The sequence below is a fragment of the Streptococcus sp. S5 genome (genome assembly GCF_034134805.1).
In the GTDB taxonomy this organism is placed as follows: domain Bacteria; phylum Bacillota; class Bacilli; order Lactobacillales; family Streptococcaceae; genus Streptococcus; species Streptococcus lingualis.
The window spans coordinates 804,942-1,035,627 of record NZ_CP139419.1 but is presented as its reverse complement, the minus strand read 5'-3'; the positions used below and the strand labels follow the sequence as shown (position 1 = coordinate 1,035,627).

General features: G+C 42.6%; 214 protein-coding genes and 2 other annotated features (1 of these 216 running past the window's edge). Of the genes, 39 read left to right on the top strand and 175 right to left on the bottom strand.

Features of this window, described 5'->3' with window-relative positions:
* Positions 1–117: 117 nt before the first annotated feature.
* The 10 genes from SM123_RS04845 to SM123_RS04800 form a co-directional block, all read right to left on the bottom strand.
* Entirely contained in the window at positions 118–1,593 is a 1,476-nt protein-coding gene (locus SM123_RS04845; RefSeq protein WP_003007726.1) for a PTS transporter subunit IIC, read from the bottom strand.
* Between the two features lie 99 nt (positions 1,594–1,692).
* Entirely contained in the window at positions 1,693–1,998 is a 306-nt protein-coding gene (locus SM123_RS04840; protein ID WP_003002828.1) for a PTS sugar transporter subunit IIB, read from the bottom strand.
* A 35-nt stretch (positions 1,999–2,033) separates the two neighbouring features.
* A complete protein-coding gene (locus tag SM123_RS04835) occupies positions 2,034–2,510 on the bottom strand; it encodes a PTS sugar transporter subunit IIA (protein WP_023918370.1) in 477 nt (158 codons plus the stop codon).
* 189 nt (positions 2,511–2,699) lie between these two features.
* Positions 2,700–3,446: a DeoR/GlpR family DNA-binding transcription regulator gene (locus tag SM123_RS04830; protein WP_049498244.1), complete on the bottom strand. Its 747-nt coding sequence runs from the start codon at positions 3,444–3,446 to the stop codon at positions 2,700–2,702.
* A 216-nt stretch (positions 3,447–3,662) separates the two neighbouring features.
* Positions 3,663–3,956 (bottom strand): 50S ribosomal protein L27, encoded by a 294-nt coding sequence (rpmA, locus tag SM123_RS04825; protein ID WP_003002805.1) that lies wholly within the window; start codon positions 3,954–3,956, stop codon positions 3,663–3,665.
* A 17-nt stretch (positions 3,957–3,973) separates the two neighbouring features.
* Positions 3,974–4,318, bottom strand: coding sequence for a ribosomal-processing cysteine protease Prp (locus tag SM123_RS04820; protein WP_049498243.1), 345 nt, complete (start codon positions 4,316–4,318; stop codon positions 3,974–3,976).
* A 15-nt stretch (positions 4,319–4,333) separates the two neighbouring features.
* Positions 4,334–4,648 (bottom strand): 50S ribosomal protein L21, encoded by a 315-nt coding sequence (rplU, locus tag SM123_RS04815; protein WP_003002830.1) that lies wholly within the window; start codon positions 4,646–4,648, stop codon positions 4,334–4,336.
* Positions 4,649–4,682: 34 nt separating this feature from the next.
* Positions 4,683–4,770, bottom strand: a sequence feature (ribosomal protein L21 leader region).
* Positions 4,771–4,907: 137 nt separating this feature from the next.
* A complete protein-coding gene (locus SM123_RS04810; RefSeq protein WP_049498242.1) occupies positions 4,908–5,450 on the bottom strand; it encodes a membrane lipoprotein lipid attachment site-containing protein in 543 nt (180 codons plus the stop codon).
* A 52-nt stretch (positions 5,451–5,502) separates the two neighbouring features.
* Positions 5,503–6,723: a tRNA uracil 4-sulfurtransferase ThiI gene (gene thiI / locus SM123_RS04805; RefSeq protein ID WP_049498241.1), complete on the bottom strand. Its 1,221-nt coding sequence runs from the start codon at positions 6,721–6,723 to the stop codon at positions 5,503–5,505.
* A gap of 18 nt (positions 6,724–6,741) precedes the next feature.
* Positions 6,742–7,884 (bottom strand): cysteine desulfurase family protein, encoded by a 1,143-nt coding sequence (locus SM123_RS04800; RefSeq protein ID WP_201087738.1) that lies wholly within the window; start codon positions 7,882–7,884, stop codon positions 6,742–6,744.
* A 192-nt stretch (positions 7,885–8,076) separates the two neighbouring features.
* Here SM123_RS04800 and SM123_RS04795 point away from each other — a divergent pair, with 192 nt between their 5' ends.
* Positions 8,077–8,511, top strand: a complete 435-nt coding sequence (locus SM123_RS04795) for a DUF6556 family protein (RefSeq protein ID WP_049498239.1) — start codon at positions 8,077–8,079, stop codon at positions 8,509–8,511.
* 221 nt (positions 8,512–8,732) lie between these two features.
* On the opposite strand, the gene SM123_RS04790 is transcribed toward SM123_RS04795, so the two are convergent.
* The 12 genes from SM123_RS04790 to SM123_RS04735 form a co-directional block, all read right to left on the bottom strand.
* Entirely contained in the window at positions 8,733–9,176 is a 444-nt protein-coding gene (locus SM123_RS04790) for a hypothetical protein (protein WP_049498238.1), read from the bottom strand.
* Between the two features lie 34 nt (positions 9,177–9,210).
* A complete protein-coding gene (locus SM123_RS04785; protein ID WP_049498237.1) occupies positions 9,211–9,648 on the bottom strand; it encodes a hypothetical protein in 438 nt (145 codons plus the stop codon).
* Between the two features lie 30 nt (positions 9,649–9,678).
* Entirely contained in the window at positions 9,679–10,140 is a 462-nt protein-coding gene (locus SM123_RS04780; protein ID WP_049498236.1) for a hypothetical protein, read from the bottom strand.
* Between the two features lie 38 nt (positions 10,141–10,178).
* On the bottom strand, positions 10,179–10,649 hold the full coding sequence (locus tag SM123_RS04775; protein ID WP_049498235.1) for a hypothetical protein: 471 nt from the start codon (positions 10,647–10,649) through the stop codon (positions 10,179–10,181).
* 120 nt (positions 10,650–10,769) lie between these two features.
* Entirely contained in the window at positions 10,770–11,840 is a 1,071-nt protein-coding gene (locus SM123_RS04770; RefSeq protein WP_003016505.1) for an ABC transporter substrate-binding protein, read from the bottom strand.
* Positions 11,837–12,610 (bottom strand): ABC transporter permease, encoded by a 774-nt coding sequence (locus SM123_RS04765; RefSeq protein WP_003002847.1) that lies wholly within the window; start codon positions 12,608–12,610, stop codon positions 11,837–11,839. Before SM123_RS04765 ends, SM123_RS04770 begins: the two co-directional genes overlap by 4 nt.
* Positions 12,607–13,413 carry an ABC transporter permease gene (locus tag SM123_RS04760; RefSeq protein WP_003011144.1) on the bottom strand — a complete coding sequence of 269 codons (807 nt, stop codon included), beginning with the start codon at positions 13,411–13,413 and terminating at the stop codon, positions 12,607–12,609. Before SM123_RS04760 ends, SM123_RS04765 begins: the two co-directional genes overlap by 4 nt.
* Positions 13,394–14,551 carry an ABC transporter ATP-binding protein gene (locus SM123_RS04755; protein ID WP_320909974.1) on the bottom strand — a complete coding sequence of 386 codons (1,158 nt, stop codon included), beginning with the start codon at positions 14,549–14,551 and terminating at the stop codon, positions 13,394–13,396. Before SM123_RS04755 ends, SM123_RS04760 begins: the two co-directional genes overlap by 20 nt.
* 207 nt (positions 14,552–14,758) lie before the next feature.
* Positions 14,759–15,655: a UDP-N-acetylmuramate dehydrogenase gene (gene murB, locus SM123_RS04750; protein ID WP_320909973.1), complete on the bottom strand. Its 897-nt coding sequence runs from the start codon at positions 15,653–15,655 to the stop codon at positions 14,759–14,761.
* Between the two features lie 118 nt (positions 15,656–15,773).
* Positions 15,774–16,712 (bottom strand): hypothetical protein, encoded by a 939-nt coding sequence (locus SM123_RS04745; protein ID WP_195326799.1) that lies wholly within the window; start codon positions 16,710–16,712, stop codon positions 15,774–15,776.
* A 125-nt stretch (positions 16,713–16,837) separates the two neighbouring features.
* Positions 16,838–17,704, bottom strand: coding sequence for a homoserine kinase (thrB, locus tag SM123_RS04740; RefSeq protein ID WP_320909972.1), 867 nt, complete (start codon positions 17,702–17,704; stop codon positions 16,838–16,840).
* A 2-nt stretch (positions 17,705–17,706) separates the two neighbouring features.
* Positions 17,707–18,993: a homoserine dehydrogenase gene (locus SM123_RS04735; protein WP_320909971.1), complete on the bottom strand. Its 1,287-nt coding sequence runs from the start codon at positions 18,991–18,993 to the stop codon at positions 17,707–17,709.
* Positions 18,994–19,168: 175 nt separating this feature from the next.
* Here SM123_RS04735 and SM123_RS04730 point away from each other — a divergent pair, with 175 nt between their 5' ends.
* A complete protein-coding gene (locus SM123_RS04730) occupies positions 19,169–20,047 on the top strand; it encodes a polysaccharide deacetylase family protein (protein ID WP_320909970.1) in 879 nt (292 codons plus the stop codon).
* 185 nt (positions 20,048–20,232) lie between these two features.
* On the opposite strand, the gene SM123_RS04725 is transcribed toward SM123_RS04730, so the two are convergent.
* Both SM123_RS04725 and SM123_RS04720 read right to left on the bottom strand, forming a co-directional pair.
* The gene (locus tag SM123_RS04725; RefSeq protein ID WP_320909969.1) at positions 20,233–20,802 is read right to left on the bottom strand and encodes an HD domain-containing protein; all 570 of its coding nucleotides are present in this window, start codon (positions 20,800–20,802) and stop codon (positions 20,233–20,235) included.
* 99 nt (positions 20,803–20,901) lie between these two features.
* On the bottom strand, positions 20,902–21,471 hold the full coding sequence (locus SM123_RS04720; RefSeq protein WP_003010925.1) for a TetR/AcrR family transcriptional regulator: 570 nt from the start codon (positions 21,469–21,471) through the stop codon (positions 20,902–20,904).
* Positions 21,472–21,600: 129 nt separating this feature from the next.
* Between SM123_RS04720 and SM123_RS04715 the strand changes: the two genes are divergently transcribed.
* Positions 21,601–22,443: a DegV family protein gene (locus tag SM123_RS04715; protein WP_320909968.1), complete on the top strand. Its 843-nt coding sequence runs from the start codon at positions 21,601–21,603 to the stop codon at positions 22,441–22,443.
* Between the two features lie 193 nt (positions 22,444–22,636).
* On the opposite strand, the gene SM123_RS04710 is transcribed toward SM123_RS04715, so the two are convergent.
* From SM123_RS04710 to SM123_RS04695, 4 genes are read right to left on the bottom strand one after another with little or no spacing between them, the layout of a single operon-like run.
* Complete coding sequence (locus tag SM123_RS04710; protein WP_320909967.1) at positions 22,637–24,283, bottom strand: hypothetical protein; 1,647 nt, start codon at positions 24,281–24,283, stop codon at positions 22,637–22,639.
* Positions 24,273–25,016 (bottom strand): ABC transporter ATP-binding protein, encoded by a 744-nt coding sequence (locus tag SM123_RS04705; protein WP_003010968.1) that lies wholly within the window; start codon positions 25,014–25,016, stop codon positions 24,273–24,275. The genes SM123_RS04710 and SM123_RS04705 overlap by 11 nt, the downstream gene beginning before the upstream one ends.
* A gap of 39 nt (positions 25,017–25,055) precedes the next feature.
* Entirely contained in the window at positions 25,056–26,687 is a 1,632-nt protein-coding gene (locus SM123_RS04700) for a M20/M25/M40 family metallo-hydrolase (protein WP_151191274.1), read from the bottom strand.
* Between the two features lie 23 nt (positions 26,688–26,710).
* The gene (locus SM123_RS04695) at positions 26,711–29,797 is read right to left on the bottom strand and encodes a CocE/NonD family hydrolase (RefSeq protein WP_320909966.1); all 3,087 of its coding nucleotides are present in this window, start codon (positions 29,795–29,797) and stop codon (positions 26,711–26,713) included.
* A 172-nt stretch (positions 29,798–29,969) separates the two neighbouring features.
* Here SM123_RS04695 and SM123_RS04690 point away from each other — a divergent pair, with 172 nt between their 5' ends.
* Positions 29,970–31,451, top strand: coding sequence for an alpha-amylase (locus SM123_RS04690; protein WP_320909965.1), 1,482 nt, complete (start codon positions 29,970–29,972; stop codon positions 31,449–31,451).
* 328 nt (positions 31,452–31,779) lie between these two features.
* Here the strand turns inward: SM123_RS04690 and trxA are convergent, their stop codons facing one another.
* The 21 genes from trxA to SM123_RS04585 form a co-directional block, all read right to left on the bottom strand.
* Positions 31,780–32,094 carry a thioredoxin gene (gene trxA, locus SM123_RS04685; protein ID WP_003002728.1) on the bottom strand — a complete coding sequence of 105 codons (315 nt, stop codon included), beginning with the start codon at positions 32,092–32,094 and terminating at the stop codon, positions 31,780–31,782.
* 97 nt (positions 32,095–32,191) lie between these two features.
* A complete protein-coding gene (locus SM123_RS04680; RefSeq protein ID WP_320909964.1) occupies positions 32,192–35,221 on the bottom strand; it encodes a CocE/NonD family hydrolase in 3,030 nt (1,009 codons plus the stop codon).
* A 119-nt stretch (positions 35,222–35,340) separates the two neighbouring features.
* The gene (locus tag SM123_RS04675; RefSeq protein ID WP_320909963.1) at positions 35,341–37,326 is read right to left on the bottom strand and encodes a peptide ABC transporter substrate-binding protein; all 1,986 of its coding nucleotides are present in this window, start codon (positions 37,324–37,326) and stop codon (positions 35,341–35,343) included.
* A 378-nt stretch (positions 37,327–37,704) separates the two neighbouring features.
* Positions 37,705–38,742, bottom strand: coding sequence for a M42 family metallopeptidase (locus tag SM123_RS04670; protein ID WP_070506252.1), 1,038 nt, complete (start codon positions 38,740–38,742; stop codon positions 37,705–37,707).
* A gap of 86 nt (positions 38,743–38,828) precedes the next feature.
* Positions 38,829–39,206 (bottom strand): hypothetical protein, encoded by a 378-nt coding sequence (locus SM123_RS04665; protein WP_287312416.1) that lies wholly within the window; start codon positions 39,204–39,206, stop codon positions 38,829–38,831.
* Positions 39,207–39,222: 16 nt separating this feature from the next.
* Positions 39,223–39,693, bottom strand: coding sequence for a hypothetical protein (locus SM123_RS04660; protein WP_320909962.1), 471 nt, complete (start codon positions 39,691–39,693; stop codon positions 39,223–39,225).
* A 416-nt stretch (positions 39,694–40,109) separates the two neighbouring features.
* Positions 40,110–40,493: a hypothetical protein gene (locus SM123_RS04655; protein WP_320909961.1), complete on the bottom strand. Its 384-nt coding sequence runs from the start codon at positions 40,491–40,493 to the stop codon at positions 40,110–40,112.
* 12 nt (positions 40,494–40,505) lie between these two features.
* Positions 40,506–40,928: a hypothetical protein gene (locus SM123_RS04650; protein ID WP_320909960.1), complete on the bottom strand. Its 423-nt coding sequence runs from the start codon at positions 40,926–40,928 to the stop codon at positions 40,506–40,508.
* Between the two features lie 129 nt (positions 40,929–41,057).
* Positions 41,058–41,312 (bottom strand): hypothetical protein, encoded by a 255-nt coding sequence (locus SM123_RS04645; protein WP_320909959.1) that lies wholly within the window; start codon positions 41,310–41,312, stop codon positions 41,058–41,060.
* A gap of 270 nt (positions 41,313–41,582) precedes the next feature.
* The gene (locus tag SM123_RS04640; RefSeq protein ID WP_320909958.1) at positions 41,583–41,966 is read right to left on the bottom strand and encodes a barstar family protein; all 384 of its coding nucleotides are present in this window, start codon (positions 41,964–41,966) and stop codon (positions 41,583–41,585) included.
* Positions 41,967–42,167: 201 nt separating this feature from the next.
* Positions 42,168–42,668, bottom strand: coding sequence for a DUF3592 domain-containing protein (locus SM123_RS04635; RefSeq protein ID WP_320909957.1), 501 nt, complete (start codon positions 42,666–42,668; stop codon positions 42,168–42,170).
* Positions 42,669–42,846: 178 nt separating this feature from the next.
* On the bottom strand, positions 42,847–43,431 hold the full coding sequence (locus tag SM123_RS04630) for a DUF1307 domain-containing protein (protein ID WP_320909956.1): 585 nt from the start codon (positions 43,429–43,431) through the stop codon (positions 42,847–42,849).
* A 127-nt stretch (positions 43,432–43,558) separates the two neighbouring features.
* The gene (gene galE, locus SM123_RS04625) at positions 43,559–44,557 is read right to left on the bottom strand and encodes a UDP-glucose 4-epimerase GalE (protein ID WP_320909955.1); all 999 of its coding nucleotides are present in this window, start codon (positions 44,555–44,557) and stop codon (positions 43,559–43,561) included.
* A gap of 63 nt (positions 44,558–44,620) precedes the next feature.
* Positions 44,621–46,093 (bottom strand): UDP-glucose--hexose-1-phosphate uridylyltransferase, encoded by a 1,473-nt coding sequence (gene galT / locus SM123_RS04620; protein ID WP_320909954.1) that lies wholly within the window; start codon positions 46,091–46,093, stop codon positions 44,621–44,623.
* A gap of 12 nt (positions 46,094–46,105) precedes the next feature.
* Positions 46,106–47,284 carry a galactokinase gene (locus tag SM123_RS04615; RefSeq protein WP_407073126.1) on the bottom strand — a complete coding sequence of 393 codons (1,179 nt, stop codon included), beginning with the start codon at positions 47,282–47,284 and terminating at the stop codon, positions 46,106–46,108.
* A gap of 239 nt (positions 47,285–47,523) precedes the next feature.
* Positions 47,524–49,935 (bottom strand): glycoside hydrolase family 3 N-terminal domain-containing protein, encoded by a 2,412-nt coding sequence (locus SM123_RS04610; RefSeq protein WP_320909953.1) that lies wholly within the window; start codon positions 49,933–49,935, stop codon positions 47,524–47,526.
* A 125-nt stretch (positions 49,936–50,060) separates the two neighbouring features.
* Positions 50,061–51,503 (bottom strand): sucrose phosphorylase, encoded by a 1,443-nt coding sequence (gene gtfA / locus SM123_RS04605; protein ID WP_320909952.1) that lies wholly within the window; start codon positions 51,501–51,503, stop codon positions 50,061–50,063.
* Between the two features lie 243 nt (positions 51,504–51,746).
* Positions 51,747–52,580 (bottom strand): carbohydrate ABC transporter permease, encoded by an 834-nt coding sequence (locus tag SM123_RS04600; RefSeq protein ID WP_021153463.1) that lies wholly within the window; start codon positions 52,578–52,580, stop codon positions 51,747–51,749.
* A 13-nt stretch (positions 52,581–52,593) separates the two neighbouring features.
* Complete coding sequence (locus SM123_RS04595) at positions 52,594–53,460, bottom strand: carbohydrate ABC transporter permease (RefSeq protein ID WP_021153464.1); 867 nt, start codon at positions 53,458–53,460, stop codon at positions 52,594–52,596.
* A gap of 13 nt (positions 53,461–53,473) precedes the next feature.
* The gene (locus tag SM123_RS04590; protein ID WP_049473981.1) at positions 53,474–54,733 is read right to left on the bottom strand and encodes an extracellular solute-binding protein; all 1,260 of its coding nucleotides are present in this window, start codon (positions 54,731–54,733) and stop codon (positions 53,474–53,476) included.
* A gap of 14 nt (positions 54,734–54,747) precedes the next feature.
* Positions 54,748–56,910, bottom strand: a complete 2,163-nt coding sequence (locus SM123_RS04585; protein WP_320909951.1) for an alpha-galactosidase — start codon at positions 56,908–56,910, stop codon at positions 54,748–54,750.
* Between the two features lie 160 nt (positions 56,911–57,070).
* Here SM123_RS04585 and SM123_RS04580 point away from each other — a divergent pair, with 160 nt between their 5' ends.
* From SM123_RS04580 to birA, 3 genes are all read left to right on the top strand, one after another.
* On the top strand, positions 57,071–57,904 hold the full coding sequence (locus SM123_RS04580) for an AraC family transcriptional regulator (RefSeq protein WP_320909950.1): 834 nt from the start codon (positions 57,071–57,073) through the stop codon (positions 57,902–57,904).
* A 67-nt stretch (positions 57,905–57,971) separates the two neighbouring features.
* On the top strand, positions 57,972–58,979 hold the full coding sequence (locus SM123_RS04575) for a LacI family DNA-binding transcriptional regulator (RefSeq protein WP_320909949.1): 1,008 nt from the start codon (positions 57,972–57,974) through the stop codon (positions 58,977–58,979).
* A gap of 8 nt (positions 58,980–58,987) precedes the next feature.
* Positions 58,988–59,923: a bifunctional biotin--[acetyl-CoA-carboxylase] ligase/biotin operon repressor BirA gene (gene birA, locus SM123_RS04570; protein ID WP_320909948.1), complete on the top strand. Its 936-nt coding sequence runs from the start codon at positions 58,988–58,990 to the stop codon at positions 59,921–59,923.
* A 117-nt stretch (positions 59,924–60,040) separates the two neighbouring features.
* Here birA and SM123_RS04565 read toward each other — a convergent pair whose 3' ends face one another.
* The 4 genes from SM123_RS04565 to SM123_RS04550 all read right to left on the bottom strand — a co-directional run bounded on the left by SM123_RS04565 (position 60,041) and on the right by SM123_RS04550 (position 62,925).
* Positions 60,041–60,289, bottom strand: coding sequence for a hypothetical protein (locus SM123_RS04565; protein WP_229099237.1), 249 nt, complete (start codon positions 60,287–60,289; stop codon positions 60,041–60,043).
* Positions 60,273–60,479 (bottom strand): hypothetical protein, encoded by a 207-nt coding sequence (locus tag SM123_RS04560; protein WP_320909947.1) that lies wholly within the window; start codon positions 60,477–60,479, stop codon positions 60,273–60,275. Before SM123_RS04560 ends, SM123_RS04565 begins: the two co-directional genes overlap by 17 nt.
* A 188-nt stretch (positions 60,480–60,667) precedes the next feature.
* Entirely contained in the window at positions 60,668–61,612 is a 945-nt protein-coding gene (locus SM123_RS04555; RefSeq protein ID WP_320909946.1) for a PspC-like choline-binding domain-containing protein, read from the bottom strand.
* Between the two features lie 371 nt (positions 61,613–61,983).
* Positions 61,984–62,925 carry an N-acetylmuramoyl-L-alanine amidase family protein gene (locus tag SM123_RS04550; RefSeq protein WP_045759605.1) on the bottom strand — a complete coding sequence of 314 codons (942 nt, stop codon included), beginning with the start codon at positions 62,923–62,925 and terminating at the stop codon, positions 61,984–61,986.
* A 514-nt stretch (positions 62,926–63,439) separates the two neighbouring features.
* Between SM123_RS04550 and SM123_RS04545 the strand changes: the two genes are divergently transcribed.
* The 3 genes from SM123_RS04545 (at position 63,440) to SM123_RS04535 (ending at position 65,714) form a co-directional block, all read left to right on the top strand.
* Positions 63,440–64,543 (top strand): ABC transporter permease, encoded by a 1,104-nt coding sequence (locus SM123_RS04545; protein WP_320909945.1) that lies wholly within the window; start codon positions 63,440–63,442, stop codon positions 64,541–64,543.
* Between the two features lies 1 nt (position 64,544).
* Positions 64,545–65,234 carry an ABC transporter ATP-binding protein gene (locus SM123_RS04540; protein WP_320909944.1) on the top strand — a complete coding sequence of 230 codons (690 nt, stop codon included), beginning with the start codon at positions 64,545–64,547 and terminating at the stop codon, positions 65,232–65,234.
* 240 nt (positions 65,235–65,474) lie between these two features.
* Positions 65,475–65,714, top strand: coding sequence for a protein rep (locus tag SM123_RS04535; RefSeq protein WP_002885362.1), 240 nt, complete (start codon positions 65,475–65,477; stop codon positions 65,712–65,714).
* A gap of 12 nt (positions 65,715–65,726) precedes the next feature.
* Here the strand turns inward: SM123_RS04535 and SM123_RS04530 are convergent, their stop codons facing one another.
* The 11 genes from SM123_RS04530 to SM123_RS04480 form a co-directional block, all read right to left on the bottom strand.
* Positions 65,727–66,083, bottom strand: a complete 357-nt coding sequence (locus SM123_RS04530) for a potassium channel family protein (protein ID WP_261787309.1) — start codon at positions 66,081–66,083, stop codon at positions 65,727–65,729.
* A 213-nt stretch (positions 66,084–66,296) separates the two neighbouring features.
* Positions 66,297–67,847, bottom strand: a complete 1,551-nt coding sequence (locus SM123_RS04525) for a BCCT family transporter (RefSeq protein WP_002885312.1) — start codon at positions 67,845–67,847, stop codon at positions 66,297–66,299.
* A 394-nt stretch (positions 67,848–68,241) separates the two neighbouring features.
* Positions 68,242–69,567, bottom strand: a complete 1,326-nt coding sequence (locus SM123_RS04520; protein ID WP_320909943.1) for a sensor histidine kinase — start codon at positions 69,565–69,567, stop codon at positions 68,242–68,244.
* Entirely contained in the window at positions 69,564–70,217 is a 654-nt protein-coding gene (locus SM123_RS04515; RefSeq protein WP_254726879.1) for a response regulator transcription factor, read from the bottom strand. Before SM123_RS04515 ends, SM123_RS04520 begins: the two co-directional genes overlap by 4 nt.
* Before the next feature lie 72 nt (positions 70,218–70,289).
* A complete protein-coding gene (locus tag SM123_RS04510) occupies positions 70,290–71,666 on the bottom strand; it encodes an ABC transporter permease (RefSeq protein WP_320909942.1) in 1,377 nt (458 codons plus the stop codon).
* 12 nt (positions 71,667–71,678) lie between these two features.
* Positions 71,679–72,320 carry an ABC transporter ATP-binding protein gene (locus tag SM123_RS04505; protein ID WP_070662061.1) on the bottom strand — a complete coding sequence of 214 codons (642 nt, stop codon included), beginning with the start codon at positions 72,318–72,320 and terminating at the stop codon, positions 71,679–71,681.
* A 6-nt stretch (positions 72,321–72,326) separates the two neighbouring features.
* Positions 72,327–73,589, bottom strand: a complete 1,263-nt coding sequence (locus tag SM123_RS04500) for an ABC transporter permease (protein ID WP_320909941.1) — start codon at positions 73,587–73,589, stop codon at positions 72,327–72,329.
* Positions 73,590–73,771: 182 nt separating this feature from the next.
* On the bottom strand, positions 73,772–74,410 hold the full coding sequence (locus tag SM123_RS04495) for a YesL family protein (protein WP_320909940.1): 639 nt from the start codon (positions 74,408–74,410) through the stop codon (positions 73,772–73,774).
* A 104-nt stretch (positions 74,411–74,514) separates the two neighbouring features.
* Positions 74,515–76,077: a type 2 periplasmic-binding domain-containing protein gene (locus tag SM123_RS04490; RefSeq protein WP_320909939.1), complete on the bottom strand. Its 1,563-nt coding sequence runs from the start codon at positions 76,075–76,077 to the stop codon at positions 74,515–74,517.
* 9 nt (positions 76,078–76,086) lie between these two features.
* A complete protein-coding gene (locus SM123_RS04485) occupies positions 76,087–76,983 on the bottom strand; it encodes a carbohydrate ABC transporter permease (protein WP_070595004.1) in 897 nt (298 codons plus the stop codon).
* Between the two features lie 15 nt (positions 76,984–76,998).
* Positions 76,999–77,916, bottom strand: coding sequence for an ABC transporter permease (locus SM123_RS04480; RefSeq protein ID WP_024055802.1), 918 nt, complete (start codon positions 77,914–77,916; stop codon positions 76,999–77,001).
* Between the two features lie 195 nt (positions 77,917–78,111).
* Here SM123_RS04480 and SM123_RS04475 point away from each other — a divergent pair, with 195 nt between their 5' ends.
* Together SM123_RS04475 and SM123_RS04470 are read left to right on the top strand one after the other, a co-directional pair.
* Entirely contained in the window at positions 78,112–79,779 is a 1,668-nt protein-coding gene (locus SM123_RS04475) for a sensor histidine kinase (RefSeq protein ID WP_320909938.1), read from the top strand.
* Complete coding sequence (locus SM123_RS04470; RefSeq protein ID WP_320909937.1) at positions 79,760–81,304, top strand: helix-turn-helix domain-containing protein; 1,545 nt, start codon at positions 79,760–79,762, stop codon at positions 81,302–81,304. Before SM123_RS04475 ends, SM123_RS04470 begins: the two co-directional genes overlap by 20 nt.
* 42 nt (positions 81,305–81,346) lie before the next feature.
* On the opposite strand, the gene SM123_RS04465 is transcribed toward SM123_RS04470, so the two are convergent.
* From SM123_RS04465 to yghU, 14 genes are all read right to left on the bottom strand, one after another.
* Entirely contained in the window at positions 81,347–81,544 is a 198-nt protein-coding gene (locus SM123_RS04465) for a DUF3272 family protein (RefSeq protein ID WP_320909936.1), read from the bottom strand.
* Positions 81,545–81,582: 38 nt separating this feature from the next.
* Complete coding sequence (gene dnaX, locus SM123_RS04460; RefSeq protein WP_320909935.1) at positions 81,583–83,259, bottom strand: DNA polymerase III subunit gamma/tau; 1,677 nt, start codon at positions 83,257–83,259, stop codon at positions 81,583–81,585.
* Positions 83,259–83,756 (bottom strand): GAF domain-containing protein, encoded by a 498-nt coding sequence (locus tag SM123_RS04455; RefSeq protein ID WP_320909934.1) that lies wholly within the window; start codon positions 83,754–83,756, stop codon positions 83,259–83,261. Before SM123_RS04455 ends, dnaX begins: the two co-directional genes overlap by 1 nt.
* A 650-nt stretch (positions 83,757–84,406) precedes the next feature.
* Entirely contained in the window at positions 84,407–85,087 is a 681-nt protein-coding gene (locus SM123_RS04450) for a YoaK family protein (RefSeq protein ID WP_320909933.1), read from the bottom strand.
* 191 nt (positions 85,088–85,278) lie between these two features.
* Positions 85,279–85,917, bottom strand: a complete 639-nt coding sequence (udk, locus tag SM123_RS04445) for a uridine kinase (protein WP_320909932.1) — start codon at positions 85,915–85,917, stop codon at positions 85,279–85,281.
* A gap of 141 nt (positions 85,918–86,058) precedes the next feature.
* On the bottom strand, positions 86,059–87,171 hold the full coding sequence (locus tag SM123_RS04440; RefSeq protein WP_320909931.1) for a hypothetical protein: 1,113 nt from the start codon (positions 87,169–87,171) through the stop codon (positions 86,059–86,061).
* 112 nt (positions 87,172–87,283) lie between these two features.
* Positions 87,284–88,363: a hypothetical protein gene (locus SM123_RS04435; protein ID WP_320909930.1), complete on the bottom strand. Its 1,080-nt coding sequence runs from the start codon at positions 88,361–88,363 to the stop codon at positions 87,284–87,286.
* 127 nt (positions 88,364–88,490) lie between these two features.
* A complete protein-coding gene (rfbB, locus tag SM123_RS04430; protein WP_118228024.1) occupies positions 88,491–89,537 on the bottom strand; it encodes a dTDP-glucose 4,6-dehydratase in 1,047 nt (348 codons plus the stop codon).
* Between the two features lie 202 nt (positions 89,538–89,739).
* Positions 89,740–90,333 (bottom strand): dTDP-4-dehydrorhamnose 3,5-epimerase family protein, encoded by a 594-nt coding sequence (locus SM123_RS04425; RefSeq protein WP_118228023.1) that lies wholly within the window; start codon positions 90,331–90,333, stop codon positions 89,740–89,742.
* Positions 90,333–91,202: a glucose-1-phosphate thymidylyltransferase RfbA gene (gene rfbA / locus SM123_RS04420; RefSeq protein ID WP_003002772.1), complete on the bottom strand. Its 870-nt coding sequence runs from the start codon at positions 91,200–91,202 to the stop codon at positions 90,333–90,335. Before rfbA ends, SM123_RS04425 begins: the two co-directional genes overlap by 1 nt.
* Positions 91,203–91,462: 260 nt before the next feature.
* Positions 91,463–92,554, bottom strand: a complete 1,092-nt coding sequence (locus SM123_RS04415; RefSeq protein ID WP_182280161.1) for an NAD(P)/FAD-dependent oxidoreductase — start codon at positions 92,552–92,554, stop codon at positions 91,463–91,465.
* Between the two features lie 6 nt (positions 92,555–92,560).
* Positions 92,561–93,358, bottom strand: coding sequence for a Nif3-like dinuclear metal center hexameric protein (locus SM123_RS04410; protein ID WP_320909929.1), 798 nt, complete (start codon positions 93,356–93,358; stop codon positions 92,561–92,563).
* Complete coding sequence (locus tag SM123_RS04405; protein ID WP_320909928.1) at positions 93,345–94,034, bottom strand: tRNA (adenine(22)-N(1))-methyltransferase; 690 nt, start codon at positions 94,032–94,034, stop codon at positions 93,345–93,347. The genes SM123_RS04410 and SM123_RS04405 overlap by 14 nt, the downstream gene beginning before the upstream one ends.
* A gap of 270 nt (positions 94,035–94,304) precedes the next feature.
* Positions 94,305–95,093: a glutathione-dependent disulfide-bond oxidoreductase gene (yghU, locus tag SM123_RS04400; RefSeq protein WP_320909927.1), complete on the bottom strand. Its 789-nt coding sequence runs from the start codon at positions 95,091–95,093 to the stop codon at positions 94,305–94,307.
* A gap of 138 nt (positions 95,094–95,231) precedes the next feature.
* Between yghU and add the strand changes: the two genes are divergently transcribed.
* The gene (add, locus tag SM123_RS04395) at positions 95,232–96,251 is read left to right on the top strand and encodes an adenosine deaminase (RefSeq protein WP_320909926.1); all 1,020 of its coding nucleotides are present in this window, start codon (positions 95,232–95,234) and stop codon (positions 96,249–96,251) included.
* Between the two features lie 39 nt (positions 96,252–96,290).
* Here add and SM123_RS04390 read toward each other — a convergent pair whose 3' ends face one another.
* From SM123_RS04390 to recJ, 10 genes are all read right to left on the bottom strand, one after another.
* Positions 96,291–97,478 carry a glycerophosphodiester phosphodiesterase family protein gene (locus tag SM123_RS04390; RefSeq protein WP_320909925.1) on the bottom strand — a complete coding sequence of 396 codons (1,188 nt, stop codon included), beginning with the start codon at positions 97,476–97,478 and terminating at the stop codon, positions 96,291–96,293.
* A gap of 18 nt (positions 97,479–97,496) precedes the next feature.
* Positions 97,497–98,180: a DnaD domain-containing protein gene (locus tag SM123_RS04385; RefSeq protein ID WP_003007874.1), complete on the bottom strand. Its 684-nt coding sequence runs from the start codon at positions 98,178–98,180 to the stop codon at positions 97,497–97,499.
* 9 nt (positions 98,181–98,189) lie between these two features.
* The gene (gene metA / locus SM123_RS04380; protein ID WP_021153511.1) at positions 98,190–99,134 is read right to left on the bottom strand and encodes a homoserine O-acetyltransferase MetA; all 945 of its coding nucleotides are present in this window, start codon (positions 99,132–99,134) and stop codon (positions 98,190–98,192) included.
* A gap of 101 nt (positions 99,135–99,235) precedes the next feature.
* Entirely contained in the window at positions 99,236–99,748 is a 513-nt protein-coding gene (locus tag SM123_RS04375; RefSeq protein ID WP_021153512.1) for an adenine phosphoribosyltransferase, read from the bottom strand.
* A 159-nt stretch (positions 99,749–99,907) separates the two neighbouring features.
* The gene (locus SM123_RS04370) at positions 99,908–100,501 is read right to left on the bottom strand and encodes a TipC family immunity protein (RefSeq protein WP_320909924.1); all 594 of its coding nucleotides are present in this window, start codon (positions 100,499–100,501) and stop codon (positions 99,908–99,910) included.
* On the bottom strand, positions 100,501–102,210 hold the full coding sequence (locus SM123_RS04365; protein WP_320909997.1) for a hypothetical protein: 1,710 nt from the start codon (positions 102,208–102,210) through the stop codon (positions 100,501–100,503). The genes SM123_RS04370 and SM123_RS04365 overlap by 1 nt, the downstream gene beginning before the upstream one ends.
* Positions 102,207–102,581 carry a cingulin gene (locus SM123_RS04360; RefSeq protein ID WP_320909923.1) on the bottom strand — a complete coding sequence of 125 codons (375 nt, stop codon included), beginning with the start codon at positions 102,579–102,581 and terminating at the stop codon, positions 102,207–102,209. The genes SM123_RS04365 and SM123_RS04360 overlap by 4 nt, the downstream gene beginning before the upstream one ends.
* The gene (locus SM123_RS04355) at positions 102,569–102,841 is read right to left on the bottom strand and encodes a TIGR04197 family type VII secretion effector (protein ID WP_302992564.1); all 273 of its coding nucleotides are present in this window, start codon (positions 102,839–102,841) and stop codon (positions 102,569–102,571) included. The genes SM123_RS04360 and SM123_RS04355 overlap by 13 nt, the downstream gene beginning before the upstream one ends.
* Before the next feature lie 204 nt (positions 102,842–103,045).
* A complete protein-coding gene (locus tag SM123_RS04350) occupies positions 103,046–103,642 on the bottom strand; it encodes a TipC family immunity protein (RefSeq protein WP_320909922.1) in 597 nt (198 codons plus the stop codon).
* Complete coding sequence (recJ, locus tag SM123_RS04345) at positions 103,639–105,864, bottom strand: single-stranded-DNA-specific exonuclease RecJ (protein ID WP_320909921.1); 2,226 nt, start codon at positions 105,862–105,864, stop codon at positions 103,639–103,641. Before recJ ends, SM123_RS04350 begins: the two co-directional genes overlap by 4 nt.
* A 513-nt stretch (positions 105,865–106,377) precedes the next feature.
* On the opposite strand from recJ, the gene SM123_RS04340 reads away from it, so the two are divergent.
* Positions 106,378–110,178, top strand: a complete 3,801-nt coding sequence (locus tag SM123_RS04340) for a Spy0128 family protein (RefSeq protein ID WP_320909920.1) — start codon at positions 106,378–106,380, stop codon at positions 110,176–110,178.
* Positions 110,179–110,255: 77 nt separating this feature from the next.
* Here the strand turns inward: SM123_RS04340 and SM123_RS04335 are convergent, their stop codons facing one another.
* The 9 genes from SM123_RS04335 to miaA form a co-directional block, all read right to left on the bottom strand.
* Entirely contained in the window at positions 110,256–110,999 is a 744-nt protein-coding gene (locus tag SM123_RS04335; RefSeq protein ID WP_241672454.1) for a hypothetical protein, read from the bottom strand.
* Between the two features lie 123 nt (positions 111,000–111,122).
* Entirely contained in the window at positions 111,123–112,601 is a 1,479-nt protein-coding gene (locus SM123_RS04330) for a hypothetical protein (RefSeq protein ID WP_241672453.1), read from the bottom strand.
* Between the two features lie 242 nt (positions 112,602–112,843).
* Positions 112,844–113,248 (bottom strand): GNAT family N-acetyltransferase, encoded by a 405-nt coding sequence (locus tag SM123_RS04325; protein WP_155167573.1) that lies wholly within the window; start codon positions 113,246–113,248, stop codon positions 112,844–112,846.
* Between the two features lies 1 nt (position 113,249).
* Complete coding sequence (locus SM123_RS04320) at positions 113,250–113,960, bottom strand: class I SAM-dependent methyltransferase (protein ID WP_070595022.1); 711 nt, start codon at positions 113,958–113,960, stop codon at positions 113,250–113,252.
* A 10-nt stretch (positions 113,961–113,970) separates the two neighbouring features.
* The gene (locus tag SM123_RS04315) at positions 113,971–114,726 is read right to left on the bottom strand and encodes an SDR family NAD(P)-dependent oxidoreductase (protein ID WP_070595023.1); all 756 of its coding nucleotides are present in this window, start codon (positions 114,724–114,726) and stop codon (positions 113,971–113,973) included.
* A gap of 1 nt (position 114,727) precedes the next feature.
* Positions 114,728–115,657, bottom strand: coding sequence for a ribonuclease Z (gene rnz, locus SM123_RS04310; RefSeq protein ID WP_049483030.1), 930 nt, complete (start codon positions 115,655–115,657; stop codon positions 114,728–114,730).
* 3 nt (positions 115,658–115,660) lie between these two features.
* The gene (locus SM123_RS04305; protein ID WP_070595024.1) at positions 115,661–116,290 is read right to left on the bottom strand and encodes a cystathionine beta-lyase; all 630 of its coding nucleotides are present in this window, start codon (positions 116,288–116,290) and stop codon (positions 115,661–115,663) included.
* Positions 116,274–117,521, bottom strand: coding sequence for a GTPase HflX (gene hflX, locus SM123_RS04300; RefSeq protein WP_155167571.1), 1,248 nt, complete (start codon positions 117,519–117,521; stop codon positions 116,274–116,276). The genes SM123_RS04305 and hflX overlap by 17 nt, the downstream gene beginning before the upstream one ends.
* Positions 117,514–118,401: a tRNA (adenosine(37)-N6)-dimethylallyltransferase MiaA gene (miaA, locus tag SM123_RS04295; RefSeq protein WP_070588853.1), complete on the bottom strand. Its 888-nt coding sequence runs from the start codon at positions 118,399–118,401 to the stop codon at positions 117,514–117,516. The genes hflX and miaA overlap by 8 nt, the downstream gene beginning before the upstream one ends.
* An 83-nt stretch (positions 118,402–118,484) precedes the next feature.
* Between miaA and SM123_RS04290 the strand changes: the two genes are divergently transcribed.
* Positions 118,485–118,655 carry a DUF3042 family protein gene (locus SM123_RS04290; RefSeq protein ID WP_003002781.1) on the top strand — a complete coding sequence of 57 codons (171 nt, stop codon included), beginning with the start codon at positions 118,485–118,487 and terminating at the stop codon, positions 118,653–118,655.
* 379 nt (positions 118,656–119,034) lie between these two features.
* On the opposite strand, the gene SM123_RS04285 is transcribed toward SM123_RS04290, so the two are convergent.
* The 3 genes from SM123_RS04285 to rexB are packed head-to-tail and all read right to left on the bottom strand — an operon-like array spanning position 119,035 to position 126,284.
* Positions 119,035–119,352 carry a DUF4298 domain-containing protein gene (locus SM123_RS04285; protein WP_070595026.1) on the bottom strand — a complete coding sequence of 106 codons (318 nt, stop codon included), beginning with the start codon at positions 119,350–119,352 and terminating at the stop codon, positions 119,035–119,037.
* A gap of 3 nt (positions 119,353–119,355) precedes the next feature.
* On the bottom strand, positions 119,356–123,021 hold the full coding sequence (gene addA, locus SM123_RS04280) for a helicase-exonuclease AddAB subunit AddA (RefSeq protein ID WP_320909919.1): 3,666 nt from the start codon (positions 123,019–123,021) through the stop codon (positions 119,356–119,358).
* Positions 123,018–126,284 (bottom strand): ATP-dependent nuclease subunit B, encoded by a 3,267-nt coding sequence (gene rexB, locus SM123_RS04275; protein WP_320909918.1) that lies wholly within the window; start codon positions 126,282–126,284, stop codon positions 123,018–123,020. Before rexB ends, addA begins: the two co-directional genes overlap by 4 nt.
* A 159-nt stretch (positions 126,285–126,443) precedes the next feature.
* Here rexB and SM123_RS04270 point away from each other — a divergent pair, with 159 nt between their 5' ends.
* Positions 126,444–126,926 (top strand): glutathione peroxidase, encoded by a 483-nt coding sequence (locus tag SM123_RS04270; protein ID WP_070595029.1) that lies wholly within the window; start codon positions 126,444–126,446, stop codon positions 126,924–126,926.
* Between the two features lie 38 nt (positions 126,927–126,964).
* On the opposite strand, the gene SM123_RS04265 is transcribed toward SM123_RS04270, so the two are convergent.
* The 17 genes from SM123_RS04265 to SM123_RS04185 form a co-directional block, all read right to left on the bottom strand.
* Positions 126,965–128,833, bottom strand: a complete 1,869-nt coding sequence (locus SM123_RS04265) for an ABC transporter ATP-binding protein (RefSeq protein ID WP_320909917.1) — start codon at positions 128,831–128,833, stop codon at positions 126,965–126,967.
* Positions 128,823–130,568, bottom strand: coding sequence for an ABC transporter ATP-binding protein (locus tag SM123_RS04260; RefSeq protein WP_320909916.1), 1,746 nt, complete (start codon positions 130,566–130,568; stop codon positions 128,823–128,825). Before SM123_RS04260 ends, SM123_RS04265 begins: the two co-directional genes overlap by 11 nt.
* A 385-nt stretch (positions 130,569–130,953) precedes the next feature.
* Complete coding sequence (locus tag SM123_RS04255; protein ID WP_223345953.1) at positions 130,954–132,099, bottom strand: FtsX-like permease family protein; 1,146 nt, start codon at positions 132,097–132,099, stop codon at positions 130,954–130,956.
* A 3-nt stretch (positions 132,100–132,102) separates the two neighbouring features.
* Positions 132,103–132,783: an ABC transporter ATP-binding protein gene (locus tag SM123_RS04250; protein WP_155124756.1), complete on the bottom strand. Its 681-nt coding sequence runs from the start codon at positions 132,781–132,783 to the stop codon at positions 132,103–132,105.
* A complete protein-coding gene (locus SM123_RS04245; RefSeq protein WP_320909915.1) occupies positions 132,780–133,355 on the bottom strand; it encodes a TetR/AcrR family transcriptional regulator in 576 nt (191 codons plus the stop codon). Before SM123_RS04245 ends, SM123_RS04250 begins: the two co-directional genes overlap by 4 nt.
* A gap of 148 nt (positions 133,356–133,503) precedes the next feature.
* On the bottom strand, positions 133,504–134,427 hold the full coding sequence (locus tag SM123_RS04240; protein ID WP_320909914.1) for an aldo/keto reductase: 924 nt from the start codon (positions 134,425–134,427) through the stop codon (positions 133,504–133,506).
* Positions 134,428–134,538: 111 nt separating this feature from the next.
* The gene (locus tag SM123_RS04235) at positions 134,539–135,150 is read right to left on the bottom strand and encodes a hypothetical protein (protein WP_195529131.1); all 612 of its coding nucleotides are present in this window, start codon (positions 135,148–135,150) and stop codon (positions 134,539–134,541) included.
* Positions 135,147–135,776, bottom strand: a complete 630-nt coding sequence (locus tag SM123_RS04230; RefSeq protein WP_195529130.1) for a hypothetical protein — start codon at positions 135,774–135,776, stop codon at positions 135,147–135,149. The genes SM123_RS04235 and SM123_RS04230 overlap by 4 nt, the downstream gene beginning before the upstream one ends.
* Entirely contained in the window at positions 135,773–136,399 is a 627-nt protein-coding gene (locus tag SM123_RS04225) for a hypothetical protein (protein ID WP_195529129.1), read from the bottom strand. Before SM123_RS04225 ends, SM123_RS04230 begins: the two co-directional genes overlap by 4 nt.
* Positions 136,396–137,025, bottom strand: coding sequence for a hypothetical protein (locus tag SM123_RS04220; protein WP_195529128.1), 630 nt, complete (start codon positions 137,023–137,025; stop codon positions 136,396–136,398). The genes SM123_RS04225 and SM123_RS04220 overlap by 4 nt, the downstream gene beginning before the upstream one ends.
* The gene (locus tag SM123_RS04215) at positions 137,022–137,651 is read right to left on the bottom strand and encodes a hypothetical protein (RefSeq protein WP_070588841.1); all 630 of its coding nucleotides are present in this window, start codon (positions 137,649–137,651) and stop codon (positions 137,022–137,024) included. Before SM123_RS04215 ends, SM123_RS04220 begins: the two co-directional genes overlap by 4 nt.
* Complete coding sequence (locus SM123_RS04210) at positions 137,648–138,256, bottom strand: hypothetical protein (protein WP_195529127.1); 609 nt, start codon at positions 138,254–138,256, stop codon at positions 137,648–137,650. The genes SM123_RS04215 and SM123_RS04210 overlap by 4 nt, the downstream gene beginning before the upstream one ends.
* A gap of 152 nt (positions 138,257–138,408) precedes the next feature.
* Positions 138,409–139,623, bottom strand: a complete 1,215-nt coding sequence (locus SM123_RS04205) for an ABC transporter permease (RefSeq protein WP_201088050.1) — start codon at positions 139,621–139,623, stop codon at positions 138,409–138,411.
* Positions 139,620–140,513 carry an ABC transporter ATP-binding protein gene (locus SM123_RS04200; RefSeq protein ID WP_003007952.1) on the bottom strand — a complete coding sequence of 298 codons (894 nt, stop codon included), beginning with the start codon at positions 140,511–140,513 and terminating at the stop codon, positions 139,620–139,622. Before SM123_RS04200 ends, SM123_RS04205 begins: the two co-directional genes overlap by 4 nt.
* 11 nt (positions 140,514–140,524) lie before the next feature.
* Positions 140,525–141,322 (bottom strand): DUF3169 family protein, encoded by a 798-nt coding sequence (locus tag SM123_RS04195; RefSeq protein ID WP_049491060.1) that lies wholly within the window; start codon positions 141,320–141,322, stop codon positions 140,525–140,527.
* A 2-nt stretch (positions 141,323–141,324) separates the two neighbouring features.
* On the bottom strand, positions 141,325–141,534 hold the full coding sequence (locus SM123_RS04190; protein ID WP_023918610.1) for a helix-turn-helix transcriptional regulator: 210 nt from the start codon (positions 141,532–141,534) through the stop codon (positions 141,325–141,327).
* 12 nt (positions 141,535–141,546) lie between these two features.
* A complete protein-coding gene (locus SM123_RS04185) occupies positions 141,547–141,855 on the bottom strand; it encodes a hypothetical protein (protein ID WP_049491061.1) in 309 nt (102 codons plus the stop codon).
* Between the two features lie 403 nt (positions 141,856–142,258).
* Here SM123_RS04185 and SM123_RS04180 point away from each other — a divergent pair, with 403 nt between their 5' ends.
* Positions 142,259–142,402 carry a FeoB-associated Cys-rich membrane protein gene (locus tag SM123_RS04180; protein ID WP_320909913.1) on the top strand — a complete coding sequence of 48 codons (144 nt, stop codon included), beginning with the start codon at positions 142,259–142,261 and terminating at the stop codon, positions 142,400–142,402.
* 77 nt (positions 142,403–142,479) lie between these two features.
* Here SM123_RS04180 and SM123_RS04175 read toward each other — a convergent pair whose 3' ends face one another.
* The 7 genes from SM123_RS04175 to trpX all read right to left on the bottom strand — a co-directional run bounded on the left by SM123_RS04175 (position 142,480) and on the right by trpX (position 150,306).
* Positions 142,480–143,454, bottom strand: a complete 975-nt coding sequence (locus SM123_RS04175) for a hypothetical protein (protein WP_201088051.1) — start codon at positions 143,452–143,454, stop codon at positions 142,480–142,482.
* 2 nt (positions 143,455–143,456) lie between these two features.
* A complete protein-coding gene (locus tag SM123_RS04170; RefSeq protein ID WP_201088052.1) occupies positions 143,457–144,269 on the bottom strand; it encodes a hypothetical protein in 813 nt (270 codons plus the stop codon).
* 168 nt (positions 144,270–144,437) lie between these two features.
* Complete coding sequence (gene pheT, locus SM123_RS04165; RefSeq protein WP_320909912.1) at positions 144,438–146,843, bottom strand: phenylalanine--tRNA ligase subunit beta; 2,406 nt, start codon at positions 146,841–146,843, stop codon at positions 144,438–144,440.
* Between the two features lie 67 nt (positions 146,844–146,910).
* A complete protein-coding gene (locus SM123_RS04160) occupies positions 146,911–147,441 on the bottom strand; it encodes a GNAT family N-acetyltransferase (protein ID WP_320909911.1) in 531 nt (176 codons plus the stop codon).
* Positions 147,442–147,443: 2 nt separating this feature from the next.
* Positions 147,444–148,490: a phenylalanine--tRNA ligase subunit alpha gene (gene pheS, locus SM123_RS04155; RefSeq protein ID WP_320909910.1), complete on the bottom strand. Its 1,047-nt coding sequence runs from the start codon at positions 148,488–148,490 to the stop codon at positions 147,444–147,446.
* Between the two features lie 313 nt (positions 148,491–148,803).
* Entirely contained in the window at positions 148,804–149,226 is a 423-nt protein-coding gene (locus tag SM123_RS04150; protein WP_031574524.1) for a ParB N-terminal domain-containing protein, read from the bottom strand.
* 78 nt (positions 149,227–149,304) lie between these two features.
* Positions 149,305–150,306: a tryptophan ABC transporter substrate-binding protein gene (trpX, locus tag SM123_RS04145; RefSeq protein ID WP_031574527.1), complete on the bottom strand. Its 1,002-nt coding sequence runs from the start codon at positions 150,304–150,306 to the stop codon at positions 149,305–149,307.
* Positions 150,307–150,437: 131 nt separating this feature from the next.
* Positions 150,438–150,670, bottom strand: a binding site (T-box leader).
* Positions 150,671–150,820: 150 nt separating this feature from the next.
* On the opposite strand from trpX, the gene SM123_RS04140 reads away from it, so the two are divergent.
* Positions 150,821–152,482 carry an Rqc2 family fibronectin-binding protein gene (locus SM123_RS04140; RefSeq protein ID WP_155169477.1) on the top strand — a complete coding sequence of 554 codons (1,662 nt, stop codon included), beginning with the start codon at positions 150,821–150,823 and terminating at the stop codon, positions 152,480–152,482.
* Between the two features lie 192 nt (positions 152,483–152,674).
* On the opposite strand, the gene budA is transcribed toward SM123_RS04140, so the two are convergent.
* From budA to SM123_RS04125, 3 genes are all read right to left on the bottom strand, one after another.
* The gene (gene budA, locus SM123_RS04135) at positions 152,675–153,391 is read right to left on the bottom strand and encodes an acetolactate decarboxylase (RefSeq protein WP_003007973.1); all 717 of its coding nucleotides are present in this window, start codon (positions 153,389–153,391) and stop codon (positions 152,675–152,677) included.
* 72 nt (positions 153,392–153,463) lie between these two features.
* Positions 153,464–154,693, bottom strand: coding sequence for a tetratricopeptide repeat protein (locus SM123_RS04130; protein ID WP_049475339.1), 1,230 nt, complete (start codon positions 154,691–154,693; stop codon positions 153,464–153,466).
* Positions 154,683–155,858 (bottom strand): AI-2E family transporter, encoded by a 1,176-nt coding sequence (locus SM123_RS04125; RefSeq protein ID WP_320909909.1) that lies wholly within the window; start codon positions 155,856–155,858, stop codon positions 154,683–154,685. The genes SM123_RS04130 and SM123_RS04125 overlap by 11 nt, the downstream gene beginning before the upstream one ends.
* Positions 155,859–156,026: 168 nt before the next feature.
* On the opposite strand from SM123_RS04125, the gene SM123_RS04120 reads away from it, so the two are divergent.
* The gene (locus SM123_RS04120) at positions 156,027–157,037 is read left to right on the top strand and encodes a lactonase family protein (RefSeq protein WP_320909908.1); all 1,011 of its coding nucleotides are present in this window, start codon (positions 156,027–156,029) and stop codon (positions 157,035–157,037) included.
* A gap of 95 nt (positions 157,038–157,132) precedes the next feature.
* Positions 157,133–157,318, top strand: a complete 186-nt coding sequence (locus tag SM123_RS04115; protein ID WP_003002861.1) for a hypothetical protein — start codon at positions 157,133–157,135, stop codon at positions 157,316–157,318.
* A gap of 103 nt (positions 157,319–157,421) precedes the next feature.
* On the opposite strand, the gene eno is transcribed toward SM123_RS04115, so the two are convergent.
* Positions 157,422–158,726, bottom strand: a complete 1,305-nt coding sequence (gene eno / locus SM123_RS04110; protein ID WP_021153554.1) for a surface-displayed alpha-enolase — start codon at positions 158,724–158,726, stop codon at positions 157,422–157,424.
* A gap of 211 nt (positions 158,727–158,937) precedes the next feature.
* On the opposite strand from eno, the gene SM123_RS04105 reads away from it, so the two are divergent.
* Positions 158,938–159,390, top strand: a complete 453-nt coding sequence (locus SM123_RS04105; protein WP_155167542.1) for a DUF1694 domain-containing protein — start codon at positions 158,938–158,940, stop codon at positions 159,388–159,390.
* A gap of 42 nt (positions 159,391–159,432) precedes the next feature.
* Here SM123_RS04105 and SM123_RS04100 read toward each other — a convergent pair whose 3' ends face one another.
* The 9 genes from SM123_RS04100 to SM123_RS04060 form a co-directional block, all read right to left on the bottom strand.
* On the bottom strand, positions 159,433–160,548 hold the full coding sequence (locus SM123_RS04100; RefSeq protein ID WP_155167540.1) for a glycerate kinase: 1,116 nt from the start codon (positions 160,546–160,548) through the stop codon (positions 159,433–159,435).
* On the bottom strand, positions 160,533–161,201 hold the full coding sequence (serB, locus tag SM123_RS04095) for a phosphoserine phosphatase SerB (RefSeq protein ID WP_155167538.1): 669 nt from the start codon (positions 161,199–161,201) through the stop codon (positions 160,533–160,535). The genes SM123_RS04100 and serB overlap by 16 nt, the downstream gene beginning before the upstream one ends.
* Before the next feature lie 112 nt (positions 161,202–161,313).
* A complete protein-coding gene (ezrA, locus tag SM123_RS04090) occupies positions 161,314–163,038 on the bottom strand; it encodes a septation ring formation regulator EzrA (protein ID WP_320909907.1) in 1,725 nt (574 codons plus the stop codon).
* Between the two features lie 86 nt (positions 163,039–163,124).
* Positions 163,125–165,074, bottom strand: coding sequence for a DNA topoisomerase (ATP-hydrolyzing) subunit B (gene gyrB, locus SM123_RS04085; protein ID WP_320909906.1), 1,950 nt, complete (start codon positions 165,072–165,074; stop codon positions 163,125–163,127).
* A 12-nt stretch (positions 165,075–165,086) separates the two neighbouring features.
* Positions 165,087–165,650 carry an HAD-IA family hydrolase gene (locus SM123_RS04080; RefSeq protein ID WP_320909905.1) on the bottom strand — a complete coding sequence of 188 codons (564 nt, stop codon included), beginning with the start codon at positions 165,648–165,650 and terminating at the stop codon, positions 165,087–165,089.
* A gap of 165 nt (positions 165,651–165,815) precedes the next feature.
* Positions 165,816–166,367, bottom strand: a complete 552-nt coding sequence (locus tag SM123_RS04075) for a DJ-1 family glyoxalase III (protein WP_320909904.1) — start codon at positions 166,365–166,367, stop codon at positions 165,816–165,818.
* Between the two features lie 19 nt (positions 166,368–166,386).
* On the bottom strand, positions 166,387–167,616 hold the full coding sequence (locus SM123_RS04070) for an FtsW/RodA/SpoVE family cell cycle protein (protein WP_049523486.1): 1,230 nt from the start codon (positions 167,614–167,616) through the stop codon (positions 166,387–166,389).
* Between the two features lie 33 nt (positions 167,617–167,649).
* Positions 167,650–168,630, bottom strand: coding sequence for a YeiH family protein (locus SM123_RS04065; RefSeq protein ID WP_049472428.1), 981 nt, complete (start codon positions 168,628–168,630; stop codon positions 167,650–167,652).
* A gap of 4 nt (positions 168,631–168,634) precedes the next feature.
* Entirely contained in the window at positions 168,635–171,088 is a 2,454-nt protein-coding gene (locus tag SM123_RS04060) for a bifunctional DnaQ family exonuclease/ATP-dependent helicase (RefSeq protein ID WP_320909903.1), read from the bottom strand.
* 118 nt (positions 171,089–171,206) lie between these two features.
* Between SM123_RS04060 and SM123_RS04055 the strand changes: the two genes are divergently transcribed.
* A complete protein-coding gene (locus tag SM123_RS04055) occupies positions 171,207–171,848 on the top strand; it encodes an MBL fold metallo-hydrolase (protein WP_320909902.1) in 642 nt (213 codons plus the stop codon).
* Positions 171,849–171,918: 70 nt separating this feature from the next.
* Here SM123_RS04055 and ftsX read toward each other — a convergent pair whose 3' ends face one another.
* The 3 genes from ftsX to prfB all read right to left on the bottom strand — a co-directional run bounded on the left by ftsX (position 171,919) and on the right by prfB (position 174,670).
* On the bottom strand, positions 171,919–172,845 hold the full coding sequence (gene ftsX / locus SM123_RS04050; RefSeq protein ID WP_042759907.1) for a permease-like cell division protein FtsX: 927 nt from the start codon (positions 172,843–172,845) through the stop codon (positions 171,919–171,921).
* The gene (gene ftsE, locus SM123_RS04045; protein ID WP_003008021.1) at positions 172,838–173,530 is read right to left on the bottom strand and encodes a cell division ATP-binding protein FtsE; all 693 of its coding nucleotides are present in this window, start codon (positions 173,528–173,530) and stop codon (positions 172,838–172,840) included. Before ftsE ends, ftsX begins: the two co-directional genes overlap by 8 nt.
* Positions 173,531–173,574: 44 nt before the next feature.
* A protein-coding gene (prfB, locus tag SM123_RS04040) for a peptide chain release factor 2 (RefSeq protein ID WP_100209015.1) occupies positions 173,575–174,670 on the bottom strand; the annotation gives its coding sequence in 2 pieces (ribosomal slippage) (positions 173,575–174,597 and positions 174,599–174,670; 1,095 coding nt in all).
* Between the two features lie 175 nt (positions 174,671–174,845).
* Here prfB and SM123_RS04035 point away from each other — a divergent pair.
* A complete protein-coding gene (locus tag SM123_RS04035) occupies positions 174,846–175,703 on the top strand; it encodes a metallophosphoesterase (RefSeq protein ID WP_201089235.1) in 858 nt (285 codons plus the stop codon).
* 30 nt (positions 175,704–175,733) lie between these two features.
* Here the strand turns inward: SM123_RS04035 and SM123_RS04030 are convergent, their stop codons facing one another.
* The 3 genes from SM123_RS04030 to SM123_RS04020 all read right to left on the bottom strand — a co-directional run bounded on the left by SM123_RS04030 (position 175,734) and on the right by SM123_RS04020 (position 179,795).
* Positions 175,734–176,402 carry an MIP/aquaporin family protein gene (locus SM123_RS04030; protein WP_045759670.1) on the bottom strand — a complete coding sequence of 223 codons (669 nt, stop codon included), beginning with the start codon at positions 176,400–176,402 and terminating at the stop codon, positions 175,734–175,736.
* Positions 176,403–176,523: 121 nt separating this feature from the next.
* Entirely contained in the window at positions 176,524–179,208 is a 2,685-nt protein-coding gene (locus SM123_RS04025) for a cation-translocating P-type ATPase (protein WP_320909901.1), read from the bottom strand.
* Positions 179,209–179,411: 203 nt separating this feature from the next.
* On the bottom strand, positions 179,412–179,795 hold the full coding sequence (locus SM123_RS04020; protein ID WP_049475354.1) for a YwiB family protein: 384 nt from the start codon (positions 179,793–179,795) through the stop codon (positions 179,412–179,414).
* A gap of 115 nt (positions 179,796–179,910) precedes the next feature.
* Here SM123_RS04020 and SM123_RS04015 point away from each other — a divergent pair, with 115 nt between their 5' ends.
* Genes SM123_RS04015 through SM123_RS04000 form a run of 4 tightly spaced genes read left to right on the top strand, consistent with a single transcriptional unit; the run spans position 179,911 to position 184,473 of the window.
* The gene (locus SM123_RS04015) at positions 179,911–181,221 is read left to right on the top strand and encodes an HD domain-containing protein (protein ID WP_013903868.1); all 1,311 of its coding nucleotides are present in this window, start codon (positions 179,911–179,913) and stop codon (positions 181,219–181,221) included.
* Entirely contained in the window at positions 181,211–182,017 is an 807-nt protein-coding gene (gene yidA / locus SM123_RS04010) for a sugar-phosphatase (protein WP_320909900.1), read from the top strand. The genes SM123_RS04015 and yidA overlap by 11 nt, the downstream gene beginning before the upstream one ends.
* 3 nt (positions 182,018–182,020) lie before the next feature.
* On the top strand, positions 182,021–183,232 hold the full coding sequence (locus tag SM123_RS04005; RefSeq protein WP_320909899.1) for an aminoacyltransferase: 1,212 nt from the start codon (positions 182,021–182,023) through the stop codon (positions 183,230–183,232).
* 5 nt (positions 183,233–183,237) lie between these two features.
* Positions 183,238–184,473 carry an aminoacyltransferase gene (locus tag SM123_RS04000; RefSeq protein ID WP_320909898.1) on the top strand — a complete coding sequence of 412 codons (1,236 nt, stop codon included), beginning with the start codon at positions 183,238–183,240 and terminating at the stop codon, positions 184,471–184,473.
* A 75-nt stretch (positions 184,474–184,548) separates the two neighbouring features.
* On the opposite strand, the gene tpiA is transcribed toward SM123_RS04000, so the two are convergent.
* From tpiA to ftsW, 4 genes are all read right to left on the bottom strand, one after another.
* The gene (gene tpiA, locus SM123_RS03995; protein ID WP_070661871.1) at positions 184,549–185,307 is read right to left on the bottom strand and encodes a triose-phosphate isomerase; all 759 of its coding nucleotides are present in this window, start codon (positions 185,305–185,307) and stop codon (positions 184,549–184,551) included.
* A gap of 164 nt (positions 185,308–185,471) precedes the next feature.
* Positions 185,472–186,668: an elongation factor Tu gene (gene tuf, locus SM123_RS03990; protein WP_003008055.1), complete on the bottom strand. Its 1,197-nt coding sequence runs from the start codon at positions 186,666–186,668 to the stop codon at positions 185,472–185,474.
* Between the two features lie 279 nt (positions 186,669–186,947).
* The gene (gene ppc / locus SM123_RS03985) at positions 186,948–189,773 is read right to left on the bottom strand and encodes a phosphoenolpyruvate carboxylase (RefSeq protein ID WP_320909897.1); all 2,826 of its coding nucleotides are present in this window, start codon (positions 189,771–189,773) and stop codon (positions 186,948–186,950) included.
* A 38-nt stretch (positions 189,774–189,811) separates the two neighbouring features.
* Positions 189,812–191,053, bottom strand: a complete 1,242-nt coding sequence (gene ftsW, locus SM123_RS03980; RefSeq protein WP_045759674.1) for a cell division peptidoglycan polymerase FtsW — start codon at positions 191,051–191,053, stop codon at positions 189,812–189,814.
* Between the two features lie 248 nt (positions 191,054–191,301).
* Here ftsW and SM123_RS03975 point away from each other — a divergent pair, with 248 nt between their 5' ends.
* From SM123_RS03975 to SM123_RS03965, 3 genes are all read left to right on the top strand, one after another.
* A complete protein-coding gene (locus SM123_RS03975; protein WP_049497418.1) occupies positions 191,302–192,177 on the top strand; it encodes a GH25 family lysozyme in 876 nt (291 codons plus the stop codon).
* Between the two features lie 140 nt (positions 192,178–192,317).
* Positions 192,318–192,791 (top strand): aminoacyl-tRNA deacylase, encoded by a 474-nt coding sequence (locus SM123_RS03970; RefSeq protein ID WP_070506616.1) that lies wholly within the window; start codon positions 192,318–192,320, stop codon positions 192,789–192,791.
* 22 nt (positions 192,792–192,813) lie between these two features.
* Positions 192,814–193,437, top strand: coding sequence for a histidine phosphatase family protein (locus SM123_RS03965; RefSeq protein ID WP_320909896.1), 624 nt, complete (start codon positions 192,814–192,816; stop codon positions 193,435–193,437).
* A 36-nt stretch (positions 193,438–193,473) separates the two neighbouring features.
* On the opposite strand, the gene lysS is transcribed toward SM123_RS03965, so the two are convergent.
* The 4 genes from lysS to SM123_RS03945 all read right to left on the bottom strand — a co-directional run bounded on the left by lysS (position 193,474) and on the right by SM123_RS03945 (position 198,397).
* A complete protein-coding gene (gene lysS / locus SM123_RS03960; RefSeq protein ID WP_320909895.1) occupies positions 193,474–194,964 on the bottom strand; it encodes a lysine--tRNA ligase in 1,491 nt (496 codons plus the stop codon).
* Between the two features lie 259 nt (positions 194,965–195,223).
* Positions 195,224–196,561 (bottom strand): ABC transporter permease, encoded by a 1,338-nt coding sequence (locus tag SM123_RS03955; protein WP_320909894.1) that lies wholly within the window; start codon positions 196,559–196,561, stop codon positions 195,224–195,226.
* A complete protein-coding gene (locus SM123_RS03950; protein ID WP_320909893.1) occupies positions 196,561–197,256 on the bottom strand; it encodes an ABC transporter ATP-binding protein in 696 nt (231 codons plus the stop codon). Before SM123_RS03950 ends, SM123_RS03955 begins: the two co-directional genes overlap by 1 nt.
* Positions 197,240–198,397: an efflux RND transporter periplasmic adaptor subunit gene (locus SM123_RS03945; protein WP_049491125.1), complete on the bottom strand. Its 1,158-nt coding sequence runs from the start codon at positions 198,395–198,397 to the stop codon at positions 197,240–197,242. Before SM123_RS03945 ends, SM123_RS03950 begins: the two co-directional genes overlap by 17 nt.
* Before the next feature lie 179 nt (positions 198,398–198,576).
* On the opposite strand from SM123_RS03945, the gene gorA reads away from it, so the two are divergent.
* Positions 198,577–199,926 (top strand): glutathione-disulfide reductase, encoded by a 1,350-nt coding sequence (gorA, locus tag SM123_RS03940; RefSeq protein ID WP_320909892.1) that lies wholly within the window; start codon positions 198,577–198,579, stop codon positions 199,924–199,926.
* A 306-nt stretch (positions 199,927–200,232) separates the two neighbouring features.
* Positions 200,233–201,858: a Gamma-glutamyltranspeptidase gene (locus SM123_RS03935; protein WP_320909891.1), complete on the top strand. Its 1,626-nt coding sequence runs from the start codon at positions 200,233–200,235 to the stop codon at positions 201,856–201,858.
* Positions 201,859–202,204: 346 nt separating this feature from the next.
* Here SM123_RS03935 and SM123_RS03930 read toward each other — a convergent pair whose 3' ends face one another.
* From SM123_RS03930 to SM123_RS03920, 3 genes are all read right to left on the bottom strand, one after another.
* The gene (locus tag SM123_RS03930; RefSeq protein WP_003015569.1) at positions 202,205–202,936 is read right to left on the bottom strand and encodes a cyclase family protein; all 732 of its coding nucleotides are present in this window, start codon (positions 202,934–202,936) and stop codon (positions 202,205–202,207) included.
* Between the two features lie 12 nt (positions 202,937–202,948).
* Entirely contained in the window at positions 202,949–204,091 is a 1,143-nt protein-coding gene (locus SM123_RS03925) for a 5-methyltetrahydropteroyltriglutamate--homocysteine S-methyltransferase (RefSeq protein WP_320909890.1), read from the bottom strand.
* A 165-nt stretch (positions 204,092–204,256) separates the two neighbouring features.
* Positions 204,257–204,469 carry a YdbC family protein gene (locus tag SM123_RS03920; RefSeq protein WP_003002541.1) on the bottom strand — a complete coding sequence of 71 codons (213 nt, stop codon included), beginning with the start codon at positions 204,467–204,469 and terminating at the stop codon, positions 204,257–204,259.
* A gap of 90 nt (positions 204,470–204,559) precedes the next feature.
* On the opposite strand from SM123_RS03920, the gene SM123_RS03915 reads away from it, so the two are divergent.
* Positions 204,560–204,892, top strand: coding sequence for a hypothetical protein (locus SM123_RS03915; RefSeq protein ID WP_320909889.1), 333 nt, complete (start codon positions 204,560–204,562; stop codon positions 204,890–204,892).
* A 215-nt stretch (positions 204,893–205,107) separates the two neighbouring features.
* On the opposite strand, the gene SM123_RS03910 is transcribed toward SM123_RS03915, so the two are convergent.
* Positions 205,108–205,437 (bottom strand): winged helix-turn-helix transcriptional regulator, encoded by a 330-nt coding sequence (locus SM123_RS03910; protein ID WP_037607991.1) that lies wholly within the window; start codon positions 205,435–205,437, stop codon positions 205,108–205,110.
* 268 nt (positions 205,438–205,705) lie between these two features.
* Between SM123_RS03910 and SM123_RS03905 the strand changes: the two genes are divergently transcribed.
* Positions 205,706–207,076, top strand: coding sequence for an MFS transporter (locus SM123_RS03905; RefSeq protein ID WP_320909888.1), 1,371 nt, complete (start codon positions 205,706–205,708; stop codon positions 207,074–207,076).
* Positions 207,077–207,258: 182 nt separating this feature from the next.
* Here the strand turns inward: SM123_RS03905 and SM123_RS03900 are convergent, their stop codons facing one another.
* Complete coding sequence (locus SM123_RS03900; RefSeq protein WP_003002878.1) at positions 207,259–208,545, bottom strand: peptidase U32 family protein; 1,287 nt, start codon at positions 208,543–208,545, stop codon at positions 207,259–207,261.
* Positions 208,546–208,639: 94 nt separating this feature from the next.
* The gene (locus SM123_RS03895; protein ID WP_320909887.1) at positions 208,640–209,569 is read right to left on the bottom strand and encodes a peptidase U32 family protein; all 930 of its coding nucleotides are present in this window, start codon (positions 209,567–209,569) and stop codon (positions 208,640–208,642) included.
* Between the two features lie 129 nt (positions 209,570–209,698).
* On the opposite strand from SM123_RS03895, the gene SM123_RS03890 reads away from it, so the two are divergent.
* Positions 209,699–209,992, top strand: coding sequence for a DUF3270 family protein (locus tag SM123_RS03890; RefSeq protein ID WP_070587118.1), 294 nt, complete (start codon positions 209,699–209,701; stop codon positions 209,990–209,992).
* 130 nt (positions 209,993–210,122) lie between these two features.
* Here the strand turns inward: SM123_RS03890 and SM123_RS03885 are convergent, their stop codons facing one another.
* The 8 genes from SM123_RS03885 to SM123_RS03850 form a co-directional block, all read right to left on the bottom strand.
* The gene (locus SM123_RS03885; protein ID WP_155199971.1) at positions 210,123–210,581 is read right to left on the bottom strand and encodes a YtxH domain-containing protein; all 459 of its coding nucleotides are present in this window, start codon (positions 210,579–210,581) and stop codon (positions 210,123–210,125) included.
* A gap of 14 nt (positions 210,582–210,595) precedes the next feature.
* Positions 210,596–210,979: a DUF948 domain-containing protein gene (locus SM123_RS03880; protein ID WP_070587115.1), complete on the bottom strand. Its 384-nt coding sequence runs from the start codon at positions 210,977–210,979 to the stop codon at positions 210,596–210,598.
* 3 nt (positions 210,980–210,982) lie between these two features.
* Complete coding sequence (gene lgt, locus SM123_RS03875) at positions 210,983–211,765, bottom strand: prolipoprotein diacylglyceryl transferase (RefSeq protein ID WP_320909886.1); 783 nt, start codon at positions 211,763–211,765, stop codon at positions 210,983–210,985.
* Positions 211,765–212,694, bottom strand: coding sequence for an HPr(Ser) kinase/phosphatase (hprK, locus tag SM123_RS03870; protein WP_320909885.1), 930 nt, complete (start codon positions 212,692–212,694; stop codon positions 211,765–211,767). The genes lgt and hprK overlap by 1 nt, the downstream gene beginning before the upstream one ends.
* Before the next feature lie 179 nt (positions 212,695–212,873).
* Positions 212,874–213,242: a hypothetical protein gene (locus SM123_RS03865; RefSeq protein ID WP_320909884.1), complete on the bottom strand. Its 369-nt coding sequence runs from the start codon at positions 213,240–213,242 to the stop codon at positions 212,874–212,876.
* Between the two features lie 12 nt (positions 213,243–213,254).
* Positions 213,255–213,536 (bottom strand): PspC domain-containing protein, encoded by a 282-nt coding sequence (locus SM123_RS03860; protein WP_320909883.1) that lies wholly within the window; start codon positions 213,534–213,536, stop codon positions 213,255–213,257.
* Between the two features lie 74 nt (positions 213,537–213,610).
* Positions 213,611–214,066, bottom strand: a complete 456-nt coding sequence (locus SM123_RS03855) for a SprT family protein (RefSeq protein WP_049507445.1) — start codon at positions 214,064–214,066, stop codon at positions 213,611–213,613.
* A complete protein-coding gene (locus SM123_RS03850; RefSeq protein WP_407073125.1) occupies positions 214,053–216,209 on the bottom strand; it encodes a Tex family protein in 2,157 nt (718 codons plus the stop codon). The genes SM123_RS03855 and SM123_RS03850 overlap by 14 nt, the downstream gene beginning before the upstream one ends.
* A gap of 148 nt (positions 216,210–216,357) precedes the next feature.
* On the opposite strand from SM123_RS03850, the gene SM123_RS03845 reads away from it, so the two are divergent.
* From SM123_RS03845 to zwf, 4 genes are all read left to right on the top strand, one after another.
* The gene (locus SM123_RS03845) at positions 216,358–216,507 is read left to right on the top strand and encodes an SPJ_0845 family protein (RefSeq protein WP_023918704.1); all 150 of its coding nucleotides are present in this window, start codon (positions 216,358–216,360) and stop codon (positions 216,505–216,507) included.
* Positions 216,507–217,412: a permease gene (locus SM123_RS03840; RefSeq protein ID WP_070587107.1), complete on the top strand. Its 906-nt coding sequence runs from the start codon at positions 216,507–216,509 to the stop codon at positions 217,410–217,412. The genes SM123_RS03845 and SM123_RS03840 overlap by 1 nt, the downstream gene beginning before the upstream one ends.
* The gene (locus tag SM123_RS03835) at positions 217,409–218,224 is read left to right on the top strand and encodes a TIGR03943 family putative permease subunit (protein ID WP_195487683.1); all 816 of its coding nucleotides are present in this window, start codon (positions 217,409–217,411) and stop codon (positions 218,222–218,224) included. The genes SM123_RS03840 and SM123_RS03835 overlap by 4 nt, the downstream gene beginning before the upstream one ends.
* Before the next feature lie 193 nt (positions 218,225–218,417).
* Positions 218,418–219,884, top strand: coding sequence for a glucose-6-phosphate dehydrogenase (gene zwf, locus SM123_RS03830; protein ID WP_320909881.1), 1,467 nt, complete (start codon positions 218,418–218,420; stop codon positions 219,882–219,884).
* A gap of 91 nt (positions 219,885–219,975) precedes the next feature.
* Here the strand turns inward: zwf and ftsY are convergent, their stop codons facing one another.
* From ftsY to SM123_RS03780, 10 genes are all read right to left on the bottom strand, one after another.
* The gene (gene ftsY / locus SM123_RS03825) at positions 219,976–221,637 is read right to left on the bottom strand and encodes a signal recognition particle-docking protein FtsY (RefSeq protein WP_320909880.1); all 1,662 of its coding nucleotides are present in this window, start codon (positions 221,635–221,637) and stop codon (positions 219,976–219,978) included.
* The gene (locus tag SM123_RS03820; protein WP_320909879.1) at positions 221,638–222,459 is read right to left on the bottom strand and encodes a Cof-type HAD-IIB family hydrolase; all 822 of its coding nucleotides are present in this window, start codon (positions 222,457–222,459) and stop codon (positions 221,638–221,640) included. It abuts the gene before it with no gap.
* Positions 222,456–223,262, bottom strand: a complete 807-nt coding sequence (locus SM123_RS03815; protein ID WP_320909878.1) for a Cof-type HAD-IIB family hydrolase — start codon at positions 223,260–223,262, stop codon at positions 222,456–222,458. Before SM123_RS03815 ends, SM123_RS03820 begins: the two co-directional genes overlap by 4 nt.
* On the bottom strand, positions 223,252–226,788 hold the full coding sequence (gene smc / locus SM123_RS03810; protein ID WP_320909877.1) for a chromosome segregation protein SMC: 3,537 nt from the start codon (positions 226,786–226,788) through the stop codon (positions 223,252–223,254). Before smc ends, SM123_RS03815 begins: the two co-directional genes overlap by 11 nt.
* Positions 226,779–227,480: a ribonuclease III gene (gene rnc / locus SM123_RS03805; protein WP_070506695.1), complete on the bottom strand. Its 702-nt coding sequence runs from the start codon at positions 227,478–227,480 to the stop codon at positions 226,779–226,781. The genes smc and rnc overlap by 10 nt, the downstream gene beginning before the upstream one ends.
* A 413-nt stretch (positions 227,481–227,893) precedes the next feature.
* Positions 227,894–228,778, bottom strand: coding sequence for a hypothetical protein (locus tag SM123_RS03800; RefSeq protein WP_320909876.1), 885 nt, complete (start codon positions 228,776–228,778; stop codon positions 227,894–227,896).
* 11 nt (positions 228,779–228,789) lie between these two features.
* Positions 228,790–229,140: a hypothetical protein gene (locus SM123_RS03795; RefSeq protein WP_320909875.1), complete on the bottom strand. Its 351-nt coding sequence runs from the start codon at positions 229,138–229,140 to the stop codon at positions 228,790–228,792.
* An 11-nt stretch (positions 229,141–229,151) separates the two neighbouring features.
* Positions 229,152–229,571: a hypothetical protein gene (locus SM123_RS03790; protein WP_320909874.1), complete on the bottom strand. Its 420-nt coding sequence runs from the start codon at positions 229,569–229,571 to the stop codon at positions 229,152–229,154.
* A gap of 11 nt (positions 229,572–229,582) precedes the next feature.
* Positions 229,583–230,428, bottom strand: a complete 846-nt coding sequence (locus tag SM123_RS03785) for a lytic exoenzyme target recognition domain-containing protein (RefSeq protein ID WP_320909873.1) — start codon at positions 230,426–230,428, stop codon at positions 229,583–229,585.
* A gap of 10 nt (positions 230,429–230,438) precedes the next feature.
* On the bottom strand, positions 230,439–230,686 hold the 3' portion of the coding sequence (locus SM123_RS03780; protein WP_150905639.1) for a phage holin. It continues 82 nt past the right edge of the window; the window shows 248 of its 330 coding nt (coding positions 83–330); its start codon lies off the right edge, out of view; the stop codon is at positions 230,439–230,441.

The window sequence follows — 230,686 nt, the reverse complement described above, 5'->3', positions numbered from 1 at the left end:
ATTACACCTATTTTGAACGAAAGTCAACATTAAATTGTTTATTTTCGAACATTTTTTAAAATAAAAACACCATATCCACAACAGATATGGTGTCAGTTTTCAAACTACAATTGACGATTATTTTGCATTTGCAGCATATTCTTCGTTACGTTTGATCATTTGTTTTCTGTACCAAGCGAAGATTCCGATATAGAATGCCAAGAAGACAACTACACCAAGGATAGCTTTGATATCACCAGTTGTAGCGTTACCGATTGTCCAACCGAGCAATTTTTCAACTGGTCCTTCAAGAGTTGAGTGAGTGATCAATTGAGTAGAAGCTACCCCTTTAGGGAAGGCATCAACACTCTTAGCCAATTGAGTTGCAAATGGTGCAATCAATGTTCCTGAAAGAAGGAAGAGTGGCAAGAGAAGGCTTCCGAAGATGATCATACGGATTAATTTACCGCGTGTTACAACCAACAAGGCTGGAGTCACACCCATAGCGATGATACCTGCAAGTGGCAAGATACCATTTCCGACTTTAGAAAGAAGCACTGCTTCGATCAACATGATTGGTGCAAGTACGTTCGCACAAGCCCAGATTTCAGCACGACCAGCGATAAATGGCCAGTCCAAACCGATGTTGAATTTACGTCCTTGAAGACGTTTAGTAGCAACGTTTGTAATACCTTGTGACAATGGTTCTACCGCTGCGATGAACCAAGAACCGATCAATGAGAACAATTCCAAGCAGACACCGGCAGTCAAACCAAGGCTCAACCAACCTTTAATAACCAATTCCCATTTGTCAGCATCTGCGACACCAGCAACTGGATGTGGAGTACCCATGATACCGATGACGATACCAAGAAGGAAACCGATAAAGAATTTAGATCCCCAGAAACCGATCTTCTTGTTCAATTTAGCAGCGTCGAAGTCGTATTTATCAAGACCTGGGAAGAATTTGTCAAAAATTTTATCCAAGACCATGATGATTGGGTTCATCATGTAGTTCATGTGAGTTGAAGTCATAGGTGATGAACTTGGTGCATTCAAAAGATCATCAAATGTTGGTTTCATCAAGTCTGAGTTGATGATTTTCATAATCCCTACAAGGACAACTGCAAGAGTTGCCAAGAAGAGTGATAAACCTTGGCTGACACCGTTGTTGTCTGCATACCATTTGATCAAAAGACCAGTGATAGACAAGTGCCAGATATCGAAGATATCGACGTCAAGTGTATCCGTTTTCTTGATCGCAAGCATGATAACGTTGACGATCAACATAATCAACAAGAAGTAAAGTGTCCAGGCAGATCCCCAAGTGATGGTCGCAAGAGGTGCCCAACCAACGTCAGTGATATTCAATTGAATACCAGTGTTCTCAACGAATTTTGCAAGAGATGCTGAGAAAGCTCCATTCAACATACCGATGATAGCACCGATACCAGTAAGGGCGATGGCAAGTTTAATACCACCTTCAAGCGCTTTGGAGAATTTCACTCCAAACAAAAGTGCCAATAGAGTTAGGACGATCAACATGATGATCGGAGCACCCATGTCTAGGATGGGTTTGAAAAATTTATTGGCAAAATCAATAATGCCATTCATAATAAATCCTCCCGATTTATGAATTTTTTTGTAATTTACAGCATAAAGTGTTCCCAATTTTATAATTGGATAACGCTTACAATCATGTTTAAAAAAATATTAACTTAATCCATGTTCTTTAATGGCAGCTTCGATGTTATCAAAGACTGGCGCACTCATCGCTGGAATACGGAACAAGATTGGTCCTGCTTCTACCACTGGAATACCAGGATCGAATCCCAAATCAGTAGCAGCAATTGGAGTAAAGATGTCATAACCAGAAATCAAATCTTCATTGACGTCTTTGACCATGACAGCGTCACAACGCACATCATAACCACGGTTTGACAACTCTTCTTCCAAAGCATTCTTAATTTGGTGGCTAGAGTTAACACCTGCACCACAGGCAGCTAAAATTTTAATCATTTGGATGTCCTCCATTATAAATATTTACGAATGTTTTAGGAAATAGTTTCCGTAATGTATTGATAAAGCTTATCTTCACTATCTAATTTTGATAGAGCTTCGAGATTTCCATTGGATGTAAAGAAATCCATCAGTTGGGCCAAAATATTGGTTTGGCTTGAGCTCGTATTATTGATAATGAAGAATAAAAGTGAAACTTGAACTTCCTTATCTGGAGCAATCATATTATGGAAAGTTACGGGTTGATCCAAACGAACCACAACCACATTCTCAGTGAGATTATGGACAATGTCTGTGTGCGGGATCGCCACATTTGGTAAGTCCTTACCAAGAAATTCCATGTCTAATCCAGTCGGGAAAGACTTTTCACGCTCAATCAAAGCGGAACGATAGGTTGGTGTCACAATCTGTCGCTCTTCCAATAAGCTTGCTACCTGCTCAAAGAGATCTGTTTGATCCTTGGCATGTAGGCAAAATACAAGATCTTTGTTAAAGAGTTGATTTAATCCCATTGTTGCCACCTCCTTATCTAACTATTTATTTATAGCTTCAGTATATCACTATATTGATTGATTGTCAATCATTTTTTGTCTAAATTTGTTTAATTTTGTTTGTATATCTCTCTAAAGCGCTTTCTATCCGTCATTTTCCAACATCCTTAAATCAGTAAAAAGTGGTCTCTTTTTTGAGACCACTTTGTTTTATATGATTTTCGTATACAAGCCGTATTTGTCTTTGATCTTCTTTGGAATACTATCATCGGTAATAATGGCATTTAGATCTTCCACACGATAGAAACTGTAGAAGGAATAACTATCAAACTTGCTGTTATCAGCTACCACATATTTCTCTATCGCATTGTTCAGAATAATGGCATTGCCATTTCCTTCTTCTTCATTAGCTGTGGAGACACTATGGCCATCGATTCCATTCACCCCGATAAAGGCTTTAGAAACCTTGATTTCTTTCAAGAGTTTATTGGCAAATTGACCGACAAAGGTTTGTGTCTTTACCCGGTAGCGACCACCAACTAATATCAAGTCATAATTCGGGAAATCCTTGAGCTTCTCAAAAATAGGCAGGGAGTTGGTGACGATGCTAATTTCTTTCCCTTCCAAATAATCTCCGATAAAGTCTGTTGTTGTACCAGAGCCAATAAAGACGGTATCCCCATTTTCGATCAAGTCTGCACATTTTTTGGCAATGCTTCGTTTCTCATCAATATTGATCAGATTTTTTTCACTGTGAGAAGCTTCTAATAAGCTATCTTTGACTTTTTTGTGGGCCCCACCATGTACACGAACTAAAAGACCTTGTTTTTCAAGATCAATCAGATCGCGACGAATGGTCATATCTGTCACCCCAAAAAGTTCCTTGAGCTCTTTGACCGATACCACACTTTTTCGATCCAGTTCCTGAAGAATTTCAACATGTCTGCTATCTTTCATGGTACTACTTCCATTCCTACTATATTTGTCTCTATTATACTACATTTTTCAAAAAACACAAATTCAAACATTATATTAACAAGAGTAAACACGATATTTTTAAATAAATAAAAGAAAAAAGCCTTCCGTCAATCCGGAAAGCTTTGATTTATGCTATTTCTAGCTTCCTCACCTTAATATTTCAAGGCTCGGGATAAAAAGGTTCACTGAACCTTTTTATTTTGCGATTGGGTAAACAGAAACTTGTTTTTTATCGCGACCTTTACGTTCGAAGCGTACTACGCCTTCAACTTTTGCGAACAAAGTATCGTCTCCACCACGTCCAACGTTCACACCTGGGTAGATGTGAGTACCGCGTTGACGGTAAAGGATAGATCCACCTGTTACAGTTTGTCCATCAGCTGCTTTAGCTCCAAGACGTTTTGCTTGTGAATCACGTCCGTTTGATGTAGAACCTCCACCTTTTTTGTGGGCGAAAAGTTGCAAGTTAGCAAGATTCAATTTCAACATAATTGTTTTCCTCCATGTTAGTTTTCTGTGATAACTCTTGTTTGGACGAACTCCGATGAGTTCTTCGATAAGTTTGCCATCCCTAAGAAAAATGATTCAAAGAATAGTTGGGTCATTTCTCTTTGATGTGGTGGAATATCCGTCGGGATCGTCACCCGCAGGAAGCCACCTTCTTCTTCGTTTAATTCTAGATCCGGTTCGTAGCCTGCAAATTTCTCAACAGAGTTGACAAAGTTAATGGCTAGAGTCGAAACCGATGCACACACGACATCAAAGCCGTATTCACCGCTTCCAGCGTGCCCAGTGATTTCTGCACTCCTCAGCTCGCCATCTTCGGCTCGTTCAAAGACTGCTTGTATCATGTGTTCTCCTAAAAATTAAGCGTTGATAGCGTTGATGACAACTTTAGTGTAAGGTTGACGGTGACCTTGTTTACGGTGGCTACCTTTTTTAGGTTTGTACTTGTAAGTAACAACTTTCTTTTGTTTTCCTTGTTTTTCAACAGTTCCAACAACAGTAGCTCCTGAAACAAGTGGAGTTCCGACAACAGTGTTTTCACCACCAACAAGAACAACTTCGTTAAATGTAACTTCTTGACCAGCTTCAACGTTCAATTTTTCAACGTAGATAGCTTGACCAACTTCAACTTTAACTTGTTTTCCGCCAGTTTTAATGATTGCGTATGTGCTCATTATGCACCTCCTATGTATTTTTGGGTTTCCCCGTATTTTTGTGAAGACTCGCCTAGCATCGTGGGACGAACCACTTACTCTCATGGAAATGAGCGACGATGTTCGAGCGGTTGCACAGGCATGTGCATAGTCAACTCTCTTAGTATATCACTTCTATCAGACAAAGACAAGTATTTTTTCGCTTTGAAAACGAATTTCTTTTATAAAATGGATGATTTTGTATCTTTTATTTTAAGATCGCTTGTCGGTCCGACTTCTTCTACTTATCTTTAAATTTAAAGTCATTAAAACTCATTTTTGCTTTTGAAGAATCGTTCATGCTCTTCATTTTTTCTTCTTGTTCCTTGGTGATTTTGATAGGAATAGCTGCAGCCGTATTCGGTTTCAATACACCTGATTCATTGATTTCATAGTCAACTGTGACATCTTTGAAAAGTGGCTCCCTATCATATTCCAAATTCAGGACAAAGGATCCATCACGATCGATGGTTGTGGTGGTACGATTCACAATAAAGAACAAGGCGAAGCGGCTTTCCTCATTTCCAAAGGTATAGCCTGGGAAAAAGACAAATAATTTTCCAGGTTCTCCAAGCGTTGGATGTTCCTTGATAAATTTCTCAGACGCTTCCAGGACTTCGTTGTCCTGGTCTTTATACTGGTCGGCTCTGACAAATGTGAGCGGTTCTTTTTTACTGCTGGTTGACTGGCTGGTCTTTTCTTCTTTTTTCGGACCAGTAAATGATACTTTGACGCAGCCTGTCAACAGAAGCAAACTTGTCATTAAAACGATAATTTTTTTCATCTTGTCTCCTTTAAGTTGGTTAGAAAAAGAGGCTGGATACTCCCAGTCTCTCCTATAGCAAATCCTCGATCAGGTCATCGACCTCATCTTTTTCTGCTTTTGGTGTGATCTCTGTTACGATGATGCCTGCTACCGCACGCTCCACCAAAGCTTCCACATCCATGCGTTGCTCATATTGCTCCGCATTTTTGAGTTTCGGATTCGTCTTTGGACGATCCGGTGCAAAGATGGTACAACAATCTTCGAATGGCTGGATAGAGATTTCAAAGGTATCAATCTCTTGGGCAATATCGATGATTTCCAACTTGTCCATGGTCACCACCGGACGGATAACCGGCGTATTGGTCACGGCATTGATGGCCTGCATACTCTCTAAGGTTTGGCTAGCCACTTGTCCCAAGCTTTCACCATTAATAATGACCAAACCACCGCGAACCTCGCGAATACGGTCTGTAATACGCATCATAAAGCGACGGGTCAAAGTCATGAGGTAAGCTTCTGGCGCTTTTGCCTTGATTTCCTCTTGGATCTCTGTGAATGGCACCTCGATAAATTGGATATTGCCCCCAAACTTGGTCAACTTCCGTGTTAAATCATGGGCTTTTTTAAGAGCTCCTGGGCTGGTATAAGGTGGGCTAGCAAAATGGACGGCCTCGATATCTACTCCACGCTTCAAGGCTAGGTAACCAGCTACTGGAGAGTCGATCCCACCAGAAAGCATGAGCATGCCCTTGCCAGACGTACCAACAGGAAGGCCTCCTGCTCCTTTAATGGTTTCATAAGAGATATAGGCTGCTTCTTCTCGAATTTCAACTTGCAAGTTGATATCTGGTTTTTTCATCTGAGCTTGAATCGTTGGGATCGCTTCAAAGACCGCACCTCCCAAGGTTTGATTAAGCTCGCGACTATCGAGTTCAAAGGTATGGTCACTGCGTTTACTTGAGATTTTAAAGGTCAAGCCTTCCTTGTAAATCTCCTTCATGATCTCTTGCACTGCCGCTTTTAAGGCCGGAACAGATTTTTCAATCTTGTAAACGGGTGAAAAATTTTGGATTCCAAAAACCTGTTTGAGGGATTCTGCTACTGGTTCATAATCCGTCCCATGTAGATAAGCATGCGCTCGATCACGGTCTGCTGTCACTTTGACAGCTGGATAGATAGATAAAACATCTTGGATATTATTGCGAAGTTTATTGATGAAACGCATGCGGTTCTTTCCTTTAGTAGAAAGCTCTCCATAGCGAATCATAATTTCTGAATAGGTTAAGGTCATGTTGATTTCCTTCTAAAATTAACGTACTTTTCGTGTTTGCTCGTAAATCAGTTTGAACTTGGTCAAGAATTGCTCGACTTGGCTCATGTCATTCTCAAGGTCAAGACTCAAGCGAACAGCAGTCTGTGCGATACTCTTGTCCACTCCCATGGCAATCAAGGTTCCAGCTGGCTTACCTGCTTTGGACGAACAGGCACTAGTGGTCGAGATGTAAATATCAAACTCTTCAAAGGCATGGACCACTACTTCTCCACGAACTCCCTTGATCCCGAAAGTCAAGATGTGAGGCGCAAAGTGATCCTCACCAGAAAAGATAGTGACATCTGGATAGTTGGCCAATTCTTTGCGGATGACTTCTTTCATCTGCTGGGTTTTGCTGGCAAAAGCTTCTTGGTTTTCCATGGCTAAGCGTAGGGCTTTTGCTGTTGCTGCGATTCCTGCCACGTTCTCAGTTGTCGAGCGCATTTCTTTTTCTTGACCACCTCCGGTTAAGAGAGGGGTGATCTTTTTGCCTTCTTTAATGTAGACAAATCCGACTCCGCGAAGTCCATGGAATTTGTGACTAGAGAAGGTCGCAAAGTCCACGCGCTCTGGTAGATAAACTTCTGTTGCTACCTTTGCCAAGGATTGCACAGCATCGACATGGAAACTAATCGTTGGACGATCTTCCAGGAGAGCTGCGATTTCATGGATGGGCTGGATGGAACCAATCTCATTGTTGACGGCCATGACAGAGACCAAGGTCGTATCCGGACGGAGAAGACTAGCCAAGGCATCCACCTTGACAAAGCCACGCGCATCCACTGGAGCGTAATCCACTTCGAATCCCTGCGTCTTTAGCCAAGCAGCTGACTCCTTGATAGCGGGATGCTCGATGTCAGAGACAATGATATGCTTGCCATAAGGAGCTTTCTCAAAGGCGACACCCTTTAGGATCCAGTTGTCCCCTTCTGTCCCACCAGACGTGAAGTAAATTTCCTCAGCTTTCTTGCCAATTAGCTCCGCAATTTGTTTCCGAGAAGCTTCCAAAATACGAGTAGCTTGACTACCTAGATTGTGCAAACTAGAAGGGTTGCCCCAGATCCGAGTCGCTACTTCTGTATAAGTCGCAAGGGCTTCTGGATAGGGTTTAGTCGTTGCTGAATTGTCAAAATAGATCATGTCCTACGCATCCATCACTTTCTTTTTACGTAACTTCTATTTTATCATTTCTAACCGCTTGGGACAAGGATTTGATAAAGAGAGATGCGGCAAAATCACTCTATAAAATTCAGTTCTTTTTAGACATTTTTCAGAAAATGACTTATAATAGGAAAGTGTTAAAAAACAATTTTTGATAGAAAGAGAATGAACATGTCACAATATTCAAGAAGTAACAAAAACCAAAAACCTGAGGAAAAAGTTGATACAAGACCATCTCGCGGTGAGAAAGTCAAACAAGGTTTGTCCGTATTTCAAACGGTTGTAGCTACGATTGCCAGTCTCCTAGGGATTATCGTCACTTCCTTTACCATCATGAGTCTGCTCAATAAAGACAATCAAAAAACAGAAGACAAACCATCTAGTAGCACCAGCGTCGTCGTGGTCCACGATAAGGGATCTGACTCAAGCGCTACTAATACAGATGCTAACACCAATACACAAACCAATTCAAGCAATACAGAAACAAGTTCACAAAAAGAAACCGATAGCTCATCTGCTACTGAATCTAGCTCGTCTGCCGCACAAGACCAAGGCTCCACAGCAACAGACAGTGGCGCAGATACAGCATCATCTGGAACCAACTAAAAAATCAGTAAGGACAACCTTACTGATTTTTTTTATCTTTCGATTCCAGCTTTTTCTGATTTTTATAGAAAGCATCTATCTCGTTGTCATACTCCCATTTGAGCTTTGAACGCTCTTCCTGGAATTGATCCAATCATTCATATGGAAACTTTTTGGGTCTATATCTGTAAGCTGATTCTGCTAATGAAGCATATAGATTATCAAAACTTTTTAAATTCCAATTAGTCAAATAATCTCCCCCCAATTCTAATGTCGGATCCTATATACATCTCATCTAAATTTAATGTATTGTCCTCATTAATTGGGATATCTACTCCCCAACTCGATTCTTCAATATGATTTATACCTCCATAAACACTCATGTAATATTCAGGAGTTGTCAGTCCACCATCACCCCACTGCGTCTGATCCCAATCAATCTGAACGGATTCAACTTTTGAATTTTGTGCTTTGACTAAATCAATAACCTTCTGTTCGTGTTCTTTTAGATAGTCCAGTTGTTCTTTTTTTATGTCTTCATCTGGTTTTTGTACGACTTTCTTTGAAGATGAGGTCGTTATCTTCTGTTCGGGGCTTTTGGTCAGGGTCATGATTTTTCCTCCAAGAAAAACCAGTCCTAGGATCGGTAACAAAATGATCAAAAGTAGTTCCATTTGTCTCTTCATAAATCCTCCTTACAGGCTTTGAATCTTCCAGTTCTTACTCAATATAATCACCCTTAATACTAATATTATAGCCCATACTGAAAGTCATCTTTTGATCAGAATCAAATACAACATCCACCCTCCATCCTGAATCTTCTAGCTGATTGACTGTACCAAAAATTTCTATGACCTCATCTCCACCTTGTGGTGTCCCATTTCCACCCTCAATCCATTGCGTTTCGTCCCAATAAATTTGAACAGATTCAATCTTTGAACTCTTCGATTTCACAAAATTGACTATTTCTTGCTCGTGCTCTTTGAGATAAGCGAGCCGTTTTTGTTTGATCACTTCTATATCTTCTTTGGAGGAGGAAGTGGTGACAGTTTGTGCTTGTTTCTTATGCGCTTTTTGCTTTACAGTACAACCTCCAATACTTGTGAAAATAAGCATTAAAGCTAATAACTTAAGTGTACATTTCATTTTATTTTTCATTTTCCTCCTAACACTAATACTTCTATTTACTTAGGAAAAAATTTTCCAGCCACCATTTTCCTCGATATAGATATCATTAAGCATGCCCATTTTTTTGATAGTTGGTATGCTATTTTGATCTTCTAAGTAAAAATCAACGGAGAATTTTGTGTTTTTTAATTGATTAATTTTACCAGAAATAGATAAATTGTATCCACCACCCTGAGGCGTTCCATTCCCAGACTCTTCAATTACCATACTATTCCAATCAATCTGGACGGATTCGATTTTCGGACTTTGAGCTTTCACAAAATCAACAATTTCTTTTTCATGTTCTTTCAAATAGGCTAGCTGTTTTTGTTTAATGGTTTCTTTGTCCTCTTTTGTAGTTGAAGAGGTGACAGTTTGCGCTTGTTTCGTTTGCTCTTTTGATTTTATAGTGCATCCTTCGATACTAAATAAAGCAATTATCGATGTTACTGTTAGCAAAATAATTTTAGTATGTTTCTTCATAATTTATCCTTAAATTTCAACATAGATCAAAAGAACTACTACTCCAATATTTCTTCACCGATGGTTATATGGTTAAATATGGAAATTTTTTTCAAATCGATTGAATCATCATCATTAATCGGCATAGAGGCACTCCATCCTGAATCTTCAATATGATTCACTGTTCCATAAACTTCAATAGAATAATCAGGAAACAAGAAACCTCCATCACTCCATCTCACATCAGTCCAATCAATCTGAACTGACTCAATTTTTGAATTTTGAGCCCTCACATAATCAACGATTTCTTGCTCGTGTTCCTTGAGAAATGCGATTTGCTCTTTTTTTATTTCTTCTTCTGATTTTTGTACGACTTTCTTTGAGGATGAAGCCGTTACCTTCTGTTCGGGTCTTTTGGTCAGATTCATGATTTTTCCTCCTAGAAAAACCAGTCCTAGGATCGGTAACAGAATAATCAAAAAAAGTTCCAGTCGTCTTTTCATTTTTTCTTCTCCAATCCTTCCTTTCATGACTGAATGGGCCAGTCACTTTCCTTACTATTATAGCATCTTTCATTTGAATCTCAATCTAACTCACTAGTTAGAGACTATATGCAGCAATCAAAAAGGAACCCTGAGGTTCCTTTTGTGTTATTTTCGATACATCTTGACCTGAAGGTAAAGATCGTTATAGACTCCAAGCAATTTCTTGCCTAATTGTTGATAGACTTCCAAATGGTCCAGCGTTTCATCGCTTGGATAGAAGGATTGGTCATCTTGGATTTCTTTTGGCAACATGGCTTTGGCTTTTTTATTTGGCGTTGAGTAGCCGACATAAAGAGCATTTTTCAAAGCATTTTTAGGACGAAGCATGAAGTTAATAAAGGCATATGCTGCTTCTTTATTTTTCACGGTTTTTGGAATGACAATGTTATCAAACCAAAGGTTGCTGGCTTCAGTTGGGACGACATAGCGAAGATCCTTATTGGCTTCGAGCATTTGGCTGGCTTCTCCTGAGAAGGTAACCCCAATAGCCGCATTGTTTTGGATCATATAGCCTTTCATCTCATCAGCAACCAAAGCTTTGATGTTTGGCGTCAAGGTGTAGAGTTTATCTACTGCCTCTTGCAATTTCTTTGGATCCTTTTCATTGAGGCTATAGCCCAAGGTATTGAGACCAATTCCCATGACCTCACGCGCACCATCGTACATCATGATGTCATTTCTGTACTCTTCACGCCAGAGATCTGACCAATGTTCAGGAGCATTTTTGACCATCTTGGTATTGTAGATAATCCCCAAGGTACCCCAGAAGTAAGGGACTGAATATTGGTTGCCCGGATCAAACGATTGGTTCAAGAGTTTTGGATCGATATTTTCCATCCCTTTGATCTTGGATTGGTCCAACTTTTCAACCAGATGCTCATCCATCATCTTAGCAATCATGTATTCACTAGGAATCGCAATATCGTAAGTGGTTCCACCTTGCTTGATCTTGGTGTACATGGCTTCGTTGGAATCAAAGGTATCATATTGCACCTGAATCCCTGTCTCTTTTGTAAATTCCTTGAGCAATTCCGGATCGATATAATCTCCCCAGTTGTAGATGACCAGCTTGTCACTATTCTTGGTATTCATGCTCGCTTCGATCTGGTGGCTAATTCCCCAGAGGACCAGAATGACAAGGACAATCCCAGTTAGGAATGAATAAAGTTTTTTCATGCTGCTTCCTCCTTTTCACGGGTGATAAAGTAATAACCGATGACCAAGAGCACACTAAAGAGAAAGACAAGGGCGGACAAGGCATTGATACTGAGGGAAATCCCTTGACGCGCACGTGAGTAGATCTCTACAGACAAGGTTGTAAAGCCATTTCCGGTTACAAAGAAGGTCACGGCAAAGTCATCAAGCGAATAGGTAAAGGCCATAAAGTAGCCCGCAATAATGGCTGGTGTCAGATACGGCAACATGATCTCTTTGAGCATTTGCACTTGGGTAGCTCCTAAGTCATAGGCCGCATTGACCATATCCCGGTTCATTTCCTTGAGTCGTGGCAAGACCATCAAGACCACAATAGGAATCGAGAAGGCCACGTGGCTAGCCAGAACAGATAGGAAACCTAGCTGGTACTTCACCGTCGTAAAGAGAATCAAGAAGCTGGCCCCGATCATAACGTCTGGCGCTACCATGAGAATGTTGTTGATGGAGAGCAAAGGACCTTCTAACTTCTTCTTCGATTGGTAAATATAAATGGCTCCAAAGGTTCCAATCACTGTCGCAATCAAGGCTGACAAAAAGGCCAAGAGGAAGGTCTCTGATAAGATCAGCATCAGGCGACTATCTGCGAACAATTCATTGAAATGCTCAAGCGTGAAGCCTGTGAAGGCATTCATATCTCCCCCTTTATTGAAGGCATAAAAGATCAAATAAAAGATAGGAAGATAGAGGATCAGAAAGACGAAACCTAGATAGAAATGAGATACTTTTTTCATCGTTCTCTCCTTTCTCTAGTTGCCCACATGGTAAAGAGCATAGCAAGGATCAGAACAACTCCGATGGTAGAACCCATTCCCCAGTTTTGTGTTGTCAGGAAGTGCTGTTCAATCGCAGTCCCTAAGGTAATGACGCGATTTCCACCGATCATCCGTGTCAACATGAAGAGACTCAGACTAGGAATAAAGACAGACTGCACACCTGAGCGGACTCCATTCATGGACAAGGGGAAGACCACATGACGGAAGGTATCCCAACGATTGGCTCCCAAATCATAGCTGGCATTAATCAAGTTTGGATCTAAGTCATCTAAGACATTAAAGATCGGCAAAATCATGAAAGGCAACTCGATGTAGCTGGCTACAAAGATAAAGGAGAAATCGGTAAAGAGGATCTGCTGGGGAGCGACTCCGAGAAAGCTTAAAAAGCTATTGATGGAGCCGTTTTGACCAAAGATTCCGATAAAGGCATAGGCCTTGAGCAAGAGATTGACCCAGGTTGGCAAGACGATCAACATCAACCACAACTGCCGGTGTTTGAGCAGCGTCAAAAAGTAAGCAGTCGGGTAGGAGATCAAGAGCGTCACCAGGGTGACGATTCCGGCATAAAGGACCGAATTAAAGCTCATCTTTAAATAGGTCAAATTTTGCGAAGTAAAGAACTCTTTGTAGTTTTCAAGTGAAAACTGCCCTTCAACGTTAAAAAACGATTGAAAGATGATCATGACTACAGGAGCCAAGACAAAGAGAAAAATCCACAAGAAATAGGGGAGGATAAATAGATTAGAGGTTGTTTTCTTCATCTCTTTCCTCCTCAATGGCATTAATCAAACCAGCTTCTTGCTCTTCCACTTCAACGTACTCTTCGATCCGCGCATCGAATTCTTCTTCGGTTTCGTTGAGACGCATAACGTGGATATCTTCTGGTTCAAAGTCTAGCCCGATGACTTCTCCCACGATGGCTTTCCGAGTGGAGTGGATCATCCACTCATTTCCCAAATCATCATAAGCGATGATCTCATAATGCACACCACGGAAGAGCTGGGTGTCCACCTTCACTTGGAGCTTGCCTTCTTCAGGAAGAGTGATTTGCAAGTCTTCAGGACGAATGACGACTTCAACTGGTTCGTTTGGACGCATTCCCCCATCGACGGCTTCAAAGCGTTTGCCATTGAACTCAACCAAGTAGTCCTCGATCATACGCCCATCTAGAATGTTGGACTCCCCGATAAAGGTGGCTACAAAGTGGTTGATCGGTTCATCATAGATATCTACTGGTGTACCAGATTGGACGATCTCTCCTTCATTCATGACAAAGATCCAGTCACTCATGGCGAGGGCTTCTTCTTGGTCATGGGTAACAAAGACAAAGGTAATCCCCAAGCGTTGTTGCAATTCTCGCAACTCATACTGCATGTCTGTCCGAAGTTTCAAGTCAAGTGCAGACAAGGGCTCATCTAAAAGAACCACTCGTGGTTCATTGATAATAGCCCGTGCAATAGCTACCCGCTGGCGTTGACCACCCGATAATTTTTGGATCGAGCGTTTTTCAAATCCTGCTAACTGGACCATTTTCAATACTTCTGAAACCCGACGTTCGATCTCAGCCTGGTCCAGCTTTTTCAAACGAAGGGGGAAAGCCACATTTTCAAAGACCGTCATATGCGGAAACAGGGCATAGGACTGAAAGACGGTGTGGACATCCCGCTTGTTGGTAGGGACATCATTGATCCGTTCCCCATCAAGGTAGACATCTCCAGAGCTAGCATCTAAAAGACCGGCAATAATATTAAGGATAGTTGATTTTCCTGATCCAGATGCACCGAGCAGGGTATAGAACTTCCCTTCTTCCAATTCAAAATTGATATCCTTTAGGACAACGGTTCCGCTATCTTCAAAGACCTTTGTAACATTTTTAAACTCAATAATTGGTTTTTTCAATTCACATAAATTCCTTCTTTACTACGATTACCAAACTGCTTTTCAAACGAAAATGCAGCGGCTGACAGGAAAAACTGTCAAGCCACCAATACCTCTCGGGGACTTACTAGACTGCCCCACCTATTTACGGTATCGATAGGCACTCACCCCCTCTCCGACTGATGCTATCGATTATTCACAATCAATTGTTCTTCAATACTTAAGCTTTTAGGCTTGGCCGATTATGCGAACTTCTGGTTCTAAACGGACGCCTGAGTGAGCTTCTACTGCCTCAATGACATGGGCGATCAAATCTTCATAGTCCTTAGCCGTTCCATTATCGACATTGACCATAAAGCCGGCATGTTTTTCAGAAACTTCCACACCACCGATTCGATAGCCCTTTAGACCTGCTTCACTGATTAATTGACCTGCAAAATGGCCAACAGGACGCTTAAAGACAGATCCACAAGAAGGGTATTCAAGGGGTTGTTTCAACTGACGAAGATGGGTCAACCGATCCATCTCCTGCTTGATCACCTCGTGATTGCCTGGTGACAAAGCAAATTTGGCAGAGATGACGACAGCACCTGTCTCTTGAATCTTAGAATGACGGTAGCCAAAAGCTAGTTCACTCGCTGACAGAGTTTCGATCTCTCCGTCTTTGGTCAAGACCTTACAGGATACTAGGACATGAGCGATTTCTCCCCCATAGGCTCCCGCATTCATAAAGACAGCACCACCGACACTGCCTGGAATGCCATTAGCAAACTCGAAGCCTTTCAAACTATGGTGCAATGCCACATGAGTGGTGTCGATGAGTTTAGCTCCTGCCTCTGCTTCGATCACATAGCCGTCCACACTGATGTCACGCAAGCGATCAAACATAATGACAAATCCCGGAATGCCCCCATCACGGACAATGATATTGGACGCATTGCCCAGGACCATCCATGGAATTTGCTCTTGGTTGGCAAATTGGACGATGCGTTTTAATTCGTATTGGTTGCGAGGGAAGGCTAAAAATTCAGCATTCCCACCGACCTTTGTAAAGGTATAATGTTTTAAAGGTTCTTGAAAACGGATATCAATCCCTTCAAGAATTTGATTCATTTTTTCATTCATCTTTCTGTCTGTTCTCTCTCTATAAAAATACAAACTATTATACCAAATTTTTGACTATTTTTCGACCCTAAAAAACAAAAGAAGACCTATAATATTCAGGCCTTCCTTTTACCATTTATTATGCAATTTTACGTGCGATGGTACGATTCTTTTGTCCATCCAGAGCTGATTTGACCGAAATCCAAGCACCACCAAGAGTAAAGACAGCTAGCAAGCCTAGATTCAAGTAAAATTTATCTGGGACGTCCCCTGAAAATGTCGCTTCATTGAGAAGCGTCCAGGACATATCAAATGGCAAATCCAGTTCACTCATAAGCGCCAAAGTATAATCTAATTGGTTGACCAAAAAGACGGTCAAGACCATCAAAATAGCTGAAACTACCACACCTTTTTTAGTCAATTTCTTACCAAGAATCTCATAACCTTTGATAGTACAATAACCGAGGGCAGCCCCTGCTAAAACAGATACATAGCCAAGACGCGCTACCAAGAGGGCAACTGCTCCACCGATGATTACACCGATCACAGCCCCTACAATCCCTAAAAGGAAGTTTTCTTCCCGCGCTTCATAAGCCTCAACTGTATCTTGCACTTCGGCTTGGTAGGCTCTAAAGGTTTCATCGTCGATTAAAAAGATCGCATCTCCAATTTGATACAGACCGATTGGCCCTTCCTCACCCGTTTGCGCATTCACTTGCACAAATTGGTGGTTGAGCAAGAAATCAACAATATCTTGGATAGCTGTCCATAAGGTTTCGACAGCCTTCCCTTTGGTCATTCCACCTTTGACTACGATCGAGGTCAAGTAACCATCAGAAGAGATGGCATTAATGGCTTTTGATTGTTCTTTTAATTCATTCCAAAGAATTTCACTATCTTCGATCAAGTCTCCTTCGGAACCTTGTTTCACACTGAGTGAAATGGTAAATACATTCTTGGTTTGAGCGCCTTCAATGACTAACAAGAAGCCTTCACGCTCTCCATACATCACACGGGCTTCGCCATCAAATTGCAGCCCAAGATCGGTAGCAATACTATATAAATATTCTGGTTTCATGTTTCCCCCTAAACTTTCGGGAAAGCTTGAGCTTTTCCCCGTACAGTTCCCATTCTACCATAGGAGAAGCAAAAAGGACATATACATTCGTATACATCCTTCTTTCATTTGTGTTACATTGAGGTTTATTTCTCAACACGAACGCCAAAAGTGTCGATTTTAAGTTGGAAAATCTGACCTTCTAGCCCGAGTTTTTCAAGAGCTGCGACAAAGGCTGCTGTATGCTCTGGCGCTAAGAGGTTCATGATCGTTGGGCCTGCTCCCGACAGATAGGTGGCATAAGCATCGTGTTGATGCGCAACTTCTTTTACCTGAGGGAATTCTTTGACCAAGGATTGACGGTAGCGCTCGTGGAAATGATCTAACTCAATGGAGCGACCAGCCGTCACCAAATCTCCCTTGAGGAGAGCTGCGATGGCCACATTGGCTACACTACTAGCTGCAACAGCTTCCTTATAAGACCATTCTTTCGGTAGGACATTGCGGCTATCACTGGTCTTCAATTGGTAGCTGGGAACAAAGGCTACCAGATCACAAGTTGGGAAGTCAGCTGTCACATATTGGACATCTTCACCGATGTAACTGGCAACGACCAAGTTCCCAAAAATAGCTGGGGCTACGTTATCAGGATGCCCTTCGATCTCGGTCGCGATGCGTAATTTCTCAGCATCTGATAGCTGGAGATTGGCTAATTGATTGGCCAATTCAATCCCTGCTACAATGACAGAACTAGAAGAACCAAGACCACGCGCCAAAGGCACTTCACTGGTCATCTTGATATGATGTGGTTGAATAGCTGGGGCAATCGACAGGGCTGTTGAGAGCAAGAGGTTTTTCTCGTCTGTCGGAATCCCTGCTCCTAGATCATGCTCAATCAACCAAGCATCTGATGGTTCAAGCACTTCAATGGTCAAATAACGAGTAACGGCAATCCCAACAGAATCAAATCCGGGCCCTACATTGGCACTGGTTGCTGGAACAATAATCTTCATGCTTATTCTCCCAAGACCTTAAAGGTATTCAAGAGTTCGAAATTCGGCTCTGAATCCAGTTTTTCAACCAAGTTCTTGAATTGGGTTTGATTGACTTGGTGGGTGATGATGACCACACTTGCATAGTGACCATCAGAGTCTTCTTGAAGGATTTGTTTGAAGGAAGCTCCTTCTGCATTAAAGATCTCCGCGAGACGCAAGATTTGACCAGTCGCATCTGGTGCCTTAATTGAGAAGTAATAATTGTTCTTCACATCTTCAGGCTTAGCCAATTGAAGAGGACGACTGTATTCATTGAAGGCTTTACCAATCGTTCCTTCTTTTAGACGACGGACAATACGAACTATGTCGGCAACGACACTAGTCGCAGTTGGTTTTTGACCAGCACCTGGTCCATAGTACATAGACTCACCAATCCCGATGGATTCCACATAGACCGCATTCATGACATCGTTCACACCAGCGAGTGGGTGTTGTTTTGGAAGGAAGGTTGGTGTCACCTCTGCTGCAATCCCTGATTGCGTTTCAACGATCGAGCCGACCAGTTTGATCACATAACCAAGGCTTTGAGCGACAGAGACATCTTGTGGAGTGATCTGGCTGATCCCTTTGTGACCTACTTGGTCAAATTGGATGTTCATCCCAAAGGCAAATTGACTCAAAATCACCATCTTGTAGGCGGCATCGATCCCTTCGACGTCATTGGTTGGGTCACTTTCAGCGTAACCCAGGCGTTGCGCTTCTGCTAAAGCATCTTCATAAGTCCAGCCTTCTTCCACCATTTTAGTCATCATGAAGTTGGAGGTTCCATTGACCACACCGAGTACTTTGGTCACCTTGTCAGAAGCCAAGGAATTCACCAAGGTGCGAAGGATTGGAATCCCACCTGCTACGGCAGCTTCATAATAAAGAGCTACTTGGTGTTTTTGAGCAACCTCTAACAATTCACTTCCATGAACAGCTAGAAGGTCTTTGTTAGCAGAGACCACATGCTTACCTGCTTCCAGCGCACGGGTGATAAAGGTTTTCGCTGGCTCGATACGACCCATCAATTCGACCACGATGGCAATGTCCTTGTCTTCAATGATCTCATCAACATTGGTCACAAAGTTGTAGTCATGACCAGCAGCTTGCAATTTTTCCTTTTCCGCATCATCTCGAACCAAGACCTTAGCGATCTCGATTTCATCTTGAGCTGCCTGGGTGATTTTTTCACGGTTTTCTTTTAATAAAAATGGTACGCCACTTGCAACAGTACCAAATCCTAGTAAGGCAATCTTAACAGACATCCTATTGACTCCTTGAATTTTCTATAGTAGCTCCATTATAACAAAAACTTGAGCGTTTGACAGCCAATTGCCTTAAAAATTCTGAATTTTCATGACAGGATCTGCCTGTAGCAAGTTCTGGAAAAGAACATAGAATTTGTGGTACAATAAAGAAAATAATGAAAACGGTGACACTATGAGTAAACGAAGAGTACCTAAAAAAATCAAAACCCTACTTGGAATCAATGCCTTCCTACTGGTCTGTATCTTTATTTGTAGCTTTCTTCTGATCAAGCGCATCACTCAACCCAGTGACGGAAATGCAAGTGGCACTGCTGTGACACGTTCTCTCGAGGAGGATAGCTCCTCTATCGAGTGGACCCGAGTGAAAAAGCCGGTCAAACTGCCCATCCTCATGTACCACTCCGTGCACAATATGGCTGAGTCCGAAGCTGCCAATGCCAATCTGATTGTCGATCCAGAAACCTTTGAGAGCCAACTAAAGGCCCTGAAAAAAGCGGGTTACTACACATTGACACCTGAGGAGGCTTATCGCATCCTCGCAAAGAACGAAGTGCCCAAAGGAAAGAAATATGTCTGGCTGACCTTTGATGATGGCGTTGAGGATTTCTATACCATCGTCTATCCGCTTCTTAAGAAATACAAGATGACGGCCACCAACAATATCATCACAGACTTTACCCAAAAGGAAAAAGAAAATGTCCTGACCTTTGACCAAATCAAAGAGATGAAACATGCTGGCTTAACCTTTGAAAGCCATACGGTCAATCATCCAGACCTAGCCAATTCCAGCCTTGAGACTCAAAAGAATGAGCTCGTCGCTTCTAAACGCCTGCTAGATAAGGTGCTGGATCAAAATACCAGCGTTATCGTCTACCCATCTGGTAGCTACAGCCAGGTCACGATCGACCAAGCCAAGAAAGCTGACTACAAACTAGGCCTCACCACTAAAAATGGACTCGCCAGCTCCGCTGATGGCCTCTATTCCCTCAAACGAGTTCGGATCCTTCCAACCACTACAGGAGAGGATCTCCTAGCCATGATCCAAGAATAAAGAAAGAGAGTGGGACAGAAATCGGTAATTCGTTAGAATTCGATTTCGTCGTCCCACCTCCGCACAGTTGAGTAGGGCTGTAAAAGCTGATGAAATCAGCGTAGTAGAGCCCACTCAACCACTGCGTCTTGCTCGACAATCCAAAAATAATTGAGAGGCTAGGACTTTTGTCCCAGCCTCTTTTGTTAGAGTTCCTTTTCTAGTTCATTTAGAAAGGTGATTAAAAATTGATGGCGACTTTCTGCCATTTGTTTAGCAGTCTCCGTGTTCATTTCATCTTTTAAGAGGAGCAACTTGTCGTGGAAATGTTGGACGGTATCAGTAAGGGGTCTCTCTTTGTGGCCACCATAGGAAAAAGTTCGCGCAATTCCTACAGCTCCTATCGCATCCAGGCGGTCTGCATCCTGGACAATCTTCCCTTCTAAGGTTTCTGGATGTTTACCGCGATTTTTGCTGAAAGAAACAGCATTGATAACCCGACAAATCTGGTCGATTTGGTCTTGAGGAATACCGATCTCTTCCAGAAACATGCGAGCATTCGCATTATTCTCTGTCTGAAACAATTTATCATCATCAGCATCGTGAAGAAGAGCTGACAAGCCCACTATCTCCAGATCACATGGACCTTCTGCTTGTGCGATTCTCATAGCATTGGTATAGACGCGGAGGGTATGCTCTACATCATGGCCATCCGCTCGATCAGCAAATAAGGTTTTCACATACTGCTTAGCAGCTTGGATTCGTTCTTCGATCATCTTTCTTGTCCTTTGTACAATCTGTGCTCAGTTTTATCTATTCATATGAGCTAGTTATGGAGAGGGGCAGTTTACTTTAAAACCACCTCTCGGTGGTGTTTACTTCTTCTTTTGTGGAAAGAGGGGCAGACCAAGTGTCGCGATCTTCTCAGCGGGGATCTTCATGCCATCCTTGATCCATTTGGAGATGACAGAGACGATGGCTGAGCTCCAGAAGGAATTGAGGTAGCTGCCAGCGCCATTCGAGGAGCTGCCATTTCGTTTTTCTAAAAAATCATAGACTGCCTTGGTCAAGAGCCGCTCGAAATTATAATCAATGGCTAGACTGATGATCTTGGCTTCTTTCTTGACTTCCTTAAAGAGGTAGACCCAAACTTGGTAGAGGTCTGTCTTGAGGTTATAGCCATCTAAAGACTTGGTAATCTTTGCGATACTAGATTGAAAGATGGACTCTAGAATCTCTTCTTTGGAGTCATAATTACGGTAAAAGGCTGCGCGAGAGACACCCGCACGCTGAACCAGCTCAGAGATGGTGATCTTTTTCAGATCTTTTTTCTCCAACAATTGCAGGAGAGAGATTTCGATGGATTCTCGTGTAATCGCATTGTTTTCTCGGTTAAATCGTTTGAGATTTTCCAAGGATTTCTCGGATATTTTTCTTTCTGCCATAACATTTACTTTCTATCTGTCTCACCTGATGATATCTGCTTGGATAGCATTGTACTTCATGATATAATTGTAAAAGAAGACATACTACTTGTCAATGTACATTTTTATACAATTATGAGGTATGAACTGATGAAATGGAAAATTATTGCGGATTCAGGCTGTGACTACCGCTCTTTGGACAATCTGGCACCGGATACGGAGTTTGTCAGTGTCCCATTGACCATCCAAGTGGGAGAAACTATCTACACAGATGATGTCCAACTCAATATCGATCAGATGATGGAAGAGATGTATGCGACTACGACTGCTTCTAAGTCTGCCTGTCCGAGTCCCGATGATTATATGAAGTCCTTTGAAGGAGCTGAAAATATCGTCGTTGTGACCATCACTGGAACCCTTTCAGGTAGCTACAATAGTGCTGAGGTGGCCAAGAAGATTTATCTAGAAGAGCATCCGAATACCAATATCCACGTCATTAATAGCTTGTCAGCTGGGGGTGAGGTGGACCTGATCGTTCGCAAGCTCAATCAGTTGGTCGCTGAAGGCCTTGATTTTGATCAAGTGGTCGATGTGATCACCACCTATCAGTCTAAGACGAAGTTGCTCTTTGTTTTGGCCAAGGTCGATAATCTGGTCAAAAATGGACGTCTCAGCAAATTGATCGGGACTGTTGTCGGGCTCCTCAATATCCGTATGGTCGGGGAAGCTAGTAAGACGGGTACCCTTGAGTTGCTTCAAAAAGCACGGGGCCAAAAGAAAGCGATCAAGGCTGCTTTTGATGAATTGATCAAGGCGGGTTATGCTGGCGGCCACATCACCATCGCCCACCGCAACAATGAAAAATTTATCGAGCAGTTCTCTGAATTGGTCCGTGAAAAATTTACCCGTGCAAACATCGAAGTCCTCCCTACTTCCGGACTATGTAGTTTCTATGCCGAAGAAGGCGGGCTCCTCATGGGCTATGAAATTTAAGTTTCCACTAAAAAAGAGGCTAGGACAAAAGTCCTAGCCTCTTCTTGTTTTTGGATTGTCGAGCAAGACGCAGTGGTTGAGTGGGCTTTACTACGCTGATTTCATCAGCTTTACAGCCCTACTCAACTGTTCGGAGGTGGGACGACGAAATCGAATTCTAAGGAATTACCGATTTCTGTCCCACTCTCTCTTTTTATTCTCCGATCTCTTGGTAGAGAGTGCGGATTTTTTTGCGGTAGATGGTGTAGCTGATTGCTGCTCCGATTAACAGGATGATACTATAAAGGATCACAGCAAGTAGGGTGCTGACGGAATGATAGGTCCAAATAAAGCTGACAATAATCAAAAGAAACATCACAAAGAGAAAGACAATCAAGAGAATAGACTGAAGGACTGCATTCCCACGATGACGGGTCATTAACTCCGTGATATTGGTCCAATTGGTGCTAAAGTTCTGAAAATCTTTGACATAGTCTCGAATGCAGATCGGAATGGTTGTTACAACCCAGATCAATAACATAGCTAGGATAGCCAAGGGATGGACGCCAAAATAGAGACAAACGCCAACTAGAAGTATGACAGGAAGGATGGATTGCACCAGATAGAGCAACCAAAACTTCATGAAGAGATAGCGTTTAAAATCAATAGGGAGCGATCTCAAGTATTCAAAGTTTTCGCGCTCTAGCGAAATACCGATACTGGTCAAGCCTCCAAAACTATTGAAAACACCGATCAAGATGGCAACAAGGGTCAGTGGCACCAGATACTGGGGCGTCAGGTAAGGACTGAGGCCTCCTATATTTTTCGATGCTCCTGCTGCTCCACTGAGGAGGAAAATATATGGCAGAATACTCATCATCAAGAGGACTTGCACCATAAGTGTTCCATCGCTCAAGAGTCTACGATGATACTGAATGACAAACTGTCTAAAGGAGTCTTTCTGGCCCACATGGATGGCTTTCACGCGCTCTTTAACGGTTTGGTTGGTCGCAACTGCAAGGGCCGCATCATAGAACTGCGGTATCACGATTTTGCGAACCAGGCCGATCAAGACCAAAAGGACCAGGATCCAGCCCATGAGACCAAGGATCGCTTCTCCATCAAAAGGATGGAGGATGAACTGATGAAAGGCCGTAAAAGGTGGAAATAGAATGGGAATATCTGCGCCCCCTGTCACTTCTACCCGATGGGTCTGGACTAGATTCAGATAGAGATAAGCTCCTAGACTCAGAAGAGAACCAATTCCGACCATGATGTTGGAGACCAGGGTCGTGTGTTTTTTGAAAAATAGGGTCTTAGTGATCAGATGGGATAGGATGATCGTCGCTAAAAAGAGAACGCCTAAGAGAATTAAGGCACAAAAGAGGCCAAGCAGGATCCCTAACGGATTGAAGCCGCCTGCTTGGACAGGCAGGATCAAAAAATAGCTGACCAAGGGAAGGATAGCCATGAGAAGGGTCAGGATGACCGAGATACTCTTTCCAGCAATGACTTCCGCATCTGAGAAGGCATAGGGCCGGTAAAACTGGAGGTCCTTGCTTTCATAAAAGACATTGTAAAAGCTCATAAATCCTTGGGAAATGGTCATCAAGGAAAAGAGGGCCACCATATTGACAAAGAAGGCTGGTTGATGGACAAAATCATAGATGCTAAAAAGCAAGCCAAATATGACGAAATAGACCAATCCTAATAAGAGGTAGTTGAGCACTGATTTACGGGCGACATCGAGTTTGACGTCCGGTTTTTTGGCCTGTTTGGTACGTAATTTTGCGATCTGGGCCGGCTGACTAGCATAGATCATATTAACATTGACCAGTTGCTGGATAATCTTAAGACGCATGATCGCCACCTTCTTCCTTCCGACCCGCTAGGCTGAGATAGATACTTTCCAGACTTTGTTCGGGGTGCTGTCCCTTCAATTCCTCGATCGTCCCATAGAAAATGAGATTTCCTTTTTTGAGAATAGCGATTTTATCACAGAGTTGTTCGGCCACTTCTAAGACGTGGGTAGAGAAAATAACCGTCTTGCCCCGATCCGCATGCTGGCGCATCATTTGTTTTAAATCGTAAGAAGCCTGTGGATCCAAACCGGTCATCGGTTCGTCCAAAACCCAGATATCTGGATCTGACAAGAGGGCTGCAATGACGAAGACCTTCTGACGCATCCCATGTGAAAAGGATTCAATCACTTCATAGCGGTGGCTCTGAAAATCAAAGATCCTAAGAAGCTCCTCTAAACGTTGGTCACAGTCTTTCTGACTCATATCATAAGAGGTCGCAACCAACTCCCAGAATTCATTGGCTGTGAGACGCAAGAAAAGATCTGGCGAATCTGCCACATAACCGATCTTCTTTTTGATCGCCAACCGATGGCTATAGAGGTCCTGACCATCCACTTCAATGGATCCAGTGGTTGGGGTGATGACACTGACCAGGCTCTTAATCGTCGTTGACTTTCCAGCTCCGTTGTGGCCAATCAGGCCGACAATTTGCCCATCCTCGATTGTCAGATCCAAGTGGTTGAGGGCAATGTGCCCATCGTAATCTTTGGTAACTCCGTGAAATGTAATCATGCTAACTCCCTTTTTGATCCTCACAGGGACCGTTTTTACTTATTCTGTTGATAAGCGATCATCGAAATGGTAGAGCAATTCTAGTAGATAGTTTGGAATGGTTTCCAAGAAGTCTTCTTTGTAGACCCGCTCTCCTCGCTTGTGCAATTCTTTGCCCCAAGGGCCTAGATTGACCGCTTGAACCTGAATTTGGGCAATTTTTTCCAGATCCAGATCATAGACCTGAGCTGGTGTGGCTAGGCTATCTAGGACGACTTGATAAGAAGCCACATCCTTTTCCAAGGCACAATAACTGGTGTCGTTAATCCCCATAAAGTATTCTTCGACTTTTAAGAGGTAACCTCTTGTGTCCAGATACTCGCGGTAATCAGTGATGAGGGACACGATATTGAAATCGGTATTGTCTAAAAAGCGGCAATTCATAGAAGGATAATATGGGGGCGCAAAACCGATGACCACCATAGGATCCTTATCTCCGAGAAACTCAAGGAGTCGCTGGATTTGCTGAATCGCAAGGCTCTGGTAGCTGGTCCCATTACGAAAATCTTGCTCCGCTTTTTTATTAGAAGCTTCTCTAAAGGCTTCATAACCCTCTAAGGCTTGGCAACGTTCCTCTAGTTCTTGATAGGTGATGACTCTTGGCTTTGCAATAACATGTTCTTGGCCAGCCTGATCCTGCAAGTGCTCATACTTCTTGTAAAAGGTGTCCAAGGCCTCCTGACTAAGCTCATAGATACGTTGCAAGAGCTCTTGCGGTGTTTTCTTCAAATGCAATACACTGAAATAACCAGCCGCATAGAGCACGGTCGATACATCGTACTGCTCCTTCAAATCTCTGAGATAGGACCAAGAAGGAAGGGGAGACGTTTCTCCCAAGGCTTGATCTGCCAGATCGGGATGAAGATCTAGCTGGCTTGCGATGGCTACTAAGAGGGACAAGGCATTGATCCCTTTAAGGGGCTCCTTCATATGGGACAAGACGCCTTGCGCCACAACGACTGGCATGAGTTTGCCGACTGTGCCAATGTGAAGGACCTTTTCTTTTCCTACTTCCGATTCAAAGGGTTCTGAATCCACTGCTAATACATAATTCAGATCAAACTTTTCCTGCAAATCTGTGAGGAGGCCCAAGGCTCCACGCATCCCACGTGAATAAGATTCCTCGTCTCCAACAGAGAGATAGAGCAGATTGACCTGGCCTCCTGAGGGATCTGCCGCATAGGCTTCCAGAACCCCCAATTGAAGGGCTAGGGCTGCTTTCATATCGCAAGACCCTCTGCCAAATTTCCAATCCCCAGAAGCTAAATCTTCCTGCATATCTTGCCGCCTATCCAGTGTTTTCAAGGCTTCTGCTACTTGATCAGAATCGAGCGCGATTTCTGCCAAATTTCCATAGTCTTCTAGATCGACTGTATCATGGTGATGGAAAAGGATTACTGTTTTTTTCTTGCCCTTATCAACCAAGGCCCAATTGACCGATCGATGCAAGTGATCCTGTGGCACCTGATAGCGTCCAAAATAGTCCGGATGTTCCTTGAAATAGGGGATCTGTCCAATCCGTTGATCCAGGTAGGCTTCGATTCCTTGTTCGGTCTCAGTATTGGTGAAGCTTGGAATCGCCAAGGCTTCGGTAAAAATCGTTTCGATGCTCTCTCTATTGGTGGTTTTCACTTTCTCTCCATCCTTCTTTTCTATTATTCATCTTTGTGAGCTTTGCCAAGTGACAAGAGGCTGGTGAGCATGAGTCCTAGGAAGCCAAAGAGGGTCCAAGGGCTTGTTGCTTGACCTGTTTTTGGAAGGCTTGGTTGGCTTGTCACTTCTATCTTATCTTTATCAGCTCTTTGAGCCAATTCTTGTGCAGTTTCTTCTTTTTGTTCCTTACGGAAGTCCATCAGATCCCGACCGTGGCTTGGTTTTTGAGGAATTTCAGAAATAGCTGGATTGGTTGGAGTCATTAGATTACTTGGAACAATTGGTTTTTCTGCTTGATCTACTGGACTTGGGTCTTGTTCAGGATCTACTTTTGGTTGAATGGTTGCAATTGGCAAGATCCGATCTGCCAATGACGCATACTCTGTATCTTTTTCACTTGGTTGATAACGGAACAAGAGAGACCGACTGTCTTCAACGATTGGAATCGTTGCAGAAATAGAATCTGTCTTGAAGGTCACTTCATAAGGATCTGCAAAATAAATATAATCCGGATCATAGGTGTGCAAACTCAAAACCAGTCGATGGCCTTTTTTCACTGTATAGAGATTTGGTTGCAGATACATGGTGTAATCATGATATTCATTTTCTTTCAGATCAATAGAATGACTAGAACTTGCTGAGTCATAGCGAGATGCTGGATTGGCCAGATTCATCCAACCACGCGCAATCACCACACTCTTAACCTTGTGGGTCTTGTAACGTTTGAGAGGTAAGGTTTCAAGGTTGCTACCATTCCAGTAGCCTGTCTCGTCGATCGTTTCCTTGTCCAATGTGCGTGTGCTGTAACCGTCTTTGTCATAGGTGATTTCTTCTTTGACCACATCAAAGTCTTCGTCTGAGACATCCATCAAGGTCGCACTGACATGGGCATGGTTTTTGTCTCCCTTGACAAAAGCAGCGCTAAAATGCACAGGAATATGCCCTTTGATGGTGACATCTTGGTCGACAGGTGCTGCATAGGAAGCCGCTACTTCTGAGGAATGGAAGGCCGCATCTTGGTTACGTGTAGTCCAGTTATTTCCCGTACCATAGTAATCACCGGTTACTGTCACATCCTCCCGTTTTGAGTAGATTCGAGCAGAGATGGCATTATTGGTATCCCATTTATCAAAACGACGCCATTTACTTGGATCTAGATTGTCCTGAGCTGTTACTTGTGGAAGGTTTTCAATCCCATTTTCAATACCGTAGAGGTAATGGCTATACCAGAGATTCATCAGGTCATTAAAGGCTTGGCCTGCGACTTCTGTCCCTGACCAACGAGTAGATGGATAGATGTGATTGCCCTGGTGGAGCAAGACCTTGGGATCAATCCCCGCCTTTTTATAGGCTTCTAACATGAGTTCAAAATGTTTGGGTTTGACATTGTCATCATTGAGCCCTTGGATAATGAGAGGGGCCGCTTTCAGATTGGCTGCATTGAGCGTGTAGTCGCGTTTAGCATATTCTTCGTTGTAATTATGACCATCCTTGTGTTGGAGCTCATTGAGCTTGGTGATATAGGCTGCATAATAATCCTTGATCTTGTCCCAATCTTCCTTATCAAGGATTCGGCCTGAGGTATAGACAGATAGCCAAGATAGGTCATTGGAAGCTCCGGTATCAAGAGGAGATCCTTGGCTGTTGAAATGGTCATACCAACTAGCAATCCCTGCAGCTGGCACAATGGTCTTGAGGCCTTCTACCCCAGTAGAAGCTACACCAAATGTTGTCGTACCTGCCCAAGACAAACCAGTCATGGCGACGTTTCCGTTGGACCAGTCCGCCTTGACTTCCTGGTTGCTAGTCTTATCTGAGTAAGCTTTGCGTTTGCCATTGAGCCACTCAACAATATTTTTATAAGCTGCGACTTCAAGGTCAGAGCCGGTCGTATTGATCCCGTCTGATCCTTTTGAGCCCAAACCACTGCTGGTCACCACTGCATAACCACGAACTAAGAAATAATTGTACCAGTTGAGATTTTCGTAATCATAATGCGTATAATCTTCAGAGCTTTCACGCGGATTGACGTAGTACCAATCTTTTGGATCAGTCGCTTTGGCTACTTCTTCTGTCGTAACAGTCTTGGTTGCTTGGCGTTTGGCAGGTTTTTCATAGAGCTTGGCCATATCGAAGTTTCCACCTTCTTTGAGACCAATTCCCTCTAAGGTACGCTCTTCTGTCGTTCCTGTTACATAAGGGCTGGCTTCAAAGATGGTCGCAGCTTTATAGTCCCCATTGACAGCAGCTTTTGGCACCTGCACAAAGGTCTTGACCAAGTCAGGCTTGCCGTCTCCATCCGTATCATAATCGGTTTCCACATAGACAATATAGCGGACGATGTCACTCTTGTCATAGGAGTAATGCTCCGGATCGTCTCCTGGCGTAAATGGGAAAATAGGTTGTGCTTTGCCATTCAAAAAGAGAGGTGACTTCTTGTCTGCGCGGTAAGCGGCACGAAGCTGTTTGGCTACATCAACCATTGAAGTGAGATTAGTAACTGGAGCAGATCCCTCCACTCCTTCCTTGACCATCCCTAGGCTCTTGGCAAAAGCTAATCGGTCTTTATCAGTAGATCCGACTTGATTTTCCTTGGTTGAAGCCCAGTTCAATAGTTGATTGACTGCTTCCGTCACTGTGACTTCTTTTTCACGATCCTGGTCGGTTACAGTTGCACCAGTAATTTCAGCCAAGTCTCCTTGGGTTACTTTTGGAGTTTCGCTCACCTCTTGACTACGAACAGAAGGCGTCGCAGGCACAGGGCTTGGCTGATTGGCTAGAGTGGGCTCAACAGTTGGGGCGCTCACTACCGCTGGACTTGACGCAGGTTCTTCATGTAGCTCAGTCGTCTGAGTGGTTGGTCGGTTAGATTCTGAAACCTCTTCCACTTTTGCAGGCTGTACGGTTTCTTTGTTGTCTCCTTGTGTTGAGGTCACTGTTTCAGTAACTTCAGGACTTGCCGTAGAAGGAGTCACCGTCTCCTCAGTAGTTGTGCTACTTACTTGGTCTGCTTGCACATGCTGGGCGAGTACAGCAGGACTAATCAGTAAACCTGCAACGAGTAGAGAAACAAGAGTTGTTTTTTTCATAAAATGGTCTCCTTTCACCATTTTCAAAGTCAGTCCTAGCGGAACCCGACTCTATTATGTTATATTCTCACTTCATTTCTTTCATGTATGCGATTTCTTTTCTAGAAATGGCTTGCTTCCAGCGCAAAAGTTTGTCGCATCCAACTATTTTTGGTAAAATAGGGACATTCACATGAAAGAAGAAATAAAAATGGAAAATCAAACCTTAATGCAATATTTTGAGTGGTATTTGCCCGCTGATGGGAACCACTGGACGCGTCTTGCTGAAGATGCGCAACACTTAGCAGACTTGGGTATTCGTAAAGTCTGGATGCCGCCTGCTTTTAAAGCTACTTCTAACAATGACGTTGGGTACGGAGTCTATGACCTCTTTGATTTGGGCGAGTTCGATCAAAAAGGAACGGTTCGCACCAAATATGGTTTCAAAGACGATTATCTTCAAGCCATTCAAGCCCTCAAAGATGCTGGGATTCAACCAATGGCCGATGTCGTTCTCAACCATAAGGCTGCTGCCGATGGCTTAGAGGAATTTGAGGTCGTCGAGGTCGATCCCATGGATCGAAACAAGGTTCTCACTGAGCCCTTCACCATTCAAGGATGGACTAAATTCACCTTTGATGGCCGAAATGGCACCTATAATGACTTCCACTGGCATTGGTACCATTTCACCGGTACGGACTACGATGCTTCACGTAATAAAAGTGGGATCTACCAAATCCAAGGGGACAACAAAGGTTGGGCCCATGGAGATCTGGTTGACAAGGAAAACGGAAACTACGATTACCTCATGTACGCCGATATCGATTTCAAACATCCCGAAGTTGTAGAAAATCTCGACCAATGGGCTGAATGGTTTATCGAAACGACAGGGGTTGAGGGCTTCCGTCTGGATGCCGTCAAGCACATCGACTCCTTCTTTATGAAGAATTTCATCCACAATATCACTAAAAAATATGGAGAAGATTTCTACGTCTTTGGTGAATTTTGGAATGGCGACACAGAAACCAACGATGAGTACTTGGAAAGCATTGACTACTTGTATGACTTGATCGATGTGGCCCTCCACCAAAATCTCTTCAGAGCTAGTCAAGAGGGTGAAAATTTCGACCTTCGAACTATTTTCGATGGAACACTAGCGCTGAATCATCCTGAAGAGGCCGTGACCTTTGTGGACAACCATGATACCCAACGAGGGCAAGCCTTGGAATCTACCATTGAAGAATGGTTCAAGCCTGCAGCCTATGCCTTGATCTTACTTCGTGAAGCTGGTTTGCCTTGTGTCTTCTATGGAGACTACTACGGTATCGAGGGCAAGTTTGCGCAAGAAAGTTTCCAAGAGGTCCTCGATCGTCTCTTATGGGTTCGTAAAGATCTGGCCTATGGGGAACAGACGGACTACTTCGATGATCCTAATTGCATCGGTTGGACACGTTCAGGTACAGAAGAATCAGCACCAATCGCCTGCTTGGTTTCGAATAACCAAGCTACTACAAAAGTCATGGAGATCGGCTCATCCTACGCAGGCCTCACCTACTATGATGTCCTTGAAAATTGTAGCGAAACTGTCCAAGTCCAAGAAGACGGTACTGCTGAATTCCCAGTGGCAGAACGCTCCGTCAGTGTCTGGGTAGCCCAAGATACAGAGGGCCAATAACCAATAAATGTAATTTTCTCCTAGGATCTACATCTTCCTAGGAGAATTTTTTCCTGTAAAAATTTTATAGGAAATACAGCTTCATTTTAGCACTATAAGAAAGCGCTGTCAATGGGTATCGCGTCTATTTGAAAGAAATAAAGAGCATCAAAAAAAGCTGGAAAAAATTATCCAGCCTTCGATGTTTGATAGAAATAACTGTATGACGCAGTGGTTGATTGGTATCTTCGTTCGCTTATTAAGCTCCGAAGATAACCTAATCAACTTTGCGGGGGTGGGAAAACGAACTCTTTTTAACTAGTCGGAGTTCTTTCCCACTCCCTTCTTTTTAGCTCAATTCTGCAATGATTTCTTTCAATTGGGCTTTCGTATGAACTCCAGCCACTTGTTTGACAACTTGCCCATCTTTTTTAAAGAGAAGAGTTGGAATCGACATGATACCGAATTGACGCGCTGTATTTGGATTTTCATCGACATCCATCTTACAGATTTTCAAATCATCTTCATGTACTTCTTCTGCCAACTGATCCAAGATTGGAGCTTGCATGCGGCATGGACCACACCAAGTTGCCCAAAAGTCAATCAAGACAAGGCCTTGGCTGGTTTCTTGTTCAAAAGTTGCATCTGTGATTACGTGTGCCATATTTCCTCCTTTTTCAGTAGTGACTACTGATTCTGCATTTCTACTTTTATTTTACACTAAATGATGCCATTTTAGAAATATTTGCTACGGGGACCCCTTAGGCATCTTCTTTCTTCTTGCGCCAAAAGATGAGGCTAGAAGCTGTCAGGGTAAACAGACCTAAGAGACCCAGAGCATGTTCTTTGCTACCTGTTTGTGGAAGCGTATGGTCCTCATGCCCTCCTTCTACTGCAGGAGTTGGAGCTTGAGGATCTTCTGCCAATCCTGATGAAACAAATTGAGGGCCATAGGATACAGCTAGAGCAAGGTGAGGGTGCTCTTGGGCAGCTGATGCGGTCTTCATCTCAACGACCTTCTCAGGAAAATCTTGGCTTGGTTGGACAAGATGTTCTGGGGTTGGAAGCGTATATTCTTCCTTGTAGTGCACTTCTGGTGCTACTAGAGCAGCTCCTCCAACTTCTGGCAGGTTTGCATAGTCTGTATCGCTTGCACTTGGTAGATAGCTTGCCTTTTGGGCGCGGGTCTTTTCGACAATTGGAATCGCAGCCTGGATAGAATCTGTCTTGAAGGTCACTTCATAAGGGTGCTCCACCGTTAGGTCAGACGGGTCATAGGTGTTAAAGACTAGAGCTAACTTGTGACCTTTCTTAACTGTATAGAGATTTGGTTGGAGATAGACCGTATAATCATGGTATTCCCCAACTTTTGGCTCGATGCTTGCGCGAGAGCTTGCTGAATCGTAGCCAGACTCAGGATTGGCAAGGTTGATCCAGCCTTTTGCGATCACCTTGTACTTGGTCTTGATGGTTTCGTATTCGGCTACAGATAGATTGCTTAAATTGCTTCCCATCCAGAAAGCGTCTGCTGTTTTATCTTGCTTGACGCTGCCATTTCCTACGACATCAAAGTCCTCATCTGCTACGTCTACCAAGAGGGCATTGAGTTGGAAATTCTTTCCTTGACCTTTGGTAAGAGCTGCTTTGAAATGAACGGGAATGTGTCCCTTGATCGTAGTGTCCTCAGTGACATCAGAAACAAAGGTCAGATTGGCCTTAGAAGAGGCTTTGCTGACTGTTTCATTACGGTTAGCGATCTCAACACCCGCAGCCGCATAGTCACTTGAAATGGTTTCTTCCAAGCGTTTCGACTGAGCATTCAAGAAGAGACGTGGACTGCTCTTCCAGTTATCATAGCTGGTCCACTTACTTGGATCATAGTTGTTTTGAGCTAGAACCGCTGGCAAGCTTTCGACGTGATTGTCCACGCCATATAGGTAGTGGGTCAACCAGGTATTGAGCAAATCATAAAAATCTTGACCATTGGCAGTGATGCCGTACCCACGGGACATAGCAGCTGGATAGACGTGGTCTCCTTGGTGGAGATAGAGCTTGACATCTTGGCCCGCTTTCTTGAGGGCATCGTACATAAGTTCAAAATGCTTGGTCTTGACATTGTCATCATTCAAGCCATGGACGATCAGGGCGCTAGTCTTGAGTTTTTCAGGATGCAGGGTATAATCCCGCTCCTTCCAGACATCGCTGTAATTGCGTTCATGCGCATTTTGATCCTTGTTGAGCTGGTTGATATAGTTGGCATAATTTTGCCAAATACCAGCCCAGTCTTTTTCATCTAGAATCCGAGTACCGACATAGAGGGACAACCAAGATAAATCACTATATGGTGGGTTCCCATAAGCTGTTCCTTGACTGTTGAAATAATCATACCAAGAAGCGATCCCAGCAGCTGGAACGATGGTCTTTAGGCCTTCTATGCCTGTCGCTGCCACACCAAAGGTTGTGGTGCCAGCCCAGGATAGACCGGTCATTGCGACATTGCCACTTGCCCAGTCTGCCTTGATTTCGATATTGCTGGTCTTATCGGTGTAGGCTTTGCGTTTACCATTGACCCATTCGATGATATTCTTGAAGGCATTGATTTCGAGGTCAGACCCTGTCGTGTTAAATCCTTCGGATCCCTTGGTCCCAAGTCCAGCGCTTGAGATAAAGGCATAGCCTCTGACCAAGAAATAGTCGTACCAGTTGAGATCTTCGTAGTCATAGATATACTCGTAGGGACTGTAGTAGTACCAATCCGATGCCTTTGCTTTTTTGGCTGCTTCTACTGTTGTCTCACTGCTTACTGGCTGTCTCTTTGCAGGTTGGCTGTGCAGTTTCTTCATGTCGTAGCTACCGTCTGTCGGAAGCCCCAGACTTTCAAGGGTCACGTAGTTTTCGTCTAGTGTTCCTGCTACGTAAGGACGCGCTTCCAGAATGGTCGCCGCCTTAAAGTCACCTTGCGCGACTGCTTTTGGTAATTGAACAATGGCTTTGACCAAGTCTGGCTTGCCATCTGCATCGGTGTCGTAGTCCGTTTCGACATAGACTGGGAAGCGCACAATTTGGCTGTCCTCATATTTGTAGTCTTCGTCTGTTTTTTCTCCCGTCGTATAAGAGAAAATCGGCTGGGCACGACCATTTAAAAAGAGAGGGCTTTTCTTTTCAGCCCGGTAGGCATCATAGAGTTTCTTAGCTGTTTCGTACATCTTGGCCAATTCTGGCTGACTGACCTTACGAGTCAGATCTTCTGATGTTTCAATCAAACCTAAACTCTTGGCAAAGCGTTCCCGATCTGCTTGGCTTTGGCCTAATTGGCTTGGATCCGTTGCTGCCCATTGAAGCAAGCCATTAACAGCATCTTGCACTGTCAACTCTTTAGTAGCCTGATCACTTGCAAGTGTCGAACCTGTGACTTTTGCCAAATCCTGACTTGTTGCCGGTGCTTCTGAAGGAGGAGCAGATTGAGGCCCAGCTTCCCTGTTTGTTGCTGCTGGAGTTGCTACTGGGACCGTAGGCTCACTTTGTCTTGTGTGTTCTTCTGTAGCAGGGGCTACTTGATTTGCAACTGCCGTCCGATCCAGCGATGCCTCATTCGAGCTTGCAGCTTCTTCACTAGTGGCAGTACTTGTGTCACTTGTTGTCGGTCTTGCTTCGGAAGCTGGAGCATGGACCACTTCTGTCGATGGGGCTAGCTCTTCTGTCTGCTCATCTGCTGCTGCTACTTGATGCAAGACCATCGGTGCGATCAATAAACTTGATGCGACAATGGAAACCATTGTTTTCTTTTTCATGTCAGTCTCCTTACTTTTTTGTAATCAACACTCCTATTATACTATGTAAGCGTTTTTAGATCAAATAGATATTCAAATGATCCAAAAAAAACCGAGGCATCAGCCTCGGTTATCGATTCTTATTTGACGTGTTTCTTAAGATCTTCTTGTGCTTTTTTGTTTGACTCTGCTTGTTCTTTTTGCCATTTTTCAAGGGCTTTGTTGTAGTCAGCAGTTGTCACAGCTTTATCTTGGAGTTTCATTCCTTTGTAGATCACGTGGTCTTTTCCTTTACCACCAGTCCATGCAAATGGAGCTGAGAATGGTTCGATACGTGTCAAGAATGGACGTCCAGTTGATGAAGAAGTTGGCATAACAAGGGCGCTATCTGTCAACCAAGCTTGTGCTGCCGCATATTTTTCATAGCGTTTGTTGACGTCTTGTGTTTCTGCACCAGCATCTTTGATCATCTTTTCAAAGTCGTACAGACCAACTTTTTTAGCTGCTTCATTGTTTTCACTTGGGTCAAATCCAAGGAAAGTCTTAGTATTTTCACCAGATGAAGCTTTCAAGATATCCATGTAAGTTGATGGGTCTTGGTAGTCAGGGCTCCATCCAACATTATCAGAGAGATCCCAGTCTTCGCCGGCCGCATTTGGCGCAAAGAGGGTCACATTTTGAAGGTCTTCTTTCGAAAGCATTTGGATATCGATGACGATATTTTCTTTACCAAGTGCTTCTTCAACAGATTGTTTGAAGGATTGTACCCGTTGAACTCTTGATGGTGTGGTTTGGTCTACAGGCATATCGATGTGAATTGGGAATTTCACACCTTCTGCTTCCAAGGCAGTCTTCGCTTTTGCAAACTCTTCCTTCGCTTTCTTCGCATCGAAGAGACCGTTTTGACCATCGTCTAGTTTAGTAGATTTCCACTCATCTCCGTAGGTATCCAATTGAGTTTTCACCATTTCACCAAAGGTCTTGCCATTAGCTTGGACAAATGTTGGTGGAATGTAGAGGTTACGGATGATCTTACTTGCTCCGTCTTTTCCGTTCAATTGAGCAGCATACGCTTCACGGTTGAAGGCAAAGCTGATCGCTTGACGGAAGTCCTTGTTCAAGAGAGCTTTCTTAGTAGATTGTTTTTCTTCATCGGTCTTCTTAGCAGTGTGTTTGTAAGATTGACGGTCGATGTTGGTACCAATGACATAAGAAGCAGCGTCTTGAGGAGTGTAGGTGATTTCGTCTTTAAATTCTTTGGCTTGCTCTGAGTAACCAGATCCAGTTGGGAAGAGTTTGGCCAAGCTAAGAGCATTTTCACCGAATGATTTAGCCAATTTACTTTGGTCTTGTCCATCGTAGAATTCCAATTTCACATCTGAGATGTAGACCTTGTCTTTATCCCAGTAGTTTTCATTCTTGGTCATTTCGATAGAAGATTTTGAAGTAAAGCTCTTCAAGATGTAAGGACCATTGTAAAGAAGGGAGCTGGTGTCACTTGCTTGAGCGAATTTATCCCCTTTTGATTTCACGAATTTTTCGTTGACTGGGAAAGTAATCCCAAGAGTCAATTTAGAGTTCCAGTAAGATTCTGGTTGGTTCAAAGTGATTTGAAGGGTATGATCATCAACTGCTTTTACTCCTACAGCTGAGAAATCTTTATTTTTACCGCTGACGTAGTCATTCAAGCCTTTGATAGAATCTTGGATGATGTAGAGCATTTCTGATTTGTTATCAGCCGCATATTTGATCCCTGTGACGAAATCTTTAGCAGTGACATCCGCATACTCTTCGCCTTCTGAATCATACCATTTAGCATCATCACGAAGTTTATAAGTATAAGTCAAGCCATCTTGCGAAACTGTCCAATCTTTTGCAAGAGATGGAATCAAGTTACCGTATTTGTCATTTTCAAACAAGCCATCAATCAAGTTTCCTGTGATATCGTGGGTTGCTGCTTTACCAGATGTGATATAGTTTAGGTTTTCTGGCTCAGTCTCATAGACATATGAGAATTTTTGACCGTTGCTTGAGCTAGATGATTTAGAACCACCCGAACAAGCTACTAGGATACCTGCTGAAAGGAGGGCAACTCCCGCAAGTGCAATGACATTTCTTTTTTTCATGTAAAACTCCTTAAGAAATTTTAAGTTTATTTTAAGATTATACCACAAAGATTTTCAGAAGAAAAGGAATTTTCAGAAAATTTTAGTTTATGAAAAAACTACTCCGGAGAGTAGTTATTAATTTAAGTTTAAAACTTATTTGAGACTTTCCTTAGGTGAGTACGGACGTCAGCGAACTTCTACGAAGTTCCATGACTTAGTTTTGAACCTAAAGTTTCAAAACTCCCGAGTGCTTGAAATGATTCTATTTCAAGCACTTTTCTCACGGCGGAAAGTCTCAGTTTTGATTCGAAAAACTATAAGGACTGGATATTTTATAAAAAGACTTCTTATGTTATTTTCTAAGAAAAAACTAGTTCACAAAAGTAGTTCCATTTTTTACTCTACTAAGTCGCTCTTGAGGTAGGCATCGACCATGCGCTCTGTTGCGACTACAGAATCCAAGTGAGTCCGCTCATATGAGTGGCTAGATTCGATCCCTGCCCCGAGAAGAGCGTGTTTCACTTCTGCTCCTGCGCTCATGGCTGCAGAGGCATCTGATCCGTAGAAAGGATAGATATCCAACTTATAAGGGATTTCTTGGGCTTTTGCCAAGGCTACCAAATGCTGACGGAATTCGTAGTGATACGGTCCTGAAGCATCTTTGACACAGATGGATACCGTGTATTCATCCGTCGCTTGGTCATCTCCCATAGCCCCCATATCCACTGCCAAGTACTCTACCACTTCAGACGGGATACTAGAATTAGCTCCATGCCCCACTTCTTCAAAGACTGAAAAGGCAAAGGTAGTCGTTACTGGCAATTGAATATTCTCTTCCTTGTAGACGCGCAGAAGATTCAAGAGAATCGCTGCACTCACCTTGTCATCCAAGTGACGAGATTTGATAAAGCCGGTGTCTGTCACAATGGTCCGTGGATCAAAGCTGACAAAATCACCTACTTCAATGCCAAGGGCACGGGTTTCTTTTTCGTTGGTCACTTTTTCATCCAGACGGACTTCCATATTATCCTGGGTCCGCTCGACAGTTCCCGCATCCTTGTAGACGTGGCAAGAAGTCTGATGGACCAAAATTGTCCCCGAATGGGTCTTTCCTGTATTAGCTACATGGACTGTACAATTTTCCCCTTCAATCATATTCCAAGGGAAACCACCGATACGGTCTAGCTTGAGGCGGCCATCTGCTTTCACAGCGCGGACAATAGCCCCCAAGGTATCCACATGGGCTGTGACATAGCGTTGCTTGTCTGTGATTACACCAGGCACGGTCACATTCACGCCTCCCTTAGCAGTCCGAGTTACCTCATACCCAAAGCCTTCAATGGTTTTGACCAAATAGTCTGCGATCTCCCGTGTAAAACCGGTCGGTGAAGGAATGGCTGTCAATTCCTGCAAATAAGTCACTGTCTGATTCATAATGCCTCCAAATGTGTTTTTCTTTATTCTAGCATGAAATAGGTGGAATAGCTAGAGGAGAGGTTACAGAGTGGAGTTTTTCAACATCAATCCTCTAAAGTCACTGGAAAAATATCTTCCCCTCTTTTCATTCTTTCTTCCATTTCTTTCCACTCAATCACTAATTTATATAGTTCATCAGTTGAAATAAAGCAAGGTTCACCTAAAAGTTCTTCCTCAAATTGGAAGTAAACTTCTGTTATTTCTTTTCCAACTTCGATCCCCAATAAATTTCCATCAAAAGCGTACTCTTCCATATTTCCAGAAATGACATTCTCCAAAGCTTCGCGAACATCCGGATAAAAATCATGAACTTCCGTCATCATAAAGGTTGTTAAAATTTTATAATTTTCTCTGTTATATAGGACGGTGAGTGCTATTTTGTCGTCGACACTCTTGAATAATTTATATTGTCTTTTTAACATTTGTTCTAACCTATTTCTAATCCTCAAGAATTGAAAAATTATATTTGTTTTTGTATCTCTGATTAAAGCGGACAATTACTTTCATAGGGTCTTTTTTTGTTAATCCATTATCAAAAGTTATACTTTTCGTTAACTCTTCCCGAAATTTTTGTATTCCAGATGCTATTTCAGCTACTAATCTTGAAGTATCAATTTTAAAAGTGGCAATACCCTTATCTTCCATAAAGAGTATTGAATCGAAAAATAATATTGAAATATACAAATCCGTAGCTGAACTCTTTGTCAATTTAATTAAAGAGTTCTCTAATAATAATTGAATGTTTTTGACATCACTTTGATTATAAAAATATTCAAACAGTACCTGATTTATATCTGTAGGAAAAACGTCTGGAACAAAAGTTGGAGGTTCAATTCGATACTTTTGTCTTCCGCGAAGTATATCTTCAACGTTTCCTTCTTTTACTATAATTTTTACTTCTTCCTTCAATTTAGTTTATTCTTCTTCCTTCTTCTCTCCATATTTAGGATCAATTATATTAAATAAGCGAATTTGTTCCTCTTGAAAAAACCTATCATAAAGTTCAATGTCCCCACTAGCTTTATTCCAAGCATCCTGTGAGGCTATTATTCTATCCCTTCTGAGATACTTCTGGAAAAGTTTGTCCTCTTGACTTCCCAAAAATACCTCAAAAATGGTCCTCACTGCTTTTTAATTCGTCTTTTTGTTCCCCTTGTAATTCAGGCTGAATATTTCGTTTCATGAAGGGATAATTGATATTGTGAGTGCTCTGTTGGATTTTCACTAAAGAATTCTTATAGGCGAGAATTAAAGCAAGAGCTTACTAATACTTAATTTGTAAACTCTTATTTGTTTCAATTCCAACATAGATATAAAGAGTTATTTTAATCTTTGCTAGCTAGAATTTCAGCCCCTTCGGGTAATATTTTTTCCAGTTCAGACTTTGTGAATAAACCTTGTGCTTTAGGATTTCCTCTTAAAGCTTCTGGAAATTGCCTCAAGAAATTTTTATTAGCTTCTTCTTGTGTCACGTTCGGTGGCCAACGATCGTTCTTAATCTTCCAAGATATTTCGAGTAGCGATCTCTCTCCACTTTCTAATAAGGCAAACAGCTCATTTGGTAATTCATAAACTACACGCTGAGGGGCAATTCCTCCCTCCTCAGTGACGTAATAAAAATGATTACCATCTCTCCAGATATGCTGACCGTAACCTTTTACTTCTTCAAACTGGATAACTTCTTCCCATTGTAGTCTTGTTGGTTTCATTTTATACCTCTTTTACTTAAGTGGCGATACATAATCATCTGGAAGTTTGCCTCTCCAGTCAATCCACATTTGCTCAGCAATAGGAATTAATCTTTTAAGCTCTTCCTGAGTAAATAATTCTCTAGTTTCAGGTATATCAATTAATGATGTGGGACTCTCTTCTATGAATCGTTTCTCACTAGCTTTCTTTTCTTCTTCCGTCGGTGGCCAACAGTCATTCTGAACTTTCCAGGAAACTTCATGTAGTGTTCTCTCTCCACTCTCTAATAGAGCAAATAATTCTTGTGGGAGTTCATAGATTACTAACCAAGAAGCTACGGTGCCTTCTTCTAAAACAAAATAATATTTGTCCTCATTTTTCCAAATGGATTTTCCATATCCTTCAATTTCCTCAAATTGGGTAACATCTCCCCATTCAAGTTTTGTTGGTTTCATTTTATACTTTCCTTACTTAAGCGGCGATACATAATCATCTGGAAGTTTACCTTCAGATTCGGTCCACTGTTTCTCAGCAATCGGAATCAACTCTTAGATTCATTATCAAATCAATTAATTTATTTTCCATCAATTTTCTTTTTTTAACTCTTTCTCTAATTGTTTTAAGACTACTAAAATTTCGCTTTTATAATCCATTGTTTCATCTACAAATCTTCTTGCTAAACTAAAAAAACTAATATCGCCGAGATTTTCTCCTCTTCCTATACTCTTAGTTAAGTTAAATATATCCTGTATAATTCCCGGGTGTAACTTCTGACTTGGATATTCTAAGTCAATTAAATCTTGTAATTTGTCTGTATATTTCTTATATTTATTTTTCATAATTCAAAACCTTAACTTGGTACAATTCATATATCAACTATCCAGTCTAATGGCCATGGATTTGGTAATAAAACTTGATCAGCTTCTCTGTATATTTTCTAATCATATGCTACCGTATTCTATTAAATGGTTGATAGTGATCTTCAATAAACCAAATTGAACCATCATCACCAATGACTATTCGTTCAGGGAATAGAGATTTATCTTTTTAATAAGGATGAACATCCAATTTGTTACCATAAAACAGCTCCATAAAAATTTTCCCATTTTTTAATTTTCCACTATGTAAACTTGAAAACTCTTGACCTTACTGCCAACAACATGTTTTTCAACATCACTTTCCCACCAAGGAAGAACATCTTCTTCCAAAATTTCTAAAAATAAGACTTTAGAAGATAAGTCATCTTTTAAGAAACTATCATAATTTTCAAAAATAAAGCTGTATTCTTCAGCTTTTATCCATGAGAGGTCCGTTAGCCAATCCGTAATAGACGACCAATTATTCGCATCGGGAAGGCCGACAATTTTTTCAAAAAAATGAAATAGCTCTTCTTTGTTTTGGATCTGCTTCCCATCAAAAATTGCTACAAAGCCACTGAAAGGCAATCGATCTTTCAATTCAAGTTTTGTAATGTAATGAATTCTATTTTTCACGATTTCATACCTCTCACTATCTCTTTCTCGAAATGGTAGTTTTTTATTGACATCGAATTCTTTGATAATTACCAGAAAACTATCTGTCCCACTACTTTCTCTACTCAATCGCTAATTTATACAGTTCTTCAGTTGAAATAAAACAAGAGTTTTCTAATACTTTTCTATCAAATTGGAAGTAAACTGCATTCTCTTATTCCGTTACATGACATAGAAAAAAGTAACTATCACAATCAATAATATATAGAGAGTACCAAAAATAATGATATGTAATCGTAAGATTCTGTCATGACCTGGATACCTTTCAACGAAGCCTTGTTTAGGTTTTTGGGGATTGTACCATACCGTCATTTTAGAACCAATTGGAAATATACTTTTTAAATTTAATACATGATAGGGACTTCTGATAAATTTTGTATCAAATACGTCAGCTTTCGCTTTTTTCGATGTTGTTGTTTCAAAAGTTGAATAAGAGAAACGTTTTTGATATCTTTCTCCATCTACCACATATTCAACAACTGGTAAGGCAGCTAAATCCGAACCATTTAAATAACTATGTTTAACCACTTCTCCAATAACTTGCATAGTTGCATATTTCTGGATATTCTTCTCCTTTTTGTAGAACAAAAAATATATTAAAAGAAGGAAGCTAAAAAAAGCTGTGAAGAGCAATATTATTTGAATATATAGGGCTTTCGTCATTTTACAACCGCCTTACTATTTAAAATATATGAATAGAAATTAGTTTAAGAATTTTCTTCATTCCTTTGCCAATCATTCTTTAAACTCACTTTTCCTTAAATCCTATTCTACCAAAATATGCCCATGAATTCATACTAAAACAAAAAAGAGCAGCGAACTGAGCTGCTCTCCATTTGGTTTATTTTTCTACCATTCCGCCTTTGATAAGACTGTCTTTCGTTACTGAATAACTGACTGTTTTGTCATCTAGGGGATTAAATCCTGGTACGATTTCTTTTAATTTATTAAAATCGATTTTTGTGTAATCAATGGTATTGCGGATATAAAAGATTCCGTCTTTGTATTCTGATGTTAGTTCAAATCCATGTCCCATCAAATCTTTGAATTTTTCTTGACTCTTAGCGACGGCTTCTTTCATGGTTTCAAGAGGGTTCTCACCAGGCACTTTTGAGACGTCGTAATCATCAACTTTTTCTTGTACTAACAAGGTATCTCCCTTGTAATACAAGGTGATAGTTGACTTACCTGCTTCATCACTCGTTTCGAGAACAGTTTTTTGTGCACCTGCTAGTGCATCTTCTTTTTTGCTTTCATCAGTTGATGACCCTTTTGTCTTTTCTTTAGCGGATGATTTGCTTGTTGCTTTACTTGTCGCCTTAGTAGACGATGGACTAGTAGATTTTGTAGTCTCTTTTTGTGCGCAACCAGCTAAAAGAAGACCCGCTGTCAAGAAGACGGCTAACATTTTTGTGGTTTTATTCATTTTGAATACCTCACTTTTTTATGATGGTTAAGGAAATGACTGACGTCTGAAACGAGTCATTAGCAAGATCAACTGTCGTTTTAGATGTTATTAAAAAAGTCTCAAAAATGATGTCCGCAGTCCCTCCTTATCGATCATTGTAGCCATCTGGGTGGCTGGAATGCCAAGCCCAGGCTGTTTGGATAATGGTTTCGATATTGTCAAATTTTGGTTGCCAGCCGAGGATGGCACGCGCCTTCTCAGATGATGCAATCAAGGTATCTGGATCTCCTGGTCTGCGATCAGCCAGCTCAAGTGGGATCGGATGTCCCGTCACCTTGCGAGCTGCTTCAACGATTTGAAGATTGGAGAATCCAGTCGATGAGCCCAGATTAAAGGCAGTCGATGGATTGCCATTACGCAGATACTCCACTGCTAAAAGATGGGCATCTGCCAAATCAAATGGATGGACGTAGTCCCGAACATTGGTCCCATCTGGTGTCTTGTAGTCGTCCCCAAAAATGGAGATCTTCTCGCGTTTGCCTTGGGCCACTTGCAAGACGATCGGCAAGAGATGGGTCTCTGGTCCATGGTCTTCTCCGATGGATCCATCTGGCTTAGCACCCGCTACATTAAAGTAACGAAGGGGCACATACTTGATGCCGTAGGCTTGATCGGCCCAGCGCATGATGGTTTCCATCATGAGCTTACTTTCGCCATAGGGATTAATCGGTTTTTGTGGAGTGGTTTCAAGAATCGGAATTTCTTCTGGAATACCGTAGGTAGCAGCAGTTGAAGAAAAGACGATGTAGTGCACCCCACATTCATGCATGACTTCCAAGAGTTTGACCATGCCAGCTGTATTATTGTCAAAATATTTCAATGGATCTGCCATAGACTCAGCGACTAGTGAGTAAGCTGCAAAGTGGATGACCGCATCGATATCTCCATGTTCCTTAAAAACAGTGCGCATAAAGTCTTGATCTGCTAGGTCTCCTTGGTAAAAGACAGCATCTGGATGTACCGCTGCACGGTGGCCTGTGACCAGACTATCGACCACGACGACTTTTTCCTGTCCTTCATTGACCAAACGGTCCACCATGTGGGAACCGATATAACCAGCTCCTCCGAGTACGAGTATTGCCATTTGTTTTCCTTTCGCTTCTTGTCTTCTCTCTTATTGTACCAAATTTCTGCCACTTCTCCACACTTAAAGTGTCGCAACAAAGCGTCTAAAGGCAGCTTGTCCTTCTGCTGTTCGCTTGTAGACTCCGGCATCTTCGAGCACGCGCGCAAAGATCTGACCGACTGATTCACGGACAAGGGATTCTGCCTCTGCTTCGTTTGTGATAGCTGGGTGAGTGGCTTTCAAATCATCTGCCCAAGCCTGGTGGTAGGTTGCCACTGTGCTCTCACGTCCAAGCAAATAGTCTTGAACCTGCTTGAGCTCTTCCTTGAGGCGAGGTGGCAAAATGGCCAGGCCCATGACTTCGATCAGGCCGATATTTTCTTTTTTAATGTGTTGCACATCTGCATGTGGGTGATAGATCCCATCTGGATGCTCTGGTGAGGTTTGGTTGTCACGGAGCACCAAGTCCAGTTCATAATGCCCATCACGTATCCGTGCAATGGGGGTAATGGTATGGTGGGGCTGACCATCGGATACCGCTAAAACTTGAGCTGCTGGATCCGAGTAGCCTCGCCAGGCTGTTAGGATATGGTCTGCCAGGGCAATCAATTGCGCCTTGTCATCTGATTGCAGACGAAGCACGGACATGGGCCAGTTGACAATTCCTACCGATACAGCCTCAAATCCCTCAACGCTAAAGCTTTCCTCAACAGGAGCTAGCTCCATAGGGAAGGTGTGGCGTCCGCCTTGGTAATGGTCATGAGTCAGGATGGATCCCCCTACAATGGGCAGGTCTGCATTGGACCCTGCAAAATAGCCTGAAAAAGTCTCGACAATAGTCAAGAGTCGCTCAAAGGTCTTGCGGCTAATGGCCATGGGAACATGCTGGCTATCGAGGAAAATGCAGTGTTCATTGAAGTAGGCATAAGGGGAATACTGGAAACCCCAATCATGACCGTCCATATCAAAGCGGATGATCCGGTGATTGGCCCGGGCTGGATGGTCTAGGCGACCTTGATAGCCTTCATTTTCAAAGCATAATTGGCAGGCTGGATAATGACTGGCTTTAGCAAGTTTGGCCGCTGCAATGTCTTTAGGATCTTTTTCAGGTTTTGACAGATTGATGGTGATTTCAAGAGAACCATAGGGAGTTTGTGTCTCAAAGGCAATGTTTTGCGCAATCGCATTGACCTTGATGTAATCATTGCGCTTAGAGAGGGCATAGAAATCAGCAATCGCGTCTTCCTTGGACTGACGGTAGGTCTCCCAAAAGCGATGGTTGACTTGACTAGGACTAGGGGTAATCCAATCCATCAACTCCGCACCCAAGCTGTCCTTGGCGGCCATACTGTCCTGGATCTTGCTATTCGCAACCGCAATCTCCACCAACTGATCTTTGAGTGCAATCAAGTCTTCTTTTTTGGCTGGGGCATCTAGCCCTTCTTCTCCAACGCGACTCATGACGCGATTTTTTAGATAAATCCGATCCATCTCTTCGTAGTCACTCGCCGCAATGACGGCCGTGACAAATGCATCTAATACCTGTTCTGTCATCCTATCTCCTTTTTAATCGAGTACCCGTGTTCCTGCCGCAACCTCTGCAATATAGAAGCTTGGCGCATAGCCAACGACTTCTTCATAGCGTTTGCCAACAGCTTTTTTAAAGGCTTCAACCTTATCTTTGTTTACGAGGGCAATGGCACAACCACCAAAGCCTGCTCCAGTCATACGAGCGCCCAAGACACCTTCTTGTTCCCAGGCTGTATGCACCAAGGTATCCAATTCTAGACCAGTCACTTCGTAGTCATGCTCCAAGGATACGTGGGAAGCATTCATGAGACGGCCAAAGCCTTCCAAATCCCCTGCTTCAAGGGCCTTGCGTGCTTGGAGGGTCCGTTGGTTTTCAAGAACTGCATGACGAGCCCGTTTGATGCGATTTTCATCCTTGATCAAGTAGCTGTAGGCATCAAAAGCCCAGAGATCCAATTCCCCTAAGGTTTGGATATCCAATTTTTCTTGGAGTTCAGAAACGGCGGTTTCACATTCTGAACGACGTTCATTGTATTTTGAATCCGCTAATTCCCGGCGTTTGTTGGTATTCATGATGACTACGACATTGTCTTTGAGGTCCAGCGGTACCAAATCATACTCTAGGGTGTTGGTATCGAGGTAAATAGCCCGTTGATCAGCTCCCATACCGATGGCAAATTGGTCCATGATCCCAGAGTTAACTCCGATGAAGTAATTTTCGGTTTGTTTCCCGATCTTGACCAGATCTAGACGATCTAAGTGAAGATCATATAGTTTCTCAGCGATGACGCCAATTAAGAGCTCAAGAGAAGCTGAAGAAGAAAGACCGGATCCATTTGGAATATTGCCGTAGACATAGACGTCCATACCGCTATCAATGACATGACCAGCTTCTTGCAAGAAGTGGAGCACGCCTTTTGGATAGTTGGTCCAGTTGTGCTCTTTTTCAAAGTGGAGATTTTCAAGTGGAACTTCAATGATCCCCTTGTCTTCAAAGTTTCCTGAGAAGAAACGCAAGACCTTATCCTCACGCTTTCTTGCCGCTCCGTAGGTACCGAGTGTGATAGCCGCTGGGAAAACATGGCCTCCGTTATAGTCCGTGTGTTCACCAATCAGATTAATCCGTCCTGGTGAAAAGAAGGTATGGTCAGCCTTTTCCCCAAAGACAGCCTGGAATTTTGCTTGTAAATCTTGAGATGTGATTGTTGTCGTCATGAGAAACTCCTTTAGTTTTGTAAACGTTTTTATACTTGTATTATATCTGATCAGAAGTAAAACTTCAAGTGTTTTTAGTAAAATTTTATTAATTTTTTATTTTGTGTCCGAAAAGGCTATAACAAAGGGTTTTCCTCCGATTACAACTTCTATTCCACTCTTGCTATTTCGAGTTAATTTTAGTAAAAGTTTACCAAAAATCTCAATTGGGAAATCACCCAATTGAGATTCTTAATCCTTTAGTGTTTCTTTCTTGGATAGACAAAAGATCCAAGGAAGGTTAAGAGGCTGATGCCCATGAGGGAGAGGAGGTTCCCTGTTTGACCGGTTTTTGGCAATACCGATGATGCAGGACTTCCTGAAACACTTGCAGGAGCCTGATCAGTGGCTTGTTTCACAGCGATCGGAGTAACTTGTGGACCATCAAGAGTGCTAGCTTTTTCTTGCTTGCTAACAAGGACCTGTGTTCCTGTGTTACCAACCTCTACTGGTTGTGTCTGATGGGTTGGTTCTTGGACTGGTGAAGTTGGATCTTGGACTTCTGGTGTTGGCAATGGAGCAGGTGCTGGATAGAAAAGACCATGACCAATGCGGTAGGCATACTCTGTTTCCGACATTTTTCCGTCTACAATTTTTGGAATATCAACCGGTAAGGTACCTAGATGTTCCTTGCCATTGAAGATGACTTCCACTCCTGCAGGAATATTAGGACCAAATGCATTGTCTGGTTTGAGGGATTCCGTTGGATCCATTCCCTTATTTCCATAGACTGCTAAAATGGCTTTGGCTGCGGGATAGTTGGCTACATCATAAGGTTTAGAGATAGAAAGGACAGCTGCCTTCTTATGGTTGGTATTGGCATAATTGACGATTTCTGTTGGAATCTTGGTCCGCCAGAAATCTTTATCCAGTTGCCCTTCATAACCGATCTCTGAAATCACTACGATATGGGTGGCTTTTTCAAGGTCTTCTTTTAGACTATCAAGGGTGGATTCCTTAGTGAAGTTCTTGGCCACAAAGGAGGTATCTTTTGGAAGCACTCCATCCGCGATTAAGCGACGCATGCCCAAATTTAGTCCTGGGACTTCATTTTCAAAAGCTCCGAGTAGTAAGACATGGTCCCCTGTTTGCACCTTAAATGGCAAGGTATTGTCTTCATTTTTTACAACCGTCACCGCTGCTGCTGCAATCTTGCGTTCCAAGTCACGGTTGAGGGTAGATCCAACTGCTTCTTCTGCTTTTTCAGCTGTCCGAGCACTTGGATCAAAATTCAGGACCCCACGTTTTTCTTTGAGGGTCAGAATCCGGCGAACCGAATCATTTAAGCGTTCTTCTGAGATGTCACCGGTTTGGACCGCATCTACCACTGCATTGACAATGGTATCAATCTTGGTCAAATCGGCTTTGCTGCGAAGGGTCGTTGGCATCAAGACCAGATCAACTCCGGCTTTTATGGCCATCTTCACGGCTTCCACCTCACCGAAGTTCTTAGCAATAGCATCCATTCCCATGGCATCGGAGACAATCACGCCCTTATAGCCGTATTTCTTCCGTACCAAGCCCGTTAAAATATCATCAGATAGAGTCGCTGGAACATAGATTTTCTCACCTGTTTCTTTTGACACGACCTGATCTTTTTCAATTTGAGGGTATTGGATATGAGCCGTCATCAAGAGGTCTACCCCTTCATCCATAGCTTTTTTGAATGGAAGGAGTTCCAATTTTTCAAGCTCAGCAAGAGATTTATCCACCAAGGGGAGACCTGTATGTGAATCGACCGCTGTATCTCCATGACCTGGGAAATGCTTGGCCGCTACAGCGACATTGTAGTCCTGAATGCCTTTCATCATCGGAATACCCAAGTAGGCAACCCGATTTGGGTCAGATGAGAAGGAACGAAGCCCAATCACAGGGTTTTGAGGATTGTTATTGGTATCTAGAACCGGAGCAAAATCCACATTCAAGCCTAGTGCAGAAAGTTCACGTCCGATGATTTGACCGGCTTCTTTCGCTAGTTTGGGATCATTGGTAGCCCCAATGGCCATATTGCCAGGAAGGGCTGTCCCTGTCCCCAAGCGGTAGACGATGCCCCCTTCTTGGTCGATGGCTAATAAGAGCGGAATTTTCCCATTGTTGGCCTTGTTTTCATTCGCTGCCTTTTGCATATCTTGCGTCAGAGCCAGGGTCTGCTTGGTTTCTTTAACGTTTTCAGCAAAAAGAATGACGCCTCCAAAATCATACTTGTCTATCGCATCTGCTACTTCAGCATTGACCTTGGTAAGATCTTGTGGTGACTCCTGACCTGCCTCCTGCCACTTACGGAAGTCCGGCATGATCATTTGGGTGACCTTTTGCTTGAGAGGCATGTCTTCAAGTAGTTTTTCCACTTGAGGAGATGCCGTCTCCGTTGTTGTTTCCGTTGGGGAAGCTGCCGGGACTGCTTCACGATCAGTCACAGTTGACGGTTCTGCTACCCCTTCCTGATTTTCTGTGGAGGTTTCTGGAGCTGGAGAAGCCACAACCTCTTCGACTGTTGCTGCCGGTTCATTGGCTTGATCCGGTGTTTGAACTGTGTCTGCCTTTGCTGTTTGGACCGATAATAGAGCAAAAGCCGTTAATAGGGCCGCAGATGGATAAATGATTTTTTTCATAAAGCGACCTCCTTTCTTCATGGATATTGTACCATTGTTTTATAGTTTTGTAAACGGTTGCAATACCTGAAATAAAAAATAGGATAAGCGCTTTTTCACTTATCCTTTAGTTCATTCCTATTTTTTTAAAACACAATGTCTTGACCATTTTCTGTCACTTGGTAAGTCCCGTCAGCAAGATTGATTCGGGCTGTTGCTGTGACGGTCTGGTCTTTGTTTTGGCGCGTAATGACAATGGTATGTTCATCTGGTGTTTCCACCTCAATGCTTCCTTCTAAGTCAAAAGCTTGCGAGTTGTTCCGGAAACTAAAGAGCTTGAGAAGGGATTTCACAACTGGACGCTCTACTTCTTGAGCAATTTCTTCATTGCTGTAGTAATGACGGTTGATATTGCGTCCTTCCTTGGTGTTTTCTAAGAGTTCCAAATCATTCTTCCCAGCTAGGAATCCAACATAATACACTTGTGGAATGCCCGGCGCAAAGGCTTGAATCAAGCGGGCTAGGAAGTACTTGCGATCGTCATCTCCAAGTGCTGAATAGTAGGTCGAATTGATTTGGTAGATGTCCAAGTTGTTGTACTCTGCTGTTGAATACTTGCGTTTCACATTTGCTCCTACCTTGTAGAGCTCATTTGATGCATAGTCAATTTCTTCATCTGTCAAGATATCCTTGACATCAACTACCCCAATCCCGTCATGTGTGTCAAGTGTCGTGAATTGCTTCATGGGACTCATCTTCAACCACTTGGCAAGGCGATCCACTTTTGAGCTATAGAGGCTATAGAGGGTCACCATTGGAAGCGCGAAGTCATAGACATAATAATCGTGGTCAGCAATCTTAAACTGAATGGAATAGTGCTCATGAATCTCTGGAAGAAGCTCAGCACCGTAGCCTGCCGCCATATCGCGCACCTTATCCAACAAATCCCAAATGTCTGGCTCCACGAAGAAATCATTGGTGTCCAATTTCTTCACCGCATAGGCAAAGGCGTCCAAACGAATGAGGTCACAGCCATTGCTTGCCAGGTGTTCGATGGTCTTGCGAATAAAATCCATGGTCACTTCCTTGGTCACGTCTAGGTCAATCTGCTCTTCCCCAAAGGTATTCCAGAGATGCTCAGTCGTCCCATCCGCAAAAGTGATGGCTTGTTTAGGAGCCCGGTCTTTGCGCTTATAAATCAAATCTACATCTGCTTGAGTTGGGCGATTCTCTGGCCAGAACTTGTCCCAGTTGAGAAAGAGATCCTTGTAGGCACTTTGGTCATGCTTTTCTTGGTAGTCCTTGTAGTATTTAGATTGACGAGAAATGTGATTGATCATAAAGTCAAACATAAGATAGTACTTGTCGCCCAAGCGTTTGACATCTTCCCAATCTCCAAAGGCTGGATCCACTTGGTCATAGTCCACAGGCGCAAAGCCTCGGTCACCAGTTGATGGGAAAAATGGCAAGAGGTGAACCCCACCTACTGCATCCCCAAAGTGCTTCTCTAGATTTTCATAGAGATCCTTAAGGTTATTTCCTAAGCTATCTGAGTAAGTAATTAACATGGTTTTGTTTTGAATTGGCATAATGGTTTCCTTTTCTTTTTTGAAAGCCAAGTCTTAAGAGACCTGGCTTTCTTGAGTTTTTCTATTTTAGAATTGCTTCCTAGGATACGATTTAAATCAGCAAGCTGAATCGTCCCTTTGTATCTAGAATTGAACACGCCCTAAGCTCTGTGTGAAAAAGATGAATCTTCCAAGAAGCCAAGGCTTCTTATTCAGATTCCCTATTTTCACTGTGAGCTTTTGACGGGCTTTGTATCTTATTTCTTATTTCACTGCGCCGTTGCTCATTCCTGCGATGATATGGCGTTGGAAGAAGAGATAGACAATGGTGATACTGATAATGCCGACCACGTAAGAGGCAAAGCTTGGTCCGTAGTCGTTGAAATATTGGCCTGCATAGTTGTATTGGAACAAAGGCAGGGTCCACATTTTGGAATCGCGGTTCAAGACAAGGAGTGGCAACATGAAGTCATTCCAGAACCAAAGGGCATTGATGATCATGGTTGTCGCATGCATCGGTTTCATCATTGGGAAGATGATACGGAAATAGGTTGTGAATTTATTAGCCCCATCGATTTCTGCTGCTTCATCCAAACTTTCTGGAATCGAGATTTTGATATAGCCGACATAGAGGAAGAGGGTCTGTGGAATCGCATAGGTCAAGTAGAGCAAGATCAAACCAAAGGTGTTAGCCAAACCGAGTTTACTCATCATAACCGTAATCGGAATCATGATGACTTGGAAAGGTACGAAAATCCCAAGGATCAAGAGGGTGTACATGATGGTAAAGGCTTTTCTCTTACTCATATTACGTGCGATGGAGTAGGCTGCCATGGGGATAAAGATCATTACTGCAAGTAAAGACAAGACAGTGATGACGACAGAGTTCCAATAATAGCCTCCGATTCCATCAGCCAAGAGTCGACTAAAGTTGTCCCATGTGAAGTTCGTCGGGAATCCAAAGAAATTATCTACAATATCTTTGGTGGGTTTGAAGGAACTAAAGAGGGTGGCAAGGAGCGGCACTAAAATCAGAACCGATCCTAGAATCAATAGAATGTATTTGCCAATCAAGGCTTTTCTTTCATCTTGTTTCATCGTGCTTCTCCTCTTAAATTTCAAATTTCTTAGATACTCTCAATTGGATGATCGAAATCACTACAATCAAGAAGAACAAGATTACGGCAATGGCATTGGCATAACCGAATTGGTTATTTTTAAAGGCATAGTTATAAACCAAGAGTCCAAGTGAGGTTGTGGCATTGTTTGGACCACCACCAGTCATGGCAAAGACTTGGTCAAAGGCGGTAAGCCCACCTTTTAGGGCTAGGATAAAGACCATAGAGACACTTGGTAGTAAGTAAGGCAATTCAACATTCCAGAAGACTTGCTTGCTCGTCGCACCATCGATTCTTGCTGCTTCTGTAATTTCAGATGGGATAGATTGCAGACCAGCTAGGAAGATAATGATGGGCATAGCTACTCCTTGCCAAAGAAGGACAAAGACAGCCGCGAAGATCGCTCCCCACTTAGTCCCTAAAAGACTGGTTTGAAGAAACTCGATATGAAGGGCATTCCCAATTGCTGGAAGACCGTAGTTGAAGACTTGTTTGAAAATCAGAGCCACTGTCAAACCAGACAAAACTGCTGGGAAGAAGAACCAAGCACGGAAGAAGGTTTGGCCTTTGATTTTAGAGTTCAAGACACGCGCAATGAAGATCCCAAGGGCAATCTCACCAACTACCATAGCAATCGTGATGATCGCAGTAAAGCCAATAGCATTCATGAATTTTGGATCCATAAAGAGGAGCTTAAAGTTGTTCAAGCCAACAAACTTGTAGTTATAGGTCAAACCTGTCCAGTTGGTAAAACTGTAAAAGGCTCCTTGGAACATTGGCACATAGAAGAAAATTGCTTGTAATAAGAGGGGAATGACCACAAAAGCCCATGCCCAATATTTTTGTAATACTTTTTTCATTGTCTCTCTACTCCTAATCCACATCCGCTTTCATCGGGTTAAAGAAGGCATTCAAATCATTGACCATTCCTTGTTTATCACCTGTCAAGACATAGTTCATCGTCAAGGTATGGAAGTCTGCTTCACTGGTCCAGTATTGTTGCAACCACACCAAGTGACGATCCGTAAAGGCATATTTGGTCATCCCAGCAAGCGGTGAATCCTCTCCTGCTTGTTTGACCCCTTCGATCGCTGTTGGAGATCCGTCCACATCATAGTACTTTTGCATGACTTCTGGACGGGTCATGTATTCCACAAAGGCATTGGCTTCTTTTGGATGTTTGGTAGTAGCGGAGATAGACCATGCTAAGTCTCCCGCACCAACGGTTAAGCTTTGTCCTTTTTCTTTCCCTGGAATCATGAAGGTCCCAATCTTAAATTTCGGTTTTTGTTCATTGATCGCTGTTATAGCCCAAGACCCATTTGGTGTCATGAGGACATCTCCACGCGCGAAGGCTCCGATAACGTCTGTATAACCTGCCCCTTCCCAGTTCTTTTGCTTCGAACCTTTAATGCGAAGAATATCCATGACCTTGATGTCATCCTTCATAATCGGATCAGACAATTTAATGGAATTTGGCTGTGAATAACGAAGGTATTGATTGGCTTCTTTACCCCCACCTGCTGCTGTCGCAAAGGCCAATTGATTATACCCATTGAGCGTCCAAGCATCTGCACCTGCAATTCCAAATGGTGTTTGTCCTTTGGCAACGATGTCTTTTACTAACTGTTCGAACTCATCCCAAGTTTCAGGAACCTTCAAGCCCAATTCTTCGAATTTATCTTTGTTGTAGTAGATTCCGTAAGCATTGGCTGTGAAAGGAACGTTGTAGACTTTTCCGTTCACGGCATATTTTTCAGCGTAGCCGTTTTTCACGCGTTTGAGATAATCTTTATTGCTTAAATCTTCGAAGACACCCGCTTTCGCCCATTCTTGCAATTCGATCGACTGTGGGTAAATATTGACTACATCTGGCACATCCCCTGCGAGAACACGTGTTTTCAATACTTCACCACCATTTGGTACATTGACAACTTTGACCTTGACCTTTGGGTTTTCCTTTTCAAAATCACGCGCGATTTCTTCCAAGGTTTTGGTCATTTCTTTTTTCTGGTTGAAATACTCGATGGTCACTGTGCCATCTGCAGATTTTCCATCGTTGGAGCAAGCACCGAGCCCAAACAAGGCTAGGCCTGTTGTCGCAAGAAGTCCGATTTTTTTATACCATTTCATTTGGCTGTCTCCTTTTATTTTTTGACAAAAACATATTGTTTGCTGAGGAAATCTCCCTGAGGAAGAACGACGGTTAAGCCAGCATACATGAGCTCGGCTCCTGAATAGACTTGATCCGTCCCTTCTAAGCGATAGAGCGCATCTTCTTCCAACCCTTTGAGTTTCAGGGTCGGCTCGATCTCCTCAACCGTTGATAAGACCCGTACATAGGTTACAACCGTGCGGCCTTGATAAGTGAACTGGACGGCTGCTTGATTGCTACCATGGCTTGGATTGATCAAGCGGTAGTGTTTTCCGAATTGAACAAGTGGTCGAATCGTTTTGTAATGAGCGACTTGAGCTGCGATCCGATCCAACTCTTCTTGCGGAAGACTGGTTAGATCTAATTCATAGCCTAGATTTCCCATCATTGCTACATGACCACGTGTTTCAAGTGGTGTCATCCGTCCCATCTGGTGATTTGGCACCGCTGATACGTGAGCCCCCATAGAAATGGTAGGATAGAGGTAGCTAGAACCGTACTGGATCGGAAGTCTGGCAATGGCATCCGTATTGTCACTCGCCCAGACCTGAGGGAAGTAACGCATCATACCTAGGTCATTGCGGCCACCACCTCCGGAGCAGGACTCAAAGAGGATGTTGTCGTACTTCTCTGTTAAGTATGAAACCACTTCATAGAGACCCAAGATATAAGCATGGGATTGCATCTTGGTTTCAAGGTAGGTTTTCCCATTTCCAAGTTTGGTGATATTGCGGTTCATATCCCATTTGATGTAGTCGATCTCATGGTTTCCAAGTAAGTCATCCAAGACCTGCTTGATATAAGAAACCACTTCTTTATTGGAGAAATCGAGCACCAGTTGATTCCGTGAATAGGTGTGTTCGTAACCTGGGACTTGAATAGCCCAGTCCGGATGAGCCCGATAGAGGTCACTATCAACAGATATCATTTCTGGCTCCACCCAAAGGCCAAATTGAAGCCCCTTGTCGTGGATGCCCTGGATCAATTCTGCTAGACTTCCTCCTAATTTTTCTTCATTGACAGTCCAGTCACCAAGGGCCCGATTGTCATCATAGCGATTGCCAAACCAGCCATCATCCAGAACGAAAAGCTCGATTCCCACTTTTTGAGCCTCATCTGCCAGCTCCAATAATTTTTCTTTCTTGAAATCAAAGTAGGTTGCTTCCCAGTTGTTGATAAGAATTGGACGTTCTTTATGGGCAAACTGGCTAGGAATGATATGGTCTTGGACAAATGCTTGGCTCTCTTGACTGAGACCGGTCAATCCCTCATGTGAGTAGCTGATCATGGCTACTGGAGTATCAAAGCTCTGATTAGGCGCTAACTCCCAGGAAAAGTTTTCTGGATTGATTCCCAATCCAACCCGAACTTCATTGAGTTGATTCTTTTGAACAAATCCTTCAAAATTTCCACTGTAGAGCAGTTGGAAGGCAAGGGCAGAACCGGCATCTTCCGTCACTTCATGCTCAGCAAGAATCAGGGCTGGGGTCTGCGCGTGTCCAGAAGCACCACGGTTGGAGCTGATGGAGAAGATTCCTTGCTCTACTTGCTGGCGGCGGACTGTTTTTTCTCTCGCATAGGCCCCTTGAAGGGTGATGATATCATAGTCACCTGCTGGGACATCGGCCAACACATTGAGGGCCTTGTGGATCACGACGGTTTCATCACTCCAGTTTTCAATCTTTAAAAAGCTGGTGATGGTTGCCCGATCTTCGTAGGCTGTGTAATAGAGGGTCAAACGCAGGGCCGCTTGATCATCTTCAAAGACCAAGACCAAGGTTTCGGCCTGATCTACTGAATGAGGGTTCGGAAGACCGGTCGCCTCAACACTGCCAGAGTAGATATTGGCTCCGACATAGAGGAAATCCGTCACCTCTGTAACGCCGTGCTGGATCTTGATCGACGGCTTTCGAAAATCTCCTAGTCCGTGCTGTCCCAAGACCTGTCGCTGGGTATCTAGACTAAAAGTTCGATTGTCAGGTGTTGGATTTCCAGCGAAAGCATGGTCCTTCTCATGCACGGTATTGGAAAAATGATAAGACGGAATCGGACGTCCCAGATGCTTAAGCATCAGGTAGCCATCTCGATTTTCAAGGATCAGGCTCAGTCCCTTACTTTCTACATAGAACAAATTCTGTTCAATACGAATTGCCATATCTTCCTCCATTGGACTCGAAAAATATCACTATGTATTTTTAAATTCAGTTCCAATATTTTTCTTTTTTTACATGTCTTTATTTTACTTGATGTAAACGCTTCCGAAAATAGAATTTTGTTGCACTTATATGGTAAAATGTTAGGTAGGAGGTTCAACCATGTCAGTCTTTTCTGAATACCAAACCGATACCATTGACCTAGCCCTTGATTTTTATGGCTACGAAGATTGTCCGAAGAATTATGAATTTGGTCCTAGCGTCCGAGATAATTTTGTCCTGCATTTTGTTACCAAGGGAAAGGGAGTCTTTCACTTTGAAAAAAAAGAAATCCACCTAGAGGCCGGGGATCTCTTTCTTCTTCCAAAAAATAAGGTGACCTACTACCAGGCAGACTCAGAAGAACCTTGGTCCTACTACTGGATTGGCATCAGTGGCACCAAGGTAAGTGATTTCATGCGCTTTTCAACCCTACAAGAAAAAGGCTTTTTAAAGAAAACAGAGGTGGACACAGAGCGGATTGGCCTGTTCATGGAGCAACTCATCCACAAGGCAGAGGCTTCAAAAATGACCTCGCACTACCAACTCCACCTTCTCTCTCAGATCTATGAACTGCTATTTCTTATCAGTGAAGTGGCTCCCGATATCCATCGAAGCCATCCATCTCCCACCTATCAGCTCTATCTGACCTGCAAGCATGTGATTGAGACGCATTACAATAAAGAGCATCTAAGTATTCAAGAGATCGCTGATGACCTCAATGTCCATCGGTCTTACCTGACAACTGTTTTTAAGGAGTTTCACCAGATCTCTCCCAAAGAATTCCTGCACTCGGTCCGCATGCAACGTGCCCAGCAGTTACTGACCAACACAGACGAAAGCGTCAAGATTGTAGCTTACTCGGTTGGCTTTTCAGATCCCCTCTATTTTTCAAAGGCCTTTAAGGCCTATAGCCAACTGACTCCTAGCCAATATCGTAGCAAACATAAAATTTAGTAAAAATTTATTTCTTTTTACTAGTTTTTAGAGTATACTGGAAGTAGAAATCAATAAAGGATGAACTATGGCAACGATTAAAGACATTGCGGAAAAAGCAGGCGTTTCTCAGGCAACGGTCTCTCGTGTTCTCAACCAGGATGCGACCTTATCGGTCAGTGAAGACACGCGCAGTCGGATTCTTCGCATCGCTGAGGACCTGCATTACCAAAAGAAAAGCCGCAAAACAGCGCCTCAACCAGTCGAAGACTCTCATAAAATCGTCATCTTTGAATGGTACACGCGTGAAGAAGAATTAGATGACCTCTACTACTATGCCATTCGGATGGGGTTAGAAAAACAAGCCCAGGAATTAGGCTATGAGATCTTTCGTATCTTCAACAAGGACGATTGGTCCTTTATTCAAGAGGCAGACGGTATCATCGCTCTTGGGAAATTCAGTCCCAAGACCATTCGAGATCTAGAAAGTTACGGCAAACCCCTGATTTTTGTCGATAGCAATACCCTCTATTTAGGGCATTCCTGTGTGACGACCGATCTAGAAGATTCTGTTATCACGGCTCTCGAGTATTTCCTTGATCATGGCCACAAGGAGATCGGGCTTTTGGTTGGTCAGGAAGAAACCGCCGATGCGACACCACTACAGATGGATCCCCGTCAACGGACCTTTCAACAGTTTCTCACGGAAAAAGGACTTTATGAGGAGCGCTTTGTTTCTGTTGGTCAATTCTCGACCGAGTCGGGTTATCAGATGATGGAGCAACTGATTCAAGCATTGGGCGACAACTTGCCAACTGCCTTTTTTATGGCTAGTGATGCCTTGGCTGTCGGAGCCCTTCGCTCTCTTCAGGAGCACCAAATCGCAGTTCCTGATCGCGTCAGTCTCATTTCCTTCAATGATACATCGATTGCTAAGTATGTCTTTCCTGCTCTCTCTACAGTGACCGTCTACACAGAAGAAATGGGCAAGCAAGCCATCCAGATGTTGCGACAAACCTTTCAAGGGAGTCAATCAAGTGTTCCCTATATGGTCAAATTAGCCACCAAACTGACGATTCGTGACAGCAGTCGCTAGGAGGTCCTATGAAAACACATGAAATCCTCTTTCAAACCCTTTCTCAGGCAGATGATTATGTCAACGGGGAGCAACTGGCAAAAGAACTAGGTGTTTCTCGCACCTCTATCTGGAAGGCCATCCAACGTCTAGAAAAAGATGGAGTCGTCATCGAATCCCTCAAAAAGAAGGGCTACAAGCTGGTCTCAGGCGATATTCTGCTTCCTGAAGTGATCGCAAAAAATACCCAATTGACCGTGTCCTTGAATGAAGACTGTAGTTCCACCCAATTGGATGCCAAATTAGGCATAGAAAGCCATCAAGAAGGCAAGGCGCTCTACCTGGCCAATTCGCAGGCCGCTGGAAAGGGCCGCTTTGGTCGTGACTACTACTGCCCCGATCAGGGCGGTATCTACATGTCCCTTCATCTCAAGCCTCAACTGCCACCTGCGGAGCTCCCCCCATATACCCTCATGGTCGCTGGGGCTATCTACAAGGCTATTAAAAACCTGACCCTGATCGATATCGATATCAAGTGGGTCAATGATATTTACTACCGCCATAAAAAAATTGGGGGAATCCTCACCGAAGCTATCACGTCCATCGAGACTGGTCTCGTCACGGATGTTATTATCGGAGTCGGTCTCAATTTAGCTATCCCTACTTTTCCAGAAGCGCTAGAAAGCAAGGCGGGGTCTTTATTTGAAGGACCTTGTCCCATCACCCGCAATGACCTCATCAGTGAGATCTGGAAGGAATTCTTCCAAACGGATGTCGATGAACTGGTCTACCTCTATAAAGAGCGCTCCCTGGTCCTAGGACGAACCGTTACTTTTGAGCAGAACCAACAGACCTATCAGGGCCTCGCCAAAGATATCTCTGATACCGGCCAACTCTTGGTCCAATTAGACAATCAAGAAGAAATCTGGCTCAATAGCGGAGAAATCTCCTTGACGAAATGGTGAAAATAAGTATAGAAAAAGCCACCCGAGGGTGGGTTTTTTGATCTATTTTGAAAGCTCCTTCTACCCAAAAACTACGGAACTTCATTCTTTTTAAGATATCCATAACTAGTTACGGCTTTAACTCTTGCTCCATTTTTTTACAAAGCGATTTAATTCTGTTTGCACTTTTTCTAGGAGCTCTGTTTGCTGAGAATCACTGACTCCAACTCGGTTAGTGGTCCCATCTTTCTCCGTATGGAAATAACTAGCATGTAGTAATACCCACTCTTTATCTAATGAAAAGGCTACATCTATTTTTTCACCCTCAATGATCGTTGAAGAGGTAATCAAGATTTTATTGTCATCTGGACTAGGAACTCGTACCATCCATTTCCAGTTGGTCTATGCCACCCACACGTCTGATCTCCGCGTCTGAAGGAATCCCATAGCCAGCTTCTCTAATGGTATTGGCATTACGACGATCAAGTATTCTTGCCAGCAATTCAATTTTATTTTTAGATGAAAAATTTGGAGCTGGTTGTTCATCCGGAACAAAGAGATGCCAAGCTACTAACACAGTCATTCATAATAATAGAAAGATCAATCCCTTTTTTATCACAGATATCCTCCTCTCCTCACGTCTTTTCTAGCTCCGCTTCGATGTATGTCTAGTATAGAACAAACCACAGCGAGGGTGGTTCGTTATTATCATAATTAAAAACACCCCAAAAGTTAGAAATATCCAACTTTTGAGGTTTTAATCAATTAAGGCTCATTATTGATAACAGAACCATCAATACCAAATGTATAAGAAACACCATCAATAACTAACGTTTTATTTGATGCAAATGCACCACCATCGTTAGGATCCGCATAATATTTTCTTCCATTTAATTCTAGCCACCCCGTCTTTAAATCACAATTAGCTGGGTCAAAATAATAAGTTTTTCCATCTTGAAACGTAACCTGACCAGCAAATGCCTTACCAAATTCGTCAAAGCAATACGTTTTCCCATCTATAGTTTGCCAACCTGACACTTGTGCTCCACTTTCTGGGTCGTAATAATACCACTCTAGACCACGCTGTCCTTGTTTAGATATCCAGCCCGTTTTCATATCGGAATTAACTGGATCGAAATAATAACTTTTATCACCTATCTTTTGGAAACCTTTTAACGCATGATGGAGAAAGTAATACCATTTCCCATCTATATTTCTCCAACCGGTAGCTTTTTCTCCACTTACAGGGTCGTAATAATTCCATTCCGTACCAGTATATCCTGGATTAGATATCCAACCAGTTTTCATATCACCATTAACTGGATCAAAATAATAAAGTTTTCCATCTAAATTTTGTTCACCCATACGTGCCCCATCTGTCGTAAGGTAATACCATTTCCCATCTATGTTTTGCCATCCAAGTTTTTTATCCCCATTCACTGGATCAAAATAAGACCAGTTTTTGTATATATCCCCATTAACATACCTACCCTCACGTAGATACCAGCCGGTCATCATATAACCTCTTTCATCAAATTTATACCACTTCCCGTTAATCTGAGCTTCTGTATCTTTATAATAGGAACCATAATATGTTTGATACCACCAACCAACATTATCTCGATGCCAATCAGCCTTTACTTGAGATACTGGAGTTAAAAGTAATATACCTAATACAATACCTAGCAAAAACTTAGTTGCTTTTTTCATTTTTATTTCCTCCTTATATTTTGTATACGCTTTCATTGTAACATGTTTATTTCTCTAAATCAAATGATGTATGGATATAGAGAGGTCGCTGTCAACGAATTCAATTATAAAGCACTCTCTTTTTATTTATCCTTTTAAAGGCTATCAGTATCCACTTTTAGATAAAATTATATAAGATATTATCTAAAAGTAATTAAAGAAATAACCTGCTCTATTATTAAATTTTTAGCAACTGACTTTATCAATGATTATAAATGAAGCTTATTAACTACCTAATAACTCACTCTGGTTATATTATAAAATTCTTTATCATCATAGTTAAAAACACCTTGACAGTTAGAAAAAAATCTAACTTTCAAGGTGCTGATCAATTAAGGTACATTGTTAATAAGAGTACCTCCATAATCGAATGTGTATGAAACACCGTCTATTATTAAAGTTTTATTTGATGCAAATGCACCACCATCATTTGGATCTGCATAATATTTATATTTACCTAACTCTAACCATCCTATTTTCAATTCACAAGTATCTGAATCAAAATAATATTGTTTTCCTTCTATATATATACGACCACTGGATGCCCCATACTCACCAAAGTAATACCTTTTCCCATCTATGTCTTGCCAACCTGATAGCTGTTCCCCACTTTCTAGGTCGTAATAATATTTTCTTGTAGCAGAGGCCTTTTCTCTGGTTACCCAACCCGTTTGCATATCGCAGTTAACCGGGTCGAAATAATAATTTTTTCCATCTAAATTCTGGGAACCTTTTAACGCACTATGTTGAAAGTAATACCATTTACCGTCTATATTTTGCCAACCCTTTACTAATGCTCCACTTACGGGGTCATAATAATACCAATTTGTATCTGAATTCTCTTGTTTGGAAATCCAACCAGTTTTCATATCAGCATTAACTGGGTCAAAATAATAATGTTTTCCATCTATATATTGTTTACCCATAAGTGCCCCATCTCTAGTAAGGTAATACCACTTTCCATCTATATTTTGCCAGCCAATCTTTTGATCACCATTTACTGGATCAAAATAAGACCAGTTTTTTATTATCCCCCACCTACTATCATTACGCTCCCATATTAGCTGCCAGCCGGTCATCATATAACCTCTGTCATCAAATTTATACCACTTCCCGTTTATTTTAGCTTCAGTGTTTTTATAATAAGAACCATTATTTAGTGAATACCACCAACCAACATTATCTTGATGCCAATCAGCCTTAGCTTGAGATACTGGAATTAAAAGCAATATTCCTAATACTCCACCTAGCAAAAACTTAGTTGTTTTTTTCATTTTCATGTCCTCCTTATATTTTTGTATACGCTTTCATTGTAGCATGTTTATTTCTCTAAATCAAATGATGTGTGGCTATAAGGAGAGCTAAATTTAAGGACAAACTAAAAGAATCCTCACATTTTTCTTATAACAACAGAGTCACTTACTCCTCTACTTATTTTCTTCCAAAACATTGCCAATGTCCATTTAATGTCAAATACAATGTGACTCATCTATCAATTGTTTATTTATCGATTGCGAAATCCCCTAAAACCAGTAATTTGAAAAATAACAAAATTTTAAAAATCTTAAATTAAGTCTTGAATATTCATCAGAGCAAACTCTTAACTTTCCGGAAAACGTTTCTTTTTTTAGAAAAATATAATTTCATTATTTATCATTCAATAATTTTTGATTCCTTCATACTTTACCAAACACCAGCCTCCTATTATCCCCCCACTTGTGGTATGATGGTAGAGTATGTTTAGGTGCCGAGCTACTCGAGCACCTCCGTGCTAAAAGGAGAACGAATATGAAAATCGCATGGAATGAAATTAAATACCAACCCAAGAAGTTTATCCTGATTGAACTCCTCATTACCATCCTCATGTTTATGGTGGTATTCTTGTCCGGTCTGACAAATGGACTGGGCCGGTCGGTATCGGCCCAAATCGATAACTATGGGTCGCTGCACTACATCCTTTCGACGGATTCAGAAGGGATTATCCCCTTTTCAACTATTAAGGTGAAGGATTTAGATGAGGTCCAAAAGATAGAGGGGATGGACTATTCGGGCTTGTCCATCCAGCGAGCAACCGTCTCAAAATCAGAGGATTCCAATACTCTGGATATCACCTACTTCGCGACCGATCACAACGAAGAAGAAATCCTCAATCCAATCATAGAAGATACCGACCTCAAGATCTCCGACTTAAAGAAAAACGAGGTCATTTTGGACAGTTCTTTCAAAGAGGATGAAGGGATCCAAGTCGGCGATCAAGTGATCGATAAAACCTCTAAGCAAAAACTCAAGGTCGTGGCCTTCGCGAAAAATGCCAAATACGGCTATAGCGAGATTGGTTTCATCAGCTCGGATACCTACACAGGCATGCGGCAAAAAACAGATCCAAGCTATCAATGGCAAGCCCAAACCCTTGTGACCAAGAAGAGCATCACTTCTAGCGATCTATCCAGTAACTTAATGGTGGCTGATAAGAAGCAAGTGATCGATAAAATCCCTGGCTACAAGGCTCAAAACCTGACGCTACGGATGATCACGTGGGTGCTGCTACTCGCTTCCTCTGCTATCCTTGGGGTCTTCTTCTATATCCTGACCCTGCAGAAGTTGAAACAGTTCGGCGTCTTGAAGGCCATTGGCATGTCCATGAGCCAGATTACCTATGTCCAACTATCCCAGCTCACCATCATCTCCCTCATCGGAGTACTGCTTGGTCTTGGCCTGGCAACCATGATGGTGCCATTTTTACCCAATAGCGTCCCTTCCTTTATGACCCTGAAAGACAACCTCACCATTTCAGTTAGCTTTATCCTGACCTCTATTTTGTGTGGTGCCTTGTCCCTTGTCAAAATCAAAAAAGTAGATCCAATCGAAGTCATTGGTGGAAATGGAGAATAAGATGGCCATTATCGCATTAGAAAATATCAGAAAATCCTACGCCGATGGCAACCAGATGCACCATGTCCTCAACCAGCTGAATTTAAGCGTCGAATCCAACGAATTTGTCGCGATCTTGGGCCCTTCAGGATCTGGTAAATCCACTCTCTTAGCTATCGCTGGTTTACTCTTATCAGCGGACGAGGGGCGGATTTCTATCGCTGGCCAAGACTTAACCGGCCTCAACCAAGGCCAGTGGACGCAAAAACGGCTGGAATTGCTCGGCTTTATCTTTCAAGATCACCAGCTCCTCTCCTATATGAAAATCGGTGACCAGTTAGAACTGGTGGCCAAATTGAAGGGGGAAAAGGACAAGAAAAAACGCCATGAGGAAGTCAAGGCTTTTTTGGCAGATCTGGACATCGAAGCTTGTTACCACCAATACCCGAATCAGATGTCCGGTGGGCAAAAACAACGGGCAGCCATTGCTCGCGCCTTCATCGGAAATCCGCAGGTCATTTTAGCCGATGAACCAACGGCTAGCCTAGACCCAGATCGAGGGCAAGAAATCGCCCAATTGATCCGAAAAGAAGTCAAATCCAAAAACAAGAGCGCCATCATGGTGACCCATGACCGCTCCATCCTGACCTATGTGGATACCATTTATGAATTAAAACATGGCCAATTGCTAAAGGTAGAAAAGGTTGATTAAATACAAGAGAGTGGGACAGAAATCGGTAATTCGTTAGAATTCGATTTCGTCGTCCCACCTCCGCACAGTTGAGTAGGGCAGTAAAAGCTGATGAAATCAGCGTAGTAGAGCCCACTCAACCACTGCGTCTTGCTCGACAATCCAAAAACAATAAAGAGGCTAGGACTTTTGTCCCAGCCTCATAATTTTGAGAAATATTAGTAAAATCCATTTGATGTCGAGAAAGAGAATGACAAACAAGTGATTGTCTTGTCTGAAGAGACGAAAGAACGGATAACGGGTGATTTGTTTGAGGGACTTTATCGGAAACGACAGATTGGATTTGGCAAACTCTTCAAGACTATCAAGAAAGAATTAGACTTAGATGATGTCGAAGATGGTAATCTTGTTCAGACTGGAGAGGATAGTCAAGAAGTATCGCGAGGTCAGGAAATTGTAGCCGTTTGGAATTGGCAGAGAAAGAATTATTTTTTACAGTAACTAAGAAATATGTTAGTCAGTTTTATTATTAGGTGTATTTAATTTGCTGTAGTAATTGACAATTACGGCTGATAAGCATCCAAAAAAAATAAGTCCATATACAGTTAAAAAGACGCTAGTAATACGTCCGATTAGAGTAGTAGCTAGTATATCTCCGTAACCTACTGTTGTTGATGTGACAAAAGCATACCATAGTCCATCCCAGTAATTACTTATTTGAGGTTCAACTAATAAAAGTATTCCTCCTGAAATAAAAATAAAACTTACAAAACTTATCAAAAATTGATTAAATCCTGTAACTTTTATAATATGAAATAGAGTATTTAAACGTTTCATTTGGTTCTCCTTTGTTATAGTGTTAATGAAAATTATAGCATAAAAAAGTGTCTAAATATGTATTTTAGACACTTTTTATATTAATTTTTATTATGTTTTCTTGATAGTAAGCCTCTATCGTTACAAGCTCGTTTGTGGTAAGATGAGTATAGGTCATTTATGTTAGTTCCTTTCAGACAAATGTGGTGTTTATCTGAGCCTAACATAGGCTTTTTCTGTCTAGCTTAATTTTACAAATTGGGTTATTTATTCTTCATAAGATTTGAAGGGTTGATCTTTTTTAGGGTATCGTGTCGGTGTGATTGACAGTCCCATCTTGTCTTTTTCGTGTAGCAATTCAATGACTAGGGAAACCATGATCAGTACCATGATGAGTGAAAATGGAAAGGCTACGATAATCAGCGTATTTTGCAAGGCTACTAAGCCCCCTGAAAGAAGTAAGACGATGGCAATAGTCGCAAGGAGTACGCCCCAGAAGATTTTAAGGTTATTCTTTGGTTTGAGATTCCCATCATCAGAGAGCATAGCTAGCACATAGGTCGCAGAGTCTGCTGACGTGATAAAGAAGGTAATGATCAAGATGATGGCAACAACGGAGGCAATAAAACCAAATGGCAGTTGACTGAAGGTTGCAAACAAGGTCTGCTCACTTGGAAACTGTGTTAAATCTACATTTCCAAGTGATTGAACATGCGTTGAAAGTGTTCCAAAGGTAGAAAACCATAAAAAGCTTAATACAGTCGGTGCTAATAAGACGATGGATAGAAATTGTCTGATACTACGTCCTTTAGAAATTCTGGCAATAAAAACTCCCACGAATGGTGACCAAGAAATCCACCAAGCCCAATAGAAAATCGTCCAAGTATTGATCCAGTCACGATTGTATTGACCAAAGGAACCAGCACTGAAACTCATACGGAAGAAATTGGAAATATACAGTCCGATACTATCGGTCAAGGTATTAAAAATCTGGACTGTGGGACCGATGATTATGGTGATGGCGAGTAGTCCAACCGCTAAAATAAGATTGGTGTTTGATAAGATTTTTACCCCTTTTCCAAGACCAGAAAGGGCTGAAATGGTAAAGAGGATGGTTGTGATAATTATGATAATAACTTGCACAAGGGCATTGTTTGGAATACCAAAGAGGTAGTTGAGTCCCCCATTGATTTGGGCTGCCCCAAAACCAAGAGTGGTTGCCACCCCGATAACAGTAGCGACCACTGTAATCGTATCTACGATCTTACCAAGGCTACCGTTTGTTTTTTTACCAAACAAGGGCTTTAAGGTAACCGATAAAAGATATTTCTCTTTTTTTCGGAAACCAAAGTAGGCAAGGGCCAGGGCGATTAAAGCATATATTGCCCAGGCATGGATGCCCCAGTGAAAGAAAGTGTAACGGAAAGCATCGGCTAAGGCTTCCTGCGACCCTGGGGTAGCTCGTACCGTTGAAATGGCATAATGGGATAAGGGCTCTGCGGCACCGTAGAAGACAAGGCCGATTCCCATTCCAGCAGAAAATATCATGGCAATCCAAGAGATAGTAGAGTGTTCAGGCACCGAATTGGGTTCCCCCAGTTTGATTTGCCCAACGGGACTAACCAGGAAAAAGCCACAAAGTAGAACGATTGACGTGACCAGTAATAAGTAAAACCAGCCAAGTTTATCTGAAATAACTTCCCTTAGTTGTTCTGACCAAACTTGGTAGCCGTCAGGCATAACAATACCAAGAAGGACCAGGATAGCCAGTAGCACAAAAGAGGTTTTTAAGACCGGCGTTAAATTTTTAGTTGACATAAAATCTCCTTTCATTCTCTACCATTATATCAAAAATGATAATAACTTAAAAATGAGGGGAGATTAGATAACACCCAGCTAGTTATAATTTTTAGTTGATTAACTAGAGACGTTTAAGAACCTAAATTGTCAAATTAAGTTAGACTTTTCAAGTAACTCAGAAAAACTTGGTAGGGTGATTGATAATTCAATGATTTCCTAGGAATTCTATTTCTTGAGAGTGGGACAGAAATCGGTAATTCGTTAGAATTCGATTTCGTCGTCCCACCTCCGCACAGTTGAGTAGGGCTGTAAAAGCTGATGAAATCAGCGTAGTAGAGCCCACTCAACCACTGCGTCTTGCTCAACAATCCAAAAATAATTGAGAGGCTAGGACTTTTGTCCCAGCCTCTTTTTATTCTTGTGGATCTTTGGGCAGTTCCATACGGAAGCGCAAGCCCATAGCCGTTTTATCAAATTGGTAGGCCAGCTCTTCATGGTCTAGCAAGTGTTGGACCACAAAGAGTCCCAAGCCGCCTTCCTTCTTCTGACGGCTAGCGGTCATTGGCATTTCAGCGGTCTCTACCATTTCCTGGCTGGTATTTTCAATCGCCAAGTGCGTCCCTTCCTCTTCGAGACGGAGCTGGATCTCTCCACCGGCATCCGAATGTTTGACGGCATTACTGATAACATTTGAGAGAACCAATTTTAGAATCGCTGGGTCCATATAGACGGCTTTGTCAGGGATTTGATTGTCAATCATGAGCGAGCGAGATTGAGCCAAGACCTTGTACTGGTCGAGGATCCGCTCTACGACCTGATCCAACTGGATCCATTCCTTGTCTCCGGCCAATTCTTGGACAGAGGACAGGGACAGGATTTCTAGGACGATCTGGTTCATCTCATCGACGATATCGAGGGAGACCGACAGATAGCGGTCCCGGTCCTTGTAGCGGCCGATCTTATCCCGCATATTTTCTAGGATAATCTTCAAGCTGGCCAGAGGCGTCTTGAGCTCATGCGAGGCCCCACGTAGAAATTCGACCTTCATCTGCTCCAATTTCAGATTTTCCTGTTTCTGCTGCTCTAGATTGTCGATCACTTCTAGGAGATGATGATAGAGGTCGTTGATCTGTTGCTTGAGGACGCCGATCTCATCCTGCGAATGAATGGGAAGACTGGCCGTCCGATCCAAACGCTTCATCCGCTTGGTCATCTGCTTGATCTCCAGGATCGGAGCAGAAATCATGCGGGCATAGAGATAGGAGGCAAGGAGTGACAGAACAAAGGAAGCCAGAAGACTATAGGGAAGAAAGCCCAGACTGATGTCCCGCGCTTCCTTTTGGGAATCGACAGTTGCTAAGAATTGCAAGGTCAAGTCCTTCCCCTCTTTAGTCTGGATCTTTCGCTCCTCAATGACCAGGGAATTGTTCTGGCTATCCGGGTTCAGGAGCAAGTCATCCTTGACCTCTAGGGCATTTTGTTTTTCCTTGCCCTTGATCGAGACCTTGATATCATTGGTCTTGGAATAAAGATCAATGACCGACTCAATGGTTCCTTCTTCCTGGCCTTGAAAACTCTTAGCCAAGGCCTGGGATTTCTTCAAAATCGTCTGGCGCTGGGACTCGATATAGGTCGACGGGAAAATAAAGTAAACCGAAGCGTGTAGAAGGATTACTAAGCCACTAAAAAGGGCAAAGGTGATCAGAAAGATCTTTGCAAAGATACTCCGTTTGGTCATGGTCTCTCCAATTTATAGCCGACATTGCGTACCGTAACGATACAGTCCAGCTCTAGTTTTTTTCGTAGTTCCTTGATATAGACATCGATCACCCGATCAAAAGGAATCTCCTCTGTCTCCTTCCAGACGGCATCGAGGATCTGAGAGCGGGTCCGGGCCTTGCCTTCATGCTGGAGCAGGTATTCCAAGATTTCCAACTCCTTGGCATTCATGGAGATGGCTTGCCCAGCAAGACTGGCTGTGTAGCTCTCAAAATCCACCCATGCCTCTCCATAGGTGAAGACTCGGGAAGGCTGAAGCTTTTTAAAAATAGCTTCGATACGGACCTTCAAGAGGGACAAGGAGAAGGGTTTTTCCAGGTAGCCGTCCGCCAACTCTCCAAAGGCCGTCAACTTATAGTCTTCATCATGGAAGGCCGTCAGCATGAGGACAGGAACCGAGCTGGTCTTCCGGATAGTCTTGAGCACTTCCAAGCCATTGAGGATAGGGAGCTGGATATCCAGCAAAACTAGATCCGGCGCCTCTCTGTGAAAGAGGTCCAGGGCCTCCTGCCCATCACCTGCTTCAAAGACCTCATAGCCACATTCCATGAGATAGTCGCTCATCCCTTCGCGAATCAGGACTTCATCTTCTACGATTAGTATCTTCATACACTTTCCTTTTATCTAAGAAACTTCTTCTACCTCCTATTATACCCTATTTCTATTTTAGGAAACAATCTCTTATTCGACATCCACCAAGAGATCTTTTGGTTTCTTATGCAAGAGCCATTGCGAAGAAAGGATGGATACGAGAATCAAGAGGAGGCCACCAACCAAGACAATCACCAACAATTGGCTCGGTTGGATGTCCATATGGAGGTCTGTAAGGGTCTTGCTGAAGCTTTCTGCTTCAGCTCCTCCACCAAGGTTGGCTGCAGAGGATTCTTGAGCCATTTGTTTGGCAATGCCACTGGTTACGTTCTTAAGCACCGTATCTCCGACTCCTTTGGCAAGAAGTCCTGCGACTCCATAGGAGAGGAGGAAGGCTGGGATGGAGATCATGACTAATTCTGCCACGAATTGTCCCGCAATCTGTACCTTGGAGAGTCCCAAAGCCAGCAAAATCCCCACTTCTCTGCGACGGGCATTGAGCCACAAGACGAGGAGAAGGGTGAGAAGCAAGCTAGCAAAGACGAGGCTACCGATAAACAAGTAGTCCGCCACTTGGAACATGCTGCTGATCGATTTTTGCAAGGCCGGGTAGTTGGAAGAGCTCTTAACCAAGTCATAGAGGTTCCAGTCAATGTCGAGTGCTTTGATTTTTTCGATCAAGGCATCCAGGTCCTGATCCCCCTTGGCAAAGAAGGTCGCATCCTCATAGGTAGCTGTTTGAACAGTATTGCCATAGAGCTTGGCAGCTGTATCTAGGTCAGAAATGAGCGTATCTTCATACAACTCTTGGGCGTAAGTTAGAGGAGCTTGGTTCTTCCCTGAGAACAGACCCTTAATGGTCACTTCGACGGTTTCATTGGCCCCTTTTTCATTGTCAGCATCGTAGAGATTGGACTTGAGACGCACCTTATCGCCCACCTTAAGACCATTCTTTTTCGCCAAATCTTCGTGCATGAGGATTTGGTTTTTGTCCTTATCTGTCAGGTGATCCCCTTGGACCAGTTTGTAGGCCCCAGAGACAAACTTATCTTCTTTAGAAGAATCATTGACCCCCGTCACCATCAAGGTATTCTTAAAGTATTTAGCCCGCTCTGGAGATTGATTCTGCAGGGTTTCTTCAGTCTCAATGATCTCGTGGTCTAGGATATCTGCGATGGCATTGATCCGCTTGATAGAGGAGGTGATCCCCTCTACCTGGCTAATTTTCTCGATATCTTCTCCTCTGAGATTCCCAGCTCCCCGAGGGGTTCCCGGATTGGTCCGTCTGTTGATCTGCATGGAGAAGCTATTGGTGATGGATCCCAGGCTTTCCGATGAAGCTTTTTGGGTCGCTCCCTTCATGGAGAGTCCAATCAAGCTCAAGGTCCCCATGAGGAGAATGATGGCAAAGAGCAAGAGAGACTTGGGCCATTTACGTGTGATATAAGCAAAAGCATTTCGCAACATAGCATTCCCTCCTTACTTGCTCTTCTCAACGAGGCTACGGCGACTCAATTCCAAGACCACATCGGAGGCCTCTGCCACTTCCTTACTGTGGGTAACGACAATGACACATTTTTGGCGTTCCTTGGCCAACTTCTTCAAAATGGCAATGATGTCACCGGCTGTCTGTTCGTCAAGGTTTCCTGTCGGCTCATCTGCCAGGATAACAGGTGCTTCTGAAACGAGCGCACGCGCAATGGCCACCCGCTGTTGCTGCCCTCCGGATAGTTGAAGGACATTGCGTTTGATTTGGGTTTCATCCAGCCCCAATTCCAAGAGAATCTCTTTCCCAGCTTGTTTGTTGACCAGGCGGACATTTTCAAGTGGCGTCAAATAATCGATTAGATTGTAATTCTGAAAGACCAGGGAGACATGGTGCTTGCGGTGGTAGCTAGACCCTTTGGTCTGGATGTCCTCCCCATCAAAGAGAACCTGCCCCTTCTTGGGATTGTCCAGACCAGCCAAGAGGGAGAGGAGGGTCGATTTCCCTGCTCCAGACTGACCGATAATGCTGTAAAATGTCCCATTTGCGAACTGATAGTTCACGTCTGAGAAGATCTCTTCTTGGTAGCTTTGGTAACTATAGGATACATGTTTGAGTTCTAACATAGGTGTCATTTCTCCTTAACTCATTTTTGTTAATATTTCTTTTGGACTCTTGCGCCAGATCATGCTGGTAGTTACACCCAGCGACAGAAGGATCAAGCACAAGAGGCTAGCATAGGCGATTCCTAAGGAAAGGCCTTGAGGGATTTGGTTGAGTAATTCTAGGGTCTGCTGTTGACCGGTCTGTCCGACAAACTGCTCTAAGAAACGATGGCTGACCATCCGCCCGATGAGAAAGGCTGGGATCACCGCTAGTAAGGATACCAGCACCACTTCCAAGAGGAACTGTCTAAAGATCCGGCCCTTGCTCTTCCCAATGGATAAGAGCACCCCGATTTCATGGATCCGCTCCCGTGTCCAGAGACTGAGTAAGAACGATAGGGCACCGGCTCCTGTCACCAGGAGGACGATCATCATGATCCGTACCAGGCCTTCCAGGGTCTGAGAGGATTCTTTCATCTGGTCAAAGGCCTTGCGATCTTCGACCACGCGCAGAGACTGCCAATCCAGATCCAAGCTTTTGACTTGCTTCAAGAGGGCATCGATTTTCTCAGGATCTTTGACGCCAAAGGTGACCTGGGTCACTTCTTGCTGACTGAGACCAAGAAGCTTAGTCGCATCCTCATAAGGGAGGTAGACTTGATTCTCACTCAGATCAGAGGTCATTCCTGTGAATTTTTCCTGTTTCTTACCCGAAAAGATCCCAACGATTTTAAAGGTTTGCTCTTTGCCAGGAGTCTCTCCCATCTGAAAGCTGGATAAGGTCAAGGAATCTCCGACCTTTAGCTTGTTCTTCTTAGCCAACTCTTCGTGGATCAAGATCTGGCCGCGAGCCTTGTCAGATAAGTGCTTGCCTTGCACCAGTTGGAAACTGCTACTCCGGAAATCTAGGTGCTGGTCTGTCTTCTGGGTGAAGACAGCGCCTAGCGCTTGCTTGGCTTCCTGACCCAGATCATTCCGTTCTACCAATTGCTGCCCAGTCACCGCTTCTTTACCAAGAATGCGAACGGGACTTTCATATTGAGGAACCATGGCTCCCACCCCAGCTAGCTGCTGCACCTTTTCAGCTTCCTTCAGAGCAAAGGGCCTATCCCCCTGCTTACTGGTCAGGGCAAAGCTGGTCCCAGCCGACTGTTTGATATGGTCCTCCAACCTTTCTCCCACTTGCATCAGTGAAAAACAGAAATACAAGCAAGAAAGGATCAAGAGGAGAATCAGAAAGAGGACCAGATTCCTCGTTCTTTTTCGAGAAATATAGGCGATTGCCTGTTGTAAGAGCATGATCTTACCCTCCATTTCAAAGCCCACGACAATACAATGTGGACGCTTTCATCATTTGTTGCTTTCATTATAGAGGAGAAATGTGAAATGTTTATGAAATAGAAAAAGTTTCCTAGGTTTTCTAGGAAACTTTATTCGATTTAAATAATATTCTGTAAAACATACGTCCCACTTGCTTGACCTTATTTTTCAAAGATTTCTTCTTCTTGGATCCTTGAAAAGATCTGATCGGTCAGTCGGACATTCAAGAAGCTCCAAAGAGCGAAACCACCAAAGGTAAAGAGATAAATAGCTGTCAGTAACCGTTCAGGACTACTAAGACTGATATAAACTACTGCCAGATTGAAGAAAATAAGAAAGATGGTTTGAATTGGATTTAAAAGAGCAATGAGGAAACTATTTAGACAGACCTTTCTTGTAGGATCTTCAAAGAGGCCGATATAAGGGAAGATCAAGGTCATCCCTCCACATAGAAGGACGATAAAGGGAAGCAAGATCCAAATCCCATACTCACTTAAAAAGGCCATATTTGAAAAAAGACAGTAATCCAGATAAAGTAGCACTGATAAGCCTAGACAAGTCAGCCAAATCATCGTCGCTTGCTTGAAATTAGCGCGAAAGAGACGGAAAAAATGAAAGACGAGATCCGTATCTTCCCCTTTCAACAAGCGGTGACACATGGTTGCTAAAGCCGTAAGCGATGGACCGATCGTGAAAATCGGAAGGCAGCAAACGATAAACAAGGTGTTCAAGATAATGATGTCTGTCAACCGGGTCAAGGTCTTGACCAAGCGTCCATCCAATGAAAATAATTTTTGCATCTTCTTCTCCTTGTTCTTCATCTCAATTTCTGCTACTTCCTCCAAGGAAGCACTCAGGGGCTTTAGGCCCCTGAGTTACTTACTTGAATCCATTTAGACTCCTGTTACTTCACTTCTTTTTGGTAACGATCATAGGCATCCTGTTGAATCTTCATAAAGTCATCAATGCCCATCTTCTTCAATGTTGCTTTGTAATCGTCCCAATCCTTTTCGACGCCCCCTTCGACTACCCATTTAGAAGCTTGTTGGGTAACATAGGAGTTGATATCGACATAAATAGAGGACAATTTGTTCAATTCTTCTTGAGAGTAGATGACATTTGGATATGCTGGCAAAGCGTATTGTTTCAATTCTTTGTCCATCTTCAATTTGAGGCCATCACCTTGCGTTTGGTCGATGTCGACATGACTATTGATATCATCTGACACATATTTTGGTCCAAAGTCACGAAGGGAATTGATCCAAGCCCATTCATCGGCAGATTTACCATCTTTTGGAGCCAAAACCTTGTACTTGGCACCATCTTTTTCAGTCGCAATGCCAAAGGATCCATAGAAGTTTTGAATGCTGGCATCATCCGTGTAGAATTTATCCAACCATTTGAGCAATTTTGCAGGGTCCTTGCACTTATTCGTGATCAAGATTTCATTGCGTCCATAGTTCAAATGATCTGGGTCAGAAATGACATATTGTTTGCCATCTGGGCCTTTCAATGCTGGCAGAGGAGCATATTCGCTGGCATGTTGGCCGAAGGTTGCATCTGCTGTCCAACCACTTGACACACCGACACGCGCCACTCCCTTGTCCATCCGTTTGGCAACAGACATAGAGGTATCTTCTGTAAAGAGTTCAGGGTCGATCAAGCCTTTCTTGTAAGCTTCATGCATCGCCGCTATCCCTTGTTTATAACTTTCTTCCGTCCGGAGGTAGACCGGTTTGCCATCTTTGACGGACATTTCATAGGTATTATCTCCACCCAGACGGTTGTTGAATGGCAAGATATAAGAGAAGGTCGGATCAAAGTTACCAGAGCCAAATGGAATTTCATCATTGACATCGCCATTGCCATTAGCATCCTTGTCCTTGAAGGCTTGTAAAACAGTCACCAAGTCGTCATAGGTTTCCGGCATCTTCAAGCCAAGGTTGTCCAACCATTTCTTATTAATAAAGAGCTGGTTGCCGACGATTGGCCGCATTGGCAATTTCTTAGGTAGGCTGTAAATATGACCATCTGGGTTGGTCACCATGGCTTTTAATTTCGGTTCTTTTTCAAAGGCCTTGTTCAAGTTAGGCATATTGTCCTTTATCAAATCTTCCAATGGAATGAACATGTTTTGGTTCTGAGCGATTTCAGAATCCGTGAAGGCATTGGATCCCAAGAATGCGTCTGGTAAATCTCCACTGGCTACAAGGACAGATTTCTTATCCGACCAGTCTGCAGCCACCATGGTATCCCATTTGATCTTGATACCTGATTCCTTGGCTGAATCATCTAGAAAACCTTTGTGATAGTCTTCCCCCCAATCCGACCAACGAACGGTCGTGATCTTGAAGGTATTTCCATCATTCTTGTCATTGCTTGATTTATTTGTGGAAGCTCCACAAGCCGTCAAGCCAGCTAAAGCAGCTGCTCCAAGGAGCAGATAGGCAAATTTCCTGTTTTTCATGATCTTCTCCTATTCTTTCAAGGCACCTATCATGACACCTTGATTAAAGTATTTTTGGACGAATGGATACAGCATCATAATCGGTGCTGTTGAGATAACGATGGCTGCATATTTCATCATATCAGCCTTAATACGGAGGTCAGAAGCTACCTCCCCTGTTGCTTGCGATTGCAACATTTGATTACTAATTAAGAGACGGCGTAGGATCAATTGCAGGGGTTGAAGATTTTCATTGGTCAAATAAATCAAGGCATTGAACCAAGAATTCCAGATCCCTACTGCTGTCCAAAGTCCAATAACGGCAATAATAGCCTTGGACAAGGGGAGCACGATCTTTCTAAAGTAATAAATGGTTCCGCACCCATCGATCTGGGCGGCTTCCCACATCCCTTCTGGAATACTATTGTTAAAGAAAGTCCGAGCTACAACGATATTGTAAGGAGATACTGCAAACGGTACAACCATTACCCAGAAGGTGTCGACCAATCCCATTTGTTTCACTGTCAAATAAATGGGAATCAAGCCCCCAGAGACAAACATGGGAACGATAAAGAAGACACTGACCCATTTCTTAGCAAAGAGGTCCTTTCGCGACAAGGCGTAACCGGCCGGGATATTAATGACCAGAGCAACGATGGTTCCTACAACCGTGTAGAGGATGGTATTGAGATAGCTCTTTAGAAACAAAGGCTGCTCAATCAAGCGTTGATAGCCATCTAGTCGCCATTCCCTCGGAATAAACCAAACCTTACCAGTTGCCACATCAGATGGATTACTGAAGGAGGCAATAATGACAAACCACAAAGGGTAGACAATCAACAGAATCAAGCAAATCGCTAGACCATAGATAAAAACATCAAAGAGGATTTCCGACTTGGTCTTTCTCGCATGTTGAAACAATTTCACAATTTCTCCTCCTTTCTAGAACAATCCTGTCTTGGTATAGCGTTTCGCAAACCAGTTGACCGACAGTAAGATGATCAAGTTAACCAAGGTATTAAAGAGACCGATCGCTGTCGAGTAACTATATTGAAAATTAATCATCCCCACTTTGTAGACATAGGTCGAAATGATTTCACTTCCTGCCAGATTGAGCGGATTTTGCAAGAGCAAGACCTTTTCAAAACCAACACTGAGTAGGCTTCCTGCTCTGAGAATCAAGAGAATCATCGCCGTTGGTAACAGTAAGGGTAAGTCAATATGACGGATTTTTTGCAATCGACTCGCCCCGTCCATAGTCGCTGCCTCATAAAAGGTTGGATCAATGGCCGATAGAGCGGCTAGATAGATGATACTATCCCAACCGATATGTTGCCAGACATCACTCCAGACATAGACACCTGCAAAGCTACCCGGTTTGGATAAGAGGGCAGGCATCTTTAAGCCGACCAATTTGAGGACATTGGCTAACAGTCCACTACTTGGAGAGAGAAAGAGAATAATCATCCCACACATGACCATGGTCGAGATAAAATGAGGCAGATAAGTCGTTACTTGAAAGATTTTTTTGAACTTGCCCACACGAATCTGGTTGCAAATAATGGCTAGAACAATCGGCAAGGGAAAACCAACCAGAATACTGTAAATAGAAATTTTCAAGGTATTCTTCATGGTTGTCGCAAATTGGAAGGATGAGAAGAACTGGTTAAAATACTTGAGACCAGCCCAAGGACTTCCAAATATCCCAGTAGCGGGAGAGTAATCTTTAAAAGCGATGACTAGACCCGCCATAGGGATATAAGCAAATAAAATCAATAAAATAATCGATGGCAGGAGCAGCACATATAAAGGAATATTTTTCTTCAATTTGCTCTGCTTCGCATTTACTTCGCTTTTCATAAGGCCCTCCTTTTCTTTCTCCTCTATTTTATAGGAATCCTTTCCATCTTTATAGAACTTTTTCGTTCATCTTCATTCACTTTTCCGTTTTCTCCACACAAAAACATGCACTTTCCCGATTTTTTTTACTTTACTATCGGTTTTGTTCATGAATCCGTTTTCAAATAGTGCTATAATATATGTGAGGTGCTCATTATGAAAGCTATTCACAAAAGTATACGAGATCACTCGATTCAATTTTTTTCGCGCCTACTCTTTCTCCTCTTAGTCGTCAATACCTTGATCAACCTTTTGATTGGTGGGATTAGCCGAAATTTTATTAAACACCAAAATATGCTCCATTTAGAGGACTCGATTCATATCTATGCGGATTCCTTAAATACAGAGCTTCACTCCGTTGAGCGTTTTATGTACAGTACCATTAGCCACAATGACTATTTGACAGAACTCAATACCCCGCTTGATTTCACGGATTTTCATGAAAATCTAAAAAAATTGCGGATCGATTTTACGGAGTTTCAGTACCAGATGGATAGCCCCATTACCTTTTTCATAGAGACAAGAGATATCCCCCATTTTTTCAATGCCTCCAGTCTTCAACTATCTTACCTAGATTATGTACAATTGAAAGATCATCTTAAAACCTATGACAAAGAAACAGACAAGACCAGTCAAAAATGGCAACGAATCAGCCTGAACCAGCATGATTATCTCTTGAAATCCCTTCATTACAAGGGCAAGGCTATCTATGCCATCATTTCTACCCAGGATATTTTAAAACCCTTGCAAAAGCTCAATATCGGGAAAAAAGGGCGCTTATCCATCGATCGTCCCAACCAGATCCATGCTACAGATTCCGTCATTCAAGCCGGTAGCAATCAAACCCACCTGCCTTTTGATCTTTATGTGACCGTTGATTACGGAGACGTTTTCCGTACAAATATCGTACTGGAAACCCTTCTCTCCTTGGTCCCTTTGATCATCGCCGTTCTCTCCACCATTCTGATTCTTTATATTCGTCAACGGATGATCCAGCCGATGAAACGACTCACCCAGCGTCTTTCTCAGCTAGATGCTGCTTCTACCAAGCTAGATGTAATCGAAGACCAAGGGATCTTAGAGATCGATCAGGCCAATCACAAGCTCAATCAGGTTCTGATCCATATGAAAGACCTCCAAATTCGAGCCTACCACGCGCAACTCAATCTCAAAAAAGTCGAACTCAATTACCTCAAAAATCAAGTCCGACCCCATTTTTACCTAAACATGCTCTCCATGATTCACAGCATGCTCCAAACTAAGGACTATAAGGAAATCGAGGAGTTGACCAAGGTGACTTCCAACTACTTGCGCCACCTCTTTCAAGCCAATCAAGATTTCAATCGCTTAGCAGATGAAATCCAACATATCCGAAATTACCTAGAAATCCAGAAAATCCGCTATGGGGACAGCATCCACTTTGACCTGGACTGGGATCCTGGTCTGAAAGATGCGGCTATTCCCCCTCTGCTGTTACAAACCTTTGTGGAAAATGCCATCAAACACGGCTTTTCTTTCCAAGATTCCTTCCACATCCAGCTTTCTATTCATGAAGAAGCAAACCAACACCTTGCCATTTGCCTTCAGGATAATGGTCCTGGTTTTAGCTCCGCTATCTTACAAGATCTAGCAGAGAAAAAATCCTTAGTCACAGAAGATGGCCACCACATTGGTTTGACCAATGCACAGGAACGACTAGATCTCCTCTATCCAGATCACTACGTGCTTCAATTTTCAAATGGAACCCAAGGAGGGGCCCGCATCCAACTGAGCCTTCCTTATGAACCCTACAAAGGAGACACACATGAATATCCTACTCGTTGACGATGATCGTTTTATCATTAAAGCCCTACAGGAAACCATCCATTGGGAAGCCTTGGGCATTGAGCAGGTATATACCGCCTCCAGTCTGAGCCAAGCCCAAGCCATCATTCAAAGTCACCCGATTGCCCTCATGATCAGTGATATCGAGATGCCACAAGGCAGTGGGCTAGATCTCCTAGCCTGGGTCCGGTCAGAAAAATATGACATTCAAACGATCTTCCTTACCAATTATGCTGATTTCAATTATGCCCAAAAAGCCATTGAACTCCAAAGTTTTGAATACTACCTCAAACCGATTGACCCCGACCGCTTAGAATTTATCATTCAAAAAGCCCTCAATAAGATCAAGCGCCACAAGAGTGCAGCCCAATTAGCTCAGCAAGGACAAAAAGAAGCTGAATTTTGGCATGACTACTTGCGAAAACCGCGTCCATCTCAAGCAGAACAGCTCCTTCAAGAAGTGACAAAACGGGGTTATAGCCCCAAACCACATGAAGACTACCTCTTAGTCCTCATCACTCTCCACTTAGTTGAAGAAGACTTTCACCCCAGCGTCCCTTCTTGGCGCTTGCAGCTCCGCCATTGTATCAAGGAGCTCTCCCTAGATTTTCCAGTCCACTACTGCGCCCTCAGTAAAATCGAAAGCCAGACCGATCGCTACCTCTGCCTCTTCAAAAAGAATCAGACTACAGAGTGTGCAGACTTCCTAAAGGCCATCCAGCAGAAGATCCAGCAAGACTTAGACCGATCCTCTATCCTTCTCTATTCAGATGCTATTTCCCTTGAGACGCTCTTGATGAAGGCTCTGCAACTTTGCCAATACAGTGACGAACAAGTCTTCCATTGGGACAGTATCCACTCCTATGCTTCTTTGGCTACACAACCTCAAAAGCCTGCTCATCGGACATCGCTCACTTTTACAAATCAGCTAGAGACGGAACAGCTCCTCCAAATCATCCATAGCTTAGAGACTCAAGATCGCATCCCGCTCTCAGCTCTGAGTGAACTCCAGCTAGACTGGACCCAGCAAATTGGGATTTATCTGGATAAGAACGGCATTCTCGCCCACAAGTTATTTCAAAACAAACACCATCAATTTCTCTTCGAACGACGTTTTCATGCCATCGAAGCTTTTGAAGCCTATATTGGGGATTACTGGAGCTCTGCTCGCCATTATGTGATCGATCTAGAACACCAATCCAATCTCATCCAGCGGATCACTGACTACATCGATCACCATTACAAGGAGGATATCAGTCGCACCAAGCTGGCAGAAATGGTTTTTCTTAGTCCAGATCATCTAGCGCGTGTGTTTAAGCGCGACACCGGCGAAACCTTGGTGAAATACATCACCGATAAACGGATGGCCGCCGCAAAAGAGATGCTATCGCAAAGCGATACCCCCATTTACCAAGTCGCCCTCCAGGTGGGCTATGACAACTACTCCTACTTTACAAAGGCTTTTAAACAAAAGGTCGGCCTCTCCCCAGGAGATTACCGCAAACAATGCCAAGAAGCCTTTTAAAACAAGAAAAAACCTTTGAAAAAGGATTTCTTTTCAAAGGTTTTATTTTCTTTTCTTTCTGATTTCTTTTTCAATGGCACTAGCAATCTTCTCCACCATATAGGCCGTCTGGAGATTGCGCAAGATCAAGAGGGCCCAAAAGCATGCAAAGAGTATTTGACCCGCCATGGTCGCTTCATTGAAAAAGTATGTCTCCATAGCAGTAAAGACTGCTATCACTGCAAATTGTTTTCTATTCATAAAATTATTTTACCATGATTCAGTAAAAAATTCATGTATTAATCGTCTTGCAGGGTGATTTTATCGGATAAAAAGTGAAATTCCTCAGGGATGACACTTTCCTCTTCTTCCACCACTTCCGCTTTTTGACCACGCGCCTTAGCCGAAAACTCTGCCCGGATTTGGGTCCATTCTTCCATCGAAACCGCTAAAATCTCTGGTGAGAAGCCCGCAGCATTGCTGAGGATATTTCCAAACATGGTATTGAGGTTGTCCCGCTTCATGGTCTGTTCAGCATTAAAGGCAGACTCAAAGGCTAAAATAGCGTGATTTTCATTGGCAGCGACCGGCTGGGATCCGATTAAGAGGGCCTTATCCGCACCTGCCAAGCTCTCGATAATTTCCCCCCAAGCGTTCTGAAGACGGATCAAGTTGGTCCGTGCCAACTCTGGATTTTCAACCGCCTCTTGTAAAATGGCGTTGACCTTGTTTCGATCTGCACGGTAGCCCTTGCTCGACTTGGTTGGACGAGCTACTGTCGGTTTTGAAGCAGGAAGACTGCTACCTGATTGCGCTAACTGTTGCTTGAGTTGAGCGACTTCCTTTTTCAAGTCTTCCAGCTGAGCTAGCACATTAGAAGGAACCTCCACAGTAGCTGAATTAGAAACTTGGCCCGTACTTTCAGCCAATTTAATGGTCATCATTTCAGTGTAGATGCGCGGTTGCAAACTATTTTTGATATCCGCTAGACTGGTTGTCGCCTGGTCAATCAGGGCAAAGAGACGAGCTTGATCGGCTGCAAGGTTGGCCGCGAATAAATCACTAGCATGGGTATTTTCTCCACCTGTTTGGACAATCAAAAGATCCCGTAAGTATTGAAGTAAGTCCGTAACAAAACGGGTCATATTCTTGCCATTATCAAAGATAATCGCGAGCTGGTCGAGCGCCGCTGTCGCATCATGAGCCAGGATGGCAGCTACGTACTGATCGAGCGCAGCTAGACTGATAGAGCCTGTAATTTCTTCAGCGATTGCTGTCGTCAACTCACTACCCGCAGTCAGACTCAGGGCTTGGTCCAAAATGGACAAGGCATCCCGCATCCCACCTTCAGCGCGTCGAGCAATAATCTGGACAGCATCTGCTTCATAGGCAATGCCTTCTGTAGCTAGGATGCTTTCCAAATGGTGAACGATATCCGGTAGTTTGATGGATTTGAACTCAAAGCGTTGCACCCGTGACAGAATGGTCGCAGGTATCTTGTGTAACTCTGTTGTTGCGAGGATAAAGACCACATTTTCTGTCGGCTCTTCTAGCGTCTTTAACAAGGCGTTAAAGGCCCCTGTTGAGAGCATGTGGACCTCATCGATAATGTAGACCTTGTGCTTGGCTAGACTCGGAGCATAGGTGGATTTATCGCGAATATCGCGAATCTCATCGACCCCATTGTTAGAGGCCGCATCGATCTCAATGACATCTTCTAGGCTCCCATTGGTAATGGATTCACAGATATAGCAGTCGTTACAAGGCTCCCCATTGACTTGATTAGGACAGTTCATAGCCTTAGCAAAGATCTTGGCCACACTGGTTTTCCCAGTACCACGAGGACCAGAAAAGAGATAGGCATGGCTGATCTTCTCCTGCTCGACGGCCTGTCTCAAAGTCCGTGCCACCACTTGCTGGCCGACCAATTGGCCAAAGGTCTGGCTCCGGTATTTCCGATATAAAGCTTGATACATTAGTTCTTAACCCCAAACATCTTAAAGTCCCAGTTTGTCTTATCGATCAAGAGAGCGACAAACTTTTCTAAATACTCCTGATCCAGCTGATCATAGTCAGAGACACACTCCGAATCTAGATCTAAAACTCCAAGGAGCTGACCGTCCTTGACCATAGGCACCACAATTTCACTCATGGCCCTGCTATCACAAGAAATATAGTTGGCATGCTGGCGCACATCTTCAACAATCATGGTTTCCTGCTTTTGAGCTGCTTCTCCACAGACACCCTTTCCAAGAGCGATATGGACACAAGAAACACCTCCCTGAAAAGGTCCCAGGATCAATTCCGTTTGGTCATACAAATAAAAACCCGCAAAGACCGAACGAGGTAGGGCTTGATTTAAAAGAGCACTGGCATTGGACAGATTAGCCAAGGCATTGCTTTCTCCCATTAAGAGAGCGTCTAACTGAGCCAGCAAGAGCTGGTATTGTGATTCTTTTTCCGAATGTTTCATACCTTCCATTATACCAAATCTTTGCCTAAAAATTAAGCTTCAAACAGCGAAAGAAAAGAGAGTGGGACAGAAATCGGTAATTCGTTAGAATTCGATTTCGTCGTCCCACCTCCGCACAGTTGAGTAGGGCTGTAAAAGCTGATGAAATCAGCGTAGTAGAACCCACTCAACCACTGCGTCTTGCTCGACAATCCAAAAACAATTGAGAGGCTAGGACTTTTGTCCCAGCCTCTGGAATATAGATAAACTAATTTTTAGTAAAATAACTTAAGCGATTCTGCAAAAAGATAAAACCGAGGTCTTATTAATTTAAATTGATCAAGAATATACTAAACTTTCCGCTGTTAGAAAAGTGCCTGAAGCTTAACTGCTTCAGGCACACGGAATTATTGAGAGTAAAACAGTTTGGGAAACTGTTTTAGCCTGAGCCCAGAAATTGAAGAGCGAAGGGGCTCAATATGAATTGAACACGGGCTGCGGATTGTGTCAAAAAGATAAGTTCTCCTAGAATCGAAAGATTCTGCGTCAAACTTCCTATTTTGACTTTATCCGCAGACACCCTTTGTATCTTGATTTAGTCATGGAACTTCTTCGAAGAAGTTCGCTGACGTCCGCACTCACCTAAGGAAAGTTTTTTATGATACCTTTATCTATTCATGTCGCCGATTGAAGTGAAAGACTTCAAAATACTGAATGGCACGGTAGATTAAAAAGATCGTCAAGATGATGGACACCAGCCAGATGGTCTCTAATCCATAAAACTGGATCAAATAAGTCGAAAAAATGGCCCCACAGACGAAACTCCCGATCAAGCAGGTCATAAAGATGGCTTCCCAGAGGAATTTCATCTCCCTGTCTCTAACAAAATTTCCATAAGCTACCATGGTTTTCTTGAGATTTCCGGTCATAAAAGAGTGGTTGTAGGCATAGCTACCTACTTCTCCAAATGAGGTCGCTACGATTCCCAAACTCAGGCCAAAAAAAGGCACGATGAAGACATTTTTTACCGATGCTGGCAAAAATCCCGTCACCAAGGTTGTGAGGATAAAGGGTACCAAGGTACTGAGGCGCCAAACTGAGTTGTCAATCAAGCGACGCAAAACCGTCATCAAAAAGATTCCCAACATAAAGGCCAGCATGGTTGCCAACTTTACTTCCACATCCGAGATCTGCTGGCCAATCAAACCGACCGATAGAAAGACCACATTTCCTGTCTGACCAGCCGCCAAGGTTCCACCCCGACAGATAAAGGTATAGGCATCTGAAAAACCAGCACACATGGTCAATAAACAAGCGAACGCCTTGGTCCGCGAATGAAACTCCCTTTTCATTTCCATTCTCCCTAGGAAAAAGAGGGAGTGGTACAGAATGTTAAAAAACATTTCTCATACCACCCCCGAAACATTGATTGAGAACTCTTTCGAGCTTTTAGGCGAATGAAGAGTCCAATCAACTACTGCGATATTCAATTATTGCATCTAATAGCTAAGGATTGGAGATCGATTACCCTCACTCCAACTTTCTATTTCCCTTCACGCGCCTCGTTGAGGATTTTCTCAATCTTGGTTGTGATCAAATCAATCGCAACCGTATTGGTCACGCCCTCAGGAATGATCACATCCGCATAGCGCTTGGTTGGCTCGATGAACTGGTGGTACATCGGTTTTACCACACCAAGGTATTGCTCAATGACGCTATCAAGACTCCGGCCACGCTCCTCCATATCGCGCTTGATCCGGCGAATGATCCGTACATCATCATCCGTGTCAACGAAAATCTTGATGTCCATCAAGTCCCGAAGGCGCTTGTCTTCAAGAACTAAGATCCCTTCCACGATGAAGACATCCTGTGGTTCCTGACGATAGGTCTTGCTGCTGCGCGTATGTTCCGCATAGTCATAGGTTGGGAGATCCACTGGACGACCTGCCAAGAGTTCATTGATCTGCGCAATCATCAAATCCGTATCAAAGGCAAAAGGATGGTCATAGTTGGTCTTGATCCGCTCCTCAAAGGTCAAATGACTCTGGTCCTTGTAATAAGAATCATGCTCAATCATGGCAATCTTTTCATTCGGGAAATTGGCCAAAATGGCACGAGACACACTGGTTTTTCCACCACCAGAGCCACCAGTAACACCAATAATAATAGGTCTATTTTGCATTTTCTACTCCATTACCTCTAGTCGTCTGAGAAACAATAGACATCTCAGACACATCTTATCCATTTTACCATATTTTTGCCTAGACATGAATAGTTTTTCAGTAAGAAGTTTGGAAACAAAAAGGACCTTGCGGTCCTTTGATTATTTCACTTTTTCTAATTTTGCGGCAAATTCATTACCACCACGTAAGACGAGTATATTTTTTCCACCGTTGACAGGTACGAAACAATAATTTGAATTAGCTTGTATATAGACTTCCTTAGCGCTCTTCACTTGATAGCCTTCTGATTTCACCGCTTCTTGAATGACTTCAAATGTGTGTTCAATCTCTTCTTTAGAAGTCGTGTCTCCATCATACTTTTCTTGATCAGCTAGAGAATAGAATGCGTAAGCCTTGTTATCGTAATACTTATCACTTATAATTCCATGATCTGAAATCTGAACAGTTGTATTATCTCCTTCTGTCACATTCTTCCATTTTCCAACCATGGCCTTTGGTGTTTCAACCTTGTGATAGACCAAATTATCTTCAAAGTTTCCTTCGTATGATTTATAAGTTTTCAAGTCGAATAAATCATTTCTTAAAATAATATTGCTTCCGTCTTTTTGGAGCAAGTTATAGCGTGTGTTCCCACCAGACTTAATAACAACAATTTCTGTCGTTTTCAGATTAAATTTCTTATCGACATCCGCAAGTGAATGCAAGTCTGTTGCATTTAACAAAGAAAGTGCTGTATTAAATTCTTTTTTCGCTTCATTGCCCTTGAGAACCTTTTTGATGGTCTCGCCACCATTAACTCTTTGTTTCTTTCCATTTAATTCATAGGTGACCGGACTTGAATCCGTATTTCGCAACCAAACACCATCTACACTTGGTCCACCTGAAAAGAAAAAGAACCAAGCAAGAGCAATCACTGCGACAAGTCCCGCAATTGCGGCCCCAATTTGGGTTTGTTTATTGAAAGAAAATGTCAATTTTTTCGGTCTTGGAACAGGTTGTAAGGTTTTCGCCGATGGCTGCGGTTGGACAAAAGCTTTCTGCTCTTGTGAAAGAGGTGCGCTAGATGCAACAGGTACTTCCTGAGCAGGAGCCTGTGCTTCAGCTACCGAAGCTGGTGCCTCAGTTGTTGGAGTCGGCGCTTCTTTTCGCTCTACGACAAACTCCCCTTTTTCACGCGCTTCTTGAAATTCTTGCATACTTGGCTTGCGACCATTGACCGCTTCAAAGTATTCAACCCAATCTTTTTGATTCATCATATCCCCCTTTTTGATTCATTATAAAAACTAACCATATTATACCATAAATCCATGGTTAATTTTGTGATTTTCAGAAAATAAAAGAAAAGGACCTTACGGTCCTTCTAATTTATTTCACTTTTTCCAATTTTTCAACTAAATGATAGTCTTCTGTGAAAACAAGGACTGTCTTCCCTCCATTTACAGGGACATAATAAAAATCAGATCCTAGTTGCTTGTACACGTCTTTCATACTAGTTAGCTGGTAATATTGAGAATCGACCGCATCTTGAAGATCTTTATAGACCTCTTTCACTTTGTCAGCTGTCTTTTCTTGATCAAACTTAGTTGAAGGCATCTTTTGGAGCTCTTCTAGACTATAAAAAGCCGTACCTTCGCTACTATCATATTCACTATAAGTAAGAATACCACGATCATTTAATTCAAGATAATTGGTTTCATCATCATAAGAACGCTCAATTTTCCATTTCCCAACTAGCACTTTAGGAATTTCTGTCTTGTGAAAAATAGCATTCTTTTTAAAGCTTTCTGAATGATCACTATAGGTAACCAAATCCATCAAGTCATTGGCCAAAATTACATTGGTTCCATTGCTTTGGAGTAGATTATAAACAAGCCCATGCTCGTCTTTAATGATGACAACTTCCCTCGTGTGGAGGTCAAATTTTCTATCAACATCTGCTAAGGTTTTCAGCTTGGAGTAGTTTAATTGGTTTAAAGCTTTCTGAAACTCTTGTTTTGCTTCATTTCCTTTATAAACTTTCTCAATCTTATACTTACCATACGATCGTGACTCTTCTTGATTTAATTCATAAACCACTGCTGTTGAATCAGCAGGACCAACCCAAATTCCTTCTAAACTTGGAGTCGGTTGGAAGAAAAAGAAGTAAGCCAGTACAATAACAGCTAGTATTCCTACACCTGATAAAGCCCATTTTGTCTGTTTATTCCATTTCACACTAAAACGTTTGATAGCTGGAGTCTCAGGACTTGACTCCACTTGTGACGGCATTTGAACCTGCTCACTATTCTCTCGTGAGGCGACCGCTGATGGAACTGGTGCTTCAGGAACGGTCTCTTTTCGTTCCACTACAAACTCGCCATTCGCTCGTGCATTTTGAAACTCTTGCAGACTCGGCTTCCGGTTATGGAGTGCTTCAAAATAGTCAACCCAATCTTTTTGATTCATCTATTCCTCCTAATCGATAAATATTTTCAAACTGATCCTATTATACCATAGATGAAAGGGTAATCACTTATTTTCAGAAAATAAAAGAAAAAGTCCAAGCAATTTTCCGCTTGGACTTTCTTCATTATTATTTCAAAACTTTTTGTGTTTTCGCGTAGTTGGCTTCGACAGCTTCTTTTTCAGCTTTCCACCAGTCTCGGTTGTCTGTGTACCACTTGATGGTGTCTTCCAAACCTGCTTCGAAGTTTGTGAATTGTGGTTCCCAACCTAATTCTTCACGCAATTTTGTTGAATCGATGGCGTAACGCAAATCGTGACCAGCACGGTCTGTTACACGGTCGTAGGCGTCTTTTGGTTGACCCATTTTTTCAAGGATCAATTCAAGCACTTCCTTGTTGTTCTTTTCACCGTCAGCACCGATCAGGTAAGTTTCACCGATACGGCCTTTAGTGAGGATAGCCCAAACACCAGTTGAGTGGTCGTTGGTGTGGATCCAGTCACGGACGTTCTTCCCTTCACCGTAAAGTTTTGGCTTGATGCCAGACAAGATATTGGTGATTTGACGTGGGATGAATTTTTCGATGTGTTGGTATGGCCCGTAGTTGTTTGAACAGTTTGAAATCGTTGCTTTGACACCAAAGGAACGTACCCAAGCTTTCACAATCAAGTCTGAAGCAGCCTTGGTTGATGAATAAGGTGATGATGGGTTGTATTTGGTTTCAGCAGTGAATTTTTCACCAGGCCCTTCCCCATGTCCAGGAAGATCTTCGCGCAATGGAAGGTCTCCATACACTTCGTCTGTTGACACGTGGTGGAAACGAATGTCGTATTTACGAGCAGCTTCCAAGAGTGTATAAGTTCCAACAAAGTTTGTGTAGATAAATGGAGATGGGTCTTTGAGGGAGTTGTCATTGTGGCTTTCAGCCGCATAGTGAACAATCGCATCAGCCTTGGCAGCCAATTTGTCAACTAATTCAGCATCAGCGATGTCCCCCACAACCAACTCGACACGATCTCCAAGGATTTCTTCGATATTGGCACGGTTACCAGCGTAAGTGAGTTTGTCAAGGACAGTCACATGCACGTCTGGATGGTTGTTGTAGACATAGTGTACGAAGTTTGAACCGATGAAACCAGCTCCACCGGTTACGATGATATGTTTATATTCTGACATTTTTTCTCCAAATAGTTTTTAGTTTTGATTTTTCCTTTAGCTAGTGGGGGATGCCAGCAACCCTTCGGTTTCATGGCTCAATCGGAAGCCGAAGTCTCCGGATTTCCCTACAAGATTCCCTACGGCAATCTTGTTTCCACTAGGGCAGGAACAATCCTACCAGGCTCCTTGCAGTCGCGATACTGCTCTGCAAGGTTCATTCTTACAAATCTTCTGCTTTTAGGGGTTTGACATCTTTGAGCAATGGGTGGTTCTTGTCTGCTTCTGAAACTTCTGCTTCTTCCAAGTTTTCCCATTGAATGTCTAGGCTTGGGTCTGCGTAGTTGACAAAAGCATATTTTGGCTTGAGCTCCAATGCCCAGTAGTCATTGACCAAATAGCTGTAGGCCACTTTGTCAGACAAGACTTGGAAGCCATTGGCTACGCCACGAGGTACGAAGATCCCTTTAGAGGCGTCAATCACAGTTTGGTAGGTGTTCCCAAAGCTATCGCCTTCACGAAGGTCTACCCAAGTTCCAAGAACCTTACCTTCATCTGCTACAGAGATGTACTTGTCCCATGGCTCTGCATGCAAGCCACGCAAAACATTCTTACGAGAGAATGAAATATTGTTTTGCAACTTGCCTTCTGCAAAGAAGCTTTCAGGGAATCCAAGGGGAAGCATTTTCTCTTTTTGGAAGTTTTCTTTAAACCAACCACGGTTATCCCCGCGCACTGGAATATCAAACTCCATCAAGCCTGGGATGGCTTCAATTTTGCGGGCTGCTAATTCTTTATCAAAAAATTGTTCCGTCATTATGCTTCTCCAATCAAACGGAGCAAGTATTGTCCGTATTCGTTTTTCTTCAATGATTGCGCTAATTCATGGACTTGTTCTTTAGTGATATAACCCATGCGATAGGCAATTTCCTCAAGGTTAGCCACTTGGACATTTTGCAAGCGTTGAACAGTTTCGATATATTGAGATGCTTGCAAGAGACTTTCGTGAGTTCCAGTATCCAACCATGCAAAGCCACGGCCCATGAGCTCAACAGAGAGATCTCCACGCTCCAAATAGGCCTTGTTAACATCAGTGATTTCAAGCTCGCCACGAGGGCTTGGTTTGATGTTTTTGGCAATTTCTACCACATCATTGTCATAGAAGTAAAGTCCGGTCACTGCAAAGTTGGATTTTGGATGTTCTGGTTTTTCCTCGATAGAGATAGCATTCATATCCGCGTCAAACTCTACCACACCAAAGCGTTCAGGATCTTTAACTTGGTAACCAAAGACAGTCGCTCCTTTTTCCTTCGCTTCTGCCCGTTGCAACATCTTGGTTAAGCCATTTCCGTGGAAGATATTATCCCCAAGGATGAGGGCAACGTGGTCGTCACCAATAAAGTCTTCTCCGATGATGAAGGCTTGCGCCAAACCATCAGGACTTGGTTGCTCTGCATAAGAGAGAGAAATTCCTAGCTCAGAACCATCTCCAAGAAGCTCTTCAAAACGAGGTAAGTCTTGAGGAGTCGAGATAATCAGGATATCTTTGATCCCAGCCAACATAAGGGTTGACAGCGGATAGTAGATCATTGGTTTGTCATAAATGGGCATCAATTGTTTAGAAGCCGCACGTGTCAATGGATACAAGCGAGTTCCTGAGCCCCCTGCTAAAATAATACCTTTCATAATGTTAGGCCTTTCTACGTAGTCATTACCCTTATTTTATCATGTTTATATAAAAAAGTCACCTTGCATTTATGTTACAAGGTGATGACAGGATATGAGAGTTGTAGAATTGTTAGCATTGGTCTTACTCATGATTCAAATAGATTACTGCTCCTTGACTGAGCCGTCTGAAAATCTTACCTTGTAGTAGAGCCCACTCAACCACTGCGTCTTGCTCGACAATCCAAAGAAAATTGAGAGGCTAGGACTTCTGTCCCAGCCTACTTCTTCACATATTGTTCAACTGGATAATCCGCTGGATCTAAGCGCAGGTTTCCTCCTGCTACGAGTTGGGCTAGATGCCAACCAATGAGGGGACCAGTTGTGAGTCCGGACGAACCTAGTCCACTAGCGACATAGAGGCCTGCTTGATCAGGAACAGTTCCCCAGAATGGTGAAAAGTCACTGGTGTAGGCACGAGTTCCCACGCGCTCCCCGATAACTTCCGCTTGAGCGAGTTCTGGATAATAGGTCAAGGCCTCTGTTTCCATCTGATTTAGAAGAACTTGATCCACCGTCAGGTCAAAGCCCATCTCATTTTCATGGGTGGCTCCCATACTGATCTTGCCCTGCTGAAATGGAATGATATCCAGCTCTCCTTCAGGCATGACCACAGGATAATCATCAGTATCTAGGTCTAACTGATAATCCCTCAACTGTCCTTTTTGCGGACGGACATCGACTTGGTAGCCAAGTGGATCGAGGATTTGCCCCAGCCAGGCCCCTGTTGCTAGGATGACTTGGTCATAGTTTTCACCAGCAATCTGATAGCTATGATCCGAGACTGATAGAGCAACCTCTTCCTTGATCACTCGTGCCCCACTGGCTTTAAGAAGGGTTTCCGTCAAAAGTGCTCCCTCCACATGAGCTCCACCTGAGGCATAAAGGAGCTTCTCAAAGCCTTGTAGTCCTGGGAATTGCTGGGCTACTTCTTCCTTAGTCAAAATCGCCAAGTCCCCGATTAAGGGAGATTCTTCTCGTCGACTCAGCCCCAACTGATAGAGATCGTCTAATTTTTCCTCATTTTTCTTGAGGAGATAGACGCCAGTCTGCTGATAAAAATCTGTTTTAATTCCGTCCTTGGCCAGGTCTTCTACCAATTCTTGGTAAAAGTCTGCTCCAAGACGAGCCAGGCGATACCAAGCCTTATTCCGCCGTTTGGAAAACCAGGGACTGATAATGCCAGCAGCCGCCTTAGTTGCTTGGCCGACTCCATGGTCATAGACGGTCACATCCACTTGTGCTTCTTTGGATAAATAATAGGCTGCAGTGGATCCCACGATCCCTGCACCAATAATGGCAACTTTCATCATGACCCCTTAGATATGGTAAAAAGGATTGGTGCTGGCTTGACTGCCAATCACTTCAATCTCCCAGGCTTCCTCAGCCTTCCACTGATTGAGCTTTTCTACTAATTTTGACACAAAAAGAACTTCGATATGGTGTCCTGGATCCAAGGCTAAGAGGCCATCGCTCAGCATGTCCTGAGCCGTGTGATAGTAGATATCTCCGGTGATATAGACCTCTGCTCCCTTGGAGAGAGCATCCTTGTAAAAGGACTGGCCACTTCCTCCACAGATAGCGACACGCTCAATAACCCGATCCAAATCCGCCTGATCATAACTGACTATGCGCAAAGCATCTAAGCCAAAGGTTTCTTTGACCTTGTCAGCCAACTGGCCAAAGGTTTGGGCGGGTACCCGACCAATCCGGCCGATTCCGATTCCTTCTCCTGTCATGCTGAGGGGCTCTGCATCTTCAATGTCCAAGAGCTGGCAGAACCAATCGTTGAGCCCATCTGGAACAATGTCAATATTGGTATGGCTGACATAGACTGCGATATCGTGCTTGATCAAGTCGATATAGATCTGATTTTGAGCCCGATCGGCTACCAAATCCTTGATGGGACGGAAAATGGGCGCATGCTTGACGATGATCAAGTCCACCCCATGGGCGATAGCTTCCGCCACCGTCTGCTCGCGGATATCTAAGGCCACCATGACCTTATGGATGTCTTTTTGCAGCGTACCGACCTGTAGCCCACGGACATCTCCGTCCATGGAAAGTTCCTGAGGACAGTAGGCTTCATAGCGTTTGATGACTTCACTTGCTAACATGTAGAACCTCCTTGATGTGAGCGATTCGCTCTTCTAACGATGCTCTGGCAGATTGATTCTCAACTGGGACCTGCCCCAAGGCAAAGGCTAATTTCTCTACTTCCTTGGACCACTTTTGGACAAAGGCTGGAGCTTGTTCCCGCATCAAATAGGGACCAAAACGCAGTTCCTTGGCTGTCAACTCCTGAGAACCCTGTTCGACCACGAGGATCTCATAGAACTTCTCATTTTCTTCCAAGATAGCTTCATCGACGATACGGAAATTATGGTCGACTAACCAAGCCCGCAGTTCATCCTCTCGATTATTGGGCTGCAGAACCAAGCGATAGACATTGGCTAATTTCTCAAGACCTGCCGCTAAGATATCTGCAATCAAGCGTCCGCCCATGCCGGCAATAGTGATACAGGAAATGCCATCTGTTGGTTCAAAGGCAGCCAAACCATTGGCCAAGCGGACTTCAATCTTGTCCTCTAAGCCATTATCGGCGACATTTTGCAGGGCAGACTGATAGGGCCCCTCTACCACTTCCCCAGCAATGGCAGCCTCAATCTTGCCTTCTTGTAAGAGGGAGATTGGTAGATAAGCATGGTCACTCCCTACATCTAGAAGACGAGCTCCTTCTGGGACGAAGCTAGCCACCAAGTCCAAGCGATTTGATAATTTTGTAAATTCCATGTGATACTTTCTAAACTTTTATTCCACCCTTAAGTATACCATGTTTACACCATTAAAAAAAGGCGCAACGGCGCCTTGTCTATTATGGAAAGGTATTACTTTAGACTTTCCTTAGGTGAGTCCGGACGTCAGCGAACTTCTTCAAAGTTCCATGACTAAGTTTTGAGTCTAATGTCTCAAAACTTCCGGGCACATGAAACTTATATGTTTCATGTGCTATACTCACGGCGGAAACTCTCGCTATCATCCTCAACAAGCCGATATTAGACTTTAGTCAATTTCCTTATAGTCTACTTCCAAGCCACGTTTCACAGCTGGGCGATTGGCGATTTTCTCTGTCCATGCTTGCAGATGCTTGTATTCCTTCACATTTAGGAAAATCCCTGCACGGTCCCAGATCTTGTCTTGGGCTAGACGGCCATACCAAGACCAGATGGCGATATCTGCAATGGTATAGTCATCCCCTGCGATATAAGGTTTGGTGGCCAGCTCCTTGTCCAGTAAGTCCAATTGACGTTTGGCTTCCATGGCAAAGCGGTTGATGGCATACTCGATTTTCTCAGGCGCATAGTGGAAGAAATGACCAAAGCCTCCCCCTAGGAAAGGTGCCGCACCCGTCTGCCAGAAGAGCCAGTTGAGCACTTCTGTCCGTTTAGCCAGATCAGTCGGGATTAATTGGCCAAATTTCTCTGCTAGATACAGGAGGATATTGGCCGATTCAAAGACACGAATGGCTTGATCGCCTGATTGATCCAACATGGCTGGAATTTTCGAGTTTGGGTTGATGGCTACAAAGTCACTACCAAACTGATCTCCCTCACCAATCTTGATCCGATAAGCGTCATAGCCTGCATCCACTCCCAGCTCTTTCAATTCCTCCAGCATAATGGTAGCCTTGATCCCATTGGGTGTTGGAAGGGTATAGAGTTGGAAAGGCTGGTCCCCTTTTGGAAGAGTTTGTTCAAAGCGGGCACCTGCTGTTGGTTGGTTCAAGCCACCCCAGGCTCCTCCCATTTGACTCGGTACTTCCCATACTTCTGGTAATTGATAGTCTGACATCTCATTTCTCCTTTTTTCTAAGCTACTCTTAGCATATCAAATATCGGGCTCCCTTTCAAAGATCTGCTACGCGAAGGCTACTTGACTTTTTTTGTCAAAATGATAGTATAGAAAAAATACAATTTTAAGGAGAAAACCATGTCCACGATCGATTTTCATAGTTTGGCAAAGACAGAACTTCACTGTCACTTAGACGGTTCCTTGTCGCTTCCAATCATTCGCCAGCTGGCCGCTATGGCCAATATTGACCTACCCGCTAGCGATGAGGAGCTCAAGCACCATGTCACTGCGCCTGCCCACTGTGAGAATCTTTTGGACTATTTGGAGGCCTTTGACTACATTCGGCCCCTCCTTCAAACCAAGGAAGCCTTGACCCTTGCTGCTTACGATGTGGCCAAGCAAGCTGCTCTCGAAAACGTCGTCTACATCGAAGTCCGCTTCGCACCAGAATTGTCCATGGACCAAGGACTCACCGTCCCAGAAACTATCGATGCTGTCTGCGATGGTCTACGCCAAGCCCAGGAGGAATTTGGCATTGTTGCAAAAGCCTTGGTCTGTGGCATGCGCCAATCAGATCAAGAACTCACATCTCGTATCCTTGCCGAAGCAAACCAAGTCAGGGATCAGGAATTTGTCGGGTTTGACTTTGCTGGGGATGAGCACAACTACTCTCCAGAAGATATTCGACCTTTAATCGAGCAAGTCAAAAGTTACCATCGGCCGATGACGCTTCACGCAGGTGAGTGTCATTGCCCACACTTTGTAGCCCAATCGATTGCTTTTGGCATCAAACGCAATGGCCACGTGACGGCTCTATCTCATGAACCAGCCCTACTCCAGTCTTTTGTTGAAAATGAAGTCACCGGTGAACTCTGCTTAACCAGTAACTTACAGACAAAAGCAGCACCGACTTTAGAAGATTTCCCTTATCTGAAGATGAAGGCAGCTGGTGCTCGGATCAGTATCAATACCGATAACCGGACTGTATCTGATACCGACCTCACCAAGGAATACGCCCTCTACCATCAGCATTTCCAAACCAAGGAAACTGACTTTTACCAGCACAATGTCGATGCCATCCAGGCTTCCTTTGCCAGTGACGAGGAAAAACAAGAACTCCTTAGAAGACTAAAAAAAGCCTACGCAGACCATCTATAAATGCAAAAACTAGCACTTTTATAAAGTGCTAGTCTTTTTCTATTTTGATACGGATTCATACACGGCCATATCCTGTGGAGTCAATAAGCCAGTGTAAAAGTCATCAACATTGATCGCAGCATACTTAGTTAGGCTCTCATAGGTTTGAATGGTATGAACATAGACCCGTTTTCCAAGTTTATGTACCTGTTCGATAAACTTAGGAGTTAAGCGAGAATCGTCGATAGGGACGGTCACCGCCTCGATTTCCTTGTGCTTGGCGATAAAATCCAGCACTTCTTCTCCACTATCTGGTGAGGCGTAGAGCGTATAGATCACGTGCTTGAAAGGATAAATAGATTCGATTTCTCCGAACATCTCTTGATGATAAATTTGTGGAATCACACGATCCAATAGTTCTTTGTCTCGCTTGTTTGCTTCTGAAACAAGTTCTTTAAATTGTGTAATCCTATCTTCCTTAGAGATTTCCATCGATTTGATATCTGTCACCAACACCATATCTCGATTAATTATCATTTGATCAAACACATCTCCTATTAACATGGTCGTAAAGCGACTTGGTGTTTCTGGGGAACCATAACCCTGAAATTTCTTCCATTCCTTAGAAGAAGGTGCGACATCATCTTTGTTTCCAAAATGGTGCCAATCATGAACTGCAGCTAATTTCTTGTCACTAGTCAAATTAAAATCCATTTCAAACAAGCGATGGCCGAGATTGTAATTTTGCCGTAAAGCCTCTAAGGAATTGGTATACTTCGTATTGTACTCCTTCTCCCGGACCGTCCCTCCAGCGTGGGCTATTAGTCTTGGAGAAACCCTTAGCCAATCTTTCTTATTAACCTTGGTGTACTGCACGAAACCATATTGGTTAGACAGCTGGCCATTGGTCAAACGTTCAAGTGTTTCCTTATCCACATAGGTTTTCTTCCAGAAAGTTGTCTCTTGATGGGCTTTAAAGCGATAATGATTTTTATCAAATACCTTTGTTTTTGCGTTCCACTGGATGTCAATGATTACATTGGCATCTTTTTTACGAAATCCTGTCTTCGTTTTGGTATAGCCAGCCTCTAGTAGAGTCTCTTCTACTGGGTACAGGCCCGATGTTAATAGGTTGGTCCGTACGTAGTAAAAGCTGATCATGCCAAACAATAAAAACAATCCGACCACTAACATAGTCGGATAGAGCCATCTAAATCGTCTGCGTCTGTTTTTATCTCCCCATTTCAATTGATCAATCGTCTCCTCTTAATCCTTCCACAAATCCATGGCCTTCAAGAAATCATCTGAAACTGTCACATTGCGTGGATTAGCCTGTTCACGCTCTTGCAGTTTCGCTTCTACTTGGGCCAGGCTGTTGATGCCTTCACTGCGCCAGTTGCGTAAAATGGCTTGGATATATTTCCAGTGAGGCTTGCCGTTAAAGACAGCTTCTCGTAATGCTGCCTTGATCACATCTGGATCTGTCTGATCCTCGCGTACTGTCTTAGTCAGGTCTTCAATCTCAAAAGGTGTCAAGAGTCGTCCCAGTTCTTGTTGGAAGGTTTCCACCAAGTCCTTGATGACATTTCCCTTAGCAGGCGCGCTTTGTGCCTTCCCTTGTGATTGTGCTTCTAAAATCTCATCCAAGCGCTCCAAGGCAATGGTCGCATCAAAGATGGCTTCAATCTCACCATTGAGCTCAATGGTCCGGTATTGAAGGAGTCCCTTGGTAGTCAAATTGGACATAATCCGATTGACCTCTGTCACCGTTTTTCCCAGATGACTAGCAATCTGATTGGGAGTTAAAGCCTCTTGGCCGGTCGTATTTTGAAGGAAGAAAAACTGCCAAACCAAGTAGTCATCTGCTTGGTCAAACAATTCATGATAATGAAAAAGCAAGGCACTTGGAAGAACCAAGTTGCCATACTTAAATGCTTGTGAATATGTCATAATTCCCCTTTATAGGTAACCATAAAATGAAATATCTTTTTCCAGTTCTTCCAAGCGGTAAGGTGTTTCTTGATAAACCGCATAGTTGATCCAATTACTGAAGAAGGTCGTCGCAGCTAGATTCCAACGAATGCGAGGCTCTGTATTAGCGTCATCGCCATCAAAGTAATTCTTGGGAACGTCCGGATCCAAGCCCGCCTTGACATCTCGGTGATATTCTTTTGCCAGCGTATCGCGATCATATTCCAGATGGCCAAAGCTATACACCTCACGCATATCTGGACTAGCAATGATGGAAAGGCCAACTTCATTTCCTTGCGCGATCACTTGAAGATTGCTCTTTTCAAGGACTTCCTTCAAAGGAATATCTGTATAACGAGAATGAGGGGCAAGGAAGCGATCGTCAAAGCCTCTCATGAGCAGACTTTCGGGACGCACCACTGCTTGGTCATAGATACCCGATAGCTTGTCACAGAGCTCTACTTTTTGAATCCCGTAACGGTGGTAAAGGCCAGCCTGGGCTCCCCAACAAAGGTGTAAGGTAGAAAAAACATGACGCTTAGACCATTCAAAGACCTGGGTTAATTCTTCCCAGTAGTCTACTTCTTCAAAGTCCATCTTTTCGACAGGCGCTCCTGTCACAATCAAGCCGTCATAGTAATTATCCTTAATATCCTCAAAGGTCTTGTAGAAACTCTCCAAATGCTCTGCCGCTGTATTCTTGGATTCATGGCTGGCCATGTAGAGGAAATCTACATTGATCTGCAAGGGCGTGTTGGCAAGAAGCCGTAAGAGCTGGGTTTCTGTCGCAACCTTGGTCGGCATCAGATTAAGAATGAGAACATTCATCGGCCGAATATCCTGGTGAGTCGCCCGAACATCATCCATGACAAAAATATTTTCTGAACGAAGGATATCGACTGCTGGTAATTTTTTATCTAGAGTAATTGGCATAAAAAGCTCCCATCTTACAAGTTCTTAACTAACATTATATGATAGGAGCTTATAGTTTTCAATTATGGTTTTTCTGTAGCCAGTTATAGTATTAGACTATATTAGTAATGCATCAAGACTTTGTAGTCGTAATCGCCGATCGCTTCGCGACCTTTCAAATCATCCAACTCGATCAAGAAGGCACACCCTGCAACAACTCCACCGAGTTTTTCGATCATTTCGATGGTTGCTTTCACCGTACCACCAGTCGCCAAAAGGTCATCAACGATAAGGACGCGTTGACCTGGTTTGATGGCATCTGCGTGCATGCAGAGGGTATCCACACCGTATTCTTTTTCGTAGTCAGCAGAAATGACTTCACGTGGCAATTTACCAGGTTTACGAACAGGCGCAAAACCAATACCGAGCTCGAAAGCGACCGGACATCCAACGATAAACCCACGCGCTTCAGGACCAACGATCATGTCGATTTTCTTATCCGTCGCGTATTGAACGATTTCACGAATCGCATAACTATAAGCATTGCCATCTGCCATCAAAGGGCTGATATCACGGAAGGTAATTCCTTCTTGTGGATAGTTTTCAATGCTTGCAATGTAATCTTTTAAATTCATGGTTAACTTTCTTTCATAAAAAATTTTTTACATTCCATTATATCATGAATTCTACTAACTTGCATCATTTTTTGCCAAATCATTTTCCCAAGCTCCCGCGTCAAAAGCAAAAATCCCACATCCGAAAAATGATGTGGGATTGAGTTCCAAAAAAACTTACTATTCTTCTATCAATTTGTTGTATTCAATTTTCATATCCCCCAAGTTTTTCAGGGAATAACGGGAACTTCCATTCTTAAACCAGGCACCAAGAATGTATTGTTCAGCGACCTTCTTACTTTGCTTTTTCAACCAAGTGCGGTCTTTGCCATAGGTGGCAAGGTGATCAAGAAGTTGCTGGTCCTCGTAGCTTGTCTCATTAATTGTCAAATAGAGGTCGCTTTGGTAAAAAATCTTTTTAGAGGCGTTATATTCAAATATCAAATTTACTGATGTATTTTCATCTAATTTGTATTTGTACATATAGAACCAATCCGCATTGCCTCTAAACATAGTAACAGCTAGATGCTCCTTTCCACCAACGATTTCATCTGAATAAGGATAAGTTTGAAATCCCTCGTCCTCCTTCCAGATGCGATCACTTCCAATCGTTTCTGTATAAGGTTTAAACATCACATAGCGCATCAAGCTACCATTTTCAGAGTAAGCGATCTCCTCCATGGGGTTTTTGAGGCTCAGGTAGATTCCCAGCCAATAAAGGCAAAAAAGTAAGATGGGAATCAACCAAACAAATAATTTAAATTTTTGCTTCATTATTCATCTTTCTTATATTGCATTTCTTCTTTTTCCAAACTTTCAATGAATAGGTAGGATGAATTATACTTTTCATGTTCCTTCAGATATTCCATTGATTGTTCTTCCGATGGTGTTTCATAAAGAACTGCATCACTTGTTTCTGCAATTATTTTTCCAGAGATCTCATCTGGTACTAAACTAGTAAAAATAGTTGATTTAACTTCCTCCAAGTCAACATTTTGTTTAAATTCTTTCTCTCTTAAATTTGGAGAGCTTTGCAGATCACTCATGTAACCATTCATCGCTTGCGTATAAGATTGAGTATTCGAAGTCATACGTTTTACAATATTAACAGAATCTAAGTCTGCAAGATAATCATCAATTCCAATAATTGGCTCCTTATCGGTCGCATTTCTAGTAGTATCACCTTCCCAGCCTGATAAGTCTTTAACATTTTTTCTTCCACCATAAATATCAGCTAAAACAAACCATCTAGGATTTAGATGTGTGGCCATTGTGATAGACTGATGAGTAAAGTCAGCTTTTTGATACATACTTTTTGCAACATCATAAACTTCTTCAGACGATATATTATTATTTGTATAATCTTTCACAACCTCTTCACTGTATTTTTTTAAGTTATCTTTATTATACAATCCAATTTTTTCATCTGTCCCAGATACTATATGTTGTACATTTAACATATCGTAAAGATGTTTTGACTCCTCTTTACTTAATCCTAGTTCATCCATAATTTCATCAAAGCTCTTCTCGAAATGCATAACACCATAAGTTGTTAACTCTTCATAGTAAAAATAATCAACTAAAGAACCCGCAGTTTCATCCCACTTAAATCCCGTATATGAGGCGCTTCCAATAATCCTAAGAAGTATGTAATCTTTTTCCTCTTGAGACTTATCTGGGAATTTTTTATCAATGCCATCTCTGACTTTTATGATTTCCCTTGCCGTCTGCTCGTTAAATCCATACTGCACCATCAGGTTCTGTGCAAACATGGCATCTTCTAGGGACAGATCTTGTAAACTTGGGGAATCGCTTACTATTTCCTGAGCCTTTAATTCATCAACCCAAGTCATATCTAGACCATCTGTATAGTAATTACCATTAGCATCAACAATCACTTGACTTAACCGACTTGCTCCTTGAATAGCAAGTTGAAGAACAGTTAAACTGTCTGAGAAAAATGATGCGACTTGAGATACAAACAATTCCAACTCATTAATTTTCTTTGTCACACTCTGAATTTCTGACTCTAGATTATTTTTTGAGTCAGTTAATTGACGAGAAGTCTCACGATGGGTATCGGAATTAAAAGGATATTTTAATTTATTAAAAAAGCTCTCATGCTCAGCAATCTGTTCATTAACAACTGTTAACATGTCTTCTTTACTTTTTTTGAGAGCTTTTAATTCTTCTAAATCAAGATTTCCATATTGAGATACAGGTTCATTTGCTGTTTTATATGAATTCAACTCGATCTGAATATCATCCACTGCTTCCTTGATTTTCGTAATTGCAGGGATAATAATATCGGTAAAAAGTCCTTTACCCGCAGTATACGCAGCTCCCTGTAATTTACCTGATTCCAAAGAACTTACCAAATAAGCGCAACCACTTGATAATCTTTCTGTAATTTCATTTGCGACTTCTATATTGTTTGATAGTGCATCAATTAATGTACTAGATTCTGAAGAACTATATTTCACACCCAAGGCAATCGATTCCTTTCTGATATTAATTTATCTCTTTGTTCATCCGTATTTCGACGGATCGATTGACTCCATTTTTCTATGTCATCAAAATGGATTTGCACATATTCGGACATTTGACGACGCAGTTCTTGATTATTTTCTAACTCCTGAATTCTAAATTGTGTTGACATATCCGATTCTGTTAGTAATGAGTCCACATCAGAAGACAGCTGTTCAAATTGCTCAGCTAAATAAAGAACTCTGTTTTCATGGCGCTTCTGTAATAATTTAAAATCATCTTCCTTTTCTTCAAGTTCTATAATTTTTCGAGTCAAAGTAGAGCGCTCTTTTTCGCTCTTATCTATTTTTTTATTTAATGATTCCATCTTTGAGATTCCTCTATATCTCTCTTTTCAATTACAGCAGCAATTTGAGGGAACTTGTTGGCTTGAATTAGAACTGCTTGACTAAATTCGCTAATAGCCTGAAGAACTGAATTTGTTACCTCCTTTCCATTTTCCATTCCTGTAATTTCTTGGGTGTAAGAAAATGAAACTTGCTGATTTTGCACATTACTGGTATCAACTGAAACCAGCTCACTAATTGCATCTGCAGCTGAAATAGCATTTGATTGTATTAAGACCATTTAATTCCTCCAAATAATTATTTATTAAGAGATCACTCTTAGTTTTCCATTGAGTTAGAAGTATTATAACATGCTTTTATAATTAAAAAAAGCTTAGTTAGTAGTATCTAAGCCTCATTGTAACTGATCTCCTATTATATTTATATACACTAAAATATCCCACATCTGAAAAAGATGCGGGATAATAATTGTTAGAAGAGCCTTTTACTGTCCTTCTATTAATTTGTTGTACTCAATTTTCATATCACCCAGCTTTTTCAAGGAATAACGAGAACTTCCATTCTTAAACCAAGTACCCAGGATGTATTGTTCGGCGACCTTCTTGCTTTGGTTTTTCAACCAAGTACGGTCTTTGCCATAGGTGGCAAGTTGCTCAAGGAGTTGTTGGCCCTCGTAGGTAGTATCTTCTTTAGAAAGGTAGACCTCTTTCTGGAAAAACAACTTTTTGGATGAGTTGTATTTAAATATAAAACCAAGTGTCACACCTTTTTCCAATTGAAGATCATACATATAGGTCCAGTTGGGCGTTCTCCTAAACATCATCACGGACAGTTCTTCGTTAGCATCGACAATTCCTTTAGAATAGGGGTAGGTCTGAAAATCCTCGTTTTCTTTCCAAATATCATCGTTCCCTATCGTTTCTGTATAGGGCTTAAACATCACATAGCGCATCAGCCCACCATTTTCAGAGTAAACGATCTCTTCCATAGGGTTTTTGAGGCTCAGGTAGATTCCCAGCCAATAAAGGCCAAAAAGTAAGATGGGTGTGAACCAGAGGAAGTGTTTTAGGTGTTTTTTCATGTGGCCTGTCCTGTCAGATAATCATAGATTTCGCGAACTGTTCCAAGAGCCATTAATTCCTGTTCTTTCACCGTTTGTTTGAGTTTTTGGTAGATAGTGCTTTCTGTGATTTCCCGTTTTTTTGCTGCTTTATTGACCTTCATGATCCCATTTTCAATGGTCACAAAGCCCAGCTCTTGGAAGATCTGGATCATTTTGACCAAGAGGATCTGCTGGATCTTGAGATAGGCTGCTAGATCTTTGAGTTTGTAGCGGACATCGAACTCTGGGTACTGATAGATGGTCTTATAGAGCTTGGCATACTGGTCCCTGCTACCATATCCTGTCAGATAGTAGGCTTTGGCGATCTCATTTTTGAAATAGACAGCCTGGAAATCATGCTCTTGGAAGATTTGCCGTAGTTGCTCTATATCCTCAGGGATATTTCCAACTACAACAGCGGATGCGCCTGTCAGATCTGGCAGTTCTTGGGTAAAATCCAGAACGGGAACACCTGCAGGGAGGCTGGCATTTTTAGAGCGGATATTGAAGAGCTGCACACCGTCCACACGCGCATCAACCAGCATGAGCTGGAGAGTCGTTTGACCATTCCATTGGTTGACCGACAACTGCACAGCTAGCTCTAGGTCTTGCGCCTGTGCAAACTCTGCCTCTAAGCTTCCCAAACCAAAGGCCACCACCTCAAAGGTCGCATCTTCTTGAGAAATTTTGAGTTTCAAATGGGTATTGCCGGCTCCCATCGAGCGCGCCCCTTCTACCTTGAAATTACGGACCAGAAAGACCGGCTTTTTATTGTCCATGCCAAATGGACTCAGGCGATCAAAGCTTTTCAAGGTCTCAAGCGTTAGTTCTGTTAGATGTAGTTCCTCGTCGATGGCTAAGCTGGACTTGCTGCTGAGATCAATTTCTTGTTCTGCAATGTAATCCGTAAGAGCCTGAGACAAGGCAGGAAGTTGGTCCACCTCCAGCGTCATCCCTGCTGCTCCGGCATGTCCTCCAAAGGCGACAAAGAGCGACCGGTAGGGATCGAGGGCTTCAAAGATATTGACCGACTCAGGACTCCGAGCGCTCCCCTTAGCTCGTCCATCTTCGATGCTTAAAACAACGACCGGCTGATGAAGCTCTTCCAACAAACGACCAGCGACAATACCAAGGACCCCTGGATTCCAGCCTTCTTTGGCCAAGACCTGGGCTGACAAACTTGGATCCACCATGGTTTTAGCTTCGTCATAGATAGCTTGGACAATTTCTTTACGTTCTTCATTCTTCTGATGAATCATGAGGGCAATCTCGTGCGCCTCTTCATCGTCAAATCCTGTCAGTAGTTCGATAGCTGGATTAGGGTCATCAAGGCGGCCAAGAGCATTGAGACGAGGAGCAATCTGAAAACCAACCGTTTCTTCATTGACATCCTCCGGACGAATCCCTGCGATCTCCAAGAGCTCCTGCAAGCCCATGCGCTGGGTATGTTGGAGAACACCCAGACCGTATTTGACCAAGATCCGATTCTCGTCCGTCAGACTGACCATGTCTGCAATAGTCCCAATGGCTACCAAGTCTAAGAGATCGACTGGTACTTCCTCAAGGAGGGCACAAGCCAACTTAAAGGCCACACCACATCCTGCTAGATAATGGAAGGGATAATCCGCATCAGGATGCTCCGGATGAATGATCGCATAAGCATCAGGCAAAACCTCTGGCATAGAGTGGTGGTCGGTCACGATAACATCAACCCCCATCGCTTGGGCCATGGCAATGGCTTGATTGCCCGCTACCCCATTGTCCACCGTGACAATCAGGGAAATGCCTTGTTGCTCGATAAAGTATTTGTAGACACTCTCATTGGGACCATAGCCGTCTGTGAAGCGGTTGGGTAGGTAGACTTGCACCTCTGCTCCCATCTGCTCCAAGGTTTCCTTCATAATGGAGGCTGAGGTCATCCCGTCCGCATCATAGTCTCCGTAGATGAGGATCTGCTCATAATCTTCGATAGCCCGTCGGATGCGCCCCACTGCCTTGTCCATATCATGGAGCAAATAAGGGTCATGTAGCTTCTCCAACTTGGGTTCTAAAAAGTCTTCTAAATCCTCTTTGGTTTGAATGCCACGCTCATACAGCAAGGTTGCTACGGACGCTTCCAGGCCTGCTTTTTTGGCAAGGGCTAAAAAGGCCTCATCTGCACTTGGCGAAGCTAACTGCCAATCGTATTTTGAAGTGATCATCTAGCTTTTGGTCTCCTCTTTTTCTTATCTGAATATTATATCATGAAAGGTTAAAATGGCGGGAAATAAAGGGTTAGGTAATAGTTGGAACAAAATGAACAATATCCTCTATTTTTGTTGCATTTAGCTTGACTTATCACACTAAAAGAATATAATAAGTATGATAATAATCTTTTAAAAATGTAATGGGATGATTATTCTGTTAAGTTTGCACTGCTTATTATCATTTTATATTATGAAGCGTAAATTTCTTCCGTTTTTCTATCGAATCATTGTTTTTAGAAAGTTTGTTTCAGGTCCAACCAATCCTCTAGTATGGACAGACTAAAGATAGGATATTGAGGTATGCTCCCATATTTTCTCTATAGAGGTAAGGTCCTTCTTCTCTAAATACATGTTCAAATAAAGCAACTGATTGTATGGAGCAAAGATCAGGAGTTTTTCAGTTTTAGGAGATATCACTATATAGAAAAACTTTACGAAATTTATGCAAAAGAAAGGAAATGAGGCCAATTGAAATTTCTATATAAAAAGATAGTTGCATTTGTAGCTATCATCGCCGTGGTAGCCTTAGGCTTGTCTGTGATCAAACCTGTTAGCGCGGCTACTGTTTCACCAACTGTTACCAATTTAAAGGCTCAGGCAAGTGGACAAAAAGTTACCTTTTCATTTGACTGGGATTTAACTGGGAAGTCAGTTAAAGAAGGCGATACGTTTACCATTGATGCTCCAGAAGGTGTCAATATCACTGAAGTTGCAACTCAATCACTCCAAGCAAATGGAGCTGAAGTCGCAACCATTTCGATGACAAACAAAAAGATTACTTTTACTTTTAAAAAAGCAATCGAATCCATGAACCAAAACGTTAAAGGGGGCTTCTCATACAAAGCAGAATGGGACAACACTCCTGGAAATCCCGGCAACAAGACTGCCACTTCTAAGGTTGGTTCCGAATCCGTTGTCATCACACGTCCTGATGGTCCTGGAGTATTTGAATCTGTGTTGAACAAGTACAACCTTACTGGTGACTTTGTAGCTAAGCAATTCAAACTTGACGCTTCTGAAAACTATGCCTGGATGAATGTTGGAGATGACTACTATCTGACAAAATGGTTCATCCGTATCAACGGAGATGGTAAGAAACAAGCCATCACAAACCCTGTTGTGTCAGATAAAATCCAAGCTCCAGCAGTCGATTACTCAAAAATCACTTTTGCTCCTGCTGCTAACCACGCTGCAAATGAATTCTTTGTGGGAACTTACTTGAAACCTTCCTTTACTTTGAGAAAAGGTGGACAAGTGGTTGCTTCTGGTTGGGACTTCTGGAAACATGTGAAATTCGATGCTGACGGCAATGGATTTACCGTGAATTTATCAGATGTCAGTGATGTCTTTAAAACAGCATCAAGCGATGAATTGATCGTTGAATACCAAACATTAATTCCTAAGACAACCATTCGCGTTGACAACAATGCAACCTTGACAGCTGATGAAATTACAACACCTCAAACTGACCCAGCATTCTGGAACAACAATGAGTTGAAATTCTGGGTATCTGGTGACAAGACTGTTACAGTTCAAAAAGAATGGGTTGGCGATAGCGAATCTGATCGTAAAGACATTACTGTTCAATTATTGGCCAATGGTCAAAAATTAGATGGAATGACTAAAACATTAACAAAAGATTCTGGTTGGTCTGCTGAATTTTCTAAATTACCAGGGATTAAAGATGGAAAACCTATTGTTTATACGGTAGAAGAAACGAATACACCTGATGGTTATACTTCAAAAGTTGAACCAATCAATGAATCGAATGTTATTAAAGTTGTAAACACTTCAAACAAACCAAAAGTTACTGAAACTACTGCAAATCTTGTTGTTAAGAAAGCTTTCGAAGTAGCCGGTGATCAGGAACATACACAACTTCCGATTACAGAAGGTCAATTCGAATTTGTCTTGAAAGACGAAAACAACAAAGTAGTCGAAACTGCCAAGAACCAAGCAGACGGCACTGTTAAATTTAAGTCACTGACCTTCAATAAGGAAGGTAGCTATACATACGCTATCACTGAAAACAAGGGTACTGATGCTACTATCAACTATAGTACTCAAGCCGTTAAAGCTACTGTTGATGTGAAAAAAGAAAACGACAAACTCGTCGCTACTGTCACTTACTCAGGTGGAGATGGTGAACAAAAAAATACGATCACCAATACTCAAAACAAACCAAAAGTTTCAAATGCTAAGGTGACCTTAAAACTTAAAAAAGCATTTGAAGGTGGCGAACTCAAGGGTGATGACTTTGAGTTTGTTGCGAAAGATTCAAACGATCAAGTTGTTGGTACAGCTAAGAACAACAAAGATGGTTCGATAACTTTTGATAACATCACTGTAGACAAAGCAGGGACATTCAACTATACCATCACTGAAACAAAAGGTAGTGACAAGACCATTACCTACAGTGATAAAACCATCACGGCTACAGTTGTAGTGGTTGAAAAAGACAAGGCCTTGGTTGTAGAACAAATCAGCTACTCTGATGGTCAAACTGAGACAAATACGTTCACCAACAAAAAAGAAGCTCCTAAAACAGAAAGTGTAACAGCTACACTTCAAGTGAAAAAGCTCCTTAAAGAAGGTGAAACAACCTTACCGTTGACAAACGATCAATTTGAATTTGTCTTGAAAGAAGGAAACAATACCCTTGAAACGGCTAAAAACAAAGCAAATGGTACTGTAAGCTTTAAAGAACTTTCTTATACTGAAGAAGGAACACATACATACACCATTACCGAAAACAAAGGTACGGATGCTTCTATCAACTATAGCACACAAACCATCACTGCTACAGTTGATGTGAAGAAAGCAAACGATAAACTCGTCGCTACTGTGACTTACTCAGGTGGAGATACTGAGAATGGTGATATGTTTACAAATACGAAGACACCTCCAACTCCTGTTCCTCCAACAGTGAAACCAACGACAGCTCAATTCAAGGCTAAAAAAGTATTGGCGATCAATGGTTCGAGCGATCGTACATTGAAAGCCAATGAGTTTACTTTCCTTCTCAAGGATCAAGCTGGTACGCTCGTTGACACCAAGACAAATGGTGAGAATGGGGATATTCTCTTCAATCCAGTAAGCTTTAATGAAGCTGGTACGTTCACCTACACAATTGTTGAACAAAAACCAGCTACACCAGAATCAGCTATTACCTATGATGAAATGGTTCATACTGTAACAGTAACTGTTACAAAAGACGAAAATGGACAATTGAATGCGGATGTGCAATACGACGGTAAAAAGGATACTCCTACTTTCACCAACACGTACACACCTCCAACACCTCCAACTCCAAGTGAAAAACAAATTACCACAAGCAAGATTTTAGAAGGTCGTGACCTTCAAGGTGGTGAATTTAGCTTTAACCTCTTGGACGAAAATGGAACTGTTCTTCAAACAAAACAAAATGCTGCAGATGGTACAGTGACATTTGATGCGATCGCCTACACGGAAGCGATGATTGGTACTCATAAATATACCATTAAAGAAGTCCTACCAGCTGATCAGGCAAATATCCAATATGACGAAGGTCAAGTGGATGTCACAGTGACCGTCACAAAAGATGAAGCATCAAACGCTATCCAAGCAGTTGTTTCATACGGTGCGAAGAAAACCTTTATCAATAAGGTCATCCCACCAACTCCACCAACAGTGAATAATCCTGAATTGAAACTTTACACCCTTAGAGTTCGTAAGGTAGATGAAAAGGGTGATTACCTTGCCGGTGCGGTATTTGGACTCTTTGAAGCGGATGGTGTGACACCTGTTGCAAATCCTTATGGTCAAGGCCAAGCACAAGCGATTTCTGGTCAAGACGGACTTGCAAGCTTCGTTGGATTTGAAGCTAAAGAGTATGTCATCAAAGAGCTCTCAGCTCCAAGTGGTTACCAACTTTCAGATACAACCATCAAGGTCTCTGCAAGCGACTTTGCTTCTGCAACAAACCTTGTCGTTGATAAAGGAAACGTGGTGAATAAACTTCTTCCACCTCCACCATCAACAGATATTCCAAATATACCAACACCAAGTAATAGCAAACCTAAAACTCCATCACCAAATGGAGATAAGCCTAAGCCTAGTGACAAACCTAAATCTAGTGAAACTCCTAAATCTAGTGACAAGCCTAAAGAAGGTAAACGATCTCTTCCTTCAACAGGAACTGCAGATCATTTAGGACTTCTTGTAACTGGTTTGACATTCGTCGCTACAGCTATTGCTTCTATGACACTTAAGAAGAAGGAAGACTTCTAAGCAACATGAAAGATCTAGTCAAACACGACTAGATCTTTTTTTGTATCTGCTTCTCTTATTCTGGTTTGTTTTGATCTTCATAAAAAAACAACTTTCCCATCTTTAACCTTGAATGAGTAACTAGTGGAATCGGCGTAACAGCCTTTGGAATAGTAGAAATCATAGGCACCATCCGGTAGTTTGCTAGCGTCTAATTTTTTGGCTGCTGCTTTTAAGTCTTGTTCCTTAACGGATACACCATCCTTTATATAAATAGTCATACGGATTAACTCTTGATCGATTAAGGTCTGAAAAGGGATTTGATAGTAACCAGCAAAGTCCTTTTTCCCTTCTTTGAGATTTTGACTTGCGATACTATCTAGAATTTGCTCCTTCTCATCACGGTTGGAGTTAGATAAAAAACCAAAGAAACTAATATGAAGACCTAGAGATTGCTTCTTTAATTGTCCCTCAATTTTCTTCTCCTTCTTTTGGACAGATTGCTGCTTCAAGTACGCTTCCTTATACTCTGGAAGATGGTCACTAGTTGTATCTGTCCAATCATTATGAAACACCGTATCCGTTTCTAATGTCACTGTTTGTCCATCATAGGTTTTCTCAGAGTAGGTATAAGACACATGATAAGTTGGGATTTCCAAAGCAGTCCAATCCAGTTTGTTTATGGTCACATCCCCATGCAGACCAACCTTAGCAAGCTCACTGCTGACTACTTCCTTCGCCTTTTTATAATCACTCGGTTTCATGATCTTGCAACTGGAAAGAAGAAAAAAACAAAGAATAAGTGGAATTCCTGCGAATAGTTTGAAATAGTTGGGCTTCATAGCCTGACCTCCTTGCGAAATTCAACCTAATCGATTAATTTTTTACAGCAGTCATATCTGAACAACCTATGAACCGATTGAAAATTCTAATGATAATTGAGAAGTTCCTATTATATGACATGACTATTTTTGAACGACCCATTTTGCATCACCATAAACAACCGTAAATGGTCCATCCCCATCTGTTAAATAATTAATTTTATATTTACCCGACTCTCCTGCCTCAAGGACTGTTGGCTGTTTGTAATTTAAAGTATTATTCAACATATAAGCAGATTTGCCATGGCCATCATAGAGATCTACATTTGTATAATCCGGAGTATTTTCAATACTGAGAGGTGTTGTATTCGATATGGTGAATTCGACGATCAATCGATGTTGTTTTTTCCTTGTATCGATACGGTCTTGATCATCCTGAACATCCAAATTTGGATCGTCTGTTACACTATTCAGTGTAACTTCTAAGCCATTAGCAAATACAACTGGCTCTCCAATTGCATAACTTTTAACAGGATTTTTGGGATTAAAATTCTTTAATTTTTCTTTTATCTTTTGTCCGTCATTATTATTTCCAGATGGGATGGTCCAAAAGATATTATTCTCATCTTGCTTACCATACTGATTATCCCCCTTCATTTGTTGAGGGATTTGTAAGAGAATAGCCAAGTTTTTTAAATCAATTCGAACATCACCTTGATTTGTCACTTCCATTTCAACCGTGAATTCCGTAGGCGAAGTTTTACTATAAGCATAACCGGATAATGAGGTTGCCTCGAAATTTTTGTTAACTAACTGTTGTAAAACTGTTGAAAGCATGATATAGGAAATATGATCATCTCGATTTATTTCTTTTTCAGCATACCTTTGATGGAATTCATCGAGCCAATCATAGAAGGCTTGATTGAAATCTGACTCATTAGGATTTTTATAATATTTATTCCCTCTCGGTAAAAGCTCTGGGAAGTACGTTGGTACCTGAATGCGAATAAATACTTTGTTTCCCTTAACTGCATAGCCCTTTAATTCATATTTTTTTCCAAAGCTCAATGCATTCGTCATGAGCTTCAAATACATGGGACCATATATTTTGAGGGGGTACTTCTCACCAAGATATTCCACATAAGTATTTGGATCAAAAGTACTACTGTTTTTTTCAATTTTAGGGATAATATAATCGTTCCAGAGTCGAGTATACATATCCTCTTGATTTTTTGCCCCATTGGCCTTGATTACTGTGTCTATTCCCCTTGGATCTACATAGATTCCTTCAACGACCTGCAAAGCTTTTTGAACTCTTCCTTCCTCAGATAGAGAGACTTCATTCGGTTGCTGTCCATATATTGAAATACCATCGCTATCATCTGACCTCATATATTGTGGAAGTTTTTCAAACGTTATGTATCTGATACTGTTCTTTGCATCCCAATCAAATGTTGCTGCAGGTCCTGTCTTGTCAAAATGAATGTTTTTTCGATCGATTTTCTTCTGTACTTCTTTATTCGAAGAACCTTGTTTTTCTACAGTTCCTTGTTTGCAGGCACTCAAACATACTGGTATAAGTACCGAACATAAGAAAAGGCCCCATTTTATTTTCTTCTTCATTCCATCTCCTCCTAATCTCATCCTCATTTTACCATCAATCACCCCTTTTGTCAGTCAAATAGATAAGAGGCTGGGACAAAAGTCCTAGCCTCTCAATTGTTTTTGGATTGTCGAGCAAGACGCAGTGGTTGAGTGGGCTCTACTACGCTGATTTCATCAGCTTTTACACCCCTACTCAACTGTGAGGAGGTGGGACGACGAAATCGAATTCTAACGAATTACCGATTTCTGTCCCACTCTCTTTATTTCATATAGATCATCCCTGTACAGGCTTGCTCTGAAAGTTCAACAAAGCCCAGGGATTGGTAAAAGGCTAGATTTTTCTCGCTACGTTCAGTGACTAGGAGCCGTTGATAGACAGTGGGGAAGGTCGCTAAAGCCTCTTCTAAGAGTTTCCTTCCGATGCCTTGGCGCTGGTGATCTGGTCGTACCAAAAGGTCCTGCACCAAAAGGACAGAGTGGCCATCTCCTACTAAGCGGATATAGGCGACGAGCTCTTTCTCATCATAGACAGCCAACTGCCAGAGACTGGCTTTGACAGCCTTTTCTAGCATAGCTGGGTTGTTGGTATAATTGGTCCAGCCAACCGAGCCGTAGAGTGCGAGTAGGTCTGTCATCGCTGGAATTTCTTTTTTATAATGTAACATCTTAACTCCTTTTTAATCTATAGTGCTGGAAAAAGGCGATATCCCGGTAAGGGGACTCTTGGCAAACAGCTAGCTCCATCTTGAGCATAGACTCTCGCCAGCCTTCTTGGCCCTTGAAGTGGTTGTCCTGCAAGGCATAAAAGACACGGATTCCTTGGTAGTCCTGAACTTCGAGGGCTAGATCGTCTACTGCTCTATCTAGATCATAGGCCTGAGCCAAGCCCATGGAGTGAGTTTCCAAGTCCTGACCTGCTAGGAGATCAAGCGCCTTCTGAGTATCATTTTCAAAGACCACCGTCTGCAGAACGCGGCCAACCTCATTGTGCTTGACGATAGAGAGCAGGCCTCCTGGTTTCAAAAGACGGGTGAATGCCTTGAGAACCACCTTGCGATCCTCTACATACTCCAAGACATTGTGACAGAGGATGACATCAAAACTAGCATCTTCAAAGCTCTCTATCTGGTCCAGACTTCCGACGAGTTGCTGGTAAGGATGACCCTGGACCCGCAAGGCTACCATTTCCTCATTAGGCTCCACAGCAAGGACTTCATTGTCTTGTGCCAGGTGGTTGGCCACGAGACCGAAGCCACTGCCAAAATCAAGCACTCGCTTGCCTTTGATGTCTTTCAATTGTTCAAAAAGGATATCATAATAGATCTGTCCCCAGGGTTGCTGGAGGTTTTCTAAATAGGCTTGAATATTCGCCGCCATCTATCTCCTCCTATTTGAAATTGAACATCTTGCAGGCTAGCTTGTCTGAGATGCGAGGGAAAAGGGTATAGAGCTTGTGGGTCAGGTTCAAGAGCCAAGGAAGATTGAGCTCGCGTTTTGCTTTTCCAAAGTTCTTCACGATTTTCTTGGCCACAAAGTCCGGTTCCAAAATATAGCGATCCACAGCTTTGACATAGCTTCCGTCAGGGTCTGCCTGATCAAAGAAAGTGGTCCGGATGGGGCCTGGATTGACCGTCGTCACATGAATACCAAAGGGCATCAGTTCTAACCGCAAGGAATTGGAGAAGCCGATGGCTGCAAACTTAGTAGCTGAATAAAGGCTGGATTTGGCTGTTGCGACGAGACCCGCCATGCTGACGATGTTGACGATGTGCCCCTTGCCTGCTTCCTTCATGCGGGCACCCATCAAGCGTGAAAACTGCATGAGGGCAAAGGTATTGACCTCAAACATCTCCTGCACCTGCTGGTCAGAAATGCGATCAAAGGCCTCAAAAATCCCATAGCCTGCGTTGTTGACCAAGATATCAATCTGCCCGTAGCGCTGATAGAGCTCTTCTACCAAATCTTGGACGGCTGAGGAATCAGTGATATCGATCCCGATGCATTCAGCTTGGGGATGACTGGCATAGAGCTTTTCCAGTTTTTCTTGATTTCTACCTAGGAGAATCAGCCGATCTTCAGGGAGGAGCTTGACCATTTCTTGGGCCAAGCCTCCACTTGCTCCTGTTATGAGAATAGTTCGCATCTTAGATCTCCACTTCTTCCAAATCTTTGACGACATAGACATTTTCAAAAATGGTGGACGCATCCTTGCGCAATTGGCTGATGTCTTTTGATAAGAAGCGAGCACTGATGTGGTTTAAAAGAAGGCGCTTGGCTCCAGCTTCACGCGCCACTTCTGCTGCCTGCATATTGGTCGAGTGGCCGTGTTTACGAGCAATCTTCTCATCGCCCTTGCCATAGGTAGACTCATGGACCAAGACATCCGCATTGACCCCGAGGCGGACGCTGGCATCAGTCTTTCTGGTATCTCCAAGGATCGTGATAATCTTACCAGGCCGAGGGGCTGAAATATAATCCGCTGCAATGATCTTAGTCCCATCTTCCAGGGTGACATCTTGGCCATTTTTGACCTGACCAAAGAGCGGTCCAAAGGGAACACCCGCTGCCTTCAGCTTATCTGCGTCCAGCGTCCCTTCGAGGTCTTTTTGCATGATCCGGTAACCCACACAGAAAATGGTGTGGTCCAAAGCCTCCGCATAAACCGTGAATTTATCAGTTTCTAAAATCTTACCTAGAGAATGTTCATCGAATTCATGAAAATGGATGCGGTAAGGTAGCCGAGAGCCTGATACACGAAGACTAGTCATCACAAAGGATTTGATCCCTACTGGTCCATAGATATCCAGATCCGTCTGCTCTTCATTGGCCTGAAAGGCCCGACTAGAGAGGAAACCTGGCAAACCAAAAATATGGTCTCCGTGTAGGTGAGTGATAAAGATCTTGCTAACCTTTCGCGGACGAATGGTCGTTTCTAAAATTTGATTCTGTGTCGCTTCGCCACAATCAAAGAGCCAGACTTCATTAATCTCGTCCAGCAATTTGAGCGCTAGGCTCGATACATTACGGGCTTTTGAGGGTTGCCCAGCTCCCGTTCCTAAAAATTGAATGTCCATTGTCTACTTTCTATCTATATAAATCATGGCCGTCCGGTTCTCTGAACGGAAAGAAAGGTTGCCTGGGTAGGCTTGCGCTAGCTCGAGAAGCTCCTCTTGGTTATATCCTGACAGTTTCAAGCGTCCATCTTCCAAGGTCATCAAGTCAGTTAGGGCTGAGAGGGCTTCTGTTTTAGTGACCCCTTCTGGTTCAGCCTCTTGCAAGCAGATCTTGCCATCTTTTTCAAAGACCAAACAATGTGGAAAGATCTCTGCAATTTGGAATAAAATGGCAGGGGTGATATCCTCTGTTGGATGTTCAGCAAAGACACAGGCTAGCTCTTCATTTACGTAAGCCAAGCCATAAGACTTACCCGACAAGTTGAGGCGAATAAAGGGCTTTCGTTCATCAAAGGTTTGCTGAACTGTGAATAAGTCAAATGCCCGGCTCAGGTCCAAGAAATAATCCATTGCCTCCTTGGGGCTCTTCTTTTGGTAGAGCTCTGCAAAATAGGCGTTGATCACACTTGGGGGAGGCGTAATCACACGGAGACGCAATTCCTCAGGGATCGTGCTTAAAAGATTGGTCAGATAGACCCGATCGAGGCTGGTATAGCCTCCATATTTTATTGCTAAATCAACGTAATCCGTCATAAAATTCTTCCAACTTCCACTTATTTTTCTCTGCGATATAGCCTTGAATGACCTCGACATCCTCTTCAAATTCGCGCTGGTCAATGATCACAACCGTCTCTAGGTCATGGGTCCGATAGGATTTTGAAAAGGGAACGCGAATGGTAAAGGGAACAAAGAGTTCTCTCAATTTTTCTAGAAGCAAAGCCTGGAGATCTTCACGGGCTGTCTCAGAGCGCGCTGAAATCAGGCTAAAAGGTGTCTGGGTTGGTGTAAAGTCTGCAACTTTATCTGCTTTGTTGTAAAGCGTCAAGCGAGGGATCTCCAGCATATCCAGGTCCTTCATGATCGAAAGCACGGTCTTTTCATGCTCTTCATGATTAGGATCAGACGCATCGATGACATGGACCAGGAGGTCTACATTCTTACTTTCTTCCAAGGTCGACTTAAAGCTCGATACCAACTCTGTTGGTAGATCTTGGATAAAGCCAACCGTATCGGTCAGCGTCACTTGCAGATTGCCTGTTAGATGGATGCTCTTGGTTGTGGCGTCCAAGGTCGCAAAGAGTTCATCGGCTTCATACTGGCTCTTACTGGTCAACTGATTCATAATAGTCGACTTTCCTGCATTGGTATAGCCGATCAGACCAATCTTGAAGACAGGTGATTCCAAGCGTTTTTCACGAAGGGTTTCCCGGTTCTTTTCAACTGCCTTGAGCTGACGCTCGATATCGGTGATTTGATTGCGAACGCTCCGGCGGTTCAACTCCAACTGACTTTCCCCTGGTCCACGAGAACCAATTCCCCCAGCCTGACGGCTGAGCATGATCCCTTGACCGACAAGGCGTGGCAAAAGGTATTTGAGCTGGGCCAAGTGCACCTGCAACTTCCCTTCATGACTCCTAGCCCGCATGGCAAAGATATCTAAAATCAGCTGCATCCGGTCAATGACCTTGACCCCAAGGATTTCTTCTAAATTGACATTTTGACGGGGGGTTAGGCGGTTATTGACCACTACCGTCGTGATCTCATCTGCTTCGACCATTTGAGCGATTTCTTCGAGTTTTCCTGAGCCGACAAAGGTCTTGGTGTCGTATTTCTCCCGCTTTTGTGTATAGGAGCCCCGGACATCTCCACCGGCTGTTTTAGCCAGGCTCGCCAACTCCTCCATAGACATATCAAAATTGTCCATGCCTTGAAGTTCCACACCGACCAAAAGGATGCGTTCTTGTTTTTTTTCTGTTTCAATCATGCTGTAAAAACTCCTTTACATCTGCAAGAACCTGCTCCTTGAAGTGGGGGGCAGAAATGGCATAAAATTTTACTTCCATCCGATTTCGAAACCAGGTCAGCTGCCGTTTGGCAAAACGACGCGTATTGCGCTTGAGGATCTCACTGGCTTCCTCAAGGCTCTGTTCTCCCTTAAAGTAAGGAAAGAGTTCCTTGTAACCAATGCCTTTAGCTGCCTGAACTTCCGGATGGTCATCATAGAGCCACCGAGCTTCATCCAGCAAGCCCTCCTCTAGCATGCGATCTACTCGGCGATTGATGCGATCATAGATCAAGGACCGTTCATCATCTAGACAGATGAGATAGGGTTCATAATCGGTCTCTTCGTTTGCGAGGTCCTGCCCAAAATGCGCAATTTCAAGAGCCCGCATGGCCCGACGTCGATTGAGTTGAGGAATCACAAGTCCTTGCTCCGCCACTCTTTGGTACAAGTCTTCGTCCGACAGCAAGTCCAATTGAGCGCGATAGGCCAGAATCTCTTCATGAGGAACTTCACCACCTAGATGATAACCTTCGAGCAGACTTTGGATGTAAAGACCCGTCCCACCTGCAATGATAGGAAGCTTGCCTCGAGCTGTGATATCCTCAATCGCAGCCTTAGCTTCTCTTACAAAATCAAAAGCCGAGTAAGACTCGGTCACCTCCCGGACATCGATCAAATGATGGGGAGCTGCAGCTTGCTCTTCTGGTGTCGCCTTGGCTGTTCCAATATCCAGCTTGCGATAGACTTGTTGACTATCGCCACTGATAATTTCACCATTGAGAGCTTGTGCCAAATCGATCGCAAGAGCTGTTTTTCCAACAGCAGTCGGTCCCACAATCACAATTATCTTGGTTTTCATCGTTTTTCCTTGCAAAATTCACGTTTTTTCGTTACCATATATTATAACATAAATATTTAAAGTTCAGAAAAGGAGAAATTCTCATGGCTAAAGGATTTGGTAAAGGTTTTGTTACTGGTGTTGCTGGTACAGTTGCTGCTGTCGCAGGTGCAGTTTACACATTCAAGAAAAAAGTAATCGAACCAGAAGAACAAAAAGCAGCTTTCATCGAAGAAAACCGCAAAAAAGCAGCACGTCGCCGTGTCTCACACTAATCATTCAAAAAGCTCCGGAAAACCGGAGCTTTTTTTGCTGAAGAAAAAGTCCATTTTGGAAAATTTTCTTTTACTGGTAGGATTTGTTACGATATGCTAACACAAGTAATACTAAAAAAATTAGAATGATATATATTATGTTTGATTCAAACATATACTGAAACTTTCCGCCGTGAGAAAAGTGCTAGAAACACTTTTGTTTCTAGCACTCGGGAGTTTTGAAACTTTAGGTTCAAAACTAAGTCATGGAACTTCGTAGAAGTTCGCTGACGTCCGTACTCACCTGAGGAAAGTTTCTTTGTTGATGTTTATCTTCAATTTGAAAGCTCCGGAAAACCGGAGCTTTTTTGTGTGGTTCAAAGAAGTTTAGATTGAAATTTCACCGTTCTTTGATCATCTTCGTTGCGATCTCCAAGAGTTCCACTCCCATCTGAAAATGCTCGTCTAACAAATCATAGACGGCATCTTCGGACAAGACACCACAAGGAAGATCGGCTGGAAAGTCAGCCTGATTGGACAAGTCCAAGTCATCAAAATAGGCCTGACTACTATAATAATCGCGCAGTTGGATATAGCTATCTTGATGCTCTCTTAGCTGATCCACTGCTTTTTTGGTTTCTTCCAAAGTCTTGGCATAGTCATTCAAATAACCTTCCATTCTTTGGATCCGTTCGATGTTTTCCTGTGCAATTGCCATGATTTACTCCACTTTCACCACTTCTAGATGGGGGCCACCTAGAAGCACGAGATATTTTTCTACTTGCTCTTTGCCATAAGAACGACGAAGAGCTTCTGCATAGAGATCGAGCTGATCCCGGTAGCGTTCGACCAATTGACTAGGAACCTTGTAGTGATCCGTCTTATAATCAAAGAGCAAGATCCGGTCTTCTAGCACCACGTAACCATCCAAGATCCCACGCACGACAAAGTCCTCACCACTAGCTGGATCTTTCTTCAGCATGGCAAAGGGAGCTTCGCGCCGGACTCGAGAGGCCTCTTTTTGAAGCAAGGTCCCCAAAGGCGTCTCATAGAAAGCAAGGATGGCCTCTAGCTTGATGCGGGCCTTGACCGCTGGCTCTGCTTGAACTTGCTCCAAGGCTTGATGCAGCGTATCCAGCGTGATTTCTTCTCCAAGAGGCACGCGCTGCATGAGTTCATGGACTGCACTACCTACCTGGGCTCCTGTCACAGCTTTTTCTTGCCCAAAAGTTGGAAGCTCAAACTTAGGCGCAACTAGCTTTGCATCCATGATCTGGACGCCATTGGCATCCATGACCGGCTCGTAGAATTTCTTGATCTGACTAGGTGTACGGACACTTGGTAAATGAATAGCCGGAGCATAGAGCTGATTGAGCCGATCAACATTTTCCAAGATATCCAAGGCCCGACGAATATCCTCTGACTGACGGATATCCTTGAGCTGATCGAAGCGGGAATCCTTCTCCTTCTCTAGTGGCTCAAGCTGGTCTGGTGTCAGGTCTTCGTCTGTCACAAAACGTGTGTCATAGGCCAGGGTATTCTTGGTAAACACATCTTGAATAGCAAAGAGCCAGTCCTGATAAGAGGTCCATTCTTTTCGTTTTTCCGGATCCAATTTGCCATTGCGACTAGTCCCCCAATCGGTATCACGCAGTTTGTCTTCACGGCCTTTTCCGACCAGATAGAGCTTGAGCTCAGCCCGTGTCATAGCGACATAAAGAAGACGCATCTGCTCCGAAATCGTGGCCAATTTTGTTTCTTCCACATTGCGTTGGTAGCAAGGCGTTTCGATCTGCAGGCGAATGGTTTCTGGAGCAGCAGGATTTTCTGTCTCAACTGGCAGATTCGCAACATATTTAAAGCCAATCCCTTTTTGACGACTGAGAATGATTGGCCCCGATTGATCCTTACGGTTAAAGGCCTTATCCATATTGAGTATAAAGACATACTTGAATTCCAGCCCCTTACTCTTATGGACGGTCATGAGCTGGACGGCATCTTTTGGCGCCGCAAGAGGGACGCTGGCCAAATCGTGTTCATTTTCGATCACCTTGTCAATCATGGCAATGAAGCGCGACAAGCCCTTAAAGCTGGCTTTTTCATAATCATTGGCCCGAAGCGTCAATGCATAGAGGTTGGCCTGGCGCTGGGCGCCATTTGGAAGGGCGCCGACATAGTCATAGTAATAGCGATCCTCATAGATTTTCCACAGCAAATCATAGAGCGAAGAGGTCTTGGCAGCAGCGCGCCAAGTAGATAACACTTTGAGGAAGTTCTCGATTTTAGCTAGGAGCTTGGCATCAATCAGATTTGCATGCTCTGCAGTCTTTTCAAGGGCTAACTGGACCTTGTGGTAGAAGGCCATTTGCTTTTTCTCTGGAAGGGTCTGCAAGGAAATCCGTGCCAATTCATCTTCATCAAAGTCAAACATGGGGGATTTCATAAGGGCCACTAAGGCATAATCATGCAAGGGATTGTTAATGGTCCGCAAGGTATCCAACATGACCATCACTTCCAGCGACTCAAGATAATGCGCCTGTCCGCTATCTGCCACAATCGGGATACGATACTGGTCAAAGGCTTCCAGAATCGCGTCATTTCGAGTTCGAGTCGCGGTCAAGAGAGTGATCTCTTTAAAGGGCACTTTTTCTACCCGATGAAGGCGTAAAATTTCTTTGATGACAAGGAGAATTTCTCCCTTGGAAACCGTCTCGAGTCCAGAAGCAGCTTCCTCGTCTTCGTTCTTTTCTTCCTGGTCTTGGGTGCCATCATAAAGCAAAAATTCTGCTCGATGTTGTGGCAAGGCCATCCGCTGCTTGTCGCTTCCTGCAACTAGATAGTGGGTTTGATTGTAGTCAATCTCGCCCACCTCTTCGTCCATCAAATGGCGAAAGACATCATTGGTCGCGTCCAATACCTCCACATGACTCCGGAAATTTTCCTTGAGGAGGATCAACCGCCCTTTCGCCCCTTCTTCTTGGAAGGCTTTAAATTTATCATTGAAAATCTGTGGATCTGCCTGACGGAAGCGGTAAATGGATTGCTTGATATCCCCCACCATAAAGCGATTGTGGCCATTTGACAGCAAATCCAACATCCGCTCTTGGGTGTGGTTGGTATCCTGGTACTCATCGACCATGACCTCATGATAGCGCTCTTGATAGGCTTGTCTCACCTCTGGGAATTGCTCTAAAATTTGAATGGCAAAATGACTGATATCCCCAAATTCATAAGCTTTTTCTTGGATTTTTCGTTCCAGATAAGCGTGAGAAAAGTCTCTGATAAAGTCCCGGAGCAAGGAGAGCATGGGGCCTTCTTCTTGGTGGTAGGCTTGTTGAAATTCCAGCTGATAGAGCTGATTTTCCAAGTCTCTGAGGCGGTTGATATGTATGGTTTTATCCTGGTTATAAGCCGTGACTAACTCTTTCAACTCTTCTTTTCGGGCTCTGTTGGTCAAGGCTCCCCCATTTGAAGCCCGACTAATCGCCACGACCGCCTTTAGGACAGAGGTCAATTGCTCTTTATTGGTGCGACCTGTCAGGCTTCCAATCTGATCGAGCACCTCTTCGACAGCTTCCAAATATTTGGCCTTGCCAAATGCTTGACCTTCATTGGACAAATGAAAGGCAAAAAAGCTCTCTGCCTCATAAAGGGCCTGCTGGATGCTCTCCATCAGAGTAGCTTCCACCTGGTCAAAATCGGTCTCTTCATAACCTTTTAGGAAATGCTCTTCCAGCCATTTCTCCGGATCACTGGTCGACTGAAGAAAGTCATAGATCTGGTAGATCTGTTCTTTAAACAAGGATAAATTTTTGCGCTGTCCCGTGAAATTCTTGACCATCTGGACAAAGGCCTCTTGATTTTCCCCCTGGTAATAGCGGTCAAAAACAGCTTGAAAGACTTCATTTTGTAAGAGGCGCTGCTCACTAGAATTTTGTAAAATGCGAAACTGAGGCGCCAACCCAAGCAAATAGCCATAGCGCGTTAGGACCTTTTGGGTAAAAGAGTCCATGGTTCCGATATCGCTGGTGGCGACATCTGCGATTTGACGGGCCAGGTGTTTCTTGAGCTCTGGGTCATCGCTCGCTTGCAGGGCTTTTCCAAGTTCACTTTCCAAACGCTCCTTGAGCTCTCCTGCTGCCTTGACCGTAAAGGTCGAGATAAAGAGCTCCTTAATCGAAATGCCACGCTGCATCTGATCCAGTATCCGCTGCACCATGACAAAGGTCTTTCCTGATCCCGCAGAGGCCGACACCAAGATATTGGTTCCTGAACTATAGATGGCATCGATCTGTTCTGGTGTCCGCTTTTGTTCTTTGGTAGAAGCTGCCTCTTGGGCCTGAAGGGCCTTGATTTCTTCTCTTGTCAAAAATGCTTGTTTGATCATTTGTTCAAGACCTCCTTCATCTTCTCGATCCAAGCGGCTTTCACTTTTTCACCGCGTATGCCTTTTTGGTCTAGTTTGGTCAAGAACCGTGCCTGACCTAGGTGACGATCGGCTTCAAATCCTGTGATAGATTTAAACTGCTCCACGAATGGTGCGATATTGCGCCCATTTTCACTATAGGGATTGATGGCAAATTGTCCCTTGAGAATCCCTTCTGCTGCTGTTTTATAGAGATAAGCGTTGTACAAGAGGAGCAAGTCCAGTTCTTCCTTACTCAGCATCATGGCCTTGTTTTTATCATAGGCCTCGCCCAGATAAGGCGCCTGATCTGCCATAAAGAGTCCCTTGTACTGTTGACTTTTCATGGTTTGGTTAATGGCATCCTCTACTGTCTTGCTCTTTTTCAGATCCACTACAGGATCTCCCATTTCCAAATACATGGCCCCGAAAATCCCCTGCTCCTCTTGGTATTCCTTCAAATCCTGAATCGCAGAAAGATAGGTCGGCAATTGAGAATTCAGGCCATTAAAGAACTTGTCATAGTGGAACTGCGTCAGACTGGACTTGTAGTCCACGACTCCGAGGGCTCCCCGATCCCTCAATTGATCAATGCGATCCACCTTGCCTCGTAGCTGCAGGAGACGGCCATCGGACAATGGATAAGAGGTGTGGGTACTTCCACCAAAGAGGGTCTCCTCACCGATGGTCTCGATACCATTTTGCTGGGCGAGGACACGCCCTGTTGTTTTCGCGGTATCAAGAAGCAAGTTGCGAATAAACTCGGTCTCTCCATTTTCTCCATACAATTGCTGGAACTCTGCTTCTTGGCTGGTTTCTCGAATCGCCTCGTTTAAACGCCGATCAAACGCTTGATCGGAGCTATCTTTTAAGACTTTTTCAAAGATCCGGTGCAAGAAATTCCCATGACTGCGGGCATCTGGCCGGATGGTTTCATCCTCTTGTAAGCCCAAGACATAGCGCAGATAAAAGGCATACTGGTGCTTGTAGTATTCATTCAAGGCAGAAGCGGATAAGGTCAAGGCTTTGCCCTCTGGATAGAGCGCTTGAAGCGTATCCGACTGAAGCTGACGGCTCTTTAATTCTGTTGAAATCTGAGGAATCTGGATGCCTTCAGCGGCTAATTTCTTGCGCAAGACCCGTACCGCCACACCCCAAAAGCTGGCTTCTTCAGGAGACAGCTCACTCGTGATCTCCTCTTGGTGGAGTTCGATCACGCGCGCTAAGAGGGCTCGGTAGGTCCCGATGTCATCACTCGAAGCTTGGGCTTGTTTGGTTGTCCACTCGATAGCAATGGGCTCCTTGGCCAATTCGACAAGGTAAGGAGAGACACTATCTTCCATTTCGTTGACCAAGCTAGGGGCCGATAGGACCAGTTGGTTGGTCGCCGCATTGAGAAGCGAAACTGCCACAAAGCGATTTTTCTTGAGATTTTCGCTGGTCACCACCTGGAGCTCTGCTCCTTCTTGGGTGGCCTCATTCAGTTGCTGGCGCTCTTCTTCACTGAGCAGAGAGGTGTTCTGAGCAATTTTTGGAAAACGCTCCTGGGTCAGCCCGATCGCGTAGACATAAGGCGCTGTCAAGGGTTCAATCAAGTCATAGGACTGAACGGTCACCACATCAACAGTAGCAGGAACTGTCCGGTATTGAGACAATTGCATCCCCGATAAGAGGAGAGCTAGAAAGTCATCCACTGTCAGCTCTTGGTCCTCAAAGACCACATTCAACTCTTCTAAGACATGGAGGAAGGCCTTCCAGACCTGGTCATAGCGCTCCTGCTCCTCCAAGGCTAGATCCTTGATCAAAGCTTGTAGATTCTGAGAAAGTTGAGCCTCTTGCAGAAACTCTGTAAAGGCGGTTAAGAGATGGGTCACCTTTTGTTTGCGCTGTGAAAAGAAAGGGACTAGAGGTTCTACGACGCGTTCTCGGAGAGTATTGAGCTCTTCCAAATTAAACTTGCTCCGACGATTGCTGGTAAAAGGCTTGTGAAATTTTGTAGCACCCTTTACTTCCGCAAAGCGAAGGTACTGCTCAAAAGCATCGACTTCTGCTTGCGTCAGATCACTATACAGACCCGTTTTCAACAGATTGATGACGTCTTCTGTCTGATAATTGAACTGCTTGATCCGCCCTAGCGATTCAATGACCTGAATCAAGGGATGGTGGACCATGGCCTCACTTCGTCCCAAGTAAAAGGGAATCTGATACTGATCAAAAATGGTCTTGAGTTGCAGTTGATAAGCTTCCACATCGCCTAACAAGACCCGAATATCCCGATAGCGGGCCCCATCATGAAGACGCTGACGGATGGATTTGGCAACAAATTCCAACTCTTCTTTTTGCGTATTGGTCTGCCAGAGTTGGATAGCTGTTCGATCTTGGTCCTCCAGCTCATTTTCCACTTGTGAAAAATCGTAGCGCGCTTCTAGCATGCGGGTAATGCGACTAAAAGAGTCTTCGATCGCTTGCCCACAATACTGATGCTGTACCTCAAAAGTCTTTGCCAGCTGGAGGAGAAAGTCAACACTGGCCTGGTAAAGATTGCCCTCTCTAAAACTTGCCCGATAGGCTTTTTCACTGGCATAGACCCCGATGACAATCTCCACTCCTTTTCGGTGAAGGAGATTAATCAAAGCCTCTTCTTCTGCAGAAAAACGCGTGAAGCCATCGACGACGATCGCCACATCCTGTAATTGCTCTTCCAGCTGCCCTTCTTCGACCTGATTGAGGAAAAAGGCCATCTTGGACTGGGATTCATACTGGTGCTGGACCAGCATCTCAGAGACCGCTTCAAAAATCGCCAAGAGGTCCTCTCTTTTTTCAGCTTCCTCGAGCAACTCCAAATCTGTAAAATCCATCTGGGCCGTCTGCAATTCATGACAGAGCTGGACCAGTTGCTGGATAAACTGTGGATCCTTACGCAGGGCCCCGTAAACTTTAAGATCCTGCTCCTTCATCTTGGAAAGAGCTTTAAAAAATAGCATGCCTAGACCGATGTCATCTAAAGGTTGCTCCTCAAAAACCTGATTCAGGATGAAATAACGGGCCATTTGCGCAAAGCGCGTGACGGTAATGGCAAAAGAAGCCTGACCTTCTAAATAGGATAAGACCTTGGCTTCTTTTTCAAAGGAAAGAGAGTTGGGCGCAATGTAAAACACACGCTTGCCATCTTCTACTAACCCTACGGCTTCTTGTGTCAGGACCTGGGTCAAGGGGGTCCGAACATCCGTATAGAGTAATTTCATCCGATCCGTTCTCCTTTTGACATTTTCTTGAGAGCTTGTTATCTTCTTATTATATCATTTTCACAGGAGGGACTAAAGCAAGAAGTCATGCTCCTCTTGGCCCAATATTAGGAGATTTGTGCTACAATAAAAGCTGAAGAGACAGAAAGGATACCACCTATGAACAGCATTTATGATTTTTCTTTAGAAAACCAGAATGGGGAAGAGATTCCACTTTCTCACTACCAAGGTAAGGTCCTCATCGTGGTCAATACAGCAACAGGCTGTGGCTTGACCCCGCAATACCAAGGACTGCAAGATCTCTACCTGCGCTACCAGGAAAAGGGGCTGGAAATCCTAGACATTCCCTGTAACCAATTCATGGGGCAGGCACCGGGAACTGCAGAAGAAATCAATAGCTTCTGTAGCCTCAACTACCAGACCACCTTCCCACGATTCGCTAAAGCCAAGGTCAATGGTAAAGAAGCCCTTCCTCTTTATGACTGGCTCAAAAGCCAAGCAGCTGGGCCACTGGGCAAACGCATCGAATGGAACTTCGCAAAATTTGTCATCGACCGACAAGGCCACGTCGCCCAACGCTTCTCCTCAAAAACAGAACCAGCTGCCATGGAAGACTTGATCCAAGAATTACTTGAGAAATAAGCAAAAAAAGCCTGAGCCAACGCTCAAGCTTTTTTTCTTTAATCAATTTCAAGTCCACCGGTGTACAAGCGGTAATAGGTGCCACGTTCTGCCATCAAGGAAGTATGGTTGCCTCGCTCGATGATACGTCCGTGGTCCATCACCATGATGACATCGGAATTGACAATCGTCGATAGACGATGGGCGATAACAAAGACAGTCCGACCTTCCATCAGGCGATCCATCCCTTCTTGCACCATCTTCTCTGTCCGTGAGTCAATCGAAGACGTCGCTTCGTCCAGGATCAAGACTGGCGCATTGGCAAGGGCTGCACGGGCAATGGCGATCAATTGTCGTTGACCATTTGAAAGGCCAGCTCCATCATCCGTCAAGACCGTTTCATAGCCCTGATCCAAATGCTTAACAAAGGAATCCACATTGGCAATCCGAGCTGCCTCAAGGATCTCCTCCCGCGTTGCATCGGCACGGCCATAAGCGATGTTTTCCGCAATCGTACCAGTGAATAAGTGGGTATCTTGAAGAACGATTCCGAGAGAACGACGAAGAGAATCTTTCTCGATCAATTTGATATCGATCCCATCATAAGTAATCATTCCGGATTGGATATCATAGAATCGGTTAATCAAGTTGGTGATGGTTGTCTTCCCTGCACCAGTCGCTCCGACAAAGGCCACTTTTTGACCCTTATCCGCATAGAGATTGATACCATGAAGAATTTGTTTCTTCCCATCATAAGAGAAATCAACATTATCAAAGACCACATTTCCGACCATCTTGACAAGCTGGTAATCTCCATTTGGACGAGGGTGTTTCCAAGCCCACTTGTTGGTTTTCTGATCAGTTTCAACCATTTCTCCATCGACCAGTTCATAATTGACCAGCGTCACTTTTCCAAGGTCGACCTCTTCTTCTTCATCCAAGAGATCAAAGACACGATCTCCACCAGCCAAAGCCATCAGGACAAAGTTCAATTGTTGAGAAACCTGAGCAATGGGACCTGTGAAGGAACGGTTCAATTGCAAGAAGGCCATGAGACCACCAATGGTTAAACCACCGATGCCGTTTAGCGCAAAGAGTCCACCGATCAAGGCTGTCAGAACAAAGGAAACATTTCCCAAGTTCCCAAGAATTGGCATGAGGACATTGGCGTAGCGATTGGCTTGGTAAGAGGATTCAAAAAGTTGGTCATTGATACGGTCAAAATCCTCAATGCTTTCAGTTTCATGCACAAAGGCCTTGACTACCTTTTGACCAGACATCATTTCTTCAATAAAGCCGTTTTCAATCCCCAAGTTCTTTTGTTGGGCCCCAAAGTAACGACCTGACTTGCTAGAGACATTCTTGATAACCATCGTCATGATAAAGACCATGACGAGGACAATCAAGAACAGCAGCGGACTAACGGTCAGCATGGTAATCGTTACCCCAAGGATGGTAATCGCTGAGGATAAGAGTTGAGGAATAGATTGTTCAATCGCTTGGCGAAGGGCATCAATATCATTGGTATAGATGGACATGATGTCCCCGTGTTGATGGGTATCAAAGTAACGAACTGGCAGTTTTTGCATACGGGCAAACAACTGATTTCGAAGACTTCTAAGCGAGTCTTGAGAGACCGTCGCCATAATCAAGGTAAAGCCATAGTTGGCAAGTACCCCGATCAAACAGATCAAACCAACCTGTGTCAAGAAGGACAAGAGCGGTCCAAAGTCATGGCTGTTGGACGAAAGCATAGGCTCCACATAGACGTCGACCAAAGACTGAATCGAAGCTGTCACATTGACCGTCGCAAGAGACGATAGAACGATCAAGATAGAGGAGATAATCAAGGACAACTTGTAGTTTTTCCAAAGGAAGTCGAGCAGGCGAAGGATTGAGCCTAGATTTGCTTTTTTCTTAGTTTTCATCTGCTTCTCCTTTCCCTTGTGTTTGCATTTCATATACTTCTTGGTAGATGGCATTGGTCGCAAGCAATTCCTCGTGACGACCGATGGCATCAATCTGACCATCATTCATCACGATGATGCGATCCGCATCTTGAATAGAGGAAATCCGTTGACCAATGATGATTTTAGTGGTCTCTTTTAAGCTAGTGGCCAACCCTTGACGAATCAAACTATCGGTCTTGGTATCAACCGCCGAAGTCGAATCATCCAAGATCAAGATCTTCGGATTCATAAGAAGGGCACGCGCAATACAGAGACGTTGGCGTTGACCACCAGAGACGTTGGATCCCCCACGCTCAATCATGGTATCATAACCCTCTTTGAAATCTTGAATAAATTCATCGGCTTGGGCAATCTTACAAGCTGCGATGATCTCTTCATCCGTCGCATCTTTCTTACCCCAGCGCATATTCTCTTTAATAGTACCAGAGAAAAGGACATTGGTTTGAAGAACCATCGCCACTTGCTTACGAAGGGAATCAAGGTCGTATTCTTTCACATCGTGACCTGCTACTGTCACTTGACCAGACTCGACATCATAGAGACGAGGAATCAACTGTACTAGGCTCGATTTCCCTGATCCTGTTCCTCCCAAGATGCCAACGACTTCCCCTGAACGAATGGAAAGATTAATGCCTTGCAAGACATGGGTCTTGTCGCCATTTTCATCAGTATAGGCAAAAGTCACATCCTCAAAGTTGATCGATCCATCGGCAACTTCTTTGATCCCATTTTCCGGAGAGACAATGGTCGCTTTGGTCGTCAAGACTTCATTGATCCGCTCGACCGAGGCCATGGAAATCGACAACATGACAAAGATCATCATAAACATCATGAGCGACATGAGAATGGTCATGGTGTAGCTAAACATAGAGGTCAAATTCCCAGTAGAGAGTTGGCCACCAACGATCAGATGTGCCCCAATCCAAGAGATCAAAAGGAAAGAAGCATACATGGAAAGCATCATAGCTGGGCTACTCAAGACAACGACACGGATAGCCTTCATAAACATGTTATAAATCCGGCGTGAAGCTTTTTTGAATTTAACGGTTTCATCTGCTTCCTTAACGTAGGACTTCACCACTCGCATATTGGTGATGTTTTCTTGAATGCTGTTGTTGAGATTGTCATAAGCTTCAAATACTTCTGTGAAGAGCGGATACACAATCTTCATGATGATGCTTAAGACAGCTGCCAAAAAGATGGTCACATAGACAAAGATCATGGCCATTTCCGGATTGATCAAGAAACAAGCCACAATGGCAAAGATCAAATTGAGCGGTGCCCGTACACAGATCCGGATCACCATTTGATAGGCATTTTGCACATTGGTCACGTCCGTCATCATCCGAGTGACTAACCCACCTGATGAGAACTGATCAATATTCTCAAATGAGAAGGTTTGAACCTTTTTGAAAATGGCCCGACGAAGGTTTTTAGCAAAACCAGCCGATGCATAGGCGCCATAACGGGCAGACTGCATCCCACAAAAGAGGGAGCAAAAGGCACAGACCAGCATGAGCCCACCGTAAAACAAAATATTGTTCATGTTTCTTTGTTGAACACCCTGGTCCAAAAGACTCGCCATGATAAAGGGAATCGAAATCTCAAACATGACTTCAAAGACCATGAACAAGGAAGCCAAAATCGAGGGCTTCTTAAATTCTTTGATCTCGGAAATTAAGGATCGAATCATTATTACCTCCAATGTTATTCATACTTTTTCCTGCGGTAGAAGCAAAGCTTCTTTCCATCGAAAATAGGTCAAAACACACAAAATTCCCTGAGGGAAAGACCCTAGGGATTACGCATTTTTTATAGTCTTCATTGTAACCTAAATTGCAAAAAAATGCAAGATTTTTAGACAGCATCCGTTTTTCTGTTTATCCAGTACAAAAGAGGCTGGGACAAAAGTCCCAGCCTCTCAATTATCTTTGGATTGTCGAGCAAGACGCAGTGGTTGAGTGGGCTCTACTACGCTGATTTCATCAGCTTTTACAGCCCTACTCAACTGTGCGGAGGTGGGACGACGAAATCGAATTCTAACGAATGACCGATTTCTGTCCCACTCTCTTTTCTATTTATTCTGCTAAGAGCACTTCTTTGATGGTTTGTTTTTGGAGTTTTCTGTTGGATAGATAAAAGAGGCTTTCATAAACCACCGCAAAACCAAGCAAGGTCCAAAAGCACACATTCCCATCAAAGTGATGCTCAATCTTTTCAGGAACCGTATCTTTGATCACACCGATCAAAATCTCCATGATACCGTATTGGTAAACCGTCCCAAGAACAAATCCTAGATAAGCCCAGAAACGATAGGGAGCGAGAATATGACTTTGGCATTCACGATCGGTGTAGCCAAAAGCCTTCATAAGAGCCAAGGTTTCGCGGCTTTCTGAGACCACAATCCCCAATGACAAAAAGAGAATCGAGAAAGAGAGGATTAAGCCAATCATGATCATCATGGTTTGGATGATATCATCTGTGTAATCCCTGAGGCCAAAGGACAATTGAACCATGGCCGCAAAACACATGGAGCCAAAGACCACAAAAAACAAGATCGATTTTCTCCCCCAAATCAGTGATGAGGACAGCTCTTTTAAGAAGCCATTCTCTTTCTTAGGAACCCTCTTTCTCCTTTTGACCTTGATAGGACTTGGGGACTTTTTCAATAATCGAAGAGCCGGGGTTTGGAGTTGTCTTCTAGCATAACCAATCGCGAGAACCATAAAGAAGGTCGTTGGTAGCATTACCAAAGCAAGCAAGAGCTGCCAGTGAAAATGAATGGTGATTTCTGGCAGAATCCCCTTCTCATTTCGAAAGTCATAAAAATGACCCATCATAAGAAAAGAAGCGAAATAGCCAAGAAGCGCTCCAGCTCCAAAACTAAGTCCAAAGGCCCAAAATCGTTTAGCCAACTGGCCATTGCTGTATCCCAAAGCCTTTAATATCCCTAATTGTTCCTTGTGGTCATCGACAAATTGTTTGATATAAAAACACATGAGAAGGATCGACGTCAAGGACAAGACGACCCCACTGACCATGGCCACCATCCAAGAAAGCGATACCTGGGCATCATAGTAGGTCTGAATCATGGGATTGGTTTTAGAAATCTCCAACTGCTCGATATCCAGGTAAAAATTCAAGAAGAGATTGGCCACAAAGACCGCACAGGCCCCAATGATACTGACGACAACTAATTTTCGAATATCTTTTACTGAAAACATGGCTTACCATCCAATCTCATAAGCAGTCTGAGGTTGATCATTGGTCACAACTTGGGTAATCTTGCCACTATTGACACGAATGATGGTTCTGGCCATATCCGCAATATTTTGGTTGTGCGTCACCATGATGAGGGTAAAGCCCAGCTTTTCCTTCAGTTCCCAGATATAGTCGAGAATCTTGCGCCCTGTTTCTTCATCGAGGGCACCCGTCGGCTCATCCAAGAAGAGAATCTCTGGCTTTTTGGCCAAGGCCCGAGCAATGGAGACTCTCTGCTGTTCCCCACCCGACAATTCACTCGGATACTTGTCCAGCTTATCGCCAAGCCCCAAATCCTCGATGATCTGCAAAAAATCATGATTGTTTGCCAGGTCAGCACCCATTTTTACATTTTGTCTGACCGTTAGATTAGGCAATAGATAATACTGCTGGAAAATAAAGGCAATCTTCTCCCGTCTAAAGGCCGTCAATTGAGCATCCGTGAGTTGCGATAAATCTTGTCCTTGAATGAGGATATGCCCCTCGTCTACCTTTTCTAATCCTGACAGCACATTTAAGAGAGTTGATTTCCCTGATCCAGAAGGACCGAGGATAACCACATCATCCTGGTCTTGAATCTGCAAGTCAATCCCCTTTAAAACCTTGGTTTGGCCGTAGCTTTTGTGCACATTTTTTAGTTGAATCATTTCTTTCCTACCATTTCTTTGATGAGAGATTGACAAACCTCTGTCAGTAATCCAATCACTTCTTCCATGCCGAACTGATAAATGCCAGAAGCAACCATTGAAGCCATCCCGTGCGAGTAGATAAATAGATGCTGGTACAAGCGACTAGCCTCCTCTACAGTCAAAGGATAGTCTGCGACAATCGAATCCAGAATCAATTGGTAACTATGATCCTTCATGGGAAGAAAATCTTGAAAGCGACGAATCGGCTCTTTGCTAGGATTTTGGAAAAGCAATTGAAAGAGTTGGGGTTCTTTTGAGGCGAAGAGGATATAAGCAACCCCGACAGATCGGAAAGGCTTTTCATCTTCTAAGGCCTTGCGAATATACTCCACCACCACCATCTCCGCAGCAACAATAACTTCTGCTTGTAACTCAGCCATATTGGCAAATTGCCCAAAAATGACTCTCGGTGTGGCTCCCAGTTTCTCCGCTAATGCTCGAGCTGTCAAACTAGCCATTCCCTCTTCTCTCACCAATTGTAAAGCTGTCCCAATGATAGCCTCTTTACTGAATTTAACCTTTGGTGGCATAAGACTCCTTTCGCGCAACATTCGTTGCGCAACACTTGTTGCATAAAGAATACCATAAAAAAGAAAGACTTGTCAAGAAAAATCTGAAAATCACAAAACAAAAAACCAGTCCACCGATAAGAGTGGAATCTGGTTTACTAACAAGATTCTAAGGCAAATCATTTCCCGCCGCCAAGTAGATTTGGTACCATTCCTTGCGTGTCAAAGTGACTGTTGCTGCTTTCCCTGCTTCAAGGACATGCTTGGGCTTGGTCGTTCCGATGACGGCCTGCATCTTACCTGGATAGCGAAGGACCCAAGCGAGGGCAATGGCTGTCGGAGTGACCTGGTATTTTTTCGCCAAGTCATTGAGCACGTGATTGAGGGCCGCAAACTCTTCCTTGCCGACAAAATTCCCCTTGAAATAGCCATGCTGGAGGACAGACCAAGCTTGAATCACCGTATCAGTTAAGCGACAATACTCAAAGACACTACCATCACGAACTGCTGCTTTTGGCCCCTCCATGTTGACATGAAAACCAGCTTCAAAGCTCGGTGTAAAGGCGGCACTCAACTGCAACTGGTTGACCTTGAGAGGTTGTTTGACAGCCGTTTTAAGCAATTCCATCATCATAGGATTTTGATTGGACACCCCAAAATGACGGACCTTGCCCGCTTGCTCCAACTGATCAAAAGCTTCCGCCACCTCTTCAGGCTCCATGAGGGCATCCGGTCGGTGAAGGAGGAGGCTATCCAAGCGCTCGATCTGCAGACGCTCGAGGATGCCATCGACGGAATCCAAAATATAATCTTTGGAAAAATCAAAATAGGTAAAGCCGTCCTTGCGAATCCCACACTTGGACTGGATCCACATCTGGTCCCGAAGATCCGTACGACGCTTGAGAACCTTACCCAGCAGGAGCTCACACTGGCCATCGCCATAGATATCCGCCAGATCAAAAGTGTTGATCCCAATTGACAAGGCTGCCTCCACCAAGGCCTCCACCTCATCTTCACTCAACTGACTGATCCGCATCATCCCAAGGACAATCGTGGACAGACGCTCATTTTCAGCAAACTCAATATAGTTCATGTCCGCCTCCTTTTCTGTAGTTCTATTGTAGTGAAAAGGCTTGCAAAAGTCAATGTGAAATCAAAAAGCCCTCAGCTGTAACTGAGAGCTTACTGGTTGAAGTGGAATTTCTTATTCTTCCTCGTCATCCAACTCCACTTCTCCATGAATTCGGATATACTCTTCACGCTTTCGATCCAATTCTTCCCAGAGTGGCTCATCAACAGCTTTCATTACTTCTATCTCTTTCAAGCTAATGTCAACCGCTTCATTGTAGGTCAAATGCAACAAATCTGCATGTTTTGTTTTAAATTCTTCAATACTCAGCCATGTTTCCTTGTCATCTTCGCTGATGTGACCGTCAATTGCAGTTGCCACTTCAATCGCCAGGATATAGAGAGCTCGCTTATCAACAGTTAGAATATCCTTATGAGTCGTGATGATTCGTAGATAGTCTCCTTTTTCTCGTCCATCGCTTTCATAGGAATCTTCAAAATTTAAATTTATATTTTCACGCTTAAAAGTCGCCCAAGGATCGTTGCCTACTCTAAAATCAGCCATACCCCAACGCTCATCATTTGAAGAAAATTTATCCAAACTAACACTAAAATAGAAGTCATCATCACGTGCATAAGAAAACTCAACCTGCACTCCCTTACGTTCCTTGAACCACATTTTCCAAGGATATTCCATACAGGCTTGATAGATGTTAGTTTCGTAGTTACCTTTAAGATACAGTTTCACTCGTCGTCCTCGTCATCCAACTCCACTTCTCCATGGATTCGGATGTATTCTTCATTTCTGCGGTCATCTTCTGCCCAAACCGGGTCTCTCACATCATCCATAAATGGAATTTCCTCCAGACTCAGCTTATTAGCCTGTTCATAACTCATCGAAAGAATAGCTTCATGCCGGTTTTTAAATTGCTCCACACTTAACCAGCTCTCTTTGTCATCTTCGCTGATTTGACCCTCAATGGCAGTCGCAATTTCTATCGCCATAATATAGAAAGCACGTTTATCAACGGTTAGGAGTTCAAGGTGCTTAGTAGCGATTCTTAAACATTCACCTTTCTCACGAAAGTCCGACATCATAGCATCTTCGTAGTCTAGCTCTATATCTTCATATTTATGGGATAAAAAATCATATTTTATCCCTTCCTTAATCTGAACATTACTCCATCTATTATCATGCATCCACTTATTTAATTTTAAGTGGATAGAAAGTTTCTCGATTGGTAAATCTAGATACCCTGCATACGACAAGTCAGGTTCTATTCCATCTTTTTCCCCAAACCACATTCTCTTTGCTAGTTTTAAGTAATCAAACGGGATTTCTTTTGTATAGTCACCTTTAATATAAATTCTCAATCTTCTTCCTCATCGTCATAAACACGTTCGCCATGGATTTTGATGTATTCCTCACGTTTTCGATCTAATTCTTCCCAGATGGGATCATCAATAGCATCAATCGTCTGAATTTCCTCCAGACTCATTTCATTCGCTTCATCAAAAGTTAGAGATAAGATATCTTGGTGCTTTTCCTTGAATTCCTCGACTGTTAGCCATGTTTTCTTATCATCTTCACTAATTTTCCCATCAATCGCAGTCGCAATTTCGAGTGCCATTATATACAAAGCTCGTTTATCAACTGTTAATACATCTAGATAATTCGAAGCGATTCTTAGATATTTTCCCTTTTCTCTACCGTCACTTTCATAACTTCCTGCATAATCCAAATCAATATTTTCATATATTTGGGAATTAATTGCACTGCCACCTTTAACCTTGACCTCTTTCCAACGAGAGCCACTTGCTCCCCACTTATCTAACCGTAAAGATAGATAGAAGTCATCTTGTAGCATCTCATCATCTCCGACATGTGAGAAACTTATTTTTTGACCTTTCCGTTCCTTGAACCACATTTTCCATGCAAGTTCTCTGTATCCAAAAGGCACTTTTCTATTATAATCACCTTTGATATAAATTCTCAATCTTCTTCCTCGTCGTCATAAACACGTTCACCATGGATTTTGATGTATTCCTCACGAAGTCGTTCTTCTTCATCCCACAAAGGATCTTCTACAGGTTTCAAACTTTTCAGTTCCTCCACACTGATTTCAGTTGCTTGATCGTAGGTTAGGGATAATATATCCTTGTGCAACTCCTTAAAAGTCTCTACATCTATCCAAGTCTGTTTGCCGTCCGAACTAATTTTTCCATCAATTGCACCAGCAACCTCGACTGCCATAATATACATCGCACGTTTATCAACTGTTAAAACATCTGTATGAGAAGTTGCGATACGTAAATAATCCCCACGTTCTCTCCACTCTGTAATGAAAGTTTTTTCAAATTCAAGGGATATATTTTCATATTTATAGGAATTCCACGGATTGTTTAAATCATAAGAGGGGATACTATCCCATCTTGAGTCACAAAAACGCCATTTATCAAAGCTTACTACAAAGTAAAAATCGTCTTGCAACATCTCATCATCACCAACGTTTGAGTATGTAATAGGATGACCCTGCCATTCCTTAAACCACATTTTCCAGAGCAACTCTCTTGTCGTAAAGGTTATTTTTTTCTTAAAATCACTTTTGATATAGAGTCTCATTCGTCTTCCTCGTCGTCATAAACACGTTCGCCATGGATTTTGATGTATTCTTCTCGAAGCCGCTCCTCCTCTTCCCATAGAGGATCTCTTACCGGTACCATTGTCTTTAATTCTTCCAAACTGACTTCAACAGCTTCATCATAAGTCAGTGAAAGAACATCCTTGTGATATTCCTTAAATTCTTCTACACTTAGCCAACTTTGCTTGCCGTCTTCGCTAATTTGACCATCAATGGCAGATGCTACTTCAGTTGCCATAATGTATAAAGCACGTTTGTCAACCGTCAAAATATCTACATGAGTTGAGGCAATTCGAAGAAACTCCCCCTTTTCGCGGTCATCGGAAATAAAAGCATGTTCAAATTCAAGTTCAATATCTTCATATTGCAAGGACAACCAAGGATTGCTCGGAATTATAAAAGGAGCCTTATCCCATCTTTCGTCAACTGAAGCCCATTTGCGCAACTCTGCTCCGAAATAAAAATCATCTTGCAGCATCTCATCATCACCAACGTTGGAGTAACTTATTTTCTTGCCATTTCGTTCTTTAAACCACATCTTCCAAACAAGTTCTCTTGTCGTAAAGGTTATTTTTTTCTTAAAATCACTTTTGATGTATAGTCTCATAAATCTGAGATATCGCCTCCATGTGCTAGTATATATTCTTTTCGACGATTGGCTTCTTCCTCCCAAAGAGGGTCGTCTACCACATCCATCGTTTGAATTTCAGTCAAACTTAGTTCATTTGCTTCTTCAAAAGTTAGAGATAGAATAACCTCGCGCTTTTTCCTAAACTCCTCGACTGTTAGCCATGTCTTCTTATTATCCTCGCTAATTTGCCCATCAATCACCTTTGCAATCTCAAGCGCCATAATGTACATGGCTCGTTTATCAACTGTTAAAACTTCCAGATGCTTGGTTAAAATGCGGAGATAGTTCCCTTTTTCATTGAAGTCTGTAGCGAATGCATCTTCAAACTCTAGGTCAATACATTCGTCAAGATGTGAAAAGAGTCTTCGTACTCCTTCCTTTAGGGGGATATTAGACCATCTCTTATCGGCAGTGCCTTTCCTCAGGGATAAATTTAAGGAAAAATCGTCTTGCAATGCATCATTGTCCCCAGCATTTGAGTAAGAAATTTGCTCATCTTCTGGAAACCACATTTTACCAGCTAGTTCCAAATAGCCATAAGGTACTCTTTTTGTATAATCGCCTTTGATATAGAGTCTCATTCGTCCTTTTCTCTATTCTCTTTATTCCCCTCCATCATATCATAATTTAATAAAAAATACATGTTAGCCTGTAGGAATATCGTTTTAAATAGCCCACTGATAAATTTCAATGCATGCTAAAAGCCCCCAGCTGTAACTGAGGGCTTATCTAATTAGCGATAGCTAAGAGCACGTTTGATGGTCTTCCATGGTCCGAGATCATCGGTCTGAAGGATCAGGCTCGCATAGATACGGGCAATGAGAACTGTTCCCACGATGGTAAAGAGAACCGCAATTCCTAAAGAACCCCAAGATTCAAGACCAGTCGCATAGCCATTGATGGTACGGAAAGGCATAAAGAAGGTTGAGAAGAAAGGAATGTAGGAACCGATCTTCAATAAGAAGACGTCACCGGCACTTCCCAAGGTGGTTACCCCAAGGAAGCTAAAGATAACTAACATCATCAGTGGCGAAATCGCTTTTCCTGAATCTTCTGGTCGTGCAACTGTGGAACCTAAGAAGGCAGAGAGCACCACATACATAAAGATCCCAAGGATAATGAAGAAGACGGTATTGAGCGAGATTGCTTCTGCTAGGTGTTGGGTAATTGGAGAGTTTGGAGCGAGAAAATCCTTGACAACAGGGATATCTGCTCTAAAGATCCAAACCGCTACTAAACCAATCACATAGACAAAAATATGGGTAAAGATCACTCCGAAGAGTCCGAGCATGCGTGCGAAGAAATAGTCGGTTGCTTTGATACTAGAGAAAACCACTTCCATGATCTTGGTTCCCTTTTCACTGGCCACTTCTTGGGCTGTGATACTAGAGTAGAAGATCAAAATCATATAAAGCAACATTCCCAAACCACCTGCAACCATGGTTTGCACCATTTTCAAGCCTTCTTTTTTCTCGTCAATTTTTTCTTTCAGAGAAACCTGTTGAGACAAGGCTGTCAGTTGCTCTTTGCTTAGATTAGCACGGGCCATATTGATCCCCTGTTGGACTTGGCTTAATTTCGCAGCGACAAGGGTTTTCAAATCTGTTTTCATGGCTTGGTCGCCCACATAAGTGGCTTCTAGCTGGCCATCTTTTTCATCGACCGTTAGGTAAGCAGCTGCTTTCTCATCCTTGATGGCTTTTTTAGCTGCAGCTTCATCCTTGTAGTCCAAGGTCAAGCCATCAGTTCCTTTGAGACTTTCTTTGACAGCTGGAACTTCTGTCACCAAGGCCACCTGGTTTTTGGCATCTGTAGAAGAACCTGTCAGATAACCGATTCCAATGCTCAATCCTAAAAAGAGGAAGGGACCGAAGACCATGAAGAGGAAACTCCATGATTTCACTTGTCTGATATAGGTTTCTTTCATTACGACAAACATCTGTTTCATACTTCTACTCCTGATTCAAGTTTAAAGATCTCATCAATAGTTGGGGCTTGGTGGTCAAAGGTTGCTAGGTAGTGGCCCTTGGTCAAGCGGTCAAATAATTCTGGACCAGCTGATGCATCATCCAAGATCAGCTTCCAAGTCCCTTGCTTGGTCATGCTGACCTTGGTCACGTGTGGCAGAGCTTCTAGCTCTTCTTTGCTAAAGTCGTTAGAAACAAAGAGACGAGTCTTGCCATAGCTATTACGGACCTCTTGGACTGGCCCCGAAAGGACAACCGAACCATCACGGATCATTAGGATATCATCACACAACTCTTCGACATTGGTCATGACGTGGTCAGAAAAGATAATGGTTGCCCCACGCTCTTTTTCTTCAAAGATGACCTGCTTGAGCACTTCTGTATTGACCGGATCCAAGCCGCTAAAGGGTTCATCTAAAATGATCAATTTAGGCTCATGGATCAAGGTGATGATCAATTGAACCTTCTGTTGGTTCCCTTTTGAGAGACTCTTGATTTTATCGGTCAATTTTCCTTTTACTTGGAGTTTTTCCATCCAGGTCGGTAATTTTTCCTTGACCTCAGCAGTGCTCATTCCTTTTAAGGCAGCCAAATAGCGGACCTGCTCAAAAATCGTGAGTTTTGGCATGAGACTGCGCTCTTCCGGCAAATAGCCAATTTCTTTGTAGGTTTCTTGCGTAATCGCTTTGCCATCTAGGCGGATCTCACCGCTGTAGTCCAAAAAGCGCAGGATGCTGTGGAAAATGGTGGTTTTTCCGGCCCCATTTTTCCCAACCAAACCAAGGATATGCCCTTGTTGAGCTGTCAGATCCACTCCAAAGAGGACCTGCTTATTTCCAAAGCTTTTTTCTAAATGTCTAATTTCTAACATGGATGACTCCTTTACTCTTTATAATAACGTTTGGTAATCTTGTATTGTGAGACCAAGATATAGAGATAAATCAGTGATACCACTACTAATGCTAACAAGATATCTGTATGGAAAGCAATGCCAACTAAGAATATCGCAATTAAGGAAATCGGTAAGATATAATTGCTTAACTTAATGATAATTTCATAGTTTTCCTCGTAGCTAATCTGCTTTTCTGCTTCATCCATCATACTCATCATAAATTCACGCACTTCCTTGGCATTGGCATTGCGGGGAATCGGTTTTCCATAAATCAGATGGAAGGTCTTGCGAAAGAAGATATCCGATAGGAAAAATAGGGCAATCAAGACAAGAAAGAGATAGAGCATGGTAAAGTCTCCAAAGATAAAAGCCATGTCCCCAGCGCCAGGTCTATCTAAGTCGACCAATTGACTATAAAAAATGACGAATAAAAAGTAGGGCAAGATCATGATGCCTTTAAAAATGGTCGCTAAGCCATATAGTTTTTTCTTTTGAATGTCATAGTGATAGGCTTCATCATCGTCTTCTATTTGGAGCATCTTTTGATGGACTTTTCTCGCGCACATCAGTAAGGTTATCGTGAGTATAAATGCGACTAAGAATAAAACTGCTGAGCCCAAAAGGAGTACTTCTTTACTAAAGAAGGATTGGATTTCTAGGGGCTTTTCGTATCCAAACATTTCTGTCAAAAATCCGATAACTCCTCCGATCAAGCCGGAAACTGTAATGATACCTACATTTCTCCAAAAACGGTAACGAGGGGTTCGTTCTTGTTGTTGCTTTTTCATTGTTATTCCTCTTCCTCCACTAGACTAAAGACATTTTCCACAGGTTCCTTGAAAATCTGGGCGATGGTGATGGCAATGATAACCGAAGGGGTGTATTCACCCCGCTCCAAGAGACTGATAGACTGGCGCGAGACCCCTGCTAGCTTGGCTAGTTCTGATTGGTTGAGCCCATCACGCGCCCTCAGCTCTTTCAATCGATTTTTTAAGATCATGGCTTTCGCCTCCTATAGCTGAACATCTTGAATATCTTCGATGCGAACTAATTTGGTTTCTCTTTGTTGTTTATTATTCACACGAGTCAGTTTGACCCAATCTTCATCAATATCCAAAATTTCATACTCGGCTCCAAAACCATCTACAGTAACAGTGACCGTTTGGCCTTTCAATTCTTCTAGAAGTCTAGACATGTCTTGATTTCCTTTCACTTGTTTTTCTAATCGTCTAATGCGTTTGTTCAACCTTTTTATCTTCTTTTCTGAGCTTGCATAAATGATAACCAGAAAAGGGATAAATAGAATCCATATGGCTCCCATAAGAAAACCTCTCCTTCTTTCAACTAAAAACATTGTAACACTTCTTTTTCTTTTTGACAAGTATTTTTGTCAAAAAAATAAAAATATTTGTCAAAAATAGCAGGATGGTTGACATAGATATTTTGAGGTAAGAAATAAAAGGCCCGCATTTGCGCACCTTTTGACGATCCTTTTCTCCCTGCTATGAATCTGAAAAGATTTCAATAGTAAGAAATATAACTTTGGTTACTACAAGATAATCTTACACGTGTTTAATCTCGATGAAGTCTAAACTAGTAGGACTGGGCTAGCTCAGATCATTTTCATCATCCTTGTTCCCTGCATCTTCCACAAGCCACAGCAAAGTAATGATCAACTCATCAGCTTAAAAAACTTATCCACCACTCATATCTAGGAGGTTTTCATGTCAACCATTATCATTGCCATCATTTTATTTGGGCTCGCCTTTCTAGGATTTCGCTATTATCTCAAGGGAAAAGGATCCTGCGGAGACTGCGAGTGTTCCTGTCCCATCAAAGACGAGATGCATCAATCGCATCGGCATTAGTAAAGAATGGGTGTGTACCAGAAATCAGAAAAGCAAAAAACCATTGGTCAATTGAACCAATGGTTTTTATTTACTCATTACTCTTGAATCGCATTCATATCCAATTGATGAGGTGGCTTTATTTCCTGTACCTTATTAAAATCACGGTATCCAAACTCAAAATGGTCCTCATTAGTAATACTTTGGTCTTTTTTAGAATCCTTTATTTTCGTATAAATAACAATTCTTGCTTCGCTTGGAGTCACTTCAACTTTAGTTTCTGACTTTTCCTTCTTAGCGACAAGCTCGATTTCTAGTTTGATTGATTGAATATCATTATTTTCATTTGAGTACAACTTACTTTCAATCATCGTCTGGATTAACTCATTGAATAAAGGAATATTCTTTTTAGCATCACCTTTATATTTTAGATATAGATAACCATTATCTTCAGTCATACTAAATTTATCCTTATAAGCCTCGTAGAGTTTCAGATAAACATCACTTCTACCAATCTCAGGTTCTTTGTAATCAGTTGCTTTTTTCCATTTCCATTTCCAAGGTCCCTTTTGAAAAAGATCCTGTGAATACTCTCCCAAGTATACCGTCCCTCTCCCAGGTGAATAAACGACATATTCACTTGGAACTACAAATGGTTTTCCAATTCTAAGTTCATTTTCTTTGACTTTTTCAGGATCCTCCTCGTCATTCTTTCCTGTAGCGTATATTTCACGCAATGTCAGAGTATCAAATTGAATTTTACCTTCACGATACACAATTTCATTGCGGGATTGGTCTGCTGGCTTAGAAATAGAACCCGCAATATACTTTCTATAGAATCCACTAGAATATTCTGTACTCTTTGCTTCTCGCAAACTCTGGATATATTGGTCTACTACAGAGCTTGCTTCTCCCTCATTTGTTTTTGATGGCCCCTGTTGTGGATGCTTACTTGCTACAGCTCTTGCTTGCTCTTCCTTTAGACTTGAAGTTGTTTTCTGTTGACAGGCAACAAGGGGCAAGCAAAGAGCTATCGCACATATCATCAGAAATTTTTTTCTTTTATTTTGCATGATTATGATCCTTTTTCATTGTTTAAATCGAAATGTTCAGTATTTTGTTCAAAATCTTCAGGTTCTTCTACCCTCACACCAGTGTTTTGGTTAGAATAGGTGATCTTACTCGTTAAATCCATGGTTTTCTTTGCAGTTTCGCCATGAGAGGTATATGTGATTGATAAGGGTTTAAAACTATCCTTAGAAACTGAAAGAGCAACCTTGAAATATCCTTTTACCTTTGTGTCGGCAAACCCATAAAAAGCTGTAGTTCCTCCTAGGAAAATTGGTCTACTGATACTAATCATATTTTTTACATCATCTGTTTGATAATAAAGTACATAAGCATCCTTTTTTTCCGTAACCGTCATTTTCTTTTTATTCTTTTGATAGTATCGAATTGCATCTTGGAAGATTCCTATACCTGCATCATATTCACGAATACTATATCCAGTCCTCCATATTGAATCACCTGCTTTTTTATAAAAGGGAACCGAAGATTGCCAATATATTTCTTGTGTACCCTCTGCTGAAGTATAAATTCCACGGACATAATCCGGCCTCAATTCAAATGAACCATCAAAGCTTGTCTTAACAGTGGCATTTTTCTCCTCTCCCTCTTCCGGCTCATTTACAACCTTTACTACTTCATCTTCCATATGGATTTTGCCATTTTTCAAGTGTTCAAAAGCTTCCAGCCCCTTGTCAATGATTTGTTCTTGACTTAGTTCCTTTGAATCTTCTTTCTTTCGACTTGCCTCCTGACATCCGATTAGGCTAGCCACTGCTAACAAACCAACAAGTGATAGGATAGGTTTTCTCATATTTAGCATCCCCATTCTCCTTCCTTTTTTCAGTAAATCTACTAAATGTTTATTCTTCTATTATAAACCATCCTATAACATTTGTAAATCTTTTCACAAACTTGTAAGAAGATTGTAATTTTTAAAATACAAAACAAAAACAGCTGAGAACATGTCTCAACTGTCTTGAACTACATCTTAACGCACTTCTGCATTGACTTTTTCTTCAAGTGATGCTTGGATTTTTTCCATATAGCGTGCGACTTCTTCATCTGTCAGGCTATCTTCTGGATTTTGGAAGGTCAAACTGTAGGCCATAGACTTCATGCCGACTCCTAGTTTTTCACCGGAGAAGACGTCAAAGAGTTTGATAGCTGTCAAACGTTTCACACCTGCAGCTTGAATGGCATCAACTACCTCTTGGTGAGTCACTTCTGCTTTGAGGAGAAGGGCGATATCACGACTCACGGCTGGGAATTTGGTGATTTCCACAAAGGCTGTGGCTGGTTGAAGAGCTGCTTCAATAGCAGATAAGTTCAATTCTGCCACATAGGTTTCTGGGATATCATAAGCCTTAGCTGTTACAGGGTGGACTTGTCCCAAGACCCCAATCACCTGGTCACCAAGTGAGAGCAAGGCTGTACGTCCTGGGTGGAGACTCTTGATTTCCTGTGTTGCTGTATAAGTCACTTCAAGACCTAAACGAGCAAAGAGGGCTTCCAAGATTCCCTTAGCATAGAAGAAGTCAACTGGAACAGCTGGAGTTTGGAAGTCTTTTTCAGCAACTAAGCCAGTCAAAGCAAAGGCAAAGCTATTGATTTCGTTTGGCAAGTCTTCTTTTGGATTGCCTGTCTGTTCAAAGACTTTTCCGATCTCATAGAGGGCCAAATCTTTGTTCTTACGAGCGACATTATAAGCTACAGTATCCAAGATTCCTGAGATCATATTTTGACGGAGAACAGAACGGTCCACAGTCATTGGCCACATGAGCTCCGTTAAGTTGCTTGGTGCAGTCGTGAACTCCACTGCTTTTTCAGGAGTTGTCAGTGCATAAGTAATGATTTCAGTCAATCCAGCCCCTTCAGCGATAGTCCGAACTTGGCGACGCAATTTTTGAGTCGCTGTCAATTCACCTGCTGTCCCGTCATCTTTTGGAAGGGTTGCTGGTAATTTGTCATAACCATAAATTCGAGCAATTTCTTCAAAGAGGTCCGCTTCGATAGTGATGTCCCAACGGCGACGAGGAACGCTGACTGTGAAGCTTTCTGCATTTCCAGAAAGGCCAAAACCAAGACGACGGAAGACATCTTCGACATCCGCATAGGAAAGCTCTGTTCCAAGGACACGGTTCACGTCTGCAAGAGTGGAAGAAACTTCCACATCTGAAGTATCCAACTGACCTGCTGAAACAATGCCCTTACGCACGGTCGCACCAGCAAGCTCTGCAATCATGCTTGCTGCCGCATCAAGGGCTTCATTAACGGTTGCCACGTTGATCCCTTTTTCAAAGCGAGAAGATGATTCAGAACGAAGGTTGAGGCGACCGCTTGTCTTACGGATCGATTTGCCATTGAAGACAGCTGCTTCAAGGACGACACGAGTAGATTTCTCAGAGATTTCTGTAGCCTCTCCCCCCATGACACCTGCAAGGGCTACTGGTTTGTCAGCAACCGTAATCACGAGGTCACTTGTTTCCAACTCACGCTCTTCCCCGTCCAAGGTCACTAATTTCTCACCTGCACGCGCTTCACGCACACAGATGTCGTTTCCTTCAAAGGTATCCAAATCAAAGGCATGCATAGGCTGACCAAAGTAAAGCAGAATATAGTTGGTCACGTCAACCACATTATTGATGGGACGGATGCCTTCGTTCATGAGGAGGTTTTGCAACCATTGTGGACTTGGTGCGATGGTTACATTGTCCAAGATACGAGCTGCATAATAAGGCGCCTTGTCTGTGTCAATGCTGATAGAAAGAGCATCCGCTGCAACTTGGTCTGTTTCGGTCAAGGTAAAGTCTTTGAAGTTGACTGCCTTGTCATAGATGGCTGCTACTTCGTGAGCTACCCCACGCATCGAAAGAGCATCTGCACGGTTTGGAGTGATAGAAAGCTCGATGATTTCATCATCCAAGTCTAGATAAGAGAAAACTTCATCCCCTGGAACAGCATCTTCTGGCAAGATTTGGATCCCATCTGCAAATTCTTTCGATACAACGGAGTCAGAAATGCCCAATTCACCAAGTGAGCAGATCATTCCGAGAGATTCCAACCCACGGATTTTCCCTTTTTTGATCTTGTAGTTGTCCGCGATGCGAGCACCTGGAAGAGCCACCATGACCTTGATGCCTGCACGCACATTTGGTGCTCCACAGACGATTTGACGGGCTTCTTCTTCACCCACATTAACTTGGCAGACATGAAGGTGTGTCTCTGGCACATCTTCACAAGACAAGACTTCTCCGACGACAATTTTTGAGAGACCATCAGCAGGCGATTCCACACCTTCTACTTCGATCCCTGTAGTTGACATTTTTTCAGCCAATTCTTCTGATGGCACATCCACGTCCACCAATTGTTTTAACCATTTATATGATACTAACATTATTCTGATCGTAAGATCCCACTAGGTGAGATCTTCTCAATTCCTTTCTCTCAATTTGGACCCACAATTAAGCTTGCGGATTCTCCTTCAAATGCTTGCGCAGCAACCAATCGGTATCCACAGCTTCCCCTGTGATAAAGTGGTGCTCGCTAAACCGTTCAAATCCGAATTGTTTGTAAAAGTTTTGGGCCTTAAAATTTCGTTCCCAGACACCCAGCCAGACCCAGTCAAATCCATGTTTTTGAGCCTCTTTTAAGGCAAAGGTAAACATTTCCTTGCCATAGCCCTTGCCATGATGTTCTTTTTTGACATAGATGCGCTGGATTTCAAAAGCATTGTCCATTTCTACTGGCTCCGTTTGTGCCTTGCCCCAGTTAAACTTGAGGAAACCACAAATTTCCTGATGGCGATCAAGGACAAAATAGGTCTCTGATTCCGGGTCTGCTAGGTCCTTTTGGATTTGCTCTAGCGATAAAACCGTCTGGTAGTAATCTTCCATATCGGCATCAGAGTTGTAGGGACCAAAGGTATCCCCATAGGTTTCCACCTCTAATTCCCTTAAAATATGAAAATCTTTCGCCTTAACTTTTACTAACATAATTATTTAAATTGTTCTGAAAAACGGATATCCCCTTGATAGAAGCCACGGATATCATTGATTCCGTAACGAAGCATGGCCACACGCTCTTGACCAAGTCCAAAGGCAAATCCTGAATAGATTGTTGGATCAATACCACTCATCTCAAGGACGCGTGGGTGAACCATACCGGCTCCCATGATTTCAATCCAACCAGTTTTCTTACATACGTTACATCCAGCTCCACCACACTTGAAGCAAGAAACGTCCACTTCAACCGATGGCTCAGTGAATGGGAAGTAAGAAGGACGCAAACGGATTTGACGTTCTGCACCAAACATCTTTTGCACGATCAATTGAAGCGTTCCTTGAAGATCGGCCATAGAAATGCTTTTCCCAACGACCAAGCCTTCGATTTGATGGAATTGGTGGCTGTGGGTCGCATCATCCGTATCCCGACGGAAAACCCGCCCTGGAGAGATCATCTTCAATGGTCCCTTGCTAAAGTCATGCGCATCCATCGCCCGCGCCTGTACAGGTGAGGTATGGGTCCGAAGCAAGATTTCTTCTGTGATATAGAAGGTATCCTGCATATCCCGCGCTGGGTGATCTTTAGGCAGATTCATCCGTTCAAAGTTATAAAAGTCTTGCTCCACTTCAAAGCCGTCTACGACTTGATAGCCCATCCCGATAAAGATATCTTCGATTTCTTCACTAGTTTGGGTCAAAATATGACGGTAACCACTAGCAACTGGACGACCTGGAAGGGTCACATCGATACTTTCACTAGCTAGTTTAGCTTGGACTTTCTTTTCTTCCAAGAGTTTGGCTGATTCTTCAAAGGCAGCCGTCAAGACATCGCGAGCTTCATTGACGTGTTTCCCAATAACTGGACGCATTTCAGCAGAGACATCTTTCATCCCTTTGAGGATCTCAGTCAGAGATCCTTTTTTCCCAAGGACAGAGACCCGTAGTTCTTGCATCTCTTTTTTATTTTCAGCAGAGATCTGCTTCAAGGCTGCCAGCGTTTCTTCTCGAAGCGCTTTTAGTTGTTCTTCAATCGTTGACATATTTCCTCCATCATGGTCCACCTACAGACATAGAAAAAAACCGCGTGCCTTCTCCTAATCGGAGCGTTGACACGCGGTACCATCCGTTTTTTATCTGTAAACCAGACCTTAATTTCTAAATCCTTGCGCAAGTGAATTCACCCAGCTTTCATGCAAAGAGCTTTCAGTCACGGCTCTTCTCCCTGTCGCACTTCCCTTGAGGTACTAGTCTTGCAGATTTCTATTCAATTACTATCTAGTTTATCAGATTTTTTGTTAAAAAACAAGTTAGATGAGACTAATTTCAATAGACAAAGGAACAAGAGGCAGTGCATTATTTATTTGCCTTGTCTGTTTCATCTGCTTTCCTTTTCAATAGAAGAAGAGTGGCTGCTTGGTTAAAACCATCACACCAGTTATACCATTTTGCTTCATACTCATCTTGAGGTAAGATACGATTTTTTAAATCCAAGACAGAGTCTATCTTTCTTTCCTCGCAAGCTTGCGCATAGAGAGCATACAAGTCATCGCCACCATCTCTATCAAACTCAGCAGAAATCGTATCTTGACCCGCCAACAAAGCCTGATAAGCCCTGTGATGCCCGTCTGTAATCAAGAAGCGATTTCCAAATGTAAGAATACTAATTGGATCCATATTGATGATTTCTGCCGACTGATCAAGCATCTGGATATCATGTAACTTCTTTTCTGATAAGTATAGTTGGGTCGGATGAAGGTCCGTTAGCTTGACTTTCATTTCTTTCTCCTCAAAGGTCCCGATTAAAAGACCTATCAAAGCCAAATTCTCCTGCTACTCTTGTGATTCGTTTCGTTTTTATTTAATGACTTGTCCAGCATCTTTCAAGACAGATTCTGGAATAGTAATGCCCAATTCATCTGCGACTTTTTTATTGATGACAGATTTTCCTTGGCTAAAGATTTCAACAGGTGTGTCTGCAGGTTTTTGACCTTTCAAGATCTTCGCAGCCATTTTACCAGTTGCTACCCCAAGATCATGTTGGTCGACAACGACTGAACCAAGGCCACCAGCTTCTACCATGGCTGTCGCACTTGGGAAGATTGGTTTTTTAGCATCTTTATTGGCTTCAACAACAGTTGAGAATGCTGATGCGATGGTATTGTCGATTGGAACCCAGATAGCATCCACTTTACCTGACATAACCGATACTGTTGAAGCAATTTCGTTTGTAGAAGGAACTGAATACGGAACCACCTTGTAGCCTGCTTTTTCAGCCAATTTTGTAAATTCTTCTACTTGAGATTTAGAATTGTCTTCACTGGTTGAGTAAAGAACCCCGATTGTTTTTACGTTTGGAGTCAACTCTTTGATCAATTTCAACTGTTGCTCAGTAGGATTGTGGTCAGATACCCCAGTGATATTGCCACCTGGTTTTTTCAAATCTTTGACCAAGTTTGCACCGACTGGATCGGTTACAGCACCCATGACAATTGGTTTGTCTTTGGTTGCACTAGCCAAACCTTGAGCAGATGGGGTTGCAATCCCAATCAAGACTTGATTATCTTTTTCTGCCAATTGCTTACTCATAGTTGCAACCTTGTTTTGGTCCCCTTCTGCATTGAGGAAATCAATGTCCACTTTGTCCTTGTCATAGCCTTCTTCAGCTAGACCATCTTGAATCCCCTTGTAGATCAAATCAAGCGAAGGGTGGCTGACCAACTGCAAGACCCCAACTTTTGCCTTTTCATTGCTAGTTGCTGCCTTGTTGTCCTTACCAGCTGTAGCTGAATAGATCGCTGTCCCAATGACTGCTGCTGCAATCAAACCAATAATTCCCATTAACCGTTTATTTTTCATTTTACTACCTCTTCTATTTTTTCATTTTCTTCTATTTTTCATCCTCTAAAGAATGCGACGCCATCGTTTCTTCATATCTTTTCTCCCTTCTCATCTAAAACAAAAAACACGCCCACACATAGCAAAAGCTATGTGAGGACGTGTCATCGCGGTGCCACCTCACTTATGGGAAAAGGATAGTCTCCCCCCATATCTCTGTCTTGTCTAGCAACAAGTTGCACGATAAGGTGTGCCAACCGAATTTTTATTGTTTCAAATTCATCTCATCATTAGTCCAATTTCATAAACTGCCGCTACCCACTCTCAGCAACCGTGGGCTCTCTTGAAACTTTCATTTACTACTTTTCTAATTTCTTACATTTTAAAGTTTTCTTTCAAAAAAGTCAATACTTTTTCAGTATTTTTTTGGAAACGTTCGCATTTTCTATATTACATCCCCTTGCTTCTTTCTGGGATTTCCGCTCTATTTTTGATATAATTTACTAGAATAACAGCTAGAATGATGAGGAATCCCATGTCTTTTGATGGATTTTTTTTACACCATATGGTGCAAGAATTGAAGGCCGAACTCTTAAGTGGTCGCATTCAAAAAATTAATCAACCTTTCGAGCAAGAATTGGTACTCCAAATCCGAGGCAATCGGAAAAACCAAAAACTCTTACTCTCTGCCCATTCTGTTTTCGGACGGATCCAACGGACCCAAACCAACTTTGAAAATCCTGCCTTTCCTAATACCTTTATTATGGTCATGCGTAAATATCTTCAAGGCGCTGTCATCGAAGGGATTGAGCAATTGGAGAACGACCGGATTCTCGAAATCCGTGTCTCCAATAAAAACGAAATTGGAGATGCCATTTCTGTCAGCTTAATGATCGAAATCATGGGCAAGCACAGTAATATTATTCTCCTAGACCGGACCAGCAATAAAATCATCGAGGCCATCAAACATGTCGGCTTCTCACAAAATAGCTACCGGACCATTCTTCCTGGATCAATCTATGTAGCCCCTCCGAAAACAGACGCGGTTAATCCTTTTACAATTGGAGATGAAGCCCTTTTTGCCCTTCTTCACAAAGAAGAGTTAAGCCCAAAGAACCTTCAAAAATGTTTCCAAGGTTTGGGGCGAGATACGTCTCAAGAATTGGCCAAGCGACTTGAGACGGATGAAAAATTAAAAACCTTCCGTGCCTTTTTCCAAGCTCCAACTGAGCCACGCCTAACGACCAAATCCTTCTCGGCTATTCCCTTTGAAGATGCCACTAGTCAAACCTTTGAGACACTTTCCGATCTGCTAGATGACTATTACCGAGACAAGGCTGAGCGCGATCGGGTGCAACAACAGGCCAGTGAGTTGATCCGCAAGGTCGAAAACGATCTTGAAAAGAACCGGAAAAAATTAGCCAAACAAGAGGCGGAGTTAGCGGCGACCGACAATGCGGAAGAATTCCGCCAAAAAGGAGAATTGCTGACAACCTTCCTCCATCAGGTACCAAACGACCAAGACCAAGTTGTCCTGGACAATTACTATACCAACGAGCCCATTACCATCCAACTCAACAAGGCCCTGACCCCCAATCAAAATGCCCAACGCTACTTTAAACGCTACCAGAAGTTAAAAGAAGCCGTCAAACATTTGACCATCCTCATTCAAGAAACCAAGGAAACCATTTCTTATCTTGAAACGGTTGAAACAGCCCTTTCTCAAGCGAGCCTAGCTGAGGTGGCAGAAATTCGAGAAGAGCTAATCCAGACCGGCTTTATCAAACGGCGCAATCGCGAAAAAATTCATAAACGGAAAAAACCTGAGAAATACCTAGCTAGTGATGGAAAAACCATCATTTTAGTGGGTCGCAATAATTTGCAAAACGATGAACTGACCTTTAAGATCGCTAAGAAAGATGAACTCTGGTTCCATGCCAAAGATATCCCGGGAAGCCACGTCGTCATTACAGGAAATCTAAATCCATCGGATGAAGTGAAGACCGATGCTGCAGAGTTGGCCGCCTACTATTCCAAGGCCCGTCTCTCAAACCTGGTCCAAGTAGATATGATCGAAGTCAAGAAACTCAATAAACCAACTGGTGGAAAGCCAGGTTTTGTCACCTACACCGGCCAAAAGACTCTGCGGGTCACCCCAGAAGAAGAAAAAATCAAAGCCATGAAACTAACAGACTGATTTCAAAAATAAAAGAGAGTGGGACAGAAATCGGTAATTCGTTAGAATTCGATTTCGTCGTCCCACCTCCGCACAGTTGAGTAGGGCTGTAAAAGCTGATGAAATCAGCGTAGTAGAGCCCACTCAACCACTGCGTCTTGCTCGACAATCCAAAAATAATTGAGAGGCTAGGACTTTTGTCCCAGCCTCTTTTTATTCTGCTTTATTAATGTCTTCTTTGACCTCATCAACATTGAATTTGGCAAAGAGGTACTGACGGTCTTGAACTGGGAAACGTTGATCCAGCTGATCGATGGCCCCCACCTCTACAATCCCTTCTGTGATGACAAAATCCATGACATGGCCACCAAAGGTGTGGTCATCTGAAATAAAGTGCAAATGATAACCAGCCACGCTCACGCCATGGAAAATTTCTGGTGTCCAAAAACCGACGATGGTTCCAGTAACATTTTCTCGTGTATACTCTGGCTGATGGGTGGCAACCTCTGCAAACTTCATCTCAGGTGTTGATTTTGGAATCATACGGACATGCATCTTGGCAAAGTCACCATGAATCTTAATGGAGCGGAAAAGATTTTCCCCATCATAATAAGACTCAATACGGGCTTCCAATTCCTCGTCTGTCATTTCAAAACGTTGGCGGAAAATCACTTCTGCTTGGTGAGGGACGACTGCTGCATAAGGAACCTTGGCATCCGGAGAAACTTCGACTATTTCAGGATGGTCCCCTGATCCCTTGGCCTGATATGCCTTACCATCTAAAACGATCAACTCTCCATCAATAGAATCAAGCGTCCCAACTCCGAGATCTCCGTGTTCCAAGAGTTCTCCAATCGTAAATGAACCCCCGTACAGACCCGCCATTAGGGCACCTAAGGTATTGTATTGAAAAAGTTTCACTGGTTCCATGTTTTTCTCTCCTCATTCTATCTTCTACCAGTATACCACAAACTATTCCGAATCTTCACGATATGGTTTTGATTAGAGGCTATCATAGAGGGTTTGCATCTGCACATCGTCTGGTACGATGGCCAAATACTGGTTAGCCACTTCACGCGCCTTCGTCACATCTCCAGCCTCACGCAACAAATAAACATAGGCTTCGAGGAATTCTGGGTTGTCCTTTAAATCCTCATAGAGCTCTTGGTAGGCTGAGACGGCCTCTTCTGTTTTCTCCAAGGCAGCCAAGGCACGGGCAATGTTCCACCGAGTGACAACTGTTTCGACTTCTTCATTTTGCCAAGCCAAGACTTGGTCAAAGCGTTCCTGTTCCAAATAAAGAGTGGTCAGGCGAAGAGCAATCTCTTCGAGATCATCTGCCACTTCTTTAGCCTCTAATAGATAAGCTTCTGCTTGCTCAGGCTGGTGGAGTTCATAGGAAAGCTGAGAAGCAAGGAGCTTCAATTGGGCATCAAATGGATTCTTCTGGATCCCTTGTTTAGCAATCTCAAGCGCTTTTTCACGGTCATTTTCAGCCTGTAAAGCCAAGGCATAACCGTACTCATAGCCCTCAAAATCAGGCGACAAGGTATCAATTTGTTTGTAGTAGATCAGGGCTTTTTGGAATTCTTCTTGGTCAGACAATAAGGTCGCTAATTCGTAAGCAATCTGGTCATCAAATTCAATCTCCAGAGCTTTCTCTAAGAAAGGAACAGCTGCTTCAAACTTACCAAGATTGGCATAGGCAAACCCAATTCGTTGATAGGTGGAAATTCCTGTTGCTTCTAAAATCTCCCGATTGTCTAACTGGGCATACTCTTGGATAGCCTCTTGGTAGCGTTCCAATTCCAGATCAATTTCAGCTAGCCCTAATTGAATGATCGGATCATCAGACAAATGAGCAGCTTCAACTAATTTTTCACGCGCCACATCTGCTAAGCTTTCCATCTGATAGAGATCCGCCTTAACCAAGAGACTGGCCACATACCAGTTTGATTCAGGTCCAATTTCTTCTAAATAAGCAAAGGCCTCTTCCGTTTGGCCTTCCTCTGCAAGGATGGTTGCCAAACTCAGATACACTTCTGGGTAGGTTTCTGCAATCTGTTCATAGATTTCTTTTGCCTGAGGGTAAAAACCGATACTTTCAAGATATTGACCTAAATCCAATAATTGTGCTTCACTATCTTCTAACAAAGCCTGTTGAAATTGAACTTCTGCCTCTTCTAGCTCTTGCCGATCGAGAGCCTCTACCATTTGTTGACTATGACTCACTGTGTGTTTCCTCTTCTATTTCATTGTGTTCTTCATACAAGCCACTGACGACCTTATACCATTCAAAGATAGCTCCGATCACCACCTTAGCAGATGCATAGACTGGAATTCCAAGGAAAACTCCCCAGATTCCAAACATAGATCCTGACGTCAAGAGCACAAATAAAATGGTAATCGGATGGATATTTAACTGGCTTCCCAAAACCAACGGTGATACAAAACGTCCTTCAATGGTTTGCTCCATTGCAAATACAATCAAGACCTTGATAAACATCTCTGGCCCTGCTACCAAGCCCAATACTAAGGCAGGTAACATGGCTAAGAAACTACCCAAGTATGGGATCAAATTCAAGATCCCTGCAGAGATCCCTAGTGTCACCGCATAGCGCAAGCCAATGATCTTAAAGAAGATGATGAACATAATGGCGACGACAATGGCTACCGTAATTTGCCCTCGAACGTAGTTGGAGAGTTGGGTATTGACATCTGAGAGAACCTGTTCAGCCGATTTACGAATCTTAGTCGGTAAAAAGCGAACAATGTGGCCCTTTAAATTTTTTCCATCTCGAAGAAGATAAAAGACAATAAAAGGCATGATGATCAAGGCAACAATAACTTGCGAAGCCACTCCGATCAAGTTGCTGACCCAATTGACAGCCCGCCCAGAGATCGAACTGGCCCAAGAAGTAATGTTTGCAGACAGTTCCTTAGTGATCTCATCTAACTGGGGTTTGATATCAGAGGAGACGCGATTATCTAGAAAATCATCGATGGTTGCATTGGCCTTTTCCAAATAAGTTGGCAGGTTATGAAAGAAACTCACCACTTGTCGTTGGACGGATGGAATCACTACAGCTAGACCCCAAATTAAAAGCACTGCAATCAAGAAAAAGACGAAGGAAATCGCAAAAATCCGCTTGAGTCCTTTTCTTTCAAGAAAGTCAACAATGGGGTTAAGCAGGTAATAGAGCAAACCAGAAATAATGACAGGCAGCATGACGGCTCCTGCAAACTCAAAAATAGGAATAAAAATAAAGGTGATTTTACTCAAAACCAAAAGGTTCAAGCCCAACAGCAAGGTAACTAAAAATACGGTAATGGCCTTGTTGTCTAAAAACCATCTAAAAAACCAGGACAAACTAAACTGTTTTTCTTTATTATCCACAGAGAACTCCTTTTCAATTCAATCTGTTTCTATTTTAGCATTTTTTAAGCTTGAAGTTACGAAAAAACTAGCAAAATAAGAAAGAAAGGCCCTCGCCTTTTTAACTAGCAATTGCCTTCCAATAGGACCTTTGATATAATAAACCTAACAAATCATACGAGGTGACCTATGTCTCAAACCATTTATTTCGGTACCTATACCAAAAAAGAATCCAAAGGAATTTACAAGGCACAATTTGATCCTGAAACAGGGACATTGAGCCAACTTGAACTAGTGGCAGCTGAGCCCAATCCAACCTATATCGCTTTTTCTGAAAAAGGCAACCTCTACAGTGTCGGAGCTGAAGAGGGAAAAGGAGGAATCGCAAGTTTTACAGCTGATTTTCAGCCGCTCAATCACGTTGTTGAAGAGGGAGCACCACTCTGCTATGTCTCTGTCGATGACAGGCGTCAACTGGTCTATGGAGCCAACTATCACAAAGGCCAAGTTCTCGTATATCAGCTAGAGGCAGATGAACGTTTGTCCTTTGTCGATCAAGACACCCACCAAGGAAGTGGTCCTCATGCCAATCAAGCAAGTCCACATACCCACTATGCAGACCTTACACCAGATCAGTACCTGATCACGTGTGACCTAGGAACAGACAGTTTGCATGTCTATGATGTCAGTGAGGAAGGAAACCTAACCCTGATCAATCAGTATCAAACAGCTCCAGGGGCAGGACCTCGTCACCTGGTCTTTCATCCTCACTATAAGACTGCCTATCTCATCAATGAATTAAATGCTACGATCGATGTACTCTTTTATGATGGTATGGGTGAATTCGAACACTTCCAAACTGTTTCCACACTTCCATCAGACTACGATGGTCAAAAATGGGCTTCTGCTATCAAGCTCTCAGCTGATGGAAAATTCCTCTATGCATCTAACCGTGCTCACAATTCCATCGCGGTCTTCAAAGTCGTGGCTGATGGTAGCCTAGAACTGATTGAAATTGTTCCAACTCAAGGGCTCAATCCACGTGATTTCACGCTTAGTCCTAATCAAAACTATTTGATCGCAGCCCATCAAGATTCACCTAATGCCACCGTCTTCAAGCGAGATTCTGCTAGCGGAAAATTGACCCTTCTATCCGACGACTTCTATGTTCCAGAGGCCGTTTGTACGGTTTTTCATTAAGTCGTTTTAGTTGTCAAACCTCTAAAAAAATGATTAAATAGATGAGAAAAAGGCGCGAGCCTGACTTCACAACTTATATTTTAGGAGATCCTAACATGAATCCATTGGACTTATTTAACCAAGTGAAAGAAATGATCGAAAAGAAAGATTTCGACGCTGCAAAGAAATTTGTTGATGACAACAAAGACAACCTCGGTGACTACCTTGAACAAGCCAAAGGGCTTGTATCTGGAAATGAAATGGTCAGCGGTGCCTTGGACAAAATCAAAGGCTTGTTCTAATAGAACTACTCCTCAACGCTTTAGTTGAGGAGTTTTTGTTTATACCAATCGCAAAAAAGATCCTTGAGAAAACTCAAGGATCTTTTTAGTCTAGTAAACTAGATTATTTCTTAAGGTTGTAGAATGATTTCAATCCACGGTATTCAGCTACTTCACCAAGTTGATCTTCGATGCGAAGCAATTGGTTGTATTTAGCGATACGGTCTGTACGTGAAAGTGAACCAGTCTTGATTTGTCCTGCGTTTGTTGCAACTGCGATGTCAGCGATTGTTGAATCTTCAGTTTCACCTGAACGGTGTGATACAACGGCAGTGTAACCAGCTTCTTTCGCCATTTCGATAGCATCGAATGTTTCAGTAAGAGTACCAATTTGGTTAACTTTGATAAGGATAGAGTTAGCACATTTTTCTTCGATACCACGTGAAAGGTAGTCAGTGTTTGTTACGAAGAAGTCGTCACCAACCAATTGAACTTTACCACCAAGACGTTCAGTAAGAGCTTTCCAACCGTCCCAGTCGTTTTCGTCCATACCATCTTCGATAGTGATGATTGGGTATTTGTTTACCAATTCTTCAAGGTAGTCGATTTGTTCAGCAGCAGTGCGGACAGCAGCTCCTTCACCTTCGAATTTAGTGTAATCGTAAACTTTGCGTTCTTTATCGTAGAATTCTGATGATGCACAGTCAAATCCGATAAATACGTCTTTACCTGGAACATAACCAGCAGCTTCGATAGCAGCGATGATAGTTTCTACACCATCTTCAGTTCCGTCGAAACGAGGAGCAAATCCACCTTCGTCACCAACGGCTGTTTCAAGACCACGACCTTTAAGGATTTTCTTAAGTGCGTGGAAGATTTCAGCACCCCAACGGAGAGCTTCTTTGAATGTAGGTGCACCAGCAGGTACGATCATGAATTCTTGGAAAGCGATTGGAGCATCTGAGTGAGATCCACCATTGATGATGTTCATCATTGGAGTTGGAAGAACTTTAGTGTTGAATCCACCAAGGTAGCTGTAAAGTGGGATTTCAAGGTAGTCAGCAGCAGCACGAGCTACAGCGATAGACACACCAAGGATTGCGTTTGCTCCCAATTTACCTTTGTTAGGAGTACCGTCAAGAGCGATCATAGCACGGTCGATAGCTTGTTGATCACGTACATCATAGCCGATGATTGCTTCAGCAATAATGTTGTTTACGTTGTCAACAGCCTTTTGAGTTCCAAGACCACCGTAACGAGATTTGTCACCGTCACGAAGTTCAACTGCTTCGTGTTCACCAGTAGAAGCTCCTGATGGAACCATACCACGTCCATGAGCACCTGATTCAGTATATACTTCTACTTCAAGTGTTGGGTTACCGCGTGAGTCTAGGACTTCGCGAGCGTAAACATCAGTAATAATTGACATTTCTTACTCTCCTTATTGAGTTATATTTTTTACTCCTCTATCATATCGTAATTAGGCTATTTTTTCAAGAAAAAACAAGGAAATCTACGAAAATTGAGAAGTTTTTAACAAGAAAACGGTTCCACTATCTTATTTTCTGCCATTTCCCCTCCTTATTTAATTTTTTAGCATTCTTCTACTCTTCTGCTACGCTTTATGCTATACTAAACTTATGACAGATATTAATAAAACGATTTTAGAAAAAGCTGCTGGTCCTACTCGATTCAATCCGGATGAGCAGCGTCGATTTTTGGAGACGTATGAGGAGCGGGTGATTGCTTCATGCACCTTGGAGGAGGCAAGGGACAAGATATACCTGGAGCAGTATTCGACAATCCTCACTGATATTTCAGATCGCTTTCATCCTGTTTTGGTCAAGATCTCCCCAGCTTTGGATGAAAACAGCCAGCTACAATATTTGAAAAAAACCAAGGACCTTGGCTTGGTGGCAAGCATCGTTTCGAATGACTGTCGTCATTCTCCCTTTGGTCTCATCATCCATACTGACCACCCATCTGGAATTTCACCAACAGACATGAATCTCCAGTATCCAAATTTATTTGAAAAGAAAGAAGAGACTGCCAGTCCAGAAAAGAAATCATTTTGGAAACGTCTCTTTAGCTAAAGAAAAACCAATGGAAGGGAACATCTCCTTTCCATTGGTTTTTTAGTTTGCTTTTATTTTTAAAAGGTTCCCAATATTTCGAGCACAGGAAATCAGATTCCTTTCAGCATGAGCGAGTGCATCTGCTACCTCACAAGGACCAGGTACGATAGAGAAGGCAGCTTCAATGTGATGACTAGGAAAAGCAGGCAAATCCTCCGCTAAGCTACCACAAATAGCTATCACTGGGATCTTCTCTGGTGTTCGTTTGGCCACCCCGACAGGTGCCTTCCCAGAAAGGGATTGGAGATCCATCCTACCTTCCCCAACCACGACCAGATCAGCTTTTTGTACTTTGTGATTAAAGTCAATCAAATCGAGACTTTTTTCAATTCCTGAGGAAATCTGTCCTCCTGCAAAAGCGACCAAGCCAGCAGCCATGCCACCTCCAGCTCCGGCGCTAGGCATAGACAAAATTCGTGCATCAGCTAGCTGGTAAAAATCCTGCATAGCCTGATCAACAGCTGGAAACAGAAGCGGATTCAATCCCTTTTGCCCACCAAAGATATAGGTCGCTCCTTGACTGCCACAGAGAGGATTGGTTACATCCGTTAAGACTTGGAGCTCGATGTCTTCTAAAGCTTTTGGAACCGCACTGGTATCTATTCTAGCCACACGACCGAGTGAAGCCCCGACAGGACGAAGCAGATGGCCTTGTTCATCATAGAAGGCTATCCCAAGTCCGGCTGCCATCCCAATCCCACCATCATTCGTTGCAGAACCGCCAATTCCCACACAGATTGTTTTAACTCCTTGGTCAACCAATTGCAAAATAAGTTCACCAATTCCTCGTGTTTCCAGTTCAAGAGGATTTCGTTTTTCAGCTGGAATCGAACCTAAACCGACAAGAGAAGCCATCTCAAAAAAGGCCATCTCATCTTTTTGGTAGTAAGACATTGAAACAGGCTGTCCAAATGGTCCGGTTACTTGCGTTTGGTACTCAGTTACATCTAGAACTCCAGCTAGGGTTTCCATGGTGCCTTCGCCACCATCCCCTATAGGAAGGAGGTCAAAAGTTACATCTGGTAGAGCCTCTTGAAATCCTTTTTTCAAGGCTTCTGCTACTTGTTTGGCAGATAAGGATTCTTTAAATGAATCCGGTGCTAGTAGGATATGCATGCTGTTTCCTTTCTATGCTGGTCTAGAATTTCAAGAACAAGGCTTAAATCCCTCTTCTCGATACAATATGGGGCTCGCTCAGCGACGATTGGCTTGGCCATAAAGGCAATCCCGATACCGGCTGTTTCAATCATCGGAAGGTCATTGGCACCATCACCCATCGCAATCGTCTGACTTCGTGGGACATGATTTTCTTTCGCCCATGTCATGAGAGACTCTTTTTTCCTTTCAGGAGTTAGAATTTCACTAAGGACTTTCCCTGTCAAATGGCCATCAGAAGACTCTAAACGATTTGCTAGGACTAGATCAATTCCTAAAGACCTCGCGATGGGGTCGATGACTTCATGAAATCCCCCGGAAACAAGACCAACCTTGTAACCTCTTTGATGCAGTTCCGTGATCAAGGTTTCAGCACCCGGCGTGACTTCCATCTGTTCCAAAATTTTCGGAAAGATAGAGGTCTCTAATCCCTTCAATAAAGCAACACGCGCCTCTAAAGATGCTGAAAAATCCAGCTCCCCTTTCATCGCTTGTGCTGTAATCTCTGCCACTTTTTCTCCCACGCCAGCTTCTTGAGCTAGTAGATCAATTCCTTCTTGTCTTATCAAGGTTCCATCTACATCCATAACGAGGAGACCGGTTACTTCTTTCATCGCTTTCCTTTCTTATTTCTCCCTTACTATACAAAAATAGGGTTTAAATTTCAAGTTTCAATGATCATTTGAAGATAAAAAAACGACCTCCTAAGAAGTCGTTTTTTTGTTATTAGAAGCGAATTTGCTCCCGAGTTTTTTCATACGAAGTAACAAAGCGATCGGTCACTCCAGCTTCTACCATCTCCAAAGCATCTGAGATGACTTTGAAGGAAGCCGCATAGTCATATTCTCTTTCGAAAATATAAAGGGATTCATCAAAAGCTGCTTGCACATGATCATCAAATGAACGGTAACGGTTTGAGTATTGCAACAACTGCTCCGTTAAAGTAGCATTTTGTACAATTCGATACGTCGCTTCTTCCAATTCATTCATATCATTTGTCAAAATATCTAACAAACGATTGGTTGATTCGATGTTGATTTTATCCCCTTCCAACTCATCCATCAAAGCCTCTGTATTGTTGCTTGCTGTGAAGAATAATTCCAAGAATTCTTGAGGGATTCCTGGCAAGTTTCGCTTGTCCATATAGCGTTTAATGGCATGCAAACGGTTGGCATAGATATTGACTTTTTGGCGAGCATTGGCATCGTCTTTTTCAATTTTTGAAAGGGAATCACTTAAGCTGATTTGCTCATCTTCGATTTCTTTCAAGCGAGCCTCAATAGCTTCTAACTCTTCTTCTACGATAGAATAAGCTTTTTGTGTTTCAGATGAATCTTTCAAGGCATCTTCTACCACATTTTCTTGTGAAGATAGCTCAGCTTCTAACTCTTTTAATTGTTGACTGAAAGCTTCATTCAAGACGAATGTTTTACCAAGGCGTTCCACTTCTGCTGCAAGGTTGCTATTGTTATCTTTTGCGTGTTTCAAATAGCCAGGCAGTTGTTTCACTAACTTCTTCACGACTTTTTGTGATTCGATTTCACGAGTAAAGATGTGATACAATGCATCGATTTCCTCTTGAATTTGCTCATTTTCGTAAATAGCATTGTCCAATTCAAGCGCGGATACATTTGCCATATTGTTCTTCAAGGAAGCATGCAACTGTTGGAAACGAGATTCAATATCTGTTTCAGTGAAGTGGTAGCCAGATTCCAAAAGCTTGCGGTAGCCACTTTCCAAATCCTCTAATTGGTCTGGAAGTTTTGACTGAAGAGCGGTGACAATTTCTGGCACTCGCTCAACAATTTGTTTTAAGGCCACAATATGATTCTCAGCTGTATCAAGGATTTCAGCTGCTTCAACAGGGTCACCTGAAGAATTCAAGGTGACAAATTGTGAAAACTCAGATTGAATATTTCCAATTTGCTTTTCAATTTCAGGAAGTGCACTGCCATAACGATCTGGATCTGAAGTGACTTCTTTTTGAAGTTCTTCAAACATATCTAAGGCATGAACCACACGTCCGCTATTTTTTTGTTCTTGCTCTTCAAGATCTGATAGGGCTTGGCGAATCGCTTTGATATCTTCGTCGATCAACTGGATCTGACTTTCGATATTGTCAATAGCTTGTTTAGCCTTCATGAAACGGAAAGAATTATTGTAGCCTTCCGCCTCAAACAGATTGTTTTCAATATCAGCAAATGAATTTAAGGATAAATCTACCCATTTTTGATTCCATTCACGAAATGCAATTTGACTTTGACCAATCAAATGCATGTTTTTTACGGCCTCAACTTCATCGTTGACCGGAAGGTTATATAACTTTTCTTTTCGTTCTTCCAGCGCTGCCAGTAAGGCCTCGTTTCGTTTTCTCAAAATGACTGCAACCACATATCCTACAATCAAGATAAGGGCGACAATAAAGATGAGAACAATTAGTCCACTAGACATATAAAAACTCCTTCATCGTATTACTTGAACGTAATCCTAGTAATTATACCATAAAATATCCATTAATGGGAAGCGTTCGTTGAATTTTATACATCGAGTGTACTATATTCAGCGTTTTCTTCGATAAATTCCCGACGTGGTTCCACGCGGTCCCCCATCAACATATCAAATATCTTATCTGCTTCCGCAGCATCGTCTACTGATACCCGTGCCATCAAGCGGTGTTCGGGGTTCATGGTTGTTTCCCATAATTGGTGATCATCCATTTCCCCAAGACCTTTGTAGCGTTGGATGGTTGGTTTTGAGCGACCTTCTGAATAGCGTTCCAAGGCTGCAGCTAATTCTGCTTCTTGGTTGGCACCAGGTTGGATATATTCTTTGATCTCGCTACCGACTTTGACCCCATAGATTGGTGGTTGCGCAATATAAACATATCCCGCTTCCAAGACTGGTTTCATATAGCGATAGATCAAGGTCAACAGAAGGGTTCGAATATGTGCGCCATCGACATCGGCATCAGTCATGATGACTAATTTTTGATAACGCGCTTTTGTGACATCAAATTCAGCACCAAATCCAGTTCCCATAGCAGTAAATAAACTACGGATCTCTTCATTGGCTAGAATTTTATCCATACTTGCTTTTTCAACGTTCAAGATCTTACCACGGATTGGGAGAATCGCTTGGAATTCCCGATTTCGACCAGATTTTGCAGATCCTCCGGCTGAATCCCCTTCGACGATAAAGAGTTCTGTTTCTTGTGGATTGTTTGAAGAACAATCTGCCAATTTACCAGGTAGGTTGGAAATCTCAAGCCCTGATTTCTTACGGGTCACCTCACGCGCTCGCTTAGCAGCCACCCGAGCTTTCGCCGCTAAAATCCCTTTTTCGACGATTTTCTTAGCAATTTGCGGATTTTCCAAAAGGAAATCAGAAAAGGCATCACTAAAGAGTCGATTGGTAATCTTAACAACTTCTGAATTTCCAAGTTTGGTCTTGGTTTGTCCTTCAAACTGTGGATTTGGATGTTTAACCGAGATCACTGCTGTTAAGCCTTCTCGAACATCTTCCCCAGTTAGATTGTCTTCGTTTTCTTTTAAGAGTTTATTTTTCTTAGCGTAATCATTGATCACACGAGTGAGAGCTGTACGGAAGCCCTGTTCATGCGTCCCACCTTCATGGGTATGAATGTTATTCGCAAAACTCATGACCGTCTCATGGTAGCCTGTGGTATATTGCATAGCCACTTCAACGGTAATATCATCCATTTCTCCATCTGTGTAGATGGGTTTTTCAAAGATGACATCTTTGTTCTCATTGATGTACTCGACGTAACTAGAGATCCCACCTTCGTAGTGGTAATGCTTTTCTTGCTCTAAGCCTTCTCGCTTATCCGTCAAAGAAATACGCAAGCCACGATTCAAAAAGGCTAATTCTTGAATCCGTTTATTTAATTTGTCAAAATCATACTCGGTGGTTTCTGTGAAGATTTCTGGGTCTGGAATAAAGTGGACGGTTGTCCCTGTCCGATCTGTCTCCCCGATGACTTTCAAATCATCCACAACGTGTCCACGTCGATACTCTTGGTAATGGATACTGCCATTTTTATATACGCGAACATCGAGGGATGTGGAGAGGGCATTCACAACGGATGATCCTACCCCGTGAAGACCACCAGAAACCTTGTAGCCGCCTCCGCCGAATTTTCCTCCTGCGTGAAGTACGGTAAAGACAGTTTCGACGGCAGGTCGACCTGTCTTTTCTTGGATATCCACTGGGATCCCACGACCATCATCGACAACCGTGATCGAATTATCTGCTTCAATGAAAACTTCAATATGGCTAGCAAAACCAGCTAAGGCTTCGTCAATCGAGTTATCCACGATTTCCCAGACCAGATGATGAAGACCTTCTTTTGAGGTAGATCCAATATACATCCCCGGACGCATCCGAACGGCCTCTAGTCCTTCCAAGACCTGAATCTGACTGGCATCATATTCTTGTGCTTGATTTTCTTGCTGTTTATCCTCTGTCATAATTTCCCTTTTCTATTCAAATATAAACTGGTGTAAGCGTGGCATGGAATCAAATAAATAGGTCGAAAGCCCTGCAGCCTTCCCAGCTTCTATATCGATCGGACGATCTCCGATGACCAGACCGTCTTGAATGCCATATTTTTCCTTCAAATAAAGCATAGAGGCTGGGTCTGGTTTTCGAGGAAAGCCCTCGTCTGCTGTTACAATCTCCGTAAAGTAGGGTGCAATGCCTGTCTGTTCAATAAGGGTCAAAACTTGGCGATCCCGATGAGATACCAAAAAATGGCGTCCTCCATGTACTTGGATCTCTTCTAGTAACTCTTTTGCTCCCTCAAATAAGACCGGCTCTTGCAAGCCCAAGGCTTCTTTTTTCTTGTATTCCGTACGAAAATTGGAAATATGAGGGGCAAAGGTTTGAATTGCATCCTGTGTTGAGATTTTTAATGCTGCATAAACAGAATCATGATCGGCTTGGATGTGAAAGTCCTTCAATGTCGCTACAAAGGCATTTGTGGACGTTTCGTAATTATCCAATAGCGTCCCACCAAGATCCCATATAAAATCATGATAATTCATAGTCAATATTATACCACAAATGGACAAAAAAAATAAGCTAAAACCCTCATTTAGGGGGGATTTTAGCCATTTTTTACGGTCATTTCATTTTAAATCATAGAGAAGTCATTTTCCGTCATAGAATGTAAACTTTCACCAGAAAATATGGTGTCCAAAAGAGCAATTTTAAGCATCTCCAAAGACATCTTGATAGAGCATTCCTTGACGAAGACTTTGGGCATCTCCTCCAAATTGCTCTACCAAGGCATAGGCTAAGGCTAGGGCTGTTGAAGGACCACGACTGGTGAGAAGATTACCATCTTTCACCACTGTTTCTTTCTGATAATGGCCATCTTGAATCTCTTCTTCAAAGCCATCGTAACACGTATAGTGTTTATCTTTTAAGAGACCTGCACGCGCCAAAACAATGGGGGCAGCACAAATTGCAGAGATGGTTTTTCCTTTGCCACTTTCTTCCTGAAGGGCTGTGATCAATTCTGCATTGTCCCTCAAATTCGCTGCTCCTGGCATCCCACCTGGTAAGAAGATTCCATCATAATCTGAAAGATCTCCACTCCAAAGGCGATCTACTTCCACTGTAATTTGGTGAGAACCTGTGACTGTTTCTTCCATGCCAATGAGGTCGCAGTCAATCCCAGCACGTCTCAAAACATCGACAATGGTCAAGGCTTCAATTTCTTCAAAACCGTTTGCTAAAATCGTTGCTACTTTTTTCATTTTCATTCCTTCTTTCTAACTATTGCGCCTTTTTAAGGACTACTTTTTTACGGATTGGAACCTCTTCTTCTGGTCCTTTCTTTTTACTACTATGATTATATATTGAGAGTACTAGGCCAATACCAATCAGATTACTAATAATAGAGGAACCTCCTTGTGAGATAAAGGGGAGAGGAATCCCCGTCAAGGGGAGAAGGCCCGTTACCGCTCCGACATTTTCAAAAATATGAAAGACCAGCATCATAATAAATCCAATGGAAATATAGGTATAAAATTGGTTGTTGGACTGGAGGGTGATTTTTAAAATACGGTAAATCAGGGTCACATATAAAATCAACAGCACCAGAGCTCCAACAAAGCCAAAGTCTTCTGCGACGACTGTAAAAATCATATCACTTTCCCTTACGGGAACCAATAAATTAGATACATTAAATCCTTGACCAAAGAGTCCACCACTGGCAATGGCTAGCTGTCCTTGCGCCTGCTGGTAGGTGGTTGTTTGTGCATAGTCAAAAGGATTTAACCAGGCTAAAATACGGTTCATTTGGTAGGTTGGCATCCCTACTTGCTGGTGCAGAAAAGCCCGACCCCCTTCTGATAGAAAGAGAAAGAGAAAGCCTGCTAACCCACCTGCCAGAAGCAAGATGACCGGCAAGATTATTTTCCAAGAAACTCCTGAAACGAGCACTAAGCCCGCAAAGATGGCCAAGAATACTAAGGCCGTTCCCAAGTCCTGCTGGAGGGCCAATAAGGCAAAGACCGGAATTGTATAGATGGTCAACTCTAGAATTAAAAACCAATCTTGTCGTAACAATCGCTCACGCCCCTTATTTCTTTGTAAAAATCGAACAATAGAACGTGACAGCATCAGGATGAAGGGAATCTTCATAAATTCTGAAGGCTGAAATAAGGTGATGTTTCCATAAGCTACCCAGTTTTTTGCACCTGTTGAAGCCACCAAGTTTGGATTATAAAAAACAAGAGGAAGAACCATCAAGGCCAAGCCTAGTAGGTAAAGAAAGGGAGTGATTTTCCAAAGAAATTTCGTACTAAAAATCGTCACAATCAGGCAAATGATACATCCCACACCAATCCAGGCTAATTGCTGCCCCAAAAAAGGCCACACCATTTGGGGATAATCATGAGAAACTGCCACATAAACGGATAAGATCCCTATTATAAGTAGGGTGAAGACAATTCCAATGATCGAATAATCCAGGTGGATCGTCCAAAAATGATGTTTCTTCATTCACGTTCCTTTCTGTGAGAATCATCAAATTAATTAATAGAACAACATCTGTAGAATCAAGCTAGATCCTGCCACACAGAACCAAGCAATCAAACCTACCAGAAGGGGGGCTGCTCCTGCCGCACGGAACTGTTTCCAAGAAACCTTGCTTCCGATTCCAACCAAGGCCATGGCCATAAAGAGGTGAGAAAGGTCATTTAGGTAAGGTAGGACCACTTTAGGTACCAGGCCAATAGAAGAAAGAATGGAAGCCACAATAAACCAGATAATAAACCAAGGAATAATTTTCTTTAACATTCCTTTGTTTCTTCCTTGTTGTTTACTCCGATACCATTTTAAACCGATCAAGCCCAAACAAACTGGTACAATCATCAGGGCGCGTGTTAACTTAACAATTGTAGCCATTTGCCCCGCTGCTTTACTGTAAGAAAATGCTGCTGCTACAACAGATGACGTATCGTTAATGGCTGTTCCTGACCAGAGGCCAAATTGGAAATTAGACATATGCCATAAATGCCCTAATACTGGAAAGATAAAGACAGCCAAAATGTTGAAGAAGAAAATAGTTGACATAGATAGGGCAATTTCCTCTTCGTCTGCTTCAATGATCGGCGCTGCTGCTGCAATAGCAGATCCACCACAAATAGCTGTACCAAACCCAATTAAGGTCCGTAGATGAGATTTCAGGTGGAAGACTCTCCCAAAAATAATAGCTGCAAGAAAGGCAACGGTTATCGTTGGCAGACTAATCTTTAAAGAAGACAAACCTGTAGAGGCAACTGTCGCAATGGGCAAGCTAAATCCCATGAAGATAATCGAATACTGCAACAATTTCTTACCGGACCAGTTCAAGCCTGGTCGTGAATTCTCCGGCAAATCCACAAATTCATTAAGGACAATTCCTAAAATTAAGGCAAAAACACTGGAGCCAATAATGGGAAAGAAAGTTCCCAACAACATAGCACAAAGTGCCAGTACAAATGCAATTGCAAGTCCAAATCCTTTATTTTTCATTTTCTCAATTCCTTTCAAAAAAGTCAGCTGCTTGCTCAACAAGCCGCTCTCTCACTGTCGTGTGAAGGGGCAACACTTGTTGCAAACCATCCAAAATTTGTTTTCCATATCGCTTGGTTACCACCCGCTGATCTAATAAAAGCACCAAAGATTCCTGATCTTGAAAACGGCTGGTTCTCCCAATAGCCTGTTTTAGCCTTAAAATCGCGACTGGAAGACTATAGTCGTAAAAGGGATTTTTCCCCTGTTCTCTGAGTTTTGTATTCAGCTTTTGAACCATATAATCTTTAGGATTGTCAAAAGGAAGGCGCGTGATGATTTGAATCACTTCTTTTTGTTGGGAGAAATCGACTCCCTCCCAGAAGCTTCCTGTTCCAAATAAAATGGAGCTTTCTCCTCGGTCAAATCGTCGCTTAATATTGGCTGCATCCCCATTTCGATACTGGGCCAAGTGAGGAAACTTCAATGCGTTTGACGTCTCCAGTAACAATTCTTTTGAAGTAAACAAAAGAAAAATTGGCTTTCGTAAAGGAAGGAGTTCACCGACGAGCTGACAAATCTCCCCTGCGTATTCCACTGAAGATAAAGAAACGACATCTGGAAAATCTATCGGCACCAATAATTCCTGGTGTTGTTTGACTGTTATTGGCACCCGGTAGATCTGCTGCTCTTTGTATCCCAAAAGGGCAGGTAAATGCACCTTTTTGCTGATCGCGATCGTCGCTGATACAAAGAGCACGGGCACTTCTTCAGGAACAAACTCCTTAAAGGATAGCAAGTCCTCAACTCCTCCGTGGAGACGAAGAATCTGGTGGCTTTCGACCACTTCCTTGTCCATCCAAAAGGTTTGGTAGCGCTCATCAAACAATTCCCTTAGATTCTCTAATGATTCGTTTTTTAATTCTGAGACATCCTGTCGAATTTTTGCCACTGTTTGATCTGATAAGATCGCTGTTTTTCCTTGTACAACTTCCTTAGAGCAGGCATTTAATTCAAATTGAATACTTTCCAGCAAACGCCGTTGCAGAAGATCTTTTTCCTCTTCGATGGCGTGTTGCAAGCTTAGAAGAAGAGATTGCAAGGTTTCTTCTCTCTGTGAAAACTGCTCCAAAGCAAAGAAGAGTTTTTGCGCTTCATCCACAACCAGAACAGATTCTTGAAGTAGACTCTTATCATCTTCTAGACGAGTTAACAGATAGGCATGATTGGTCAGAATTACCCGGCTGGTTTTCACTTTTTCCTGGCCGAGGCGCCAAAAATCTTCTTGATAAAAAAGCGAACGTTTCGACAATTGGCCATCGTGGCAAATGTCAGCTACAAAATGAAGATGACGATAGAGTTGACCAATTTCACTGAGCTCTCCCGTTTCCGTCATCGTCAGCCAAACCAACAGTTGCATTTTAAAGCGTCGGATCATCCCATTATCTGACTCACTCTGTAAGGCCTCATAAAATTTATCGAGTTGGATGTAATCCTTGGGACTTTTCAGGCTATGAAAGGGAATTTGGAAAAGATCTTGGATAGTCTTTCCTTCCTTCTTCATAATTTGATCCTGAAGAATTTTAGTCGGAACACTGACAAGAATGCGCTTGGATGTTTTCGCCAAAAGCGTTAATAGATAGGCATAGGTCTTCCCAATACCCGTTGGCGCTTCAATAAAACTCGGAAGTGGCTGTTGCAAACTGTCCTCGATATAGGCAACAAATTCTCTCTGCTCCGGATAAGCCTCCATTCCCAACAGCTGCATATTGAGTTCAAACTGTTCAGACAAATGACGACTTTCTAAAAACTGCTGTGGCTTTCGCAGATAGAGACCATGAACCTCTACTAAATGAGCTGGTAAAAAAAGGCTACTGTCTTCAAGCGCATCTTCTATTAAGAGTCGTGATTCATAAATCAAACAATCTGCCATCGAAAGAAGTTTTTCGATCAATCCCCTTGGTAAACTAGCAATTTTCTCTCTCAATTTCAACAGCAGCTGGGCTGTTGCCATAGCATCCGCTAAAGCGGAGTGAGCATGGTGTAACTCAATTTCCAGTTCAGCTGCAAGCGCTCCTAAATTGTAGCGTTCTAAAGTCGGATAGAAAATTTGAGACAATTCAACCGTATCAATCCGAGGAGTCGTTAGCTCAAATCCTTCCCAAAAGAGGGCTTCTGCTAATAAATTCGCATCAAATTTGACATTATGGGCCACAAAGACGGCATCTTCTATTAATTCAAAAATTTCTTTTGCCACTTGTGCAAACTCTGGTGCTTTTTTCAAGCGAGCATCTGTCAGGCCAGTCAATTGTTTGATATGCTCATCCAATCGTTCATGGGGATTCACATCCGTCTCATAGGATTGCATAATCCTCCCATCTTCGATGATGACAATCCCAACCTGAATGATCTTAGCATTGCTTCCAGCACTGGTCGCTTCCAGATCCACAATGGCATATTTCCGTTTCTGTCTTGTCATAATACTTAAAATTATATCACGTTTGAGCAAGCTCTGCAGATTTTTTTCTCCTTTCAGGCTGACTTCAATCCTGTTATTTTCCTTACAATTTGATACACTATTCTAGAAAGGAGTCCTTATGAAAATCTATCGTACTGTTAATCCTATAGCTTATGAAAACACCTACTACCTTGAAAATGATCACTCCCTCATTCTTGTCGATCCAGGTAGCGACTGGGCGACTATTCAAAAACAATTGGATCGCATCGGAAAACCAATCGTAGCAATTCTTTTAACCCATACGCATTATGATCACATTATGAGTCTTGAAAAGGTTCGTCAGACCTATCATTTCCCACCTGTTTATGTCCATCCAGCAGAAGCCAGTTGGTTGTCTTCTCCTGTCGATAATTTATCTGGTTTGGATCGTCATGCGGATTTAGAAGATGTTGTATGCAAGGAGGCCGACTTCCTTTATGACATTCGCTCCGATTACCAAATAGCTGATTTCCACTTTTATGTTCTGGAGACACCAGGCCACTCTGCAGGAGGGGTTTCCATCGTCTTTCCTCAGGATCACCTGGTTCTATCTGGTGATGCCCTTTTTCGCGAAACCATTGGACGGACCGATCTTCCAACAGGGAACGCGGCACAGTTGCTTAGCAGTATTAGAGAAGAACTCTTTTCCCTTCCATCTTCCTATACCGTCTATCCTGGTCATGGCCCTGAAACTTCTATTGGTCACGAGAAGATGTTCAATCCCTTCTTTAGACAATCTTAAAGAATCATGTATCCTCCTTCCTGTCCTAATAAAAGGATACAAAAAAAGCAAGTGCGAACTTGCTTTTTTATTATATCTTAAGAAAACGTCTCATGGAGATTGAAGAACCAATCGCCCCAATCAAAATTCCTAATCCAAAGAGGCCACCGACCATGATCGGTACCAAGAGATGAGGGCTATAGAGATACAAGTTTTGATCTGCCAAGTTATTGTTCATAGATGTATAGACAACATTATAAACATAAAAGACCAAAGCTGAAGGAACCAAGGCTCCCAAGAGACCGATCCAAGCACCTTCTAAAAGGAATGGTGCACGAATATAACCATTTTTTGCTCCTACCAGTCGCATAATCTTAATCTCACGACTACGTGAAATGATGGTAATCCGAATGGTATTTGAAATCAAGAAGACTGCGATGAAGATCAATAAAGCTACACCAATCAAGCCCCAGTTTCGGATGAAGGTTCCAAGAGCGAACAAACGTTGGGTATCGACCCCACCATCTTTTACCTCAGAAACTCCTTCAATTTTTTTGGCATCAGCCGAAACTTGCTTTACATATTTAGGAGCCGTTGTCTCTACATAATAAGCATCATAGAGAGGATTGGCATCTCCATCAAAAATCTTCCAGTTGTTCCCAGCCGTTTTGATCAGTTTATCATACTGTTCTTCCTTGCTAGAAAAATCAACCTTGTCGACATGCTTCATGGCTGTCAGAGCATCGTAGACCTTATGGTAGTTTTCATTGGTCACGGTTTGACCGTCTTTTTCAATCTGCTCGCTCTGATCTTGAATATCCTTGCGCATGTATACTACAACCCGCACACTGTTTTGAATATCATCTGAAAGCTTAATGGTATTGGCAATAACTGAAGCGAAAATAGCAACCAAGCTAAGGGTAATCATAACCGAGCTGACCGCTGCAATCGTCATCCAACCATTTCGTTTCAAGCTTTTAAGCGATTCGATTAAGTGTCGGAAAAATCTTCTAATCATCGTATCCGTACTCTCCTTCCGCTTCATCACGCACTACACGACCATTTTCAATCGCGATGACACGGTGACGTAAAGTATTTACAATCTGGCTATTGTGGGTCGCCATCAATACTGTGGTCCCTTGCAGATTAATCCGCTCCAAAAGATTCATGATTTCCCATGAATTATCTGGGTCCAAGTTCCCCGTTGGCTCATCCGCAATCAAGACTTTCGGATTGTTGACGATCGCACGAGCAATCGCAATCCGTTGTTGCTCTCCACCGGACAATTCATTCGGGAATGAGCGGACCTTGTGTTTCAATCCGACAAGATCCAAAACTTCCATAACACGCTTTTTAATATTGCGACGGCGCTCACCGATAACTTGCATTGCGTAGGCAATATTTTCATAAACGGTTTTCTTTGGAAGCAATTTATAATCTTGGAAGACCACTCCCACATTGCGTCGCAACATAGGAATATCGCGTTTTTTGATTTTATCCAAATCAAAATCAGCTACTTTCAAACTTCCTTTATCGTGTTTGACTTCACGGTATAAAAGTCGAATAAAGGTCGACTTCCCTGCACCAGAAGGTCCTACGATGTAGGCAAATTCTCCTGGTTCAATTTGGACAGAGACCCCGCGAAGGGCCGTCGTCCCGTTGTCATACTTTTTGACAACATCTTTCATTTCAATCATTGACATGTAATGAAATTCCTTTCATTCTTTTCTGGTTGATTCCCTCTAGGTTATTGGAGACGCCATTTAAGGTAGGCATCGATAAAGCCATCGATATCTCCATCCATCACCTTGTCCACCTGCGCTACTTCGTAGTTGGTCCGGTGATCCTTAACCATCGTGTAAGGGGTAAAAACATAGGAGCGGATTTGACTTCCCCAGGTGATTTCTTTTTTATCCCCTTTTAGAGAATCCACTTCTGCTGCTTTTTTCTCTTGCTCTAATTGGTAGAGTTTAGCTTGCAACATCTTCATCGCACGATCACGGTTCCCGTATTGGGTCCGATCCACGGTGGACGCCACTACAATCCCTGTCGGAATGTGGGTCAAGCGCACCCCTGTAGAGACCTTGTTGACGTTTTGTCCACCAGCTCCACCAGAGCGGAAGGTGTCCATCTTGATATCATCATCACGAACTTCGACTTCGATGGTATCGTCTAATTCGGGCATGACCTCAACAGATGTAAAGGAGGTATGACGACGTTTAGCGGAGTCAAATGGAGAGATCCGAACCAAACGGTGTACCCCCATTTCAGATTTCAGAAGACCGTATGCATGTGGCCCTTCAAAGGATAGGGTCACAGACTTGATTCCAGCCTCATCTCCAGCCTGATAGTCCAAGACTTCAACTTTAAAGCCGTGGGCATTCCCAAAACGAGTATACATCCGAAGAAGCATGTCGCCCCAGTCCTGAGCTTCTGTTCCTCCTGAACCTGGGTGGATTTCTAAGATGGCATTATTATTGTCATAGGGTTCAGACAATAGCAAGGTCATCTCATAGCTGGTCATACGTTTATCCAGCTCCTCCAACTTCTCGATCAATTCTTCCTTGACCGAATCATCTTCTGCCAAAAAGTCCAGTAAGATTTCTGACTCATCAAAGAGATCCACCATTTGATGGAAATTTTCATAGGTCTGCTTGAGTTCATTTAATTCTTGAGATGTCTTTTGCGCAGCAATGTTATCATCCCAAAAATCAGGTTCTGTCATTTTATTTTCTAAAATGGCAATTTCTTCTTCCAATGCCTCTAAGTCAAAGAGACCCCCTGAAAGAAGCTAATTTTTCACGATTTGCGTCAATTTTTTGACGAATTTCTGAAATGTCCATAAGTACCTCTTTCTATGTATCTAGTCTATTATATCATAACCTTCACTATTTGCCCACCTTCCAATATTGGATCTGCTGGTTGACAACTGCCAAGCCAGCTGATTTTCAGCATTTTTTCTATTCATTTGTAACCTAATTGTTAGAAAAAAAGATGCTCTTATGCTAGACTGGTAGCATGACAACAGTAGCTTTTATGTCCGATTTACATATTGATTCAAACAACTTCGGCAAAGAAGAATTAGAGACTCTGATCACTCTTTTCAAGGACAAAAAAATTCAACATCTCCATATTGCAGGAGATATTGCCAACGGCTTTGAAAAGACGTCACAGGAATTTTTAGACCAACTTCAATGTCACCTTCCAGTGACCTTTAGCCTAGGAAATCATGATATGCTGGGCCTATCAGAAGAAGCCATGAGACCTTTTGAATTTCAAAAAATCTCATTCTCCAATCATACGCTTCTTGCCTTTTCGGGCTGGTATGACTACAGCTTTGTTCCTACTATTTCTCCCCAAAAACATCTCCAAACCAAGAATCTGTTTTGGTTTGACAGACGCCTCCAACGAATGGGATCTGATCCAGCCATTACCCAACGTCTGTTGCAAGAACTGGAACAAGAGCTCATGCGTGTAGACCAACCCCTGATCATCGCCATGCACTTTGTTCCTCATAGTCAGTTTCTCCTGCGCCACCCTTATTTTGAACGCTTTAATGCTTTTCTAGGGAGCCAAGCCTTTCATGAGCTTTTTCGGCAATTCCCTGTCAAAGATGTCATATTTGGACACAGCCACCACAGAATTTCAGATAGGAAAATCGACAATATCACCTATCATGCCAGACCTTTAGGCTATGTCCGAGAATGGGAGCTTTGCAAACAATTTTTCGATGCTTTTCCTGAATATGATTTTCCAAAACGATACGATCCCTACAAACGCTATCGCAGAATCAAAGACCTCCCCGAATTTAAAGCATACAAGAAAAAACAGCTCGCTCATGAATTTTCTCAAACCATGACGATCCTTGAACTATAAAAAAAATTGGCTCCTTCGGAACCAATTTTTTTACTCTTCAGTATCCAAGAGATTTTTTGCAACGATTGCAGCCAGAACACCACCGACAATTGGAGCCAAGATAAAGATCCAAATTTGTTGAAGGGCTGCACCACCAACAAAGAGGGCAGGTGCCAAGCTACGAGCTGGGTTAACAGAAAGTCCTGTAATGTTCAAACCAACAAGAATAATTAAAGTCAAGCTCAAACCGATCACAAGACCAGCGATCTTGCCATTACCTTTGGTAGCTGAAGTCACTGTCATGATGACCAAAATAAAGATAAAGGAAGCAATTACTTCAAACAAGAATCCGCCAAATGGAGTCACACCCTTCGCTAGGGCATTTTCACCAAGACTAGCTGTTGACATACCTGAATTTGACAAGAGGAAGAGTACTGTTGCAGATGCGAGAACCGCACCCACTACTTGCGCTGCAATATAATTAACCAAGTCCTTTGAAGACAAGCGTTTGTTCACAAACATGGCAATCGAAACAGCCGGGTTCAAGTGGGCACCCGAAACAGTCCCAATTGAGTAAGCTGCTGCGACAATAGATAAACCGAATGCCAAGGCAATTCCTAAATGTCCCAGACCTTCTGTTCCATTTCCAAAAACAACTGCGCCAGTCCCGATAAAGACAAGCATAAATGTACCGATTACTTCAGCAAAAAACTTTTTCATAACTAAGTTTCCTTTCTTCAAACTGTTGACTAGTTTATCAAAAATCTACACGTACCTCAAGAAATATGCCCAGTCCATTTTGCCCGCAAAAAAAGCCATCCGGAGATGACTTCTTTTATATTTAAATGGCGTTTTTATCTTTTCCAAGTGCACGTTGAACGGCTTTAACAATCTCAACAAGAACAACAATCAAGAGCGAACCAATCATAACAGCTAACCATTGTGTCAAGCTTAAATGAGACACATGGAAGAGTTTGTTAAATCCAGGGATAATGATGGTCGCCATCAAGAGAACAAAGGCAACTGGAATCGACCAGTTAAAGGTCTTGTTCTTGAAGAGTCCCACTTTAAAGATGGATTGGTAAACCGATTTAACGTTAAAGGCATGGAGCAATTGGATCAAACCAAGAGTTGCAAAGGCCATGGTCAAAGCATCTGCATGGATTTCGGCACGAGTCGCATGTTCTGGAGAGAGTAAGGCCCAGCCATAAACACCAAGAACTAGCATGGTTTGGAAGATTCCTTGATAAAGAATGGCTCCAAAGACCCCACCGTCAAAGAAGTTAGATTTACGTCCACGAGGTTTGTGAGTCATGACACCGGGCTCAGCTGGTTCCACACCAAGAGCGATGGCTGGAAGAGTATCGGTTACCAAATTGATCCAGAGAAGATGCACTGGTTGCAACACATCCCAACCAAAGAGTGTTGCAAAGAAGATGGTGAAGACTTCAGCCATATTGGCGGACAAGAGATACTGAATAGATTTTTGGATATTGGAGAAGACCTTCCGTCCTTCTTCTACCGCTACGATAATAGTGGCGAAGTTATCATCGGCAAGGACCATGTCTGAAGCTCCCTTAGAAACTTCTGTACCTGTAATCCCCATACCGATACCGATGTCAGCTGTCTTAAGTGATGGTGCATCGTTGACCCCGTCACCAGTCATGGCAACAACTTTTCCTTCATTTTGCCAAGCTTTCACGATCCGAACCTTGTGTTCAGGTGATACACGAGCATAAACAGAATATTGCTTGAAGACCTTTTGGAATTCTTCGTCAGAGAGTTCATTCAACTCAGCTCCTGTAAAGACATGGTCTTCTGTATCATTTGGATCGATGATTCCCAGACGTTTAGCAATCGCTTCTGCTGTATCTTGGTGGTCACCCGTGATCATGATTGGACGGATACCCGCTTCCTTAGCAACACGAACCGCTTCAGCTGCTTCTGGACGCTCAGGGTCAATCATACCGACCAAACCAGAGAAGATCAAGTCAGACTCAACAATTTCAGATTCCAAGGTTGGAATTTCCTTGCTTGTCTTATAAGCCATCATCAAGACACGAAGGGCCTGTTTAGCCAAGTCTTTGTTGGTAGCAAGGATAGCTTTCTTATCTTCATCCGTAATAGGACGAACTTCCCCATTAACTTCAATACGCGTCACACGTTTGAGCAATTGGTCAGGAGCCCCCTTAACAGCGATAAAGTATGAACCGTCCGCTTCCTTATGGATAGTTGACATAAGCTTACGGTCTGAGTCAAATGGCAATTCTGCCACACGTGGCTCATCCTTCAGAATTTCGCGAACATCAAAATTGTGATCCAAACCAAACTGTACCAAAGCAGTCTCTGTTGGGTCCCCAATCAACTTGCCAGATGGATCTACCTTGGTATCATTGGCAAAGTTCATGATGCGAAGCGTATTGTTGCTTGTTCCAATTTCGGTTGCTGCACTTTGTAATTGACCGTTGGTATAGACTTTTTCAACCGTCATTTGGTTCATGGTCAAAGTACCTGTTTTATCAGATGCGATGATTTCTGTTGAACCAAGTGTTTCAACCGCTGGCAATTTACGAACAATCGAATTGCGTTTGGCAAGGGTTGTTGTTCCCAAAGAAAGAACGATGGTTACAATGGCAGGAAGTCCTTCTGGAATCGCCGCAACCGCAAGGGCAACAGCTACCATCAAGCCTTCCAATGGATGTTCCCCACGAACGAAGACACCAACTAAGAAAGTAATGACCGCAATCACAACAATTAAGTAAGTCAAGGCTTTAGATAATTGTTCCAAGCTTTGCTTCAATGGTGTTTCAGTCTCATCGGCATTAGCCAACATATCTGCAATCTTACCAACTTCTGTATACATACCAGTGTTTGTTACGACACCAATACCACGACCATAAGTTACATTTGAGTTTTGGTAACCCATATTAACGCGGTCCCCAATACCAGCATCTGCTTCAACAAGTCCTGTCACATCTTTTTCAACTGGCACAGACTCCCCTGTAAGAGCTGCTTCTTCAATTTTAAGAGAAGCTGCTTCAAACAAACGCATATCTGCAGGCACGACATCTCCCGCTTCAAGCAAGACGATATCTCCGGGTACCAATTCTTTTGAGTCAATCTCAATAACATGGCCATCACGACGAACACGAGCCATGGGGCTAGACATATTTTTCAGAGCTTCAATGGCTGCTTCTGCTTGCCCTTCTTGGTAAACCCCAAAGGCAGCATTCAAGACAACAACGGCCAAGATGATCATGGCATCCGTTAGACCGTCCATTCCTTCTGTAATCACAGAAAGTGCCGCTGCCACAAGCAAGATGATAATCATCAAATCCTTAAATTGATCAAGGAATTTAGCTAGTAGGCTACGTTTTTCACCCTCTTCCAACTCATTACGACCATAATTCGCTAAGCGTTCTTGAGCCTGGGCGGTTGACAAACCTTCGACAGATGAGTCCAAGTTCTTTAGGACTTCCTCAGAAGATTGCGTGTAAAACAAATCTTTATTTTGTTCTTTTGACAAAACAGTCTCCTCCTTTTTGGCCTCTTTTTACAAAAAAAGAGACCTGTTTTTTAAAAAAACAAGTCTCGCTGTTTAATATAGTGCCGGAAATAATTCGTAATGACGACACTATCGCGGAAAACCGCCAGCTACTCCCTTGAGTGGTTTTATTATACCATTTTTATAGAATAAAGCAAGCGGGATCTCTAATAATTTAATGAGGTCTATTCTTCCCATTCCACTAGTAATTGATAATTAGCAAATTCCTGTTCTCCATCGAGAGTTAACAAGCGATAAGAGACTTGCAAATGACCTGCTTCTAATTGAAAGAAATCTGTTGTAATCAAAAACTGCTGAATGCCCATCGGAGTTGGGATGATTGCCCCACCATCTTCATTTTTGTAGAAACGCATGATGGATTTAGGACTTGAGAAACGTGTCATGACCAATTCGTCATTGGAAAATTTCAAAGCAACCTTTTCATCTTCTTCATTGGTATACAAGAGATACTGAAAACCTGCTTTTTCCTTCCATTCACCTTGATAGTACTGATCAACGATTTCCATTTCTTCTCCAAATCGAATGGTATTTTGAATGCGAATCTGCATCTTTGTCTCCTTCTCTTCTTTTCTTGCCTTACTATTCTATCAAATTTTACGCATTTTGACTGCCCCTATTAGCCTCTATATCGCAAAATAGGCTTTTTTTTGCTATAATAGACCCATGAATGAAAAAGTCTTTCGCGATCCCGTGCATGATTACGTTCATGTGGATCATCCCATCATTTATCAATTAATTAATAGTAAAGAATTTCAACGACTACGCCGCATCAAACAACTGGGGACATCTGGTTTTACCTTCCACGGTGGGGAGCATAGTCGTTTTTCTCACTGTCTTGGCGCCTATGAAATTTCAAGACGCATTCTATCCATTTTTGAGGAGAAGTATGCAGAGCAATGGAATTCTGATGAAAACTTACTGACCATGACAGCCGCTCTTCTTCATGACATTGGACATGGTGCTTATTCTCATACCTTCGAAGGACTCTTTGGAACCGATCATGAAAAAATGACCCAGCTGATCATCACCAGCCCAGAGACGGAGGTCAATCAGATCCTCTTGCAAGTGGCTCCTGATTTCCCAAATCGTGTAGCCAGCGTCATTGATCATACCTATCCCAATAAACAAGTGGTGCAATTAATTTCTAGTCAGATTGATGTGGACCGAATGGATTATTTACTGCGGGATGCCTATTTTACGGGTGCTTCCTATGGAAAATTTGACTTGACCCGTATTTTGCGCGTCATTCGACCGATTGAAAATGGCATTGCCTTCCAACAAAATGGCATGCACGCTGTCGAGGATTACGTGGTCAGCCGTTACCAAATGTATATGCAGGTCTACTTCCACCCGGCTACTCGTGCCATGGAAGTCCTCCTTCAAAATCTTCTCAAACGAGCTAGAACCATTTATCCCGATCAGAAAGAGTATTTTCAACTGACTTCACCTCGCTTGATTCCATTTTTTGAAGAAGAGGTCACCATTCAAGACTACCTAAATCTAGATGACGGTGTGATGAATACCTATTTCCAAGTCTGGATGGATAGTCCGGATACCATCTTGTCTGATCTTGCTCAGCGCTATATTAATCGGAAAGTCTTTAAATCGATTCTATTTACAGAAGATAAACGAAAAGACTTAGCAATCCTTGAAAAACTGATTAAAGAGGTTGGGTTTAATCCAACCTACTACACCGCTATTCATCAAAATTTCGATCTGCCCTACGATATTTATCGACCAGAGCTTGAAAAACCGCGGACCCAGATCGAGATGATCCGAAAAGATGGGAGTCTCGCTGAATTGTCTCAGTTGTCTCCACTCGTCGCTGCTTTAGCAGGAACTCGCTATGGGGACAACCGCTTCTATTTCCCAAAAGAAATGCTGGAGGTTAATGGACTTTTCAGTAAGCAAGTAGAGGAATTCACTTCCTATATTACCAATGATTATTTTACAGGAGAGACGGATGTCCATTAAATTAGTTGCGATCGATATCGACGGTACACTTCTCAATTCAAAAAAAGAGATCACACCTTCTGTATTTGAAGCCATTCAAGATGCTAAAGCCGCAGGCGTTAAAATCGTTATCACAACCGGTCGCCCTATCGCAGGGGTCTCAAAACTTTTAAAAGAACTCCATTTGATGGATCCTGGAGACTATGTCATTACCTTTAATGGCGGTCTGGTGCAAAAAACTGCTACTGGAAAAGAACTCATCAAAGACCTTTTACATTATGAGGACTATCTCGATATCGAGTCTCTTGCTAACAAACTCCAAATCCACTCTCATGCTATTACTAAAGACGGCATCTATACCAGCAATCGAGATATCGGACGCTACACCATTCATGAATCTCAACTGGTCAACATGCCCCTTTATTACCGGACGCCTGAAGAAGTTCGTGAGAAAGAATTTGTCAAGGCCATGTATATCGATGAACCAGATATTCTAGATGCTGCGATTGCAAAAATCCCTAAAGAATTCAAGGATCGCTTCACTATGGTCACATCAGCCCCTTTTTATTTAGAAATTCTAGGGAAAACAACCAATAAGGGAGCAGCTGTTCTTCATTTAGCTGAACGACTTGGAATCCAGCAAGAAGAAACCATGGCCATCGGAGATGAGGAAAATGACCGTTCCATGCTAGAAGTCGTGGGACATGCTGTCGTTATGGAGAATGGCAATCCAGCTCTTAAAAAAATTGCTACAACTATCACCAAATCAAATGATGAATCTGGCGTTGCATACGCCATTAGAAAGTGGGTATTATAAGAAATGTACCATTACCAGCTAGGAATTTCTGCTAGTGAGCATGATGACTTTGTTATTCAGAGTGACCAAACCAATCTCTTACAAAGCAGTTCATGGGCAAAAATCAAAGATAATTGGGGAAATGAACGGGTTGGTTTTTATCAAGAAGACCAATTAGTCGCTGTTGCAAGCATCTTGATTCAACCCCTGCCACTTGGCTTTTCCATGCTCTACATTCCTCGAGGCCCCATCATGGACTACCAAAACAAAGAGCTGGTTTCATATGTGATCCAGTCCCTTAAAAAGATAGCCAAACAATACAAGGCCTTGTTTGTTAAATTTGATCCAAGTCTTTTCTTGAGTAAACACTTGATTGGACAAGAAAATACGGAAACCACTGATGTGCAAGCAGTAATCGATACCCTAACTAAAGAAGGGATTGAATGGACTGGCCGAACCAGTGATATGGCAGAAAATATCCAACCACGCTTTCAAGCGAATATCCACAAAGAGTTTTTCACTGAGCAAGATCTTTCAAAATCTACTCGACAAGCCATCCGAACTGCTCGAAACAAAGGGATCCAAGTCCAATTTGGCGGGACTGAATTGTTGGAGGACTTTGCTTCTCTCATGAAAAAGACTGAAGCTCGTAAAAGCATTCATTTACGTGGAAAAGACTACTACGAAAAACTACTCACAACCTACCAAGGACAATCCTACATTACCTTGTCTACTCTAGATCTCGAGAAACGCAAAAGCTCCCTTATAAAAGATCTTGAAAAAAACAAGGCAGAGGCTGAAAAATTCACAGAAAAAACAAAGCCTGGCAAGGTTGAGAATAACCAAAAAGAAAAAGAGCGGATAGAGGAAGAACTGCAATTTCTTGAGCAGCATCTCCAAGCAGGTAGACAAATTGTTCCTTTATCTGGGACCTTAACCCTTGAATTTGGTGGGACATCGGAAAATGTTTATGCAGGGATGGATGAAGAATTCCGCCGCTACCAACCTGCTATCCTCACCTGGTATGAAACTGCCCAACACGCTTTTGATCGTGGTGCTTCTTGGCAAAATATGGGGGGCATTGAAAATTCACTCGATGGTGGTCTCTATCATTTCAAATCAAAATTTAATCCTGTCATTGAAGAATTTGTTGGGGAATTCAACCTCCCAACCAGTCCACTCTATCCACTTGTAAACAAAGTCTACAAGATCCGGAAAAAATTAAGGAGTAAATAAGTTACATGACTCTTACGACAATTTCAAAAGAAGAATTTACCTCATTTGCAAATACTGTCTCCCATCGCTCTTTTATCCAGTCTGCTGAAATGGCAGATCTGCTTGAAAAGCGAGGAAATACCGTCCAATTTATCGCTTGGAAGCAAGAAGATCAAGTCCAAGTGGCAGCAATCTTGTACAGTCTTCCTATGACAGGTGGTCTCCATATGGAAATCAATTCTGGCCCCCTTTACCAAGAGGAAGCTATGCTAGAACCTTTCTATGCAGCTATAAAAGACTATGCGAAAGAAAATGGGGCTATTGAACTCGTTATTAAGCCCTATGATACCTATCAAACCTTTGACAGTGACGGCAATCCAACCAGTGAAGAGCAAACCCATTTCATGGATACCCTAAAAAAATTGGGCTATCAGCATGATGGTTTAACAACAGGTTATCCAGGTGGAGAAGGTGATTGGCATTATGTGAAAGATATGGAGGGTATCACCGAAAAAAATCTTCTCAAGAGCTTCAGTAAAAAAGGAAAGCCACTTGTCAAGAAAGCCAAATCTTTCGGTATTGAACTGAAACGATTAAACCGAGATGAACTGCAACTCTTTAAGGATATTACTTCCTCTACCAGTGACCGTCGCGACTATCAGGATAAGACCTTGGATTATTACCAAACTTTCTATGACAGTTTTGGCGACAATGCAGATTTCATGATCGCAACACTGAACTTCCACCATTACTACACGAATCTTGAAAAAGACCAAGGAAAACTAGCACAGAAGATTGAGAAATTACAGAAGGATCTTGAAGTCAACCCCAATTCAGAGAAAAAACAAAATCAACTTCGTGAATTCTCTAGCCAGTTTGATACCTTTGAGGTGAGAAAGAGGGACGCAAAAGAATATATTGAAAAATATGGAGATCAAGACGTCATTCTTGCAGGTAGCCTCTTCGTCTATATGCCACAAGAATCCACCTATTTATTCAGTGGCTCTTATACAGAATTTAATAAGTTCTATGCTCCTGCTGTTCTCCAGGAATATATGATGCTTGAAACCTTCAAACGTGGTATCCCAAGATATAACTTCCTTGGTATTCAAGGAATCTTTGACGGGTCAGACGGTGTTCTTCGTTTCAAACAAAACTTCAACGGCTACATCGTCCGTAAGATGGGGACCTTCCGTTATTACCCAAGTCCTCTGAAATACAAACTGATTTCTCTCGTTAAGAAACTATTAGGACGTTCCTAACTTAAAAGACCAGCTTTGTAGCTGGTCTTTTCTACTATAAAAAAGACGAGAAACCTCTCGCCTTTTTATATGTCATTATTTAACGAAGTCAAGCAATGCCAAGAAGCTTTCTGGATCAAGTGATGCACCACCTACAAGAGCTCCGTCAACGTCTGGACAAGCCATGTATTCAGCAACGTTTTCAGGTTTCACTGAACCACCGTATTGAACACGTACTTTGTCAGCCACTTCTTGACCAAAGTCAGCAGCTACAACGTCACGAACAACTTTACACATTTTTTGTGCGTCGTCTTGTGAAGCTGATTTACCAGTACCGATCGCCCAGATTGGTTCGTATGCGATAACTGTTGAAGCCACTTGTTCTGCAGTCAATCCAGCAAGAGCAGCTGAAACTTGAGCCCCTACAAATTCTGCTGCTTTACCAGCTTCGTAAGTTTCAAGGCTTTCACCACAACAGATGATTGGAAGCATACCGTTCGCAAAGATTGCTTTTGCTTTTTTGTTGATATCTTCATCAGTTTCATGGAAGTAGTCACGACGTTCTGAGTGACCGATAACAACGTAGTCAGTACCGATTTCTTTCAAAACTTGTGGGCTAGTTTCACCAGTGAAGGCACCAGCATTTTCAAAGTAAGTGTTTTGGGCAGCAACTTTAAGGTTTGAACCTTTAGCAGCAGCAAGAACAGTTGTCAAGTCAACTGCAGGAACTGCGATACCAGCTTCAACAAGGTCAGCTGAAGGAAGTTTTGATGCTACAGCTTCAACGAATGCTTTTGCTTCTTCTGGATTTTTGTTCATTTTCCAGTTACCAGCGATAAATGGTTTACGTGACATTTCACATACCTCTTTTTTCTAATTTTATACTATCTATTTTACCATAATTTTCGTCATAATGAAAGGTTGCACAAGCTCATTTTACTTTTTACCAAAATAAAAACCCCGTCTTCACGGTGTTTTCTGTCTGTCTATATAATTGTTAATCTGGGAACTAGATCGAATTAAGCTTCGATTTCAGTAACCATACCTGAACCAACAGTACGTCCACCTTCACGGATTGAGAATGTAGTACCTTGTTCAACGGCGATTGGGTGGATCAACTCAACGTCGATAGTCACGTTATCACCAGGCATTACCATTTCAGTTCCAGCTGGAAGTTCGATAGATCCAGTTACGTCAGTTGTACGGAAGTAGAACTGTGGACGGTAGTTGTTGAAGAATGGAGTATGACGTCCACCTTCTTCTTTAGTAAGGATGTAAACTTCACCTTTGAATTTAGTGTGTGGGTTGATTGAACCTGGTTTAGCGATAACTTGTCCACGTTCGATTTCATCACGTTGGATACCACGAAGAAGCACACCAACGTTATCCCCTGCAAGACCTTCGTCAAGTTGTTTACGGAACATTTCGACACCAGTAACAACTGCTTTTTGGATTTCGTCTTTGATACCAACGATTTCGATTTCATCGTTGACACGAACAACACCACGGTCGATACGTCCTGAAGCAACTGTACCACGTCCAGTGATTGAGAATACGTCTTCGACTGGAAGAAGCAATGGTTTGTCAGTATCGCGTTCTGGTTCTGGGATGTACTCATCAACAGTATCCATCAATTCCATGATGATATCTTCATATTTAGAGTCACCTTCAAGAGCTTTAAGAGCTGAACCTTGGATAACTGGAAGGTCATCACCTGGGAAATCGTATTCTGAAAGAAGGTCACGGATTTCCATTTCAACCAATTCAAGCAATTCTTCATCGTCAACCAAGTCAACTTTGTTCATGAAGACGATCAAGTGTTTAACACCAACCTGACGTGAAAGAAGGATGTGTTCACGTGTTTGTGGCATTGGTCCGTCAGTTGAAGCTACTACAAGGATAGCTCCGTCCATTTGAGCGGCACCAGTGATCATGTTTTTAACGTAGTCCGCGTGTCCTGGAGCGTCGATGTGAGCGTAGTGACGTTTAGCAGTTTCGTACTCAACGTGTGCAGTGTTGATGGTGATACCGCGTTCGCGTTCTTCTGGAGCAGCATCGATAGACGCATAGTCTTTAGGTTGGTTAACTGATGAAGGCAAGCGACGTGCCAAAACAGTTGTGATTGCTGCAGTTAGGGTAGTTTTACCGTGGTCAACGTGTCCGATTGTACCGATGTTAACGTGCGGTTTACTACGATCGTATTTTTCTTTTGCCATTTGAGTAAAAGCCTCCAATAAAATATATTTTATAGATAGACAGTAGGCAATACAGTCTAACTTTCCTTACTATTCTATCGAATTTTAGATAAAATTGCAAGCCTTTTACCTATATTTTCTTAATTATTCCTCTTCTTTTCTTTTATTTTATCAGCTTGCTGAAAGATCCTTATCTAGCTTTGAAAATTCTCATTTAAAATCTGCTATTTAAGCCTTTATGTACCTTTTGCTCCTTTGGGTTCAGGGAATAAAAAAATCGGAACAGTCGTTCCGATTTTTTTAACCTGAATTACGTAATCCTGTAGCCACCCCGTTGATGGTGATATGGATTAGCTTGTCTTGATCGGCTGGTAGTTGTCCAGTCCGTTGACGTCGAATCAATTCTAACTGAATATAGTTCAAGACGTTAAAGTATGGCATCCGATAATCCAAACTTTCTTTCAGATAAGGGTTCTCCGCAAGCAATTCGTCTTGCTCTTCAATCATCAAGATGATATTCTTGGTCAATTGCCATTCATGTAAGATAATCTGATAGATATTGCGGACTTCTTCTTCTTCACACAATTGGGCGTACTCAAAGGCAATATCCATGTTGGCTTTAGATAAGACCATGTCCACATTTGACAAGAGAGATTGGAAGAAAGGCCAGTTTTTATACATGTATCGAAGGGTTTCGATATTCTCAGGATCCTCATCGATAAATTCCTTAAAGCTAGAACCTACTCCGTACCAACCAGGGAACATCACCCGACTTTGTGACCAAGAGAAGACCCAAGGAATAGCACGCAAACCACCAATTTCTGTAATGGTCTTACGAGCAGCAGGACGTGAACCAATATTAAAACTTGAAATTGCTTTAATCGGACTTGATTCAAAGAAGTAATCATAGAAGTGCTCATTTCCAAAGACCAAATCACGATAGATATCGTAACTACGGTTCACGACTTTATCCATGACTTCCCCGAAACGATCAAACATAGAGAATGGACTCTTTTGTTCGGCAATCATTCGGTTAATGGTTGCAGAAACTAGCATTTCAAGGTTGTAGTAGGCAGCATCTTTATTTCCATATTTATTACCGATCACTTCCCCTTGCTCAGTTAAGCGGATACGGTCATTAATGGATTTCAATGGTTGAGAAGTGATGGCTTCATAAGTAGGACCTCCACCACGACCAACAGTACCACCACGACCATGGAAGAAGGTAATCTTCACTCCAAACTCGTCTCCGATAGCGGTCAATTGTTGTTGGGCTTTAAAGAGGGTCCAACAAGAAGACAAGTATCCACCATCTTTGTTGGAATCAGAGTAACCTAACATAATCTCTTGGTAGTTGTTCTTAGAAGCAATCCAACGTTTGGCAATCGGAAGAGACAAGTAACTTCTCATGGTTTCTTCTGAATGATCCAAATCTTCGATGGTTTCAAACAACGGAACGATTTGAACGCGAGCTTTTTCCGTATCGACTAAGCCCACTTCTTTCAACATCACAGCCAATTCCAACATATCTGACACACTGGTTGCATGAGAAATGATGTTTTGACGAATGACTTCTTCCCCTAAACGATCCTTCAATTCACGGGCCGTTTGGAAAATCGCTAATTCTTTTTCAAGCAGTTCAGATTTTTCAGCATGGGTTGCTGATAAAATACGTGGGTCTTCTAAAAGTTCTTTCAAGAGAACTTGACACTTTTCATCCTCTGATAAATCAGAATAGTGGTCATTAATCCCTGCTGATTTCAGCAATTCTGCCACACAGGCTTCATGCACACTCGAATCCTGGCGCATATCAATAGAGGCCAGATAGAATCCAAAAACATCGATGGCTTCTAGAAGTTCTGCAAACTCACCAGAAATTAAATACTCTGATTTGTTTTCTAACAAGGAATCTTTGATCTTTTCAAGGTCTTCTTTAAATTCTTGAGCTGATGCATAAGCTGGAGCTTCTTTCTCAGAAATTTTCTTTAGAGCCCCAGAGATACGATTGCCGATATAATCAGAAACTGGCCCTTGTTGATGAGCATTTGCTCCTAATAACCTCTCGACAGCATAACGATCTTCTCTAGTTTCCCCAACCATCGTCCATTCTTTTAAATTGACCAAAGTCTGGATCAATTTTGACTGGATATAGTGGAAAGCTCGACGGTAAGGTTCTTTTTCACGAAAGACGGATGTATCACTTGATAGGGCTGCCATTTCAGCTACTGCTTTACTTGTTTTAGAAAGACTCGTTGAAAGGGAGAAGTGACGGTATAATTTAGAAATTTTTTCGATGTAATAGTTCAAAATGACTTCACTTTGAATAGTTGCTGAACGCTTCAAGGTCTCAGCTGTTACAAACGGATTTCCGTCCCGGTCTCCCCCGATCCACATGCCCATTGTGATCGGACGTGGTTGTTCAAGCTCTAATCCATGCTCTTTTGCCAAGCGTTTGTATTCCAACATCAGATTTGGAACAGATTGTAAGAAAGAGCTATTGTAATATTCCATGACGTTGGTGATCTCATTGGTAACCTTCAATTTTTTGTCACGAATCATATCCGTTTGCATCATGATTTCGATATTACAACGAAGGTTGTTATACCACTTATTCTCATTCATTAAACCAGCTTTAACATCCCGGTGCTGACGAAGAAGAGCATGAATATGATTGGTTAAATCCAGCATGGTTTTTCGTTGCACTTGAGTTGGATGGGCTGTTAAAACAGGTACAATGTTGAGATTTTCAAGAATTTCTTGTGCATCTTCATTTTTCGCAACTTCTTTAATGGTTGAAGAAAGTTTTCCGAGGTATTCACCATCCACGTTATTCAAATGATTGATTTCATAGGCCAAATCGACATCTTCTGAGATGTTAATCAAGAGTGGTAAAATGGCAAAATAACGTGAAATCACTGTCATTTCTTCATTTGTCAATTGTTCCACTATTTGATTCAACTCACGATAGTTCTGTGTTTTTGATAGATCCTTCAACTGCCTAATTTTATCAAAGGTTTCCGGACGAACCAAATTTTTCGTAATATCATCTAATAAATTAGTTAAAATTTCGGCTTCTTCTTTGATAATATCTTTATTTGTGAAGTTCTCTAATTTTTGTAAGACCATTTTTTCTCCTTTTTGAATAGCCATTCAACAATTCCCTTTTAATAATAAGGTTTGATTTTACCTTTTTCTTCAAAAACCATGCCTTCTTGTTCCATCTTGGCCCGTTTTTCACTAGCATCGATATTCAAAACGAAAGCAATCGCTACGGATAAGACCCATAAGCTATTTCCCCCCTGGGATAAGAAGGGGAAGGTCACTCCTGTAGACGGAATCAAACCAGAAATTCCTCCGATGTTAATGAAGGTTTGCACTAAGATCATCCCACCGATCCCAATGGCCATCATCGAATTAAAAGGATTCTTTGCTCGAATACCGACTAAAATGATCCGAAGAATTAAGAAGAATAAGAGAGCAAGGATCAAGCTAGCTCCAACAAAACCTAATTCTTCAATCACGATCGCAAACACAAAGTCTGTGTGCGCTTCTGGTAAGTAACCTTGTTTTTCAATGGAATTTCCTAGCCCCAAGCCAAACCAACCACCATTACTCATGGCATAGTAAGAATTAGCTAATTGGTGACCTGCGCCAGACAAGTCATTAAAGGGGTTAAAGAAGGCACTAAAACGTTTGGCCACATAACCAAAGACTGGAATTTTAGCGACACGGTCCACACCGATGATCCATATTGAACCAAGGACAATGGTGGAGGCTCCAACAACTAAACCAAGTAAAGAGGTAAACCAACGGTAGCCCACTCCACTAGCCGTAATCATGATCAAGACCGTTAAGGCCAAGATCGTCGCATTTCCCAAGTCCGGCATAATCACAACGATTCCAATCAGAATCAAGGTCAGCCAACGCCAATCGTTTAAATTCCTTGGAATCCATTCATTGTGGGTCAAGGCTTGATAATCATAATCGCGTATCTCGTCTTGTCGTTTAGAAAAGATCAAGGCTAGATACCAGACTAAGATCACCTTGAGATATTCTGCTGGCTGGATACTAAACCCTCCAGGAATTGTCAACCAACCGTGAGCCCCATTGACCGTATCTGTGATAAACCTAGACAAAATCAACAAAATCACTTCAGCAAAAATGACAACAGCCAGTACTTTTTTATTTCGAAGGAAATCTAAGCTAAATTTATAAATCAGGGCGATGGTTAGGAGACTAAGGATAAAAAAGAGTCCCTGTGTCCGTACCATCCGAATCGAACTCACTCCACTTTGAATTGCCAAGGCACTTGTTGTCGAATAGACAACAATCAAGCCAATGATGGATAAAATCAAATAGGGAATGAGGATGGAATAATTTAAAAGATGTCTTTTTTCAATTTTCATAATTCACCATATTCCTAATGTTCAACCTTCATTATATCATTTTTAAGAAGCAAAACCAAGGAAAGGCCAGAAAAGATTCGGCTTCTTCCCTATTTTCAAGAAATATTCTGATCATTCTTCTTATTTTCATATATTTTTATCCTTTTTCGATGAAAAGATTCCTTTTTTTTGAAAATAATAGCTGAAATCAGCATCTTTTAAGCATTAAGTTTTGCCTTTTCGTTTTTTTTACGGTAAAATGTTTCTGTATGAGAAAAAGGATAAAACCCGTTGTTCTCTTAGTCTTTTTTATCGGTATCATTTCTTTTCTCGTTCTTTCACGAACGATTGCCGATCTTCAAGCCAGAGAGCGACAAGAAACAACTAAAACCATTCCGAACTCCAATACACCTCGAAAAACAACTACTGCAAGCTCTTCTTCTAAAAAAGAAGAAGACATCAATCCAGAACTGGTTGGCCGCCCGATCATTGATATCTCAGGCTGGCAATTGCCTAGTGAAATTGATTACGATGTCCTCTCCCAAAATGTGGGAGGTGTGATCGTTCGTGTCCATAGTGGGGCTCAAGCTAAAAAGGAAAATGCAGCAACCTACTTAAATGGTCTGGATAAATCTTTTAAAACCCATATCCAAGAATTCCAAAAACGAAATATCCCTGTCGCAGTCTATGCTTATGTCGCTGCTAAGGATAAAAAAGAAATGGAAAAAGAAGCAGAAGAATTTTACAAGGCTGCTTCTCCTTACAAACCGACCTACTATTGGTTAGACGTTGAGGAAAAAACTATGAAGGATATGAACGCAGGTGTTGAAGCTTTCCGAGCAAAACTACAAGCTTTGGGTGCAAAAAATATTGGACTCTATATCGGAACTTACTTCATGGAAGAACATAGTATCTCCACTGATAAATTTACGGCTCTTTGGATTCCTACTTATGGATTTGATGATGGCTACTATAATGCTGCGCCAGATACCAACACGGAATACGACTTGCATCAATATACCTCTCAAGGGCAATTAAATGGATTCTCACACTACTTGGATCTCAACCAAATTGCTCCGACGCAAGACCAAGAAGCGATTTATCGGAAGCTTTTCAAGGTACAAAAAGATAACTCTTCCTCATAGCCTTAAAACAGCAGATCAAGTGGTTTTCACTTTTTCTGCTGTTTTCTATTTTTAAGGAGAAGAGAATATCGTCGCTATTATATGTTATAATGGTCTAATGAAATCTGATTTTGTAGAGAAAAAGAGAAAAGGAGAAAGCCGTGGCAAAAAAAAATAAAGTGAAGAAAACCTTGGTCGAACAGATCTTGACTAAAGCAAAAATCGAGCACATAGGCTTACAAATCAACGCTTTAGAAGGGATCTTACCAGAAGGGATTGATCGCTCTACTATTTTCAAAACCCTAGCTCTCAAAGGAGATAAAACGGGTCCAGTGATTGGGATCATTCCTATCACGGAGCATCTTTCAGAGAAAAAATTGGCCAAATTATCGGGCAATAAGAAAGTGGCTATGATTCCTCAAAAGGATCTCGAAAAAACAACAGGTTATATTCATGGGGCCAATAATCCAGTGGGCATTCGTCAAAAGCATCCTTTCCCAATCTTTATCGATGAATCAGCCCTTCAGTTAGAGACCATGATCGTATCTGCTGGGGAAATCGGCCATAGTATTCAGATCAAACCACAACTTCTAGCAGACTTCGTACAAGCGACTTTTGCAGATATTTTGGAATAAAGACAGAGAAGGAGACAAGATTGTGAAACTATATTTTATTCGACACGGACGAACAGAATGGAATGAAGAAGGACGTTTTCAGGGATCAAATGGCGATTCTCCGCTGTTACCAGCCTCTATTCGTCAGCTTGAAAAATTAGGAAAGCACCTAGCTAGTGTTCCTTTTGATGCAGCCTTTGCAAGCGATCTGCCACGGACAGTCCATACCGCACAGATCATCCTCGATCAATTGGAGACACCTCTAGAATTGCAAGCAACGCCTGCTCTTCGTGAATGGAATTTGGGAAAATTAGAAGGAGCTAAAATTTCTACCATTTCAGCTATCTATCCCCAACAAATGGATGCCTTTCGCCATAACCTAGCTCGCTTTCAAAATGAAATCTTTGATGCAGAATCTGTCTATGAAACGACCAAACGTACCTGTGATTTTGTAAAAAGCCTGAAAGGAAAAGAGCTCGATACTGTTCTCATCGTTGGACATGGGGCTAATTTGACAGCTTCTATTCGAACCTTACTTGGTTATGAAACAGGAGAACTCCGCAAAAATGGCGGACTAGATAATGCCAGCGTGACGATTCTGACAACAGATGATTTTGAGCACTATCACTTAGACACCTGGAACGACACTTCTTATATGGAAGACTAAAAAACACTGATCTTGCGATCAGTGTTTTCTTTTAGCTTATTTCATAGTTGGAAAGAGAAGAACGTCGCGAATTGTTGTTACATTGGTCAACAACATAACGAGACGGTCAATACCAATTCCAAGTCCACCTGTTGGTGGCATACCATATTCAAGGGCTTCAACATAGTCATAGTCAATGCCTGTAGCTTCGTCATCTCCCAATTCTTTGGCACGCGCTTGCGCTTCGAACCGTTGCAATTGATCGATCGGATCATTCAATTCCGTGAAGGCATTCGCATACTCTTTGGTCATGATGAAGAGTTCGAAACGGTCAGTGAAGCGTGGATCTTCTGGATTTTTCTTAGCCAATGGAGATACTGCTACTGGGTGACCGTAAACAAAAGTTGGTTGCGTCAAGGTTTCTTCAACGAATTCTTCAAAGAAGGCATTGATAATTTGTCCCACATCTGTGTAGTGTTTTTCAACCGGTACGTGTTTTTCGTTTGCAAGTGCTACAGCTTCTTCAAAGGTCATGTCTTGCCAGAAGTCAACGCCTGTGATTTCTTTGATCGCATCAACCATGTGAACCCGTTTGAATGGTTCGTTGATTTTGATTTCTGTTCCTTGGTAGTCGATTGGACCATCACCATGGACAGCTTTCGCAGCATGTTGGATGATACCTTCTGTTAAGTCCATGATATCGTGGAAGTCAGCGTAAGCTTGGTAGACTTCGATTGAGGTGAATTCAGGGTTGTGAGTAGCATCCATTCCCTCGTTACGGAAGATCCGTCCAATTTCATAGACGCGTTCCATCCCACCAACAATCAAACGTTTCAAGTGAAGCTCAGTCGCGATACGAAGCACCATGTCAATATTTTGCGCATTGTGGTGAGTGATAAATGGTTTGGCAGCCGCACCACCAGCTTCATTGTGAAGCACTGGTGTTTCCACTTCAAGGAATCCTTGACCATCTAAATAACGACGGATTTCAGAGATAATTTTTGAACGGGTTACAAAACGTTCGAAGCTTTCACGGTTTGAAATCAAATCCAAATAACGTTTGCGATAGATGGTTTCAACGTCTGAAAGTCCGTGGAATTTTTCAGGCAAAGGACGAAGGGCTTTTGACAAGTGAGTGATATGAGTTGCTTTAATCGAAAGTTCACCCATGTCTGTGCGCATGATTTCCCCTTCAACACCAAGGAAATCACCAAGGTCTGCTTTTTTGAAGATCTCGTAGTTTTCTTCTCCAACTGCATCCTTACGAACGTAGATCTGAATTTGACCTTCACGGTCTTGAAGATGGGCAAAGCCAACCTTTCCTTTTCCACGTTTTGTTACAAGACGACCGGCAATAATAGCTGTTTCGTTCAAGTCGTGGAGTTGTTCTTTATCTAATTCTGAATATTTTTCTTTTAATTGACCTGAATTTGCAGTGCGTTCGAATCGCTTCCCAAATGGATCGATTCCTTGTTCACGAAGGGCCGCCATTTTCTCACGACGGACAATCTGCTGGTCATTCAATTCTTCCATATGTTCAGTAGTCATTTGGAACCTCCTAAGTTATTCTCCCCTATTCTATCATATTTAGGCCAGAAATTCACTAATATTTACCAATTAAACAAAAATAAGATGGAAGAAAAAATGCAGCTTCTTGAATGAATACTCAAAAACATCTGAAGACCGTCGTTGACTGTCCAAATAGTTTGACCTGTATAAGACAAGGTTTCGACAAGCTATTCCAAAACAGCATCAAAAAGGAGCGTGGAGAATCTTAAGCAATTCATCCTGACCCGCTCCTATTTTTTTATTCATAACGCAGTGCTTCGATCGGATTTAACTTAGAAGCCTTATTCGCTGGTAAAATTCCAAAGATGATGCCTACAAAAGCAGAGAAAATAATACTGCCGATGGCGACATTTAAGGAAATAATCGGTGGTCCTTCTAGGGAGGCTGCTGCGAGTGTAGTAATCAAGCTATTCACACCATAAGCAAGACCAAGTCCAATCAGCCCACCAATGATGGTCAAGACCATCGACTCAATCAAAAATTGAACCAAAATCTTACCTCGGGTTGCTCCCAATGCTTTGCGAAGTCCAATTTCTCTCGTCCGCTCAGTGACAGAAACCAACATGATATTCATGACTCCAATCCCACCAACTAAGAGAGAAATCCCAGCAATAGCTCCGATTACTGATGTCATAATTCCTACTACTTTATTGGTTTCCTCTAGGATGCTATCCAAATTAAAGATTTGGAATTCTCCTTGGCGAACACCTGAAAGCTCTGTTAGCTTTTGAGCAGCTTCGATCCCAACAGATTTGATTTCTTTCACATTCGGTACATGGACGACAATATTTTGAATTTCATCCGTTCCGAATTCAGAGGCGAGTTGAGTATTGGCCATCAAGGCACTTCCACCTGAAGAAGCTCCATAGAGGGCTGTCCCTGCATTTGGATCCTTGAAAATACCAACGACGCGATAATTGTTGTCTCCAACAGAGACCACCTGATTCAGTGGATTCTCCGTTCCAAATAATTGTTGAGCCAATCCTTCATCAAGGAGCACCACCCGTGAGAAATTACTATAGTCTGAAGGGGTTAATTTTCGCCCAGATAAGAGCTCAACCTTTTTGACAGAAAAATAGGTTTCATTTACCCCTTGGATGTTCACTCCGTCTACTTTTTTCTTTTGAAAAGCAATGGTTGCATTGGAGGTATTGCCAACATAGTAACCATCGATGCCTTGAATCTTGGTTAATTCCTTAACCCAAGATTCTTGCACAACTGGCGGTGCTTCTTGAACTTGACCATCAACATCTTCAGCGTTTTCCCCATCAATATCCGATGGAGCAGCCATCCCTCGGTCTTCAGCCGCAGGTCCACTTTCGCCTCCGCCTTCTCCTGTATCTTCAGAAGGGCCAATATTGATTCCTGTTACATAGCCACTCTTATTGGGAGAATAGGAGATTTGTACATACTCTTGGTCCTTGGTGAAGGTCTTGGTGACACCAGCTTTCATACCATCTCCCAGAGCCATGATGACAACGACAGAAGCGACCCCAATAATGATCCCCACCATGGTCAAGAAAGACCGTAATTTATGGCTCATAATCGAGCTGATCGCAAATTTCCAATTTTGCATTAGCTCCCCCTTTCCAGCTTGCTATCTGAGGAGATCACTCCGTCACGAATGACAATGCGACGATGTGCAAAGGCTGCAATTTCTGGCTCGTGTGTAACCATGATAATGGTTTTTCCTTCTTGGTTTAACTTGGTTAACAAGTCCATTATTTGCTCCCCCGTCTTGGTATCTAGGGCTCCAGTCGGCTCATCTGCTAAGACGATGGCTGGCTGATTGACAAGGGCTCGAGCAATCGCTACCCGCTGTTTTTGACCCCCTGAGAGCTCTGAAGGCAAATGGTGCATGCGAGAATGAAGCTCTACCTTTTCAAGGTACTGCTCAGCTAATTCCTTCCGTTTAGCAGGATGAACTCCCGCATAAATGAGAGGCAGTTCTACATTTTGAAAGGCATTGAGCTTAGAGAGAAGAAAGAATTGTTGAAAGACAAAACCGATCTGTTCATTTCGAACACGTGCTAATTTTTTCTCACTGAGATTTCCAACCTCCTGACCTTCTAGGAAATACTCTCCGCTGGTCGGGCGGTCCAACAAGCCAATGACGTTCATTAAGGTCGATTTCCCTGAGCCAGATGGACCCATAATGGCCACAAATTCTCCCTCTTCGACTTCTAAATCGATGTCTTTTAAGACACGAAGTTCCTGATCCCCATTTTTATAGGTTTTATTGATTCCTTTTAGTTCAATCAATTTTGTCATATTTTCCGATCTCTTTTCCATCTTCCAGTTTCTCATTAGGATTCACAATAACTTGAGCATCTTTCTTCAAGCCTGACAAGATTTCCTGGTTTTCAGCATCGGCGTTACCAAGCGTCACTTTTACTTTCTTAGCCTTGCCATTTTCGACCGTCCATACATAACTCGTATCCCCATCAGCCATGACACTTGTCACGGGAACAAGGGGATGTTGAGTAGAACTTTTGACTTCAATATTGACAGAAAAGCCTTGTTTGAGTTCCCCAATCTCACTGGTAATATCCACTGTGAATGGGTACTTGGCTCCACCGCTTCCTTGTGTCCCACCTGCCGCATTGGCACCTGCTTGACCCGCGTCGGTCGGATAGTTGGCTACATAAGAAATCTTTCCTGTCCAGGTTTTATCCGGATAAACCTTGGAAGTGAGGACCACTTCCTGACCTTCAGAGATATTGGCCAAATTGTATTCAGACAACTCCCCTTTGACTTGTAAATTCCCGTTGCTCACAATGTGAACCAGAGTTTGGTTGGTCCCTGTAGTCGATTTTGAAACATCTTTATTGACTTCGACCACGGTACCATCTGTATTACTCCTAACTGTTGTCGCATCCAGAAGAGCCTTAGCCTTGTTCATATTATCGACCGCATCCGACTTAGCATCTCGTAAATCGCTAGCTTGAGAATCGACTGTTCGCTGGGTCTGCGAAGCTGATTTGGCATCTGCTTCTTCATCGCCTGTCGTATCAATGGTCACACCATTTGTCAGTAAGTCATTTAACTGACGATCTGCCTTATTGACAGCACGAACGGCTGCATCATAAGCGGTTTGGGCCTCTGTACTGCTATACTGAACAATTGGCTGACCGGCCGTCACTTGATCTCCTACATTGACCAAAATCGACTGCAAATCCCCTTTGGTTCCATCAAAATAGACATACTGTTCCTGGTTGGCAGTGACTTTCCCAGTTAACAAGACTGAAGAAGCGATCGATCCATCCTTGACCGTTTGCACCATTGGAGTTTCTTTCGTGATTGCCTGATCAGGTGTAGTTGGGTGCGAAAACACCATCACACTTCCTGTTCCAATCACCGCAATAGCTGCACCTGCAGCTGCAAATAGTTGCCATTTTTTTAATTTCTTCATCGTTTTTCTCCATCAAAGAAAGCGTTTTATTCTATACCATAGTATACCATATTTCCTTACTTTTCTATCTAAAATTGACACGGCAAAATGAAATTTAAATGCTTGGTAACATGCTAAACCCTTGACTTTTGTAACAGTTGATATTACAATCAAACTGAAATCCCATTTAGGAGGAAAACATGAAAGAATTTGATATTATTTCAATCGGTGGAGGTAGTGGAGGAATCGCTACGATGAACCGGGCTGGGGAGCACGGAGCTCGCGCTGCCGTCATTGAAGAAAAACAATTGGGGGGCACCTGTGTCAACAGAGGATGTGTGCCTAAAAAAATCATGTGGTATGGTGCACAAATTGCAGAAGCTATTCGCGATTATGGACCAGACTATGGATTTACTTCTGAACAGACAAAATTTGATTTTGCAACCTTAAGAAAAAATCGCGAAGCCTATATTGACCGTTCCCGTAATTCCTATGATGGCAGTTTCAAACGCAATGGGGTTGAACGAATTGAAGGACGTGCCCGTTTTGTGGATGCTCATACGGTTGAGGTAAATGGAGAAACCATTAAGGCCAAGCATATCGTAATTGCGACCGGTGCCCATCCTTTTATACCTTCTGTTCCTGGAGCCGAATTTGGCGAAACTTCTGACGATGTCTTTGCTTGGGAAGAACTCCCTACATCTGTTGCCATTATTGGAGCTGGCTACATCGCAGTGGAACTAGCCGGTGTGCTTCACCATTTAGGAGTCCAAACAGACCTCTTCATCCGAAAAGATCGGGTTTTACGTAGTTTTGATTCCTACATTGTCGATGGCTTAATGGAAGAAATGGAAAAACAAAACCTTCCGCTTCACAAACATAAGGTTCCCATGAAGCTTGAAAAATTAGAAGATGGTCGTGTGAAGATTTATTTTGAGGATATGACCAGCCACGTGGCAGATCATGTTATCTGGGCAACAGGACGCAAACCAAACGTCCAAGATCTCAATCTAGAAGCTGCAGGTGTTACTTTAAATGAAAAGGGCTTTATCGCAGTGGATGATTACCAAAACACTGTTGTACCAGGCATCTATGCTCTTGGGGATGTCACAGGAGAAAAAGAGTTGACTCCTGTCGCTATTAAAGCTGGACGCACTCTTTCTGAACGACTATTCAATGGAAAAGTCAATGCCAAAATGGATTATACAAACATCCCGACCGTTGTCTTTTCTCACCCCGCTATCGGAACTGTTGGTTTAACGGAGGAAAAAGCCCAGCAAACTTATGGTAAAGAGAATATCAAAGTCTATACTTCTCAATTTGCTTCTATGTACACTGCTGTTACCCAACACCGCCAGCAAGCAAAATTCAAACTCATCACTGCTGGTCCCGAAGAAAGGGTCGTTGGCCTTCATGGTCTTGGCTACGGAGTCGATGAAATGATCCAAGGATTTGCAGTTGCTATCAAGATGGGAGCGACAAAAGCCGATTTCGATGCAACTGTCGCCATTCACCCAACCGGATCCGAAGAATTTGTGACGATGAGATAAAACATAAGCTTGAAGTTGTTCCACTTTAAGCTAAAAGGACTATTTTAACAAACAATAGTCCTTTTTCATTTATCTGATTTTTATAAAATCCTTAAAATTTCATAGATAAAATATTTTTATTGTTAAAATCTTACTAATTTGTGATATAATTCACTTTGTAGATGTCTTTTTTGAAAATAGACTAGTGGGGGGTGCACTTTTATTAATGTCGTCTTAAAAGACACCTATAAAAATTTCTCAATTTTGTAAGTTTTTGGCAACAACATACAAATTGATGTAAATATTGGAGAAAAATGGGAGAAGAAAATGAAAAAAATGAATCTAAGTAGACTTGTCAAAGTCTTCTTTATTGTATTTTTACCATTATTATTCATCGTATTATCGCAATCTGATATGGTAAAAGCTGGCGATGTCAGCAACAATATTAGCTCACTTACTGTTTCATCAGAAGAAATCACAGATGGTGGACAAACAACTGTTAAGTTTACATTTGATGAGCATGCACAAAAGATTCAACCGGGGGATACATTAAAAGTTAATTGGACTAGTTCTGGAACAGTCTTTGGGGTAGGATTTAAAAAGACTATTCCACTAAGTATTGACGGAACTTACGTTGGAGACATGGTCATTACAGATGGATCTGCGACAGTTACTTTCAATGAAGCTATCAAAAACCTTCAAAACATTCGCGGTTGGGGTGAGTTTGAGATTGAGGGTCATAATGATACAGCAACCGATAAGGAGCATGTTGGAAAATTCACTATTATTAGTGGAGCTAGAAAAGTAGAATTAAACGTTAAGAAAATGGCTACTGGTGTTAACAGCGCTCCATTCTATCTCAAAGCGGGTGATATGCACGCGAATGATCCTGAACATATTCTTTGGACACTAACCATTAATGCAATGAACTTAGATGTAGATGGTGATGTTCGTGTTGAAGATGACATCCAAGGTGGTCATTCACTTGTAAAAGATAGTTTTAGTATTACTACTACAGGTAACAAACCAGGATATTACGGTGGCTCAACTGCTATCGACGATTTCTTAGCAGCCTTTCCTGGATCAACATTCACAGTTGATGCTGCAGGAAAAATTACAGTTACGATTCCTCAAAGTGAAATTAATAAGACTGGTGTCCTGATCTTTTACCAGACTAAAGTAGAGAATGAAAATCAAAAGAATTTCTTAAACAATACTAAGGTTTGGTATCACGTTAAAGGTGAGCAAGCCGTTGTTGCAAAGGAAGTAAATGCATCTGTTGCAAATATTAATGCAAACGGTGGAGTGGACGGCGATATGACATCAACCACTACAACAACCTCTACAACAACTACCACTACAACCTCTACAACAACTACAACTCAAGAGCCTACAACTACAACTACTACGACTCAAGAACCGACTACCACAACTACTACGACTCAAGAGCCTACTACCACAACCACTACGACTCAAGAGCCTACTACCACAACTACTACGACTCAAGAGCCGACTACCACAACTACTACGGTAACAACTACTGTTGAACCTAAGACTACTTCAACTACAACTGATGAACCTAAGACTACTTCAACTACAACTGAGGAGCCTAAGACCACAGTAACGACTACCGATGAACCTAAGAATACTCCAACTACAACACCAGAAGAACCAGAAAACCACAATGGTAGTGAGGAAGACACAACAACCACTACGACTACAACTGTAGAACCTAAGACTTCTTCATCTACAACAGAAAATCCAAATAAACCTGATCATTCTGGTACTACAACGACACCAAGTGCGCCAGGTTCAAATGGTGGAAACAATGGGGGAGGTCGCAAAACACTTCTTCCAAATACAGGTGAAGTTGTGGCTTCTGGACTCGTCTTCTCTGGAATTCTTGTCTTAGTAGGTGCTGTTGGAATCAAACGGAAATTGACTCGTCAATAATTTATTCATTAAAAATAGTCAATTTTCTAACGAAATAGATTTTCAATGCATCTTAACAAATAGTTCAACTAACAAAGAGAGAAACTTTTAGCTCTCTCTGATTGATAAAAAGACCCTAGAATATAAGATTCTAGGGTCTTTTCTTTGTCGTAAGCCCTATAAAAATTTGGCTTACACCGGTACGTCTACATCTCAAAACATTGACAAAATAATTAACAAATATCCCTTTTTATTTTCTCTAAATCAGGTTTTTAGATGGAATATCAGATGGTAACGAAAATAGTTTCGAAAATACAAAAAGACAAACGTCCAAAAGTGACGTCTGTCTTCAAGCTTTTTTCTTTGTTTATGGTAAGATGGCAATGGCACGGACAGGTGAACCAGTTGCCTTGTCCCAGTGAGGGAAAGCAATCGAAATCAAAGCACCTACAGCTGGAACTTGGTCCAATTGGTTCAAGACTTCAACTTGGTAGATATTTTGTTCCAAGAGGTAGTATTCATTGACCAAACCATGCTCTGCTGCTGGAATACCTGCATCGGTATCAAAGGTTTCATGACCCACAGCCTTGACATGGCGTTCATGAATCAAGAATTCCAAGGCTTCACGGCTCCATCCTGGACTTTGTTGAACCCCATTTTCATCAAGATTGCGCATAGCATCTTGATCTGGCCAACGTTTTGACCAATCACTACGGAAGGCAACAAAAGCACCCTCAGCAATTTGTCCATGCTCTGCCTCAAAGTCTAAGATATCTTGTTTGCTCAAGATAAAGTTTGGATTGGCTGCAACTTCTTTAGACTTGTCGATAACATAGAGTGGCAAGAGGAGATCTTTGAGGTCAATCTCATCCAACCAACGACCACCTTCTACAAAGTGAATCGGTGCATCAATATGCGTTCCGTATTGACCAACCACTGTAAATTTTTGAACATGGAAACCATCTTTTAATGTAAAAAGATCTTCTTGTTGCAATGCAGGAAGGGCTGGGAAGTGTGGACTTTCCGCATTGATCTGGTGACTCAAGTCCACCCATTTTTTAGCTTGCAATTCTTTATAAATACTTAGTAAATCTGACATGTTTCTTCCTCCTTATTCGCCCCAAACTTCAGCGACAATTTCCTTAATCAAACCGATTTTTTTCCATTGGTCTTCTTCTGTCAAAATGTTTCCTTCTTCTGTCGAAGCAAAGCCACACTGAGTAGACAGGTAAAGATTTTCCAACGGTACATACTGACTTGCTTCTTTAATACGAGCGATGACTTCATCCTTGTTCTCCAGTTGACCACTCTTAGATGTCAAGAGGCCTAACACCACTCCTTTTCCAGGGGTCACTTCTGCAAGTGGTTCAAAACCACCAGCACGATCGGTGTCAAACTCAAGGAAGTACGCATTGACCGCTTCTTCTCCAAGGAGTTCTTTGGCAATCGGTGCATAGCCACCTGATGAAGCCCAGGTGGAATGGAAGTTCCCACGACAAACGTGTGTATTGACGGTCAAACCAGCTGGAACATTTTGGTAGACATCGTTGTTAAAGGTCAAGAAGAGATCAGCGAGTTCCCGGCGAACCTCATCTTTTGACTTGCCTTGAGCTGCACCCCAAGCCGTCAAGAAATTATCGTCTACCAAGACACCCCACGTGCAATCATCTACCTGAAGTGTCCGAAGTCCTGCATCATACAAATCTTGAATCACTTGAAGATAGGCTTGCTTGATGTCTTCACGAACAGCCGCAAAATCAGGATAGATGGTATTCAATTGCTCTACATGTTCTGCATCACGGATCAATTCAAAATAGAATTGCGCAGGCGCTGGAATGGTATATTTAGGTTCTACACCATCTACATCTGCTACAAGATCACGCAAGAACTTGTAATGCTCTACAAATGGATGATTGGCTCCTGTAATTTTTCCAATGACAAGTGCCGAGTCCGCCTTGGTCGTTTCATCATGGAATTGATAGCCTTGTGCAGCTTGGACGTGATCAATGCCACCAAAACCCCAGAAGAAATCCAAATGCCAATAAGCACGGCGGAATTCTCCATCCGTTACTGACTTCAGACCAGCAGCAATTTCTTTTTCAACTAAGTCACGAATCGCCCGATTTTCTACTTTTGTTAAGTCAGCCTGACTGATTTTTCCAGCTGCGAAATCTTCACGAGCCTGAACCAAAGCGGCTGGACGAAGAAATGAACCAACATGGTCTATGCGATAAGGTGCATGTGTATGTGTCAATATGAATCCCTCTTTCCTATAAGTTTTACATTAATTCATCAATGCAACCATTATAGCAGTCTAACATTTGATAAACAAGGGTTTGAGATAATCTAATATCTTTGACATCTATATAGCCTTAGACTATAACAAAAAAAGAAGTCCTTGAAGGACCTCCTTTTTATTTTAATTTTTAAATGCATCAAGCATAACTTGAAACTCTTCGTTCGTGAGTGTAATGCCTTTCCCCATCTTTGTATGGTCGGGACTCCAGGTCCGGATATCATACTTAGCTGGAGCACCGTTAAAACTTACACGGTTCAATTCCTTGGTCCAACCCTTGTCATTTTCTGACAAGACCAGTAGATGTTCTTCGATTTGGAATGAAAATTCTGCCATTTTACGACTCCTTTCTTGCCTTCTCATCTCTATTATTCGTAAATCATTTACAAAATCGTTGAAATTATCTATAATATATTGTATCAAGTTATGGAGAATTTAGCTATGAAAAAATTTCTCGAGATCGTTAAAGACCGAGCAAATGAATTTTTCAATGGAAAAGTCAGTACCCCTGCCCCATTAGAAGATGAGAGAATTATTGCAATCATTCAACAAGCATTGCGAAAAAAACAAGGGGTACATGTTATTTTTTCAAACAAGAGTTTTACAGGCGACATTGTCAAGTATGACCAAGAACGCCGACAACTGATCGTGAAAAATTTTAAAAAGAGTATGTCCACGATTATTCGGATTTCTGAGATCCAGAAAATCAGTTTGGTCCCCAATAATATTCGCATCGCCCAACAAAAAGGAGAGGTTTAACCCTCTCTTTTATATTGAAGACAAACGTCTTTTTTGGCGTTTGTTTTTATTACTTTCAATCTCATTTCTATATTTATTAGAGTATCAAAAAAATTCCAGTACATACTACTAGTATTGACGTTGCCTTGATTAAAAAGGTTACCAAATCTTTCGTAATTACATTATCTATTTATAGAAAAATATTAGTAATAAATTACGTAAATTCAATCTAATCTCTAATCACCATAAGTTTGCTCCCATTTTTTCATTTCTTCAACGATACTTCTTAGAGCAATACCTTTTTTTGTCATTTTATATTCAACCTGTGGAGGCGATGTCGGTAAAACTTTTCTTGATAAAATACCTTCTTGCTCGAAATCATGTAACCGTTGAGCTAATATTCTAGGATTAATACCTTCTACACTACGCAAAAGACTACTATAATGTATATTACCATCAATAATTTCAGATAAGATCTCAAGAGTAAATTTACCTTTTAGTAAATTCAAGACCCTTCTTGCTGGACAAATTGATTTTTTCAAAGATTGCTTCATGCAAGTCTCCATTCGTTTCCTCCTTTTTTGATAGTTACTATACTTTTTTTCCCTTCTTGTTTCAGAAATAATTACATGATAAGCTAATTATATCATTTGAAAGGGGAAATTACTATGGATATTATAACTAAGTTTGACCGTATCAAAGATATTCTCGGTTGCGCTGATGGAAGATACTTTGGCACTGGATATACTCAAGTAAAATGTTTTCAGAAAGTTAAATATATTGCTTTTGATTGATAAATGAAAATTGGTTTGATGAAATAACGGAGGAAGCTTGATGAAAAAAACAAATACAAAAGCGCCAGCTTATCTACTTTTTATTCTTTCACTAGGATACATTATGGCGGTCCTAGATACAACCGGAGTGGTTCTTGCTGTTCCCCATATTGAAACAGCTATGAGCGTCTCATTAGAGCAATCCATTTGGATTATTAACGCCTATACACTAGCTTTAGGGTCTTTACTCCTACTTTCAGGAAATCTAACAACAAAATATGGTTCTAAACGAATTTTATTATTTGGAATGACAATTTTTACACTTGCCTCATTTGGGTGCTCTTTTTCACCAAATATTGAAACATTAATTATACTTAGATTCATTCAAGGTTTCGGTGCTTCTTTGTTTATGCCTAGTTCATTAGCACTTTTATTCATTTCATACCCTGATTCTACTAAAAGAGCACGTATGTTAGGAATTTGGACAGCAATTATTTCTGTTGCAACCGGTACTGGTTCTTTTATTGGTGGACTAATTATTAACTACTTCGGATGGAGGGGTATTTTCTTAATCAATATTCCATTGGGAATTTTGACAGTAATTTCTATATTACTTCTCGTGAAAAACAATATTGCCAATCCAAAGACCAGAATTGACATTTTCAGTAATATCTTTCTTGTTGCAACTATCGGAAGTCTAGTTATTTACCTTGTTGAAGGGAATCAATATGGCTATACTAACCTAAATCTTTTATTGTTTCTTCTCCTGTTTTTATTATTTGCTATTGGTTTAGTAGTCCACGATAAAAAAAGTAAAGCACCTATTGTTCCCCACCAACTATTAAAAAATGCTAAGTTTATTGTCTCTAATCTGTTGGGCTTAGTGGTTAATATTTCATTATATGGTATCGTTTTGGTGCTAGGTCTTTATTTTCAAACTTATTTAAACCTCTCCTCAATGATTTCTGGACTCCTCATTCTACCAGGAATGATTGTCTTAATTATTGGTAATTTATTTTATGCACGTGCTGTAAAACGATTTTCCGTGGGGAGCCTAGCTACTGTCTCAATTATTTTTGCCATTGTAGGAGCAGCAGGAATTTTTGGAATGGGAGTCTTTTTTCATGAAATTCAACTATACATCCTAATTCCTTTATTTTCTTTAATGAGTCTAGGTATCGGTGTTTTAACTCCAGCGACTACAACCATTCTTATGGAAGCTGCTGGTCAAGAATTATCTGGAATTGCAGGTGCAACTCTAAACGCTAACAAACAAATTGGTGGACTTTTTGGTACAACAATTATGGGGATTATAACTACTAATTTATCCCATGATTGGAATATGGCCATCATTGTCGCATTTCTTGTTAACGTGATAATGTATATTGCTACTTGGTTAATTGCTAGTCGTTACCTTTATGGAAAAGAATAAAACTAAACAGAATGCATTCAATTTAAAAGTTGATTATACAGAAAAAAAACTCTTACAAATGCTATTATGTAGGCATTCAAAGAGTTTTCACTATATGGTAACCAAACTCTATAGGAGAAGTTTTTCTTTTCCTGATAGGATTTGTCTACATTCTGAGAGAGGTTTAACCCTCTCTTTTTTTGTTATACTCGAACAGTTTTACTTGCGCCATCTTTTGAGTAGAGATTGATCAAACCTTCTTGACAAGAACGGATCATATCTCCCGGTTTCACTTCTTGTGGGACAGTGATCGTGAGAAGTTCCATCGGATTTGGTGCGCGATCAATCTTCACTCCATCCTTATCATGTAAGTCTTGGATCTGGCATTCAAAATGTCGGAAGCCTGGTCCGTAGAATTCCACTTGGTCCCCTTCATTGATCACATTCCGTTGACGAATCGTCGCGGTCATGGTAGATGGATCAAAGTCTACTACTTCTCCTACAAATTTGTATTGAGGAATCTTACGACGTGCCCCAAACAATTGTTCATTTTCAGTCGGTGTTTGGTAGTAGAATCCAGTTGCCAATTCACGTTGAGCAACTTTCCACAATTCATTGATCAAATCATCCTTGATGGCATAAAAGGCTTCTGGACTTTCCATATAAGCATCGCAAGCAGCCTTGTAACAGTTGGCAACTGTTGATACGTAATGGACAGATTTCATTCGGCCTTCAATCTTCAAGCTATCAACCCCATTGTCAATCATGTCTGGAATATTCTCGATCATACACATGTCAACGGCTGACATAGAGTATTCTTCTGGGACTTGCCCTTTGATACTCTTACGTTCTTGGCCGAATGGCATGTCGTAAAGGTCGTATTTCCAACGGCAAGATTGAGAACAGCCACCACGGTTGGCATCCCGGTCAGACATGTGGTTAGAAAGGGTACAACGTCCGGAGTAGGAAATACACATCGCTCCATGAACGAAGGCTTCGATCTCAAGATCGGTACGCTTACGAATCTCTGCCAACTCTTCCATGGATACCTCGCGGGCCAAGACGACACGGGTCAAGCCATATTCTTTCCAAAAATGGAAAGTCTCCACATTGGTTGCAGAAGCTTGCGTAGACAAGTGAATATTGAGTCCAGGTGCATAAGTTGCACAGATTTCAATCAAGGCCGGGTCTGATACGATCACGGCGTCAAGGCCCATATCCCGCAATTCACGGAACCATTCTCCAGCCCCTTGTTCATTTCCTTCATGAGTTACCATGTTGGAAGCGACGTGTACATCAACTCCACGTGCATGAGCATATTCAATTCCTTCACGAAGCTCATCCATGGTGAAGTTTCCGGCACGGCTACGCAAACCATAGGCTTGTCCACCAACGAACACAGCGTCTGCCCCATAATTAACGGCAACTTTTAGTTTTTCTAATGTTCCAGCAGGTACCAAAACCTCTGGACGTTTTTTTGTATTTGTCATGTTTTCTCCAATTTACAAGATTGTCGATATAATGAATAGCCTCTTCGTTCCCTGAAAAAGGAAAACTCTCAAACGAAGAAGCCTTAGTTTTTTATTATTTTACACGATCTGGTTCATAATCATAGAAACCAGTATCCAAACCACGATTGGCTGGATGCAATTTGCGGATTTCTTCATCAAACAGATAGGCTTGATCCTGTGTAAATGTTCCTTTTTGAATCAAATCACGGGCCTTGACAAAGTACTCTGTAATCTTGACAAAGTTTTCACCCGGACAGTAGACACCATCGAGTTTCCAATGATCAAAGCCATGTTCTACCAACTCAGACAATTTGGTCATCATATTCAAGTCATTATTTGAGAAGATATGGGTTCCATGTTTGTCTTCGTAGACCGAATAGTGAGAATTTGGATCTCCTGGTTCTGCTAAGAACAGATCGCGATCTTTGGTCACAGAGTCCTCTGTCTTGATGAAGTTGTAATAGTTCTGAAGAAGAGGTCGTTTTGAATGGTGAATAATGCTAGCACCGTAAACCAATACTTCTGCTGGAATCTGAAGATTCTCAGCCATTACGAATAATTCGGCAGATGGAATCTCACGAGCCAAAACAGCCTCAGAAGCTCCTGCTTGTTTTCCCCAGAAATTGATCTGGCGGCTAGAAGTGACCATGGTTGATGCATCGTAAATCGTTTTGAATGGATAGCCATCTCGTTTCAAGACATAAAAAACGCCCGCATCTCCGACAGTAATATAATCAGCCTGAATTTCCTTTAGAAAATCTAAGAAAGGCTTGATTGAATCCATCATCGATTGGTGCATGAGTGCATTTACAGCCACTGTCAATTCTTTGCCAGCAGCATGGACTAATTGGGCAATTCGATTTATTTCGTCATGGCTTAAAGTTTGAGGCAATCGTAATCCGTAATCTTTTTCACCGACATAGATTCGGTCAACCCCTGTATCAATCAGGGCTTGTGCTTGCTCAACACTCTCTGCTGTTGCTGTAATCATAATATTTTTCATAAAACCATTATAACAAAAATTCCGATATTCTAGAAAAATTTATTTATTTTGTAAAATTTGTAACATTTTTGTAACATTTATATAGCTGAATTCATGATAGAATAATAGAGTACTGTTAGGAGAGAGAAAATGCCCGTAAGAAATTTAAGACACTATGATGAAGAATTCGATTATATCGAATTAACTAAACAAACCCAAGAAACCCCTATTCAGGACTACGCTCCTGAAGTTGAACCCGCGCCTCAATTAAGTGAATTGCTATATTTTTTAAATATCGCTATTTTCTGTGTGTTGACAGTTGTGTTTAGTTTTATCTTTTTAGCAACGAAAATGAATACCTTCTTTGCGTTTGCCTTAGCTATTGGTTCTAGCTTTGCTAGTATTCAAGGATTCCGAATTTACTACAATAAACGAAAAAATTAAAAATCAGGTTCGCCTGATTTTTTTATTTTAGTCGAATTTTTTAATTTGAATATTGAAATTTGAAGACAAAACCTAACTCCAATTAATCAGGTAATTTCCATAAAAAACGAGGCCTACTAAGCCTCATTTTTTATGCTTCTTTTGTTTCTTCTTCAGCTGCTTCTTCAGGATCTTTTTCATCCAAGTCTAGCACGATGTCTTCTGATTCTGTTTGTTTGCGAATGGATTGAACCAAGTCATTGCCACTTAGATTTTCTTTTTGAAGTTTATCCTTAAATGAGTGATAGACTTCTTGAGATTTTTCAACCACATCTTGCGTTTTTTCTTTGACAGATTCCAAAACAGTTCCTGTCGTAATTTCTCCAGAACCGACTTTTTCTTTGGTTTGTTGGATCACTTCTGCTGCTTGTTTTGAAACATCCTTAGCAGTTTGTTTAACCGATTCATGTACTTCTTGAGGATCTTCTTGATAATCTTTTACGAAGCGCACCACTTTTTTAGTGACTTTTTTTCCTTGCTCTGTTGACAAATAGTAGGCTGCTGAAGCACCTGAAATGACACCAATTAATAAACTAGATAAACGTCCCATATTTTTCCTCGATTCTATTTAAATAATTTTGAAGCCATCTGAATCGCTTTTAATCCGATAGAGGCTTTTACAGTTTTCCCACCAGCTGATGCAGCTTTAACACTCAATTGACGAGCTTGATCATTCAAATCTGAAACTGACACGGAAAGATCCGCTACAGCTGTAAATAGCGGGTCAATCGTTGCAACTTTTTGATTCAAATCATCTGTTAAAACATTGACTTTTGCCAATAGATCATTGGTCTGATGCAAGGTGACATTGACATCTGATGTCAACACTTGGATCGTTTTTTGCGTCTCATCTACAACTTTTCCAATCTTTGAAAGGAAAAAAATCATATAAATGACAAGCGCTACTAAGGCAAGGCCTAAAAGGCCGTATGCGATTTCAATAAACATATGTTACTCCTTTTCTTCTACATAATAAGGGGCTTTTTTGTGACGTTGGTAAACGATAATGGCGAGTCCAACTAGAATCAGGATCATCGATAGCCACTGGGAAACACGTAAACCCGCAAACATCAGGCTATCCGTCCGCATTCCTTCGATGATCATTCGCCCAAATCCATACCAGATGAGGTAAAAGGCTGTGATCTCACCTTGCCTCAAAAATTGGGGTTTTCTACGAAGAATCAAGATCAAGAGAAATCCTAGCAGATTCCAACTGGATTCATATAAGAAAGTTGGCTGACGATAACTACCATCTATATACATTTGATCTCGAATAAAAGAGGGCAGGTAGTTGAGGCTCTTAACAGCAGCTCCATAAGCTTCCTGGTTGAAGAAGTTTCCCCAGCGACCAATACTCTGTGCAACCATGACGCTTGGGGCCGCAATATCTAAAAAGTCGATCGGTTCAATCAAACGTCTACGAGAGAAAAGATAAAGAACTAAAGCACCCGTTAAGAGACCACCATAAATCGCAATTCCTCCGTTCCAAATGGCAAAAATCTCACCAAGGTGCTGGCTATAATAGCCCCATTCGAAAGTAACGTAATAGAGTCTGGCACCCACAATCGCAAGAGGAAAAGCAATCAGAATGAAATCAATAATGGCATCTGGATCAATTTTCTTACGAGGCGCTTCTTTCATGGAAAGATAAACAGCTAGAATCAAACCAGAGACAATACAAATTGCGTACCAACGAATACTGATCGGACCTAATTGAAGGGCTACTGGATTCATTACTTCACCTCATTTTGACTAATCAACTGGGACAAACGTTCTTCAAAGGTTTTAGTGGCATCATAGCCCATTTGTTTGGCACGAACATTCATGGCTGCTGCTTCAATCACGACCGAAATATTTCGACCTGTCTTCACTGGAATGCGAATACGAGGAATGGTGACTCCACCGATTTCCAACTCTTCTGCGTTGTTACCAAGACGATCATAAGTTTGGTCCTTAGCATAATTTTCCAGGTAAACGTCGATTTGAACTTGTGAAGAATCCTTCACAGCACTCGCACCATAGAGACTCATCACATCGATAATGCCGACACCACGGATCTCTAGTAAGTGACGCAAGATCTCAGCTGGCTCTCCCCAAAGGGTCATCTCATCTCTCGCATAGATATCGACTCGGTCATCCGCTACGAGACGGTGACCCCGCTTGACAAGTTCCAAAGCTGTCTCGCTCTTACCGATCCCGCTATCTCCTTGGATCAAGACCCCCATCCCATAAATATCCATCAAAACACCATGAACACTGGTACGTTCTGCCAAGCGGCTATCCAAATAACTGGATAACTCACCAGACAAACGGCTCGTCGCAACATTGCTCTTTAAAATAGCCAGCTGCTTCTCTTCCGCAGCCCGTAACATTTCTTCTGGAATGTCTAAATTCCGCGCGACAATGATGACAGGTGTCTCTGGCTGGAACATCTTGCGCAAAACTTGATGTCGGTTGTGAGAGCTCATCTTCACCAGGTAGGACCATTCTTTCATTCCTACAAGCTGAATCCGCTCAGGTGTGTAATAGTCAAAATAGCCCGTCATTTCAAGACCTGGACGTGAAATGTCCGCAGTCGTAATTTCCTTGCTTAAGAGGTTATCATCCCCATAAACAACTGACAGACGAAGCTTTTCCTGTATATCGCGAACAGTAACTGCCATATCATTCTCCCTTTTAAAATTCTCTCTCTATTATAGCAGATTTTCTCTTCAGACGAGAGACTGAAGTGTCATTTGAATGATCCATTTTCAACTCCTTTTTAATGCGACTAAAAAGAGGCCAAGACAAATGTCTCTAACCTCTAGGAAATGATGGTAACATCTGAAGAATGCTCCAGCCTTCAGCCTTGCAAGAAATCTTTAATCATGGATTTGATTCCAGTCGAAACAGCATAGACCACCGCATTTGAAGGAAATGCGATCAAGCCGAGCATAAAGGCGGTAGGTCCTCCCCCCAACAAGGACAAAACCAGGCACAACATCGGCAGAAATAAAATCGAAAACCGATAAATTTGTGGCTTTCTAGCCATTTCTGTTGGCAGAAACAAGAGGTAGAAGAGACTATTCCAAATGCCCAGTGGAAAAAGGAGCATCCCGATCAAAACTGTTCCAACTCCTTCCCCAAAAAAACGATTTAAAATGAAAAACTGTCCTATAAAACTGAAGAAGAGGTATAGAATAAAAGCAAGGTAATAGAACTTCTGCTTCACTCGGATCTCCTTTTAGAAAAATGGACTATCATTCTGATCATGAATGGGTTCAGCCTCTTTTCTTCGACGAGGTCGAGAGCCATAGTCAAACATTTTCTGCTCCTCCTCGTCCTTATAAGGCAAGGTCGTATCTAACAGCAAGTAGATAATCACACCGATAAAGGCATGAGAGACCGTAAAAAGAATAAACAAGAAGCGTAGGAGAGTTACACTAAGACCAAATTTATCGGCTATGCCAGCTAGCACACCTGAAACCAGGCGATGTCGTTTTAATTTGTAAAATGATGCTGTCATTTGATTTTCCTCTTTCTAGTTAGACCTATTTTAGCAGAGTCGAACTGGAAAGAGATCCGCCTAAAGACCGATTCTTACTCTTGTCTCATTTCAAGGAATTGCAGACGGCTGCGACAGCGACCGCAGGCATATTTCTTCAGATCGATTTTTCGCTTTCGTCTATACTCTTGGCCACAATGGGGACATTGATAAAGATAGATCCGCTTGACTCCACCAGTTCTATCTGGTAGAGGAGGTGTGAAACGAAGACCGTCCACTTGCTGGAGGAGTTGCTTAAAGTCTAGATCTTTGTGGCGATAGCCTTTACCTTGATCGTAAAGATGGTAATGGCAGAGCTCGTGGCGGACAATTTTGCGAAAGACCTCTAACCCAAAAGCTTGGTATATTTTCGGGTTGAAATCAAGGTGTCGATCCTTGGGAAAGAAACGACCTCCAGTGGTTTGAAGGCGTGAATTCCACTCTGCTTGATGGCGGAATTCTCTTCCAAAATCTTCCAGGGATACTTGGCGCACATACTCAGTCAGATTCATTCGGAGCTACCAAACTGAGATTGACTTTTTCGCGTTCCACATCAATCTTCTTCACCCAGACGGTTACCAAATCACCTACTGATACGACCTGGCTTGGATGCTTGATAAACTGCTTGCTCATATGGGAGATATGAATCAAGCCATCTTCGTGAATACCAATATCGACAAAGGCTCCAAAGTCAACCACATTGCGAACAACCCCTTCTAATTTTTGGCCTATATGGAGGTCTTTAATATCCAAGACATCCTGACGGAGTACGGGTGCATCAAAGGAATCCCGCAAATCGCGACCTGGTTTTAGGAGATCGGCAATGATATCTTTCAGGGTTTCTGGTCCCAGATCCAGCTGAGTAGACATCTCCTTTATGTTCACAGCTTTTAATTTTTCCTGAGCGGATGCATCGAGGTCGGTAATTTCAAGAAGCTGAAAAAGTTTTTCAACTTCCTTGTAACTTTCAGGGTGAACGCCGGTATTATCCAAGATGTTTTTACTTTCAGGGATGCGTAAGAATCCAGCAGCCTGTTCGAAAGCCTTGGCGCCAAGGCGAGGGACTTTTTTAATCTGTGCTCGTGAAAGAATCATTCCTTCTTCTTCCCGGTATTTCACAATATTTTCAGAGATGGTTTTATTGAGTCCTGCTACATGCGCTAAGAGAGAGGGACTAGCCGTATTGATATTGACCCCAACTTGGTTGACCACAGTATCTACCACAAAATCTAAACTTTCTGTCAGTTTTTTCTGATTGACATCGTGCTGGTATTGACCCACACCGATAGATTTGGCATCGATTTTCACCAATTCTGCTAGCGGATCTTGCAGGCGGCGGGCAATGGAGATGGCCGAGCGTTTTTCAACGGTTAGCTCTGGGAACTCATGACGGGCCAATTCACTAGCTGAATAGACAGATGCTCCGCTTTCATTGACAATAACATAGCGAACTCCTGGATGGTCGTGGAGGACCTCTGCGACAAAGGCCTCACTTTCACGGCTAGCTGTTCCATTTCCAATTGCAATAATCTCTACGCCAAACTCCTTGATCAAGGAGGACAGATCCTTTTTAGCCTGCTCGATCTGAGCTGGTTTTGCAGGAGCAACTGGATAGATGACCTGGGTAGCGAGCATCTTTCCTGTCTCATCGACAACGGCTAGTTTAGCACCAGTCCGAAAGGCTGGGTCAAATCCAAGGACCACGCGCCCTTTTAATGGAGGAATGAGCAATAGATTCCGTAGATTCTCAGAGAACAATTGAATGGCCCCGTCTTCTGCCACCTCCGTCAACTCTGTCCGAATCCGACGTTCAATCGCAGGAACGATTTTTTTCTTAACCGCTTGTTGAATAACCTCATCGACATAGGCATTTTTCGTTTTAAAACGAGCCTCAAAAATACGAATGATCCGATCCAGTTGGTGCTCGAATCCGACTTTGAGAACGCCCAATTTTTCCCCACGATTGAGAGCTAGAGTCCGGTAGCCTTGCATATTCTTGATCTTCTCAGAAAAATCATAATAGATTTCAAAGGTTCTCTTAGTATCTAAGCTTTCATCCTTCAAGGTTGACGTCATGAGGGAATGCCCATGAATTTCTTGATAGGTGAGGGCCCGTAATTGGGTATCCTCTGAAATAGCCTCTACCAGAATATCCACTGCACCAGCTAATGCTGCGGTTTCAGTTGGGAAGGCCTCACAGGTAAATTTCTGAGCCTCTGCTTCCAAGTCTGGACTATTTTGCAAAATGAGACGTGCCAAAGGAAAAAGTCCTGCTTCTCGAGCAATCGTCGCCTTGGTCCGCCGTTTTTCCTTATAAGGGAGATAGAGCTCTTCGACATCCGCTAATTTTTCAGCAGCCTCAATAGCCTGCTTGAGCGCCTCTGTCAGTTTGCCCTGTTCCTCAATCTTAGCAAGGACGGTTTCCTTTCGTTCAGCCAGAGCCGTTAACGATTTGTCCCGGTCAATAATGGCCTTAATCGCTACTTCATCTAAATTTCCCGTCATATCTTTTCGATAGCGAGCAATGAAGGGAATGGTTGAGCCTTCTGCGGTCAGACTCAATACGGTATCGATTTGTTTTAAGCTAACACCCAATTCTTGGGCTATTTTTTCATATTTATCCATAGCTTCTATTATAGCATATTTTGCTGCCATCAAGGGGTGAGATCGCCTGTTCTGGTCTCTGTTTCAGGGATTTTTCATAGAATAATTTTGACCCTATGGATCCTTCCTTTTATGCTCCATTTCCCCCTTGCTCTTTCCTTTTTGTTATAATGAAAGAAAATAAAAAGGAGGCCCAACAATGGCTATTAAATTCTCAAAAACAGATGATCTTGATAAAATGTTTGAAAATTTTGCGAGTTTTCCGGATGTAGAAAAGAAAGTAGAATTTCCTGAAGAGAAAAAGAAGGCAGAAACTGCTACCACTAAAGAAGCAAAGAAGGTTAAGTAATGACATTCTTTCAACACCTTCCCTCTAGCGTCTTGCAGGCGGGGGCTATTTTTCTCTCGATTATTATCGAGGCCCTACCGTTTGTCCTAATCGGAAGTATCATTTCAGGGATTATTGAGGTCTATATCACCCCCGAGAGGGTCTACCGCTTTCTTCCCAAAAATAAATTTGGGCGGATCTTCTTTGGGACTTTTATCGGCTTTATCTTTCCTTCCTGTGAATGTGGAATTGTTCCCATTATCAATCGCTTTCTAGAAAAGAAAGTCCCAAGTTATACTGCTGTTCCCTTTCTGGTGACAGCACCGGTCATCAATCCCATCGTTCTCTTTGCGACCTACTCAGCCTTTGGGAATTCTGTTAAGATGGCCCTCTACCGCGCCCTTGGTTCCTTGCTTGTCGCAACAGTACTAGGGATCTTCCTTGGCTTTATTCAGACAGATTCGATCCAAAAAGAACATCGCAAACCTGTGCATGAACATGATTTTAGGGACTTGAGCAAAGGCCAAAAGCTCTTTCAAGTCTTGGTGCAAGCCATTGATGAATTCTTTGATACAGGACGCTACTTGGTATTTGGTTGTCTCTTTGCCAGCCTCGTCCAAGTCTATGTCCCAACACGGATCCTCACTTCGATCAGTGCGACACCGGTTATTGCTATTCTCCTTCTCATGGTCTTGTCCTTTCTCCTCTCACTTTGTAGCGAGGCGGACGCCTTTGTTGGATCCTCTCTTCTAACAAGTTTTGGAGTAGCGCCTGTTCTTGCCTTTCTGGTGATTGGGCCTATGCTTGATGTCAAAAATCTCCTCATGATGAAAAATTATCTCAAGACCCGTTTTATCTGGCAATTTATCGGAATTGTGAGTGGAGTTGTGCTCCTTTATGCTTGGTTTGTGGGGGTAGTGCTATGATTCGTTTCTTGATATTAGCTGGCTATTTTGAGCTCACCATGTACCTGCAATTATCTGGTAAGCTCAATCAATACATCAACTTACACTATTCTTACTTGGCTTATATTTCCATGTTCTTGTCCTTTGTTTTAGCTCTTGTGCAGCTGATCATCTGGGTCAAGCAGATGAAGATCCACAGTCATCTCTCTGGCTTCTGGGCAAAAGTGGCGAGTATTTTCTTGCTCTGTATTCCTTTGTTTGTCGGGCTATTTTTTCCTACAGTGACACTGGATTCCCAAACAGTCTCTGCCAAAGGCTACCACTTCCCGGTTGCGGCTGGATCTTCCAAGGAAATCCAGCAGGACGAAGGGACAACAACCCAGTATCTCAAACCAGATACTAGTAGCTATTTTACCAAATCTGCCTATGAGTCAGAAATGAAGCAGGCGGCAAAGAAATATGTTGATAAAAAAGTGATTCAGGTGACCACTGAGAATTACATGGAAGTCATGGAAGTGATTTATGATTATCCTGACCAATTTGCAGGAAAGACCATTGAGTTGACCGGTTTTGTTTACAATGACCCTAATAACAAAGAAAGTCAATTTCTCTTTCGCTTTGGGATCATCCACTGTATCGCAGACTCGGGTGTTTACGGTCTTTTAACAACCGGTGCCCCTCAACATTTTGAAAACAATACCTGGATCCATGCAAAAGGAACCTTATCCATTGAATACCACAAACAGCTCAAGCAAAGCTTGCCTGTCCTCCACGTGACGGATTGTCAAACCATTACACAACCAGATAATCCTTATGTCTACCGCGTATTTTAATGAATAGACTAAGTTCCTTCGATAGGCCTTAACCCCATGAAAGCTAGAACGCTCCTTCGTTCTAGCTTTTTCTATGCTTTCCTCTCAAATCCTCTAATCCAAGCGGAAAATATTCGGAACAACGATTCCATCAAAGAAATCTTGTGGATTTTATGGTAAAATATGGTTAATAAAATAGGAAATAGGTACTTAAATGTCTTCAAAAGTTATTGTAACCATTTTCGGGGCCAGTGGAGATTTAGCCAAGCGCAAACTCTATCCATCCCTTTTTAGACTCTATAAATCAGGAAATCTATCTGAAAACTTTGCGGTTATCGGAACAGCCCGCAGACCATGGAGCAAGGAGTACTTTGAATCAGTCGTGGTAGAATCCATCACAGATCTGGCAGATAGCCCACAACAAGCTCAAGAATTCGCTAGTCATTTCTACTACCAAAGCCACGATGTCAATGATACCGAACATTACATCGCCCTGCGCGAATTGCAAAACAGCTTGGATGAAAAATACCAAACAGAACACAACAAGGTCTTCTTCTTGTCCATGGCTCCTCAATTTTTTGGAACCATTGCCAAACACCTCAAATCAGAAGGCATTGTGGATGGGCAAGGCTTTGAGCGCTTGATCGTTGAAAAACCTTTCGGTACAGACCTAGAAACGGCTAGTCAGCTCAACAAGGAATTGGAAGAAACCTTTGATGAAGAACAAATCTTCCGGATCGACCATTACCTTGGAAAAGAAATGATCCAAAATATCTTTGCCATTCGTTTTGGAAATCTTATTTTTGATAATCTTTGGAACCGAGATTTTATTGACAATATCCAAATTACCTTTGCTGAACGCTTAGGAGTTGAAGAACGCGGTGGCTACTATGATCATTCTGGGGCCCTTCGAGATATGGTGCAAAACCATACCCTTCAGCTTTTGTCTTTGCTTGCTATGGATAAACCAGCCACCTTTACTAAGGATGCGATTCGGGCAGAAAAAGTTAAAGTTTTTGAGCAATTGCACAATCCAACAGATGAGGAACTGAAGAAATTCTTTATCCGTGGTCAATACCATTCAGGTACGATCGAAGGGAAAAAAGATATCTCTTATCGCAGTGAACCCAATGTCGACCCTGAATCTACTACGGAAACCTATGCTTCTGGTGCATTCTTTGTTGATAGCGATCGCTTCCGCGGAGTACCTTTCTTCTTCCGTACCGGAAAACGCTTGACCCAAAAAGGAACCATGGTCAATGTGGTCTTCAAGCAAACCGATTCCATCTTTGGACATAGCTTGCAACCAAATGTCTTGACCATTTATATCCAACCAAATGAAGGTTTCTCATTGAGCATCAACGGAAAAGAGGTTGGAGAAAAATTCAGTATCGCACCGATTTCCTTTGATTACGAAACAGATGCGACCGCAACTGGAGCTTCACCAGAGCCTTATGAAAAATTAATTTTCGACGTTTTGAACAATGACTCAACCAATTACAGCCACTGGCACGAAGTTCGTGCTTCATGGCAATTGATTGACCGGATTGAAAAACTATGGGCCGAAAATGGAGCACCGCTCTATGAATACAAGTCTGGATCCATGGGACCAACTGCATCCGATGATCTCCTTGCAGAATACGGAGCCGAATGGGTTTGGAAACCTGAACCTAAAAATTAAGGAAAGCCACCTTCGGGTGGTTTTTTTGATAGAGCAAGGAAACAAAAAGACAAATTGTCCTTCCAACAATTTGTCTTTTTCTATTCGACTCTTAAATCAAGCCTTCCAAGAGACCTCTCATGAAGTTTTCTGAGTGGAATGGTCCGATGTCATCAATCTTCTCTCCGAATCCAATCAACTTCACTGGGATGTCCAACTCCTCACGAATGGCAAGGACGACCCCACCTCGAGCCGTTCCATCAATCTTGGTCAATACAATTCCTGTAACAGGCGTAATTTTTGAAAATTCTTTAGCCTGCACCAAGGCATTTTGACCGGTTGATGCATCGAGGGCCAGCAAGGTTTCATGCGGTGCATCAGGTACCACACGCTTGATAATGCGGCCGATTTTTTCAAGCTCCGCCATGAGGTTGTCCTTGTTTTGCAGACGACCAGCTGTATCAATCATCAGAACATCGATGTTTTCAGCGATCGCGCGTTCCATTCCATCAAATACAACGCTAGCAGGATCTGATTTTTCAGGACCTGTTACAACTGGAACATCTACACGGCGTCCCCATTCTGCTAGTTGAGCCACTGCTCCTGCACGGAAAGTATCTGCTGCAACCAACATGACTTTCTTGCCTTCTTGTTTGTAGCGGTGGGCTAACTTCCCGATAGAGGTTGTTTTCCCAACTCCATTGACCCCAACAAAGAGCATGACCGTAAGACCATCTCGAAAACGAATCGCTTCATTAAATTGGCCATCCTTTTCATACAAGTCCACCAATTTTTCGATGATCACGCGCTTGAGAGCATCTGATTTTTTGGCATTTTCCAAACGGGCTTCATAGCGCAACTCTTCGGTTAAATTAGAGGCCACTTGAACCCCAACGTCACTCATGATCAAGAGTTCTTCCAATTCTTCAAAGAATTCTTCATCGACTGAACGGAAATTAGCAAAGAAAGCATTGAGACGTGCTCCAAATCCAGTCCGTGTCTTTTTCAAGCTACGATCGTATTTTTCCTGAATGGTTTCTTGCTCTGGCTCAACCTCGTCTGGAATTGGCTCTTCTGCCTCTTCAACAGTTCTTTCCTCAACGGCTGAAGCAGCTTCTCCTTGAGGAAGTCTGGACTCAGCTTCTGCCACTTCTGAAGTTTCCTCCACTTGAGCAATCGCTTCTGATACTTCAGGTTCTGAAACCTCATCCTGAGCTTCTACTAGTTCTGGAGACTCCTCTTCTGTCGTGCTCCCTTCTACTAGCTCAGCGTCAGATGATGGAGAGGCAATTGGTGACTCTTCTTCCATTTCTGAACCGTTAGCCCCATCTGCTTCCTCACCATCTTCAGTTTCTTCCGCTTCAATTTTCACTTCTTCAAGAGGCTCAGTCTCCGTTTCATCAGCTACAGGTGAAACTTCTTCAGGAGTTGTTTCTGTTTGAGCGGGTTCAAAGACAACCGGAGACTCCTCTACTGGTGCTTGGTCTTCAGGAGTCTCTGAAGTCACATTTTCTTCAACAAGAGGTTCCTCTGATGGCTCTTCTTGAGTGACGGTTGAAACAGGTTGATGTGTGGCTGCAATCCGCGCTTTAAGCTCTTGGTAGTAAGCCTCCATATCAGCGATTTTTTGCTCTTCCTTGTCATTTGAGACAGCCGTCGTCGGCTCCTCTTTGACAGTTTCTTCAACCCCAGTACTTTCCGTCACTTCTTCAGTAGACGGAAGCACTTTTTCAGTTTCTTCTTTTTTTCCAAATAAACGATCAAATAATCCCATTTATTCACTCTCCTTTAGCACATAATTTTCAATTGCCCATGCGACAGCATCTTGGTCATTGGTCACGGGTGCAACAAGCGCCGCCACCTCTTTCACTGCCGGGACCGCATTGCCCATAGCAACCCCTAGTCCAGCCCACTGGATCATAGACAGGTCATTGGCCTCATCTCCACAGGCCATGACTTGATCAGATGTAAGACCCAAAATGGCTGCCAATGCCTCTAAACCTGTTGCCTTGTGAACATTTTTGGGGCACCATTCCAGCAACATTTCCCGAGATTTAAAAATTTCATAGTCTTGAAATAAGTCCGGCTTGATCTGCTTTATCGCTGCATCTAAAAAGTCTTGATCGACTGCTGTCACACACTTGTTGTAGGAAATCGTGGATGGCAGGTCTTTAAAATCTGTTTCAATAAAGTTCAGGTAGGGATTGTAATGGGAATAGAGGGACTTCCGTTCCGAATGAATCTCATAAACCGTTCCCTCACTGATCGCATCCAGCGGAAGGCCTAGACGGGCTGTTTCATCATGAATGGTTGCTACATCTTCTGGTGCCAAGACAACTTTTGAGAGGATTTCTCCATTATTTCGCTGCACCAAGCCACCGTTGAAGGTAATCGTATACTCTTCTTTGAGGCCTGCTGTTCCCAATTCTTCCAAAAGAAAATCCATAGCTTTCAAGGGGCGACCAGTGGTTAGAACCACCTTGACACCTTGAGCCTGTGCAGCAGCGAGAGCTGCTCTATTGCGAGGAGAGATCTTTTTTTCAGAATTGAGAAGGGTCCCATCTAAATCCAGCGCAATCAAGGAAATCTTACTCATACAATTTCCTCCATGTAGCGTAGGACAGAACCCGTCGCATGGTGGTCGATGACTGTTTCAGCAATCGCCAAGATTTCGGGACGTGCATTTTCTGGCGCTACAGGATGGCCCACGACTTGCATCATATGGAGGTCATTTAGGTTATCCCCAAAAGCCATCACCTGATCCATCGAGATCCCTAGTTTATCCGCTAAGGCGGTAATCGCCACTCCTTTATCGACATAATCGAGGACAATATCAATCGATTCAAAACCTGTCGTCATTGCTTTGACGCCTGGGATATTCTCAGTGACCCATTGCTCTCCTTCAAGAACAAGAGCTGCATCGAAGTTGGTGGTCAATTTGAAAATTTCATCCTGAATATCCACTAGGCTTTTCACTTTTTGAATGTTTTCATTGTAGTGCTGACTCAAGGCCAGATAGTCGGGATCCACCGTTTCTAAGACATAGCTCCCTTTTTTCCCCGTCAAAAGCAATTTATTCGGGTCTGCATAAGGGGAAGCTTTCAAAGCCTCAAAAACACCCAAATAAAAGTCTTTGGACATGGTCGCTTCGTAGAGATCTTCTCCATGAAATTCTACCACACTGCCATTTTCAGCAATGAAAATCATCTGGTCTTCAAACCCTTTAAAGAGGGATTTGAGCGAAAGGAGGGCACGGCCACTCGCAGCAGCAAAATAGATGCCTTTTTCTTTGCAGCTTGCTAACACCTTGCGTAAAAGGTCTTGATCGTACTGATGTTGGTCATTTAGAAAGGTTCCATCCATATCCGTAGCGATCAATTTAATATCATTATTCTTCATTTTCTAAGTCTTTCAATTTTACTGAGACGATTTTAGAAACCCCAGACTCCTGCATGGTCACACCATAGATGGAATCGGCAGCTGACATGGTTCCCTTCCGGTGCGTCACGACAATAAATTGGCTTTCCTTATCAAAGCGGTTCAAATAATCCCCAAAGCGCTTAACATTGGCCTCATCTAGGGCAGCCTCTACCTCATCCAAAATGACAAATGGAATAGTCTTGACACGAATAATCGAGAACAAGAGGGCCAAAGCAGACAAGGCCTTTTCTCCACCACTCATGAGGTTTAAGGATTGGATCTTTTTACCAGGTGGCTGTACAGAAATTTCAACACCAGCTGTCAGAAGATCTGGCTCTGTCAGAATCAAATCAGCAGAACCCCCACCAAACATTTGACGGAAAGTGACTTTAAAGGATTCACGAATGGCTTCAAAGGTTGATTTAAAGCGTTCCTTGACCTCGTCATTCATGTCGTTGATGGTAGACAGAAGCATATTTTTCGCAGCCAAGACATCCTCACGCTGGCTGGAAAGGAAATCAAAGCGCCCCTTCACCTCGTCGTACTGCTCGATCGCATCCACATTGACTGGACCAAGTTCCTTAATATCTTTTTCGATGCTCTTGAGCTGGTTTTCAGCCACTGCAAGATTTCCAACAGGTTTGGCCTGCTCTTTGGCTTGGTCAAAGCTTTGCATGAATTCATCGGTAATTTGCGTTAAGAGCTTGTTCAAACGATCCGCATGCTTTTCACGTGTCGCTTCAGCCTTGGCTTGTTGACGAATCCATTCTTCGTTTTTCTTGCGAGCTTGTTCCATCTGTTCTGCCACATCTTCGGCCTGGCCTTCCAAATCATCCAGCTCAAATCGTTTCCGAATGACCCCTTGTTCCAAGTCCGTTTTCTTGGCTTGTGCCTGCGTCAATTGGTTGGCTAGCTGCTCCACATCAACTGTCTGGACTTTGGCCTCGCCTTGTTCAATCAGCAATTGCAACTGATGCTCTTCTACTTCCAACTGGGAGATCGTTTCTTCCAAGCGACAAGCATCTGTTTGCTCGTAGCTTTGTTGGCTCAACCATTCCGTCTGTTGAAGTCGCAATTCTGCCAATTGCTCTTGCAGGTTTTGTACCTTTTGTTGCAGAACATCTTTATCCGACTTCATGGTTTCAATGTCGCGATTCAGATTTTCTTTTTGAAGCTCAATTTTTGCTAATTGCTCAGTAAGGGATTCCAGCTCTTCTTGGAGAGACTGGGTCGCATCTGTTGCCAATTCTGACTTCAAAGCTTCTAAGAGTTCCTGAATTTCTTTCAGTTGCTCTTGGCTTTGTTGGTAGGCCAATTGGGCCCGCTGTTGCTCTAGACGCGCTTGCTCACCTTGGCTTTGAATAGAGGCCAGGTATTCTTGCGCCTGCTTGAGCAGATTGTCCTTGGTCTCGACCTCCTGCTCTGCTTCTCTCAAACAAGCATCCAGAGCTTGCATTTCCTGCTTCAAACTATCCAATTCTGGTTTGACAAAGACCGTATTTTGGGAACGATTGGCACCACCGGCATACGACCCTCCGGTCCGCAATTCGGTCCCATCCAAGGTCACCATCCGAACTTGATAGTTGACTTTACGAGCCGCCTCACGCGCATGCTCCGTCGTGTCAAAGATAGCCGTTACTCCAAGCAAGTTTTGGAAAATCTGTTCAAACCGATTCTCATAGGTTACCAAGTCACTCGCAATTCCTAGAAATCCTGCACTGGCCTGAATTAATTCCAGATTCCGAGGGGATAGTTGACGAGCTTTGATCGTCGTGAGCGGAAGGAAAGTTGCCCGTCCCAAGCGATTGCGTTTCAAGAAATCGATCGCTCGCGTTGCAGCCTTTTCATCCTCGACAATGATCTGTTGGCTGCTAGCTCCCAGAGCAATTTCAAGCGCCGTCTGGTAGTCTTTTGAGAAGCTCAAATTCTCACTAACAGCCCCACAGATGCCTCCTAACCGTTCTGCTTCTTGCAAAACGCTCTTGACGCCTGCATAGAAGTTACTATGGTTTTTCTGAATAGCTTCCAAGCTATTGATCCGCGCCAGCTTATTCTTGCTCTCATCCATCAAGTCAAACATGGCCGCTTGAGCCTCTTGGTAGGCAGCTTTGGCCTGCTCCACTTTTACCAATTGCTCTTGGTATTCTGCTAATAGGCCTTTGACCGTCGCTTGTGCCTGATCCAACTCTTCCAATTGTCGGACTTCTTTTTCCTTGGCAGTTTCAAAGTTTGTTTGTGCCTTGGTCAAATCCTCTTGACGATGGCTTGATTCTTGCAGGAGTGCTTGGATCCGGCTCTCAATGGCTGTTCGCTCATTAGATTTTTCAGCCTCCATCTGCAAGAGTGCGACATACTGCTCGCGTAGATGCTCAATGACTTGTTCCGGATCTTCTTCATAGTTGGCTAATTCTTTTTCCAACTCTTCTTGTTGCTGACGGTTCTCTGTCAGTCTTTGTTGAAGCACAGCTAGCGTCTCTTGTTTTTGAGCCAGCTCTTGTTTCGCTTCTTCCAGACGGGCCAAAACAGCATCCAATCGCTCTAAATTTTCCTTGCGACTATGGGCTGCTTGGCTTGATTGCAGCTTAGCTACTTCGATTTGCTTTTCCAAATCACTGATCAAACGAGTAACCTCAAGTAAGCTGGCCTGGTCCTCAGCTAAGCTCTCATCCAACTGATGACGGGCTTTCTTGATGCGTACATTCTCTTCTTCTAAGACCTGACGACGTTGGTAATAAGAAGCCAACTGTTCTTGAATGGCCTTTTCTTCTTGATCAGCCTTTTCGTAGAGCTCTTTTGTCAGATCGACTTGAGCAACTAAAACATCCAGCAAGAGAACCTGCCGTTCTTGGTCTAATTCCAAGAAACGGCGAGCAACCGTCGCTTGCTTTTCAAGAGGTTGGATCTGTCCTTCTAATTCATAAAGGATGTCCTCCAAACGGTCCAAATTCTCCTGGGTTTGGTTGAGTTTGGTCTCAGTTTCCTTACGCCGCGTCTTAAATTTCAAGACACCAGCAGCTTCTTCAAAGATGGCCCGGCGTTCTTCCGGTTTGGAGTTAAAGATCTCCTCTACCCTTCCTTGGGAAATAATAGAGAAGGAGTCACGTCCCAATCCCGTATCCATGAACAAATCATGCACATCTCTAAGACGTACTTTCTTGCCATCGATCTTGTACTCGCTGTCTCCTGAACGATAAATATGCCGTTCGACACGAATTTCTTTCCCTGCCTGCTGGATAAAACCATCCTGGTTATCTAAGACAACTGTGACACAGGCATAATTCAGCGGTTTTCGCGATTCTGTCCCGGCAAAGATAACATCGGGCATCTTGCCCCCACGTAGACTCTTGACACTGGATTCCCCCAGGGCCCAGCGCAAGCTCTCCGTGATATTGGATTTTCCAGATCCATTAGGCCCTACAACGGCAGTGACCCCTTTGTCAAATACGACTTTTGTCTTATCCGCAAAGGATTTAAAGCCTTGGATTTCAATCTCTTTTAAATACATGGCCCATCATTCCTCGTTTCAACTGCATTGCGGGCTGCTTCCTGCTCCGCTAATTTCTTGGAACGACCATGACCATGGCCCATCGTTTGACCGTTCACGAATACTTCTACTTCAAACTCTTTGGCATGAGCAGGACCGGACTCGCTGACCACTTGATACTGGATCTCCACATCTCCGTGAACCTGCAACAGTTCTTGCAGACGGGTCTTGTAGTCAATGACTTGAGAAAATTGACCCGTTTCAACCTTGGGAATCATGACCTGATAAATGAAGCGTTTGACCGCTTCCACTCCTTGATCCAGTAAAAGAGCACCTAAAAAGGCTTCAAATAAATCGCCAAGAATCGTATCGCGGTCCCGGCCACCAGATTTTTCTTCGCCTTTGCCTAGTTTGATGAAATGGTCAAATTGGCAATCCCGAGAAAAACCAGCCAAACTCTCTTCACGGACAATCATAGAACGGAATTTGGACAAATCTCCCTCCGGTCTGTTTGGGTGTTCCTTATACAAATATTCGGAAATAACTAATTGAAGAACAGCGTCTCCTAAAAATTCCAAACGTTCGTTATGTGAAATTTTTAAGAGGCGGTGCTCATTGGCATAAGAGGTATGCGTAAAAGCTGTATCTAATAAACTGCTATCTGAAAAAACGATCTGAAACCGTTCCGATAACAGGGCTTGTAATTTCTCCATGGGAAGCCTACTTTCTAATAAATTCATACTCTTAAGTATACCAAAATTTTAAAACGATTACCATTAGATATCCATTAAGTGCGGTTAGTTGATTTTACTGTATTTTAGACATGGTCATATATTGTTCAAATAAATAAAAACGTAGTCAATTACGTAGTCATTCGATTGCCGTTATAATAGACAATCTGTAAAATTGCCGTTATAACAGACAAAACCACTAGTTGGGGCTAGTGGTTCAAGTAAGTGATAGTATTCGATTATCGTATATATTATAGCACATTTTAAAAAGTACTGCTATCCTTTCGCATTTCAAAGAAAATAAAAAAACGTTGATTTTACAATATTTTTAACCTATTTGGAATTTACTTGGAAAATAAAAAAAACGGTAGCATTACGCTACCGCTGTTGTCATCTTATAAAGTTTCTGGCCACGGGTCGTCCGTGGTATACGACATATTTGTAAATCGCAAGTCTCCGATATCACGATCTGTTGGGACTGGATCATCGAATTGTAAGCGTAGCTGGTTGCCGTCGTCCGGCCCACCTAAATAAAATGTTCCCAAACGTTTTCCCTTGTCATTTGTCATAATACCAAGTTTTGAGCTAGTGGCACGAAAACCAACGGGTATACCACCGACATTTAAGATCACCACGTTACGCTCACGGTCCGACCCTTGGGGAACGTAGCTGGGCGCACCTCGTCTCACGATTCCAAACCAACCCCACGATAGACCACCGAAACCGACCTCTACCGTGGAGTTTATACGTCTAAACTCGACATACGCATTGTTTTGGCTCGATGAAATTCTTGGCTTGTGTTTGACATCACCAAACAAGACAGACCAAGCGTTAGAGCCAGTTCCAGCGGTCTTTTTGATCCACTTGACAGCCCCATTCTTCGCTGTCGTATCGGTATAAATTGTACCAATATCTGCATTTAGAGCGTACGGGAAACCTTGACCTTTTAATTCTGTACTTCCACTATTAGCACCCGTTCCTACTTTGCGTTTGAGTTCTTCCAGATCATTCTTACTTGCAAGTTGGCTTGTGTCAATCGTTGGCAATTTTGACCGTGTAATAAACGGATCACCACCGTTTTGGAGTTTGGTGTCAATGAGAGCGTCCAGACCTAAGTCAACGTGCTTCTCTTTGATGTTGGTGGTCATCTGTGCTTGTAATGTCGCATAAGTCGGAAATAACTCGTAAGCTTTGGTAGTCTGTAACGCTCCGCCTTGGTTGGCTTGAAGCGCCCCAATATCACGACCAATGGATTCTATAGCTTTTTTTAATTTATCCATTCAGTACCTCCTTAGAGGGTATTTTTAGCCGTTGTATAGATTTGCACAAAATTGGTATTCTCAAGGTCAGTGAATTTTTGGCCAAGCTCTGTCATTTTAGACACAATAGCTTGGTCTGCTGATCCTGCACCATTTGCGATACGGTCAGCGATCTCTTTGAGAGTATCTAATTCTTCTGGTACTCCATCGCCTAAAATGGCAGTCTTGACGCCAGCGATAGCCGTGTCTAGTTGTTGTTGTGTGATCCCGCCTTGGCCAATTTCTGACTTGTCTGCTTTGTTAGCCAAAGTTGTTTTAATTTCTTTGACATCGGCTCCGACTGCTTGCGCGAATTGTGTTAATTTCTCTGTGTTTAAAGTCATGTTCTATCCTTTCAAATTTTAGCTAGATTATATAGTACGGTAAGGTCCGGGAGTTCTTCGCCTTGCTCACGCTTCCGAAGCTCTTCCAAACTGTCAGAAGTATATTCTTCTGCAGATTGTGTCACTTTGATTACCGTTGATTTATCAGACGGAAATACATAGTGTCCACAAGTGATTTCCACTTGATAGATACCGACTGGTAAGATTTTACCAATCGTAAATTTAATCTTGTGGTCTGTGACCGTGCTGGTTAAACTGGTCTTACCGCTACGATTAGCAAGTGTGATCGTAGCTTCCTGACCTTCCAATTCGGTTACTGGATTGTAATTTTCATCTAGCAACTCATAGCCAAAGAGGGAAGCCGAGTCGCCTTGCTTAACGACTCGACCGCCCTCAAACTGCTTTAAATTCGTACAGTTCGAGCGATTCATTCAATCACCCCTCATTCATAATAGTTGACTAAATCGTCTTTGTCCCAGCACGATAGCCAAACTGGGCCGAATTGCCCAAACTCAAAGAGGCGCCAGTAATAACCGCCATAGTACCCACCTTTGCCGGTATCTGCGATATGGGCTTCATCGAGTTCGAACGAGAAGAACATTCCCGCCTTGAAGTCTTTATCCGCACCGTCTGGCAAGTTTTTGCCGTCTTTATCAACCCAATTTACCAGCGAAACAGGAATACCGTTTTCGGTCCAATCAAAACCGACGGGTGCGAGATAGTCGCACTTGATTTGATAGATACCGTTAACGTATTTAACCTCGTTCGCTTGGTAGTATGCTTTCTCTTGCGGTTGTACGGCTGTGTTCGCTCGATTGTCCGTCTGCGGTGCTGTGTCAGCATATCGCCAAACCTCGATATAGTTCGGTTTATTCCAGGCATAATAATCATTCCAAGGATAGGTATTAATAGCCTGACCTGTTGCGCCCTGCGTTGAGTAGTCGCAAGAAATGAAGTATGTATCATCGATCATCGCTCCGACGTGGCCACCAGCTCCGCCTGAGCTTGACATATCAGCACCCCAGCTCATAAGAATAATATCGGCCGGTTGTGCGTCCCAATCTTGGTTGATACTTACGCGGTAAAAGCCGTTGTTTGCGAGCTGTTGACCAAGAGTAACTGTTGACGGTAAGCCGATGATATTGATACCAGCTTCTTTCAAAACTTGCGACATGATCCCCGAACAGTCACCGGTACCGTCCGAACCGTTACGACTTCCGAACATTGAATAGGTAATCAGCCCGCGACGACTAATAAAGCCGTTAACGATAGATTGTTGTACACTCATTGCTTATCTCCTATTTCTTCCATTCGTCATTGGCTTTTTTAACCGCTGCTTCAATAAACGTATTGAGTTCTTGATTTGTTAAGTGGATATTTTGCGACTCGAGGCCCTCGATCAAGCTAGTTTTAGCGTGCTCGAGTTTATCTTTGCCATGAATGTCCAATTTATCCGCAACCTGCTCTGTAGCGTTAACCGCGTTTTTAGCCAAGATCTCAACGATCTCGATCGCTTTCTTACCTCCGCGCATTAGTAAGTATTTCT

Coding starts and splice junctions, on each gene's coding strand:
- SM123_RS04205 (WP_201088050.1), bottom strand. CDS start 139,623: ATGAAACAGATGTTTGTCGTAATGAAAGAAACCTATATCAGACAAGTG.
- SM123_RS03935 (WP_320909891.1), top strand. CDS start 200,233: ATGAAAAAAATGAATCTAAGTAGACTTGTCAAAGTCTTCTTTATTGTA.
- SM123_RS04455 (WP_320909934.1), bottom strand. CDS start 83,756: ATGAAACATTCGGAAAAAGAATCACAATACCAGCTCTTGCTGGCTCAG.
- SM123_RS04735 (WP_320909971.1), bottom strand. CDS start 18,993: ATGTCTGTTAAGATTGCCTTACTAGGATTTGGTACTGTTGCAAGTGGC.
- SM123_RS04600 (WP_021153463.1), bottom strand. CDS start 52,580: ATGAAACAAGATGAAAGAAAAGCCTTGATTGGCAAATACATTCTATTG.
- SM123_RS04565 (WP_229099237.1), bottom strand. CDS start 60,289: ATGGTACGAGTTCCTAGTCCAGATGACAATAAAATCTTGATTACCTCT.
- birA (WP_320909948.1), top strand. CDS start 58,988: ATGAAAACACATGAAATCCTCTTTCAAACCCTTTCTCAGGCAGATGAT.
- SM123_RS04325 (WP_155167573.1), bottom strand. CDS start 113,248: ATGTTACATTATAAAAAAGAAATTCCAGCGATGACAGACCTACTCGCA.
- SM123_RS03840 (WP_070587107.1), top strand. CDS start 216,507: ATGACATTCTTTCAACACCTTCCCTCTAGCGTCTTGCAGGCGGGGGCT.
- SM123_RS04285 (WP_070595026.1), bottom strand. CDS start 119,352: ATGGCAATTGCACAGGAAAACATCGAACGGATCCAAAGAATGGAAGGT.
- SM123_RS04005 (WP_320909899.1), top strand. CDS start 182,021: ATGTACCATTACCAGCTAGGAATTTCTGCTAGTGAGCATGATGACTTT.
- rfbB (WP_118228024.1), bottom strand. CDS start 89,537: ATGTCAGAATATAAACATATCATCGTAACCGGTGGAGCTGGTTTCATC.
- SM123_RS04470 (WP_320909937.1), top strand. CDS start 79,760: ATGAATATCCTACTCGTTGACGATGATCGTTTTATCATTAAAGCCCTA.
- SM123_RS04215 (WP_070588841.1), bottom strand. CDS start 137,651: ATGAGACTATACATCAAAAGTGATTTTAAGAAAAAAATAACCTTTACG.
- budA (WP_003007973.1), bottom strand. CDS start 153,391: ATGGAACCAGTGAAACTTTTTCAATACAATACCTTAGGTGCCCTAATG.
- lysS (WP_320909895.1), bottom strand. CDS start 194,964: ATGACTACTGAACATATGGAAGAATTGAATGACCAGCAGATTGTCCGT.
- SM123_RS04645 (WP_320909959.1), bottom strand. CDS start 41,312: ATGAAAAATAAATATAAGAAATATACAGACAAATTACAAGATTTAATT.
- dnaX (WP_320909935.1), bottom strand. CDS start 83,259: ATGTATCAAGCTTTATATCGGAAATACCGGAGCCAGACCTTTGGCCAA.
- ftsY (WP_320909880.1), bottom strand. CDS start 221,637: ATGGGATTATTTGATCGTTTATTTGGAAAAAAAGAAGAAACTGAAAAA.
- SM123_RS04500 (WP_320909941.1), bottom strand. CDS start 73,589: ATGCTCTTACAACAGGCAATCGCCTATATTTCTCGAAAAAGAACGAGG.
- SM123_RS04705 (WP_003010968.1), bottom strand. CDS start 25,016: ATGATTACATTTCACGGAGTTACCAAAGATTACGATGGGCACATTGCC.
- hprK (WP_320909885.1), bottom strand. CDS start 212,694: ATGGCAGTTACTGTTCGCGATATACAGGAAAAGCTTCGTCTGTCAGTT.
- SM123_RS04775 (WP_049498235.1), bottom strand. CDS start 10,649: ATGAAAGGAAGGATTGGAGAAGAAAAAATGAAAAGACGACTGGAACTT.
- SM123_RS04330 (WP_241672453.1), bottom strand. CDS start 112,601: ATGAAGAAGAAAATAAAATGGGGCCTTTTCTTATGTTCGGTACTTATA.
- SM123_RS04690 (WP_320909965.1), top strand. CDS start 29,970: ATGAAAGAAGAAATAAAAATGGAAAATCAAACCTTAATGCAATATTTT.
- SM123_RS04845 (WP_003007726.1), bottom strand. CDS start 1,593: ATGAATGGCATTATTGATTTTGCCAATAAATTTTTCAAACCCATCCTA.
- SM123_RS03930 (WP_003015569.1), bottom strand. CDS start 202,936: ATGTCAGATTTACTAAGTATTTATAAAGAATTGCAAGCTAAAAAATGG.
- rplU (WP_003002830.1), bottom strand. CDS start 4,648: ATGAGCACATACGCAATCATTAAAACTGGCGGAAAACAAGTTAAAGTT.
- SM123_RS04745 (WP_195326799.1), bottom strand. CDS start 16,712: ATGAAACCAGAATATTTATATAGTATTGCTACCGATCTTGGGCTGCAA.
- SM123_RS04630 (WP_320909956.1), bottom strand. CDS start 43,431: ATGAATAAAACCACAAAAATGTTAGCCGTCTTCTTGACAGCGGGTCTT.
- SM123_RS04680 (WP_320909964.1), bottom strand. CDS start 35,221: ATGAAAAAGAAAACAATGGTTTCCATTGTCGCATCAAGTTTATTGATC.
- gorA (WP_320909892.1), top strand. CDS start 198,577: ATGAAAGAATTTGATATTATTTCAATCGGTGGAGGTAGTGGAGGAATC.
- SM123_RS04840 (WP_003002828.1), bottom strand. CDS start 1,998: ATGATTAAAATTTTAGCTGCCTGTGGTGCAGGTGTTAACTCTAGCCAC.
- SM123_RS04770 (WP_003016505.1), bottom strand. CDS start 11,840: ATGAAAAAACTTTATTCATTCCTAACTGGGATTGTCCTTGTCATTCTG.
- SM123_RS04780 (WP_049498236.1), bottom strand. CDS start 10,140: ATGAAGAAACATACTAAAATTATTTTGCTAACAGTAACATCGATAATT.
- SM123_RS04175 (WP_201088051.1), bottom strand. CDS start 143,454: ATGCAAAATAAAAGAAAAAAATTTCTGATGATATGTGCGATAGCTCTT.
- SM123_RS04115 (WP_003002861.1), top strand. CDS start 157,133: ATGAATCCATTGGACTTATTTAACCAAGTGAAAGAAATGATCGAAAAG.
- SM123_RS03835 (WP_195487683.1), top strand. CDS start 217,409: ATGATTCGTTTCTTGATATTAGCTGGCTATTTTGAGCTCACCATGTAC.
- SM123_RS03790 (WP_320909874.1), bottom strand. CDS start 229,571: ATGAATCGCTCGAACTGTACGAATTTAAAGCAGTTTGAGGGCGGTCGA.
- SM123_RS04615 (WP_407073126.1), bottom strand. CDS start 47,284: ATGACGACAACAATCACATCTCAAGATTTACAAGCAAAATTCCAGGCT.
- udk (WP_320909932.1), bottom strand. CDS start 85,917: ATGCAAAATAGACCTATTATTATTGGTGTTACTGGTGGCTCTGGTGGT.
- yidA (WP_320909900.1), top strand. CDS start 181,211: ATGTCCATTAAATTAGTTGCGATCGATATCGACGGTACACTTCTCAAT.
- hflX (WP_155167571.1), bottom strand. CDS start 117,521: ATGATTGAAACAGAAAAAAAACAAGAACGCATCCTTTTGGTCGGTGTG.
- SM123_RS04525 (WP_002885312.1), bottom strand. CDS start 67,847: ATGTCAACTAAAAATTTAACGCCGGTCTTAAAAACCTCTTTTGTGCTA.
- SM123_RS04550 (WP_045759605.1), bottom strand. CDS start 62,925: ATGAAAAAAACAACTAAGTTTTTGCTAGGTGGAGTATTAGGAATATTG.
- SM123_RS04140 (WP_155169477.1), top strand. CDS start 150,821: ATGTCTTTTGATGGATTTTTTTTACACCATATGGTGCAAGAATTGAAG.
- addA (WP_320909919.1), bottom strand. CDS start 123,021: ATGATCAAACAAGCATTTTTGACAAGAGAAGAAATCAAGGCCCTTCAG.
- SM123_RS03785 (WP_320909873.1), bottom strand. CDS start 230,428: ATGAGTGTACAACAATCTATCGTTAACGGCTTTATTAGTCGTCGCGGG.
- trxA (WP_003002728.1), bottom strand. CDS start 32,094: ATGGCACACGTAATCACAGATGCAACTTTTGAACAAGAAACCAGCCAA.
- smc (WP_320909877.1), bottom strand. CDS start 226,788: ATGTATTTAAAAGAGATTGAAATCCAAGGCTTTAAATCCTTTGCGGAT.
- SM123_RS04520 (WP_320909943.1), bottom strand. CDS start 69,567: ATGACCAAACGGAGTATCTTTGCAAAGATCTTTCTGATCACCTTTGCC.
- thiI (WP_049498241.1), bottom strand. CDS start 6,723: ATGACCTTAACCTATTCAGAAATTATGATTCGCTATGGAGAGCTTTCT.
- SM123_RS04590 (WP_049473981.1), bottom strand. CDS start 54,733: ATGAAATGGTATAAAAAAATCGGACTTCTTGCGACAACAGGCCTAGCC.
- recJ (WP_320909921.1), bottom strand. CDS start 105,864: ATGATCACTTCAAAATACGATTGGCAGTTAGCTTCGCCAAGTGCAGAT.
- SM123_RS03950 (WP_320909893.1), bottom strand. CDS start 197,256: ATGACAAAATTGATTGAACTAAAAGGAATCAATAAAACCTATAAAAAT.
- SM123_RS04515 (WP_254726879.1), bottom strand. CDS start 70,217: ATGAAGATACTAATCGTAGAAGATGAAGTCCTGATTCGCGAAGGGATG.
- SM123_RS03845 (WP_023918704.1), top strand. CDS start 216,358: ATGGCTATTAAATTCTCAAAAACAGATGATCTTGATAAAATGTTTGAA.
- SM123_RS04585 (WP_320909951.1), bottom strand. CDS start 56,910: ATGGCAATTCGTATTGAACAGAATTTGTTCTATGTAGAAAGTAAGGGA.
- SM123_RS04190 (WP_023918610.1), bottom strand. CDS start 141,534: ATGATCTTAAAAAATCGATTGAAAGAGCTGAGGGCGCGTGATGGGCTC.
- SM123_RS04150 (WP_031574524.1), bottom strand. CDS start 149,226: ATGAAAGTCAAGCTAACGGACCTTCATCCGACCCAACTATACTTATCA.
- SM123_RS04595 (WP_021153464.1), bottom strand. CDS start 53,460: ATGAAAAAAGTATTACAAAAATATTGGGCATGGGCTTTTGTGGTCATT.
- SM123_RS04320 (WP_070595022.1), bottom strand. CDS start 113,960: ATGGCGGCGAATATTCAAGCCTATTTAGAAAACCTCCAGCAACCCTGG.
- SM123_RS04830 (WP_049498244.1), bottom strand. CDS start 3,446: ATGAAAGATAGCAGACATGTTGAAATTCTTCAGGAACTGGATCGAAAA.
- SM123_RS04000 (WP_320909898.1), top strand. CDS start 183,238: ATGACTCTTACGACAATTTCAAAAGAAGAATTTACCTCATTTGCAAAT.
- SM123_RS04555 (WP_320909946.1), bottom strand. CDS start 61,612: ATGAAAAAAGCAACTAAGTTTTTGCTAGGTATTGTATTAGGTATATTA.
- SM123_RS04035 (WP_201089235.1), top strand. CDS start 174,846: ATGACAACAGTAGCTTTTATGTCCGATTTACATATTGATTCAAACAAC.
- SM123_RS04465 (WP_320909936.1), bottom strand. CDS start 81,544: ATGAATAGAAAACAATTTGCAGTGATAGCAGTCTTTACTGCTATGGAG.
- SM123_RS04790 (WP_049498238.1), bottom strand. CDS start 9,176: ATGAAGAGACAAATGGAACTACTTTTGATCATTTTGTTACCGATCCTA.
- metA (WP_021153511.1), bottom strand. CDS start 99,134: ATGCCAATTACTCTAGATAAAAAATTACCAGCAGTCGATATCCTTCGT.
- pheT (WP_320909912.1), bottom strand. CDS start 146,843: ATGTTAGTATCATATAAATGGTTAAAACAATTGGTGGACGTGGATGTG.
- SM123_RS04185 (WP_049491061.1), bottom strand. CDS start 141,855: ATGGGAGCCATATGGATTCTATTTATCCCTTTTCTGGTTATCATTTAT.
- ftsW (WP_045759674.1), bottom strand. CDS start 191,053: ATGAAAATTGAAAAAAGACATCTTTTAAATTATTCCATCCTCATTCCC.
- SM123_RS04575 (WP_320909949.1), top strand. CDS start 57,972: ATGGCAACGATTAAAGACATTGCGGAAAAAGCAGGCGTTTCTCAGGCA.
- SM123_RS04385 (WP_003007874.1), bottom strand. CDS start 98,180: ATGACATATTCACAAGCATTTAAGTATGGCAACTTGGTTCTTCCAAGT.
- SM123_RS04375 (WP_021153512.1), bottom strand. CDS start 99,748: ATGAATTTAAAAGATTACATTGCAAGCATTGAAAACTATCCACAAGAA.
- SM123_RS04505 (WP_070662061.1), bottom strand. CDS start 72,320: ATGACACCTATGTTAGAACTCAAACATGTATCCTATAGTTACCAAAGC.
- SM123_RS03910 (WP_037607991.1), bottom strand. CDS start 205,437: ATGGAGACTTGCATGAAGCAATCTTTGAAAAAATCAATTTGTCCAGCA.
- SM123_RS04785 (WP_049498237.1), bottom strand. CDS start 9,648: ATGAAAAATAAAATGAAATGTACACTTAAGTTATTAGCTTTAATGCTT.
- galE (WP_320909955.1), bottom strand. CDS start 44,557: ATGGCAATACTCGTACTCGGAGGAGCTGGTTATATCGGTTCCCACATG.
- SM123_RS04220 (WP_195529128.1), bottom strand. CDS start 137,025: ATGAGACTCTATATCAAAAGTGATTTTAAGAAAAAAATAACCTTTACG.
- eno (WP_021153554.1), bottom strand. CDS start 158,726: ATGTCAATTATTACTGATGTTTACGCTCGCGAAGTCCTAGACTCACGC.
- ppc (WP_320909897.1), bottom strand. CDS start 189,773: ATGGTCTTACAAAAATTAGAGAACTTCACAAATAAAGATATTATCAAA.
- pheS (WP_320909910.1), bottom strand. CDS start 148,490: ATGTCAACGATTGAAGAACAACTAAAAGCGCTTCGAGAAGAAACGCTG.
- SM123_RS04250 (WP_155124756.1), bottom strand. CDS start 132,783: ATGATTCAACTAAAAAATGTGCACAAAAGCTACGGCCAAACCAAGGTT.
- SM123_RS03920 (WP_003002541.1), bottom strand. CDS start 204,469: ATGGCAGAATTTTCATTCCAAATCGAAGAACATCTACTGGTCTTGTCA.
- thrB (WP_320909972.1), bottom strand. CDS start 17,704: ATGAAGATTATTGTTCCAGCAACCAGTGCCAATGTAGGGCCCGGATTT.
- SM123_RS03945 (WP_049491125.1), bottom strand. CDS start 198,397: ATGAAGAAATTAAAAAAATGGCAACTATTTGCAGCTGCAGGTGCAGCT.
- SM123_RS04240 (WP_320909914.1), bottom strand. CDS start 134,427: ATGAACTATATTGAGTTTGCTGAAAATGAGCGTCTGTCCACGATTGTC.
- SM123_RS04545 (WP_320909945.1), top strand. CDS start 63,440: ATGAAAATCGCATGGAATGAAATTAAATACCAACCCAAGAAGTTTATC.
- SM123_RS04260 (WP_320909916.1), bottom strand. CDS start 130,568: ATGATTCGATCCTTAATTTCCGAGATCAAAGAATTTAAGAAGCCCTCG.
- SM123_RS04060 (WP_320909903.1), bottom strand. CDS start 171,088: ATGACAAGACAGAAACGGAAATATGCCATTGTGGATCTGGAAGCGACC.
- SM123_RS04350 (WP_320909922.1), bottom strand. CDS start 103,642: ATGAAAAAACACCTAAAACACTTCCTCTGGTTCACACCCATCTTACTT.
- SM123_RS04290 (WP_003002781.1), top strand. CDS start 118,485: ATGGCTAAAGGATTTGGTAAAGGTTTTGTTACTGGTGTTGCTGGTACA.
- ftsE (WP_003008021.1), bottom strand. CDS start 173,530: ATGTCAATGATTGAAATGAAAGATGTTGTCAAAAAGTATGACAACGGG.
- miaA (WP_070588853.1), bottom strand. CDS start 118,401: ATGAAAACCAAGATAATTGTGATTGTGGGACCGACTGCTGTTGGAAAA.
- SM123_RS03975 (WP_049497418.1), top strand. CDS start 191,302: ATGAGAAAAAGGATAAAACCCGTTGTTCTCTTAGTCTTTTTTATCGGT.
- SM123_RS04795 (WP_049498239.1), top strand. CDS start 8,077: ATGTCACAATATTCAAGAAGTAACAAAAACCAAAAACCTGAGGAAAAA.
- SM123_RS04480 (WP_024055802.1), bottom strand. CDS start 77,916: ATGAAAAGCGAAGTAAATGCGAAGCAGAGCAAATTGAAGAAAAATATT.
- SM123_RS04730 (WP_320909970.1), top strand. CDS start 19,169: ATGAGTAAACGAAGAGTACCTAAAAAAATCAAAACCCTACTTGGAATC.
- SM123_RS03900 (WP_003002878.1), bottom strand. CDS start 208,545: ATGACAAATACAAAAAAACGTCCAGAGGTTTTGGTACCTGCTGGAACA.
- SM123_RS04015 (WP_013903868.1), top strand. CDS start 179,911: ATGAATGAAAAAGTCTTTCGCGATCCCGTGCATGATTACGTTCATGTG.
- SM123_RS04075 (WP_320909904.1), bottom strand. CDS start 166,367: ATGAAAAAAGTAGCAACGATTTTAGCAAACGGTTTTGAAGAAATTGAA.
- SM123_RS04255 (WP_223345953.1), bottom strand. CDS start 132,099: ATGTTTTCAGTAAAAGATATTCGAAAATTAGTTGTCGTCAGTATCATT.
- SM123_RS04055 (WP_320909902.1), top strand. CDS start 171,207: ATGAAAATCTATCGTACTGTTAATCCTATAGCTTATGAAAACACCTAC.
- SM123_RS04510 (WP_320909942.1), bottom strand. CDS start 71,666: ATGTTGCGAAATGCTTTTGCTTATATCACACGTAAATGGCCCAAGTCT.
- SM123_RS04710 (WP_320909967.1), bottom strand. CDS start 24,283: ATGCGTCTTAAGATTATCCAGCAACTGGTCAATGTTAATATGATCTAT.
- SM123_RS04360 (WP_320909923.1), bottom strand. CDS start 102,581: ATGGAATCATTAAATAAAAAAATAGATAAGAGCGAAAAAGAGCGCTCT.
- SM123_RS04305 (WP_070595024.1), bottom strand. CDS start 116,290: ATGACGGATTACGTTGATTTAGCAATAAAATATGGAGGCTATACCAGC.
- SM123_RS04670 (WP_070506252.1), bottom strand. CDS start 38,742: ATGAATCAGACAGTGACTTATTTGCAGGAATTGACAGCCATTCCTTCA.
- SM123_RS04245 (WP_320909915.1), bottom strand. CDS start 133,355: ATGCCACCAAAGGTTAAATTCAGTAAAGAGGCTATCATTGGGACAGCT.
- SM123_RS04835 (WP_023918370.1), bottom strand. CDS start 2,510: ATGGGATTAAATCAACTCTTTAACAAAGATCTTGTATTTTGCCTACAT.
- SM123_RS04475 (WP_320909938.1), top strand. CDS start 78,112: ATGAAAGCTATTCACAAAAGTATACGAGATCACTCGATTCAATTTTTT.
- SM123_RS04120 (WP_320909908.1), top strand. CDS start 156,027: ATGTCTCAAACCATTTATTTCGGTACCTATACCAAAAAAGAATCCAAA.
- tpiA (WP_070661871.1), bottom strand. CDS start 185,307: ATGTCACGTAAACCATTTATCGCTGGTAACTGGAAAATGAACAAAAAT.
- lgt (WP_320909886.1), bottom strand. CDS start 211,765: ATGAATCCAGTAGCCCTTCAATTAGGTCCGATCAGTATTCGTTGGTAC.
- SM123_RS03915 (WP_320909889.1), top strand. CDS start 204,560: ATGGAGAATTTAGCTATGAAAAAATTTCTCGAGATCGTTAAAGACCGA.
- ftsX (WP_042759907.1), bottom strand. CDS start 172,845: ATGATTAGAAGATTTTTCCGACACTTAATCGAATCGCTTAAAAGCTTG.
- serB (WP_155167538.1), bottom strand. CDS start 161,201: ATGAAAGAAGTAACCGGTCTCCTCGTTATGGATGTAGATGGAACCTTG.
- zwf (WP_320909881.1), top strand. CDS start 218,418: ATGTCTTCAAAAGTTATTGTAACCATTTTCGGGGCCAGTGGAGATTTA.
- SM123_RS04765 (WP_003002847.1), bottom strand. CDS start 12,610: ATGAAAAAAGTATCTCATTTCTATCTAGGTTTCGTCTTTCTGATCCTC.
- SM123_RS04030 (WP_045759670.1), bottom strand. CDS start 176,402: ATGAAAAAGTTTTTTGCTGAAGTAATCGGTACATTTATGCTTGTCTTT.
- SM123_RS04335 (WP_241672454.1), bottom strand. CDS start 110,999: ATGAAGCCCAACTATTTCAAACTATTCGCAGGAATTCCACTTATTCTT.
- SM123_RS03850 (WP_407073125.1), bottom strand. CDS start 216,209: ATGGCAGCAAAATATGCTATAATAGAAGCTATGGATAAATATGAAAAA.
- SM123_RS03820 (WP_320909879.1), bottom strand. CDS start 222,459: ATGAGTAAGATTTCCTTGATTGCGCTGGATTTAGATGGGACCCTTCTC.
- trpX (WP_031574527.1), bottom strand. CDS start 150,306: ATGAAAAATAAACGGTTAATGGGAATTATTGGTTTGATTGCAGCAGCA.
- SM123_RS04760 (WP_003011144.1), bottom strand. CDS start 13,413: ATGAAGAAAACAACCTCTAATCTATTTATCCTCCCCTATTTCTTGTGG.
- SM123_RS04810 (WP_049498242.1), bottom strand. CDS start 5,450: ATGAAAAAAATTATCGTTTTAATGACAAGTTTGCTTCTGTTGACAGGC.
- SM123_RS04650 (WP_320909960.1), bottom strand. CDS start 40,928: ATGAAACCAACAAAACTTGAATGGGGAGATGTTACCCAATTTGAGGAA.
- SM123_RS04450 (WP_320909933.1), bottom strand. CDS start 85,087: ATGAAAAGGGAGTTTCATTCGCGGACCAAGGCGTTCGCTTGTTTATTG.
- SM123_RS04315 (WP_070595023.1), bottom strand. CDS start 114,726: ATGCGAACTATTCTCATAACAGGAGCAAGTGGAGGCTTGGCCCAAGAA.
- SM123_RS04265 (WP_320909917.1), bottom strand. CDS start 128,833: ATGAAAACTAAGAAAAAAGCAAATCTAGGCTCAATCCTTCGCCTGCTC.
- yghU (WP_320909927.1), bottom strand. CDS start 95,093: ATGTCAGACTATCAATTACCAGAAGTATGGGAAGTACCGAGTCAAATG.
- rexB (WP_320909918.1), bottom strand. CDS start 126,284: ATGAAATTACTCTATACGGATGTTCGGACCCCCTTGACCCAGGTCCTG.
- SM123_RS04270 (WP_070595029.1), top strand. CDS start 126,444: ATGAACAGCATTTATGATTTTTCTTTAGAAAACCAGAATGGGGAAGAG.
- SM123_RS04720 (WP_003010925.1), bottom strand. CDS start 21,471: ATGGCAGAAAGAAAAATATCCGAGAAATCCTTGGAAAATCTCAAACGA.
- rpmA (WP_003002805.1), bottom strand. CDS start 3,956: ATGTTGAAATTGAATCTTGCTAACTTGCAACTTTTCGCCCACAAAAAA.
- SM123_RS04070 (WP_049523486.1), bottom strand. CDS start 167,616: ATGAAGAAACATCATTTTTGGACGATCCACCTGGATTATTCGATCATT.
- SM123_RS04715 (WP_320909968.1), top strand. CDS start 21,601: ATGAAATGGAAAATTATTGCGGATTCAGGCTGTGACTACCGCTCTTTG.
- SM123_RS04725 (WP_320909969.1), bottom strand. CDS start 20,802: ATGATCGAAGAACGAATCCAAGCTGCTAAGCAGTATGTGAAAACCTTA.
- SM123_RS03880 (WP_070587115.1), bottom strand. CDS start 210,979: ATGTTTATTGAAATCGCATACGGCCTTTTAGGCCTTGCCTTAGTAGCG.
- SM123_RS04635 (WP_320909957.1), bottom strand. CDS start 42,668: ATGACGAAAGCCCTATATATTCAAATAATATTGCTCTTCACAGCTTTT.
- SM123_RS04820 (WP_049498243.1), bottom strand. CDS start 4,318: ATGATACAAGCAGTCTTTGAACGAGCCGAAGATGGCGAGCTGAGGAGT.
- SM123_RS04020 (WP_049475354.1), bottom strand. CDS start 179,795: ATGCAGATTCGCATTCAAAATACCATTCGATTTGGAGAAGAAATGGAA.
- SM123_RS04425 (WP_118228023.1), bottom strand. CDS start 90,333: ATGACGGAACAATTTTTTGATAAAGAATTAGCAGCCCGCAAAATTGAA.
- SM123_RS03955 (WP_320909894.1), bottom strand. CDS start 196,561: ATGCAAAATTGGAAATTTGCGATCAGCTCGATTATGAGCCATAAATTA.
- gyrB (WP_320909906.1), bottom strand. CDS start 165,074: ATGACAGAGGATAAACAGCAAGAAAATCAAGCACAAGAATATGATGCC.
- SM123_RS03885 (WP_155199971.1), bottom strand. CDS start 210,581: ATGGGACGTTTATCTAGTTTATTAATTGGTGTCATTTCAGGTGCTTCA.
- SM123_RS04800 (WP_201087738.1), bottom strand. CDS start 7,884: ATGATCTATTTTGACAATTCAGCAACGACTAAACCCTATCCAGAAGCC.
- SM123_RS04210 (WP_195529127.1), bottom strand. CDS start 138,256: ATGAGACTCTATATCAAAGGCGATTATACAAAAAGAGTACCTTATGGC.
- SM123_RS04355 (WP_302992564.1), bottom strand. CDS start 102,841: ATGGTCTTAATACAATCAAATGCTATTTCAGCTGCAGATGCAATTAGT.
- SM123_RS04440 (WP_320909931.1), bottom strand. CDS start 87,171: ATGAATCAAAAAGATTGGGTTGAATACTTTGAAGCGGTCAATGGTCGC.
- SM123_RS04195 (WP_049491060.1), bottom strand. CDS start 141,322: ATGAAAAAGCAACAACAAGAACGAACCCCTCGTTACCGTTTTTGGAGA.
- tuf (WP_003008055.1), bottom strand. CDS start 186,668: ATGGCAAAAGAAAAATACGATCGTAGTAAACCGCACGTTAACATCGGT.
- galT (WP_320909954.1), bottom strand. CDS start 46,093: ATGACAGAACAGGTATTAGATGCATTTGTCACGGCCGTCATTGCGGCG.
- SM123_RS04540 (WP_320909944.1), top strand. CDS start 64,545: ATGGCCATTATCGCATTAGAAAATATCAGAAAATCCTACGCCGATGGC.
- ezrA (WP_320909907.1), bottom strand. CDS start 163,038: ATGTCTAGTGGACTAATTGTTCTCATCTTTATTGTCGCCCTTATCTTG.
- SM123_RS04200 (WP_003007952.1), bottom strand. CDS start 140,513: ATGTTAGAAATTAGACATTTAGAAAAAAGCTTTGGAAATAAGCAGGTC.
- rfbA (WP_003002772.1), bottom strand. CDS start 91,202: ATGAAAGGTATTATTTTAGCAGGGGGCTCAGGAACTCGCTTGTATCCA.
- SM123_RS03890 (WP_070587118.1), top strand. CDS start 209,699: ATGCCCGTAAGAAATTTAAGACACTATGATGAAGAATTCGATTATATC.
- SM123_RS04415 (WP_182280161.1), bottom strand. CDS start 92,554: ATGATGAAAGTTGCCATTATTGGTGCAGGGATCGTGGGATCCACTGCA.
- SM123_RS04675 (WP_320909963.1), bottom strand. CDS start 37,326: ATGAAAAAAAGAAATGTCATTGCACTTGCGGGAGTTGCCCTCCTTTCA.
- SM123_RS04105 (WP_155167542.1), top strand. CDS start 158,938: ATGACAGATATTAATAAAACGATTTTAGAAAAAGCTGCTGGTCCTACT.
- SM123_RS04410 (WP_320909929.1), bottom strand. CDS start 93,358: ATGTTAGCAAGTGAAGTCATCAAACGCTATGAAGCCTACTGTCCTCAG.
- SM123_RS04665 (WP_287312416.1), bottom strand. CDS start 39,206: ATGTTAAAAAGACAATATAAATTATTCAAGAGTGTCGACGACAAAATA.
- SM123_RS04170 (WP_201088052.1), bottom strand. CDS start 144,269: ATGCTAAATATGAGAAAACCTATCCTATCACTTGTTGGTTTGTTAGCA.
- SM123_RS04435 (WP_320909930.1), bottom strand. CDS start 88,363: ATGAATCAAAAAGATTGGGTTGACTATTTTGAAGCACTCCATAACCGG.
- SM123_RS04695 (WP_320909966.1), bottom strand. CDS start 29,797: ATGAAAAAAACAACTCTTGTTTCTCTACTCGTTGCAGGTTTACTGATT.
- SM123_RS03795 (WP_320909875.1), bottom strand. CDS start 229,140: ATGACTTTAAACACAGAGAAATTAACACAATTCGCGCAAGCAGTCGGA.
- SM123_RS03860 (WP_320909883.1), bottom strand. CDS start 213,536: ATGACAGCATCATTTTACAAATTAAAACGACATCGCCTGGTTTCAGGT.
- SM123_RS03895 (WP_320909887.1), bottom strand. CDS start 209,569: ATGAAAAATATTATGATTACAGCAACAGCAGAGAGTGTTGAGCAAGCA.
- SM123_RS03905 (WP_320909888.1), top strand. CDS start 205,706: ATGAAAAAAACAAATACAAAAGCGCCAGCTTATCTACTTTTTATTCTT.
- SM123_RS04065 (WP_049472428.1), bottom strand. CDS start 168,630: ATGAAAAATAAAGGATTTGGACTTGCAATTGCATTTGTACTGGCACTT.
- SM123_RS04490 (WP_320909939.1), bottom strand. CDS start 76,077: ATGAAAAACAGGAAATTTGCCTATCTGCTCCTTGGAGCAGCTGCTTTA.
- SM123_RS04370 (WP_320909924.1), bottom strand. CDS start 100,501: ATGAAGCAAAAATTTAAATTATTTGTTTGGTTGATTCCCATCTTACTT.
- SM123_RS04495 (WP_320909940.1), bottom strand. CDS start 74,410: ATGCAAAAATTATTTTCATTGGATGGACGCTTGGTCAAGACCTTGACC.
- SM123_RS04655 (WP_320909961.1), bottom strand. CDS start 40,493: ATGAAACCAACAAGACTACAATGGGAAGAAGTTATCCAGTTTGAAGAA.
- SM123_RS04180 (WP_320909913.1), top strand. CDS start 142,259: ATGTCAACCATTATCATTGCCATCATTTTATTTGGGCTCGCCTTTCTA.
- gtfA (WP_320909952.1), bottom strand. CDS start 51,503: ATGCCAATTCAAAACAAAACCATGTTAATTACTTACTCAGATAGCTTA.
- SM123_RS03855 (WP_049507445.1), bottom strand. CDS start 214,066: ATGAATCTGACTGAGTATGTGCGCCAAGTATCCCTGGAAGATTTTGGA.
- rnc (WP_070506695.1), bottom strand. CDS start 227,480: ATGGAGAAATTACAAGCCCTGTTATCGGAACGGTTTCAGATCGTTTTT.
- rnz (WP_049483030.1), bottom strand. CDS start 115,657: ATGGACATTCAATTTTTAGGAACGGGAGCTGGGCAACCCTCAAAAGCC.
- SM123_RS03815 (WP_320909878.1), bottom strand. CDS start 223,262: ATGAAGAATAATGATATTAAATTGATCGCTACGGATATGGATGGAACC.
- SM123_RS04080 (WP_320909905.1), bottom strand. CDS start 165,650: ATGAATTATCATGATTTTATATGGGATCTTGGTGGGACGCTATTGGAT.
- add (WP_320909926.1), top strand. CDS start 95,232: ATGTCCACGATCGATTTTCATAGTTTGGCAAAGACAGAACTTCACTGT.
- SM123_RS04580 (WP_320909950.1), top strand. CDS start 57,071: ATGTCAGTCTTTTCTGAATACCAAACCGATACCATTGACCTAGCCCTT.
- SM123_RS04610 (WP_320909953.1), bottom strand. CDS start 49,935: ATGAAAAAAATCATTTATCCATCTGCGGCCCTATTAACGGCTTTTGCT.
- murB (WP_320909973.1), bottom strand. CDS start 15,655: ATGAATGAAAAAATGAATCAAATTCTTGAAGGGATTGATATCCGTTTT.
- SM123_RS04160 (WP_320909911.1), bottom strand. CDS start 147,441: ATGTTAGTAAAAGTTAAGGCGAAAGATTTTCATATTTTAAGGGAATTA.
- SM123_RS04405 (WP_320909928.1), bottom strand. CDS start 94,034: ATGGAATTTACAAAATTATCAAATCGCTTGGACTTGGTGGCTAGCTTC.
- SM123_RS03800 (WP_320909876.1), bottom strand. CDS start 228,778: ATGGATAAATTAAAAAAAGCTATAGAATCCATTGGTCGTGATATTGGG.
- SM123_RS04100 (WP_155167540.1), bottom strand. CDS start 160,548: ATGCATATCCTACTAGCACCGGATTCATTTAAAGAATCCTTATCTGCC.